The organism is Sediminibacterium sp. FW305-C-49 (genome assembly GCF_058231085.1).
This window is the reverse complement of sequence record NZ_JBIQXS010000001.1, coordinates 166,762-397,447: the sequence shown is the minus strand read 5'-3', so window position 1 is coordinate 397,447 and position 230,686 is coordinate 166,762. Positions and strand designations below refer to the sequence as shown.

193 protein-coding genes, 4 tRNA genes and 3 rRNA genes (1 of these 200 cut by a window edge) are annotated in these 230,686 nt (G+C 41.6%); 112 read left to right on the top strand and 88 right to left on the bottom strand.

Features of this window, described 5'->3' with window-relative positions:
* Positions 1-111, top strand: the 3' end of a protein-coding gene (locus ACH3Z1_RS01695) for an acyl-CoA dehydrogenase family protein (protein WP_490820104.1). The gene continues 1,032 nt to the left of window position 1, outside the view; 111 of the gene's 1,143 nt are visible here — the last part of the coding sequence; its start codon lies beyond the left edge, outside the window; its stop codon occupies positions 109-111.
* Between the two features lie 78 nt (positions 112-189).
* On the opposite strand, the gene creD is transcribed toward ACH3Z1_RS01695, so the two are convergent.
* The 5 genes from creD to ACH3Z1_RS01670 all read right to left on the bottom strand — a co-directional run bounded on the left by creD (position 190) and on the right by ACH3Z1_RS01670 (position 5,037).
* Positions 190-1,536, bottom strand: a complete 1,347-nt coding sequence (gene creD / locus ACH3Z1_RS01690; RefSeq protein WP_490820103.1) for a cell envelope integrity protein CreD — start codon at positions 1,534-1,536, stop codon at positions 190-192.
* A gap of 486 nt (positions 1,537-2,022) precedes the next feature.
* The gene (locus ACH3Z1_RS01685; RefSeq protein WP_490820102.1) at positions 2,023-2,322 is read right to left on the bottom strand and encodes a winged helix-turn-helix domain-containing protein; all 300 of its coding nucleotides are present in this window, start codon (positions 2,320-2,322) and stop codon (positions 2,023-2,025) included.
* Entirely contained in the window at positions 2,319-2,951 is a 633-nt protein-coding gene (locus ACH3Z1_RS01680) for a hypothetical protein (protein WP_490820101.1), read from the bottom strand. The genes ACH3Z1_RS01685 and ACH3Z1_RS01680 overlap by 4 nt, the downstream gene beginning before the upstream one ends.
* Before the next feature lie 172 nt (positions 2,952-3,123).
* The gene (locus ACH3Z1_RS01675; protein WP_490820100.1) at positions 3,124-3,906 is read right to left on the bottom strand and encodes a TerC family protein; all 783 of its coding nucleotides are present in this window, start codon (positions 3,904-3,906) and stop codon (positions 3,124-3,126) included.
* A 9-nt stretch (positions 3,907-3,915) separates the two neighbouring features.
* Entirely contained in the window at positions 3,916-5,037 is a 1,122-nt protein-coding gene (locus ACH3Z1_RS01670; RefSeq protein WP_490820099.1) for a quinone-dependent dihydroorotate dehydrogenase, read from the bottom strand.
* A gap of 29 nt (positions 5,038-5,066) precedes the next feature.
* Between ACH3Z1_RS01670 and ACH3Z1_RS01665 the strand changes: the two genes are divergently transcribed.
* A complete protein-coding gene (locus tag ACH3Z1_RS01665) occupies positions 5,067-6,263 on the top strand; it encodes an acetyl-CoA C-acyltransferase (RefSeq protein ID WP_490820098.1) in 1,197 nt (398 codons plus the stop codon).
* 68 nt (positions 6,264-6,331) lie between these two features.
* On the opposite strand, the gene ACH3Z1_RS01660 is transcribed toward ACH3Z1_RS01665, so the two are convergent.
* Positions 6,332-7,048, bottom strand: coding sequence for a hypothetical protein (locus ACH3Z1_RS01660; protein WP_490820097.1), 717 nt, complete (start codon positions 7,046-7,048; stop codon positions 6,332-6,334).
* Positions 7,049-7,245: 197 nt separating this feature from the next.
* On the opposite strand from ACH3Z1_RS01660, the gene ACH3Z1_RS01655 reads away from it, so the two are divergent.
* Positions 7,246-8,079 (top strand): universal stress protein, encoded by an 834-nt coding sequence (locus ACH3Z1_RS01655; protein WP_490820096.1) that lies wholly within the window; start codon positions 7,246-7,248, stop codon positions 8,077-8,079.
* A 4-nt stretch (positions 8,080-8,083) separates the two neighbouring features.
* Here the strand turns inward: ACH3Z1_RS01655 and ACH3Z1_RS01650 are convergent, their stop codons facing one another.
* Complete coding sequence (locus tag ACH3Z1_RS01650) at positions 8,084-9,766, bottom strand: NAD+ synthase (RefSeq protein WP_490820095.1); 1,683 nt, start codon at positions 9,764-9,766, stop codon at positions 8,084-8,086.
* Positions 9,767-9,884: 118 nt separating this feature from the next.
* Here ACH3Z1_RS01650 and gldB point away from each other — a divergent pair, with 118 nt between their 5' ends.
* The gene (gene gldB, locus ACH3Z1_RS01645; protein ID WP_490820094.1) at positions 9,885-10,886 is read left to right on the top strand and encodes a gliding motility lipoprotein GldB; all 1,002 of its coding nucleotides are present in this window, start codon (positions 9,885-9,887) and stop codon (positions 10,884-10,886) included.
* A gap of 80 nt (positions 10,887-10,966) precedes the next feature.
* Here gldB and apaG read toward each other — a convergent pair whose 3' ends face one another.
* On the bottom strand, positions 10,967-11,353 hold the full coding sequence (apaG, locus tag ACH3Z1_RS01640) for a Co2+/Mg2+ efflux protein ApaG (protein ID WP_490820093.1): 387 nt from the start codon (positions 11,351-11,353) through the stop codon (positions 10,967-10,969).
* 151 nt (positions 11,354-11,504) lie between these two features.
* Between apaG and ACH3Z1_RS01635 the strand changes: the two genes are divergently transcribed.
* Complete coding sequence (locus ACH3Z1_RS01635; protein ID WP_490820092.1) at positions 11,505-12,959, top strand: NADP-dependent isocitrate dehydrogenase; 1,455 nt, start codon at positions 11,505-11,507, stop codon at positions 12,957-12,959.
* Between the two features lie 126 nt (positions 12,960-13,085).
* The gene (locus ACH3Z1_RS01630) at positions 13,086-14,723 is read left to right on the top strand and encodes a pyruvate dehydrogenase complex dihydrolipoamide acetyltransferase (protein ID WP_490820091.1); all 1,638 of its coding nucleotides are present in this window, start codon (positions 13,086-13,088) and stop codon (positions 14,721-14,723) included.
* 110 nt (positions 14,724-14,833) lie between these two features.
* Here ACH3Z1_RS01630 and ACH3Z1_RS01625 read toward each other — a convergent pair whose 3' ends face one another.
* From ACH3Z1_RS01625 to ACH3Z1_RS01615, 3 genes are all read right to left on the bottom strand, one after another.
* The gene (locus ACH3Z1_RS01625) at positions 14,834-17,245 is read right to left on the bottom strand and encodes a zinc-dependent metalloprotease (RefSeq protein ID WP_490820090.1); all 2,412 of its coding nucleotides are present in this window, start codon (positions 17,243-17,245) and stop codon (positions 14,834-14,836) included.
* Positions 17,246-17,385: 140 nt separating this feature from the next.
* Positions 17,386-17,859 (bottom strand): hypothetical protein, encoded by a 474-nt coding sequence (locus ACH3Z1_RS01620; RefSeq protein WP_490820089.1) that lies wholly within the window; start codon positions 17,857-17,859, stop codon positions 17,386-17,388.
* A 107-nt stretch (positions 17,860-17,966) separates the two neighbouring features.
* Positions 17,967-19,814 (bottom strand): outer membrane protein assembly factor BamB family protein, encoded by a 1,848-nt coding sequence (locus tag ACH3Z1_RS01615; RefSeq protein ID WP_490820088.1) that lies wholly within the window; start codon positions 19,812-19,814, stop codon positions 17,967-17,969.
* 145 nt (positions 19,815-19,959) lie between these two features.
* On the opposite strand from ACH3Z1_RS01615, the gene ACH3Z1_RS01610 reads away from it, so the two are divergent.
* From ACH3Z1_RS01610 to ACH3Z1_RS01600, 3 genes are read left to right on the top strand one after another with little or no spacing between them, the layout of a single operon-like run.
* Complete coding sequence (locus tag ACH3Z1_RS01610) at positions 19,960-20,319, top strand: hypothetical protein (RefSeq protein ID WP_490820087.1); 360 nt, start codon at positions 19,960-19,962, stop codon at positions 20,317-20,319.
* Between the two features lies 1 nt (position 20,320).
* A complete protein-coding gene (locus ACH3Z1_RS01605) occupies positions 20,321-20,746 on the top strand; it encodes a hypothetical protein (protein ID WP_490820086.1) in 426 nt (141 codons plus the stop codon).
* Complete coding sequence (locus ACH3Z1_RS01600) at positions 20,739-21,101, top strand: CoA-binding protein (RefSeq protein ID WP_490820085.1); 363 nt, start codon at positions 20,739-20,741, stop codon at positions 21,099-21,101. The genes ACH3Z1_RS01605 and ACH3Z1_RS01600 overlap by 8 nt, the downstream gene beginning before the upstream one ends.
* Before the next feature lie 47 nt (positions 21,102-21,148).
* On the opposite strand, the gene ACH3Z1_RS01595 is transcribed toward ACH3Z1_RS01600, so the two are convergent.
* The gene (locus tag ACH3Z1_RS01595; protein WP_490820084.1) at positions 21,149-22,918 is read right to left on the bottom strand and encodes a hypothetical protein; all 1,770 of its coding nucleotides are present in this window, start codon (positions 22,916-22,918) and stop codon (positions 21,149-21,151) included.
* A 171-nt stretch (positions 22,919-23,089) separates the two neighbouring features.
* Here ACH3Z1_RS01595 and ACH3Z1_RS01590 point away from each other — a divergent pair, with 171 nt between their 5' ends.
* From ACH3Z1_RS01590 to ACH3Z1_RS01580, 3 genes are all read left to right on the top strand, one after another.
* Positions 23,090-23,344 carry a hypothetical protein gene (locus tag ACH3Z1_RS01590; RefSeq protein ID WP_490820083.1) on the top strand — a complete coding sequence of 85 codons (255 nt, stop codon included), beginning with the start codon at positions 23,090-23,092 and terminating at the stop codon, positions 23,342-23,344.
* Between the two features lie 75 nt (positions 23,345-23,419).
* The gene (locus ACH3Z1_RS01585; RefSeq protein ID WP_490820082.1) at positions 23,420-25,162 is read left to right on the top strand and encodes a GMC oxidoreductase; all 1,743 of its coding nucleotides are present in this window, start codon (positions 23,420-23,422) and stop codon (positions 25,160-25,162) included.
* 36 nt (positions 25,163-25,198) lie between these two features.
* Complete coding sequence (locus ACH3Z1_RS01580; RefSeq protein ID WP_490820081.1) at positions 25,199-25,858, top strand: gluconate 2-dehydrogenase subunit 3 family protein; 660 nt, start codon at positions 25,199-25,201, stop codon at positions 25,856-25,858.
* A gap of 40 nt (positions 25,859-25,898) precedes the next feature.
* Here ACH3Z1_RS01580 and metG read toward each other — a convergent pair whose 3' ends face one another.
* Positions 25,899-28,016, bottom strand: a complete 2,118-nt coding sequence (metG, locus tag ACH3Z1_RS01575; protein ID WP_490820080.1) for a methionine--tRNA ligase — start codon at positions 28,014-28,016, stop codon at positions 25,899-25,901.
* A 155-nt stretch (positions 28,017-28,171) separates the two neighbouring features.
* On the opposite strand from metG, the gene ACH3Z1_RS01570 reads away from it, so the two are divergent.
* Genes ACH3Z1_RS01570 through ACH3Z1_RS01560 form a run of 3 tightly spaced genes read left to right on the top strand, consistent with a single transcriptional unit; the run spans position 28,172 to position 30,190 of the window.
* Positions 28,172-29,050 (top strand): SPFH domain-containing protein, encoded by an 879-nt coding sequence (locus ACH3Z1_RS01570; protein ID WP_490820079.1) that lies wholly within the window; start codon positions 28,172-28,174, stop codon positions 29,048-29,050.
* Positions 29,051-29,073: 23 nt separating this feature from the next.
* Entirely contained in the window at positions 29,074-29,262 is a 189-nt protein-coding gene (locus tag ACH3Z1_RS01565; RefSeq protein WP_490820078.1) for a type II toxin-antitoxin system antitoxin, read from the top strand.
* Positions 29,263-29,290: 28 nt separating this feature from the next.
* The gene (locus tag ACH3Z1_RS01560; RefSeq protein WP_490820077.1) at positions 29,291-30,190 is read left to right on the top strand and encodes a S66 peptidase family protein; all 900 of its coding nucleotides are present in this window, start codon (positions 29,291-29,293) and stop codon (positions 30,188-30,190) included.
* 57 nt (positions 30,191-30,247) lie between these two features.
* Here ACH3Z1_RS01560 and ACH3Z1_RS01555 read toward each other — a convergent pair whose 3' ends face one another.
* The 4 genes from ACH3Z1_RS01555 to ACH3Z1_RS01540 form a co-directional block, all read right to left on the bottom strand.
* Positions 30,248-31,048 (bottom strand): alpha/beta hydrolase, encoded by an 801-nt coding sequence (locus ACH3Z1_RS01555; RefSeq protein ID WP_490820076.1) that lies wholly within the window; start codon positions 31,046-31,048, stop codon positions 30,248-30,250.
* 66 nt (positions 31,049-31,114) lie between these two features.
* On the bottom strand, positions 31,115-31,897 hold the full coding sequence (locus ACH3Z1_RS01550; RefSeq protein WP_490820075.1) for an alpha/beta hydrolase: 783 nt from the start codon (positions 31,895-31,897) through the stop codon (positions 31,115-31,117).
* Between the two features lie 98 nt (positions 31,898-31,995).
* Complete coding sequence (locus tag ACH3Z1_RS01545) at positions 31,996-32,289, bottom strand: rhodanese-like domain-containing protein (RefSeq protein ID WP_490820074.1); 294 nt, start codon at positions 32,287-32,289, stop codon at positions 31,996-31,998.
* Entirely contained in the window at positions 32,286-34,274 is a 1,989-nt protein-coding gene (locus ACH3Z1_RS01540) for a KUP/HAK/KT family potassium transporter (RefSeq protein WP_490821232.1), read from the bottom strand. Before ACH3Z1_RS01540 ends, ACH3Z1_RS01545 begins: the two co-directional genes overlap by 4 nt.
* A 243-nt stretch (positions 34,275-34,517) precedes the next feature.
* Between ACH3Z1_RS01540 and ACH3Z1_RS01535 the strand changes: the two genes are divergently transcribed.
* From ACH3Z1_RS01535 to ACH3Z1_RS01515, 5 genes are all read left to right on the top strand, one after another.
* On the top strand, positions 34,518-36,038 hold the full coding sequence (locus ACH3Z1_RS01535) for a hypothetical protein (RefSeq protein WP_490820073.1): 1,521 nt from the start codon (positions 34,518-34,520) through the stop codon (positions 36,036-36,038).
* 17 nt (positions 36,039-36,055) lie between these two features.
* The gene (locus ACH3Z1_RS01530; RefSeq protein ID WP_490820072.1) at positions 36,056-37,045 is read left to right on the top strand and encodes a hypothetical protein; all 990 of its coding nucleotides are present in this window, start codon (positions 36,056-36,058) and stop codon (positions 37,043-37,045) included.
* Between the two features lie 117 nt (positions 37,046-37,162).
* Entirely contained in the window at positions 37,163-37,822 is a 660-nt protein-coding gene (gene purQ, locus ACH3Z1_RS01525; RefSeq protein WP_490820071.1) for a phosphoribosylformylglycinamidine synthase subunit PurQ, read from the top strand.
* A 44-nt stretch (positions 37,823-37,866) separates the two neighbouring features.
* Entirely contained in the window at positions 37,867-38,319 is a 453-nt protein-coding gene (locus ACH3Z1_RS01520; RefSeq protein WP_490820070.1) for a protein-disulfide reductase DsbD domain-containing protein, read from the top strand.
* A gap of 15 nt (positions 38,320-38,334) precedes the next feature.
* Entirely contained in the window at positions 38,335-40,284 is a 1,950-nt protein-coding gene (locus tag ACH3Z1_RS01515) for a protein-disulfide reductase DsbD family protein (RefSeq protein WP_490820069.1), read from the top strand.
* Positions 40,285-40,288: 4 nt separating this feature from the next.
* Here the strand turns inward: ACH3Z1_RS01515 and ACH3Z1_RS01510 are convergent, their stop codons facing one another.
* On the bottom strand, positions 40,289-40,870 hold the full coding sequence (locus ACH3Z1_RS01510) for a sigma-70 family RNA polymerase sigma factor (protein ID WP_490820068.1): 582 nt from the start codon (positions 40,868-40,870) through the stop codon (positions 40,289-40,291).
* A gap of 317 nt (positions 40,871-41,187) precedes the next feature.
* Between ACH3Z1_RS01510 and uvrA the strand changes: the two genes are divergently transcribed.
* Positions 41,188-44,040, top strand: a complete 2,853-nt coding sequence (uvrA, locus tag ACH3Z1_RS01505; RefSeq protein WP_490820067.1) for an excinuclease ABC subunit UvrA — start codon at positions 41,188-41,190, stop codon at positions 44,038-44,040.
* 71 nt (positions 44,041-44,111) lie between these two features.
* Here the strand turns inward: uvrA and ACH3Z1_RS01500 are convergent, their stop codons facing one another.
* Both ACH3Z1_RS01500 and glyA read right to left on the bottom strand, forming a co-directional pair.
* Positions 44,112-44,519, bottom strand: a complete 408-nt coding sequence (locus ACH3Z1_RS01500; protein WP_490820066.1) for a DUF4293 domain-containing protein — start codon at positions 44,517-44,519, stop codon at positions 44,112-44,114.
* 56 nt (positions 44,520-44,575) lie between these two features.
* Positions 44,576-45,856, bottom strand: coding sequence for a serine hydroxymethyltransferase (gene glyA, locus ACH3Z1_RS01495; protein ID WP_490820065.1), 1,281 nt, complete (start codon positions 45,854-45,856; stop codon positions 44,576-44,578).
* 263 nt (positions 45,857-46,119) lie between these two features.
* Here glyA and ACH3Z1_RS01490 point away from each other — a divergent pair, with 263 nt between their 5' ends.
* Both ACH3Z1_RS01490 and ACH3Z1_RS01485 read left to right on the top strand, forming a co-directional pair.
* Positions 46,120-47,112 carry a sugar phosphate nucleotidyltransferase gene (locus ACH3Z1_RS01490; protein WP_490820064.1) on the top strand — a complete coding sequence of 331 codons (993 nt, stop codon included), beginning with the start codon at positions 46,120-46,122 and terminating at the stop codon, positions 47,110-47,112.
* A 145-nt stretch (positions 47,113-47,257) separates the two neighbouring features.
* Positions 47,258-48,181: an NAD(P)H-dependent flavin oxidoreductase gene (locus ACH3Z1_RS01485; RefSeq protein ID WP_490820063.1), complete on the top strand. Its 924-nt coding sequence runs from the start codon at positions 47,258-47,260 to the stop codon at positions 48,179-48,181.
* Between the two features lie 117 nt (positions 48,182-48,298).
* On the opposite strand, the gene ACH3Z1_RS01480 is transcribed toward ACH3Z1_RS01485, so the two are convergent.
* The 8 genes from ACH3Z1_RS01480 to dprA form a co-directional block, all read right to left on the bottom strand.
* Complete coding sequence (locus tag ACH3Z1_RS01480) at positions 48,299-48,787, bottom strand: DinB family protein (protein WP_490820062.1); 489 nt, start codon at positions 48,785-48,787, stop codon at positions 48,299-48,301.
* A gap of 8 nt (positions 48,788-48,795) precedes the next feature.
* Positions 48,796-49,551 (bottom strand): SDR family NAD(P)-dependent oxidoreductase, encoded by a 756-nt coding sequence (locus ACH3Z1_RS01475; RefSeq protein ID WP_490820061.1) that lies wholly within the window; start codon positions 49,549-49,551, stop codon positions 48,796-48,798.
* Positions 49,552-49,677: 126 nt separating this feature from the next.
* Positions 49,678-52,359: a PKD domain-containing protein gene (locus tag ACH3Z1_RS01470; RefSeq protein ID WP_490820060.1), complete on the bottom strand. Its 2,682-nt coding sequence runs from the start codon at positions 52,357-52,359 to the stop codon at positions 49,678-49,680.
* 234 nt (positions 52,360-52,593) lie between these two features.
* Positions 52,594-55,191, bottom strand: a complete 2,598-nt coding sequence (locus ACH3Z1_RS01465) for a T9SS type B sorting domain-containing protein (RefSeq protein ID WP_490820059.1) — start codon at positions 55,189-55,191, stop codon at positions 52,594-52,596.
* A 35-nt stretch (positions 55,192-55,226) separates the two neighbouring features.
* Positions 55,227-56,108 carry an alpha/beta fold hydrolase gene (locus ACH3Z1_RS01460; RefSeq protein WP_490820058.1) on the bottom strand — a complete coding sequence of 294 codons (882 nt, stop codon included), beginning with the start codon at positions 56,106-56,108 and terminating at the stop codon, positions 55,227-55,229.
* Positions 56,105-57,664 (bottom strand): apolipoprotein N-acyltransferase, encoded by a 1,560-nt coding sequence (gene lnt, locus ACH3Z1_RS01455; RefSeq protein ID WP_490820057.1) that lies wholly within the window; start codon positions 57,662-57,664, stop codon positions 56,105-56,107. Before lnt ends, ACH3Z1_RS01460 begins: the two co-directional genes overlap by 4 nt.
* An 88-nt stretch (positions 57,665-57,752) precedes the next feature.
* Positions 57,753-59,252, bottom strand: a complete 1,500-nt coding sequence (guaB, locus tag ACH3Z1_RS01450; protein WP_490820056.1) for an IMP dehydrogenase — start codon at positions 59,250-59,252, stop codon at positions 57,753-57,755.
* Positions 59,253-59,323: 71 nt separating this feature from the next.
* Entirely contained in the window at positions 59,324-60,424 is a 1,101-nt protein-coding gene (gene dprA / locus ACH3Z1_RS01445; RefSeq protein ID WP_490820055.1) for a DNA-processing protein DprA, read from the bottom strand.
* Positions 60,425-60,520: 96 nt separating this feature from the next.
* Between dprA and ACH3Z1_RS01440 the strand changes: the two genes are divergently transcribed.
* Positions 60,521-61,213 (top strand): GLPGLI family protein, encoded by a 693-nt coding sequence (locus ACH3Z1_RS01440; RefSeq protein ID WP_490820054.1) that lies wholly within the window; start codon positions 60,521-60,523, stop codon positions 61,211-61,213.
* A gap of 3 nt (positions 61,214-61,216) precedes the next feature.
* Here ACH3Z1_RS01440 and ACH3Z1_RS01435 read toward each other — a convergent pair whose 3' ends face one another.
* The 3 genes from ACH3Z1_RS01435 to ACH3Z1_RS01425 are packed head-to-tail and all read right to left on the bottom strand — an operon-like array spanning position 61,217 to position 64,742.
* Positions 61,217-63,136 (bottom strand): OmpA family protein, encoded by a 1,920-nt coding sequence (locus ACH3Z1_RS01435; protein WP_490820053.1) that lies wholly within the window; start codon positions 63,134-63,136, stop codon positions 61,217-61,219.
* 49 nt (positions 63,137-63,185) lie between these two features.
* A complete protein-coding gene (locus tag ACH3Z1_RS01430) occupies positions 63,186-63,833 on the bottom strand; it encodes a 7-carboxy-7-deazaguanine synthase QueE (protein ID WP_490820052.1) in 648 nt (215 codons plus the stop codon).
* Between the two features lie 15 nt (positions 63,834-63,848).
* Positions 63,849-64,742: a bifunctional 5,10-methylenetetrahydrofolate dehydrogenase/5,10-methenyltetrahydrofolate cyclohydrolase gene (locus ACH3Z1_RS01425; protein WP_490820051.1), complete on the bottom strand. Its 894-nt coding sequence runs from the start codon at positions 64,740-64,742 to the stop codon at positions 63,849-63,851.
* Positions 64,743-65,126: 384 nt separating this feature from the next.
* Between ACH3Z1_RS01425 and ACH3Z1_RS01420 the strand changes: the two genes are divergently transcribed.
* The 3 genes from ACH3Z1_RS01420 to ACH3Z1_RS01410 all read left to right on the top strand — a co-directional run bounded on the left by ACH3Z1_RS01420 (position 65,127) and on the right by ACH3Z1_RS01410 (position 70,294).
* The gene (locus ACH3Z1_RS01420) at positions 65,127-68,345 is read left to right on the top strand and encodes a SusC/RagA family TonB-linked outer membrane protein (RefSeq protein WP_490820050.1); all 3,219 of its coding nucleotides are present in this window, start codon (positions 65,127-65,129) and stop codon (positions 68,343-68,345) included.
* 21 nt (positions 68,346-68,366) lie between these two features.
* Complete coding sequence (locus tag ACH3Z1_RS01415; protein ID WP_490820049.1) at positions 68,367-69,809, top strand: SusD/RagB family nutrient-binding outer membrane lipoprotein; 1,443 nt, start codon at positions 68,367-68,369, stop codon at positions 69,807-69,809.
* Between the two features lie 176 nt (positions 69,810-69,985).
* A complete protein-coding gene (locus ACH3Z1_RS01410) occupies positions 69,986-70,294 on the top strand; it encodes a DUF3467 domain-containing protein (protein ID WP_295204876.1) in 309 nt (102 codons plus the stop codon).
* 143 nt (positions 70,295-70,437) lie between these two features.
* On the opposite strand, the gene radC is transcribed toward ACH3Z1_RS01410, so the two are convergent.
* Positions 70,438-71,130, bottom strand: coding sequence for a RadC family protein (gene radC / locus ACH3Z1_RS01405; protein WP_490820048.1), 693 nt, complete (start codon positions 71,128-71,130; stop codon positions 70,438-70,440).
* A gap of 73 nt (positions 71,131-71,203) precedes the next feature.
* Here radC and ACH3Z1_RS01400 point away from each other — a divergent pair, with 73 nt between their 5' ends.
* Positions 71,204-72,157, top strand: a complete 954-nt coding sequence (locus ACH3Z1_RS01400; RefSeq protein WP_490820047.1) for a ribose-phosphate pyrophosphokinase — start codon at positions 71,204-71,206, stop codon at positions 72,155-72,157.
* A 188-nt stretch (positions 72,158-72,345) separates the two neighbouring features.
* Positions 72,346-72,936 (top strand): 50S ribosomal protein L25, encoded by a 591-nt coding sequence (locus ACH3Z1_RS01395; protein ID WP_490820046.1) that lies wholly within the window; start codon positions 72,346-72,348, stop codon positions 72,934-72,936.
* A gap of 56 nt (positions 72,937-72,992) precedes the next feature.
* On the opposite strand, the gene ACH3Z1_RS01390 is transcribed toward ACH3Z1_RS01395, so the two are convergent.
* Positions 72,993-74,282 carry a sensor histidine kinase gene (locus ACH3Z1_RS01390; protein WP_490820045.1) on the bottom strand — a complete coding sequence of 430 codons (1,290 nt, stop codon included), beginning with the start codon at positions 74,280-74,282 and terminating at the stop codon, positions 72,993-72,995.
* Positions 74,283-74,384: 102 nt separating this feature from the next.
* Between ACH3Z1_RS01390 and pth the strand changes: the two genes are divergently transcribed.
* From pth to ACH3Z1_RS01360, 6 genes are all read left to right on the top strand, one after another.
* Positions 74,385-74,960, top strand: a complete 576-nt coding sequence (gene pth / locus ACH3Z1_RS01385) for an aminoacyl-tRNA hydrolase (protein WP_490820044.1) — start codon at positions 74,385-74,387, stop codon at positions 74,958-74,960.
* Between the two features lie 122 nt (positions 74,961-75,082).
* Positions 75,083-75,694 carry a fumarylacetoacetate hydrolase family protein gene (locus ACH3Z1_RS01380; protein WP_490820043.1) on the top strand — a complete coding sequence of 204 codons (612 nt, stop codon included), beginning with the start codon at positions 75,083-75,085 and terminating at the stop codon, positions 75,692-75,694.
* A gap of 28 nt (positions 75,695-75,722) precedes the next feature.
* Positions 75,723-77,786 carry an alpha-ketoacid dehydrogenase subunit alpha/beta gene (locus ACH3Z1_RS01375; RefSeq protein WP_490820042.1) on the top strand — a complete coding sequence of 688 codons (2,064 nt, stop codon included), beginning with the start codon at positions 75,723-75,725 and terminating at the stop codon, positions 77,784-77,786.
* A gap of 45 nt (positions 77,787-77,831) precedes the next feature.
* Positions 77,832-77,905 (top strand) — tRNA-Met (locus ACH3Z1_RS01370).
* 273 nt (positions 77,906-78,178) lie between these two features.
* Positions 78,179-79,198 carry a LacI family DNA-binding transcriptional regulator gene (locus ACH3Z1_RS01365; protein ID WP_490820041.1) on the top strand — a complete coding sequence of 340 codons (1,020 nt, stop codon included), beginning with the start codon at positions 78,179-78,181 and terminating at the stop codon, positions 79,196-79,198.
* A 96-nt stretch (positions 79,199-79,294) separates the two neighbouring features.
* Entirely contained in the window at positions 79,295-79,921 is a 627-nt protein-coding gene (locus tag ACH3Z1_RS01360; protein ID WP_490820040.1) for a hypothetical protein, read from the top strand.
* Between the two features lie 224 nt (positions 79,922-80,145).
* Here the strand turns inward: ACH3Z1_RS01360 and ACH3Z1_RS01355 are convergent, their stop codons facing one another.
* On the bottom strand, positions 80,146-82,146 hold the full coding sequence (locus tag ACH3Z1_RS01355) for an OmpA family protein (protein ID WP_490820039.1): 2,001 nt from the start codon (positions 82,144-82,146) through the stop codon (positions 80,146-80,148).
* 76 nt (positions 82,147-82,222) lie between these two features.
* On the bottom strand, positions 82,223-84,712 hold the full coding sequence (locus ACH3Z1_RS01350) for an Ig-like domain-containing protein (RefSeq protein WP_490820038.1): 2,490 nt from the start codon (positions 84,710-84,712) through the stop codon (positions 82,223-82,225).
* Between the two features lie 478 nt (positions 84,713-85,190).
* Between ACH3Z1_RS01350 and ACH3Z1_RS01345 the strand changes: the two genes are divergently transcribed.
* The 3 genes from ACH3Z1_RS01345 (at position 85,191) to ACH3Z1_RS01335 (ending at position 88,885) form a co-directional block, all read left to right on the top strand.
* A complete protein-coding gene (locus ACH3Z1_RS01345) occupies positions 85,191-86,426 on the top strand; it encodes a glycoside hydrolase family 5 protein (protein WP_490820037.1) in 1,236 nt (411 codons plus the stop codon).
* A 100-nt stretch (positions 86,427-86,526) separates the two neighbouring features.
* Positions 86,527-88,143, top strand: a complete 1,617-nt coding sequence (locus ACH3Z1_RS01340) for a M20/M25/M40 family metallo-hydrolase (protein ID WP_490820036.1) — start codon at positions 86,527-86,529, stop codon at positions 88,141-88,143.
* 274 nt (positions 88,144-88,417) lie between these two features.
* Positions 88,418-88,885, top strand: a complete 468-nt coding sequence (locus ACH3Z1_RS01335; RefSeq protein ID WP_490820035.1) for a response regulator — start codon at positions 88,418-88,420, stop codon at positions 88,883-88,885.
* 108 nt (positions 88,886-88,993) lie between these two features.
* On the opposite strand, the gene ACH3Z1_RS01330 is transcribed toward ACH3Z1_RS01335, so the two are convergent.
* Positions 88,994-90,388 (bottom strand): hypothetical protein, encoded by a 1,395-nt coding sequence (locus ACH3Z1_RS01330; protein WP_490820034.1) that lies wholly within the window; start codon positions 90,386-90,388, stop codon positions 88,994-88,996.
* Positions 90,389-90,567: 179 nt separating this feature from the next.
* Between ACH3Z1_RS01330 and ACH3Z1_RS01325 the strand changes: the two genes are divergently transcribed.
* From ACH3Z1_RS01325 to ACH3Z1_RS01295, 7 genes are read left to right on the top strand one after another with little or no spacing between them, the layout of a single operon-like run.
* Positions 90,568-91,128 (top strand): RNA polymerase sigma factor, encoded by a 561-nt coding sequence (locus ACH3Z1_RS01325; RefSeq protein WP_490820033.1) that lies wholly within the window; start codon positions 90,568-90,570, stop codon positions 91,126-91,128.
* Between the two features lie 25 nt (positions 91,129-91,153).
* Positions 91,154-91,474 carry a hypothetical protein gene (locus ACH3Z1_RS01320; RefSeq protein ID WP_490820032.1) on the top strand — a complete coding sequence of 107 codons (321 nt, stop codon included), beginning with the start codon at positions 91,154-91,156 and terminating at the stop codon, positions 91,472-91,474.
* An 11-nt stretch (positions 91,475-91,485) separates the two neighbouring features.
* The gene (locus ACH3Z1_RS01315; RefSeq protein ID WP_490820031.1) at positions 91,486-92,037 is read left to right on the top strand and encodes a Spy/CpxP family protein refolding chaperone; all 552 of its coding nucleotides are present in this window, start codon (positions 91,486-91,488) and stop codon (positions 92,035-92,037) included.
* A 54-nt stretch (positions 92,038-92,091) separates the two neighbouring features.
* Complete coding sequence (locus tag ACH3Z1_RS01310) at positions 92,092-92,841, top strand: YHYH protein (RefSeq protein WP_490820030.1); 750 nt, start codon at positions 92,092-92,094, stop codon at positions 92,839-92,841.
* An 11-nt stretch (positions 92,842-92,852) separates the two neighbouring features.
* Entirely contained in the window at positions 92,853-93,248 is a 396-nt protein-coding gene (locus tag ACH3Z1_RS01305) for a hypothetical protein (protein WP_490820029.1), read from the top strand.
* 3 nt (positions 93,249-93,251) lie between these two features.
* Positions 93,252-93,890, top strand: a complete 639-nt coding sequence (locus tag ACH3Z1_RS01300; protein ID WP_490820028.1) for an SCO family protein — start codon at positions 93,252-93,254, stop codon at positions 93,888-93,890.
* A complete protein-coding gene (locus tag ACH3Z1_RS01295) occupies positions 93,887-94,504 on the top strand; it encodes a toxin-antitoxin system YwqK family antitoxin (protein WP_490820027.1) in 618 nt (205 codons plus the stop codon). The genes ACH3Z1_RS01300 and ACH3Z1_RS01295 overlap by 4 nt, the downstream gene beginning before the upstream one ends.
* Before the next feature lie 274 nt (positions 94,505-94,778).
* On the opposite strand, the gene ACH3Z1_RS01290 is transcribed toward ACH3Z1_RS01295, so the two are convergent.
* Together ACH3Z1_RS01290 and ACH3Z1_RS01285 are read right to left on the bottom strand one after the other, a co-directional pair.
* Positions 94,779-95,972 carry a pyridoxal phosphate-dependent aminotransferase gene (locus tag ACH3Z1_RS01290; protein ID WP_490820026.1) on the bottom strand — a complete coding sequence of 398 codons (1,194 nt, stop codon included), beginning with the start codon at positions 95,970-95,972 and terminating at the stop codon, positions 94,779-94,781.
* A 96-nt stretch (positions 95,973-96,068) separates the two neighbouring features.
* Positions 96,069-96,461: a DUF1573 domain-containing protein gene (locus tag ACH3Z1_RS01285; protein ID WP_490820025.1), complete on the bottom strand. Its 393-nt coding sequence runs from the start codon at positions 96,459-96,461 to the stop codon at positions 96,069-96,071.
* A 217-nt stretch (positions 96,462-96,678) separates the two neighbouring features.
* On the opposite strand from ACH3Z1_RS01285, the gene ACH3Z1_RS01280 reads away from it, so the two are divergent.
* The gene (locus ACH3Z1_RS01280) at positions 96,679-99,069 is read left to right on the top strand and encodes an alpha-ketoacid dehydrogenase subunit alpha/beta (RefSeq protein WP_490820024.1); all 2,391 of its coding nucleotides are present in this window, start codon (positions 96,679-96,681) and stop codon (positions 99,067-99,069) included.
* A 166-nt stretch (positions 99,070-99,235) separates the two neighbouring features.
* Here ACH3Z1_RS01280 and ACH3Z1_RS01275 read toward each other — a convergent pair whose 3' ends face one another.
* From ACH3Z1_RS01275 to ACH3Z1_RS01265, 3 genes are all read right to left on the bottom strand, one after another.
* Positions 99,236-99,655, bottom strand: a complete 420-nt coding sequence (locus tag ACH3Z1_RS01275) for a thiol-disulfide oxidoreductase DCC family protein (RefSeq protein WP_490820023.1) — start codon at positions 99,653-99,655, stop codon at positions 99,236-99,238.
* Positions 99,656-99,812: 157 nt separating this feature from the next.
* A complete protein-coding gene (locus ACH3Z1_RS01270) occupies positions 99,813-100,535 on the bottom strand; it encodes a YebC/PmpR family DNA-binding transcriptional regulator (RefSeq protein WP_490820022.1) in 723 nt (240 codons plus the stop codon).
* A gap of 163 nt (positions 100,536-100,698) precedes the next feature.
* Positions 100,699-102,129 carry an amino acid permease gene (locus ACH3Z1_RS01265; RefSeq protein WP_490820021.1) on the bottom strand — a complete coding sequence of 477 codons (1,431 nt, stop codon included), beginning with the start codon at positions 102,127-102,129 and terminating at the stop codon, positions 100,699-100,701.
* A gap of 152 nt (positions 102,130-102,281) precedes the next feature.
* On the opposite strand from ACH3Z1_RS01265, the gene ACH3Z1_RS01260 reads away from it, so the two are divergent.
* The 4 genes from ACH3Z1_RS01260 to ACH3Z1_RS01245 all read left to right on the top strand — a co-directional run bounded on the left by ACH3Z1_RS01260 (position 102,282) and on the right by ACH3Z1_RS01245 (position 106,758).
* The gene (locus tag ACH3Z1_RS01260) at positions 102,282-103,541 is read left to right on the top strand and encodes a dicarboxylate/amino acid:cation symporter (protein ID WP_490820020.1); all 1,260 of its coding nucleotides are present in this window, start codon (positions 102,282-102,284) and stop codon (positions 103,539-103,541) included.
* Positions 103,542-103,554: 13 nt separating this feature from the next.
* A complete protein-coding gene (locus ACH3Z1_RS01255) occupies positions 103,555-104,241 on the top strand; it encodes a DedA family protein (RefSeq protein WP_490820019.1) in 687 nt (228 codons plus the stop codon).
* Positions 104,242-104,295: 54 nt separating this feature from the next.
* A complete protein-coding gene (locus ACH3Z1_RS01250) occupies positions 104,296-105,528 on the top strand; it encodes an MFS transporter (protein ID WP_490820018.1) in 1,233 nt (410 codons plus the stop codon).
* Positions 105,529-105,756: 228 nt separating this feature from the next.
* Positions 105,757-106,758: a glycosyltransferase family 9 protein gene (locus ACH3Z1_RS01245; RefSeq protein ID WP_490820017.1), complete on the top strand. Its 1,002-nt coding sequence runs from the start codon at positions 105,757-105,759 to the stop codon at positions 106,756-106,758.
* A 163-nt stretch (positions 106,759-106,921) separates the two neighbouring features.
* On the opposite strand, the gene ACH3Z1_RS01240 is transcribed toward ACH3Z1_RS01245, so the two are convergent.
* The 8 genes from ACH3Z1_RS01240 to ACH3Z1_RS01205 all read right to left on the bottom strand — a co-directional run bounded on the left by ACH3Z1_RS01240 (position 106,922) and on the right by ACH3Z1_RS01205 (position 115,670).
* Complete coding sequence (locus tag ACH3Z1_RS01240) at positions 106,922-109,351, bottom strand: TonB-dependent receptor domain-containing protein (protein ID WP_490820016.1); 2,430 nt, start codon at positions 109,349-109,351, stop codon at positions 106,922-106,924.
* Between the two features lie 191 nt (positions 109,352-109,542).
* Entirely contained in the window at positions 109,543-110,472 is a 930-nt protein-coding gene (gene mdh, locus ACH3Z1_RS01235; RefSeq protein ID WP_490820015.1) for a malate dehydrogenase, read from the bottom strand.
* 96 nt (positions 110,473-110,568) lie between these two features.
* Complete coding sequence (locus ACH3Z1_RS01230; RefSeq protein WP_490820014.1) at positions 110,569-111,078, bottom strand: TlpA family protein disulfide reductase; 510 nt, start codon at positions 111,076-111,078, stop codon at positions 110,569-110,571.
* An 11-nt stretch (positions 111,079-111,089) separates the two neighbouring features.
* Positions 111,090-111,878: an ABC transporter ATP-binding protein gene (locus ACH3Z1_RS01225; protein WP_490820013.1), complete on the bottom strand. Its 789-nt coding sequence runs from the start codon at positions 111,876-111,878 to the stop codon at positions 111,090-111,092.
* 24 nt (positions 111,879-111,902) lie between these two features.
* A complete protein-coding gene (lysA, locus tag ACH3Z1_RS01220; RefSeq protein ID WP_490820012.1) occupies positions 111,903-113,120 on the bottom strand; it encodes a diaminopimelate decarboxylase in 1,218 nt (405 codons plus the stop codon).
* Between the two features lie 48 nt (positions 113,121-113,168).
* A complete protein-coding gene (gene scpB / locus ACH3Z1_RS01215) occupies positions 113,169-113,966 on the bottom strand; it encodes an SMC-Scp complex subunit ScpB (RefSeq protein ID WP_490820011.1) in 798 nt (265 codons plus the stop codon).
* 131 nt (positions 113,967-114,097) lie between these two features.
* The gene (atpG, locus tag ACH3Z1_RS01210; RefSeq protein ID WP_490820010.1) at positions 114,098-114,982 is read right to left on the bottom strand and encodes an ATP synthase F1 subunit gamma; all 885 of its coding nucleotides are present in this window, start codon (positions 114,980-114,982) and stop codon (positions 114,098-114,100) included.
* A gap of 142 nt (positions 114,983-115,124) precedes the next feature.
* Complete coding sequence (locus tag ACH3Z1_RS01205; RefSeq protein ID WP_490820009.1) at positions 115,125-115,670, bottom strand: DUF6992 family protein; 546 nt, start codon at positions 115,668-115,670, stop codon at positions 115,125-115,127.
* A 222-nt stretch (positions 115,671-115,892) separates the two neighbouring features.
* Here ACH3Z1_RS01205 and secA point away from each other — a divergent pair, with 222 nt between their 5' ends.
* From secA to ACH3Z1_RS01145, 12 genes are all read left to right on the top strand, one after another.
* Positions 115,893-119,198 carry a preprotein translocase subunit SecA gene (gene secA, locus ACH3Z1_RS01200; protein WP_490820008.1) on the top strand — a complete coding sequence of 1,102 codons (3,306 nt, stop codon included), beginning with the start codon at positions 115,893-115,895 and terminating at the stop codon, positions 119,196-119,198.
* Positions 119,199-119,265: 67 nt separating this feature from the next.
* Positions 119,266-119,937, top strand: a complete 672-nt coding sequence (gene deoC, locus ACH3Z1_RS01195; protein ID WP_490820007.1) for a deoxyribose-phosphate aldolase — start codon at positions 119,266-119,268, stop codon at positions 119,935-119,937.
* Positions 119,938-120,112: 175 nt separating this feature from the next.
* Positions 120,113-120,547 carry an SPOR domain-containing protein gene (locus ACH3Z1_RS01190; RefSeq protein ID WP_490820006.1) on the top strand — a complete coding sequence of 145 codons (435 nt, stop codon included), beginning with the start codon at positions 120,113-120,115 and terminating at the stop codon, positions 120,545-120,547.
* Between the two features lie 8 nt (positions 120,548-120,555).
* Positions 120,556-121,737 (top strand): M20 metallopeptidase family protein, encoded by a 1,182-nt coding sequence (locus ACH3Z1_RS01185; RefSeq protein WP_490820005.1) that lies wholly within the window; start codon positions 120,556-120,558, stop codon positions 121,735-121,737.
* Positions 121,738-121,839: 102 nt separating this feature from the next.
* Complete coding sequence (locus ACH3Z1_RS01180) at positions 121,840-122,364, top strand: ORF6N domain-containing protein (protein ID WP_490820004.1); 525 nt, start codon at positions 121,840-121,842, stop codon at positions 122,362-122,364.
* Positions 122,365-122,498: 134 nt separating this feature from the next.
* A complete protein-coding gene (locus tag ACH3Z1_RS01175) occupies positions 122,499-124,841 on the top strand; it encodes an NADP-dependent malic enzyme (protein WP_490820003.1) in 2,343 nt (780 codons plus the stop codon).
* Between the two features lie 49 nt (positions 124,842-124,890).
* Entirely contained in the window at positions 124,891-125,628 is a 738-nt protein-coding gene (locus tag ACH3Z1_RS01170) for an MlaE family ABC transporter permease (protein WP_133473206.1), read from the top strand.
* Positions 125,629-125,806: 178 nt separating this feature from the next.
* Complete coding sequence (locus ACH3Z1_RS01165; RefSeq protein ID WP_490820002.1) at positions 125,807-126,289, top strand: thioesterase; 483 nt, start codon at positions 125,807-125,809, stop codon at positions 126,287-126,289.
* A 21-nt stretch (positions 126,290-126,310) separates the two neighbouring features.
* A complete protein-coding gene (locus ACH3Z1_RS01160; protein ID WP_490820001.1) occupies positions 126,311-127,717 on the top strand; it encodes an MBL fold metallo-hydrolase RNA specificity domain-containing protein in 1,407 nt (468 codons plus the stop codon).
* Positions 127,714-128,877, top strand: a complete 1,164-nt coding sequence (gene galK / locus ACH3Z1_RS01155) for a galactokinase (RefSeq protein WP_490820000.1) — start codon at positions 127,714-127,716, stop codon at positions 128,875-128,877. The genes ACH3Z1_RS01160 and galK overlap by 4 nt, the downstream gene beginning before the upstream one ends.
* A gap of 175 nt (positions 128,878-129,052) precedes the next feature.
* The gene (locus ACH3Z1_RS01150; RefSeq protein ID WP_490819999.1) at positions 129,053-129,460 is read left to right on the top strand and encodes a hypothetical protein; all 408 of its coding nucleotides are present in this window, start codon (positions 129,053-129,055) and stop codon (positions 129,458-129,460) included.
* Between the two features lie 205 nt (positions 129,461-129,665).
* Entirely contained in the window at positions 129,666-130,505 is an 840-nt protein-coding gene (locus ACH3Z1_RS01145) for a DUF1349 domain-containing protein (RefSeq protein ID WP_490819998.1), read from the top strand.
* Between the two features lie 30 nt (positions 130,506-130,535).
* Here ACH3Z1_RS01145 and ACH3Z1_RS01140 read toward each other — a convergent pair whose 3' ends face one another.
* From ACH3Z1_RS01140 to ACH3Z1_RS01125, 4 genes are all read right to left on the bottom strand, one after another.
* Positions 130,536-130,946 (bottom strand): hypothetical protein, encoded by a 411-nt coding sequence (locus ACH3Z1_RS01140; protein ID WP_490819997.1) that lies wholly within the window; start codon positions 130,944-130,946, stop codon positions 130,536-130,538.
* A gap of 108 nt (positions 130,947-131,054) precedes the next feature.
* The gene (locus ACH3Z1_RS01135) at positions 131,055-131,456 is read right to left on the bottom strand and encodes a hypothetical protein (protein WP_490819996.1); all 402 of its coding nucleotides are present in this window, start codon (positions 131,454-131,456) and stop codon (positions 131,055-131,057) included.
* 80 nt (positions 131,457-131,536) lie between these two features.
* Positions 131,537-132,028 carry a hypothetical protein gene (locus ACH3Z1_RS01130; protein WP_490819995.1) on the bottom strand — a complete coding sequence of 164 codons (492 nt, stop codon included), beginning with the start codon at positions 132,026-132,028 and terminating at the stop codon, positions 131,537-131,539.
* Positions 132,029-132,180: 152 nt separating this feature from the next.
* Positions 132,181-132,252 (bottom strand) — tRNA-Glu (locus ACH3Z1_RS01125).
* 299 nt (positions 132,253-132,551) lie between these two features.
* On the opposite strand from ACH3Z1_RS01125, the gene gap reads away from it, so the two are divergent.
* From gap to ACH3Z1_RS01100, 5 genes are all read left to right on the top strand, one after another.
* Positions 132,552-133,565 (top strand): type I glyceraldehyde-3-phosphate dehydrogenase, encoded by a 1,014-nt coding sequence (gene gap / locus ACH3Z1_RS01120; protein ID WP_490819994.1) that lies wholly within the window; start codon positions 132,552-132,554, stop codon positions 133,563-133,565.
* A gap of 122 nt (positions 133,566-133,687) precedes the next feature.
* Positions 133,688-134,881, top strand: coding sequence for a phosphoglycerate kinase (locus tag ACH3Z1_RS01115; RefSeq protein WP_490819993.1), 1,194 nt, complete (start codon positions 133,688-133,690; stop codon positions 134,879-134,881).
* A gap of 125 nt (positions 134,882-135,006) precedes the next feature.
* Complete coding sequence (locus ACH3Z1_RS01110; RefSeq protein WP_294996815.1) at positions 135,007-135,597, top strand: LemA family protein; 591 nt, start codon at positions 135,007-135,009, stop codon at positions 135,595-135,597.
* A gap of 94 nt (positions 135,598-135,691) precedes the next feature.
* Positions 135,692-136,153 carry a TPM domain-containing protein gene (locus tag ACH3Z1_RS01105; protein WP_490819992.1) on the top strand — a complete coding sequence of 154 codons (462 nt, stop codon included), beginning with the start codon at positions 135,692-135,694 and terminating at the stop codon, positions 136,151-136,153.
* A 38-nt stretch (positions 136,154-136,191) separates the two neighbouring features.
* Positions 136,192-136,983 (top strand): TPM domain-containing protein, encoded by a 792-nt coding sequence (locus ACH3Z1_RS01100; protein WP_490819991.1) that lies wholly within the window; start codon positions 136,192-136,194, stop codon positions 136,981-136,983.
* 207 nt (positions 136,984-137,190) lie between these two features.
* Here ACH3Z1_RS01100 and ACH3Z1_RS01095 read toward each other — a convergent pair whose 3' ends face one another.
* On the bottom strand, positions 137,191-139,653 hold the full coding sequence (locus tag ACH3Z1_RS01095; RefSeq protein ID WP_490819990.1) for a M1 family aminopeptidase: 2,463 nt from the start codon (positions 139,651-139,653) through the stop codon (positions 137,191-137,193).
* A 122-nt stretch (positions 139,654-139,775) separates the two neighbouring features.
* On the opposite strand from ACH3Z1_RS01095, the gene ACH3Z1_RS01090 reads away from it, so the two are divergent.
* The 9 genes from ACH3Z1_RS01090 to ACH3Z1_RS01050 all read left to right on the top strand — a co-directional run bounded on the left by ACH3Z1_RS01090 (position 139,776) and on the right by ACH3Z1_RS01050 (position 148,595).
* Complete coding sequence (locus ACH3Z1_RS01090) at positions 139,776-140,534, top strand: hypothetical protein (protein ID WP_490819989.1); 759 nt, start codon at positions 139,776-139,778, stop codon at positions 140,532-140,534.
* Entirely contained in the window at positions 140,534-141,307 is a 774-nt protein-coding gene (gene truA / locus ACH3Z1_RS01085) for a tRNA pseudouridine(38-40) synthase TruA (protein ID WP_490819988.1), read from the top strand. Before ACH3Z1_RS01090 ends, truA begins: the two co-directional genes overlap by 1 nt.
* Before the next feature lie 145 nt (positions 141,308-141,452).
* Complete coding sequence (locus ACH3Z1_RS01080; RefSeq protein WP_490819987.1) at positions 141,453-141,686, top strand: hypothetical protein; 234 nt, start codon at positions 141,453-141,455, stop codon at positions 141,684-141,686.
* A gap of 303 nt (positions 141,687-141,989) precedes the next feature.
* Positions 141,990-143,520 (top strand): 16S ribosomal RNA (locus ACH3Z1_RS01075).
* 80 nt (positions 143,521-143,600) lie between these two features.
* Positions 143,601-143,674, top strand: a tRNA-Ile gene (locus ACH3Z1_RS01070).
* 33 nt (positions 143,675-143,707) lie between these two features.
* A tRNA-Ala gene (locus tag ACH3Z1_RS01065) sits at positions 143,708-143,781 on the top strand.
* A 237-nt stretch (positions 143,782-144,018) separates the two neighbouring features.
* Positions 144,019-146,823: ribosomal RNA gene (locus tag ACH3Z1_RS01060) — 23S ribosomal RNA — on the top strand.
* Positions 146,824-146,893: 70 nt separating this feature from the next.
* A 5S ribosomal RNA gene (gene rrf, locus ACH3Z1_RS01055) occupies positions 146,894-147,004 on the top strand.
* Together the 16S, 23S and 5S rRNA genes with 2 tRNA genes alongside form the textbook arrangement of a ribosomal RNA operon.
* Positions 147,005-147,311: 307 nt before the next feature.
* Positions 147,312-148,595, top strand: coding sequence for a sensor histidine kinase (locus ACH3Z1_RS01050; protein WP_490819986.1), 1,284 nt, complete (start codon positions 147,312-147,314; stop codon positions 148,593-148,595).
* A gap of 4 nt (positions 148,596-148,599) precedes the next feature.
* Here ACH3Z1_RS01050 and ACH3Z1_RS01045 read toward each other — a convergent pair whose 3' ends face one another.
* From ACH3Z1_RS01045 to ACH3Z1_RS01020, 6 genes are all read right to left on the bottom strand, one after another.
* Positions 148,600-149,484: an aldo/keto reductase gene (locus ACH3Z1_RS01045; protein ID WP_490819985.1), complete on the bottom strand. Its 885-nt coding sequence runs from the start codon at positions 149,482-149,484 to the stop codon at positions 148,600-148,602.
* Between the two features lie 101 nt (positions 149,485-149,585).
* Positions 149,586-149,981 carry an RNA-binding regulator gene (rbp, locus tag ACH3Z1_RS01040; protein WP_133473155.1) on the bottom strand — a complete coding sequence of 132 codons (396 nt, stop codon included), beginning with the start codon at positions 149,979-149,981 and terminating at the stop codon, positions 149,586-149,588.
* A gap of 255 nt (positions 149,982-150,236) precedes the next feature.
* On the bottom strand, positions 150,237-150,683 hold the full coding sequence (rplI, locus tag ACH3Z1_RS01035; protein WP_490819984.1) for a 50S ribosomal protein L9: 447 nt from the start codon (positions 150,681-150,683) through the stop codon (positions 150,237-150,239).
* Positions 150,684-150,771: 88 nt separating this feature from the next.
* Positions 150,772-151,035 (bottom strand): 30S ribosomal protein S18, encoded by a 264-nt coding sequence (gene rpsR, locus ACH3Z1_RS01030; protein ID WP_133473151.1) that lies wholly within the window; start codon positions 151,033-151,035, stop codon positions 150,772-150,774.
* A gap of 2 nt (positions 151,036-151,037) precedes the next feature.
* A complete protein-coding gene (rpsF, locus tag ACH3Z1_RS01025; protein ID WP_295200107.1) occupies positions 151,038-151,391 on the bottom strand; it encodes a 30S ribosomal protein S6 in 354 nt (117 codons plus the stop codon).
* Between the two features lie 222 nt (positions 151,392-151,613).
* A complete protein-coding gene (locus ACH3Z1_RS01020) occupies positions 151,614-152,663 on the bottom strand; it encodes an endonuclease/exonuclease/phosphatase family protein (RefSeq protein ID WP_490819983.1) in 1,050 nt (349 codons plus the stop codon).
* A gap of 119 nt (positions 152,664-152,782) precedes the next feature.
* Between ACH3Z1_RS01020 and ACH3Z1_RS01015 the strand changes: the two genes are divergently transcribed.
* Positions 152,783-155,335, top strand: a complete 2,553-nt coding sequence (locus tag ACH3Z1_RS01015; RefSeq protein ID WP_490819982.1) for a TonB-dependent receptor — start codon at positions 152,783-152,785, stop codon at positions 155,333-155,335.
* Between the two features lie 10 nt (positions 155,336-155,345).
* Positions 155,346-156,689, top strand: a complete 1,344-nt coding sequence (locus ACH3Z1_RS01010) for a DUF5689 domain-containing protein (RefSeq protein ID WP_490819981.1) — start codon at positions 155,346-155,348, stop codon at positions 156,687-156,689.
* A 50-nt stretch (positions 156,690-156,739) separates the two neighbouring features.
* Here the strand turns inward: ACH3Z1_RS01010 and ACH3Z1_RS01005 are convergent, their stop codons facing one another.
* Complete coding sequence (locus ACH3Z1_RS01005) at positions 156,740-162,376, bottom strand: cadherin-like beta sandwich domain-containing protein (protein ID WP_490819980.1); 5,637 nt, start codon at positions 162,374-162,376, stop codon at positions 156,740-156,742.
* 166 nt (positions 162,377-162,542) lie between these two features.
* Between ACH3Z1_RS01005 and htpG the strand changes: the two genes are divergently transcribed.
* Together htpG and ACH3Z1_RS00995 are read left to right on the top strand one after the other, a co-directional pair.
* A complete protein-coding gene (gene htpG, locus ACH3Z1_RS01000; protein ID WP_490819979.1) occupies positions 162,543-164,390 on the top strand; it encodes a molecular chaperone HtpG in 1,848 nt (615 codons plus the stop codon).
* Between the two features lie 104 nt (positions 164,391-164,494).
* Positions 164,495-165,520, top strand: a complete 1,026-nt coding sequence (locus ACH3Z1_RS00995) for a 2Fe-2S iron-sulfur cluster-binding protein (RefSeq protein ID WP_490819978.1) — start codon at positions 164,495-164,497, stop codon at positions 165,518-165,520.
* Here the strand turns inward: ACH3Z1_RS00995 and recJ are convergent.
* Positions 165,514-167,220 carry a single-stranded-DNA-specific exonuclease RecJ gene (recJ, locus tag ACH3Z1_RS00990; RefSeq protein ID WP_490819977.1) on the bottom strand — a complete coding sequence of 569 codons (1,707 nt, stop codon included), beginning with the start codon at positions 167,218-167,220 and terminating at the stop codon, positions 165,514-165,516. The genes ACH3Z1_RS00995 and recJ overlap by 7 nt on opposite strands.
* A complete protein-coding gene (locus ACH3Z1_RS00985; protein ID WP_490819976.1) occupies positions 167,220-168,182 on the bottom strand; it encodes a polyprenyl synthetase family protein in 963 nt (320 codons plus the stop codon). The genes recJ and ACH3Z1_RS00985 overlap by 1 nt, the downstream gene beginning before the upstream one ends.
* 210 nt (positions 168,183-168,392) lie before the next feature.
* Between ACH3Z1_RS00985 and ACH3Z1_RS00980 the strand changes: the two genes are divergently transcribed.
* Positions 168,393-169,931 (top strand): OmpA family protein, encoded by a 1,539-nt coding sequence (locus ACH3Z1_RS00980; RefSeq protein WP_490819975.1) that lies wholly within the window; start codon positions 168,393-168,395, stop codon positions 169,929-169,931.
* A 142-nt stretch (positions 169,932-170,073) separates the two neighbouring features.
* On the opposite strand, the gene hxpB is transcribed toward ACH3Z1_RS00980, so the two are convergent.
* Positions 170,074-170,736 (bottom strand): hexitol phosphatase HxpB, encoded by a 663-nt coding sequence (hxpB, locus tag ACH3Z1_RS00975; RefSeq protein WP_490819974.1) that lies wholly within the window; start codon positions 170,734-170,736, stop codon positions 170,074-170,076.
* 131 nt (positions 170,737-170,867) lie between these two features.
* On the opposite strand from hxpB, the gene ACH3Z1_RS00970 reads away from it, so the two are divergent.
* Positions 170,868-171,635 (top strand): lysophospholipid acyltransferase family protein, encoded by a 768-nt coding sequence (locus ACH3Z1_RS00970; protein WP_490819973.1) that lies wholly within the window; start codon positions 170,868-170,870, stop codon positions 171,633-171,635.
* Between the two features lie 7 nt (positions 171,636-171,642).
* On the opposite strand, the gene ACH3Z1_RS00965 is transcribed toward ACH3Z1_RS00970, so the two are convergent.
* From ACH3Z1_RS00965 to ACH3Z1_RS00945, 5 genes are all read right to left on the bottom strand, one after another.
* Entirely contained in the window at positions 171,643-172,158 is a 516-nt protein-coding gene (locus ACH3Z1_RS00965; protein ID WP_133473125.1) for an acyl-CoA thioesterase, read from the bottom strand.
* A 94-nt stretch (positions 172,159-172,252) separates the two neighbouring features.
* Positions 172,253-173,356 (bottom strand): mandelate racemase/muconate lactonizing enzyme family protein, encoded by a 1,104-nt coding sequence (locus ACH3Z1_RS00960; RefSeq protein ID WP_490819972.1) that lies wholly within the window; start codon positions 173,354-173,356, stop codon positions 172,253-172,255.
* A 16-nt stretch (positions 173,357-173,372) separates the two neighbouring features.
* A complete protein-coding gene (locus tag ACH3Z1_RS00955) occupies positions 173,373-174,470 on the bottom strand; it encodes an FAD-binding domain-containing protein (protein ID WP_490819971.1) in 1,098 nt (365 codons plus the stop codon).
* Positions 174,467-174,949, bottom strand: coding sequence for a flavin reductase family protein (locus tag ACH3Z1_RS00950; protein WP_490819970.1), 483 nt, complete (start codon positions 174,947-174,949; stop codon positions 174,467-174,469). The genes ACH3Z1_RS00955 and ACH3Z1_RS00950 overlap by 4 nt, the downstream gene beginning before the upstream one ends.
* A gap of 29 nt (positions 174,950-174,978) precedes the next feature.
* On the bottom strand, positions 174,979-176,478 hold the full coding sequence (locus ACH3Z1_RS00945; protein ID WP_490819969.1) for a cryptochrome/photolyase family protein: 1,500 nt from the start codon (positions 176,476-176,478) through the stop codon (positions 174,979-174,981).
* Between the two features lie 58 nt (positions 176,479-176,536).
* Between ACH3Z1_RS00945 and ACH3Z1_RS00940 the strand changes: the two genes are divergently transcribed.
* The 12 genes from ACH3Z1_RS00940 (at position 176,537) to ACH3Z1_RS00885 (ending at position 187,669) form a co-directional block, all read left to right on the top strand.
* Entirely contained in the window at positions 176,537-177,250 is a 714-nt protein-coding gene (locus ACH3Z1_RS00940; RefSeq protein WP_490819968.1) for an SDR family oxidoreductase, read from the top strand.
* Positions 177,251-177,332: 82 nt separating this feature from the next.
* Positions 177,333-178,520, top strand: a complete 1,188-nt coding sequence (locus ACH3Z1_RS00935) for a proline dehydrogenase family protein (RefSeq protein WP_490819967.1) — start codon at positions 177,333-177,335, stop codon at positions 178,518-178,520.
* A 70-nt stretch (positions 178,521-178,590) separates the two neighbouring features.
* A complete protein-coding gene (locus tag ACH3Z1_RS00930) occupies positions 178,591-179,385 on the top strand; it encodes a thymidylate synthase (protein WP_490819966.1) in 795 nt (264 codons plus the stop codon).
* Between the two features lie 113 nt (positions 179,386-179,498).
* Positions 179,499-179,993: a dihydrofolate reductase gene (locus ACH3Z1_RS00925; RefSeq protein ID WP_490819965.1), complete on the top strand. Its 495-nt coding sequence runs from the start codon at positions 179,499-179,501 to the stop codon at positions 179,991-179,993.
* 11 nt (positions 179,994-180,004) lie between these two features.
* Positions 180,005-180,493, top strand: a complete 489-nt coding sequence (locus ACH3Z1_RS00920; RefSeq protein ID WP_490819964.1) for a hypothetical protein — start codon at positions 180,005-180,007, stop codon at positions 180,491-180,493.
* 9 nt (positions 180,494-180,502) lie between these two features.
* A complete protein-coding gene (locus ACH3Z1_RS00915) occupies positions 180,503-181,300 on the top strand; it encodes an O-methyltransferase (protein ID WP_490819963.1) in 798 nt (265 codons plus the stop codon).
* 151 nt (positions 181,301-181,451) lie between these two features.
* Complete coding sequence (locus ACH3Z1_RS00910; RefSeq protein WP_490819962.1) at positions 181,452-182,567, top strand: Re/Si-specific NAD(P)(+) transhydrogenase subunit alpha; 1,116 nt, start codon at positions 181,452-181,454, stop codon at positions 182,565-182,567.
* A 113-nt stretch (positions 182,568-182,680) separates the two neighbouring features.
* On the top strand, positions 182,681-182,989 hold the full coding sequence (locus ACH3Z1_RS00905; protein WP_490819961.1) for an NAD(P) transhydrogenase subunit alpha part 2: 309 nt from the start codon (positions 182,681-182,683) through the stop codon (positions 182,987-182,989).
* 36 nt (positions 182,990-183,025) lie between these two features.
* A complete protein-coding gene (locus ACH3Z1_RS00900) occupies positions 183,026-184,447 on the top strand; it encodes an NAD(P)(+) transhydrogenase (Re/Si-specific) subunit beta (RefSeq protein WP_490819960.1) in 1,422 nt (473 codons plus the stop codon).
* A gap of 79 nt (positions 184,448-184,526) precedes the next feature.
* A complete protein-coding gene (locus ACH3Z1_RS00895; RefSeq protein WP_490819959.1) occupies positions 184,527-185,882 on the top strand; it encodes a methyltransferase RsmF C-terminal domain-like protein in 1,356 nt (451 codons plus the stop codon).
* A 124-nt stretch (positions 185,883-186,006) separates the two neighbouring features.
* Positions 186,007-186,960 carry a LysM peptidoglycan-binding domain-containing protein gene (locus ACH3Z1_RS00890; protein ID WP_490819958.1) on the top strand — a complete coding sequence of 318 codons (954 nt, stop codon included), beginning with the start codon at positions 186,007-186,009 and terminating at the stop codon, positions 186,958-186,960.
* Between the two features lie 7 nt (positions 186,961-186,967).
* Positions 186,968-187,669, top strand: coding sequence for a rhodanese-like domain-containing protein (locus ACH3Z1_RS00885; RefSeq protein WP_490819957.1), 702 nt, complete (start codon positions 186,968-186,970; stop codon positions 187,667-187,669).
* 3 nt (positions 187,670-187,672) lie between these two features.
* Here ACH3Z1_RS00885 and fmt read toward each other — a convergent pair whose 3' ends face one another.
* Together fmt and ACH3Z1_RS00875 are read right to left on the bottom strand one after the other, a co-directional pair.
* Positions 187,673-188,596, bottom strand: a complete 924-nt coding sequence (fmt, locus tag ACH3Z1_RS00880) for a methionyl-tRNA formyltransferase (protein ID WP_490819956.1) — start codon at positions 188,594-188,596, stop codon at positions 187,673-187,675.
* Positions 188,597-188,668: 72 nt separating this feature from the next.
* Positions 188,669-189,973 (bottom strand): exo-beta-N-acetylmuramidase NamZ family protein, encoded by a 1,305-nt coding sequence (locus tag ACH3Z1_RS00875; protein ID WP_490819955.1) that lies wholly within the window; start codon positions 189,971-189,973, stop codon positions 188,669-188,671.
* Between the two features lie 173 nt (positions 189,974-190,146).
* Here ACH3Z1_RS00875 and ACH3Z1_RS00870 point away from each other — a divergent pair, with 173 nt between their 5' ends.
* Positions 190,147-190,602: an FKBP-type peptidyl-prolyl cis-trans isomerase gene (locus ACH3Z1_RS00870; protein ID WP_490819954.1), complete on the top strand. Its 456-nt coding sequence runs from the start codon at positions 190,147-190,149 to the stop codon at positions 190,600-190,602.
* Positions 190,603-190,771: 169 nt separating this feature from the next.
* Here the strand turns inward: ACH3Z1_RS00870 and ACH3Z1_RS00865 are convergent, their stop codons facing one another.
* The gene (locus tag ACH3Z1_RS00865) at positions 190,772-191,317 is read right to left on the bottom strand and encodes a hypothetical protein (RefSeq protein WP_490819953.1); all 546 of its coding nucleotides are present in this window, start codon (positions 191,315-191,317) and stop codon (positions 190,772-190,774) included.
* A 91-nt stretch (positions 191,318-191,408) separates the two neighbouring features.
* Here ACH3Z1_RS00865 and pepT point away from each other — a divergent pair, with 91 nt between their 5' ends.
* Both pepT and ACH3Z1_RS00855 read left to right on the top strand, forming a co-directional pair.
* Complete coding sequence (pepT, locus tag ACH3Z1_RS00860) at positions 191,409-192,647, top strand: peptidase T (protein ID WP_490819952.1); 1,239 nt, start codon at positions 191,409-191,411, stop codon at positions 192,645-192,647.
* 50 nt (positions 192,648-192,697) lie between these two features.
* Entirely contained in the window at positions 192,698-194,410 is a 1,713-nt protein-coding gene (locus ACH3Z1_RS00855; RefSeq protein ID WP_490819951.1) for a GMC oxidoreductase, read from the top strand.
* A 70-nt stretch (positions 194,411-194,480) separates the two neighbouring features.
* On the opposite strand, the gene ACH3Z1_RS00850 is transcribed toward ACH3Z1_RS00855, so the two are convergent.
* Positions 194,481-195,674 (bottom strand): Gfo/Idh/MocA family protein, encoded by a 1,194-nt coding sequence (locus ACH3Z1_RS00850; RefSeq protein WP_490819950.1) that lies wholly within the window; start codon positions 195,672-195,674, stop codon positions 194,481-194,483.
* Positions 195,675-195,767: 93 nt separating this feature from the next.
* Complete coding sequence (locus ACH3Z1_RS00845) at positions 195,768-196,943, bottom strand: nucleoside permease (RefSeq protein ID WP_490819949.1); 1,176 nt, start codon at positions 196,941-196,943, stop codon at positions 195,768-195,770.
* A gap of 140 nt (positions 196,944-197,083) precedes the next feature.
* Here ACH3Z1_RS00845 and ACH3Z1_RS00840 point away from each other — a divergent pair, with 140 nt between their 5' ends.
* Positions 197,084-197,818 (top strand): ThuA domain-containing protein, encoded by a 735-nt coding sequence (locus tag ACH3Z1_RS00840; protein ID WP_490819948.1) that lies wholly within the window; start codon positions 197,084-197,086, stop codon positions 197,816-197,818.
* Between the two features lie 8 nt (positions 197,819-197,826).
* Here ACH3Z1_RS00840 and ACH3Z1_RS00835 read toward each other — a convergent pair whose 3' ends face one another.
* Positions 197,827-198,483: a cupin domain-containing protein gene (locus tag ACH3Z1_RS00835; RefSeq protein WP_490819947.1), complete on the bottom strand. Its 657-nt coding sequence runs from the start codon at positions 198,481-198,483 to the stop codon at positions 197,827-197,829.
* 72 nt (positions 198,484-198,555) lie between these two features.
* Positions 198,556-199,719 (bottom strand): trans-sulfuration enzyme family protein, encoded by a 1,164-nt coding sequence (locus tag ACH3Z1_RS00830; RefSeq protein WP_490819946.1) that lies wholly within the window; start codon positions 199,717-199,719, stop codon positions 198,556-198,558.
* A 97-nt stretch (positions 199,720-199,816) separates the two neighbouring features.
* On the opposite strand from ACH3Z1_RS00830, the gene ACH3Z1_RS00825 reads away from it, so the two are divergent.
* The 3 genes from ACH3Z1_RS00825 to ACH3Z1_RS00815 are packed head-to-tail and all read left to right on the top strand — an operon-like array spanning position 199,817 to position 201,662.
* Entirely contained in the window at positions 199,817-200,860 is a 1,044-nt protein-coding gene (locus ACH3Z1_RS00825; protein WP_490819945.1) for a homoserine O-acetyltransferase family protein, read from the top strand.
* Between the two features lie 27 nt (positions 200,861-200,887).
* Positions 200,888-201,064, top strand: a complete 177-nt coding sequence (locus tag ACH3Z1_RS00820) for a DUF6728 family protein (RefSeq protein ID WP_490819944.1) — start codon at positions 200,888-200,890, stop codon at positions 201,062-201,064.
* 37 nt (positions 201,065-201,101) lie between these two features.
* Positions 201,102-201,662 carry a hypothetical protein gene (locus tag ACH3Z1_RS00815; RefSeq protein ID WP_490819943.1) on the top strand — a complete coding sequence of 187 codons (561 nt, stop codon included), beginning with the start codon at positions 201,102-201,104 and terminating at the stop codon, positions 201,660-201,662.
* Here ACH3Z1_RS00815 and lpxB read toward each other — a convergent pair whose 3' ends face one another.
* Positions 201,663-202,784 carry a lipid-A-disaccharide synthase gene (gene lpxB, locus ACH3Z1_RS00810; protein WP_490819942.1) on the bottom strand — a complete coding sequence of 374 codons (1,122 nt, stop codon included), beginning with the start codon at positions 202,782-202,784 and terminating at the stop codon, positions 201,663-201,665.
* A 231-nt stretch (positions 202,785-203,015) separates the two neighbouring features.
* Between lpxB and ACH3Z1_RS00805 the strand changes: the two genes are divergently transcribed.
* Both ACH3Z1_RS00805 and ACH3Z1_RS00800 read left to right on the top strand, forming a co-directional pair.
* The gene (locus ACH3Z1_RS00805) at positions 203,016-203,378 is read left to right on the top strand and encodes a BlaI/MecI/CopY family transcriptional regulator (RefSeq protein ID WP_490819941.1); all 363 of its coding nucleotides are present in this window, start codon (positions 203,016-203,018) and stop codon (positions 203,376-203,378) included.
* 4 nt (positions 203,379-203,382) lie between these two features.
* Positions 203,383-205,782, top strand: coding sequence for an N-acetylmuramoyl-L-alanine amidase (locus ACH3Z1_RS00800; RefSeq protein ID WP_490819940.1), 2,400 nt, complete (start codon positions 203,383-203,385; stop codon positions 205,780-205,782).
* Positions 205,783-205,900: 118 nt separating this feature from the next.
* Here ACH3Z1_RS00800 and ACH3Z1_RS00795 read toward each other — a convergent pair whose 3' ends face one another.
* On the bottom strand, positions 205,901-206,206 hold the full coding sequence (locus tag ACH3Z1_RS00795) for a hypothetical protein (RefSeq protein ID WP_490819939.1): 306 nt from the start codon (positions 206,204-206,206) through the stop codon (positions 205,901-205,903).
* On the bottom strand, positions 206,194-206,982 hold the full coding sequence (gene surE / locus ACH3Z1_RS00790) for a 5'/3'-nucleotidase SurE (protein WP_490819938.1): 789 nt from the start codon (positions 206,980-206,982) through the stop codon (positions 206,194-206,196). Before surE ends, ACH3Z1_RS00795 begins: the two co-directional genes overlap by 13 nt.
* Positions 206,983-207,113: 131 nt before the next feature.
* On the opposite strand from surE, the gene ACH3Z1_RS00785 reads away from it, so the two are divergent.
* Both ACH3Z1_RS00785 and ACH3Z1_RS00780 read left to right on the top strand, forming a co-directional pair.
* Positions 207,114-207,869: an XRE family transcriptional regulator gene (locus tag ACH3Z1_RS00785; RefSeq protein WP_490819937.1), complete on the top strand. Its 756-nt coding sequence runs from the start codon at positions 207,114-207,116 to the stop codon at positions 207,867-207,869.
* 110 nt (positions 207,870-207,979) lie between these two features.
* Positions 207,980-210,442: a DUF5916 domain-containing protein gene (locus tag ACH3Z1_RS00780; RefSeq protein ID WP_490819936.1), complete on the top strand. Its 2,463-nt coding sequence runs from the start codon at positions 207,980-207,982 to the stop codon at positions 210,440-210,442.
* A 51-nt stretch (positions 210,443-210,493) separates the two neighbouring features.
* Here ACH3Z1_RS00780 and ACH3Z1_RS00775 read toward each other — a convergent pair whose 3' ends face one another.
* Genes ACH3Z1_RS00775 through guaA form a run of 6 tightly spaced genes read right to left on the bottom strand, consistent with a single transcriptional unit; the run spans position 210,494 to position 217,546 of the window.
* A complete protein-coding gene (locus tag ACH3Z1_RS00775) occupies positions 210,494-211,330 on the bottom strand; it encodes a histone deacetylase family protein (RefSeq protein ID WP_490819935.1) in 837 nt (278 codons plus the stop codon).
* Positions 211,331-211,389: 59 nt separating this feature from the next.
* The gene (gene pdeM / locus ACH3Z1_RS00770) at positions 211,390-212,043 is read right to left on the bottom strand and encodes a ligase-associated DNA damage response endonuclease PdeM (RefSeq protein WP_490819934.1); all 654 of its coding nucleotides are present in this window, start codon (positions 212,041-212,043) and stop codon (positions 211,390-211,392) included.
* 35 nt (positions 212,044-212,078) lie between these two features.
* Positions 212,079-214,640 (bottom strand): ligase-associated DNA damage response DEXH box helicase, encoded by a 2,562-nt coding sequence (locus tag ACH3Z1_RS00765; protein ID WP_490819933.1) that lies wholly within the window; start codon positions 214,638-214,640, stop codon positions 212,079-212,081.
* Positions 214,594-214,785 carry a DUF2256 domain-containing protein gene (locus ACH3Z1_RS00760; RefSeq protein WP_490819932.1) on the bottom strand — a complete coding sequence of 64 codons (192 nt, stop codon included), beginning with the start codon at positions 214,783-214,785 and terminating at the stop codon, positions 214,594-214,596. Before ACH3Z1_RS00760 ends, ACH3Z1_RS00765 begins: the two co-directional genes overlap by 47 nt.
* Positions 214,786-214,819: 34 nt before the next feature.
* Positions 214,820-216,001 carry a hypothetical protein gene (locus ACH3Z1_RS00755; protein WP_490819931.1) on the bottom strand — a complete coding sequence of 394 codons (1,182 nt, stop codon included), beginning with the start codon at positions 215,999-216,001 and terminating at the stop codon, positions 214,820-214,822.
* A gap of 9 nt (positions 216,002-216,010) precedes the next feature.
* Positions 216,011-217,546 carry a glutamine-hydrolyzing GMP synthase gene (gene guaA / locus ACH3Z1_RS00750; protein ID WP_490819930.1) on the bottom strand — a complete coding sequence of 512 codons (1,536 nt, stop codon included), beginning with the start codon at positions 217,544-217,546 and terminating at the stop codon, positions 216,011-216,013.
* 119 nt (positions 217,547-217,665) lie between these two features.
* Between guaA and ACH3Z1_RS00745 the strand changes: the two genes are divergently transcribed.
* The gene (locus tag ACH3Z1_RS00745) at positions 217,666-218,388 is read left to right on the top strand and encodes a head GIN domain-containing protein (protein ID WP_490819929.1); all 723 of its coding nucleotides are present in this window, start codon (positions 217,666-217,668) and stop codon (positions 218,386-218,388) included.
* 90 nt (positions 218,389-218,478) lie between these two features.
* Positions 218,479-219,675, top strand: coding sequence for an MFS transporter (locus ACH3Z1_RS00740; protein WP_490819928.1), 1,197 nt, complete (start codon positions 218,479-218,481; stop codon positions 219,673-219,675).
* Between the two features lie 88 nt (positions 219,676-219,763).
* Here the strand turns inward: ACH3Z1_RS00740 and ACH3Z1_RS00735 are convergent, their stop codons facing one another.
* Positions 219,764-221,488: a M14 family metallopeptidase gene (locus ACH3Z1_RS00735; protein ID WP_490819927.1), complete on the bottom strand. Its 1,725-nt coding sequence runs from the start codon at positions 221,486-221,488 to the stop codon at positions 219,764-219,766.
* A gap of 30 nt (positions 221,489-221,518) precedes the next feature.
* Between ACH3Z1_RS00735 and ACH3Z1_RS00730 the strand changes: the two genes are divergently transcribed.
* Together ACH3Z1_RS00730 and ACH3Z1_RS00725 are read left to right on the top strand one after the other, a co-directional pair.
* Positions 221,519-222,199 (top strand): response regulator transcription factor, encoded by a 681-nt coding sequence (locus tag ACH3Z1_RS00730; protein ID WP_490819926.1) that lies wholly within the window; start codon positions 221,519-221,521, stop codon positions 222,197-222,199.
* A 12-nt stretch (positions 222,200-222,211) separates the two neighbouring features.
* Positions 222,212-223,591: a sensor histidine kinase gene (locus ACH3Z1_RS00725; RefSeq protein WP_490819925.1), complete on the top strand. Its 1,380-nt coding sequence runs from the start codon at positions 222,212-222,214 to the stop codon at positions 223,589-223,591.
* A gap of 63 nt (positions 223,592-223,654) precedes the next feature.
* Here the strand turns inward: ACH3Z1_RS00725 and rpsT are convergent, their stop codons facing one another.
* Positions 223,655-223,909, bottom strand: coding sequence for a 30S ribosomal protein S20 (gene rpsT, locus ACH3Z1_RS00720; protein WP_490819924.1), 255 nt, complete (start codon positions 223,907-223,909; stop codon positions 223,655-223,657).
* 304 nt (positions 223,910-224,213) lie between these two features.
* Between rpsT and ACH3Z1_RS00715 the strand changes: the two genes are divergently transcribed.
* From ACH3Z1_RS00715 to ACH3Z1_RS00705, 3 genes are all read left to right on the top strand, one after another.
* The gene (locus tag ACH3Z1_RS00715) at positions 224,214-226,967 is read left to right on the top strand and encodes a 2-oxoglutarate dehydrogenase E1 component (RefSeq protein WP_490819923.1); all 2,754 of its coding nucleotides are present in this window, start codon (positions 224,214-224,216) and stop codon (positions 226,965-226,967) included.
* A gap of 48 nt (positions 226,968-227,015) precedes the next feature.
* A complete protein-coding gene (gene odhB / locus ACH3Z1_RS00710) occupies positions 227,016-228,233 on the top strand; it encodes a 2-oxoglutarate dehydrogenase complex dihydrolipoyllysine-residue succinyltransferase (protein ID WP_490819922.1) in 1,218 nt (405 codons plus the stop codon).
* A gap of 101 nt (positions 228,234-228,334) precedes the next feature.
* Complete coding sequence (locus tag ACH3Z1_RS00705) at positions 228,335-229,513, top strand: RsmB/NOP family class I SAM-dependent RNA methyltransferase (protein WP_490819921.1); 1,179 nt, start codon at positions 228,335-228,337, stop codon at positions 229,511-229,513.
* Positions 229,514-229,517: 4 nt separating this feature from the next.
* Here ACH3Z1_RS00705 and mnmA read toward each other — a convergent pair whose 3' ends face one another.
* Positions 229,518-230,627 (bottom strand): tRNA 2-thiouridine(34) synthase MnmA, encoded by a 1,110-nt coding sequence (gene mnmA / locus ACH3Z1_RS00700; RefSeq protein ID WP_490819920.1) that lies wholly within the window; start codon positions 230,625-230,627, stop codon positions 229,518-229,520.
* Positions 230,628-230,686: the final 59 nt, after the last annotated feature.

Sequence of the window (230,686 nt, the reverse complement as noted above, 5' to 3'; positions counted from 1 at the left end):
AAAGATTTTCCTGTAGAAAAGTTCTATCGTGACGCAAAATTGTGTACTATTGGTGAAGGAACTTCCGAGATCCAGAAATTAGTGATCTCCAGGGAAGTACTTCATGGATAGTCTCTTTTCGATTGCTTGCTTATATCAAAGTCCCGCCACCTGGCGGGACTTTTGTTTATAAACCACCCCCCAAAAAAACTATTCCGGAACAGCAGATGCTGTTGTTGAAACTGGCTGGTACCAGTTGATGCGCCTGCTTGCATACATGACAACGGCAAGTATAATAAAGAGTCCGATACTACCAACGAGTAAAGCGGTGTCCTCTAAACGTAACAGAATAAAAATGAAACCGTATAACAGCGATAAGAGTAATGTAAAATAAGCGGCTGTTTTAGCCTGCTGGAAATGACTGTTTATGTAAACAGTAATCAATAAAATAGTTGCAGATGCTGCAATAAAATAAGCCAGGTCGAATGAAGCGATTTCACTGATCGAAAGCAATAATGTATAAAAGATGATCAATGCCATTCCTACCAGTACATACTGAACTGGATGCACCGGTTTTTTCTGCATGATTTCCATGATAAAGAAAAGTGCAAAGCTGAGGCCAATCAATAATATAGCATACTTACTACAACGATCTGTTTGTGCATATTCATTGCCAGGTTGTAACAGGCTCACGCCAAATGCAAGTGATGTGTTGATGTTTTTGGCATCTGTAACCAAAGTGCTGAAAGGCAGGTTGGCTTTGTTGAATGACCAGTTCGCGGAAAAACCGTTCTTATCAACTTTTCGACTGGTGGGGATGGTATTCCCATCGAAAGAAGGACTTAACCATTTTGAGTGAAGGCTAAACTGGCTATTACCTGCAAGTGGCATAAAATGCAGTTGACCGCTGCCTCGCAAAGCAATATTGGTACTGAATGTAAAGGTTTTGCCTATATCGGTAACAGATAGTTGAACCGGAACAGATAAACCATTGCTGTCGATATCGGAATTGGGCAAACCCGGCAAAAGACTCAGTTGCTGATGGTTGAAATTGATATCGATTTTTTGTTCAATGCCTTTGAAATCACTGATGCCCATGCATAATTTGATTTCGTTCCATTGTACTTCTTCTGCTTTGATGTCTTTGGGTATTTGTAACTGAAAACTGCCAGTGCCCGAAACCTGGGTTTTGTATAATAACACTTTGTAGATAGAACGTTTTCTTTCTTCCGTATCAATATTGCCAATGATCGAAAGTTGCTCGGGCAGCATAAAAAAATAGCCGTCAGAAGCAAATGGTTTTCCATCAGAGCCAGCAATCATTTTTTTATAGGGTACATGCAAATAAGGACCTGAAACCGTTTGTGGTGCTGCCCATTTACTGCTCACATCTTTTTCTACTGCAGCTCTTCTTACAGATCTTTCACTGACAAGGTTGGAAACAAAAATCATGGGTATCAGCATTACCATAATCAGGATGCCGGTAACGATGGCTTTGTAGAGAATTTTATTATTCCCTGTTAGGGGAGGTGTCGGATTGTCGTTTTGTGTGTACATGATGGATTGATTTGAATATGGAGTAAAAAAATTATTTTGTAGAAATGACTTGTTAATAATTAACGAGGATAAACTAGCCACACTTAGTCCGCAAAAAAAAACAAGGGCTTCGATGATGTCACTTATATCAGGTTTGTAACGTAAAAAATTGGATGCATAAAAAATTGTATAGAGGAAGGCTAGTGTTATGTTAACGAGTGCTATATGATATGTTTTGATTTTGTTAGATTGTCTTATCCTATTGATGGGTGGTAATACGAGTAGGTAAGCAAGGAATACGGGTATGCTGAGTAATACAGTAACAATCAGAATGATCAAGGCCCGTAAAATGATATCTGCTACTGAAAAACCTGAGTGGATCAGAAAGTAAATATTTACCCCTATGTCAAACAGCAATACTGTTGTTATCCATAATTTAAAACAGGTGGTGATAATATTGCTCATTCTAAAAGTACTTTGTATTTCAAAGTGAATAGATAAAAAAATTTACTGTATGCCTTTGATCATTTTTTCTAATGCCTCCAAATGGCTTTTAAAAGCTTTCTCTCCCGATTTGGTAACAGCATAAGTGGTATTGGTTTTCCGGCCAATAAATCCTTTATTCACTTTTATATAATTGTGTTCTTCCAGGGTTTTCAGGTGGCTGGCGAGGTTACCATCCGTAACCTGTATCAGTTCTTTCAGCTCATTAAAGTTTACCTCATCATTCACCATCACGGCACTCATGATACCCAGCCTTATGCGGCTGTCAAAAACTTTATTCAGGTGTTCAATCGGGTTGTTCATACGCGTTCATATTTCCACCACATCAGTGCGCCGTATAAAATATGTAAAACTCCAAAGCCAATGGCCCATGCAATGAGCCCATAGCCAATAAACCATAAATTAACGATACCCAGTATAATCTGACAAATACCCAGCCACCTGATTTCAGATACCGTGTATTTACTGCCATTGAGCAAAGCCAGTCCATAAAATATGAGACAGGAAGGGGCGATCAGTCCTACCAAATCGAGTTCCAGTAAACGGTAAGTAACCAAAGCACCTGCCAGCAAAGGAATAGCGGTATTGATCATTAATCTCTTGGCTGTACTACCCCAGATAGAAGTATTTGTTTTCTTACTGCGCATCCAGGTGAAGAGCAGTGCCAGCAATAAAGCAGATAAGAAAGTGATGGCTCCTGTTGAAATAAGCAGACTTTGAACATTGGTTTCAGGATAGATCTGTATTTCATCAGTTGTCTGGAGTTTGCCTCTAACGGCTAACCACACAGGCCAGATATAAATGGTAGCAGCCAATGCGCATAAACCCGCACTGATGCCGCTCAATCCGCTTAAGCTGATAAATCGGCTGCTCCTGTTCATCATGTCCTTGATGTCGTGCAGGGCATCGATATGTTTTTGCTCCTCTTTCATAAAAGCACTTTGAGATTCAAAGTAACTATTGGATTTTCATATTTCCAAGTCTTTCTCCAAAAAATATTTGTTAATCACCAATCATCTCTGGCAAAACCCTGTGTTCTCTGCGGTGAAATTTCACATATGCTTCACCGCAGAGAACAAGAGAACACAGAGATAACCGCAGGGGTTATTCTGTAGAATCAGATTCGGGGAGTTTTGGATCGCGTAATTCTACCGGTTTGCGATAGGCTTTTCGCATCCGCATATTCAGTAGTTCCACAATAAAAGAAAATGCCATGGCGAAGTACACATAATTTTTCAGGTGTAACTGGTGTGCATTTACACTGTCCCAGCCTTCCACAATCAACACAAAACCAATCATCACCAAAAAAGAGAGGGCCAGCATTTTCAGTGTAGGATGTTTATGTATGAAATTGGAAATATTGGAGCTGAACAAAAACATAACGATCATGGCCACCACTACAGCAGCAATCATGATTTCAATATGTTTGGCAGTACCACCAGCCGTAATGATGCTGTCGAAACTAAATACCATATCAATCAGCATGATCTGAAAAATAGCCGTACCAAAACTGAGTTTTTTGGTTGATTTTCCTACAGCCTCATCTGCTTCTCCTTCCAGTTTATGGTGTATTTCTCTTACTGTTTTGTACAATAAGAATAAACCACCGGCAAGCATAACAAGACTTGCCAGATCAAAATCTTTTCCAAAAGCACTTACAACTGGTTTGCCTTTTTGTGCAAGCAACCAGCCTAAACCAAATAATAAAACAATACGGGTACTCATGCCCATGATCATCCAGAGCATACGGGCTTTTTTCTGTTGCTTTTTCTCCATACGGTTCATGATAATGCTTACAAAAATTACATTATCAATACCGAGCACAATCTCGAGGATTACCAGTATCAGAAAACTGATCAGACTTTCAGAGGTAAATAAATGTTCCATATAGTTGGCTTATGCTTGTAATAAGTGTTTGCAAATATTTTTTACGATAGAAGGACCTTCATAAATAAACCCGGTCCAGACCTGAACCAGTGTGGCTCCTGCATTTATTTTTTCTGCCGCATCAGCACCAGTAAAAATACCACCACTCGCAATAATGGGAATTTTGCCTCCTGTTCCTTTTGATAGATACTGTACTACTTCTGTTGATCTTTTTCGAACCGGCTTTCCACTTAATCCGCCTGCACCAATCTTAGTAATGGTTTGTTCCGGTGTAGCTAAATTTTCACGACTGATCGTTGTATTGGTAGCTACCAGTCCATCGAGGTTAACATCAAATGAAAGCGCAATAATATCATCTAATTGCTCCTGTGTAAGATCGGGTGCAATTTTCAGTAAGATGGGTTTGGGTTTGTTTTTTGCCTGGTTACTGTTTTGTAACACAGAAAAAATCTGTTTGAGTGCATCTTTATCCTGCAAAGCCCTTAAACCCGGTGTATTAGGGGAACTTACATTCACCACGAAATAATCTACATGATCAAACAGTTCCTCAAAACAAATGCTGTAATCTTTCCAGGCATCTTCATTGGCTGTAACTTTATTCTTGCCAATATTTCCGCCAACAATCAATGTCGAATTTTCTTTTTTTCTGGCAGCCAGTCTTCCTGCCACAGCTTTTACGCCATTATTATTAAATCCCATCCGGTTGATCAAAGCTTTATCGGCAGGTAAACGAAATAAGCGTGGTTTATCGTTACCGGGCTGAGGCAGGGGGGTAACCGTACCAATTTCCACAAACCCAAACCCCAAAGCTTCCAGTTCATTCAGGTAAAGTGCATTTTTGTCGAAACCGGCACCCAATCCAACCGGATTGGTAAAATGCAGCCCAAAAACATCTTTGTGTAAGGCGGCATCTTTACAGGTGAAGCTACTGCTGATCAGTTTTTTAACAGGGCTCAACGAGCAGGCCGACCTCAACAAATCCATTGAAAAATAGTGTACATCTTCAGGTGGAAAACTGAAAAGTAATTGTCTGATAAGCGGGTATAGCATGATGCCGCGAAGATAAGGCGCATTTGGCGACCAGCCGAACGGATATGAACCGCAACCCGATTCCGTTAAATTTGGTTGCATAAACAACTTTTTTAAAAAAATCCTTACATTTGATAGGTAAAACCAAGATTATGCAGGAAGCATATATAGTAGCCGGTTACAGAACCGCAGTGGCCAAAAGCAAACGGGGTGGATTCCGTTTTTTTCGTCCCGATGATCTGGCTGTTGAAGTAATCAAAGGATTGATGGCAACTGTGCCTCAGCTCGAAGCAAAACGGGTAGATGATGTTATTGTGGGTAATGCCGTTCCGGAAGCGGAACAGGGTTTACAGTTTGGCCGTATTATTTCAGCACGTGCACTGGGCATTGATGTGGCTGGTTTTACCATTAACCGCTATTGTGCAAGTGGGTTGGAAAGTATTGCGCTCGCCACGGCAAAAATTCGCACCGGAATGGCAGATTGTATCATCGCCGGTGGAACCGAAAGTATGAGCCTGGTACCTACTGCGGGTTGGAAAACTGTTCCGGCTTATTCCATCGCCAAAGAAGAGCCTGATTATTATTTGAGTATGGGTCTCACTGCCGAAGCAGTGGCCAAAGAATTTAAAGTGAATCGTGAAGACCAGGACCAGTTTGCCTATCAATCGCACCAGAAAGCGATGAAAGCAATCGAGAATGGTTATTTCAAATCCGGTATTCTGCCCATTACGGTAGAAGAAACCTACCTGAATGAAAAGGGAAAAAAAGCCGTTCGTTCTTATGTGGTTGATACGGATGAGGGTGTACGTGCCGACACGAATATCGAAGCACTGGCCAAACTGAAACCTGCATTTGCCATGGGTGGATCTGTTACTGCCGGTAACTCCTCTCAAACAAGCGATGGAGCCGCTTTTGTTATTGTAATGAGTGAAAGAATGGTTGTGGAACTTGGCTTACAACCTATTGGCCGATTGGTGAATTGTGCATCTGCAGGTGTACATCCACGTATCATGGGTATTGGTCCTGTGGCGGCCATTCCAAAAGTGTTGAAACAGGCATCGATGAGTTTGAATGATATTGAACTGATTGAATTAAATGAGGCTTTTGCTTCACAATCGCTTGCAGTCATCAGGGAACTTGGATTGAATCCCGATATCGTAAACATCAACGGAGGTGCCATAGCATTGGGACATCCATTAGGTTGTACTGGTTGTAAATTAACAGTTCAGTTATTGAATGATATGAAAAGACTGAATAAGAAATACGGAATGGTTACTGCCTGTGTGGGTGGTGGCCAGGGTATTGCAGGAATTATTGAACGGTTGTAAAGTAGTCCATGGTCCATAGTCGATAGTCCATAAGTAAAAACAATTGGTTATGGACCATAAACTTTCTTCTACCTGTTTTGCTCAATAAATTCTCCTCTTCCATTCATCATACCTCTTCTTTCCCTGAATAAACCAGATACATTAGCGGCATTTCTGTTTGCCATGGAAATAATGTCTTTTTTATTGGCTTCATAACCGGGGCCTCTTGCCAGCAGACCGCTGAGTACTGAACGGTTAGAATGTTCTCTGCTGGCTACAATTCTTTTGCGAAATAATTGATCGCCCTGGATAACGGTAATATCTGTGTTGAAGAAAACAGAATAGTAGGCAGTTTTATTGGTGCTGCCATCATTGTTTTTGGTACGTACTACTTCATCCTGGTTAAAGCCACCTTCATAATTTTGTAAGATGATGAAAATATTGGCCCCGTATTTAGTGGCAAGTTTTAGTCTTACTGCATCATCATTTTGTAATAACCTTGTTTTTTCCTCATCGGTAAGAATGGTATCCCTGAATGCGGGAATTTGTAAATCTTTCCTGAGTACATCAGGTAAGTTGGAGAAATACATATTCTTGATACTGGTAACCACAGCTTCTCTTTTTTTGGTGATGGCGAGACCTGGTGTGTATACATCACCGGCATCAATCACCACAATCGATTTTGAATAATCCTGAACGGGTATTTCGGCCGGTAATGTTTTTTGTGTAAAAGACAGGCTTTTGCAACCTGTAATGATAAAAACGATCATTAGCATGGCCGACGATAACAAGGAAAGTTTTTTCATGCAGGTAATATTTCGGGGCAAAGATAACAAGCGTCAAAAAGGGTTGTGGGTGAATTATATGTGATTAACAGCTTTTAACAATAAACGGTCTAAACAAAGGATTACTTATAGAAACTGATAAAAAACAACTGCCGGCCTGACCAATGTCATGTTTTTCGCGCATGGTTCTTGTTAGGTTTACTACATAAATAGGTGATATGAAAAAGATACTTGTTCCAACCGACTTCTCCTCCGCAGCAAAAAATGCGGCCCTCTATGCCTTTAAACTGGCAGAACAGTTAAAAGCTGAAGAAGTAATTCTGTACCATGCCTACGAAGCGCCCATAAACATAGACCCGATGGTGCCCACGGTGGTGATGCCCGATATTGATACTTTGAAAGACAGCAGTGAAAAAGCATTAGAACATTTCAAGTCTGTTGTTTGTCCATTCTGCGCTTCTAACATTAAAGTAAATACTTTAGCTAGGTACGATCATCTGGGAAACGGCTTGGATGAAATATGCAAGGAAACAGGGGCCGGCCTGATTGTAATGGGTGTAACAGGAGGTAACCTGATTGAAGAAAAAATCATTGGTAGCAATGCATTGAGTGTGGCAAAGAATGGAACAGTACCTGTGATCATTGTTCCGCCCAAAGCCATTTTCACCAAAATAGAAGAAGTAATGATGGTCTGCGATTTCAACAAAGTGGTAGAGGCAACACCTGTACAGCCCATCAAACAAATACTGGATGCTACCAGTGCCAAACTCTTTGTATTACATGTTGATAAGGAGAACCAGAACTGGTCGCCCGATACACCTTTTGAAAGCCTGATGCTGGACACATTGTTACAAGGATACAATCCTCAATACCTGTTTGAAAACAACAGTAATTTTATGGAAGCAGTAAATATTGTGTCCTTGGAAAAAATGGTCGACCTGATTATTACGATACCTAAAAAACATGGATTATTTGAAGGCTTATTCCATGCAAGTGCTACGAAAAAATTAGCGTATCATAGTCATGTGCCGATTATGGTAATACATGAGTAATCAATCAATTCAAATACTTCCCAACAATCGGTACTCTTCTTCCCACACCAAATGCTTTTGGTGAAATACGTATGATGGGACAAAACTGGTTTCGTTTGTACTCATTATTGTTCACCATTTTCAATGTACGGTCAACCAATGCGGCATCATACCCCATGGCTTTAATTTCTCCCGGCCCCATTCTTTTTTCAATGTACTGATAGAGTACCTGGTCGAGCAGGCTGTAATCGGGTAAGCTGTCGCTGTCTTTCTGGTTGGGTCTTAATTCTGCACTGGGCGCTTTACTGATGATATTTTCAGGGATGATTTCTCTTCGCCTGTTGATGTATCTGGCCAGCGCATACACCTGCAATTTGTAACAATCGCCCAGTACGCCTAAACCACCGGCCATATCGCCGTATAAAGTACCATAACCGGTTGCCAGTTCACTTTTGTTGGATGTGTTTAATAATATGTAACCGAATTTGTTGGCAATGGCCATGAGTAGATTACCCCTTGTTCTGCTCTGTATATTTTCTTCAGCCAGCGAAAAAGGCAAGCCGTTAAACACCGGATCAAGTGTTTTTGTAAATGCATTGAAAACTTCATCAATGCGGATGATATCGTATGGATTGCCAAGGTTTTTACTCAGTTCTACCGCATCGTTAACAGAATGGTCAGTTGAATAGGGTGATGGCATAAGAATAGCCCTAACATTCTCTGCGCCCAATGCATCGCAGGCAATGGCAAGCGTAACGGCCGAATCTATTCCACCCGAAGAACCCAGTATAGCTTTGCTGAAACCCATTTTTGAAAAATAATCACGAATACCCATGATGAGCGCATCATATACCTGTGCAATATTTAATTCGGGTTCAAGTGTAGCGGGATTGAGTTCTTTATCTGGTACACGGCTTGCAGGTTCTAGTATAGGTGCCTGTATACTGCCATCATTATTCAGTTCAAGTGTAACCATGGCTTCTTGAAACATGGGTAATGCGGCACAGAGATTGGCATCTTTATCAAATACAAGTGAAGCGCCATCAAACACAATTTCTGTCTGGCTACCCACTGCATTACAGTAGAACATCGGAATCTTATATTTCTGAACATTGGCTTTGATGACAGACTTTCTGTCTTCATCGTGTGTATAATCAAAAGGAGAAGCGCTGATATTGAGCATCAGGTCAGGTGATTGTTCCATCAGTTGATCCATCGGACAAATCCTGTATAATGGATTATCGCCCATGTTCCATATATCTTCACAAATGGTAATCGCTAATTTTTTTCCTTTGAAGGGAACGACTTTCCATTCATAAGCCGGCTCAAAATAACGGTACTCATCAAACACATCGTAAGTGGGTAATAGTGTTTTATGAATTTCTGCCTTGATCTCCTTCTCATACAGAAAGAATGCTGCATTAAAAAGATCTTTTCCCTTCTGTATATTGTTGCGGGCGGGTGAGCCAATCAATACGGCAATGGTATCTGCATGTTCTTTGATCAGATCAACCGCTTCATAACATTTATTGATGAAATCACTGAACTCCACAAAATCTCTGGCAGGGTAGCCGCACACACTCATTTCACTAAACATGATGATATCGGCACCTGCTTTTTTGGCCTCTTTGATGGCACCGATTATTTTAGCTGTATTGGCTTCGAAGTTTCCGATATGATAATTCTGCTGTGCGATACTGATCTTCATACAAACACCTGTTTAATAAGCTTCAGGTGCAAAGTTCAGTAACTTTTGCATAGGTTTTACAGCGTTCCTTGATTTGACTCAAGGTTTTATCAGCATCTTTGTAAAAACCAGCTAAACTATGAACCGGTGGTACGCGGTACTGTTAATGATGATAAGTCTTGCCTGTGGCAATAAACCCAATGTTCCCGATGTGTCGGCGATACAGGCTCCCGTAAGCCTGCAACGGTTTGAAAAATCTTTTTTTACACTCGATACAACTAAGTTGGCGGAGTCTTTACAGGAACTCACTGCAGAATACCATGGTTTTACGCAGGATTTCCTCTTTAACATTCTCGGCAGTTCACCTGATGCGGTTTTAACGGATATCCCTTTTTTTATTCGTACTTACCAGACAATGGCTAAAGATGTGAGCACACAGTTTACTGATCTTGCCAAAGAGACAAATGAAATACAGCAGGGACTTCGTTTGGTAAAACATTATTTTCCAGAATACCGCCTGCCTGAAAAAATCATCACATTTATAGGACCACTTAACAGCTATGGCAGCATTATTACACCTGATGGACTGGGTGTGGGCTTACAATTGTATTTAGGCAGTAATCATCCATTATACCTTACGGAAGAAGGACAGCAATTGTATCCGCGATATATTTCGAGAAGATTCGACAGAATGTATATTTCTGTTAATGCCATCAAAAATGTGATCGATGATTTGTATCCGCCTATGTATGTAGATAAACCCCTGGTTGAGCAGATGATAGAAGCTGGTAAAAGATTATACCTGCTTGACCATCTCATGCCTTATACAGCTGACTCATTGAAAACAGGATACACGCAAAAGCAACTGGAGGGCTGTTTTGAGAATGAAAAAAATATCTGGAGCTTTTTTATACAGAACAACCTGCTTTTTATCAATGACCCCGAAATAATTCGTGACTATATGAACGAAGCGCCCAATACGCCTACATTAGGACAGGCATCACCTGGTTTTATTGGTCAGTTTGTGGGAGGGCAGATCGTCAAAAAATGGATGTCGCAGCAGAAAGATCAAGGCAATATGAAAATGCTGATGGAGACGTCTGCTAAAAAAATATTTGAAGAAGCGAAGTATAAGCCCTGATATCCACTAATTCCCTAATGGCTAACTCCTAATCCCTAACACCTGTTTATAATAAAGGGTTGAGGGGTTAGCTATGGGAATTAATTCATTTTAGAAGGAACAATCATATCAAAAGCAGGAATATTTACTTCGAAGAACTGTTTGGTATGTTGATTTTCCATCTGGTAGGTTCCGTGCATTTTGCCCATTTCCGTTCGAAGATTACATCCACTCACATACTGGTAATGTTCGCCCGGTTGTAAGACAGGCTGAATACCTACTACACCTTCACCTTCAACTTCTCTGTGTTCGCCATTACTGTCGAAAATATGCCAGTGACGGCGCAACAATTTGATGGTAAAATTATTATGGTTTTCAATGGTAATCCGATAAGCAAACATATACTCCCCATTCAGTGGGTTACTATAGTCAGACTGGAAAAAAGTCTCCACACTGATCTCTACCCCTTCTGAAATTTTGGATACCATAAGGTTGGTTTGAATAGGGTAAAAATAAGGAAAATAAGCTGATAGTCCATAGGCCATAGCCAATGGCCCATGGACTATTAACTATGGACTATTTTAACACAAAAAATACCTCTCATCCCTTACCTTCGCAGCACTTTAAAAAAGAGGAATTATGACCAGGATTGCTGTAGCAAAAGGAGATGGGATTGGCCCAGAAATAATGGACGCAGTTTTATCGGTTTTTACCGCCGCTAAAGTGCCTTTGGAATATGATTTTGTGGATATGGGTAAATGGGTGTTCGACAAGGGATACAGTAACGGAATGACCCCCGAAGCACAGCAAAGCATTGAATCGCTGGGTATTCTTTTCAAGGGACCAATGGAAACTCCTAAAGGAAAGGGTGTGAAAAGTGTGAATGTAACCGCCCGTAAAACCTGGAACACTTATGCCAATAAACGCACATTCCAGACCCTGCATGGTGTAGATACGGTATTCAGCAAAGCTGGTATTCCCATTGATATTACGATTGTAAGAGAAAATATTGAAGATACCTATGGTGGTATCGAGCATATGCTTACCCATGATGTAGCATTGAGCAGAAGGTTTATTACCCGCCCGGGCAGCATGCAGGTGATTAAGTATGCATTTGAAATGGCGAAAAAGAAAGGTGCCAGCAGAATCACCTGTGGACATAAAGCCAATATCATGAAAATTACCGACGGGTTATTCCTGGAAGTGTTTTATGAAGTGGCTAAAGAGTATCCTGAATTAAAGGCAGATGATGTAATTGTGGATGATCTCTGCATGAAACTGGTAAGTCGTCCCGATTTATTTGATGTGGTGGTGCTCACCAATCTGCAGGGCGATATTGTGAGTGATCTTTGCGCCGGACTGGTTGGCGGACTTGGTTTTGCTCCTTCAGCCAATATCGGCGATCATATTTCCATTTTTGAAGCAGTACATGGAACAGCACCTGATATTGCCGGAAAAAACATCGCAAACCCAACGGCATTGCTGTTGAGCGGTATCGGTATGCTGAGACATTTAGGTTTGATGCAAACAGCCGCTATGATTGAAAACGCACTCCTATATACGCTTGAAAGTGGTATTCATACAGGTGATTTCGGCGATAAAAATATCCCATCGGTAAACACTACCCAATTTTCGGAAGCGATCATTGCCAATTTCGGCAAATTGCCTGTACATCACCCTAAGCCATTGCTGGCCGATCAGCCGGCAACACCCACCATTTTTAAACTGGAGAAAAATCCGATGCTGGAGAGTCTGGAAACGGCAGTGGAAAATATCATTGGGGTGGACGTATTTATTGAAAGCAATGAACAACCGCTTGCAGTAGCAGAAAAATGTTTACAGCATACACTGGATCTCTTCAAACTGGTAACCATCAGCAACAGGGGTACACAGGTTTGGCCCAAAGGCTCATCATTTACCAACCTGGTAAACCAGTATGGCTGTCGTTTTGAAAGTGTGGGTGAAGTGCCTTTAACGCAGGTAGACATACTGGAATTGTATAAAAGACTGTCGGCCGATTTCAAAATCTGTTCAACAGAACTGCTAAATGCCTGGGGCGATAAAAAAGCCTATAGTCTGGCCCAGGGGCAGTAATCAGACTTTTGAAATAAGGGTAAAGCCTAAAATAATGGTCAAAATGAAGGCCTTGCAGCTTGTAGCTTGAAGCTTGCAGCTTTTTTCCTAATTTCACGCCTTCAAACAAAAGAGCAATCGAACTATATGGCAGAAGTGATTTTAATGCCCCGACTGAGTGATACCATGACAGAAGGTGTTATTGCCGCCTGGCACAAGAATGTAGGTGATGCAGTTAAGAAAGGTGATCTCCTGGCAGAAATTGAAACAGACAAAGCTACCATGGAGCTGGAAAGCTACCAGGATGGTATTTTATTACATATAGGAACGCCCAAAGGGGGCAAATTACAGGTGAATGACCTGTTGGCCATTTTTGGAAAAGCAGGTGAAGATATTTCAGCACTGGTTGCCCAACATGCAGGTGGAGCAGCCCCTGCTCCGGCCGCTACAGCAGCTCCTGCTGCTGCAGCAGCCACAGAAGCACCTGCCGCAACCTCAACAGCAACTATTGATGTGTCGAATATGGAGGAAGTGGTTTTGATGCCACGTTTGAGCGATACCATGACTGAAGGTGTAATAGCTGGATGGCATAAGAATGTGGGTGATACAGTGAAGAAAGGAGAAGTGTTGGCCGATATCGAAACCGATAAAGCCACCATGGAACTGGAAAGTTATAAAGACGGGGTTTTATTATACCAGGGTGCCAAAGCCGGTGAAAAAATACTGGTGAATGATCTGCTCTGCATTATCGGAAAACCCGGTCTGGATGTAGATGCTATTGTAAAAGCTGTGAAAGGAAGCGCTACTCAGGCAGCCGCTCCTGCAGCACCTGCTCCATCTGCAACTCCTGCGCCTGCGGCCGCACCTGTAGCTGCCCCAGTTGCCGCACAGGCAGTTGTAAATGAAGGAAGAATATTCGCATCACCACTGGCTAAAAAAATAGCCGATGAAAAAGGAATTGATCTTCGTTATGTAAAAGGTACAGGTGATAATGGACGCATTACCAAAAACGATGTAGATGCATTTGTGCCATCTGCAGCACCAGTTGCTGCTCCTGCTGCGAAAACAGCGTCACCTCTTGTTGCTGCAGCTCCGTCCGGACAGGTTAGTTTTGAAGATGTACCTGTATCGCAAATGCGTAAAACCATTGCCCGTCGTTTGAGTGAAAGCTTGTTTACGGCGCCACATTTCTATCTTACCATGGCCATTGATATGGATGCTGCAGTTGCGGCCCGTGCCAAAATCAATGAAGTGGCTCCTGTAAAAATCAGTTTTAATGATATGGTGCTGAAAGCAACTGCACTTGCATTGAAACAACATCCAAAAGTAAACAGTAGCTGGTTGGGCGATACCATCCGTTACAATCATCATATCAATATTGGTGTGGCTGTTGCAGTGGAAGACGGATTACTGGTTCCGGTAGTACGTTTTGCCGATACAAAATCATTAAGCCAGATTGGGGTAGAAGTAAAAGAATACGCACAGAAAGCAAAAGATAAAAAATTACAACCCGCCGACTGGGAAGGAAGCACATTTACCATTTCTAACCTCGGTATGTTTGGTATTGATCAGTTTACTGCCATTATCAACCCGCCCGATTCATGTATCCTGGCTGTAGGTGGTATAGCCCAGGTGCCTGTAGTGAAAAATGGACAGGTAGTGCCGGGTAATATCATGAAAGTAACCCTTAGTTGCGATCACCGTTCAGTAGACGGTGCTACAGGAGCAGCTTTCCTGCAAACACTGAAATCATTGCTGGAAGAGCCTTTGAGAATGTTGGTTTAATAGTGAGTGACTTACCTTATGATAAAATAAAGCCGCCGTTAAATATTTAACGGCGGCTTTATTTTATCATAAACTTTATACTCACTACTGACTACTCACCACTCACTTATTTACTCCCACTCACATCCAATCGGCGCCCCTGGTGCTATTTCACGATGCTGGGGAAGCTCAATGTCTTTGGGTTTTTCAATTCGCTCAATCGCATACAGGTAATGCGGGCGTAAAGCTGCATTAACAGCAGCTTGTTGTTTGGCGTAGCTTTTTATGCTGTTGAGACGATCAAAGCAAATGGATTTTACCTGGTAGTTGGCCGTATTATCCTGGCTCAGTGCCAGTAACCAGGTAAGAACTATTTGCTGTGTTTGTGCCTGAACCTGTGCTTTCAGTCCATCCTGTTTTTTACCCATCCATGTTTTTTTGATGATGGCATCCAGTACATCACTCCAGCCAATAGTACCAGCCTGTGCCTTGAATTGTTCCAGCCTGTTGGCCCTTTCTGCATTGAATAAAAAGCCAAGCTCGAAATGGGCCAGCGCTTCTGCAGCAGCCATAGGATCGAAACTCATACCGGTACGTTTGGCAAATGTTTCACCAACACCATAATACATGGGCGGACGTGGAGGAATGAGCATACTGATGCGGTCTGGTAAAGTAAGCACATCCGGATTCAGGCAATCCAGTGCAGCCTGTAATGCTTTTTGCTGGATGGCATTATCAAGTACCTGAGGCTTTTGTTGTGCATCACCCCGAACATTATAACTGTAGTTCATACCGCCAATAAGTTTGCAAACAGCTTCAATCTGGTAGCGGTGATAATTGTAAACCGGAACGAGTATATCTTCCAGTCTTGACATGGGCACAGACTCTTTAATCGCATTTTCGGAGAACTGGTCGAGTGCTTTCTGCCGAACCTGTAATACACTTTTCAGTTCATCGGTTACATCTTTGCCATTGTCCCACAAATGCGCATAAGGGTGAAGTCCACCGGCAGCACGGGCATCGGCATCTGCAATAAACAACAATCCCTGCCGGGTATTTTCTTCCAGAATTTTTTTCAATCCCTCATTTTCGTTCACGCCATCAGGAAAATCCTGGTAACCATAGATGATGGCACGTTTATCCCATTCACCAATTTCATTGGTATATACTTTGCTGAAATCTATTTCGCCTTTACTGTTCACAAAAACATTGGGATGAGGGTAGTCCATCACCGACCCACGATTGTTATAACTGGATGCATAGTTATGTTGTAGTCCAAGTGTATGACCAATTTCATGGGCTGACAACTGACGTAAACGTTGCAAAGCAGCTTCACGCATGGTGGCGGGAACAGGTTTGCCGGTTTCATAAGGAGATAATAAACCGGTGAAAATAAGATGATCCTGTCGAACACGTAAGGAGCCTAAAGTAACCTGTCCTTTTATGATTTCACCAGTGCGGGGGTCGGTAACAGAAGCGCCATAACTCCATCCGCGGGTAGAACGGTGTACCCAATTGATCATATTGTAACGGATATCCATAGGGTCGGCATCATCAGGTAATACTTTTACGATAAAGGCATTGCGATAACCTGCAGCTTCAAAAGCCTGGTTCCACCAGCGGCCTCCTTCGAGTAATGCAGAACGAATGGGTTCGGGTGTTCCGTTGTCAAGATAATAGACGATCGGCTCCACAGGATCGCTAATAGCCGCTGTAGGGTCTTTCTTTTCGAGCCGGTGTCTTGAAATGAACATCTGTTCAATGGGTTCCGTAAAAGGACTGCTGAAATCGAAATAAGAAATACCGAAATAACCACTGCGTATATCTTGTTTACGAGGTGTATACTTATTGTCGGGTAATTGTACAAATGAATGATGCATACGAACCGTAATGGCTTCACTGGAAGGTGTTACAGCATTTACATAACGACCTGCATCATTACCGCCGGTAAAAGTAATAGTAGCTTCAAACTCACTGTTTAAAGGGAAATTACGGGTATTGGGCAGGAAGATGGCGGAGCGCGATTCGTTAAAAGTATAAGTGCCCTGACGCATACTGCGGATTTTATCGGCTACACCATGTGCATCTCTCAGGAAAAAAGAAGTGGCATCAACCAATACTTTGTCACCCTCATCTTCGTCAATGCTGAAACCGGCAATAGTAGACTGGGCAAAGGATTCCTGTACTGCCTCTCTTTCTTTCTCATCATTGGAGAGAGCTCGATAACGGTAATTGGGTTGAATCATCAACAGTTTCTTGCCTACTTTATGAAAATAAACAATACGGGTACCACCTAACTGGCCACGATCCAATCCGATGTCGTTTGAACCGAGACCGGCAGGTAATGAGTTTACGTATAAAAATTCCTGGTTGAATTTATCCACCTGCAACCAGATTTTTCCGGCATTGGCATCCCACCAGAAAGTGAAATAACCATCATACCGTTTCATATTTTTTGTTTTGTCGGCAATTTTAGATGAACTGTTTTGTGCCTGAATGCTGCAGAAGAGTAAACAGGAAATAGCCAGTAGCCAGGTGCGCATGTATGAAAGTTTTGGTGAAAAGATTTTGGTTCGAACCCCTATAAAGATATTTTAAAACCAATCATTCTGACTCAGATCAGCGAAATAAAAAATCCTGTTACAAACGTAACAGGATTTATATACTTGTTGTAAAAGCTGAATTAAGCGTTGAAAGGAATCTCTGGATTACTTGGTGCTGGTGCTTCAACAGGAGCAGGAGCCGGTGCAGGAGCAGGTGCTGCTACAGGGGCTGGTGCTGGTTTAGCGGCTGCCTTCTTTTTTGGCGCTGCTTTTTTCTTGGCGGCTGGTTTTTTAGCAGCAGGCTTTTTGGCTGCGGGCTTTTTAGCGGCTGCCTTCTTTTTTGGCGCTGCTTTTTTTGCGGCTACTTTTTTCTTCGGCGCTGCCTTCTTTTTAGCGGCTGCTTTCTTTTTTGGTGCTGCCTTTTTCTTGGCGGCTGCTTTCTTCACCGCTTTTTTTACGGCTGTTTTTTTCTTTGGGGCTGCTTTCTTTTTAGCGGCTGCTTTTTTCTTTGGAGCAGCTTTCTTAGCAGATTTTTTTACTGCTTTCTTTGCAGGTTTTTTTGCAACTTTTTTAGGAGCTGCTTTTTTTGCGGCTTTCTTTTTAGCTTTTGCCATGATGGTATTAGTTTGTTGTTGTAAATGATGAGGTATGAAAGTTAGAAAATTATTTGTGAATTAAAATGAATAGTTGCTGTAAAAAATTTTTAAGGTCAATACACATTTTATTCTGCCACTTCCAAAAGACTCAGCTTTCCATCCATGGTGGCAGCCAATATGCGGTTACGGCTTAGCACATTCACCGTATTCACCATCGAATTATCAATCTTATACACCCATTTCTTCGCTCTTTGAATGGGGTCAATGGCGTATACGCGGCCACTCTTGGTACCAAATACAACAATACCCTGCTTTTCAATGAGCATAGAAGGAACATGTTCATAGCCAAAACCACAGTCTATTTTCCAGGCTACAGCCTGCTTTTCGCGTGAAGTAGGGAATGCCACGATCAAATCATTCATGGTTTTACCATAGATCCATTGCCCGTTTTCAGCAATACCGATCGATTCTCTTACAGTTGCTTCGTTGTTTCTCCATAAAGTAGCACCCGTAATAATATCAATGGCCGTAAGGTATCGATCGGGAGCTACGATATACACTACATCATCTTTAATAACCGGAATACAGGCAGCAGGTGAATAATTACGTACGGTTGATCCATTGTTCCATTTCCAGTTGAGTTTGCCTGTTTTTAGATCCAGGGCGTAGAGGTTTCGATCCCAGGCGCCAAATAAAACCTGGTTGCCATGAATAACAGGGGTGCTCATAACCGGACCTTCCAGTTCTGTAAAATGCCATATCTCTTTGCCCGTTTTGAGTTCAATGGCCCGGAAGCCATGATCACTGGCGCCAATGTATACAATGCCGTCCTTGATTAATGGTGACCCCAGCACTGCAGCATTGGCTTTGTATTTCCACAATAATTTGCCTTTTGTTGCATCGAAGCAGTACACAAAACCATCACCTGAGCCAACCACCATCTTCTGTTGGTCGATGGCAGGAGAAGAAAATACAGAACCACCCGTTTGATAGGCCCATTTCTTTTTACCCGTCTTTATATCAATAGCCGTAATATTTCCCAGACTATTGCCAAAAAATACCAATTGACCATTGCTGGCGGGTGTTGAAATAACATTGGCTTCTGAGCTGTACAGCCATTTGGCTTTTACCTGTGGAAAGCTGTCATTTACTGTATAGGAAGGACGTAAACTGGCCGGACTTTTCTGGTAAGTATGTTTTTCGATCTTTAAACCGGTCCAGGAAGCCAGTGTTTGTTGACCTGGTCTTCTTTCTGAGAACAGGATGGAATCTGTTCTTACATCCACCAGGTTATACCCCCCGATTTCAGCTTTGGCGCGCAGGTTTGACCGGCCCATAACAGCAGGAATGCCTTCAAAATTCATGGCCCTGTTTGCATGACCATGGCCACACAAAGCCGCAATGGTGTTTTTCTGTTTGAGACGATCAATTACTTCATACCAGTTGTCTAAACCATTGTCGAGCGGATAATGATTCAGGAAAATAATGGGTTTGTCATTGTCTGTTTTATTCAGTTCCTTATCCAGCCAGTTAACAGCATCACGGGGAACATGTCCATCACTCATACGTACATAAGGACCGGAAGCGCACCCGAAAAACCGGATACCATTGTAGGTGAAAACAAATTTGTCGTACCCGAATATTTCAGCAAAAGCTACACCACCACTTTCACTCCAGCCTGTATCGTGATTGCCCGGTATGATATAGTAGGGTACTTTTAATTCGTCGAGAATGGCCCTGGCTTTTTTAATTTCTTCGGTGGTTCCCAGTTCGGTGATATCGCCGGTTAATACCACAAAAGCAATATCGTTCATCTGGTTAATATCGGCCACGGTTCTTTTCAAATCCTCTTCGGCACTGCCATTGGGGGAACCTATATGGGTGTCGGAAATAAAAGCAAAACGAAAAGGTTTAATCTGGGCCTGCGTCTGTATAGTAAAATAAAGCAGCAGACAAAGGAGTAGATATTTCATGGGGGAAAGTTACAGACAATACAAAACAATTGCTTGTTTAACTATTTATGTTACTGTTAAACGACTTTATTTTCCCTACACATCCTTAGGATTCCAGTGGAGGAGAAGGAGAGGTTGCCAGCATAATTAATGTTATTTTTGATTCATGTCATTCAATCAAACCGCTTTCAAAAAAGCCGATATTATCATTCAGTCAGCGGCTCTGGTAATCATTGGAGCCACCTGGTTTTTTGATACGGAGTTAGCCATGATGGCTTTTTTCCTGGGTATAGGTGGATGGCAATTACTCAGTATGAGTATTCACCTCCTTCAGCGATGGAACCAAAATTTCCTGGGGAGAAGAATTTACCAGTATGCTTTGTTGATAATACTGGGAGTTTTCCTGATAAGCCTGCTGTCTGCAACCATCATGATATGGGTATTGTATTTACTGTTATTTATTACGCCTGTACTGGCCTTTTATTACCTGGTTATTTGTTACCTGGAAGTGTTGAGGAGAAAATGATATGAATAAATCGATATGGAGTAATGCAGATATTTATGGACAGATGCTGGTATGGATATTATCGGTACTGCCTTTTATTTTCTTTTTCTCCTCGCTGTTTAAGGTGAATGATTTTTATATGCTTTTGCTGGTACACGGATTGGGTTTGCTCATTATTGGTGTATGGCAAATGGTGAGTACATTGATTAATCTGTTACTGGCTGCCGAGGAATGCAAAGGCTTCTTTCGTAAAAATATTCTGATTGGAACAATGCTTGCAGTTTTATTTTTCGGATGGGTTTATTCGGGTAATTTCAAAATACCCTTACCGGCTGCTAAAACGTATTATAGTTATATTCTAGCATTTTATTTTTTGCTGGTAGACATCGCTGCCATACGTTACTGGAAATATATTCATCACTATTACAAACAGGTAAGTCATGTCTAAAAAAACAATTGTACTTGGCGCATCAGAAAACCCCGCCCGCTATAGTTTCCTTGCAGTAAACAGGTTGCGTGCAAACGGTCACCCGGTGGTGGCCATTGGAAATAAAAAGGGACAGATTGGAGACATTTCCATAATAACAGGACATCCTGCTGAAGAGGGTACAGACACCGTAACACTCTACCTCAATCCACAATTGCAACAGCAGTATTACGATTATATTCTTTCATTGAAACCCAAAAGAATCATCTTCAACCCGGGTACAGAAAATGAAGAGCTCGAAGCGCTGGCAAAAGAAAAAGGGATAGAACCTGTAGAAGCTTGTACACTGGTACTCCTGAGCACCGGACAATATTAAAATAAATCTAACCCAGCCCGGGATTTCAATCCCGGGCTGGGTTAGATTTATTTTTTAGGAGCTTTTGTAAGTTTAAAAGCCCCGATTTTAGTGGAATAGTTACGCCCGCCTTTCTTCAAATAATCACCTACATACCAGATGGTTTCATCATCACTCGGGTCAACAGCAGTCTGGGTATAATCTTCCCAGCGCAGGGTATTGGTTTGAGAAGCTTCGCCATGTACCAGTACCACTTCATTCAATGTTAACTGACCCAGCGGATCGCCATAATAACGGCCTGCAAAACGCTGACCAGGATAATCTGATTTACCTCCAAAAGAATAACCAATACCAATATTGCCCTTTCCATCAATCGCCGGACTGGCCATCCAGCGGTAATTTGTATCGGGGGCATAGGTGCTTTGCTGGTATAATTGCAGACTGCGGTCTTTATTCACTAAAAATTCGTACCAGCGAACACCACCGCCGCCTGCAGACGTATTCACAGAATGCACGCCCACAACAGATTCACGATTGCCTATTCTGCGGTATACAAGCCGGGCCATCAGTTTATCGCCTTGTGAATCGAGCCGTTGATCGGTATCGGGCTGCGGAACAGTTTTGGTAAGCTGGCCGCCACCTAGGTACTCATAAGGTGCCACATCAATTTTTACAGGACCTTCCAGACGGGTGTTTGAAAAATCTTTCCAGTCTACATAAAATTTCCAGGCATAAATACCATCATCACCCAATACCTTTTTCAGTTGCGAGCCACCTGCTGCCAGCATAATACTGGGAGCACCTGCAGGTGGTAACTGTTTTCCATCAAGATCGGCATTGATGATAAAGTTTACATCCTTAATAATAAAGGATTGTTCTTTCGCATCTTCCCCTTTCAGCATTTTACTGCGGTCAACAACATAAGCATGTTTTTCAATTACATCATCACCTGTACTGGTAGTGGTATAATAACCATCGGGCCATACGGTCGGGCGCGGGTAATCGGGAAACAGATCGCGCTCAAATTCATAACGGTAATAAGTTCCCATTGGATCTGGTGTGGTACTGATGGCATAACACATACAGTATGTGCCTTTATCGGGTGGTCTTGGTCCGGCAGGACGTTGTGCAGGCGGAACGTTGTTTGCGGGAGTAGCGGGTGCAGGCGGTTGATAAAGTTGTGCGGCTTCGCCGGGTTGAGGTAATATTTTTTTGGCACCGGTAGTAGTATCAATATTTCTTGAAATACCTTTTCGGAAAGTAGGCATAACAATCAGCCACCTGTCGGCCAGCTGATCATAACGCACCACAGCATCTCCATTGTTGATTTGTTCACAGGGGCCGCCAAAACCACGAAATACATTTTTTGTTTCAACAGGCCCATATAATACCTGACCTGATACAGTATATTTTTTTCCTTTTTTGGTGAAGATGGCCATACGGGAATTAACGGTTTGTACCACATGATCCAATCCCACAGCCAATGAATTATCAGAAGGATTACGCATTACAGCAGTACCCTGCGGGCCGGTAAAACTTTCACCCAATCCATCGAAGCTGGTCACCAGCAAAGGAGCAGTCTTACTGCCAAAACGGGTTTGTTCAACCGCAATGGCTTTTTGATCCAATATCTTTTTATTCAAAACAGCGCTATTCAATCCTGATGTATTTTCAGGTTCATGTTGTACCCTAGCTGCTTCTTTATAAAGCTGGTTAAAAGGTTTAGATACATCATGTTTAACGGCCTGGCTGGTTTTAACAATGCTGGCAGAAGGGGTTTGCTGTGCAGATAAACCAGAACAGCCAATAATTCCTGCAAGCAAAAATGAAACTTTCATATTGGTGGAATATAAGGGTGAAAGAAGGTAACGGGCAATAGATGCCAATCACTTGTTGAAACTAAAAACTGTAATCTGGGAAGGGTTCTTATTTTTTGTTGGTTATTTCTCTGTTTTTAACTGACATTCTCTCCTAAAAAAACTATATTCGACACACCAAAATGCCAACCAATGAAATCGCAGCCTATTTCAGAAATAAGCACCGAAAACCTGAAAAAAAATTATAAGGCCATGAAACTGGCTACAGGCATTTTATCAGGGATGTTTATGGTGATGGTTGCATCAGGCGTATATATAACCCTCACCAAAGGGTTTGGTGCTATCTCTATTTTACCACTTGTTTTCTTGCCTCTCTTTATCAGTAATATCACCAACCTGAAAAAGATTAAAACCGAACTCATAAATCGTGGGGAAATAACAAAGTAGTAAGTAAATCAAGGAAAACAAGACATAAAGGACAAGAGGTCCGGGTGTTACATTTTCAAATTTTCAAATTGCAATATGGGAGACCTTCAAATTAAAAAACAACCCAAACAATACGATGCAGTCATCGTAGGTTCGGGGGCAGGTGGTGGTATGGCCGCATATGTACTGGCCAATGCCGGACTTAAAGTTTGTTTGCTTGAAGCAGGTGCTGATTATGATCCTGCCAAACATTCTTCTCAACTTAAAAATCCATGGGAGTCTCCCCGAAGAGGAGCAAGCACCAAGTATCGTCCCTTTGGCGATTTTGATGGCTGTTTCTGGGGATGGGAAATTGATGGAGAACCTTATACCATGGCAGAAGGCAGCGACAAGTGGGATTGGTGGCGGGCCCGTATGATTGGTGGACGTACCAACCACTGGGGAAGAATATCGCTGCGTTTTGGTCCGAAAGATTTTAAAAGAAGAAGTATTGACGGACTTGGAGATGACTGGCCCATCAGTTACGATGATGTAAAGCCTTATTACGATAAGATTGATAAGTTACTGGGTGTATTTGGTTCAGTGGAAGGATTACCGAATGACCCAGATGGTATTTTTCTGCCGGCGCCGAAACCGCGTTTGCATGAACTGATGATAAAAAAAGCGGCAACGGGTATTGGTGTGCCTGTTATTCCTTCAAGGTTATCCATCCTCACCAAACAAATCAATAAAGAACGTGGTGAATGTTTTTACTGTGCGCAGTGCGGACGTAGCTGTAAAGCTGCCGCAGATTTTTCTTCTTCATCAGCACTGGTGCAACCTGCAGTAAGAACAGGTAATGTGGATGTGATTACGCAGGCCATGGCGAGAGAAGTCATCACCAACAAAGAAGGAATCGCTACAGGAATATCTTATGTAGATAAGACAGATATGATGGAATACCAGGTAAGCGGCAGAGTAGTAATACTGGCTGCCAGTGCCTGTGAAACTGCAAGATTACTGTTGAACTCAAAATCACAGCGTCACCCGAATGGATTAGCTAATAGCAGTAATGTAGTTGGTAAATACCTGCACGATTCAACAGGTGCCGCATTAGGTGGTGTATTACCTGAACTCTTCGGACGTAAACGATATAATGAAGATGGAGTAGGTGGTATGCACGTATATACCCCCTGGTGGCTCGACAACAAAAAACTCGACTTCCCACGCGGATATCATATTGAATATTGGGGTGGAATGGGACAACCTGCCTATGGTTTTGGTTTTGGTATGCAGGGCATGAATGGAAAATATGCGGTGAATGGTGTGAAAAAAGATGCCGGAGGTTATGGTGCTTCACTGAAGGAAGACGTACGTTATTTCTATGGAGCAGGTGTGGGAATGGCTGGCCGTGGTGAAGCAGTTCCACGTATTGATAACTATTGTGAGATCGATCCGAAAGTAGTAGATAAGTATGGTATACCTGTATTGCGTTTCCATACCACACATTCAGATCATGAGATCAAGCAGGCTAAGCATATGAAAGAAACTTTCAAGGAAATCATGCACGAAATGGGTGCCATTATTACCTGGGGAGGAGATGATGATGCTTCCAATAATTATGGTCTGGCCAATCCGGGTAATATTATTCATGAAGCGGGTACTGCAAGAATGGGGAATGATAAAAAAAGTTCCGCACTCAATAAGTGGAGTCAGGCGCATGATTGTAAAACCCTTTTCTGTGTGGATGGAAGCCAATTTACTTCACAGGCCGATAAAAATATCACCTGGACCATCCTCGCACTTTCTATGCGTGCATCGGAGTATATCATTGATGAAATGAAAAAACAAAATCTGTAAATCAATTCCGCCTCAGGCGGGACAAAAAATAATACCATGGACAGAAGAAAATCCATAAAAGCATTGGTCGTAGGTACGGTAGCAACAGGTGTATTGGTGGATGCCTGTAAACCTGCGGAGAAAAAAGAGGCTACCGGTACCATTGATGGCATTAATGTGGAAGACAGGATGGCGGAGGAAAAAGCCTACCTCGAAAAACTCAGTAAAGAAGCAAAATTCTTTACAGCACATGAAATGTCTACAATTACCATCCTCGCAGATATCATTGTTCCGAAAGATGCTGTTAGTGGTAGTGCCAGCGACGCAAAAGTTCCCGAATTCCTGGAATTTATTGTGAAAGATATGCCCTCACATCAGACACCCATGCGTGGAGGATTACGCTGGCTCGATATGCAATGCTTCAAACAATTTGAAAAATCATTTGCGGATTGTTCTGAACAACAAAGAATACAGTTGATCGACCAGATTGCTTACCCTGAAAAAGCAAAACCTGAAATGGCACAAGGTGTGGCATTTTTTAACCTGATGCGAGATTTAACGCTTACCGGTTTCTATACATCTGAAATAGGTGTTAAAGACCTCGATTACAGAGGAAATGTACCTAACAAATGGAATGGTGTACCAGATGATGTATTAAAACAATATAAGCTGGCTTATTCCGAAAGAGAATTAAAAGAATGTGCCAGTTATAGCTGATACAAAAAGGGCCAATCGTTCAGATTGGCCCTTTTTGTATTTAACTCACCCCACTACCCGGATTAATTTTTTCTTCGGGATTGATGAAATGCAATTTGCCATTGGCATCTTCAGCCATTAATATCATTCCGTTACTTTCAATACCTCTCATTTTACGTGGCGCCAGATTGGAAACTACAGTTACCTGTTTCCCGACAATATCTTCAGGATTAAAATGCAATGCAATACCCGAAACAATGGTTCTTGTTTCAAAACCAAGGTCAACCTGTAATTTAAGCAGTTTGTCGGCTTTCTCTACTTTTTCAGCCGATACAATGGTACCCACTTTTAAATCAATCTTTGCAAAATCATCGAATACAATCTCCTGCTTCACCGTAATGGTCTTCACTTCACTATTTACTACTGCCTGCTCACTATTTTCTTTTTTCACACTGGCTGCATTTAATTTTTCCACCTGTTCCATGATTTCAGTGTCCTCTATTTTTCTGAATAATAATTCCGGTGCGCGAAGTGTATAACCAACACTCAATAGTTTCAGGCTTCCTGCATGCTCCCAATCCAGCATTTTATCAACCACTTTCATCATATGGCACATTTTCTTTGCCGTAAAAGGAAGGAAGGGGTTGATAAGTATGGCCAGGTTAGCTGTTAACTGTAAACAGATATGCAAACAGTTATCAATACTTTTTTGCGCCGCCGGATTTTCAGCAAGGCTTTTGGCTACGATCCAGGGTTCTTTTTTCTGCATATACTGGTTACCTGTTCGGGCAAGGTTAATCACTTCAAACAAGGCTTCCCTGAATTTGTATTCCTCTAAAAGACCGGTTACTTTTTCGGCAGTCGCTTTTATATCTGCCATTGTTGACTGATCCAGTTCATCAGCTATCTCCTGGTGAAAGGCTGGTACTTTTCCACCGCATAATTTGTGCATTAGTACAAAAGTGCGGTTAACAAAGTTGCCAAAAATGCTTACCAGCTCACTGTTATTGGCATCCTGGAAACCTTTCCACATGAATTCGCTGTCTTTGGTTTCAGGAGCTATTTGTGTGAGATAATACCGCAGCACATCCGCCATCTGGCTGCCGCCATTTTCTTTATGGATGAAATCGTTGATATAATCCTGCATATCTAGTTTCCAGTTGCGGCTGGTACTCATTTTATCACCTTCCAGGTTCATGAATTCATTCGAAGGAACATTATCGGGTAAAATATTACCATGCAGTTTCAACATCACAGGAAAGATGATACAATGAAATACAATATTATCCTTCCCGATAAAATGCACGAGTTTGGTGTCTTTATCTTCCCAGTAAGGCTTCCAGTCTTTGCCGGTATTAATCGACCATTGTTTGGTGGCACTGATGTAGCCGATCGGCGCATCAAACCATACATACAATACTTTACCTGCTGCATCCGTCAATGGAACTTTTACACCCCAGTCAAGATCACGTGTAACGGCACGGGGCTGCAAACCACCATCAATCCAGCTTTTGCACTGACCCAGCACATTTGCCCGCCAGTCATTGGCGTGTTCGTTTAATATCCACTCCCTTAAAAAAGTTTCATGTCTGTCGAGTGGCAGGTACCAGTGTCTGGTAAGTTTTTTTACAGGTGTTTTACCGCTGAGTGTACTTACCGGGTTAATCAACTCGTCCGGACTCAGGCTTTTGCCACAACGTTCGCATTGATCGCCATAGGCGCTGTCGAAACTACAGTTCGGACAGGTTCCTTTGATATAACGATCGGCCAGAAAAGCGTTGGCTTCCTCATCAAAATACTGTTCAGACTCTTTAATCTCCAGGTCGCCGTTATCATTCAGTTTGGTAAAAAACTCCTGTGCCGTTTCATGATGCAAAGGATCACTTGTGCGGTGGTAAATATCGAAAGCAATACCCAGGTCCTTGAAATTTTGTTCCATCAGGGGATGATACTTGTCGATGATCGCTCTTGCTGTAGTTCCTTCCTTGGTAGCTTGTATGGGAATGGCTGTTCCGTGTTCATCGCTGCCGCACACAAAAACCACGTCTCTTTTCTGCGACTTTAAATAACGCACATAGATATCGGCAGGTAAATAGGCGCCTGCCAGGTGACCAATATGTTTCTGCCCGTTAGCGTAGGGTAAGGCTGCTGTAATCAGGTATCTTTTCGGTTGATTCATGCTCTAATCTTCTAAATCCGGTTATAAATGATGCGCCGGGATGCAAAAATACAGAATGACCGCTAAAGCCCTTCTACAGGATTTTTGGCGGGAATATTTGGCGTTTAAGGGAAAAAGCGTAAGTTTGATATCATTTTAATATCAAATTGAATTTTATGGAAAAAGTATACAAAGGGTTTTCCGGATTTACAGCCCTCCTTGCAGCGATGGTATTGCTGGTGGCCGGACTATATATTTTGATCGTGTATGTGTCAAATGATAACTCACCGGATGCTGGCTTAATTATAACGATGATCGTTTGTTTGCTGGGTTTTGCATTCATCCTTAAAGGCCTGGTCATTGTTCAGCCCAATTATGGTATTACACTTACTTTTTTTGGAAAGTATGTAGGTACGCTGAAAGAAAATGGTCTTTCATTTGTCAACCCACTTTTTGTAAAAATGAAAGTGTCGCTCCGTTCAAAAAGCCTGGAGAGTGCCAAACTGAAAGTAAACGACAAAATGGGTAACCCGATCGAAATTGCAGCAGTCATTTTATGGCAGGTGCAGGATACCTACAAAGCTGTTTTTGAAGTGGTGAATTTTAACGAGTATATGACCAACCAGAGTGAAGCGGCAATCCGTCACCTGGCATCCAGTTATCCCTACGACAGTATTGAAGATGAGTTTGCGAATATTACTTTACGCGATGGTGGCGAAAAAGTATTCGAGTTATTGGAAGCCGAACTCAATGAACGGTTAGCCAAAGCGGGTATAGTCATTACAGAAGCCCGGATCAGTCACCTGGCTTATGCGCCCGAAATAGCTGGTGCCATGTTGCAAAGACAACAAGCCACTGCTATTGTTGCTGCCCGGAGTAAAATTGTGGAAGGAGCTGTGGGGATGGTAGAAATGGCTTTGGATATGCTTTCAGCAAAAGAAATAGTTGAACTGGACGATGAAAAGAAAGCAGCCATGGTAAGTAACCTGATGGTAGTTTTGTGTGGCGATAAAGCAGCTTCACCGGTATTGAACACAGGTAGTTTATATCACTAGTATCTTTACGGATCAATTCAGTTATGGGGAATAAAAAATCATTTGTACTAAGAATAGATGAGCAGACATATGCTGCATTAGAAAAATGGGCTGCAGATGAATTTCGTAGTGTGAATGGGCAAATTGAAATGTTGATTGATAAGTCACTGAAAGATGCGGGCAGAAAGAAAGAAGCAACCGCCACCATCCATAAACAGAAACCAAAAAAATAACAGAAAGCTTAGCAAACCCATGACTAAAATGCCATCCCGCCTCCTCAAAGGAGATACAATTGCTATAGTTTGTCCGTCTGGTTATATGCCCGCAGAAAAAGCAGCAACCTGTATCAGGGTATTAAAGGAATGGGGTTATGAAGTGAGGGTTGGCAAAACATTGGGTAATCAGTTCCACTATTTTTCAGGAACAGATGAAGAGAGACGTGCCGATCTGCAATTTATGCTCGATGACCCCTCAGTAAAAGCCATTCTGTGCGGAAGAGGTGGTTATGGTATGAGCAGGATCATTGATACCCTGGATTTTTCAAAGTTTAAGAAATCTCCCAAATGGATCATTGGTTACAGTGACATCACATTGCTGCATGCGCATCTGTATAACCAGTTCAAAATTGCTTCTTTACACTCACCCATGGCAGCAGCTTTTAACGATGGCGAGTTTTCGAACGAATATATTCAGAGCCTGAAAAAGGCATTGAAGGGAAATAAACTTTCGTATAAAACGAAATCACACCCATTTAACAGGACTGGTAATGCCAGTGGGGAACTGATTGGTGGTAACCTTTCGTTGGTAGCACATATGATTGGAAGTAAATCATCGTACAATACCAAAGGGAAAATTTTGTTTCTGGAAGATGTAGGGGAATATGTGTATAATATTGACCGCATGATGATTCAACTGGAAAGAAGTGGCATGCTCTCACAACTTGCTGGCCTTATCATTGGTGGATTCACGGAAATGAAAGATACCGTTATTCCCTTTGGCGCAAATGTTACAGAGCTTATTCATGAACGCGTAAGTAAGTACAAATACCCTGTTTGTTTTGATTTCCCGGTGAGCCACTCAAGGGAAAATTACCCATTGAAAGTAGGTGTCAAACATGAACTGGTAGTTGCCCGGTCATCGGTACAATTGAAAGAGTTGTAAGCAAGTAGTCGATAGCTAATAGACCATAGTCCATGGTCCTCGACTATGGTCTATTAACTACTGGCTTAACAAACTATCCAGCTTACGCTGCATCAATTCAAAACTATTGAGGTTACGGTGTGTCCCGTTTTCGATACTTATAAACTCATCTCCTGGTTTCAGTACTTTCTTTAGTTTACTGGCATTGCTGTATGGAATTACAGCATCATCAGTTCCATGAAAAATGGTAACCGGAGCTGTTACTTTTTTTATGTATTCATTGGAGGGGAACTGGTATTTCAGAATAGATTTCAATGGATACATCCACAAATAAATGCCGACCAGTGAACGCATGCTGTTATAGGGAGTTTCGAGAATCAGTTTTTTGCAGTCTCTTACAGAAGCCAGTTGAACAGCAACACCTGACCCCATCGATTTACCATAAATGATAATGTCTTTGGGTTCATAAAACTGCCTTGCTCTTTTGTATACCTGCAAAGCCTGTTCATACATGGCTTCTTCTGTTAAGTCGCCCGTTGATTTACCAAATCCCGGGTAATCGGGCATCCATACTGCATAACCGTTCTTGGTAAAACGTTCCACAAAACGGCGATACCTTCTCACATTGCCCCTGTTGCCATGAAAATATATAACCAGTCCTTTACGCAAACTATCAGGAACAGTAAAATGAATCATATTGGTTTCTGAAGTACCATCAGCTGGTATCCATACCTCCTCAAATGGCTGATCAAAATGATAGCTGCTGTCTTGTGCAACTACAACAGGTTGAAATAATATCTTTTGCTGAAAAGAATAAAAAAGAATACCCATCAGCGCATATATTAAAACGATAATCTTTAACCAGCGGGGGATTTTCATGATGTCTGATGTCTGATGTGCAAGTTAGTACTTTCATCATATCCTATATCTGACATCAGACATCTTTCAATATTTCAAAATGTCTCTCACAAAATTATGGTATTCCGGAAAGGAAGGCAGGTTGTTATGTCCGCCGCCATGTATACGGATCAGGGTGATTTTATGTGGATTGAATTGCTGTAATTTCTCGCTGTGCTGAATGGGTATGAGCATGTCTTTGGTGCCATGTATAATGTAGGTATGACAGTTTACTTTCTGTATCCATTTATCAGTGCGTAAATGAAAACGAAGAACATATTTAATGGGTAGTATAGGCAGGAATCGCTCCACTACTTTTTTGAAACTATAATAAGGAGCGTCCAGTATCAGGTAACGGGGCTGGTTATCAGATGCCAGTTTGGCCGCAAACCCGCTACCCATGCTTCTTCCGTATACCAGTATATGATGTTGCTGGTATTTTTCACAGAGTTTTTCATATACATGCTGCATGTCATTCAGCATATCCTTCTCAGTTCGTTTTCCGGTGCTTTTACCGAAACCCCGGTAGTCTACAAGTACCACATCATAATCATACCTGTAAAAATCTTTGGCATATTTAGCCCATCCTTTGATGCTTCTTGTATTGCCATGCAGGTAGAGCAACAACCCCTTGGGTTCTGTACGGTAAAAATGAAGTCCATTGATGCGAACACCAGGCGCAGGTTCAAAAAATAATTCTTCAAATGGGATATCATACTCAAACCGAAAATCGTGTTTGAGTTTCTCAGGTTTGAAGATCAGTTTTTCCTGTACCAGATAAGCCAGTACTGATAATAAAAGAATACCTCCTATCGTATAAACAATAATCAAAAGCAGTGTTTGCTGTAAGTTCCGAAAAAAATAACAGTTTTTGAACTTTGATTTAGTGATTTACACTGTTCCAAATCATAAAATCAAAGATCAAAAAATCAAGAAATTTTCTTCCAGGCATCGATGCCACCCTTTAAATTCAAGAGGTTGGTAAAGCCGAATTTTTCTTCAAGTCTTTGTATGGCAATCTGACTCCTGATCCCTTTTTTGCAGTAAACAATAACGGGTCGATCGATAGGAATCTGCTGGTGTTGAAGTAATACATCGGTCAAAGGAATAAGTGTTCCTCCAATATTGTAATCTTTATGTTCAACAGGTTCTCTTACATCAAGTAAGAAAACCTGATCTTTCTTTAGCAGCGCTTTTAACTCTTCAGGTGAAATATGGGTCATTCTAATTCACTTCCTTCGTAATATACCCGCTTTAAGTTCAGTCTTGAAACCGGTGCCACAATCAGCGGAAATTTCTCCACTGTTACATTGCTGGGGTCAAGACCAAAACCTCTTTCTTCTCCCAGACTGATTTCTTTGAGCCAGAAATAGAGTTTCATCACAATTCTTTCAAAGAAGGGGAGTTCGTTATCCTGACTCAGGTATTTTTCCAATACAATAAACTGGAAATCGCCCACCACATTATTCTTTTCAAGACTCTCATAGCGGGAAGTAATGTTTACTTCCTTATTGTTTACGAGTTCTTCCACCACTTTCCGGAACATCAGATTAATACGTTGCTCCACCCGGAAACCAAGCCTGAATTCTACTCGAATGATATCGTTGGGAATAATATGTTCAACGGAGAACTCGCAGGTATAAGGATCGTCCAACACATCTACATGTACAAACCAGTAGATGTCGGCGCGTTTTGGTTTTTTATTGAGGATGGAATAAATGATTTTGTGCTCAATTTCTTTCGGATTGTTTGCACTTGTCATATACACCAGGTGAGTGGCATATTTCGGGATGGTTCTGTCGTTACTCAGTTCCTGTATCATAGGTATATAATGCTCCATGCGTACAAACTCTACATACCTGTTTTTAATTTTTCGACTACGGAACCATACATACATTACGGCAAAAAGCCCTCCACCTACAATCAGTGTTACATAACCACCATGCATAAACTTCTCGAGGTTGGCTACAAGGAAAGAAATTTCAATAGCCAGGTATACTAAAAGGTAGAGATATATCCATGCAGGCAAAATTCGCCGGCTCACGAGGAAATTGGCAAATAGAATGGAAGTACTGATCATGCACATGGTAATGGCCAATCCATATGCAGCGCCCATATTAGCCGATTTCTGGAAGTATAATACAATGGCCACACAGCCTACAAATAATAAAAGGCTGATACCGGGAATATATAATTGTCCCTTTTCTTCCGTTGGGTAATGAATTTTCATTTTAGGCCATAGGTTCAGACGCATCGCTTCGCTGATCAGTGTAAATGAACCCGATATCAATGCCTGGCTAGCGATAATAGCTGCGGTGGTGGCAATGATGATACCAGCGAGCTTAAACCAATCTGGCATGATACCAATAAAAGGGTTAAATCCTCCGGCAATCAGATGTTCCGGAATAGCACCACCCCTGTAGTTGGCCAGTAGCCATGCACCCTGACCCAGATAGTTGAGTATTAAACAGATTTTTACAAATACCCAGGAGATACGGATATTTCCTTTGCCGCAATGTCCGAGATCGCTGTACAAAGCCTCAGCTCCCGTGGTACAAAGGAAAACAGCTCCCAGTAACCAGAAACCTTTGGGATAATTGGTAAGCAGGTCAATGGCATAATAGGGATTAAATGCTTTGAAGATGGCAATATCATCGAGCAAATGAATGGAGCCAAGTACGGCCAGCATGGCAAACCATACAAACATAATAGGGCCAAACAGTTTTCCTATTGATGCAGTGCCAAATTGCTGCATAAAAAATATCAGTGAAATGATGGCGATTACAATTCCAACAATGGTACTGGTAGTAATATGACTGAGGGAAGGTAATTGTCTTAAACCCTCAATAGCAGATGTAATGGAAATGGGCGGCGTGATAATACCATCGGCCAGCAGTGCGGCACCACCTATCATGGCAGGTACCACAAGCCATTTTTTGCGCCTTCTCACCAAAGCATACAAACTGAAAATACCCCCTTCACCTTTGTTATCGGCTTTCAATGTGAGGATCACATATTTAAAGGTAGTTTGAAGCGTCAAAGTCCATATAACACAGGACAAAGAGCCCAGTATCAATTGCTCATTAATGACTTTGCCATGAATGATTTCATTGAGCACATAGAGAGGGGAAGTACCGATGTCTCCGTAAATAATACCTAATGCAATGATAAGTCCTGCAGAAGTTACCTTGTTTAAATTCTTGCTCACGCCAGACAGACCCGGCCTTAGTGCCGTAATCTTTAACAAATGTATAGGAAAAAACAAGGAACTATAAACACTATATTAACTTAGAAATGAAGATTTCTTTCACCCGCCTGAGGCAGCGCATTACCGGGTTTTAGGTTTTTGTGGTAAAAAGAAAAATGTGGGGAATCGGGTAATGGTTTTAGGGCTGTATCGGCCTTTTCTTAGTAGTTAAACCTTATTTTTGAAATAATTAATACGGCCGGGATGAAAAAAGTATGCTTATTGCTTGTCTGGATATTTCTGTTGGGCTCAATTAACAGTCAGGCCCAGCAAATTACCTATTCAGAGCCCGACAGGGAAGATGCCCGTGCCATGGGTTTTGAAGTGATCGGTAAAATCAGTGGTAAAATACTGGTATATAAAAACTACCGTGACCTGAACTTTGTCTGTGTTTTTGATAATAATATGAAAATGGTAGAGAAGCATAAGCTTAACTACCTGCCCGAAAGAATACTGAGTACCGATTTTCAGCTCTATTCTGATTTCGCCTATCTGTTTTATCAATACCAACGCAAGAATGTTTTATATGCCATGGCGGTGAAACTCGATGCAAATGGGAATAAAATCGGGGAGCCTATTCAGCTTGATACTACCAATAATACCGGAGCCTCATCCAATAAGATTTATTCCATACTCTTCAGCGATGATAAACAGAAGATTATGATCTTCAAGATCAGCAGTCGTAATGAAAGAATGCATGTGCTTACCACACTTTTATTTGATAAAGAACTGAACCTGTTGAAAAAAAGCCGTGTTGGCGTTGATATGCCACAGCGCAACGATTTCCTGTCAGAATTTATTATCGATAACGATGGCGACCTGGCCTGTATCAGGGCATCCGGTACTTCACAGAATGATAATATCAATAAAGTAACATTGGTAACGAAGAAAGCCAATGAAGACTTTGTTCGATTGTCTGACCTTTCTATTAAAGGTATCTACCTCGATGATATCCGGATCAAAGCAGATAACCTCAACAGACATTATATTATAACTTCTTATTTCAGTAAACTCCGCAGAGGAAATATTGATGGTCTGTATTATTATTTGTGGGACAAAGATATGCAGAGAGAAATGCTGAACACCACCACCACATTTAATGATGAATTCAGAACCGATGCAAAAGGTGAGGGTAACCTGAAAGCAGCTTTCAATGATTTCTTCCTGAAAAATATCATACTCCGTAAAGACGGTGGCTTTATCGTTATTTCGGAGTCGGCCTATAGCAGCTCAAGGGGTAATACACTCAACAGATGGGATTATTTATATGGATCACCCTACTGGTCGCAGCTTGATTATTATTCCTGGAACAGCCCGCTGGGTTATTATCCCTGGGGGCGTTCATCAGCATTTAATACCGCTCTTACCAGGTATTATGCAGATAATGTAACCGTGATTTCATTTGACCCGCAGGGGAAAATGGAATGGAGTAACGTGATTCGTAAATCACAATATGATGACAACACAGATAATTTCATCGGTTTCGGCATACTGAACTCGGGTGAAAAATTGCATTTCCTCTTCAATGTACAGGAGAAAAGAGATAATATATTGTCTGACCAGAGCATAGCTCCCAATGGACAAATCAACCGTAATCCAACCTTTAAAAATCTTGACAGGGGTTATAGTTTTATGCCCCGTCATGCCAAGCAGGTGGGAGCAAGACAGTTGATTATTCCATGCCAGTATCGTGGTTATACCTGTTTTGCAAAAATTGATTATTAACCCTTTTATCAACGCACGTGGTTTTTTTATATCGCGATAAGTCATTTATCAATATTTTCTTTTTAACGGTATTAAGTATTGGTGTTCATTTTCATTTCCTGATGGTAGCTCCAGTCATCGATACCAATAGTGGTAGTAATGACGGATTGTTGTCTCTTATTCTCGACAGGTATATTCTTTCATTACCAGCTACCGTTCGTTTTCTGTTATACCATGCATTGATACTGGTACAGGCTATCAGGTTGAACATGGCTATGAACGAGCTGAGGATGTATCCGTCCACCACATTTGTACCGGCCATGACCTATGTATTGTTAACAGCCATGTTACCACAATGGTGTGCCATTTCTCCCGCGCTGGTTACGAATTCACTGGTAATATGGATTTTTATCAAGCTGAGCCGCTTGTATAATCATCCAAGTCCGAAAACATTATTGTTCAATACCGGACTTATCGCCGGGTTATCTGTTATCTGTTATCATCCTATGGCCATACTGATTGGGGTGGTACTATTTGCACTGGCGGTGGTGCGTCCCTTCCGATTGGCTGAATGGCTGGTATTATTGATAGGGGTAGTACTACCTTATTACTTTGTGTTGTCGATTTTATACCTCACCGACAGATTACCAGCCATCGGATCAATGCTACCTGATTTTTACTTAGGATTACCAACAGGATCAAATGACAAAACATTATTATGGGGACTGGGTTATCTGGCTTTGGTATTATTAACCGGGCTTTTTTTCTGGCAGGTAAGTATCGGCAGGATGGTCATACAGATCAGAAAAAACTGGGGGGTAATGATGGTCTTGTTACTCACACTTTTACCCGTACCCTTTATTTTTCAGTTGGGTGGACTTGAATCGGGTTTACTGGTGTTGGTTCCTATCAGCGCCTTTGCTGCCAATGTTTTTGCTAATCCCAGAAACCTGGGCTTACCTAATTTATTGTTTATCCTTGCCCTTGCAGTGATTGCCATGAACAACTGGCAACTGTTGAAAAATTAGGCCGGCATTAACGCAGGCAAGCTTACCTTTGAAACTTCAAAAACAGGTTTTAAAAAAATTATGTTTATTTGCTTAGTCATTACTAAGTAACTCATCAAAACTTATAAATAGAACTCCATGAAATTCGGTGTTGTTGTTTTTCCGGGATCCAATTGCGACAGGGATATGCAGGATTCATTGCAAAATGACCTGAGTAAAGAAGTTATCATGCTCTGGCATAAGGATAAGGATCTGAGCATGTTTACTACCGATGACTGTATCATACTTCCGGGTGGGTTCTCTTATGGTGATTACCTGCGTTGTGGAGCCATTGCCCGTTTTAGTCCGATGATGCAGAGCGTGATTGAATTTGCCAATAAAGGAGGGAAGGTATTGGGTGTTTGCAATGGGTTCCAGATTTTATGTGAAAGCGGGTTGTTACCGGGTGTTTTATTACAGAATGCCAATCAACAATTCATCTGCAAAAATGTATTTATAAAAAATGGAGATGGGAAAGCATTAAAAATTCCCATAGCACATGGTGAGGGCAGGTTTCATGCAGATGATGCTACACTTGATGCACTGGAAGCCAATGGACAGGTAATCTTCCGCTATTGTGATGAAAATGGAAAGGTGGATGCTGCATACAACCCTAATGGTGCCATCAGAAATATCGCAGGTATCCGCAATGCCGGTAATAATGTATTTGGTATGATGCCACATCCTGAAAGGGCTACATCAACAGCTTTGATGAACCTGGATGGCAAAAAAGTATTTGAAATACTCGGCTTAAATTAATTTGTAAGGTTTTTAATTGATTACAGTCATTACTGATAAGGATTATGAAAAAGATTATTTACACACTTTTATTTACCATAGTTACCGGTGTGGTAAGCGCACAAATCAAAGACCCGGTTAGCTGGACTTTTGAGGCAAAGAAAAAAACTGCTGATACCTATGAAGTCGTACTTTCTGCCAATATACAGGGCAAGTGGCATATCTATTCACAGAAAACGGGTAAAGGTGGCCCTATTCCTACCAAAGTGAATTTTAAAGCAAACCCTTTGCTGTCTATGACGGGTGCCGTAAAAGAAGTGGGCAAAGTGGAAAAAGTGTATGACGAAATATTCCAGACTGATGTGTTATACCTGTCAAATAAAGTTCAATATGTACAAACAGTAAAACTGAAAGGCAAGGTTAAAACAAATATAACAGGAACCATAGAATATATGGTATGCGACGACGCTCAGTGTTTACCGCCTGCTAAAAAAGCATTTGATATTAAACTTCAATAATCCCCTCTTCGACGGATGAAAAAAATTGCGCTCTTTTTATTGCTGCTATGTGTTACGGCAGGTACCGTTTTTTCGCAGGAAGCGAATATGTTACAGTGGCAGGTTTCATCCAAAAAAGTTACTGAAGGCGTATACGATATTACGGCAAAGACCACAGTACCGGGAGGTTGGTTTTTATATGGACTCAACTCATCTGTTGAAGGACTTGAATCATTAAAGTTCATTTTTACCAATGAAAATGTAAAACTGAGCGGCACACCTGCTGCAGAACAGAAAGCAGCAATGGTAACTGATCCGATTTTCGATGGGAAATCATTATCAGTTTTCTCTGGCACAGTATCAATAGTACAGAGAGTGTCTATTGATGGCTTTATACCGGAAAAACTGCCATTCATCATAGGTTCCAGTCTTCGTAAATCAGATGAATTTAAAACAGAAGAAGCTTCAGTAGAAGTAGTACTCGAGGGAGGTAAAGCGGTTGCCGCATCTGCAGCACGTATTAAAATTTCTACCATTAACCTCGCAAGTCCGTTGAATGATTGTGGTGCAACCAGTGGCCCCATAGCTGACAATGGTGTATTGTCCATTTTTCTATTGGGCTTTTTGGGAGGACTGATTGCCCTGCTTACACCTTGCGTATTCCCTATGATACCGGTAACGGTTTCATTCTTCACTAAAAAAGCATCGAACAAAAAACAGGCGGTAAAGAACGGTGCGATATACGGCTTTTTTATTTTCCTGATCTATATATTGGCAAGTGTACCCTTTCATTTATTGGGAAATGTACAACCTGAAATATTCAATAATATCTCTACCAATTCATGGCTGAATATTATTTTCTTCCTCATTTTTATTGTCTTCGCTATTTCATTCTTTGGCTTTTTTGAATTGACTTTACCTTCCAATATTGCAAGTAAAGCAGATTCAAAGAGCGGACTTGGAAGCATGGGCGGTATTTTCTTTATGGCTGTTACACTAGCCATCGTATCCTTTTCCTGTACCGGTCCTATTCTCGGGTCATTACTGGTAGGTTCATTGAGTGGCGGTGCATGGCAGCTTACTTCCGGACTGGCAGGCTTTGGTCTGGCACTGGCATTGCCTTTTGCGCTTTTCGCCATGTTTCCTAACTGGCTGGCTTCATTACCCAAATCGGGAGGCTGGCTTGATACCGTTAAAAAAGTACTCGCTTTTGTGGAAGTGGCACTGGCTTTTAAATTTTTATCGAACGCAGACCTGGTTATGCACTGGGGTATCCTGAAAAGAGAAGTGTTTATAGGTATCTGGATACTAACAGGCTTAGGTCTTACCCTTTACTTGTTTGGTGTACTTCGATTACCACACGATTATAAAGGCATGAAGATTGGAACAGGCAGAAAAATGGCAGGGGTAATAGCATTGCTGTTTACACTCTACCTTGTTCCAGGTGTAACATCTACTAAATATGCCAACCTGAAATTTTTGAGTGGATTCCCACCGCCACTGAGTTACAGCGTTTACGGAAATGCGAATGTACACGGAAAGGGACTTGAACCCAATGTGATCAATGATTATGAGAAGGCATTGCAAATGGCAAAGGAGCAGAACAAACCTTTACTGTTGGACTTCACAGGTTGGGCCTGCGTAAACTGCAGAAAGATGGAAGAGAATGTGTGGACACAACCCGAAGTATATAATTATATCAAAGAAAATTTCATCCTGGTATCATTGTATGTTGATGACAGGGAGAAATTACCCATTGAACAAAGGTTTACTTATACATCGGCAGATGGCAGGCAAAAACAGTTGATCACGGTTGGTGATAAATGGGCTACATTCCAGACGGAGAATTTTAACCAGTCTACACAACCTCTGTATGTGATCATGGATACAGCAGAAAGGTTGTTGAACCACCCGGTTGGTTATACACCCGATGCCAAAAAATATATGGAATGGCTGAAATGTGGTAAAGAAGCGTTTGGGAAATAAATGCTTACAGAACAATCTGTTTTTCGGTCATCATCTTCCTAAGGTTAATCAAACCATAACGCATTCTTCCCAAAGCTGTATTGATACTACAATTGGTAATCTGTGCAATTTCCTTAAAACTCAGATTAGCATAATGTCTGAGTACGATGATTTCCCTTTGCTCTTCAGGTAACAAATCCAGCATACGACGAACACGGTCATGGCTTTGGGTACGCATGAGTTTGGCCTCGGGGCCCTCATCGGCAATCTGGATCAACTCAAAAATATCCTGGTTATCGCTGGTTTTAATGGCAGGAGCCCTTTTAACCTTACGGAAATAGTCTACACAAAGATTATGGGCAATACGCAGAGCCCAGGGAAGAAATTTACCCTCTTCCGTATAACGTTTGTTTTTCAGGGTATCGATGATCTTGATGAATACATCCTGAAACAGGTCTTCAGCCAGGTAGCTGTCCTTAACAAAGAAAAGAATAGACGAGAAGATCTTATCCTTGTAACGGTTTACCAGTACCTCAAAGGAATCAGCATCTCCATCCTGGAAGGAACGTATCAAATCAATATCAGACGCGTGGTCTAATGCTTTCATAGTTAAGGCTTTTGTACGAATAAAAACAGGATATTGGATATTAAAAACCTGCCTTCCACCCAGACATAACTGTCCGGATGATAAAACAGTTATGTTAAATTATACATCTTTCGGACCCGGTTTTCTTTTGTGGATACATTGTTTTTCAAGCGAATGGTTATTCACATTTTTCACATCTGTTTTATACAAGGAGCCATTAATGTCCTAATTTGAAAATTTGGACATTTGAAAATGATAGGTCGGATTGAATTTTCAAATTTGCACATTCTCAAATTTTCAAATTAACCCTTGATTATTGTGTTTAAATTGCTGCACTTATGGCAACAAAGACGAAAACGGCCGGATTAAAGACCAGCAGTCAGGAAGGAATGGAAGATATTCTGGTGAAAGGTGCACGGATGCACAATCTCAAGAATGTTACAGTTGCTTTTCCAAGAAATAAACTCATTGTAGTAACCGGTGTTTCGGGTAGTGGTAAATCATCCTTAACCATCGATACCCTATTTGCAGAAGGACAACGTCGTTATGCAGAAAGTCTGAGTGCTTATGCACGCCAGTTTATGGCACGAATGGTAAAACCAGATGTGGATTATATCAAAGGGTTGTGTCCGGCTATCGCCATCGAACAAAAAGTAATCACAAGAACACCGAGGAGTACGGTCGGAAGCATGACAGAAATTTATGATTACCTGCGTCTTTTGTTTGCAAGGGCCGGTAAAACAATTTCTCCTGTCAGCGGTAAAGAAGTGAAGAAAGATGATGTAACCGATGTAGTAGCCGCCGTGAAAACCATGAAGGAAGGCTCCAAAGTATTGGTACTCGTGCCCTTCAAACAACACGCCAATCGTGAAACAAGAGAAGAGTTGAATATTCTGATGCAGAAAGGATTTTCAAGAATTTGGAGTAAGGTAGACAGTGAAGGAACCGTATTGCGCATTGAAGAGTTATTGGAACTCAGTGATAAAGAACTTCAGCAAAAAATAGCCCCGTCTAAAAAAACAAAAACAAATGCTGCCAATCCTGTTTATGTGCTGGTAGATCGTCTGGTAACCAAAGATTTTGAAGAGGAAGATTTACATCGTTTGTCCGATTCTGTGAACACAGCTTTTTATGAAGGTGAGGGAGAAATGTATCTCGAAGTAGATGGCACAACGCTGCATCATTTCAGCAATCGTTTTGAACTGGATGGCATTGTATTCGAAGAGCCTGTTCCCAATCTTTTTTCATTCAATAATCCATATGGCGCTTGTCCGGTATGTGAAGGATTCAGCCAGGTCCTGGGTATTGATAATGATCTGGTAATTCCAGACCGAAGATTGAGTGTATATGAAGGTGCTGTGGCTCCATGGAAGGGAGAGAAGCTGGGTTGGTGGAAAGACCAGTTTGTAAAAGCTGCTGGTAAAGCGGGGTTTCCTATCCATAAGCCGGTGGCTGAATTAACCAAAGAGCAATATCAGCAGCTATGGAAAGGAATGGGAGGCGCACATGGTATTGATGATTTTTTTAAAGAAGTAGAACAGAATTTATACAAGGTACAGTATCGCGTTTTGCTCAGTCGCTATCGTGGACGAACCACTTGTACCAGTTGTGAGGGCTATCGTTTACGCAAAGAAGCATTATACGTAAAAGTAGGGGGAAAGCATATTGGAGAACTCTGTGAGTGGCAGGTGCGCGACCTGAAAAAATGGTTTGATCAATTGCAGTTATCGGAACATGATCAACAGGTGGCTAAAAGAATCCTGCTTGAAATAAACCAGCGTCTGCAAACCCTTTTCGATGTGGGGTTGGGTTACCTGACGCTCAATAGACTGGCCAATTCATTAAGTGGAGGAGAAAGCCAGCGTATTCAATTGACCCGCAGCCTTGGCAGTAATCTTACCAACTCATTGTATATCCTCGATGAGCCTTCTATTGGTCTTCATTCAAGAGATACAGAAAGACTGATTAGTGTATTGAAATCTTTACGCGATCTGGGTAATACAGTAGTAGTGGTAGAGCATGATGAAATGATGATGCGTGAAGCAGATCATATTATTGATATGGGGCCATTGGCGTCGCATCTGGGAGGAGAAGTAATTGCAGCCGGTAATTATGATGAGATTATTCATAACCCGAAAAGCCTCACTGGCAAATACCTTACGGGAGAATTAAAGATTGAAGTGCCTTCTGTAGTAAGGAAATGGAACCGTTTTATTACGGTGGAAGGAGCAGCGCAGAATAACCTGAAAAACATTACTGTTCAGTTCCCTTTAAATACACTCTGTGTCGTGAGTGGCGTAAGTGGTAGCGGTAAAACAACGCTGGTAAAACAGGTGCTATATCCGGCATTGAAAAAAATGAAGGGAGAGCCCGCAGAAAAAGTAGGCCTTCATAATAAGATTAGTGGCGACACCGACTACATTTCACAGATTGAACTGGTAGACCAGAATCCGATTGGGAAATCTTCGAGGAGTAATCCTATTACTTATATCAAAGCATACGACAGCATCCGCGACCTGTATTCAAAACAACCGCTGTCAAAAATACGTGGATTCCAGGCAAAACATTTTTCATTCAATGTAGATGGCGGCCGTTGCGATGCCTGTAAAGGTGAAGGAGAACAGGTGGTTGAAATGCAGTTTCTCGCCGATGTTCATCTTACCTGTGATGTATGTGCCGGAAAGCGGTTTAAGGATGAAGTATTGGAAGTACAATACAAAGGCAAAAGCATTTTTGACGTATTAGATATGAGTGTAGATGAAGCCATTGAATTTTTTGGAGATGAAAAAAATATCCGGCAGGCCATTCAACCCTTACATGATGTGGGGCTGGGTTATATTAAACTGGGGCAGAGCAGCGATACGCTTAGTGGTGGGGAAGCGCAACGTGTAAAGCTGGCCAGCTTCCTCGGAAAAGGAAAGGGGGCTGGTCATATGCTGTTTATCTTCGACGAACCTACCACAGGTTTACATTTTCATGATATCAGAAAACTGCTTGCTTCATTCCAGGCATTGATTGAACAGGGGCATTCATTGATTGTGATTGAACATAATACAGATGTCATCAAATCGGCAGACTGGTTAATTGATATGGGTCCGGAAGCTGGTGATGCGGGCGGGCAGGTGGTATATGCAGGTGTGCCGTCTGGTATTAAAAAATCAAAAGAAAGTTATACTGCGAAATTCCTATAAAAAACAAGCCGCAGATTCGCAGTTTAGTTTAATTAATCTGCGAATCTGTGGCTAAAAAAATATTGGTCAGCCTATCTCAATCTATCCACACTCTTCACTAATTTCTCATCTTTCCTGATAGCGATTATGGCCATCAGAAAGAATACTGGTATCGCAAAGCTGAATATGGCACTCAGTGCAATGGCTCCGGTATCGTATTTTTTGGTATAAACAAAATAGAGGATAATGTTCAATACGCTTACTGCCAGTCCTGCCAATCCAACCCTGAATTGTAAGGGTCTGTTATTGTAAAGAAAGATATCAACCAATGCTACAATGGCTCCTGCAACAGTCAGAATCATTAAAAGCATATTGGTGGTGGCTGTAAATTCTTCTGCGGGTGTGGTTCCAACACTACCTACATAAAATGGCATTTTCAAAGTAGCAAAACCACAGATGCTGGCAGCCAACAACCACAATGTTTGTACACGTTGTATCATACTTTACAATTTAAAATTTCACTTACTCATTCAATATTCCTTATTCCGCTGTACTATCAGCCCATCTCAGGATAGAGTACAAACTGACTCATAAACTCATTCACCTGCTTTCTGATCTCTTTCAGTTTATTTTCATCATCAGCATTCATGAGTGTTGTATCAATCGCATTTACCACAAATTCCATGTCTTTTTCCATCATTCCCCTGGTGGTAACAGCAGCTACGCCAAAACGAACACCTGAAGTTACAAAAGCGCTTTTATCATCGTAAGGTACCATGTTTTTATTGGCAGTGATGTCAGCATGTCCCAACACCTGTTCTGCTTTTTTACCACTGATGTTTTTATTTCTGAGATCAATCAGCATCAGGTGGTTATCGGTACCGCCGCTGATGATCTGATACCCTCTGTTGGTGAATGCCTGGGCCATGGCCTGCGCATTTTTTTGTACCTGTTGCTGGTAAGTCAGGAATTCATCGGTTAAAATTTCACCAAATGCTATGGCTTTGGCAGCAATAACATGTTCCAAAGGACCGCCCTGTGTACCGGGGAATACGGCCATATCAATCAGGTTACTCATTAAACGGAGATTACCTTTTACATCTTTCAAACCAAATGGGTTCTCCCAGTCTTTTTTCATCATGATGACTCCACCTCTTGGTCCACGCAAAGTTTTATGGGTGGTAGAAGTTACAAAATGGCAATGTTCAAACGGGCTTGACAATAATCCTTTGGCAATCAAACCAGCAGGATGTGCTATATCGGCCATTACAAAAGCACCGACTTCATCGGCAACTTTACGAATGCGCGCATAATCCCAATCACGGCTGTAGGCGCTGGCTCCACAGATGATGAGTTTGGGTTTTACCGTTCTTGCTTTTTCTTCCAGCATTTCATAATCCACCAATCCATCTTCTCTTTTCACACCATAAAAATGTGGCTGGTATAATTTGCCACTGAAGTTTACTGCTGAACCATGCGTAAGATGACCCCCCATGCTCAGATCCAAACCGAGAATGGCATCACCTGGTTGAAGAATGGCCAGCATTAACGCTGCATTGGCCTGGGCACCACTATGTGGTTGTACGTTAGCGTACTCAACGTTAAAAATTTCTTTCAAACGGTCAATAGCCAGTTGTTCTGTCTGGTCCACAATTTCACATCCGCCATAATAACGACGTCCCGGATATCCCTCGGCATATTTGTTGGTCATCACATTGCCCATGGCCTGCATAACCTGTAAACTGGTAAAGTTTTCAGATGCAATCAGTTCAATGCCACGGCGTTGGCGTTCGAGTTCCTGTTTAATCAGATCAAATACGAGGGTATCTCTTTGCATGTTAAGGGAATTTGTTGCAAATATAAGAAGAGGGAGGCTACAAGCTGCAAGCTACAAGCTACAAGCATTTTTTATTACGAACGTTCTTATTATTGACCACTTGCTGAAGACATGCAGCTTGTAGCTTGCTGCTTAAAACCCTTAAATTTCCACAATACTTGCCCAATGAACAGATTTTCCTATTTTCGACCTCTTGATGAAGTGTCATATTTACATGATTAAGTAAAGAAAAGTGCGTCCTGATTCATCAAAATAAACCTCCCATGAAAGCAATCATACCAGTTGCGGGTGCTGGAACTAAGCTCAGACCCCATACTTATACACAGCCCAAGGCCCTGATACCCATTGCGGGAAAGACGATCCTTAGTTATATCGTTGACCAGTTAAGAGAAGCAGGTATCAATGAGTTTATTTTTATTGTCGGGTATTTAGGTGAGAAAATACAGGATTATGTAAAACAGACTTATCCCGATATGGTAGCTCATTTTGTATATCAGAATGAACGCCAGGGTACGGGTCATGCGATAGAACTTACAAAAAATATTGTAGGGAATGATGAAGTGTTTGTGGCATTGGGTGATACCATTTGTGAGTATGATGTAAAAGAAGTGGTGAACAGTCCATATAGTATGCTGGGTATTAAAAAAGTGGATGACCCAAGAAATTTTGGCGTGGCTTCAATAGGTGACGATGGTTTTATTGAACAGGTGGTTGAAAAACCATCCATTCCTAAAAGTAATATGGCGTTGGTTGGTTTATACAAAATCAAGGAAACCGATTTCCTGTTTGAATGCCTGCACCATATTTTTACACAGGATATTAAAACCTACGGAGAATATAATCTTACCGATGCATTGGATTGCATGATTAAGCGGGGTGCTAAATTCCAGTCATTTAAAGTGAAAAACTGGTTTGATTGCGGTAAGAAGGAAACATTGTTGGAAAGCAATGCTACCCTGCTCAAAAAATTTGGTGGTAATATTATTGACCAACATGAATTCAAAGACACCATCATCATTCCACCTGTAAGTATTGCACAGGGTTGTGATATATCCAATTCCATCATTGGCCCGCATGTGGCCATTGGTGCGAACACTACTATTAAACATTCCATCGTACGCGACAGTATCATTGGCTCCTACACCAATTTATACGAAGTGGTTCTAGACAATTCCCTCATCGGCAGTGATGCTTCCGTAAAAGGTCTCAGCAGAAGTCTGAATATTGGAGATAATACGGAGATTGACTTTGGATAATTTGGAAATTTGAGAATTTGGAAATTTGAAAATGCTAGCGCCCGAACCTCATTGGGAGCGAATAAAATCGTTTAATTTGTAGGTTGAAAGATATCAGGAGATGCTTCCATTTCCAAATTCTCAAATTATCAAATTCTCAAATTAAATGAACCGAATCACAACTCTATTCGGCATCCGTTACCCCCTGATACAAGCCGGCATGATATGGGCAAGTGGGTGGAGGCTGGCCAGTGCAGTGAGTAATGCAGGTGGATTGGGTTTGCTGGGCGCAGGTAGTATGTACCCCGAAGTGTTACGTGAACATATACAAAAATGTAAAGCAGCTACTGACAAACCTTTTGGAGTGAATGTTCCTTTACTTTATCCCGATATTGAGCAGTTGATACAGATCATTGTGGAAGAAAAAGTGCCTATTGTTTTTACAAGTGCGGGAAATCCAAAAACATGGACCGGTTTTTTGAAAGAGAAAGGCATTAAAGTAGTTCATGTAGTAAGCAGCAGCAAGTTTGCCCAAAAGGCAGAAGCAGCCGGATGTGATGCAGTGGTAGCCGAAGGTTTTGAAGCAGGCGGACATAATGGAAGAGAAGAAACTACGACGATGGTGCTGGTGCCGGCCGTGTGTGCAGCCGTAAAAATTCCGGTGATAGCCGCAGGAGGTATTGCTACGGGCAGACAGATGCTGGCTGCAATGGTATTGGGTGCAGATGGAGTACAGATAGGCAGTCGTTTTGTATGTACACCCGAAGCTTCCTCACACCTTGCTTTTAAAGAAGCTATTGTAAAAGCAGAGGAAGGCGATACGCAGTTGGCCATGAAAAAAGTAGTACCTGTTCGGTTGCTGAAAAACAAGTTTGCAGAAGCCATCAAAGAAGCTGAATTGCGCGGGGCATCTGAAGAAGAACTAAAAATGATACTGGGTCGCGCACGCGCTAAAAAAGGAATGTTTGAAGGAGATATGAATGAAGGGGAACTGGAAATAGGACAGGTGAGTGCACTTATTCATGAAATTAAACCGGCGGGGGAAGTTGTTAAGGAAATAATTAAAGAATTTGAAAATTTGAAAATTTGAAAATGGAAGAATTCTTTAATAAAGAACTATTTATTTTCTCTTGGCAAACCTGTATTTAGAACTGAGGCCATACTCCTGTCATTTTCAAATTTTCAAATTCCCCAATTTTCAAATTATTTAATCTGCTGCCGGTAAATTATACGTCTCCCATTCTTCGGCATTAGGGCCATAAATACCAGGAACTTTTAGCCCAGCCATTCTCATTAAAACAGTTAGTTGTCCTCTGTGGTGTATTTGATGCACTACTGTTACCCATAAGGCAAAACCTTTTTTCCAGGTTTCACCATACATCGGTGTTTCTTCCTGTAAAGTTTGATCCGTCCACTGTTGAATCCCGGTTTGTACATTAAGCGTTGCTTTCTTATATGCATCTGTCATTTCCTGAACGGAATGATATTCCTGCTTAATAAAATCTATTGGAAGTTTGGCTTCCCATGGTATACCATCTGCACACGCAATGATATGATTTACCATCCTCTTGATGTTTCGATAATCCCCAAATGAAGGAGCTTTGAGACTTTCATCTGTTAACATGTGTAAACATTGAAGTGTTGCTTCAGTTTCTGATGCCCATATTTCTTTGAAATGACTGATGGTGGAAAACATAATTAAAATTATTTGTGTAAATACATTGAATTGGCCTGTGACAGGCAGGTTACTACTAAGTCGTTAATACAAACATGTTCGGGTAGTGTGGCAACATAGAAAGCTATATCGGCAATATCTTCAGCCTGTAATGCTTTGTAGCCATCGTACACTGCATCGGCTTTTGACTGATCGCCCTTAAATCTTACAACAGAAAATTCTGTTTCTGCCGCACCGGGATGAATAGCGGTGGCTTTTATCCTGTGGGGAAGTAAATCGATACGCATAGCTTTGGTAATAGCATCCACTGCATGTTTGCTGGCACAATAGGCATTACCATCTTTATACACTTCCTTGCCTGCAGTTGAACCAATATTGATGATATGTCCTTTTTTGCGTGCGGTCATAAAAGGCAATACAGCTTTGGTTACATACATCAATCCTTTTACATTGGTATCAATCATGGTATCCCAATCATCCAGGTTAGCCTGGTCGAAACTGTCTCTTCCCAATGCAAGTCCGGCATTGTTTACGAGTACATCAATATTTTTCCACTCTTCTGAAAGAGCAGTAAGTGTATCTGTCACTGTTTTGCGATCCTGCACATCAAATACTAATGATAATACTTTAATAGAATATTTCTTTTCAAGATCGGTAGCAATTTCTTGTAAGCGATCTGCCCTTCTGCCTGTGAGGATGCAGTTCCAGCCTGCTGCTGCGAATTTGTATGCAATGGCTTTACCAAAACCAGATGTGGCTCCGGTGATGAGAATGATATTGTTCATGAAGCAAAGATAAGGGAGTTGGTAGTGTGTCGTCGATAGTCCATGATCCATTGACCATAGCAGGGAATTAATTGTTTATTACTATCGACGATGGTCTATAATCTATAATCTATGCCCCGAACCTCACTACCTGATCAATACCAGCGTTCCTTTTTTGTAAATGCGGTTGCCTAACTGGTCGGTTCCAATGGCTTCATATACATAAGTACCTGCGGGTTGTTTTATGCCACTATAAGTTCCATCCCATCCTTTACCAAATTCTGCTGTTGAGTACAGCAATTGACCCCAACGGTTAAATACGCGGAAATGTTGTAACTGTGCAACGCCAACACCTACCGGGCGAATAATATCATTGAGCCCATCGCCATTGGGTGTAAAAGCAGATGGTACAAAAAGATCAGGACCTGTTTTAAATACACGAACGATGACATCATCTTCTGCAAAACATCCACCTGCTCCTGTTACCCGTGCGATATAACGGATAGAATCTATGGTGGCTGGTAATGTGGCAACAGGTGCATCGGTGGTAGGATCATTTAAACCTGTTGCTGGCCGCCATAAATAACCGGTACCACCGGATGCGGCTAACTGAACAGGTCTTCCTGCTACAACAAAAGTATCTCTTCCGGCATAAGCATTTACGGGTGGTGTAACTACGATGGTAACCGTATCTGAAACAGGGCGATCGCATCCGATGGTATCAATAGCTGTTAACACATACTGTGTGGTTCTGGATGGACCTGCAATAGGAAACAATGTATTGGCATTGATCATTGAACTGGTTGGCGACCAGGCAAAGCCCGCGCCAACAATACTGCCTGATAGTTGAACCCTGTCGCCAAAACAAATGATGGTATCGTTATTTACCCTGGCTTGTGGATAAGGTGCCACCAATACAAATACCGAATCCCTGTCCTGGCATTTACCCAGGTTGGCGGTAACATAGTACATGGTACTCGTTAAGGGTTGTACTGTTGGATATTTTGTATTGGCTGTAATAGCCACGCCTGTTGATGTGGTCCATTGATAACTCAGCGCATCACTGACCGGACTTAATGTAAACTGATCGGTTCGGCAGATGGAGGTATCCAGTCCTAATTCAACATCAATAAAATCGAGCACGTTTACGGTGACGGTATCTGTATTGATACAGCCATTATCATTTACAGTTACCACATATCGTGTGGTATCAACAGGATATACCAATGGGTTAGGTGTATTGTTGCCCGACATCCGCGCAATACTGGCTGTTCTGTCAGGTACCCATGCAACAGAACCGTTGCCTACCGTTGCATTGAGTCGTAAAGTATCGATACTACAGATCAGTGTATCTCTGAAGGCAAGGTTAACAATGGGTTTGTCAAGAATATTGACTGTTTTTACGATGGTATCAATACAACCTTTGCTGTTGCTTGTTATCAGTCTTACCTGTACACTTTGAGGTGTGTTGTATTTCCAGGCAGTATCTTTTCTGGTAGAAGTATCGGCAGTGCTTGTTAAATCGCCAAGATCCCAGCGCCAGCTATTTACTACGCCGTATGCTGTTGTTGTGGCATCGATAAAATTATAGGTGTTGAGGTAACAGGTTCCCTGTACATTGAAATTGGGAACAAAGCCGGGGTATACTCTAACAGGTGCTGTGGCAGAATCTACACATCCACCTGTACTTGTTACGGTAAGTTTAAGTGTATAAGTACCCGTATCTGCATAAGTATGGGTAGGTGTTGGGTTGGTTGAAGTTGGTACTGTTGCTTTTTGATCGCCAAAGTTCCAGAGATAGCTGTTGATACCAGGACTGGTTGATTCATTTTCAAAAGACATCGTGAAGCCATCACAGGTAATATATGATGGTTTAAGACTTGCTCCAACTAACGAACAATCGGAAACACGTAAAGCAAAATCTTTCCTGTGTGAAGAAATAAGGTTGCCATTTCTCCACTCATTGATACAAACCGTTACTACATAATATCCACTTGCAGGAGCCGTTCCTGCAATGATTCCTGTTACTGCATTGATTGATACATTAGGGCCTAAGGGCTGTGCACCACTATAACCATTCGGATAACCAACATTTCCAGTTGGGTAAATATAATTTAAATCAGCAGAGTTAATTGTACCGCCTCTGTTTAGTGCATCGCAGAAACTATAAGATAGTGAATCATTGTCTGGATCTGTAGCGCCAAAATCAAGAATGAATGGCGTATTCTGACAAACAAGGGTGGTATCCTTTAATGCAAAAACAGGGCTTGAATTTGTACCTGTTGCTAAACTATTTGTACCTGGTATTCTGCATGTGAAAGTTGCGCCTTCACCAGAACTATTATTGCCCAAATTAACAGGAATAACATTGACAACACTTGTACTTCTGCAACAGGTTTGATACATAGCGATATAACCAATAGTAGTATTGGGAAGCTCCTGTGTGAAACTGTAATTGCCAATTTGATAACAAACATCTACAGTTCCAATTAAACAAGGATTTGTTCCAACCTTACTTAAAGAAGTAGGGTCAAATCCTTGCCCGGTTACACGAGGGGCTACAACCGTAGCAACTGGTGTAGCGCTGGAACCAGTATTTGGGTAAATCATGATAGTTACACTTGGAGGAAGCTGAGCAACACCCGGTCCTCCAGGCACTACTACAGGATTACATTCCCTGAAAAGACGAAGTGTAATTTCATATCTTGATGAATTAGCTGCGTTACCAGGACCGAGGTATTTATAGTACATTTCTCCACCTGCAATATGGCCCGCAAATGCAGAACATATGATTAAAGAAAAAAGTATGGAGAAAAGCGTTTTTTTCATGCGTCTAGATCCTAAAAGCCAAGCATTTATTATTGATCAATTCGGTGAAAATACAACCCATCTCAGATGTAAAATCAACATTATCTGTTTTTAACGGGTTTACAACACCTCAAAAAGATAAGAAGTATAGCTATTTTGCTGCTTTACTTATCAAATAATCTATCAATGTATGGTTTTGACATACAATTTGTAAGATTCGTTGCCTTTTCTCATTGAAATATCAGCGCGGAGCTATCATCGGATCAATACCACCGTTCCTTTCCTGAACACGGTTTTACCGGTGAAATCTATACCCTGTACCATATAAACATAGGTGCCGGAAGACTGTTTCAGACCGCTATATGAACCATCCCATCCCTGGCCCTGTTCGCTGGTAGCGTATAAAAGTTGTCCCCAGCGGTTGTAGATCCTGAAATACTGGAGTTGAGTAATGCCAATGGTAATGGGTTTGAAAATGTCATTTGTACCATCAGCATTGGGTGTAAATGCACTGGGTACCATGATATCTGGTCTTCCTTTGTACACCCTCACTTTGATTTCATCTTCACCATAACAACCACCCAGATCGCTTACCCTGAGCCGGTAAATAATGGAATCCACATCATCACCCAATAAAACAACCGGGTTAAGAATGGTTGTACTGCTCAATCCCAAACCGGGCGACCATGCATACCGGTTACCCGATGAGACAAGCGCCTGCAATTGCAATGGCTGATCGGGAACAATAGTAGTATCTCTTCCGGCATTGACCTGAATAATGGGTATCACATTGATACGAATAGAATCGGTAACCGTTTTCGGACAACCGGAAAGGGTATCCCTCACCGATAAAGTGTACACGGTATTCTGCGACGGACCCGCGAGTGGATTCAGCGATGCAGCATTGAATAAAGAATTTGTTGGTGACCAGCGATATTGGGTTCCGGTAAAACTGCCATTCAGTTGCACACGACTTCCATAACAAATAACAGTATCACGTGTAAGAATATCTACCCTCGGATAAGGTGCTACACGAATGGTGATCTGATCTGTTGCCTGGCATCTTCCAAGATTACCGGTAACTGTATAGGTGGTATTGGTCAATGGTCTTGCAAGCGGGTTTCGAATTGTTGCATCGTTTAGTGATGCAGCAGGTGCCCAGGCAAAAGAACTGGCAATGGTGTTTGGTCTTAATGTAATCACATCGGTCTGGCAAATGGTTGTGTCAGGACCTAATTGTACCGTAATGAAATCAACCACATTCACGGTAACCGTATCTGTATTCGCACAACCATTTTCCAGCATGGTTACAATATATTTAGTAGTGTCTTTGGGAAACACAGTAGGCCGGTTGGTATTAGCCCCAAGTATATTCGTATTGGGCAACCAACTAAATATACCCACGCCACTTACAGGAATCAATAAACTGTCAACACTGCAAATAACAGTGTCTTTAAAAGGTAAATTAATCAAAGGTTTATCCCTGATGGTAACGGCTTTACGGGCACTGTCAATACATCCTTTACTACTTTCCGACACCAGTGTAACAAACACACTCATTCCCTTTGCGTATTTGTAGGAAGGATTTTTAAGCAAAGAGGTATCGGCCAAAGAAGTATCTACACCGAAATTCCATTTCCATTTATTTACGACACCATATACAGTGGTAGTAGCATCGGTAAACAGATAGGGATTTTGAAAACAGTTACCAGTACTGTTGAAGTCTGTTTTAAAACCCGGATATACCAATACTTCTGTACTGTCTGTTCCAATACAGCCTTCTGGTCCGGTTACCGTTAAGCGGGCCATGTATCTGCCGGTATCTGTATAAACAAATGTGGGTGTGGGTTGAGTAGAGAAATTATTTGGTGATGACGGTACGCCAAACTCCCAAGCATAGGAAGTAATAGCAGATGAAGTTGAACCATTTTGAAAGAGTACAGTATTGTTATCGCATTTGATGATCTTATCCGGCAGATCAGCTTCAATCAAATCGCAGTCGTCTACTTTCAGGATAAAATCTTTTCGGTGTTCTGCAATGGCAACACCGTTTCGCCATTCGGTAATACATACACTTACTACATACTGGCCACCCGGTGGGGCTGTGCCTGAAATAATGCCCGTAACCGGATCAATGCTTACTTTATCGCCTAATGGCTGGCTGCCATTGAACGGAGAAGCATAGGAGAGCGGTTCTAATGAAAGTGTTCTGGGTACTGCAGTATTATTACTGCCACTGGCCGCAGTAAAGCCTTCACAGAATGAATAGGTGAGATCATCCTTATCTGCATCGGTGGCTCCAAAGTCGAGGATGAATTTTTTATTGGTACAAACCAGTGCCGTATCTCGAACACGAAACTGTGGACTGCTGTTGTGTTGCCCGTCGGGTAATGAAGCTGTTCCGGGAATACGTGTAATATAATTACTTCCTACACTGAGTGGAGTGGCAAGATTGGAAATACGATCTATCCTGCAACAACCCAGTCTTGATAATACATAACCATTTTGGTTATTGGCAAGCGAAATAACATTGGTATAAATAGCTACTTCATAACATACTTCTGGGTTTCCAACCAAACATTGAAATAATTCAGTTTTTAAACGTAGCCTGCTCACACTGCCTTGCATAGGTAGTGATAACTCATATGCCAGAACACTGTTGTCATATATGCCAACATTCACTCTTTCATTTTCCAGTAAAGGGCCTGGAGAAGAGCATTCACGAAACAGGCGAAGGGTAATACGATAACTACTTGTATTGGGAGAAGAACCAGTACCCAGGTATTCGTAATACAATTCACCCCCAGCTACGTGACGGGCCATAGTGGGTGCTGTGCTCAGCAGCAAAAACATTATGAAGAAAAATTTCTTCATAAATGAAAGGGGTACTATTGATGAATGAATGAAATGAGTAACTCATTAAGCCGATCTGTTGATTCCCACATGCCCATATGTCCAACACCGTCCAGTATATGAATATACGATATTAATGGAAGATGCGTTTGCTGTAATACATCATTCAATGGAGCTGCTACGTCTTCGGTGCCCAGAACGAATAAAACAGGTAAAGAGTTGCTTTTTAGTACATGTGTTCTGTCGGGACGGTTCATCATGGCATAGTAGTATGCCTGTAAGGATTGGGTAGAAAAACCTGCAGCCTGTTCAATGAGTTGTTCAACAGCTTCAGGATTTGTTTTTTTAAAAGCTTCACCAAAAAGATTAGGTATGGTTGTTTTAAGAAAGGAGTATCCACCATATTGCTCCATGAGTTCTATACCACGCAGGCGATTTTTTTTCTTTTCCTCACTGTCGGCAAATGCAGTAGAATGAATCAAACCAAAACCTTTGAGCATGGATGGATATTGTTCTGCAAATGCAAGCGTAATATAGCCCCCCATGCTATGCCCCAGCAAATAGCAGGATTGAATATGTTCTTGCTGTAGTAAATGAAAGATAGCGTTGGAGAGGCTTTCTATGGAGAGTGGTGAATGGTCAATGGTCAATGGTGAATCAAAGGACTGCCCCTTATTCACCTCCAACCGGAGTCCTTTGGACATTGACCATTGACCATTCACCCCTCCCCAATCTGAACTTCCGGTTCCCGGTAAATCCGGAACAATCAATTGACAATGGTTTTGTAAAACAGCTACCTGTTTGTTCCATATGCTGCTGTCTTCACCAAAACCATGTAACAACAGTACGGGCACACCTTCGCCATATGTTTTATAGTGTATCGTGCCTCCAGGCCAGTTGCATTGTTTTTGGATCATTTTTTATTATTTGTAAAGCGATTACTGATTTTCCAGATAAGTAATAAGATGCTGATGAGTGAAGCCAGTTTGTATAAGTAATCACCCCATCTCACATAAAATGTTTCCCCGCTGATGGCCGGTATTGCATATTTAATAGTGCTCATTTTATTCCATGGCTGACTTTCGCGGATGGAGCCCAGCGGATCAATGACAGCAGATATCCCTGTATTGGCAGTTCTGGCTACCCACTTTCTTGTTTCAATGGCACGTAGCCTTGCATATTGCAGGTGCTGTCTGTGACCGGGTGTATTTCCCCACCATCCGTCATTGGTCATGATCGTTAATATATTCGCACCTCTTTTTACGTATTCACCCACATATTCGCCATATACACTTTCATAACAAATGATGGGTGCAGCTATATACCGATGACCTGACGCAGCAAAGGTAGCAGCAGACTCAGACCGGCCATAACCGCCGGTTGTTCCACCAAACTGTTCAAACACAGGCGCAAGAAAATTGAGGAATGTGGGTAATGATTCTACACCCGGTACCAGTTTACTTTTATTATAAAAAGACAGTGCCTGTCCATTGCGAATATGAACAGCCGCATTAAATGCATCGTAGTAAGTACCATCACCTGCTGCTCTTGCGGTAGCTGTTGCTTTTTCAGTGCCATAGTTCTTGAATGTTTCAATACCTGAAACCAGACTCACGGATGGATATTGTTTGCTGAAATCAAATACCGGCTGGTAATAGAGATTATTGGTAATATTACTTTGCCAGTCAGCAATACTCATGGCTGTTTCTGGCCAGATGACCATTTTGGTATTGCTGTCAATGGCTTCCCTGGATAGGTTAAGTAATAATTGAATTTGCTCAGCGCCAGTTCCGGCATTGAACTTGCCGTAAGGGTCAATATTGGGTTGAACGATGACAACATTATCGGTAACTGTTGCTTCTTTCAGGGTTGGTTTGATGAGATAAGATATCAGCAAAGGCAAAAACAGTAAAACGAATACACAGGTAGTTATTTTTTTATTGATAGATTTTTGTTGATATGATAACCAGACTTCATACAATAAAATATTGATCAACATTACCCATAAAGTACCGCCTTGGACGCCGGTGTACTCATACCATTGAATTGTGTCAGGATAGGATGCAAACACATTACCTACGGTGAGCCATGGCCAGCTAAGTTGCCAGTTGTGGTGAATATATTCAAAACACATCCAGAAAGCAATGAGTGAAATATAACCCACCCATTTTCCTTTCTTTTTCAAATGAAAATAACCCCACCAGGGGAATGTCATTAACATACTGTTGAACATTATGGCGGCGATGGTACCTACATCGGTTGAGTTCCACATCCACCAGGTGGTGCCCGTGTTCCAGATGAGCAAGCCCCAAAATGCAAGACTAAAAAAGCGCGAAGCGGTTTTTGCCTGATCAGTTACCATCAATAACGGTATCCATGCGATAAAAATCAAAGGCATGAGTGATGATACAGGCCAGGCTGCAAATAATAGCAACCCGCTTAATGAACTCAATAAGAATGCTGATTTTTTCAAACCAAAATATTTTGGAACCTAAGTTCGGAATAAAAAAAGAAAGAGCGTCTCTTTAAAAGGACGCTCTTGTTGAAAGCTTTATTATTTATTACTTACGGCTATAATTCGGCGCTTCTTTTGTAATATCAATATCATGCGCATGGCTTTCTTTCATACCTGCGTTGGTAATTTTTACAAAAGTGGCCTGCTGCAGTGCCTTGATGTTTTTTGCACCACAATAACCCATACCTGCTCTTAGTCCGCCCACATACTGGTAAACGATTTCACTCAGGCTTCCTTTATAAGCCACACGGCCTTCAATACCCTCAGGAACAAATTTTTTGATATCATCTTCCACATCCTGGAAATAACGATCGCCACTGCCCTGGCTCATGGCGCCTAAGCTTCCCATACCACGGTATTCTTTGAATTTTCTGCCTTCATAAATAATGGTATCACCCGGACTTTCCTGCACACCAGCAAATACACTTCCCATCATGACCATATTGGCACCTGCTGCAAGGGCTTTTACCATATCGCCTGTATAACGGATACCGCCATCGGCAATCACAGGAATACCTTTTGCTTTCAATGCCTGGCTGGCTTCCATGATGGCTGTTAATTGCGGAACACCTGCACCGGCAACAATACGGGTTGTACAGATAGATCCCGGGCCAATACCCACTTTCACACAATCGGCACCAGCTTCTGCTAATGCTTTGGCTCCCTCTGCTGTTCCAACATTACCTGCAATGATCTGCAGGTTTTTGAAATTTTTTCTCAAAGCTTTCAAAGCTTCCATCACACCTTTACTATGTCCGTGAGCACTGTCGAGTGTTACTACATCAACACCTACATGTTGTAAGGCCGCAGCGCGATCCATCAGATCACGTGTAATGCCTAATGCAGCACCTACGAGTAATCGTCCGAGGTTATCTTTTACTGCATTCGGGAAATTACTGAGCTGCATAATGTCGCGATAGGTAATTAATCCGATCAGTTTACCCTGTTTATTTACTACGGGTAATTTTTCAATTTTATAGGAGCGTAAGATTTTTTCAGCTTTTTTCAGATCGGTTCCTTCCGGGGCTATGATGAGGTTTTCTTTGGTCATCACTTCCTTTACCTTTCTTCTTTTGTCGGTTTCAAAACGCAGGTCGCGATTGGTAAGAATACCTACCAGTTTTTGCCCTGCATCTACAATCGGAATACCGCCGATTTTATTTTCTTTCATCAGCTTTAATGCATCGCCAATCGTGGCATCCACCAAAAGCGTTACGGGGTCGATGATCATGCCACTTTCACTGCGTTTTACTTTACGTACCTGCTCTGCCTGTTTTTCGATGCTCATGTTTTTGTGCAGGATACCTAGTCCGCCCTCACGGGCCAATGCAATGGCCAGACCAGCTTCTGTTACGGTGTCCATAGCCGCAGACAGAATGGGTACATTCAGTGTAATTGCTTTTGTTAATTGGGAGCGGATATCTACTTCACGGGGAAGAATTTCGCTGTAAGCCGGCATCAGCAGTACGTCATCGAAGGTGAGGCCTTCGCCAAAGAGTCTTGAAGCCGCAGCGGTGTTACGGGGAGAAGATTTTCTTGTTGCCATGTGCAAAGATAGCGCAACGGATATATTGAGTCCAAAAAATGATTTGGGCATGGTGAATGGACCATGGACGATCAAGTAACCCTGTATTTTTTCCCCGGAAGCTGGATAATAATATTCTGTAACTCAAGATTTAATATGGCGGCTGCCATTTCGGAACTGCTGAGTTTGCTTTGCAGGTAGATGTCATCAATATGCATTTCCTCCTGTTCCTGTAATAAGGAAAGAATGATTTGTTCATTGGATGAAATATCGTAGAACAATTTTTTCTCTACTGTTTTTTTCTTTCTGGTTTCCATCCATCCCATTGATTCCAGAAAAAAAGGAGTGTTGATATAAGCAGTGGCTTTGTTCTCTGCTATCAATTGTAAACAGCCACTGCTTTTGGTATCGTTCATACGCCCGGGTACGGCAAATACATCACGGTTATACTGAAAGGCAAGATCGGCTGTAATCATGCTGCCCCCTTTGCAGGCTGTTTCAATAATGATGGTGGCGTCTGTCATACCAGCAACAATTCTGTTCCTCCTGGGGAAATGATGGCGGTCGGGTAATTCGTTGTATAAAAATTCTGTGAGTAATCCTCCCTGTTCCGTCATTTCACGGGCAAGCGATTGGTGCAGTCCCGGATAAATAGTATTAAAGCCATGTGCGAGCACACCAATGGTAGGTACCTGTTGCTGTAATGCTGTTTTATGTGCGATGGCATCAATGCCATATGCTAACCCGCTCACGATGCTAACCTGGTAGGGTTGTAGTTCCCTGATGATTTGCTCGGTGGCCCAGCGTCCATATTCCGTATGATGACGGGTACCGATAATGCTGATGATTTTATGATGATTGAGATTGCCATTGCCTTTATAAAATAATACCAGTGGGGCATCCGGACAATTGCGTAACCTCTTTGGATATTTTTCGTCGGTGATAAAAAGCAATGCTATTTTTTTTGCGGCGATAACAGACAATTCTTTTTCTGCGTCAGCATGATTCCTGAATTTTTTAATTTGTCCTGCCCTGTGCGCGCCAATACCATCTATGGCCGCAAGTTCTTTTAGCCTTGCATTAAATACGGCAGTGGCTGAACCGAAATGTTCAATCAATGATTTGCAGAGAATATTTCCCAGATCGGGTACCCGGGTAAGTGATAGCTGATATACATGTTCCTGTGTGTACATCCCGACAATATCAGGATTTAGCCAACACAGAAAACAGGTATTTATACGTAGACTTTTACCCTAAAATCATATTTTTATATTCTTAATACAGATTCAATGCGGATTATAGGAGTTGTAATTTTTGTTTTTGCTTATGGTGTCCTTATTGCACAGAATTATAAACCGCCATTTTCAGTACGCTATTTATCAGGTTACCTCGATACAAAAGATTCGCTGCATATTTCGGGGTTTTTAAAAAAACATCGGTTTCATCCGATGCCCAATTATGAGTTGGTTGTGGCCGACACTGTTGCCTATATCCATCTTTACCAAAAAGAACGACAAAGAAATGAAAACCCGCTAGGCTCTTCTTTTGGTTCACATAACCTATATATTGATTTCAAATTACAAAAGGAATTCAGACAGTCTCAACCCTGGAATGCAGGTAAGTATCAGGTTGAAGCTTCATACCGTGCGCAACAGTTTGACTTAGTGAAAGACTCAATTCAAATATTAGGATATACCTGTTATAAAGCTGTGCTTGTTGATCAGACAGATGATGCAAAGACATTTTTCTGGTATACGCCTGCATTAGTTTATCCATTATCTATGTATGGATTTACCGGCTTGCCCGGACTTGTATTAGCCTATGAAAGAAGGCACCGTCTATTTCGACAGGTAATTATAGCAGAACGTATTGATCCTGAAACAAGAAAACTTATCAAACCCAAAAAAGGCAGACCGATTGGTGCACTTGAGTTTGAAAAATTGTTAATTGAACTAAGGAACAACTTTTTTAACCGTCAATAGTAATTACAAACCTGTTACGGTAAAACTGGTTCTCCTGTTCTTCGCCCTTCCACTCTCTGTGCTATTATCTGCAATAGGTTGTGTATCACCATACCCTTTGTGCGATAATCGCAAAGGCTCAATTCCCTTACTTATCAGGTAATCAACGATGGCTTTTGCACGATTGGCAGAAAGTGTAAGATTGTCTTTTGCATTACCCGTATTATCTGTATGACCACTGATCTCTACTTTCAACGTAGGATTATCCTGTAAGACCTGTATCAATTGTTGGAGCTCAACCAAACCGTTTGCCGGTAATGTATAACTGTTGGTAGCAAATAAAATATTGTTGAACACAAAGCTGGCATTTAGCTGTACAGGATTGAGTGGAATATCTTTTTTGTAAGTACTGTCGGCTTCTTTGCGACTCAATGCATATACTTCACTGTAAAACAAATATCCCTTTCTGTTCACGGTAAATGTGTAATCTTTTCCGGTGGGTAGTGTAACAAGATAATCTCCTAACTCATCGGTCTGTACTTTCATCAACACCAGGTTACTGTAGTTATCCGTTAACTCAACGGTGGAAGGAATACCTTGTTTGGTTTTTGCATCTATTACTTTTCCTTTTACATATAAAGTACGATTGGGTCTGATATTGGGACGAAGCTGAAAGCTATACAAATCAAGGTTGCCGCGGCTGTCGCTTCTGTCGCTTGCATAATAGGCTGTTAAACCATCGGCCGATACAGCAAGGCTGCCTTCATTCTCAATGGTATTGATCGGATACCCTAAATTTTCAGGAGCTCCCCAATCACCTTTGTCATTTTTACGCAGTACAAACAGATCAGAATTGCCATAACCCGGCAAACCATCCGATGTATAAAAAAGCGTCTGGTTATCGGCATGAATAAAAGGAGCAAGTTCATCACCCGCAGAATTTACGGATGGCCCCATATTTACAGCTTGTCCCCAGCGGCCATTGGGTTGGCGAACAGACATATACAAATCTCTTCCGCCATAACCACCGGGTCTGTTGCTGCTGAAATAGAGTACCCGCTTGTCCGGACTTAAAGCAGGTGAGCTTTCCCAGAATTCGGTGTTAACGGTAGGTCCGAGGTTTTGTGGATCGCTCCAACCCTGCGGCGTATATTGGGAGAGATAAATATCATATCCGCCCAGGCCTGGTCCGGATAAATTACCGGCAAATAATAACCATTCACCATCCTGCGAAACAGTAATGGCACCTTTGAGTGGTTCGATATTAATATCACCATCAATCAGTTCTGCTTTACCAAAACGTTTGTGGGTGATGGAACTCTGCATAAAATCTTCACGCTGGTCGCCGGTTCTTCTGGTAAAAACAAGTAAACTATCTGTAACTGTTACAGAAGGGTAATATTCTGAGCGTGGACCGTTTACACTGTCTCCCAGATTCACTGGTGCAAACTGGTAATCTGTTACCGGGTGTTGCTGTGCATATTGAATGGCAAACAGGTAGGTACTTTTACGGTACTGAGCACTTTTAATACCTCTTTCACTTAGATTAGGGATGGATAAAAAATTGCTGACTGCTACCAAAGCATCTTCAAACCTGCCAAGTCCGGCAAGGTTAATGGAATAAGGAAGATGATACACATTGAAATAAGCCGGATCTTTTGCTTTTGCTTTTTCATAGAGGCTTACAGATCGCTGATACTGCTTTAATTCGCCCAAAGCACCGGCGAGTGATAAATAAGCATCCACAAAATTGGAATCGATTTTAATACAGTCAAGCAATACAGGTATTGCTGCACGGGTGTCGCCATCTTTTAATAAGCTGATGGCATCTTCATAACGTGTGAGCGCCTGTGGTTTTACCTTTTCGGCATCATATGCCTGCGCAGCACTGTTATAGGCAAAGAAAAGGGTCAGCAGACCAATGAATAGTTGATGGTTTTTCACGTTTGAAAGTTCGGAAAAAACAATAGAGTAGCTTGTTAAAATTCTTTCGTTAAGGAACGTTGATGTATTTGTGTACCTGCAGGCTCAGTTCCCATTGCGGGTGTGCTTTGATATAGTCAATGATCAATGGCGTTACTATGGAGGCTTTGTCCCACTCCGGTTGCAAATACAATTTGCAGGCCGGACCAACCTGTGCAGCATATGTTTCAGCCCATTCAAAATCGTGTTTGTTAAAAATCACCACTTTCAGTTCATTGGCCAATGGTACGATCTCTGGCAATGGAGCTTTGAATTTTTTGGGAGATAAACAGATCCAGTCCCAATGTCCGCTTAAAGCCGATGAGCCGGATGTTTCAATATTGGTTTCAAAACCTTTTTCGTGTAAAGCTGTCGTTAATTCATCGAGCTGGTGTATCAGTGGTTCCCCACCGGTAATAACTGCTAATCTTCCCGGATGAACAGATGCCGAAGCAACTATTTCATCAATGCTTATAAGTGGATGTTTTGAGGCATCCCAGCTTTCCTTTACATCACACCAAACACAGCCGACATCGCAGCCGCCCAGCCTGATAAAATAAGCTGCACGGCCCTGGTGAAAGCCTTCACCCTGGAGGGTGTAGAATGCTTCCATAACGGGTAATGAATTGGTATGTTGCTGGTTGTTGCTGATAAGTATAATTTTTAAGTTATGGACCATAGTCCATAAGATGGTCTATTGACTATTAACTACGCCTTCTCTCTGCTCATATGCCTGCATGGTGTTTTTTAATAGGCCTGCAATGGTCATCAATCCAACGCCACCGGGTACTGGTGTGATGGCTGAGGCTTTGGCTGCTACTTCATCGTATGCTACATCACCTTTAATGCGAAAACCTTTTTTGGCTGTACTGTCTTCTACGCGTGTAATACCTACATCTATAATCACAGCACCTTCTTTAACCATATCTGCTGTTACGAAACCTGGTCTTCCTAATGCCGCTACAATAATATCTGCCTGTAAACAAAGTTCTTTCAGGTTGGGTGTATGTGAATGACAGATGGTAACAGTACAATTACCCTGTTTCAGGTTACTGCTTAATAAAATACTCATGGGGCGACCAACAATATTGCTTCTTCCTATTACTACTGCATGTTTGCCTTTGGTAGGAATATTAAAATGTTCCAGCATCAGCATAATGCCATAGGGAGTAGCCGGAATAAAGGTAGGAAGTCCCTGAACCAGTTTGCCCACATTAACGGGATGGAAACCATCCACATCTTTTGCCGGATCGATGGCTTCAATTACTTTTTGTTCACTGATCTGTTTGGGTAGTGGAAGTTGTACCAGGATGCCGTCAATAGAAGCATCTTCGTTTAAACGGTTTATTGTTTGCAGCAGCGTGGTTTCATCCATATTTTCGTCCAGTCTCACCAAAGTCGATTCAAAACCTGTTTCTTCACAATTCTTTACTTTACTGGCCACATAAGTTTCACTGGCACCATTATTACCCACGAGAATGGCTGCCAGGTGCGGTTTTCTTTTATGTTCGGCTGCGAGGATGGCCGTTTTTGTTTTCAGGGATTCCTTTACTGCGGCGGCTGCAGTTTTACCATCTAATACTAACATGCCGCAAAAGTATTCAAATAGGTCAGGACTTCCTTTTCCTGCATAAAAAAGACTTGTTCATTAGTAAATATTTTAATGTTTTTCAAAAAATAACCTATTGCATCTGCTTTTATCCCAAATAGGTTAAGGACCGGAATAGCTTTAGTATGAACTTTTTCTATGCTTTGTGAAGCCCTGAACTACATGTTATGAATATAAAAATATAGTTTCGTTTTTTTACATATTATCATTTTTTTCGCCTAAATACCTGACAATCATGTTTGTTATGATAAATGTTAAAGAAAACAAAATTATTTTGATCGGTTGAACAAAAACATTCTTACCTTAACGCTCAGAAGTTGTTAAAGCATTTTAACAATTATTCTTCATTCTAAAATAACGCACATGAGAAAAAGTCTAACACTGTTAGCTGCTGCATTGCTGTGGACATTATCCAGCTTTGCGCAAACAGTGGTGGTACAGGGTCAGGTGTCTGATGACAGAGGCCCCATACCAAATGCCACTATCCAAGAAAAAGGCACCAACAATGCCGTTAAAGCCGATGAAGTCGGCAAATTCACTCTAAGAGTTAAGCAGGGCGCAAAAATTACGGTTTCGGCCATCGGGCACGAGACCTATGAGTTTACTGCTTCATCTGCTTACCAAAACATTTCCATTAAAACACTGGCAGGTGAGCTGGAGGAAGTATTTGTTACCAGCGCCTTTGGTGTAAAAAAATCTCAGCGTACAACACCGTTCAGTTCACAGGTGATCAGCGACGAAAAACTGAATGTGATTCGTCAACCCAACCTGAACAATGCATTGGCCGGTAAAGTAGCTGGTGTACAGTTCAGAGGACAATCTGCCGCCAAACTGAACGACCAGGGTTTCCTGCGTATTCGTGGTGGTGGTTCATTGGGTGATGCCGGAGCCATTTATGTGGTAGACGGTACCATTACCAACTCATTTGATGTGAACCCGGATGATGTAGCAGATATTACCGTATTGAAAGGTGCAAATGCTACTGCATTGTTTGGTAGCCGTGCCGGTAATGGTGCGATTATCATTACAACGAAAAAAGGTACAAAAGCAAAAGGTGTTGGAGTAGAAGTAAACCAGTCGATCACTTTTGATCGTTCTGTTTTCCTGCCCCAATACCAGAATGAATATGGTGGTGGTGATGGCGACTGGTTAACATTTAACTATGTTGCGGGTATGCCAACAGAATGGCAGGCGTTTAACGGAAAACGTTATCGCGATTTTACAGACGATGCTTCATGGGGTCCTAAAATTGATGGCTCTGAATATATTCCATGGTATGCTTTCATACCTGGTCATGCACGTTCAGGCAAAACAGCCAGCTTTACGCCTCAGCCTAACAATGCCAAAGACTTCTGGAACACAGGTGTAACATCCAATACAAACGTAAGTTTTACACACAGTAATGGAGCAGGTACCAATCTGCGTGTTTCATACACCAACCAGAGCATCAAGGGTATGCTGGAGAACAGTAAATCACTCAGACATACATTGAATACTTCTTTCAGTATGGATATGGGTCAGTATATTACTTTAGGTGCCAACCTGAATTATACCAACCAGCTCATTAAAGGTGATTTCTCTGATGGATATGCAAACAACTCTGCAGGTAACTTCAGCCAGTGGTTCCACCGTGATCTTGATATCGATATCATGCGTGAACTGGCGGGCTTAAAAACACCCATCGGAACATTTGCATCATGGAACTTCCGTCGTAACCCGGGTTCATGGAGTGCGGCTGCACCAAGAAACAGCGTATATTCTGCTAACTACTGGTACAATCCGTTTACTTATTTCCAGAACATCGATCTCGCACAAAGAAGAGACAGGTTATATGGAGATGTAAACCTGACTGTTAAATTCTCTAAGAACTTTAAGTTCAAAGGAACAGTTCGTAAAGATCAGTTTAGTGGTGGTGTAGAAAATATTACACCAAGTATACTGGAAACTTCCGGTGGACAAACCGGTTTGCTGGCCAGCTACGGAACCAGTACTACGGTAAACAACGAGTGGAATTTTGAAGGTGTGGCAACATACACACAGAAATTCGGAGACCTTGATGTTACCGCTAATCTCGGTGCAAACCGTTTGAACATCCGTAACAGGGCTGTATCTGCCAATACAAATACAGGTTTGAACGTACCTGATCTGTATGCAATCAGTAACTCAAAAACTACGCCTACGATCGGTAATACAAGATCTGATCAGCAGGCGAACTCATTGTTTGCATTTGGTGATGTAGAATATAAAAAATACCTCAGTTTAACATGGGCATTCCGTAACGACTGGTTCTCTACACTGCCCAAAGGAAATAACTCATTGTTATCTCCATCTGTAGGTGCTTCATTTGTATTCAGCGAATTCACCAAGAAAATTTCATGGTTAAGTTTTGGTAAAGTGTTTGGTTCATGGGGTAAAAAACCAAAAACCCTCGGGCCATACGCACTCAACCTGAACTACTCTGTAAATGCATTATTATGGGGAAGCAACTTCCTGATGTCAACTCCAAACGGATCACCAGATCCAAACCTGCGTGGTGCATTAACCACTACATGGGAAGCTGGTCTGGACCTGCGTTTTGCTAAAAACAAAGTACGTCTGAATATCGTGTACTATAATGAAGACAACAGCGATGAGCCACTGGGTGTAACTGTAAGTGGTGTAAGTGGATTTACTTCACAAACCATCAACGCAGCAAGAGTAACCCGTTCTGGTTTAGAAGTTGAATTGGGTGTAAGTGTGTTGAAAACAAGAAACCTGAGCTGGGAAATCAATAAAACAGTTGCTTATATCTTAGATAATAAGGTAAGAGCACTGGCTCCTGGTTTAACCAGTTATACATTGTCTGGTGGTTCATTCGGTACCCGTTTTGCACGTGCTTTCCACTTTGTAGACAAGCAGTGGGGTATGCTCATGGGCGGTGGTATCAAGCGTAATGCTGAAGGCCAGCCTTTGATTACTACCAACGGATTCAGTGGCGGTTTGGGTTGGTACCAGGCTGATGCCCAAAAAGAATGGGGTTCAGTTGTACCAAGACTTACCGGTGGTTTACAGAACTTTATTACTTACAAAAACTGGAACCTGGGTCTCACATTTGACTACCAGGTGGGTGGTAAATTCTTCTCATTGTCTGAGCAGTGGGGTACTTTCTCTGGTCTGTTGAATACAACGGCTGGTAAAAATGAAAAAGGAAATCCTGTTCGTGATGATGTTTCTGCAGGTGGTGGTATCCGTGTAAGAGGTGTTGATGCAGCCGATGGTAAAACACCAGTGGATGTATACATCAGTGCCTATGATTATTTCCACCAATTCTACTATCAGCAAATTGCTGAACCATTTGTACACGATCTTACTTTCGTAAAACTGCGTGAGTTGAGTTTGGGTTATGCTATTCCTACCCAAAAACTGGGTAAAGTAGGAAAAGTATTTCAGGGTGCATCTGTTTCAGTAATTGCACGTAACCTGTTCTTTATCTATCGTGATACCAAAAACTTCGATCCATCTGAGATCAGTGGTGTATTTGGTGAAGATGGTAACCTGCCAGGTTCACGTTCAATTGGATTTAACTTAAAACTTAATTTCTAAAACCCTTAAATATCATTTAATATGAAACAAGTGAATTTTAAAAGAGCCGCAATGGCATTAGGGGTTTTTGCAACCTTGTTAACTGGTTGTAGTAAGGGTATTGATGATTTTGGAACCATCAATAATAACCCTAACGCAACTACTGTTCCCATTACATCAGCATTGCTGACCAACGTACTCGCCGGTGCCGGTGGTAACGTTTGGGGTGGCGGTATCAATACTACTGCGGGTTTGTACTGTCAGTACATGTCTGAAACCCAGTATACCGATATCTCAAGGTATGCACAGCCTGTCATCAATTGGGATGGAATTTACGCTGGAGATCTCTATGATTTGCAGAACATCATTAATGTAAATACCAACCCCGATACAAAGGGAGCGGCTGCTCAATTTGGTTCAAACAATAACCAGATAGCCATCGCCCGTATTCTGAAAGCATACAATTTCTGGATGCTGACAGATGCATACGGCGACCTTCCTTATTTTGAAGCGCTAAAAGGAAAAGGAACAATTGCTTATGATAAACAGGAGTTGATTTATCCTGACCTGATTAAAGAACTGAAAGAAGCTGCCGCACAATTTGATGGTGGTCTGACTGTTCAGGGTGATATCATGTACAGTGGTAATACTACCAAATGGAAGAAGTTTGCTAATTCACTGATTGCAACAATTGCACTTCGTATGTCGAAAGCCAATGCAACTTTAGGTAAAGCTGAATTTGCAGCGGCCATTGCAGCCGGTGTCATTGATAACAATGCAGATAATGCTTCCATTGTTTATCCAGGTGGAAACTATCGTAACCCCATTTATAACTATTATGTCGTTACACAGCGTTTCGACTTTGCAGTTAGTAAAACAGTTACAGATCAGTTAACGGCTAAGAATGATCCACGGATCAATGTGTATACAAACAATGCGAAAGGATTTCCTTATGGTTTAACGCGTGCCGATGCTTTGGCATGGCAAACAACCAATCCAACATTTGGATTCCTGTATGGATTTACGGCAACTTCCCAGACCATGCCTATGTATTTGATGACAGCCGGACAGGTATACCTGGCCCGCGCAGAAGCTGCACGTTTAGGATGGACTGCTGAAGTGGCTGCCACCCAGTATGCAAGTGGTATTACGGCAGAATTAAATCGCTGGGGTATTACCGCTGCAGGAACTATTGCAACTTATCTGGCTCAGCCTGATATCGCATTGACAGGTCTTGCTTCTGATGCGCAGAAAATTGCTGAACAAAGATGGTTGTCTTATTTCCCTGATGGTAACCAGGGGTGGGCAGAATACCGCAGATCAGGATTCCCTGTGATGGCTGCGGTTCCCGGATCGGCAAGTGCCGTTCCCAGAAGAATTCCATATGGTTCCAATGAACCATTGTATAATCCAACCAACTATGCAAGCGCTGCGGCGACTTACAATTCGAACTCAATGAATGCAAAAGTTTGGTGGGATAAATAGTGCAGTGAATTAGAAAATGTTGTACATTCAAATTGAATAATTAGTCACTCGTTTTCAGTTTTTATAGTTTATCATGCACATGAGAACGGCCGGTATTCTTACCGGCCTTCTCTTTTATATACCTCACCGGTATTCAGCGCTTATTTTACCTATTTTTGCCCTTCTTAACCAACGATATGGAACAGCAACCCAATAACCAGTTGAATATTGAAATCAGTGAAGAAATGGCCGAAGGTGAATACGCTAACCTTGCCATCATTACACACAGTAATGCAGAGTTCGTTATTGATTTTGTCAATGTTATGCCCGGTACACCCAAAAGCCGTGTAAAATCAAGGATCATTTTTACACCCATGCATGCCAAGCGTTTTATGAAAGCACTTGAAGAAAATATAGCAAGGTTTGAAGCAGCCAATGGAGATATTCAGGATCTTGAACACATTGAAATACCTATGAATTTCGGCGGGCCTACCGCACAGGCTTGACTGGGATGAGGCGTGATGTTTTTAGATACACAAGATACAAGGGCATAATTTTTATATAACTGTGAACTATAGGTGAATGTAAAGTGCATAAAATGCGCTTCAAATTCATTTATAATCTATCCTGTTCATCCTCCTGATCCTGTCTATCCCAGTTTGCCTTCATCTGCAAAACTGTAATATCCGTCAATGCTTACAATGATATGATCAAGCAGACGGATATCAAATAAAGCCGCCGCCTCTTTAATTTTTTGTGTAATCAGGTGATCGGCTCTGCTGGGTTCTAAATTGCCGCTTGGATGGTTATGACATAAAACAATAGATACCGCATCATGTAATACTGCTTTTTTCATGATGATACGGATGTCGACCACCGTACCTGTAATCCCGCCTTCACTGATGGTTTCCAGCGTTATTATCCTGTTTGCACGATTGAGAAACAGAACGGCAAATATTTCCTGCGTTTTGTGAGCCAGCTTGGCGCGTAAGAATTCGGCAATATCCTGACTGCTTTTGATGATATCCCGTTTAACAATCAGCTGATGTCTGCGTAAACCGAGTTCCAGTGCAGCAGTAATGGAAATAGCTTTTGCTACACCCAACCCTTTGATGCCAAGTTTACAGATAGACTGAACCGACATGGAACCCATGCTATGTAAGTCGTTTTTACAGTGCAAAAGCAATTCTTTAGCCAGTGAAAGTGCCGACTTACCCGGAATTCCATGGTTGATCAGTATAGCCAGTAATTCAGAATCACTAAGGCTTTCTACCCCTTTGGTGAGTAATTTTTGTCTGGGCTGATCATCGGAAGCCCATTCTTTGATGGTATTTTTTTCCATGGTAAAAAAATTGAAATTTTCAAATCATAATTTCTTAACCTAATCTCTATCTTCGCCGCATATTCCCTCTATTATGAATCCATCTGTCAAGATATTCTCCGGCACAGGTTCACAAAAGCTGGCAGAAAAGATTGCACAACAATTTGGTGCACCCATTGGTAAAATCAATATTCAGAAATTCAGCGACGGAGAATTCCAGCCCATATTTATGGAAAGCATCCGTGGCGACTATGTTTTTCTGATCCAAAGCACCTATGCGCCTACCGATAACCTGATGGAACTGCTTTTGATGATAGACGCTGCCAAACGTGCCAGCGCCTATAAAATCATTGCAGTAATTCCGTATTACGGGTTTGCCCGTCAGGACCGGAAGGATAAACCAAGGGTCGCAATTGGCTCCAAACTTATAGCAACTCTGTTGGAAGCAGCCGGAGCGGACAGGGTGATAACGATGGATCTCCACGCCGCTCAAATTCAGGCGTTTTTTGATGTGCCGGTCGATCACCTGGATAGTTCTGCCATTTTTATTCCGTACATCGAGCAACTTAAATTGCAGAACCTCACTTTTGCGGCACCAGATGTAGGAAGTACCAACCGTGTGAGAGAAATTGCGAGTTATTTTAATGCTGAAATGGTGATTTGCGATAAACACCGCAAACGCGCCAACGAAATTGCCAGTATGGTGGTCATAGGTGACGTTGCAGACCGTGATATTGTTTTAGTGGATGATATCTGCGACACGGGCGGAACCCTTGCCAAAGCGGCCGGCTTATTGAAAGAAAAGGGAGCCAGAAGTGTTCGGGCACTCATTACACACCCCGTATTAAGCGGGAAAGCATACGAGAACATCGAAAATAGTGTACTGGAAGAGCTGGTTGTATGCGACACCATTCCTTTGAAAGCCGAATCACCCAAAATAAAAGTGATATCTGTAGCCGATCTCTTTGCCATAGCTATTCGTAATGCCTATGAAAATAAAAGTATTACCAGCCTCTTTATACACTCACAATTGAAGGGAAGAGGGTAGGAAGAAGCTACAAGCTGCAAGTTTCAAGCTGCAAGCTATTTGGACCTTTAATTCCGCATAAATAAGTTGTTTAAAATCAACTACTTATGCGGAATTTCTTTTTTTTATCCTGCTTGTAGCTTGTAGCTTGAAGCTTGTAGCTCAAAATCCCCGGATTTTCCCTACTTTTGCCGTCCAAAATTTTAAATATGAAAACGATTACAATCGAAGGACAACTGAGGACCGAGCATGGCAAAAAAGCCGCCCGCCAGATTCGCTCTCAGGAAAACGTGCCAGGTGTAATTTACGGGGGTGCACAGGAGATCAATTTTTTTGCTCCTGCAAAGGCTTTCAAGTCTTTGGTTTACACAAGTGAATTCCAGTTAGCCGAGGTAAAAGTGGATGGCAAAACCTACAAATGCATCCTGAAAGATCTTCAGTTTGACAAAGTAGATGATTCACTGATCCACGTTGACTTACTGGAACTGGTCGACAACAAAAAAGTGATTGCTACTTTACCCCTTAAATTTACCGGTACATCTGCTGGTGTTAAAGAAGGTGGTAAACTGGTAACAAAAATGAAAGCGCTGAAAGTAAAAACGCTTCCAAAAGATCTGAAAGAGAACATTACTGTAGATATTACCAACCTCGAACTGAATGGTAACATCCGCGTTGAAGATGTAAAAGCAGATAATATGGAAATTCTGAACTCTCCTCGTATTCCTATCGCATCGGTAGTGATGACACGACAGTTGAAGCAGGAAGAAGCAACTGCTGCAAAAGACGAGAAGAAGAAATAATTCTTTTCAAAATAAATGCTGTAACCCCGGTAATAATACTTACCGGGGTTATTTTTTTAGATGCTGGCAGGAAAGGATACAAAGAAAACGGTTCCTTTGGGCTGCCTTGCTTCTACCCAGATACGGCCATTGTTTTTTTCAACAAACTCTTTGCAGAGTTTCAATCCAAGTCCGGTTCCTCTTTCATTCAGCGTTCCCCTTTTTGAAATAATATTTGCACCCGAAAAGAGCCTATCGCTTGTACTTTTATCCATACCATCGCCTTCATCAGCTATTGAAATGATAGCCTCATGATTCAAAGTATAATGGCAAACTTCAATCATGCTGTTTTTATAGCTGTACTTAACGGCATTCGATAAAAGATTACGTAATACCAGTTGCAGATGGTTGGAGTCGGCCCAAATAAACCCTCCATCCGATTGAATATGGAGCTGTATTGATTTGTTCTCCAACTCGGCCTGCATTAGTGAAGATACCTGGCCTATGGTAGCAGAAAAATCCACTTTTTGTTCTTTTACTTCAATACCATCTAACTGGCTATTACTCCATTGTAGCAAATTATCTAAGCCACCTTGTAGTTGTTTTACATTGAGTGAAATATGTTCAACCAGTTTATTGAATTCTTCTGGTGTGAGTAATTGCCGGTTCAGCAGATCCAATGTGTTTTTTAGTTGAGCAATAGGCGATCTGAGGTCATGTGCTATGATGGAAAAAAGTTTTTCCTTCGTGATATTCGATTCGGCTAATTCACTGTTTTTTGTCTCGAGTGTTAACTGGCTCTTTTGTAACTGTTTTTCATAAAAAGCCTGTTCGTAACGGTAATAAATTAACCCTAAAAAAGCCAGGATTAGGGCACTCGTCATATTAATGAGTACCCTTGAATGAGGTAATGGTTCAAGCATCCATGTTGTGGTATCTGTAAAACGGATAAAAATAAAACAGGTCATGATTAAAAATGAGAGCCAGATAATGCTGGTAGTTCTTTTCAAAATCAAGCTCACGACCACCAGGTTCGTAATAAGATAATACTCGTTTCCGTTCTGGAACTTTATGGAACTGAGGCAAAGACTGGCAGTAGAAAGTATACTCAGAATAATACGGGCAGTTTGTACAAAACTATAATAGTTGATAACCAGGAAAACAAATCCGCCGATTATGTTGAGTGAGAGTAAGGCAACATTCCAGTAATGCCCTTCAAAAAAATTGATGATGATAAAAACAACGCTGTGCAGCAGGCCAAGTATCACCATAAAATTAAGTACCCTTGCCTTTTTCCGGTCGATAGCATCTAGGCCAGGATGCACTCCTATATTGACAATTGTATCAAAAAAGCCAGGAATTCGCATTGGTAGGTCTAGGTTGGAAGCCGAAAATAAATCGATATTCAATGACCCGGTTATTTTTTATTTCCTTCTTGCATAAAACTCTTGATTATTTTTGTGTTATCTATGAACAAGTTCCTGATAATCGGGTTAGGTAATATCGGCGAAGAATACAAGCATACCCGTCATAATATTGGTTTCGATGTGGTAACAGCATTTGTATTGAAACACAATGCTTTTTTTAAACTCGACAGGCTTGCAGAAGTGGCTGAAGTAAAATGGAAGGGAAAGGTTTTTATCTGTATCAAGCCTACCACATACATGAACCTGAGCGGAAAAGCTTTTAAATACTGGATGGACAGGGAAAAAATCGAACTTGGAAATACACTCACGATTGTAGATGATTTAGCTTTGCCATTGAGCAAATTGAGGTTGAGAGGGTCTGGTTCAGATGCCGGTCATAATGGTTTAAAAGATATTCAGCTTACCTTGGGTACCGATCAATACCCTAAATTGCGTTTTGGTATTGGCAATCAATACCCCAAAGGCAGACAGGTAGATTTTGTGCTGGGTAAATGGTTTCCGGAAGAACAACCTGTGGTACAGGAGAAAATCAATAAATCGGTAGAAATTATAGAAGCATTTGCAACCATCGGGCTTGAAAAAACGATGAATACAGTAAATAACCTGAATTTTTTATAATATAAACGCTGGTTAAACGTTTTCAATATTCAATATTATCCATTTCAATCCTTTGAAAAATACCAATTCCTTTTCAGGCCGGGTGATCGAAAAGATGTCTGGTTAATATTAAATCAAAGTGTATGAAAATTTTTTGTGTAGGCAGGAATTATGTCGATCATGCAAAAGAGTTAGGAAATGCAGTACCCGAGGAGCCGGTTATTTTTATGAAACCCAAATCGGCACTGCTTCAAACCAATACACCTTTTTATTACCCCGAATTTACCAATGAGCTCCATTACGAAGCAGAACTGGTGCTGCGTATTTCCAAGAATGGAAAATATGTACAGGAACAGCATGCACATCGCTATTATGACGCCATAACTGTTGGGATTGATTTTACGGCAAGAGATATACAAGCCGAACTCAAGAAAAAGGGGTTGCCATGGGAAAAGGCAAAAGCCTGGGACCAGTCGGCCGTAATTGGTAAATGGATGCCATTGCAACCTGATACCATGCGTTTGCCCATACAGTTTTCTATGCAGAAAAATAAAGAACTGGTACAGGATGGTAATACATCACAAATGATCTTTTCCTGCGATCATATCATTGCACATGTCTCACAATATTTTTCACTGAATATTGGCGATCTCGTTTTTACGGGTACTCCCGCAGGTGTGGGAGAATGTGTAGTCGGCGATATCCTCGAAGGTTACCTGAAAGAGGAAAAAATGTTTGAGCTTGAGATCAAATAAAATCAACCAGAAGTCGTTAATACGATAGATGCTTACCCCGGAAATCTTATTACAGGCATATAAGTATATGGCCACTGCCAAAGCCATGTGCGATACCTATGACGCCAACCGGCAAATCTGTAAATACGTTCATTCCACATCACGTGGTCATGAAGCCATTCAATTGGCAACGGGTATGCAGCTCTTACCCTGCGATTGGGTAAGTCCTTATTACCGTGATGACAGCATCATGTTATCTATCGGTTTTCAGCCCTATGAACTTATGTTGCAGCTCCTGGCCAAAAAAGAAGATCCTTTTTCGGGTGGGAGATCATACTATTGTCATCCCAGCAGCAAAGACACAGATCGCCCCTTTATCATACACCAGAGCAGTGCCACTGGTATGCAAGCCATACCTACCACAGGGTTGGCTCAGGGAATTCAATATCTCGAAAAAATAAAAAGCGAAAAACTTCCTGTTACAAATGGTCAACCACCCATTGTAATATGTTCGTTGGGTGATGGGAGCGTAACCGAAGGTGAGGTAAGTGAAGCGATGCAGTTTGCCGTACTGAAACAGTTACCCATTATTTACCTGGTTCAGGATAACCAATGGAGCATCAGCGCATCAGCAGAAGAAGTGCGGGCCATGAATGCGTATGATTTTGCCGCAGGATTTAAAGGATTGAAAAGATGGCAATGTGATGGAAGCGATTTTATCAGGAGCTACGAAACCATGGCAGAAGCCATCGAATATACCAGAACGGAAAGAAAACCTGCATTGGTACATGCAAAAGTGCCATTGCTGGGGCATCATACCAGTGGTGTACGAAAAGAATTTTACAGGAGCCGGGAAGACCTGTTGAAACATGGGTCATACGATCCATTCCCCAAACTGCGCCTTTTATTAGCAGATGTAGGAATAGCAGAACATACCATCAGTGCGATTGAAAAAGAGGCAGGAGAAAAAGTGATGGCAGATTTTCAGCGGGCTCAGGCATCGCCGGAACCCGATCCCCAAACAGTGGAAGATCATGTATTTGCGCCTACAGCTATCAGAGAAGAAAAGGGGCAAAGGGCGCCCAAAAATGCCGAAAAAGTATTGATGGTAGATGCGGCCCTTCATGCTATTGAAGAGTTGATGGAAGATCATCCGGAAGCATTGTTGTACGGGCAGGATGTAGGAGCGCGTCTTGGAGGTGTGTTCCGTGAAGCTGCAACATTAGCAGATAAATTTGGCGACCACCGGGTATTTAATACGGCCATCCAGGAAGCCTATATAGTTGGATCTACCGCTGGTTTGTCGGCGTTGGGCATGAAACCGATGGTAGAAGTACAGTTTGCAGATTATATCTATCCCGGCTTTAACCAGTTGGTAACAGAGCTTTCAAAATCCTGTTATCTCTCTAATGGAAAATTTCCGGTAGGTATGGTATTAAGGGTGCCCATTGGTGCTTATGGTGGTGGTGGCCCTTATCATAGTGGCAGCGTTGAAAGTACGCTCCTGACAGTGAAGGGAATTAAAGTGGTGTACCCATCCAATGCGGCAGATATGAAAGGGCTGCTAAAAGCCGCTTTTCATGATCCCAATCCTGTAGTGATGCTCGAACACAAAGGTTTGTATTGGAGTAAAGTACCTGGAACGGAAGAAGCCAAAACCATTGAACCAGCTAAAGATTATATATTGCCACTAGGCAAGGCCAATATTGTACTGGCGGCTGCACCAGAAAAAACCAGGAAAGGTGAAACCGTTTGTGTAATTACATATGGTATGGGTGTATACTGGGCCAAAACAGCAGCGACCCACTTCCCCGGCCAGGTAGAAGTACTCGATTTACGCACACTTTTTCCGTTAGACGAAGAACAGATATATCAACTGGTAAAAAAACATGGAAAAGTGCTGGTGCTCAGCGAAGAACAGCAGAACAATTCATTTGCAGAGGCCCTGGCCCTGCGCATCAGCAATCACTGTTATCATTTCCTGGATGCCCGTGTGGAAGTATTAGGCTCACTGAATTTACCCGCCGTACCCATCAATTTAGCCCTGGAAGCCAGTATGTTACCCAATGCCGGTAGCGTGGCGAACAGGATCGCAAAATTATTGGCATACTAAGTCCGAACCCCTATATTTGCACCCCGTAAATGAAAATTTACAGTTGGCGGGGTAGCTCAGGTGGTTAGAGCGTTGGATTCATAACCCAAAGGTCTCGGGTTCAACTCCCGATCCCGCTACCGACATTGAAAGCGTCTACTTTGTAGGCGCTTTTTTAATAGCCAATATTGAACAGAGGAATTATTGGTGTTTGGATTTTTGTAAGCAGTATTCAAATTTATGCGCCCTTCTTTGCAAGGGTAACATTAGCGGCATTCACTTTAGATGAATAAATATGCTATTTATAATAGCTGGGTAAGCAATCATTACTACATATTTGGATAAGTATTCGCAGAATAATATCGATAAATTATTCCCTACTTTTAATGACCTGAAACAAACGACCAGGCTGCGTGGAAAAATTGCCAACTATTAAGGAAATTGCTGCAAGACTCAATGTTTCTGTATCTACGGTATCAAGGGCACTGAGCAACCATCCCCGCATTGGTCTGGGCACCAAACAAAGGGTACAACAACTAGCCAGAGAATTAGGCTATGAGCCGAATACGCAGGCCATCTTTTTCAAACAAAAAAAGACACATGTAATTGGTGTAGTTATTCCATACATCAGGGAAGATTTTTTTTCCCAGGCTATCAGCGGTATTGAATCGGCAGCGATAGAACACGAATACACCATTTTATTTGGTCAGAGTTATGATGAACAGGAACGGGAAATAAAAGTGGTAACAGCCATGAAAAAACAAAGGGTTGATGGACTGATCATTTCTTTGTCAAAGGAAACTAACGAGTACCATCACCTGGAAGCACTAAAAAAATTTGATATACCCGTTGTGTATTTTGATCGTATTCCAACCATCAGCCATGCTCACAAAGTATTTTGCAATTTATACAAGGGTACAGTTGAACTGGTAGGATGGCTGTTTAGCCATGGATACAGGAATATTGCATTTATTAATGGACCTGATACATTGCAAGCCAGTAAAGAAAGGTTAAAAGGATATATTGAAGGCATATCAAAACATCAGCTAAAAGTAGATATGCAGTTGGTCGAAATAACAGACCTGTCGAAAGAAGGTACAAATGCAGCCATGAAAAAATTACTAAGCCTGAAAAAACTTCCACAGGCAATTATTACTTTTAACGATTATGTACATATGGATGCAACACAGTATGCTGCAAGAAATAACATCATTGTAAATCAACAAATCATTTTTGTGAGTTTTGCCAACCTGCCTATTACCAGTTACACGGCCTATCCACCTCTTGTTTCTGTCGAACAACACCCATATAAACAAGGTGAAAAAGCAATGAACATGTTAATGACTTTGCTGAAAAGTAAAGAAAAAGAAGCGTTTGTAACCAAGACATATTATACTGAAGAACTAATACCCTCACTTGTGACTTGTAAATAATCATAGGTTTAATTTTTTAACAGAGCAACTTACGATTGCATTTAATCATCTCACTTTTTCCTGTTATTCAACCCTTTAAAAGCAGGTTTACTGAACATGAAAAACAAACAGCAGATAAGCTTAAAAAGACCATTACAGGTAATACAGGTGTACAGAAATGCCAGTATGTACGAAAAAGGTGATCCGGTAATTGAAAATGGACGTGACTGGTTGCGTTGGCCAGAAAAACAATCGGTAAGTGGCTATGTTGAACAAGGCGAATTATACCTGCCTGAAAAGGCCGATAGGTATGAAGATATAAACAGGTATTCACTGCTATTTCTGCTCGATGATTTTTCTGAAAATGAAAGAGATAAGCTCTTTGCCTGGAAAGCACTTTCCAATCTGTATACACAGATATCGACATCTCTTGGTATTGATTTCCTCCACATAAAATACAATGAAGAACTTGAACTTCACTTTAATGGAGCAAAATACCATTGGTTTCCCAAACGAACAGCTTCTTACCAGCTTTCTGTATTGAAGAAAAATACACCTGTAGAAGTGAAGATTAATGGGAAGTCAGACGGGCATCACCAGCGCTATTATATAGAGGAGCAATATGTATTTGAATACCTGGGTGATTTCAACCATTTTAAAATACTGACAAGCCAACAAATGCCTGTACATAAGAAAGTGCCATTTGAAAGAAAACGGATCGATTTAAGAGAATTACTTTGGTAGACACCATATACTGATATAACAGCATCGGCTATTTAATATAAAGGAACCCCCTAATAGGAGGTTCCTTATGCTTAATGAAATATACTATAGCCATTCTGAAGATTTTGTTCAAATCGAAATGACTTACCATCATCTTCAATGATTCAAAAATTCTTTTCTAAAGCATATTTATTTTTCAATACTGATAATTTTTTAGGGTCATTTTTCTCGAAATGACTAAGTGATTATTTTCTTGAAATAATATCAATAATAACCGACCTGTTGTAAAAACGTTCTTCCGGAAATTTATTGTTAAAAGGTGCAAGACTTTCATCCTCTCCAAATCCAAAGCTTTCGAATTTCACATTTCTCTTTCCAGCTCTGTTGAGAGCATCCTGTATAGTCTTTTGAGTACCCATGGCCCGCTCATGTGATAAATTATGGTTGTATTTGATGTCGCCAATGATATCAGTGTGGCCGTGAATAATGACAGTGCTGTTTTCAGGTATCAAAGGCGTAACAACATCGGTCAGAAATTTTTCATAAGAGGTCAACGCATCTGCTTTGTCAAAGTCGAATAAAATACTGTAGCGGAGGCCTTCTTCTTTACTGTCTTCAGCTTTTATTAAGCTTACAGAGCTTTCTTTCCGAACGGGGCGGCCTGAAAATGTTTCACCAGTCATGATGATTTTGTAGTTGCCGGAGTTATTTTCTCCTAGAATCGTTTTTCCTGGAACCGAAGCCCTGTCGGTAAAATACGGACCATAAAACTTAGAGAACCCCCTGTCGTCAGTTATCTGAACAGACCAGGATTTTAAAAGATCATTTGCTCCTTCCACATTCATGATTACATGACTATCTAAAGGGTCGACCTGATAGGAAGTAAGTTGCACGGGTTTAAGAAAAGGAGAATTACTTCCGCCTACCTGTAATAATAATTCGCTGGAACTGCTTTCAATATCAACTCTTCTGTCTCCTTCACGTAACAATTCGAGATCCTGTGAAGCATTGGGTTGTTCAGATGGCATCGTGGGTTTACTTCTGCCAACTGTAGTGATTCTTGCAGCATCAATCCCAAAATTGTTAACGAGATAGGTTTTAATATTTTCTGCTATCAACTTACCTTCTTCCGGATTATTAGCAGAGGCGCCGGTTAAAGTGATAGAACTGTTTGGACTGTTCCGCAAACGATCTCCAGTGATATTAATAATATTGTAGTAAACTGCCATTTGCCTGGCTGAACGACCTCTATTCAGGTTATCGGGCTGGTTTTGTTGTAATCCCTCTTCTCTAAAGCCTACAGCCTCCGTTTTATTTAACTGAATATACCTTGTGGGTATATTACTTGAGCCCATATCAAAAAATACAGAATTACGTAAAGGGAAAGTTTCTTTTACCTGTCTTTGAACGGGTACGATTTTGGGTGCGCGTACAAAGAAGATTACTTCCTTTTCCGCAACGACCGTAACTGCTTTTTCAGGTATTTCAGTTTTCGATGGAATTATTGTAGCATCTGGAACCTTTTTTAACACTGTTTTTTTGGTTCCGAATTTTAATGCAACGCCGGTACGAACGGTATATAAAGACCATGTTTCAACTGTGCGTGGAGAATTACCAAGATCTGTCTGAAAAGATGCGAAGGGCGACAAAGTCATTTGTGTTTCGCTGTTATGTGCAGAAAGTGGTATGTCTATCCCCAAACCTGCCTGCGCTGAAATAACCGTTTTGCGGATGTCACTCCAGTCGGCCCTGGTATCAGCCTGTTTTTCTTGTTTGTAAGTAAATGCTTTGGATAAATTGATACCAATGGTTGGTCCGGCAAAAACATAAAAGGCAGATGAAAAAGGAGCCAGCCTTAAGCTGGGTTCAATAGCTAAATAACTTAAACCGGTTGAAAGATCGGCAGGACAATTACATGGTGCCATCACCGTTTCAAATTCTCCACCACGGTTATCCCATGCAATATTCAGCATGCCACCCACCGTTTTATTAGGACGATATTCTGTTAAAATAGAAATATAGGGTCTGATACTATTGCCTTTATGAAAAGCAGTAGGAACGCTTAGCCCACTATTGAGCATTTGTGTGGTGCCACGGTATTGGTTGAAGTTGATAGCCCCCGATTGTCCAAACCACCAGGTAGGTTGAACACGATTCGGTTTTTGCCCACTGGCGGTTAAGCCCGTAAGGCTTACCATCAGTATTAGCGTGATGAGTTGTTGAAGCGTTTTATATAAGTGTAACATATTGCGTTGTTTAATAGTTGCTGTTTGAGTAATGTTAACCCGTAGAATCAATTTGGTTCTACGGGTAACATAAATTTTATTGAACGTTGATAGTTGTATTTACCATAGTCACTGATGCATTTAAAGAAAGTGCGCGACCATTTAATACTGTCTGAACTGCATTACCTGCAGTTGAGAAGGTAACGCCTTGCGCTGCAAGTATATTTCCAGACATAATTCCGCCGCCTGCACCATTAATGGTAGCTGAGCTTCCTACATACCAGAAAACATTTTTAGCTAATCCGCCATTGATCATGGTTACGCTGCGTGCACCTGCAGGTCCGGCAATACCTACAGTTAACCCTGCATCTGTCTGAAAAATCCATACAGCATTTGCATCACCTTTAGCGTCTAATACTAAATTGCCATTACTTATTTTGAATGTTCCGCTTGCAGATTTGTAAATACCTGGGGCAAGCGTAAGTCCACCCAATTCGCCAGCACCCGGATCTATACCACCAGGTTTAGAGGCCGGAGAAATACTATTATAGGCAGTTGTAGCATCGGAGAGGGCTAGCTGTGCTTTAGTAAATGAAGTTGATGTACCTGGAGCAGGAGGAGCCGTGAAAATTCCGCCTGTTACATTTCCTTTATTCAGGGGTGTCTCTGTGTATACATCAGCAGTTAAACCATCATGGAAACCAGTAACAAGTGTTGAAGCGGCAGTAGTACCTAATCCGCCATTATTGATGACTGTATTTAAACCCTGATTGGTTACACCTGCACTGCCACCAAATGCACCAAATGCTGCTGCAGATCCTAACGAAGGAGGAGGTGTAAGCGTAGTGAAATTCCATGTATAATTTGAAGCCAGGGTATTACCCGCAACATCGCTGGCTGCAGTGGTAATGGTGGCAATATAGTTGGTGGTAGCCTGTAAATTGGAAGTTGGATTAAATGTTGCAGTGAGGCCGGAATAACTAACTGTTCCCGGAACATTTACAATACCATTCCTAACGGTAAATGATATTGTATTAAGTGATGCCGGATTCATCGCTTCACTGAATGTAGCTGTAATCATTTTGTTTAAGATTACACCTGTTGCATTGTTGGATGGATCAGTAGAAACGACAGTAGGTCTTAAAACATCAACGGCTGCTGCAGTAGTGAAAGACCATGTATAATTTGAGGCAATCGTATTGCCTGCAAGGTCTTTAGCACCTGTGGTTATCGTGGCATTATAAACTGTAGAAGCCGCCAGATTTGCCAAAGGTGAAAATACCGCTGTAACACCATTATAAGTTACATTACCTAATACGGCTGTATTGCCATTTCGTAAAGTAAATGTTTGTGTGTTGATAGATAATGGATCCATCGCTTCACTAAATACAGCACTCAGTTTTTTGTCGAATGCAACACCGGTAGCTGTATTTAAAGGATCTGTACTAACTACTGTCGGGCGAATAATATCGGGAGCCGCACCAGTAGTAAAAGTCCAGGTATAATCAGTTGTCATAGCATTACCTGCCAGATCTTTTACCGCCTGGGTAATCACTGCTGTGTAGAGTGTATTCGGTAACAAGTTAGCCGCTGGTGAAAAACCTGCAATCATACCTGTATAAGTAATAGTACCGGAAACAGCTGTAGAGCCCTGATTTAATTTGAAACTGCTGGCTGAAATAGTAGCCGGATCCATTGCTTCGCTGAAAGTAGCTGATAGCTTTGAATTGAGCGGCACATTGGTGGCAGTATTAGTAGGTAATGTAGATGTTATAACAGGTGGTGTTACATCGGGAGCGGCTCCTGTGGTAAAATTGAATACATAGTTGGCTACTAAGGAATTACCTGTAAGATCTTTGGCAGAAGTGGTTATCGTTCCTGCGTAAGTAGTATTGGGTAATAAATCATTGGTAGGAAAAAAAACAGCTGTGAGACCAGTATAAGATACAGATCCGATTACATTTCCTCCACCTGATGTAGTGTTGGCTAATGTGAAGCTTTTTGTAACAGATAAAGAATCCATCGCTTCACTAAATGTCACCGCGATTTTTTTATTGAGTGATACACCAATCGACGCATTAGCCGGATCGGTTAATGTAACTGTTGGAGGAACGATATCCGGACCAATACCAGTGGTAAAGCTCCAGGTATAATCTGCAATCATTGCATTCCTGGCCGGATCGCGAATGCCTGTTGTTAATGTGGCTGTATACACAGTATTGGGTGACAGGTTACTCGTTGGCGTAAAAGTGGCTGTCACTCCTGTATAACTAAGTATACCTGCAATTGGAGTCGTTCCTTGTTGTACTCTAAATGTAGTCGCATTTACACTGGCAGGATCAATGTTTTCATTGAAACTGGCGTTAATCGTTGCATTTAGGTTTACACCGGTTGCATTATTTGCAGGAGTGGTAGATAATACTTCCGGACAAAGACCTGTAGTTCCGCTTTCTTCAACTACTTTTTTACATCCGGCTGACAGGAGAATTAAAAAAGGGAGAACCAGCCACTTCCCACTTACTTGTAATAAATCATTTTTCCAGAAAAGACGGAATGTATGATGAACTTTTAATAGAATTTTTCTCATAATGTATGTACTTGTAATGCTTGTTATTAATTGGATTACAAGAACATGTAAAACTATTTTGTATTAAATGGCTTTTGTTATAACATAACATATATTAGTTGTAAGCTTCACAGATATGATAGGGGTGCACTGAAGAATAATTCAGCAGATCATTGTACTTAATAAAGAAGCCCCCGAATTGGGGGCTTCCTGGTGCTTAATAAGAACCAATATACTGCCATATAAGGTCCTCCGGAATAGGGGTCCATTTTAAATGGACATTTTTATCAGACAGATTGCTCTCTGTCACAAATTTAAAGTGTCAAAAATACAATTAATATTTTAGTAAAACATATTAATTATTACAATGGTCAATTTTTTGGTGATAGGCGGTTTGTGAAAGACAGATATGGAATGAAACAATTTTTTAGCAGAGCATATTTAGCTGATTATCACTTAATTATTTTTATGGTAAATTGTATGATCTAAGTTTACTGCCATGCGAAAACTACTGATAATTGTATTTGTGTGTTTTTCATTTTCCGGCTTATCACAAAATGGCTTTATCAATGTAAAAGGAAAAGAAATTATCACGCCCGATGGTCGCCCTATGCTTATAAAAGGTACCAACCTGGGCAATTGGTTATTGCCGGAAGGGTATATGTTCAAGTTTGAAAAGGTAAACGCACCCTGGATGATTGAACAGGTTTTGCTCGAGTTAATAGGGCCATCGGCTAATTCCCGTTTCTGGAAAAGATACCTTGATGATTATATCACCGAAACAGATATCCGTCTGTTAAAAGAGATGGGTTCCAATTCTGTGCGGCTCCCTTTTGATTACCGACTCTTTACCAACGAATCTTATTTGGGAGCCAATGATAGTACACGTGGTTTTCACTATATGGACAAAGTGGTGAACTGGTGTAAAAAATACCAGTTGTATTTATTGCTTGATATGCATGGAGCACCGGGTGGGCAGACAGGGGATAATATTGACAACAGTTATGGATATCCGTTTCTTTATAGCGACAGCGGCTGTCAGCAGAAAACAATTGATATCTGGAAAAGGATTGCTAACAGGTATCGAAATGAAACCATTATTCTGGGATATGATTTGCTCAACGAACCTATTGCACATTTTTTCGACCAGGAGAAACTTAACCCTTTGCTTGAGCCATTGTACAAGCGTATAGTAAATGCCATCAGACAGGTAGATAAAAATCATCTTATCTTTTTGGAAGGGGCACAGTGGGCTTCTAAATTCAATATGTTTTCAAAACCGTTCGATGCTAAACTGGTATATAGTTTTCATAAATACTGGACCGATACTACACAGGAAGTAATACAGGAATATGTTGATTTTCGTAACCAGTTTAATGTTCCGATATATGTAGGCGAAACAGGTGAAAATGATGACAGATGGATACTGGCTTTTCGAAAATTATTAGAAAAAAACAATATAGGATGGCATTACTGGCCCTACAAAAAAATGGAAAGTACCAGTTGTCTTGTCAGCTTTTCCAAACCTGTAACATGGGATAGCCTTGTAGTCTATACCAAAGCGCCAAGGTCTTCGCATGAGGACATAAGAAAAGCCCGACCCAAAGACATTAGTAGTATTCACCAGGCACTGGAAACATTTCTGACCAACCTAGCCAATCGGAACTATCTTTTTAATAAGGCTTATATCTCAGGAATTGGACTGAAGGAAGGAGCAGCCAAAAGTCAAAACTAGCAATGTTTTGAATGTTGACTTTGACCATTTACTCCACCCGCTCATCCTAAAAAATGAGGCTTCCCTTTTGCTTTACCGGCTGTTTGGCTATCTTACGGCCATGATAACCAAAACCAACTTTTCGCGAAACAGCCGTATCAGGTATATGGCATCGCTTTTTGTTACGGCGGCAATATTTACCACATCTGTGGCAATTGCCCAGCGCCCCGGCGGAGGTCCGCCTCAATCCATCAAAGATGCAACTGTTGATGCTATTGTGAAGGAAGGAACGGAGAATTCGCAGTTGGAAAAACTGGCCCATGAATTAATGGATGGTATTGGCCCACGTTTGGTAGGCAGCCCTAAAATGAAACAGGCCAATGACTGGGCTGTTGCCAAGTACACTGGATGGGGTATAACTGCCCGCAATGAAAAATGGGGAGAATGGCGTGGATGGGATCGCGGTATTACGCATATTGATATGGTAGCACCCTGGACCAAATCGCTCGAGGGTACACAACTGGCCTGGAGCCCAAGTACGGGGGGTAAAACAGTAACAGGTGAAACAGTGATTATTCCAGACCTAGCAGATTCAATTGCTTTTCAGCAATGGCTGCCTTCCGTAAAAGGAAAGTTTGTACTGGTGTCTATGCCTCAGCCTACCGGTCGTCCTGATTATAACTGGGATGAGTTTGGTACCAAGGAGTCGATCGAAAAAATGAAAAAGCAAAGAGCAGATCAGACACAGGCCTGGACAAAAAGAATTTCTAAAACCGGTTACAATGCACGCACATTAGCTGTTGCGCTGGAGAATGCAGGTGCAGTAGGTCTGGTACAATGTTATTGGTCGAATGGTTTTGGTGTGAATAAAATTTTCAGCGCCAACACAAAGAAAACACCCACCATCGATCTGGCACTGGAAGATTATGGTTTATTATTCCGTTTAACAGAATCGGGTAGCAAACCACAGATCAGTGTTCGCGCCGATTCTAAAGAAACAGGTGTACAACCCACTTTTAATACAATAGCTGAAATCAAAGGATCGGAAAAACCAGATGAATATGTAATCCTGTCTGCACACTTCGATTCATGGGATGGTGGTACAGGTGCAACCGATAATGGAACCGGTACTTTAACGATGATGGAAGCAATGCGCATCCTGAAAAAAATACTGCCTAATCCAAAAAGAACCATCCTTGTGGGTCATTGGGGAAGCGAAGAGCAGGGATTGAATGGCTCACGCGCGTTTGTAGAAGATCATCCTGAAATTGTAAATAATATGCAGGCATTGTTTAACCAGGACAATGGTACGGGTCGTGTAAGTAATATTTCTGGTCAGGGTTTCCTGCATTCTTATGAATACATCAACCGCTGGTTATCAAAAGTACCTGGCGATATCCGTCAGCACATCACGACCAATTTCCCCGGATCACCGGGTGGTGGCGGATCAGATTTTGCTTCTTTCCTGGCAGCAGGAGCACCCGCTTTTTCACTGAGTTCACTGGGATGGTCTTATGGTAACTATACCTGGCATACCAATCGCGATACTTATGATAAGATCGTTTTTGATGATGTGCGCAATAACGCCATCCTGACCGCTATTCTGGCATACATGGCCAGCGAAGACAGTTCAAAAACTTCACGTGAAAAAAGTATACTGCCTATCAATCCAAGAACCGGTAAACCCGGTGAATGGCCTAATCCAACAAAAGCTACCCGTAAAGGTGGACTGAATTAATACTACTAATTGTATAGCAAAGCCCCGGCAGTAATGCCGGGGCTTTTGTATTGACAGCCGATTTTATATGTAGTATTTACCCTACTTCCTGTATCCGTGTTTCTACCTTTTTTAAAAAGGAACTGTTATTGCGTAAGGCTTTAACTCAAACGTACTTTGACCAAGAAATCAGCCACGCTATTTGGTTGATGCAAGGTTTAATATCCAATATCCCCCCTAATAGCTTCATTGTTTACCCGCATTGAAGAGGGATTGATAACCTAAAACAAAGTATATGTTCAGGAAAATAATGGTGGTAAATGACGATGAAATATCTCTGTTTGTATCAAGTAAAATGATTGCAAAAACAGGCTTTGCCGCTGAAGTTGTTACAGCCGGTAATGGGTTGAAAGCATTGCAGGTGTTCGATAGTTTTTTGCTCAACAGTAAAGGTCCGTCAGATGTTCCTGAACTCGTATTTCTCGATCTGCATATGCCGGTAATGGACGGATGGGAGTTCATGGAAATATTTGCTGAGAAATATGCCTATATTTTCCCTTCTGTTCGCTTTGTTATTCTCTCCTCATCTATTGATCCCGATGATATACAAAAATTAAAACGGTTTTCAGCGGTGATAGAACTCATTCGTAACCCACTGAGTTTTGAAATACTCACAAAACTGAAGGAGAAATTTACCCAGATAGATTTTCGATTCCCCCCAATTGGTCAGTTAGCTAGCGTACCGGGACAGATGATTGCGTAAGGTAGTGAGTAGTGAAGGATAGTGAGCGGTGAGTAGTCAGTAGTGAGTATTAAGAAGAAATATATTTCCACAGACAACTCACTACTGACTACTCGCCACTCACTATTATCATTCCGGACAATCCAATTTACTGATCACTTTCTTCTTGTTGAAAGGATGGATACTTAACATCAGGTAACCTCCTCCGCTAAGATTTTTAATTTGTTTTGCCCATTGAAGATTGTGGATACCCAGTACCAGCGGACCAGCTTTAAGAGCAGCACCAATATGAAACTGTCCCTGGCTATTGTATTGAATGGGTAAATAAAAACCCCAGTTAATGGTTTCCCATCTGGGGGTAACAGTTAGTAAATTAATTTCCCTTGTAAGAAGTTTTTTATAACCCGATGTTCCGTGCAGGTTAATATTGAGATCAGCATTTATATATAAATTATTGCCAAATGAACGATCTACATTAATCACCAGCCTTGTAGGACTTCCTATTTTGAATGTCTTGGATACACTGTCGGCGCTGGTGAAAACAGTAGCCAGTGAATCACGCAGATCACGGCCACTTTGTATGTTCATAAATTTTTGATCCATGGTAATATCTGTAATACCCGGATCAATATTCCTGAACTGTGAGCTGAATTCACTGGATTTATAGCGACTGGCACCTAGGTCCATCAAAGACACGCCAATTTTCCATTGGTAGTTCAAGGCATTGTTCTGTTGATAGGTATTGTTTGATTCTGCATATAATAAATATTCAACACCCAGGCTAAGTCCAAAATTAGAAACAGTATTCTTTAAAAATTCTTTTGCTGAAGAAGAAGTTCCGGATGATGTTTCATCATAATTTGATGAATAACCAAATGCTCCACCACCTGTTACAAAAGTATAAACCGTATCTGTAGAAGTCTTTGATTCGAGGTAGCTCATCTTGCTCACACGGCCGTAGGCAGCTGAAATATTTTTCATCACCTGCAATGTGATACCTCCGGTCAGTTTGCTGTTATGGTTTTCACTTAACACGCGTGCATAATTAAAATCACCCTGTAACCAACCCGAATGGGTAACAAAACCTTCTAAAAAAGCCGTAGTTCTGTTTTGCACGATAAAATCATGGATACTGTAAATAGAATCACTGGCGAATATGGGTGCAGTACGCGCATGGTTATAAGTTCTTGCCCTCAGGTTAAAAGCAAAAGCATGTTTGTTATTGGGTTTATATAAAAAATTCAGCAGGCTGATATCAGCGTTATTATGCAAATGTCTGCTCAGTGAACCACCATTTAAAAAAGCCGAATCGTTGCGCATAAAAAGAGAGTTGGTACTAACCCGGGCTTGTGCTGTAAAAATGGTCAGATCCCATTTATAGGCCGAATTAATGGAAGCTGCAGGGTTGTTACGAATACCAGTGCTGCCAGCATAAGCAGAACCATAAGTCGACTGGTAGCTTTGCGCTTGCAGTTGGCAAAGACTAAGAAAGAGTGCCAGACAGGTAATCAGGGCTTTATTCATAGTGCTAACAGATACCTTTTCCAATCTGCCTGTTGCTTTAAGCTGATTTACAGGCTGTTAAACAGTTGGTAAAATGGATTCAGGAGCAAGTTAACAAGGCCTGCCGGGAATGAAAAAAATTATTACACAGGCGAAGGATTTTGTAGGTTGGGCCGTCTAACTACCTAACTGAATCCTGTTTGAAGCAAGAAGACCTTATTCCACAACTGAAAGCCGGTAACGAGCAGGCTTTCCGCCAATTGGTGGAGAGCTGTCAGGATATGGTTTATAATACCGTGCTGGGTATTGTACAGGATATGCAGGAAGCAGAGGATGTAGCGCAGGAAGTTTTTATACAGGTATACAGATCCATCCAAACGTTCAGGGGTGAAGCAAAACTGAGTACCTGGATGTATCGGATTGCTATTACCAAAGCACTCGACTGGCAAAGAAAAAAGAAACTAAGAAAAGGTATTCATGCAGTGGCATTATGGATCGGAATGGCTGAACCTGTAAATGAACCGGTACATTTTCACCACCCGGGCATACAACTGGAACAGAAAGAAAAAGCAGCTCTTGTTTTTAAAGCGATACAATCGCTGCCGGAAAACCAGCGCGTCTGTTTTCTTTTGTTGAAAACAGAGGGTCTTAGTTATGATGAAGTAGCTGACATATTACAGATAAGCATAAAAGCTGTAGAGTCATTGATGCACAGGGCCAGGGAGAACCTTCGAAAAAAACTGGAATCAACAAGACATTAATTCATTACACCACATCCTTAGTTATATGCATACCGATCATCAACATACCAATGATTTTTTAAACAGCCTTGATAAAATAGAAAGGGCAAAAGCCCCCGATTTTTTTCAGACAAGATTAATGGCAAGGCTCGAAAAAGAAATGCAACTCCAGCAAATGCCTGTATGGCAACGGGCATTAAAACCTTTACCCGTATTGACTTTATTAAGTTGCCTGGTAGTACTCAATCTCTTCACACTGGGAAATATTTTTTTTGATGACAAGGCAACTGCGCAGCAAACAGAAGAAAATATTTCCGGTTTCGCCAGTGAGTATAATTTGTACAATACGGTTGATATCAACAACTAAAATCAATCTTCATGAACTTTATTACAAAAAATAAGTGGCTGACAGTAGCGTTTGTGTTATTGATCTTGCTCAATGTGGCCACACTGACCGCTTTTTGGTGGACAAAAAAAGGGTATCAACAGGAGGGCAGACCACCTCAGGGAGGAGCCATGACTTTCCTTGTGAAAGAATTGCAACTTGATAGTTTGCAGCAGGAACAAATAAAACTGTTCAGAGAGGAACATCGTTCGGCAACACGGGAAGTCAGAAGAAAAAATAGAGAAGCCAAAGAAACTTTTTTTAGTTTACTCGAAAAAGAAGGTATTTCAGAGACAGAAGTAAATGAAGCTGCAACTGTTTCGGCAAGGTATGATGCAGAACTGTCGAAAATAACTTTTGATCATTTTAAAAAGATCCGCTCCATTTGTACGATCAGTCAGAAAGAAAAATTTGACAAGATTATACATGAAGTATTACGTATGCTGTCAGGACCACAAGGTCCGCCACCACCCCGTAACGGAAGAGGAGCAGGTCCTCATCCTGATGGTCCGCCACCACATGAAGAACCAGCACCCGAAAAATAATGTTGCATAACCGAAGGTTTTTTTGCAGACAGGCATCTAATAAAAAAACAAAGTATGAAACATTTAATGCTGAAAACAACCTGCCTGCTGATTGCAGGAGCAACACTGGTGCTTTCCTGTAAAAAAGATACTGCAGGTACTGGTACTGGAACTACCACAACGGTGCCGGATGTATTTAAGAAATTCAATTCATCGGTAACCATATCTGTGGAGGGGAATTATATTGTGTTGAAAAGTACAGGATTACCTGATCATAAAAGCCCTTATTTCGCCACAACGCATGCACAGTATGAAGCATATAATGGTACCAATCCTAACTATTCAAAAAACCCCAACAGTATTCAGTCGCAGAGTTATGTATTTAAAATACCACTGAATCCTGCAAAAGCATCTTCTGCTGTGGCTACATCATTAGGGCCAATGGGTATTTCAATTAACGGAGTTCCATTGTTTAACCAGTATGCGGCTGGTAATGCGCCACTTACCAATGAGATCAATAGTTTTGATCAGTACAACGGTCATCCACAACAAACAGGACAATACCATTACCATGTAGAGCCACTGTTTATCACCACGCAAAAAGGACGTAACGCATTGATTGGTTTCTTGCTCGATGGCTATCCGGTATATGGCCCTATGGAGAACGGATCGATTTTAACCAGTAGTCAGTTAGACGCCTATCATGGTCACTTTGCAGTAACCGCCGATTATCCCAACGGTATTTATCATTATCACATTACAGCAGACGCTCCATATATCAACGGCAATGGTTTTTATGGAACACCTGGTACTGTCACTCAATAAAATCTACCATCATGAAAAAACTAGTTGTGTTAACCCTTGGACTGATAGCTAACTGCCCTATGCTTCATGCACAACCCGCTGGTGGTCCACCCAAACCGCCATCTGCAGAAGAGCGTTTAAAACGTGTTAATGAAAAAATGAAAGCATCGTTGCAGCTATCGGCAAAACAGCAGGCAGTTGTAAATGATGCGTTTAAACAATTTTTTACTGAAGCAGATAAGTTGCGTCCGCAGGCGCCGCCGCCTCCGCCACCACCCGATAAGGCAAAGATTGAACCCCTTGCCCAAAAACGCGATGCGGCCATCAAAGCGGTTTTAACGGATGCACAATACAAGAAATATGTGGAGATTGAAAAAACACTGCGACCACAAGGACCTCCCGGTTCAGCTAAACCTCCTAAACAATAAAGTATGAACAGGTATAGCTTACTGATATTGGTTGTGTTATTACTGGCCTGCACGGGTAACGACGATCACAAAGAAAGATTACCCTATTATGTGACAGCAGATTTCACACCTCATTGGTTTACTGAGAAAGAATTGGAAAAGCCTGTACATCAGATACCAGCTTTTTCATTTGTTAACCAGTCGGGACAAAATGTAACAGCACAAACCGTTGAAGGGAAAATTTATGTCGCCAGCTTTTTCTTTACCAGTTGTCCGGGTATATGTAAAAGGCTTACCAACAATATTTCACTTGTACAGGAAGCGTATAAGGAAAATGCTGAGGTATTGATATTGTCTCATTCTGTTACCCCCGAAACAGATAGTATTGCCAGATTGCAACAGTATGCATTGCAATACAAGATCAATCAGCAGCAATGGCATTTGCTAACAGGAAAACGTAGTGAGTTGTACAGGATTGCGCGACAATCTTATTTCGCTGATGAGGACCTCGGAACTGTTCAGTCGGAGAATGATTTTTTACATACAGAGAATGTATTGCTGATTGATAAACAAAGGAGGATAAGAGGTGTGTACAAAGGCACGTCTGAAGCGGAGATCAGGAATTTAATCATTGATATTAAACGTTTGCAGGAAGAAGGATGAAATGGTATACAGTCATATGTACGTTTCTGATGATTGCTTGTGTAAGTGATCAGCCCATTGTAATACAAAAACGTGCGGCTCCCCTGATACCAACTGTTTCCATTAAATCAGATGATCCAAAATTAAAATTGGGTAATGGTTTTTATTATTATGCCGACACGCTATTCAGTGGACATATACATACATTTCACGAAAATGGCAGCATGCAACGGATGCAAAGTTATTATGAAGGGAAGGAGGAAGGGGTATTGATCACATGGTTTTCTAATGGTCAGAAAGAGTCTGAGCGATATTTTGCCGAAGGAGAGAAAGAAGGGATACACAGTGGTTGGTGGGAAAATGGGCAACAACGATTTGAATATCATTTTTCGAAGGGGCAGTATAATGGCGATTTCCGAGAATGGTCGGTAAATGGAACGATCGCCAAACATATTGAGTATAAAGACGGGAAGGAGATCAGGGGAAAAGCCTGGCGTGAAAATGGTAAAGTTTATATGAGTTTTGAAATGAGGGGTTCAAGGAGGTATGGCCTTATGAATGCCAAACCCTGTTATACCCTCCGAAACGAGAAAGGAGAATACATTGAAATGGCACCAAATAAAAGTCCCCTGTAGAAACAGGGGACGTCTTCGATTGCTTGCCATATAAGAAAAAAGGTAGATCGTGTTTGTTCATTCACCACATTAATGCTGTCTCTCACTTGCTAAAACAAAAATAGGGGAATTTTTATTTCAAAGTTTATTTTTTTATAATTAATATATTTTTAGACAGTTGGTATAAAAAAATTGATTTTTTCGTAAAAATAATAAATATTTAATTATTTAATAATATTAAAATAATAAAGGGCAATTTCAACAGAAATTGCCCTTTATTTATATGAAAATCAGTCTATTGTCTACCCGGATATACTTTTAATGCCGCTTCCAGACAATCCATGGCCGAATTTATGTCTTTTAAATTTAATACATATGCAAGGCGAACTTCTTGTTTTCCCAGGCCAGGTGTTCCATAGAAACCGGTGGCAGGAGCCAGCATAACGGTTTGCTGATTGTGATCAAAACTTTCCAGTAGCCACTGACAGAATACATCGGCATCATCAATCGGTAATTTGGCAATGGCATAAAAAGCACCACCCGGATTGGGGCAAAAAACACCTTCCATTGCATTCAGTCTCTTCACAAGCAAATCCCTGCGCGAACGATATTCAGCTTTGGTGGTATCAAAATAATCTGCGGGAAGGTCAATGGCAGCTTCACCGGCAATTTGTGCAAAACTGGGTGGACTCAATCTGGCCTGTGCAAATTTCATGGCGGCGTCCAGTACCGACTGGTTGCGTGTAATAAACGCACCAATACGGCCACCACAGGCGCTGTATCTTTTGCTGATGGTGTCCATGATGATTACATGGTCATCAACCCCTTTTAAATGCAGGGCACTTACCTGGTGACCGTCGTAACAAAATTCACGGTAAGCTTCATCTGAAAAAAGGTAGAGATTATGGCGGATGATAATATCTTTTAATTGCTCCATTTCATCTGCACTGTATAAATAACCAGTGGGGTTATTGGGGTTGCAGATAACAATGGCTTTTGTACGGGCTGTAATTTTTTTCTCGAATTCTTCAATGGGTGGCAGGGCAAATCCGTTTTCAATATGTGAAGTAACAGGTACCACGTTAACACCTGCTGCAACAGCAAAACCATTATAGTTGGCATAGAAAGGTTCGGGTATAATTACTTCGTCACCGGCATCAAGACAGGCCATAAAACCAAAAAGAATGGCTTCGCTGCCACCCGTAGTAATGATGATCTGCTGATGGTTTACGTCAATTCCCACTGACTGGTAATAGCCAACGAGTTTTTTTCTGTAGCTCTCATTACCTGCACTATGACTGTATTCCAGTACTTTGAAATTGCTGTTCCGGACAGCATCCAATACCATTTTTGGTGTTTCGATATCGGGCTGACCAATATTCAGGTGATACACTTTGGTACCTTTCTTTTTTGCAGCTTCTGCATAGGGTACCAGTTTTCTGATAGGGGAGGCAGGCATGGCCTGTCCGCGATGACTAATGGCTAACATGCCGCAAAGATAGGGGGGACAAAACACTCCAAAATAAAACGACCCCAAACAGGGGTCGCTTAACATAAATATCAACTATCAATCAGGGTATGGAAACTATTTTGAAGCCGCTTTTGGTTTGGCAGCCACCACTTCACCTTCAATGGTTAAGATAACAGGATCATTGATACCTGCAAACTTAACTGTTACACGTTTGCTGAAAGCGCCCATGGCTGCAGCATTGTAAGTAACTTTAATGGTACTTGATTTTCCTTTCAGAATGGCTTCTTTGCTGTATTCAGGAGTAGTGCAACCACACTCGGCACTGGCAAATTCAACCACTAAAGGCTTAGCACCATTATTGGTGTAAGTGAAAATATGCGTAACGGGTTTATTCTGTTCAATTTTACCAAATTTGAAAGACCCCTCCGCAAATTTGATGTCTTGCTGAGCCATAACACTAACCGTAGAAATCAGCCCTAATATGGCCAGGAATAAAAACTTCTTCATATGATGTTTATTTATTTTGCTATTCAAAGTTACAACGAAACTAAATTAAGGCTTTTACCAATGCCTTAAAATTTTATTAGAGACTTGTATTTACAGCATGAAACCGGATTTATGGGATAAGTGGCCAAATTCATGCCGGATTTAGCCCGGAATTCACAATTTTTCCGGAAAACTAATTTCCGTTAGTCCATTCCATTGGTAATGTTATTTTTGTCGCATGGAATCAACTTCTACTTTGGGTTATAAAAACGACATGTTGTCGTTCGACGGATTCAGGAATGCGGTGATTGAAGATTACCGTATCGCAGTTATCAGCAGGGAGGTAAGTTTACTGGGCCGTCGGGAAGTGTTAACCGGTAAAGCCAAATTTGGCATTTTTGGAGATGGTAAGGAAGTGGCCCAGATAGCCATGGCCAAATTTTTTCAGGCCGGTGATTTCAGGAGTGGATACTATCGCGACCAGACTTTCATGTTTGCTTCCGGACTGGCAAGCGTTGAACAATATTTCGCACAGTTATATGCTGATCCCGATCCAAAAAATGATCCATTCAGTTCTGGTCGACAGATGAATGCGCATTTCTCCACCCGTTTTGTAGATGAACACGGTAACTGGCTCGATCTGGCCAACCGCAAAAATATTTCTTCTGATATAGCACCTACAGCAGGTCAGATGCCACGCGGATTAGGACTTGCTTTTGCTTCACGTTGTTTCAGGGCCAGCAAACACCAGGACCAGTTGGAGCATTTAAGTCATAATGGAAATGAAATCTGTTTCACTACCATCGGCGATGCAAGTACAAGTGAAGGGCATTTCTGGGAAACCATTAATGCGGCAGGTGTATTGCAGGTGCCATTGGCTGTTTTTGTATGGGACGATGGTTATGGAATTTCTGTGCCCAAAAATTTCCAGACCACGAAAGGATCTATCTCTGCAGCACTTAAAGGATTTCAGAAACAGGCAGATACCAATGGTATTCATATTTATAAAGTAAAAGCCTGGGATTATGCAGGCATGTGTGAGGTATTTGAAGAAGCATTACAGAAAGTAAGAGAAACACATGAACCTGCATTGTTTCATGTAGAAGAAGTAACACAACCACAAGGTCATTCAACAAGCGGTAGTCATGAGCGTTATAAAACACCGGAAAGATTGGAGTGGGAGAAAGAATGGGATTGTATTAAAAAGATGAAAGAGTGGATGCTTGAAAATGGGCTCGCATCAGTAGAAGAATTAGCCACTGTTGAAGCAGAAGCAAAAGAAACCGTGAAAGAAGGCCGTAATATGGCCTGGGAAAAATATATCGCACCCATCAAAACACAAGCTGCAAGAGCCAGTGAACTCATTCGCCAGTCGATGGTGAATGATATTGATAAGTATAACCAGCTTCAACACATGGCCAATGAACTGGCCAATAACAAAGAACCGCTTCGCCGAGATGTGTTACGCAGCATTGCACTGGCCGTTGAAGTAGCACCATCTTCTCCATCGGCAGCAGACCTGAATGCCTTGCGTCAGGAATTATTGGATGAAAGCAAACAATTGTACAATAGCCATCTCTATAATGAAGGTGCTAAAAGTGCGCTGAAAGTAGCGGAAGTAAAACCCCTGATACCATTTGATGCAACAAGCGTTAACGGCTATGAAATTCTGAATAAATATTTCGATGCCTTATTCAACGCAAATGCAAAAGTGTATGCATTTGGTGAAGACGTAGGATATATTGGTGATGTGAACCAGGGCTTTGCTGGTTTGCAGGAAAAACATGGTAAAGACAGAATCCTTGATACAGGTATTCGTGAACTAACCATTGTTGGACAAGCCATTGGAATGGCTTTACGTGGGCTCAGACCCATTGCTGAAATTCAGTACCTGGATTATTTATTATATGGATTACAACCATTAAGCGATGATGTATGTACCACACATTTCAGAACAGGTGGACAGCAGAGCTGTCCTGTCATCATCCGTACACGTGGTCACCGCCTGGAAGGAATATGGCATAGTGGCTCACCAATGGGTGTGGTGATCAATGCACTCAGGGGTATGCATGTATGCGTACCCAGAAATATGGTGCAGGCTGTAGGAATGTACAATACTTTGTTACAGGCCAATGATCCTGCTATTGTTATTGAATGTTTGAACGGATACCGACTCAAGGAAAAAATGCCTGACAATTTACTGGAATATACCGTTCCATTGGGTGTTCCTGAAATCATCAGGGAAGGTGAAGATGTGACCATAGTTTCTTATGGCTCTACGCTCCGTATTATACAGGATGCAGCAGAGCGTCTCGACAAAGAGGGAGTTAGTTGCGAAATAGTAGATGTGCAAACCCTGTTGCCATTTGATCTGGATCATGTAATTCTCTCATCGCTCAAAAAAACCAATCGCATCATTTTTGTTGACGAAGATGTGCCTGGTGCTGCTGCTGCTTATATGTTCAACAAAGTAATGGAAGAACAGGGCGGTTACAGATGGATGGATGCAAGCCCACGTACGCTTACTGCCAAAGCGCATCGCCCTGGTTATGGCAGCGATGGTGACTATTTCTCCAAACCCAATGCAGAAGATGTAATGGATGCGGTTAGAGGAGTGATGGCGGAGTAAAGAAGTGCAAGCTACAAGCCGCAAGTTTTAAGCTACTAGCTGCGAGCCTCTAGCTGCTAGATTAGTAATGATATAATCTGCGCCGTTGTACTTTATAAACGAAACATGATTTTTTAAAGCTGGTAGCTAGAGGCTAATAGCTAGAAGCTGCAAACCAGTGTTCACATCAATCATAAAATAATGCCTTCAGCTCCTGCGTCGGCAGCCAGCAAGTTTCCTGTTTACCAAACCATTTGTATCGGTTGCGGGCGATAAAATCGTAAAAAAAATCGCGGATAAAAAAAGGAATGATCCAGAGCAGATAGGATAACCATTTCCATCCCCCATTCATTTGTCGCATTACTTTTATAGCTGCAGTTGATTTGGAATAGAGTCGTCCATCCTGCAACAAACTAAAGCTATTGAATTGATCAGCAGGTAAATGAAAATGTTGTAAGACTTCCTGCCCTAATTTTCCCTGTAAAGAAGCAAAACGAAATTTTCTTCCCGGATCGTGTTTAATAACTTTCTGCACACTGCTGTTACAAAGATTACATACCCCATCGAAGAGAATAACAGGGTGCTGAATGTGTTGCAGTGTTTGCATAGGCGAAATTACAAAAAAAGCTGCTAGCTGACAGCCACTAGCTTCTAGTTGGAATATAGGGTGTACTGTAAAATAAAAACGGTTTGTTACTTATAAGCAGTAACAAACCGTTTTTAAAGCTAGAAGCTAGTGGCTGTCAGCTAGCAGCTACCTCCTCCTATCCCATATTATGAAACACTTTATTCACATCTTCATCCTGCTCCAGCTTTTCGATGAGTTTACTTACATCTTCGGCCTGTTCGTCGGTTACGGGAACGGTGGTGGTAGGAATCCATTCGAGTTCTGCGCTGAGCGGAGTCAGTCCCTTGTCTTCGAGTGCTTTCTGCAGGTTGCCAAAATCAACAAAAGCACATCGTAAAACGATGATCGGGTTTCCATTGTCATCATTACTTTCACCCAGTTCTTCCAAACCAAAATCAATCAGTTCCAATTCAAGGTCATCAATACTCAGTCCTTCGGGTTTGAGTTTAAATACACCCATTTTTTTAAACTGGAAACTTACACTGCCGCTATTACCCAATGCACCATTTCCTTTGTTAAAATGGCTTTTAACGTTGGCAACGGTTCTCACATGGTTATCGGTAGCTGTTTCTACAAGCAAGGCCACACCATGGGGTGCATAACCTTCATATAAAATTTCTTCGTAGTTGGAAGTGTCTTTACCCTGTGCACGTTTAATGGCGGCTTCCACACGATCTTTGGGCATACCCACACTTCTGGCATTCTGGAAGCAACGACGCAATGCCGGGTTGGTTGCGGGATCGGGGCCTCCGGCTTTTACAGCAATCACGATCTCTTTTCCCACACGGGTAAACTGTTTGGCCATCCTGTCCCAGCGGGCAAACATGGTGGCTTTACGTACTTCAAAAATCCTTCCCATAATAAATGTTTAAATGAACGGGCTGCAAAAATAAGCCTATTGACCATAAAAAAACCCGCTGCTTGAGCGGGTTTTTGAATAGTATGACTTCGTTCTATGATTGTTTACGGAGTTTACTGTTGTTTTTACTGTACAGGAAGTACACTACCAGACCAAGTGCCATTCATGCGAAAGCCACTTTCAGGGTTTGTGCATCCAGTGCCACAATCATACCCAGACAAACCACGGCACCCAATATCGGTACGATGGGTACCAATGGGGTTTTAAATGGTCGCTCGATATCCGGCGATTTAATACGCAGTATCCATACACCAATACTTACAAGTACAAAAGCAAACAGGGTACCAAAGCTGGTGAGGTCACCGGCTACGTGTCCGGGAACAAAAGCTGCAAATAAACCTACAAAAATGAAAAGGATCCAGTTGGCTTTATACGGTGTTTTGAATTTTGGATGCAATACACCAAATGCTTTTGGAATCAATCCATCATTACTCATGGTATAGAAAATACGGCTCTGACCCATTAACATCACCAGGATTACAGAAGAGAAGCCGGCGAGGATGGCCACTGTTACAGCGGTAGATAACCATGCGTATTTGGTCATATAAGTAGAGATGGCATAAGCAACAGATGCTTCACGGCCTTTCTCGGGGTCAACGAATTCCTGCCAGTTGGCTACACCTGTTAGTACGTGTCCGAAGAGGATGTACAAAATGGTACAAACCACCAGCGAACCCAGGATACCGATTGGCATATCGCGTTTAGGATTTTTGGCTTCCTGTGCGGCGGTACTAACAGCATCAAAACCAATAAAGGCAAAGAATACAATAGCAGCACCACCAAGAACACCACCCCATCCATGTTTAAAGGCACCCGAATAATCGGCAATTACTTTACCGGCACTATCAGTAACGGCAGCAGTGCCTTCAGGAATCATGTAAGGTGTATGGTTTTCGGGGCGTATATATTGCCAGCCGAGTACAATAAAGAGGATAACAATCGCTACTTTAATAAATACAATGACAGCATTTACCATCGCAGATTCCTGTGTACCCTTGATCAGTAATAAAGTGAGCAATAAAAGAATCACCAATGCAGGTGCATTTATGATACCCTTATGAAGTACCCCAGCGGAGTCGGTAAAACTCTCAAAGGGGCTATGCGACCATTCATAGGGTATACCTCCATCCAATAGTTTATTGAGGTATTCGCTCCATGCAATAGAAACAGTAGCGGCACCCAGCGCATATTCCATGATCAGGGCCCAACCGATGATCCAGGCTACCAGTTCACCCATGGTTACATAACTGTAAGCATAGGCACTACCTGCAATAGGGATCATGGCAGCAAATTCTGCATAACATAAACCTGCGAAGGCACAACCAATCGCTGCAACGATAAATGAAATGGTTACGGCAGGACCGGCAGCCTGTCCGGCAGCAGCGGCTGTTCTTACAAACAATCCTGCTCCGATAATAGCACCAATACCTAGGGCAATCAGGTTACCGGCGCCAAGGGTACGTTTTAATCCTTTATCGCCCTCATCGGCCTGTGCGAGTAATTGGCCTAAAGGTTTCTTTACAAATAAACTCATAGTACAGTTTGGTTAAGTTTCTGATTAGAAAAGATTTGGCAAAATAGGTATTTATTGCTTTCAGCCCCCAAAACTTTTAAGAATCGGTGATTTGGCTCCCGGGGCAGGCCATTTAAACATAAATACTATATTGCGGCACTAATAAGGCCCCAATGAAAAAATCGAACAGGCTTACCTTATATATTGTAATTGCTATGGTAGCCGGTGTTATTCTTGGCTATTTTGTACATGAGAATGCCGCACCTGATACCATTCAGTCATTCTCCAAAAATCTCAAACTCTTTACCACTATATTTCTCCGACTGGTGCAAATGATTATTGCACCGCTGGTATTCTCTACCCTGGTAGTAGGTATTGCTAAACTTGGTGATCTGAAAACGGTAGGCCGGGTAGGAGGTAAAGCATTGTTATGGTTTGTTTCTGCTTCACTGGTGAGTTTGTTACTGGGTATGTTACTGGTAAACCTGTTTCAGCCAGGTAAGGGCATCGACCTGAGCAATGCAGATATTACCGGTGCGCAGGATCTGGTAGGAAAAACACAGGAATTCAGCATACAGAAATTTGTGGAACACGTGTTCCCCAAAAGTGTCATTGAAGCCATGGCCACCAATGAAATATTACAGCTCGTAGTATTCAGTATCTTTTTTGGTGTGGCTACTGCTGCATTGGGTGAAAAGGCTAAGATTGTGGTGAAAGGATTAGATGCCGTAGCACATGTAATCCTCAAAATGGTAGGTTATGTTATGAACTTTGCACCTATCGGTGTATTCGGAGCCATAGCCGCGGTTATTGCTACCAAAGGATTGGATGTATTTGTTTTCTATGGTAAATACCTCCTGTATTTCCTGATTGGCATTGCTGCATTATGGGCCATACTCTTAACAGTAGGTTTTATTATTCTGGGTAAACGATTACCCGATCTGTTACGTCGCATATTTCCACCATTGATTATAGCCTTTAGCACTACCAGTAGCGAAGCTGTGTTTCCAAAACTCACAGAAGAGCTGGAACGTTTTGGTTGTAAGGATAAAATTGTATCATTCATATTACCACTCGGGTATTCCTTTAACCTCGATGGAAGTATGATGTATATGACATTCGCCAGTATTGCTATTGCACAGGCATATGGTATTCAACTCGATCTGGGTACGCAGTTAACCATGTTGATTGTACTCATGTTAACCAGTAAAGGGATAGCCGGTGTACCACGGGCATCACTTGTAGTAGTAACTGCTACCTGTGCCATGTTCAATATTCCACCCGAAGGCATTGCATTGATACTGCCGATCGATCATTTCTGTGATATGTTCAGAACCGCCACCAATGTGGTAGGTAATGCACTTGCCACCAGTGTAGTAAGTAAGTGGGAGGGCGCATTGGATGAGCCAACCGATATTTCAATGAACGCTTAAGACCATCTAATTCATGTTACAGATATTATTATCCGATTTTCACTGGAGCCAGTTATTACAACCACAGTTTTATATTGAACATGGTGGTTTATGGCTCATACTTTTTGTGGTATTTGCAGAAACCGGTTTGTTTGTAGGTTTCTTTTTACCCGGCGACAGCTTGCTTTTTGTAGCGGGAATCTACAGCTCCAATCTGGCCAATGAATTTATTCCTACCGGAAATGAATACCTCGATCTGTTGATGCTTATGTTACTCATCTCCACCGCAGGTATTGCAGGGAACACCGTTGGCTACTGGTTTGGAAGAAAGGTGGGTCCTGCCATGTACAACTGGAAAGAAAATATTTTATTCAAACGCAAATACCTGGAGCAGGCACATGAGTTTTATGAAAAACATGGAGGAGGAGCCATCATCATCGCCCGTTTTATTCCGATTGTAAGAACATTTGCGCCCATCGTTGCAGGAATAGTATCGATGGATAAAAAGAAATTTGTGTTCTTCAATATCGTAGGTTGTGTGGCCTGGGTATTCAGCATGTTGTTTGCCGGACATTTTCTCCAGAAATGGATACTCAATGAATTTGGTTTCGATTTAAAAGATCACCTGGAAGTCATTGTAATCGGAATCGTATTGGTAACAACTGCACCTGTATTGATTAAACTGTTCTCTGGAAAAAAGAAAGACAAAAAAGAAGCATAAACAACATACGCCGGACTTCCGGGCTTCCGGACTCAAACACCAAACCTGCTTGTCATGACCGAAAAAAAATACGGCATCTTTTCTCTGCCTGTGATTGTTGCAGCATTGGGTTATTTTGTTGATATCTATGATCTCCTGCTTTTTACCATTGTTAAGAAACCAAGTATGCTGGGTGTTGGATCTACCGATGCAACCATGCTGGTAGACAGTACCCGTGTCATCAACTGGCAGATGACAGGTTTATTATTGGGAGGTATTTTATGGGGTGTGCTGGCAGATAAGAAAGGAAGGCTGAGTGTATTGTTTGGTTCCATCATTTTATATTCCATCGCCAATTTTGCTACTGGGTTTGTACAGACAGTAGACCAGTATGCTGCCTGTCGTTTTGTAGGTGGACTTGGATTGGCCGGTGAACTTGGTGCAGGTATAACATTGGTGAGTGAGCTATTGCCCAAAAATAAAAGAGGTTTAGGAACTTCACTGGTTGCAGGGATTGGATTGAGTGGTGCTGTTGCAGCTTATTTTACCTACCAGTTTACAGATGATTGGAGACTCTGTTATAAAATAGGTGGTGCACTCGGTATCGGTTTATTGCTATTGCGTGTAAGTGTTGCAGAATCGGGTATGTTTAATCAGGCGAAGGAGCAGAAAGTAGCAAGAGGTAATTTCTTCATGCTGTTTAATAACGGTAAGCGTTTAAAGAAATATGTATTTGCTATTTTAATAGGGCTTCCTACCTGGTATGTAATCGGTATTCTGGTGAACCAGAGCGATCGTTTTGGGAAAACCATGTTTGGCAGCACTACGATCGATTCCGGTCGTTCCATCATGTTTGCCTATGCAGCCATTGCCATTGGCGATATGTTGGTTGGACTGGTGAGCCAGTATTTTAAAAGCAGGAAAAAAGCTTTGTTGCTTTATTATATGCTCACCATAGTTGGACTGATTTTATTCTTCAGCGGTTATAATAACTCAGACAGCTCTATGTATGCTATCTGTACATTGTTGGGCTTTAGTACCGGTTTCTGGGCCATTTTTGTAACGATGGGAGCTGAGCAGTTTGGTACCAATTTAAGAGGAACGGCTGCTACTACCATTCCTAATATGGTGCGTGGGGCATTACCATTGATTAATATGCTCTTTCTCGATCTCTTCCAGAAATCATGGGGCTGGAACCTCATTAATAGTGGTATTGTAACAGGTATCGTGGTGATGAGCATCACACTCGTAGCGTACTACTTCACCGAAGAAACCTTCCATAAAGATTTGAATTACGTGGAGGAGTAAGTCGGTAAGTCAGAAAGACCGAAAGACCGGGAGTCCGAAAGTCGGGAAGACCAGAAGTCTGAAAGAATATGATAAAACCTCCGTGTAACTCTGTGCCGTACTCTGTACAACTCCGTGGTTAACCACAAAGGTATAGGAGTACGGCACAGAGTTACACGGAGGTTTTGTTTTTGAAAAAACATCTTCCCGACTTTCGGTCTTCCGGACTTTCCGACTAATATTGCATTCATGAAATTTCTCGTGATTCGGTTTTCATCCATTGGCGATATTGTGTTGACCACACCAGCCATCCGTTGCCTCAAGCAACAGGTAGAGAACGCAGAAGTTCATTTTCTCACCAAACAATCTATGAAAGCGGTCACAGAAGGGAATCCATATATCGACCGCTACCATTACTTCAATGGAAATCTTGATCAACTGATCAAAACATTGAAAGAAGAAAAATTTGATCACATCATCGACCTGCATAAAAATTTAAGGACCTGGCGCATAAAGCAGGCATTGAAAGTGCCGGTACTTTCTTATAACAAGGAGGTAATCGAAAAAGTATTACTCACCCGTTTACATATCAATAAAATGACGGGCAGACATATTGTGGAGCGATGTATTGATGCGCTTGCTCCATTGGGTGTGAAAAACGATGGCAAGGGAATGGATTATTTTATTCCTGCCGATGTACGGGTGCGGGCAGAAGATTTACCACTCTCACACAGTGCAGGTTTTGTGGCCATTGTAATTGGCGCATCCTATTACACCAAAAAGTTGCCGGTGTACAAACTCAGAGAACTCTGTCATAAAATTCAGCATCCGATTGTACTGGTGGGAGGGAAGGAAGATAAAGCAGAAGGAGATAAAATTACAGAGACTGATCCGGTTAAAATTTACAATGCATGTGGTAAATTCAGTTTACATGAATCAGCCGATATCATACGCCAGTCTAAACTCGTTATCTCACACGATACAGGTATGCAATACATAGCCTGTGCGTTGAATAAACCTGTACTCGCCATCTGGGGTGGTACATCTCCTGCATTGGATGTGGAACCTTATTATGGAACTGAACAGCTAGAGAAACACGCCCAACCGGCTTATCACAATTTTATAGTTAAAGGATTGGCTTGTCAACCCTGTTCTAATTATGGAACAAAGACTTGTCCGAGAGCGCATTTTAAATGTATGCAGGATCAGGATATTGACTTGATTGTGAAGACAGCAAATACATATTTATAAATCACTAAATAGTAGCATGTCTTTTTGTCGAATGTTTGCCAGGGAAAAGCAATAGAACACGGATTGTCATGACCTATCATGATCATCTGCTTTCCATCATACAACATAAAAGAAAAGGCTCCGAAAATCCGGAGCCTTTTGCTATATATTCAAAAACCAATGCTTATCCTTTAATCCTCTTCGCTTCTGTTTCCAGACCTGTCTGACGCTGACGAGCCGCTTTTACCTGGCTGTTACCAAAGCGCCATGAGAAAGCTAAACGAACGGTACGGCTTTCATTTCTACCACTACCATTGATATACAATCCGCCAAAATTGCTGGTAGCTGTCCATGGGTTGGTGAAGAAGATATCAGTTACGCTCAACTTAACAGTACCTTGCTTTTTGAGTACCTGTTTCTGGAAGCCAAGATCCAAACCACCTAATGAACGCGTTTTCCAGGTAGCTCCCCAAACACTTGGGCCACTGAACCATCCACTCATCTCTGCGGTGTAACCATTGCCCAGCGTAAATGAATGCTGCATATACGCACCAAACATTGGAATATCTGTTTTCACTTCATTCTCACCAATCTTTCCTTTAAACATCTGGTAATTGTACCAAACATTTGCATAACCATTCCACCATTTAGCAATCGGTAATGGAGAACCGATGCTGAAACTCAGGATACGCTGTGTAGCCAGGTTTTTCTGCTGAACGAAAGTGGCGTTATTGGTGGTATCGGTTGTTTGTGTTGCAAAATCTTTTACATGGCTGAAACCAATCGTTGTATTCAGCATGTATTTGAATGTATGTGATAACTCAACCGTGTTGGTGTACTGCGGACGTAAGAAGGCATTACCTTTTTCGTAAGTCAGTTCATCCAGCTTATTTTCAAACGGATTCAGGTCCTGATAAGTAGGACGGTCAATCCTTCTGCTGAAAGTTAAATTCAGTGTATGTTTCTGGTTCACCATCCATGTTAATGCTGCACTGGGGAACAGATCAAGGTAATTACGTTTAACGGTATTATCGGCCTGCATCACTCCATCGGCTCTGGTTAACACACCTTCGCTGTTGGTTTGTTCCATACGTAAACCTGTTTGCAGGCTCCATTTTGGATTCAACTGGCGCTGGTAGTTTACATAAGCAGCATTTACATTTTCCTTATAAGTAAAGCTGTTGCTTCTGCTTAATATTTTTACGGGTGCACCGTTGATATCATTGAAGAAATCAAAAGTATTGGTTGTTTTTACATAAGAGAATTTAACACCATAACCCAGCTTGCCTTTCCACTTAGGTTGATCCACATCAATCTTGGCGGTATAGATATCGATATCGGTAGGTGTATAGTTTCTGTTCACCACCTGCGACAAGTTATTGCCATTCTGATCAACATAATAGTTAGGCTGGTGACTTCTGCCAGTACCACGGAACAAACCATAGTCAGCATCGAAGTTGATTTCCTTACCGGTTGTATCGGTATAACGATAGTTGATATTGCTGTTCATATTGGTTCTGCTACCAGGAATGGTATTCAGTGCCACCAGTTTTTTTACGAACTGATTGGTGGGTTTATAAGTAATATTGGTATTACTTTCACTGGTCCAATCTGTGTTGCCGAAATTGCTTGTTACCAGAAAACCTAATGTGCTTCTGCTGTTCAGGAACAGATCGGCTCCCACTTTTGCATTCAGACTTCTGTTATTGCTCCAGTTAACACTTTTCTGATCATAAATTGTGTCGCGCTGAACACGATAAAGGTCTAAAGTGTTTTCCTGTCTGCCAAGGTTAGCGCCGATATTACTAAACAGGTTTACTTTTTTGTCGCGGTAGTTCAAACTCACAGAACCATTGCCTTTTGGTGTAACACCCTGAATGAAACCGAGATTCAGGTTACCATTGGTGCCGAATTTCTTGTTTTTCTTCAGACGTATATTGATGATACCTGCATTACCACTTGCATCATAACGGGCACTGGGGTTGCTGATCATTTCAATGGCTTCCACATCATTACTGTTGATGCTTTTCAGGTAAGCAGCCAGATCCTGGCTACCCAGTTGTGTCATTTTACCATCTACATAAATGCGCACACCAGTTTTCCCTTTCATGCTGATGTTCTCATTGTTATCAACCTGAATACCTGGGCTTTTTTGTAAAAGTTCGAGTGCATTACTACCTGTAGCGTTAATACTGTTCTCTACATTAAAAACCGTTTTATCGGCTTTAATTTCAATCATAGGCTTACGTGAAGTAACGGTAACATCTGCCAGCTTATTGGCTGCAGGTTGCAGGCTAATGGTTCCGGCATCGAAACTCTGTCCGTTTTTTACTTCAAAAGCATTTGAATAGGTTTTTTCGAAACCAATCATGGTATAATTCAGGAGGTATTTTCCTGCGGGGGCAATTACCAACTCAAAAGCACCGTTTGCATCGGTTACATCAGCTTTCACTAAACTGCTGTCTGCTGCTTTTAATAATGATACGGTTACTGACTGAATGCTTTTGCCTGAATTGTCAGTAACCTTTCCCTTAATGCTGTGGCTGCTTTGCGCGAAAGCTGAATTGAAAATCGTAGTCAATCCCAACACAGCCAATACTAAAATCCGTCTCATGTTGTTTTGTTTTAGGTGCTCAATCAGACGCAAAGCACTCACAAATGTTACAGCGTAAAACACCGTTTCGGGATGAGCAGTTACAAAACCATGACAAACGGTTGCCGGACTTTATGAAAAAAGCCCCGTCGGATTTTTACCAACGGGGCGCTGTGTATGAACGGTTATTAAATGAGATGAACAGCAGGAAATTATAAAGTTTTCAACACATCATTCATGCTTCTTACTGCTTCAGCGCTCTTATTAAAGAGTGCCTGTTCTTCTTCATTCAATTTGAAATCAAGGATTTTTTCCCAGCCATTTTTTCCAATAACAACAGGTACACCCAGACAGATATCTTTTTGTCCGTATTCTCCATCAAGGCTCACGCAGCAGGTAAAAAGTTTTTTCTCATCACGTAAAATACTTTCTACTAGCGCAGCACCGGCTGCACCGGGTGCATACCATGCTGATGTGCCAATGAGTTTGGTTAAAGTAGCACCCCCCACCATGGTATCGGCTACAATTTGTTTTTGCTGATCTGCTGAAAGAAAACCGCTTACAGGAGCACTATTCCAGGTTGCATAACGAATCAAAGGAATCATGGTGGTATCACCATGTCCGCCCACCACTACAGCATTCAGGTCTGCAGGACTGCAGCCCAGGTGCTGGCTCAGTTGATATTTGAAACGGGCACTGTCTAAAGTTCCACCCATACCAATGATCCTGTTCTTTGGCAAACCAGTTGACTGGAGCGCCAGGTAGGTCATGGTATCCATCGGATTACTGATTACAATGATGATGGTATTAGGAGAATATTTGAGGATGTTCTCACAAACACCTTTTACAATACCAGCATTGGTGCCAATCAATTCTTCGCGGGTCATACCGGGTTTGCGGGGTAAGCCTGAGGTAATCACTACTACATCTGAACCGGCAGTTTTTGAATAATCATTGGTACTACCGGTAATACGGGTATCGAAACCAAGTAATGCGGCGGTCTGCATCATATCCTGGGCCTTGCCTTCTGCCAGACCTTCTTTAATATCAAGCAATACCAGTTCTTCTGCCAAAGCGGCACGGGCAATATTATCGGCACAGGTAGCTCCAACGGCTCCGGCACCTACTACGGTTACTTTCATAAACAATGATTATTTAGCGATGAGGAAATTTTTCGCAGCAAAGGTAAGGGATGACAATGGTTTGCAACAGGAACTTTCTGGCTTTTGGACCGCTATTTACTGCTTATTGGCCGATAAAAAACGATTCAGTTCAGGCATCTCTACACCACCTTCAAAAGCCTTTAAATACTCACCTTTTTTATTATACACCGCTACGTACGGGGTATATTTCACCTGGAAAAAGGAGGGGATGGCATAATTAGGATCACGGCCTACTTTCAGGTTTTTGTGGTTGAAAAAACCATAGGTCTCGGCAAAGCCTTTAATGTCTGGCATATCACGATAACTTACCCAGAGGATAAAGGTATTTTTCAGGCTGTCCATATTATTAATCATCTCCTTGGCCTCATGCTGGCAGTGACCACAATCGGGACTGAAATAAACGATGATGGTAAAATCGGCTTCAGGTAATTGCTGTTTGGTAAACCAGGTACTGTCGGTCTGAAGGATATTAAACTCCGGCAACTTTTTTGTTTTCATAAAAGGAGGGAGGTCTGACCCGCCATCCTGTGCAAAAACACCGATTGTAGTAGCAATAGCAACAAACAGCAACAAAACATGTTTCATAGCAATACCTCTTATTGATTCTTTTTATTCAGACCATTTTGTTCCATCATCCGCATTTCTTTGGCATCCTGTAAGAACTCTGAAGCAAAAATGAATTTATTCAACAGCTCGTCCTTACTGAAAATAATATCCTTATTCGATCCTTCCCATTGTTTCTTTCCCTGATGCAGGTACACAATATGATCACCAATTTCCATTACACTGTTCATGTCATGTGTAACCACAATGGTCGTAATATTGTATTCAACCGTAATTTCCTTGATCAGTTTATCTATCACCATCGAAGTCTGCGGATCAAGACCCGAATTAGGTTCATCGCAAAACAGGTATTGTGGGTTGAGCACAATGGCTCTTGCAATACCCACCCTTTTTTTCATACCACCGCTGATTTCTGAAGGGTAACGTTTATGCGCATCTTTCAGGTTCACCCTGTCGAGCACTTCATTTACTCTTTTTCTTTTTTCAGCCAGTGACCAGTTGGTAAACATATCGAGTGGAAACAATACATTCTGCTCTACTGTCATCGAATCAAACAAAGCCGTACCCTGAAACAACATACCAATCTGCTGACGCAATAATTTACGTTCATCATTGTTCATGTGCAGCATGTCTCTGCTATCGTAATGTATTTCACCCTGTTCCGGACGAAACAAGCCAACCATACATTTGGTCAATACTGTTTTGCCACTACCGCTGGTGCCGATGATGAGGTTACATTTACCAGCTTCCATTACGGCGCTGATATCGTCGAGGATGGTTCGTTCCCCGAAAGTCTTTTTGATATTTTTAATCTCAATCATGCGACTGCAAACTACTCTTTTGTTTTAAAATGCTTCAACCTGGTTTCTTAATAAATCCTCAAAAACTTCTCTTTTACGGATGAGTAATGCTTTTCCGTCTTTCACCAGCACTTCGGCCGGACGAAACCGGGAGTTGAAATTACTGGCCATTTCAAAACCGTAAGCACCTGCATTGTCGAACACCAGCAGGTCTCCCTCATGGGTTTCATTCAATGCACGATCCCAGGCGAAAGTATCGGTCTCACAGATATTTCCCACAACTGCATATTGTTTCAGTTCACCCTGCTCATTAGTGATATTACGGATACGATGATAAGCCTCATAGAACATGGGTCGGATAAGGTGGTTAAAACCTGTATCAATGCCTACAAATGTGGCAGTGGCAGTTGGTTTGATCACATTTACTTTGGTAAGCAGGTAACCAGCTTCACTCACTATAAATTTTCCCGGCTCAAACCATATCTGGAAATTTCGCTGATAAGTATCTGCTATTTTTCTTTCAAAAGCCATGATTTCATTGGCGAGTAACTGAATATCGGTGCCTTCATCACCATCTTTATAGGGCACTTTAAAACCACCACCCATATCGAGAAACTGCAGCTCAGGAAAATGTGGAATCATCTCGAGAAATACACTGCTCACTTTCATGAACACATCCACATCTTTGATCTCACTGCCTGTATGGTTATGCAAACCGGCAATATGAATATTGTATTGCTGCATGAGTTGAACAATCTCATTGAGTTGCTCAATAGGGATACCAAACTTGCTGTTCTCATGGCCGGTAGATATTTTCAAATTGCCGCCCGCCATAATATTGGGTCTGATACGGATGCCTACAGGATAGCCATGACCATATTTTTTTCCAAATTTTTCGAGGTTGGAAAGACTGTCAATATTGATATTGATGCCTAACGCAACGGCTTCTTCTATTTCATCGAAAGCAATACCATTACTGGTGTATAAAATATTTTCGGGGCTGAACCCTGCATGTACGGCCAGTTTAGCTTCATTAATAGAGCTGCAGTCAACATTACAGCCAATCTGTTTAATATGCTTAAGGATGCTGATATTGGTTAACGCCTTACAGGCATAGAAAAAGCGAACCTTGTCGCTGTGCTGAAAAGCGGTTTGCAACTGGGTGAACTGGTGGGTAATACGGTCTGCATTGTACAGGTAAAGCGGTGTTCCGAATTCCTGTGCAATGGTTCTTAATTGCTCATTCGATAATTGTAAAGACATGTCACGAAGATAATTGTCTTCGCGTTATCCATAAAAACCGGAAGCTTCTTATTGCGGATTTTCATCAGAAGACTGTTCCTCATCCTTGCTTTCATCGGAAGCTGGGGTGTCGGTATCTTCTGCGGGAGTGGTTTCATCGTTCATATCTTCATCGCCCTGGATGATGAGTTCTCCGTCTTCATTCACGGTTAACAAAGAAGTGTCGCCCTCAATAACAGGTTCATCAACCTCTGTTTCATGGGCTACTGGTTGATCCGTAAAATCTTCCGGACGAATCACGGTACCTTCAACAATCTGCTCTGCCAGCACTTCTCTGATCTTAGGCAGGTCTTCGGGAGAGTTGATGCCGAAATAATCCATGAAGTTTTTAGAAGTAGCATATACCAGTGGTTTGCCGGGCATCTGCTCGTTACGGCCACTGATGAGTATGAGTTCTTTTTCGAGTAATTTCTGGATGCTGTAATCGCTGTTTACGCCACGTATCGATTCAATTTCACCTTTGGTAATAGGCTGTTTATAAGCAATAATGGCCAGTGTTTCCAGTGCTGCATTGCTTAAACGTTTCAGGAACTTATCGCCGTTGAGTTGGGCAATGGTTTTATGGAAATCTTTCTTGGTAAGAAACTGCCATCCACCGCCGCTTTCGCGTACTTCAAACGGATAAAACTCAGAATCATATTTTTCACAAATACCCTGTATTGCAGCGTCCACCTGATCGGGTGTAACACGCTCTTCAAGGAAACCAAAAGTGTTGTTGATGAGTTCTACGATATCTAAAGAAGTGAGTGGTTTCTCGCTCGCAAAAATCAATACTTCAATGTGTGGTATGATCTGGCTTATCTCCATTATAATTTGAAAATTTGAAAATTTGAAAATTTGAAAATGAAATAATCAAGTGGTTTTGAATTGTTAAGTTCAATCAAACATAACAATCATTTTCAAATTACCACATTTTCAAATTTTCAAATTAGGTTCTGCTATCCCTGTAACGCTGCTGCACCACTTACAATCTCTGTAAGCTCAGTAGTGATGGCGGCCTGACGGGCACGGTTATAGCTGATCTTCAGTGTTTTCAGCAGTTCATTCGCGTTCTCGCTGGCTTTATCCATGGCAGTCATACGGGCACCGTGTTCACTTGCATTGCAATCCAGCACTGCTTTGTATAACTGGGTATTGAGGATTTTAGGCATCAGTTCGGCGATCAGTTCTTCTTTTGCTGGCTCAAAAATGAAGTCTGATTTCTTTTTTGAAGTACCTGTATTGGCCACTTTTGGAATGGGCAGGAACTGTTCGGCAGTAAAACGTTGTGTAGCAGCATTTTTAAATTCGCTGTACACGATTTCAACTGCGTCGAACTCTTTGTTTTCAAAAGCTTTCATGGCAGCCTGTGCAGCAGCCTGAACGCTTTCGAAGTTCAGGTTCAGGAAAATATCTTTATAGGTAGCATCGGCTTTATATCCGGCTTTCAGTAAGCTTTCATATCCTTTTTTACCGATGTTCCAGATGGTAACATTGCCTTTTTTATGCTGGGTAGCATATTTTTCTGCAATAGTTAATTTGGCCAGCTTAATCAGATTGGCATTATAACCACCACATAAACCACGGTCGCTGGTAATCACAATCAATAATACTTTTTCTACTGCTCTTTCTTCGGCCAGTTTAATGCTCATATCGCCTTCTGTATTGCTCACGATATTACTCAGCATTTCCTGCAGCTTCTGGGCATAAGGCCTCATCTGGGTGATGGCATCCTGGGCACGACGTAATTTGGCCGCACTCACCATTTTCATTGCCTTGGTAATCTGCTGGGTACTCTGAACACTTTTGATCCGGTTACGTACTTCTTTTAACTGACCTGCCATGGGGTAAAAAGTTTCAAGTTTTCAAGAAATAAGGTACAAGGACTATCCCCGATACCTTTTTCAATTTGGCTGCAAAAGTAGCAGAAACGGCCTGAAATTCCATCAAAACTTTGCTTTTTTACCCACTATGCGTACAGGTTATTCAGAACCGGTAGTTAAGGGCTAGTCCGTTACCGCCCAAACCGAGTTCTAGCTTACCTTGTCGCTCTTCCAGCCATTTGGTATTTCTGCGGTGCTGGCCATATTGAATGAGGTCGAAAACCAGTAAAAACCCGCCCTGCAGCAATAAACTGTTGCCATAACCTTTGTTGCGGTCATTATTCAGCCTTGTTCCCCGTTCTTTCAGGTAGAAGCCGGTGGCTATATAAGCCAGGTCGAGACCGGTATTGAGCAGCAGTATTTTTTCTATTTTATGCTGGGCCCTGAGATTGCTATTCAGGCTATACTGTTGTTTCATCTGTTTCCTGATACCCAGTAAACCCACGCCTGCTATGGCCAGGTTAACGGTATTCCAATACGCGTTCATCTGGTGCAGGAAATGTTCACTCCCGGTGGTATTACTGGCCGAAATAGTACCCTGTATAATATTAGCCCCGGCCCAGGCGCCGAGTACATACATATTATTCTGTACCAGTTTAATACGTTCCCGGGCAATAGAATCCTGTTGATTCACCTGTGCATGTGCCATAAAGACGGATATTATTCCGAAAAACGACATCCATAAACGATTTGAAATCATAGTGATCCGTTAAGTATTTGATAAATAAACGCCAGTTTATGAGCGGAGTACGCACTCTACCCAAATTCTTTACCTTTGGCGGCCTCAGTCGAAAAATGCCAAATTGGCTCAAAAACTTTTTGCGCACCGTTTTTGACTGTTAAAATTTTCTAATACACCAGACTCAGTTATATGTTGAAATTTATCTCAAAATTATTCGGGAGCAGTAAAAGTGAAAAGGATGTGCAGCAGATTATGCCCATCATTCATAAAATTGGACAGGCTTATGATCAATACCAGCAACTGACCAATGATGAACTCCGCAACAAAACACAGGAATTCAGACAACGTATTAAAGCGCATCTTGTTTCCATAGACGAACAGATAGAAGCCAAAAAACAGGAAGCAGAAAGCCTGCCCGAAAATGAAATCCATAACAGGGATATTATTTACCAGGAAGCAGATAAGCTGAAAAAAGAAAGGGATAAAAAAATTGAAGAGATCCTCGCAGAAATACAACCAGAAGCTTTTGCAGTAGTAAAAGAAACAGCCAGACGTTTTAAAGAAAATACCGAACTGGTATCCACTGTTACTCCGCTCGACAGAGAGCTGAGTGTAAAGAAAGATTATATCCGCATTGAAGGAGATAAAAGCATTTTCAAAAATAGTTGGACTGCTGCTGGTTCTACCGTTACCTGGAACATGGTTCATTACGATGTTCAGTTAATAGGTGGTAGCGTACTGCATTCAGGTAAAATTGCCGAAATGGCAACGGGTGAGGGTAAAACACTGGTATCAACACTGCCCGCATATTTAAATGCATTGGCAGGAGAAGGTGTACATATTGTAACCGTGAACGATTACCTCGCACGAAGAGATAGTGAGTGGAACGGAACCATTTTTGAATGGCTGGGATTAAGAGTAGATTGTATTGATAAACATGAACCCAGTACAGAAGCACGTCGCAATGCCTATCTCGCCGATATTACCTATGGTACCAATAACGAATTTGGTTTCGATTACCTGAGAGATAATATGGTGCATTCACCTGCCGAAATGGTGCAACGCAAACACCATTTTGCTATGGTGGATGAGGTCGATTCTGTATTGATTGATGATGCACGTACACCATTGATTATATCAGGACCCATTGGTCATAATACAGGTGAACAACAATTCTTCGAATTAAAACCACGTATCGAGAAACTGGTAGAAGCACAGAAAAGAGCAGTAAACCAGTTCTTAAATGAAGCCAAGAAAAAAATTGCCGAAGGAAACGATGATCCCAAAGATGGAGGTCTCGCCTTGTTCCGTGCACACCGTGGTTTGCCAAAGAACAGTGCATTGATCAAGTTCCTGAGTGAGCCTGGTATGCGTGTAAAATTGCAGAAGGCAGAGAACCACTATCTCGCTGATCAGCAGCGCGAAATGCCCAAAGCGGATGAAGAACTGTATTTCTACATCGATGAAAAAAATAATTCAGTAGAACTTACCGATAAGGGTATTCAACTTATCACCAAAGCCGGAGAAGACACCAGCTTCTTCATCCTGCCCGATATCAGTGTATCACTGGGAGCCATCGATAAAAATGAATCGCTTAGCGCAGAAGATAAACTGCACAACAAAGAAAGCCTGATCAATGATTATGCGGTAAAAGCAGACCGTATTCATACCGTACAGCAATTATTGAAAGCTTATACTTTGTTTGATAAAGATGTGGAGTATGTGGTGATGGATGGTGCGGTAAAAATTGTAGATGAACAAACAGGCCGTATCCTCGATGGACGCCGTTATTCTGATGGTCTTCATCAGGCAATTGAAGCGAAAGAAAATGTAAAGATTGAAGCAGCTACACAAACCTATGCTACTGTTACACTCCAGAACTATTTCAGGATGTACCATAAGCTGGCGGGTATGACAGGTACTGCTGAAACAGAAGCATCTGAGTTCTGGGATATTTATAAACTGGATGTGGTAGCTATTCCAACGAATGTTACAGCTATCCGTAAAGATGAACAGGATCTGGTGTACAAAACCAAACGTGAAAAATTTGGTGCGGTGATTGACGAAATCGCAAAACTGCGTGATGCCGGACGTCCGGTGCTTGTGGGTACCACATCGGTAGAAGTGAGTGAATTGCTAAGCAGAATGTTGCGCCAGAAACAGGTACCACATAATGTATTAAATGCCAAACAGCACGCAAGAGAGGCGCAGATTGTAGCAGAAGCAGGTCTGGCAGGTGCGGTAACTATTGCCACCAATATGGCCGGTCGTGGTACCGATATTAAACTGGGACCAGGTGTGAAAGAAGCAGGTGGTCTGGCCATCCTGGGTACAGAGCGTCATGAATCGCGCCGTGTAGACAGACAGTTGCGTGGTCGTGCAGGTCGCCAGGGTGATCCGGGTTCATCACAATTCTTTGTATCACTCGAAGATGACCTGATGCGTATGTTTGGTAGCGATCGTATTGCTAAGATCATGGACTTTGCCGGTTACAAAGAAGGTGAAGTGATACAACATAGCATGATCACCAAATCAATTGAACGAGCCCAGAAAAAAGTAGAAGAAAACAACTTTGGGATCCGTAAGCGTTTGCTGGAATATGATGATGTGATGAACAAACAACGTACAGTAGTGTATACCAAACGAAGCCATGCTTTGTTTGGTGAAAGACTGGCGCTTGACCTCGATAATGCTTTTTATGCCGTAGCAGAAGACCTCGTGAATTCATTCAAAGAGCAGAATGACCATGATGGATTCAGACTGGCAGCCATTGTAAATTTTGGTATCGATACCAATATCACTGCAGATGAACTTGCTAAAGGAACAGAGCAGCAACTTGCAGAAAAATTATACCTGCAGGCTGTTACCAATTACGACAGAAAGAAACAGGACATGATGGTACAGGCCATACCTGTTTTCAAAAATATCCGTCAGGAACAGGGTAATCATATTGAAAATGTGATAGTACCATTTACCGACGGAAGAAAAGGTATGCAGGTGTTGGCCAATATGGAGAAAACGTTGAACAGCAACGGCGCAGAACTGGTGAATGCTTTAGAAAGAACTGTAACACTGGCACTGATAGATGATGCATGGAAAGAACACCTGCGCGCTATGGACGATCTGAAACAAAGCGTACAAACAGCTACATACGAACAGAAAGATCCATTGGTGATTTACAAAATGGAAGCCTACAATATTTTCAAGAAAATGGATGGTGAAGTGAACACGAATATTGTACAGTTCCTGAGCCATGCTGGTATTCCATTGAATGATGGGGAAGAAGTGAGAGAAGGGCGTCAGCAAAAAACAGACTTGAGTAAACTCAGTACCAGTAAAGAAGATATAGATGCGCCTCCAACCGAAAACGATTATTATGATCCCACACCGGTAAAACAACAACCCATTAGTGTAGGACCTAAGATCGGGCGAAATGATCCTTGTCCATGTGGTAGTGGGAAAAAATACAAAGCCTGTCACGGCAAAGATTTATAAGACAAAACCTCCCGATTTCGGGAGGTTTTGTTTTATATTTTTGTATTTCATTTTATAGATAGATTTTATGTCGAATCTCCATCAGTATATTGATCACACCATCCTGAAACCTACCACGCTGATAGCTGATATTGAAAAGCTATGCAATGAAGCAAAGCAATACAATTTTGCAGCAGTATGTGTGCCGCCGAATTTTGTAAAGAAAGCCAAATCCTTATTGGAGGGAACTGCCGTAAAAGTGGCAACCGTAATTGGTTTTCCTTTTGGTTATTCAGCAGTGGAATCAAAGATTGCAGAAATTGTGCTGGCCATGGTAGATGGGGCCGATGAACTGGATGTAGTGATTAATATTTCAGCGATTAAAAATGGCGATTGGGTGTATCTCGCGAATGAGATCAACCATATCATGCCTGTAGTAAAGAGTAAAAACAAAGTGATCAAAATTATTATTGAATCGGGTGTGCTCACAGACGATGAGATCATTAAATGTTGCGAATTATACGGTGTGGCAGGGATCGATTACCTGAAAACCTCAACTGGTTATGCAGAAAAAGGAGCCACTATAGAAGCAGTACAATTATTCCGTTTGCATTTACCCGAGCAGGTCCAGATCAAAGCATCTGGTGGTATACGTGATCATATTTTTGCCCAACAACTTATTGAAGCGGGAGCTACGAGGCTGGGCTGCAGTGCCAGTGTGGCCATTGTGCAGGGTGCAAAAGGGGAGGGAAATTATTAATATGAGTTTGTCTGGTAGTTTTTGTTAGCCACAGAAGCACAGATTTTCTTCTTCTGCTCTGAGCATCTTCGGCTAATCATATAGATCTGCCAGTCAGGTAACTCATTAACAAGATCATTAATGACAACCCTCTATCTTTGCACTTATTTATTTATCTTACTGAAAACATAACAGTATGCCTGTTTTGATCCGATACATTGTCTGCTGTTTTTTTCTTTTATGTACACAGATGCTACGTGCTGCCGATACCATTCTGGTAAAAAAAGATGCACGGTTGGATTTGTTGACGGCTAAACAGGCACAGATCAATAAAAGAACAGCCCTGCTTACCAGCAGTGGTCAGTATAAAGGTTATCGGGTACAGGTCATCAGCACCAACAGTCGTGACCAGGCATTCAGGATTAAAACAGAGTTACTGAGCCGTTTCCCCGATCAAAAAACTTATACATCATACCAGTCGCCATTGTTCAAAGTGCGAATTGGAAATTTTATAAAAAAAGAAGATGCAGAGCAGTTCAGGAAAACGCTGAACCGGTTTTATCCGCAGGGAGTATATGTGGTAGAAGATGTAATTGAATATAATGCGGTGGAGGACGAACTGACACAATAAACAGGACCATGTTATTACAACAGATAAAAGATTTAGCAGCAAAATATGCAGCAGATGCTGTGGCCATTCGTTCGTACCTGCATGCAAATCCTGAACTGAGTTACCAGGAATTTGAAACATCCCGTTTTGTGCAGTCTAAATTGCAGGAAATGGGTGTTGAATTTGAAGTGATGGCAACTACGGGAGTGCTGGCTATTATCCGCGGTAAAAATCCCGACAGCCGTGTTGTTGCACTGCGTGCGGATATGGATGCATTGCCTATTCAGGAAGAAAATGAAGTAACGTATCGTTCACAGAAACCAGGTGTAATGCATGCCTGTGGTCATGATGTACATACTTCTATTTTATTGGGTGCAGCAAGAATCTTGCAGCAACTAAAAAATGAATGGGAAGGAACGATCAAATTGCTGTTTCAACCCGGCGAAGAAAAAAATCCCGGTGGCGCCAGTTATATGATTCGTGATGGCGCCCTAAAAAATCCAGCACCACAGGGAATTATTGGTTTGCATGTGCATCCCGGACTGGAAACAGGTAAACTCAGTTTTAGAAAAGGAAGGGTGATGGCTAGTGCCGATGAAATTTATATCACCATTAAAGGAAAGGGTGGACATGCAGCATCTCCGAATCTTACAGCCGATACGGTGTTGATTGCTTCACATTTGATTGTGAGTCTGCAACAGATTATATCAAGGAATAAAAACCCGCTATCGCCATCTGTATTATCTATTTGTTCCATACAGGGCGGACATACCACCAACGTAATACCCAGCGAAGTAAAACTGATGGGAACTTTCAGGGCCATGGATGAGGAGTGGCGTTTTAAGGCGCATGACTTAATCCGGAAAAATGCAATTGGATTGGTGGAATCGATGGGTGGAGAAATAGATTTGCACATAGATGTAGGTTATCCTACCGTCGACAATGATCCTGTATTTACAGAAACCGCCTGGAAGCAGGCCGATCTTTTTATGGGCAAAGAAAATGTGCTGGAAACCGAAATGAGGATGGGGGCGGAAGATTTTGGTTATTATACACAGGTGATACCCGGCTGCTTTTTCCGTTTAGGTGTTCGCAATGAAGCAAAAGGTATCATTCATAATGTACATACTCCTCGTTTTGATATTGATGAAAATGCCATTGAAATCGGTATAGGTAATATGGCCTGGCTCGGAGCGACTGTCTCGTTTTAATTTGGGGGAAATACGGATCATTTCAATGAATTATTACCTGATTAGGGTTCGAATGATTTTTTCATGTGAATGGTTGAATAGTTTAGTAGGAAACACCTGCCATTGGAACCGATTCACATTCAACACAAGATATATACACTACGTGATCAAAAAGTAATACTTGACTTCGACATCGCATTGTTATACAATGTAGAAACAAAAAGGCTTAAAGAGGCGGTTAGACGCAACTTGAGCAGATTTCCACCCGATTTTATGTTCGAAATTAATCCGGAAGAGCATGCTTCTCTAAGGACGCAATTTGCGTCCTTAGAGAAGCATGGGAAGGGGAAACACAGTAAGTATGCACCCTTTGCCTTTACGGAACAGGGTATTGCTATGTTAAGTGGCCTGCTTACTTCACCCAGGGCAATTGAAATGAATATTGCCATTATGAGGGCGTTTATTGCTGTCAGGAAACTGATGCTTCAATATAGTGAGCTGGCAGATGAGGTGGAAATGATAAAAAAATCAGTTACCAACCATAATGAGCAAGTAAACCTGATTTACGAGGCCATTGAAAATATCTTGGATGAACAGGCTGAATACAAGGCCCTTCACAATCGCAATCGTATCGGTTTCATGAAATAAGCCCCCCTTTTTTATTTATATTGTATTTTGCACCCCTGAATCGCAGGAAGCCCGGTCAGCGAGCCGGACCCTGAAGTGAGTGACACAACCAAAGCTGAGTAATGTTGTGTTGACCGTTAACGAAAAAAAACAGTATGGCTAAAAAGACAGATCTGCGGAAGGAACAGGCACTGGAATACCATGCCAGTGGCAGACCCGGAAAAATTGAAGTGGTTCCAACCAAAGAAGCCAAAACCCAGCGAGATCTTTCACTGGCGTATAGTCCGGGTGTGGCAGAACCTTGCAAGGAAATCTTTAATAATGTTGAAGACGTTTATAAATACACGGCCAAGGGTAACCTGGTAGCGGTGATCAGTAATGGTACCGCCGTTCTGGGTTTAGGTGATATTGGTCCCGAAGCCAGTAAACCGGTGATGGAAGGAAAGGGTGTATTGTTCAAAATATTTGCAGACATTGACGTATTCGATATTGAGATCAATGAAAAAGATCCCGAAAAATTTGTACAGATTGTAAAAGCACTGGAACCCACATTTGGGGGTATTAACCTGGAAGACATTAAAGCCCCGGAGTGTTTTTATATTGAGCAGCAGCTTAAACAGCAGATGAACATCCCTGTGATGCACGATGACCAGCATGGTACGGCCATCATTAGTGGAGCGGCTTTATTGAATGCACTGGAACTGCAAAAAAAGAAAATAGAAAAAGTTCGTTTTGTGGTGAATGGTGCCGGTGCAGCGGCCATGGCCTGTACACAATTATATGTAGCATTGGGAGCCAAATATGAAAACTTCATATTGTTTGATAAAGATGGTGTTTTACATGAAGGCAGAACAGACCTGGATGCTACCCGCAAAAAATTTGCCGTAAAACGTTCCGATACCACGCTCGATAAAGCCATGAAAGATGCAGACGTGTTTTTGGGTCTGAGTGTAGGTAATGTGGTAACACAGGATATGGTAAAAAACATGGCCAAAAACCCGATCGTATTTGCCATGGCTAACCCCGATCCGGAAATCAGTTATGAAGATGCAATTGCTGTTCGTAAAGACATCATCATGGCTACCGGCAGAACAGATTATCCTAACCAGGTAAACAATGTGCTGGGCTTTCCTTATATCTTCAGAGGGGCGTTGGATGTTCGAGCCACACAGATCAATGAAGCCATGAAACTGGCGGCTGTAAAGGCGTTGGCAGAACTGGCCAAATCGGCTGTGCCCGATATTGTAAACATGGCCTATAACCAAACCAATATGTCGTTTGGTCCCGAATACATTATTCCCAAGCCACTCGATCCAAGATTATTATCAACCGTGGCACCTGCAGTAGCCAAAGCTGCTGTGGAAAGTGGTGTGGCACAAAAGAAAATAACCAATTGGGATGCATATGTACTTGAACTGAATAAAAGACTGGGACTCGATAACCAGTTATTGCGTGTAATAGGTAACAAGGCAAGACGTGACCCTAAACGACTGGTTTTTGCAGAAGCAGACAACCAAAAAATATTGAAAGCCGCCAGCATTATTTATGATGAAGGTGTTGCTTATCCGATTTTATTGGGTGATCCGATAAAAATCAACCGGATAGCGGAAGAGTATAATATTGATATTACGGATCTTCCGATTATCGATCCGCGTAGTGATGAAATGGAATCGAAGCGTGAGTTCTATGGTGAATTGTTCTTCAAGAAAAGACAGAGAAGAGGGTTCAACCATTATGAGAGCCTGAAGATCATGAAAGACCGTAACCATTTTGGTTGTATGATGGTAGAAACCGGTGATGCCGATGCCATGCTATCGGGTCTTACAAAAAATTATGCAGAAGCCATTCGTCCGGCTTTACAGATTATTGGAACAGAAGAAGGTGTGAAAAAGATTGCAGGAATGTATTTACTGCTGACCAAAAAAGGGCCTTTGTTTTTGGCCGATACAACAGTAAATTTCAATCCAACTGCAGAAGAACTGGCCGATATTGCTATGATGGTAGCGAAGGAAGTGCGCAATTTTAATGTAACGCCACGCATTGCCATGCTGAGTTATAGCAATTTCGGCAGCAGCGATTCGCCCGAAGCCAAACTGGTGGCAGAAGCAACACGTATACTGAAGCAACGAAACCCTTCACTGGTGGTAGATGGAGAAATGCAGGGTAGTATGGCTTTTAATAAAGAAATACTACGCGACAATTATCCATTTAGTGAACTGGTGGATGAAGATGTGAATGTGTTGATATTCCCCAACTTAACTGCCGGTAACGTAGCCTATAACTTATTGAAAGAAGTAGGTGGTGCAGATGCGATTGGTCCTATTCTGCTCGGACTTAAAAAACCGGTGCATGTATTACAGTTGGGAAGTACCGTAAGAAGTATTATTAATATGGCGCTGGTAGCTGTTGTGGATGCACAGCTCAAATGCCGTATGGATACCAATGATGTTGTTCAGCGCAGTAGCTGGTGGAAACGATTGAAAAAGAGGAAGAAATAGGAGGTAGTTGATAGTGCATGGTTCATAGTCAATAGCAAAAAACAAAGCGATGTCATTTTTCACCCATTTAGGATCATACTTACTCATGCTGAAAGGCATGTTTACCAAACCAGAGAACTGGCGCATGTACTGGAAAGAGTTTATGCACCAGTGTGTTGAAATCGGGTTAGGTGCATTGCCCATTGTGGTGATTATTTCATTGTTCCTTGGCGCGGTAACAACCGTACAAACGGCGTATCAATTGGTGAGTCCACTGGTACCCCAGGCAACCATTGCACAAATTGTAAGAGACAGTATGATTCTTGAATTGTCTCCAACCGTAGTAAGTATTGTGCTGGCGGGTGTGGTGGGTAGTAAGATTGCAAGTGAGTTGGGTAATATGCGCATCAGTGAACAGATTGATGCCCTTGAGATTATGGGTATCAATACCAAAAGCTATCTCGTGATGCCAAAAATTCTGGGATCTCTTTTAGTGATTCCCTGTCTCATCACCATTTCTGCTGTATTAGGGATCTGGGGGGGAAGAACAGCAGGGAATATGGCAGGCATTCTTGCACCAGATATTTTTGATATTGGATTACGCCAGAACCTGAACCTTTACAATATTAATTTTGCCCTTTATAAGTCTTATACGTTTGCTTTTATAGTAAGTAGCATATCTGCTTATTATGGATACAATGTGAAAGGAGGTGCCTTGGAAATAGGCAGGGCCAGTACCAGTGCCGTTGTGGTAAGCTGCATCCTGATTCTCTGCGCCGATTATATGCTGGCAGCACTGCTGCTCTAGCGAACAGAAGAACAGAGTAATATCCAATATTGAATTTCGAAGTTGGATATTCGGTATTCATTATTTACTACCGCCTTTTGGCTTTATCTATACACTTGCGATTAAAATCGTAAGAAAATAATGTTTTTCCCTTTCATTCCCGTTGCTCTTGTTACATTTATGGTGTAAGCGCATTACTATGAATCCTTCTTTTGAAGTTTTCCGAAAACAAATATCAAATCCACTGAAGTTTCGCTTGTTTTTATTGCAGCGGTTGCCTTCGGCTTTTTTTTGTGGATTGAAGATCCGTTCATTCACCCAGGAACAATCTGTTATTGGTGTGCGTTATAGCTGGTTCTCACAAAACCCTTTTCGATCCATGTATTTTGCCGTACAGTCGATGGCTGCAGAAATGAGTACCGGTATATTGGGTTTTGCGCAAATCTACCATCGAAAGCCAGGGATTAGTATGCTGGTGTTAAAAGTGGAAGGAAATTTTTTGAAAAAGGCAACAGGGTTTATATTGTTTAGCTGCACCGATGGTGATAAAATAACAGCAGCAGTTGAGCAATCAATTAGTACGGGAGAAGCACAAACAGTAGTGTGTAGATCAATCGGTACCAATGAACAACAGGAAATAGTAGCAGAATTTTTTGTAACATGGACTTTTAAGTCCAGGTAATCATCAACGAAAGCAAGAGATATGAAAATAGCATTTCATGGCGCAGCAAGAACAGTAACAGGATCTAAGCACCTGCTTACTTTGCAGAATGGTAAGAAAATATTACTTGACTGTGGACTTTTTCAGGGTATGGGAAAGGAAACAGATGTGCTGAACAGTGAATTTGGTTTTGATGCACGATCCATAGACATACTCGTGTTATCACATGCACATATAGATCATTCCGGTCTCATCCCCAAATTGGTAAAAGAAGGTTTTGAAGGAAAAATATTCGCCACGCCGGCAACAAAAGAACTTGGCGGCATCTTGCTTGAAGATTCGGCTGTGATTCAGAGAGATGATACGAAGTTTATCAACAAAAGAAGAGCCAAACAAGGATTACCTCCCTATGAACCATTGTATGATTTAGAAGATGCGGCAAAGGCTTTGGAATTATTTGTAGAGGTAAACTATGAGGAGTGGACAACCATAACGGAAGGTGTACAATTATTGTTTACCGATGCGGGACATATCATTGGAAGTGCTGCCGTTCATTTAAAAATTTCGGAGCAGGGTAAAACCACCCAGCTTACTTTCAGTGGCGATGTTGGCAGATACAACGATGCCATACTTCGCTCACCTTCTGTGTTTCCACAAGCCGATTTCATTATACTTGAAAGTACATACGGAAACAAATTACATGATGAAGTACACGGAACATCCGATACCTTATTGCAATGGATTGAATCGACCTGTATACAGAAAAGAGGCAAGCTGATTATCCCGGCATTCAGTGTTGGTCGTACACAGGAGCTGTTATATGCACTGAATCAACTTGATCTTGAAAACAGGTTACCACGTATTCCGGTGTATGTTGATAGTCCACTCAGCAAAGAAGCTACGGAAATGCTGAAAGCCTATCCACAATATTTTAATAAGCGGATCAGGAAAGTAATGGAGAAAGATGATGACCCATTTGATTTTCCAGGATTGAAATTTATTAAAACCGTTGATGAGAGTAAATACCTGAACGAATTGCCACAGCCTTGTGTCATTATATCGGCCAGTGGTATGGCAGATGCCGGAAGGGTGAAACACCATATCATGAATAATATTAGCGATAAGAAAAATACTATTCTTCTGGTGGGATATTGTGAACCCAGGTCATTGGGTGGCCGTCTGGCCAATGGTGCAGAGCAGGTAAAAATATTCGGAGAAATGTATGAGGTAAAGGCAGAAGTGGGGCAGATGCGCAGTATGAGTGCGCATGGCGATTATGAAGACCTATGCCAGTTTCTAGCCTGTCAGGACGCATCACAGGTAAAAACATTATTCCTTGTACATGGTGAATACGATGTGCAGCAGGATTTTGCATGCCGCTTGATGCGAAAAGGGTTTAAAGAAGTAGTGATTCCCGAAATGCATTATCAGACAAAACTGGAAGGATGAATTTATTGATAAAGGACGCAGGTCGTTTTTACAGGGAACATTTTGGAGAGCCTTCATTCATTGTTCGTTCACCCGGAAGAATCAATTTGATCGGGGAACATACGGATTATAATGGAGGTTTTGTTTTACCCGCTTCTATTGATAATGCAGTCTATATTTCTATAGGTGCAAGGACAGATCAGGAAATACATTTGTTTTCAGTTGATTATAATGAGTTTTATGCGGGCAATACCGATGCTGTTGTTGTTTCGCTGCAAGGCTGGGCCAATTATGTATTGGCGATTGTTGATGTATTACAGATAGCTGGGTATCAGTGTGGCGGTTTTAATGCCGTAGTGCGGGGAGATATTCCTATTGGCGCAGGACTCTCTTCATCGGCGGCGGTGGAATGTGCTACCATTTTTGCATTGAATGAGTTATTTGGTTTTAAGCTAGACAGAATGACGATGGTGAAAATGGCACAGCAGGCAGAGAATGAATTTATTGGTGTGCGTTGTGGTATCATGGATCAGTTTGCCAGTATGTTTGGGAAAGCCAATCAGGTAATTGAATTAGACTGTCGTTCACTTGAATATAATTATTTCCCTTTTGCGTCTTCAGCATATGATTTATTGCTGATCAACAGCCGTGTAAAACATTCGCTCGCTGATTCGGAATACAATCTTCGTCGCCTCGACTGTGAAGCAGGGGTAGCACACCTTCAAAGATTTCATCCACATGTTAAAAGTCTTAGAGATGCAACACCGGAATTACTGGGGCAGGAATTGCAGTTGCTGGATAAAAAAATATTTCAAAGATGTTTATATGTGGTAGAAGAAATTGCAAGGGTTAATGAAGCCTGTGAAGATTTGAAACGAGGAGATTTTGAGACATTCGGGAAAAAAATGTTCATCACACATAAAGGATTGAGTGAACTGTATGAAGTAAGTTGCCCTGAGCTCGATTTCCTGGTAAGTTTTGCAACAGGCTGCAAAGATGTAATTGGCGCACGGATGATGGGTGGTGGTTTTGGTGGTTGTACCCTGAACCTGGTAAAAAAAGAAGCGGTTAGCGACTTTGTAGACAGAATATCAGAAGCATACTTTGAAGCATATGCCGTATTACCAGATGCCTACCCTGTAACCATCGGGGAGGGGACGGCAGTAGTAGGCCCGTCATAGAAAATCCCATCAATCTTAGTAGAAAAAAGGTCAAATGCTTGCAAAGGCGGAAATGATGTTGTAATTTTTAAACAACAAAATTGCCCGCCATGAAATGAGCTATTACAAAAGTTGATAGTAACTGGAATGTATATCAGCGAATTCCATGTGGCTATAATCAATAAAAATTAAACACATGAAAAACTATCATATTGTATCGCGTATTGCGATCTACCTCTTAGTGGTTGTCATGATTAGTTTTGGCATCTACCATTTTCAGCATGCACGGGAACTGGTGGTATATATTCCCTCCTCCTTACCCGGAGGAATTATATGGGTATATTTAGTGGGTGCTGCTTTTATACTGGTAGCTGTTTCATTTGTTACCAACCGCATGGTAAAGACCTCTGCGTATTTACTAGCCATCATGTTATTCATTTTTATTCTAACACTACATCTTCCCAATTACCTGAATGCGGGTGATAAAGAGATGAAGGCACTGGCTTTGGTAAATATCTTGAAGGATACTGCCATTGCTGGTTTTGCACTGCATATAGCTGCTGGTGCCCATCACCAGAAATTACATCTGGAAGAAAGTGATTAAGTAACATAGATACGATAAGGTAAAAAGCAGACAGGCGTAGTTTTAGCAACTACCGCCTATCTGTTTCCGATTGCACTCATATAAGCCTTTATGCTGAAGAGAAGGAATACGTTAATTTAACCGAGCTATTACGCATTCTCTTACTACTAAAAAATACCCCAAACTTGCACAAGGAGGTATTTTTTCACTTTAACCATAAACTAATATGCGTAATTTTTTTCTTGGTCTGGTCTTATTGACTGGCACGGCAGTTCATGCACAAACAGTAACGGAAATCGGGCAGTTGAACGACGAATTCAATCAACCTTTAAGGTCTTCCTGGCAGTGGGCGCATGAGAAAGAAGGGTTCTCCACTAAACTCGACCGTTTTGAACTCAAAGAGGGTATTCTTTATTTTCAACCCGGTACAAGTGGCTGGTTCAACGACGGGAAAGCACCTTTTCTATACCAGACAGTAAATGGCGATTTTGACGTTCGTATGCGGGTAAAAGCAACAGGGCTGAACGGTAGATTGGCCAATACACAGTGGTCATTGGGTGGGCTGATGGTACGGGCCCCGCGTTGGCAGGTAAAAGATCCGCTGGAACCAAAATCGGAAAGCTGGTTATTTGTAAATACAGGAGTGGCCGATAAACTGGGACAACAGGTGGTAGAGTCGAAATATACCCTCAATAGTAAATCAAACCTAAAACTGCGTAATGCAAAAACCGGTTGGGTGGAATTGAGAATGGTACGTGTAGGATTTGTATTTATTTCTATGTATCGTTTCGAAGGAGAGCAATCATGGACATTACAGGACAGGTATTACATACAGGACTGGCCTATGCAGTTGCAGGTAGGCATCAATGGATATACAGGTGATAAACCAGATATGTTGTTACAGGTAGATTATATACGGTTTAAAAAACCAGCAGTATCATTCGGGCCAACAAAGTTTGAAAAGCCAAGTGACAGATATGATTACTGGTATAAAAATGTATCGGAAAATAATCTGGCCGATTATTCATTATCGAACGAGGCAGTATTAAAATTATTGGGGGATTAAAAAAAGGGGATCGTTTATGATCCCCTTTTTTTAATTACATTTTTCTGAAAATTTAACAGGTATTGTTTTATTTGGGGCATTAGCTACAACGGCCATACAAGAGACACAATTTGGATCACTTGCTTCTGGTTGTTCGAGTATTTGAACGTAGAATGGCTTGTCTGCAACACCCATATTTGGTCTGGTGGAATTGTCGGATGGAATTGTACACGGTAAAATTGTACTAAAAACATGGTCATATATAATCCCATCTTTCTGGTACCCATTCACGCCCAATTCATAATAAGCGGGATCTGTAATTTGTAAAACAGCACTGTTGCAAACCGCATCCAATATTCTTACCTGTACGCAACCGGTTGGGTGTATTTTTTCATTCTTCTCACATCCAAGTATTAATACAGTGCAGAAAATAAACATTGGGATGAAATAATTTTTTTTCATGGTAGTTTAATTTACTGGTTTTGATTTTTAATAAGTTGACGGCGTCATTAATGGAGAAACTATCATCGCTGGTCATCTTATTCAAGTGGTTTCTGTAATAATTTTAGTTTATTTACAGTCATCTGCAAATTTTATCGGAATCCATTTGGGAGGTGCGTTTGGAACAATCGCAGCACATCTTGTGCAGGCAGGGTCATATTCCATTTGCTTCAGCATTTTTACATCTACTACAAGTCCGCGTAAGGAAGCCGCCAGTGTTTTAAATTTGGTTAGGTCGGCACAACTGAGTTCTGTAGAGAAAACATGATTGTATGTTACGCCGTCTAACTGATAACCGTTAACACCATATGTAAAATAGGCTTCATCTTGAATTTGTACCACGGCGGTGCCGCATATTTCATCCAATATCTTTACTTTAAAGCATTGCTGTAACAATTCCTCTTCGGTTTTTTCGCAGCCAGAAAGTATAAGAACCATGCTGGTCAGGGCTGATAAAACTATCTTTTTCATTTTCTCGCTTTTTTATAACTGACCCAGGCAGATGATAAAGCGTTGCATGAAATTTGGTAACAAAGGATTTTAACAGAAAATCAGGCATCTGTGTTTTTTCCATCGAGGCGATTCTTGGTTCGACGCCCTTTGATAGTACCCTTCAGACAATACTCGCAGTTACAGGGGACTTTGTTATGGCTATAGGGCATATGCCGCCAGCCGAGGGTTTGTGGCAGGTGTTTTATTTTGGTGATTTCATGGGCTTCAATCTTTCTGGGTACAATCAATTCATACCCTAAAGGATCTGGCATTTCCATGATTTCTCTGATGGCCGTACCCAGGGTTATAAGCCTGTGAGGTTTTCCATATTTACCTGCGTATACTTTTTCTGAACTGTTCACCCTGAAATAAATGCCCACCAATGTTTTGGCTCCACCTTGTTTTAGTTCTCTTAGCCATTGATGAGTAACAAAAAAGTTTTGTAAAACAGGCATGCAATAGATACCGGAATGATAACGGCCGGTTTTAATGCCATTCTTCAAAATTGTAGCTGCATTTTTTTCATCTGCCAGGTGAACAAGAATGGGCATATGCTGTGATAACTATAAGTGATCAATATAGTTCAAATGTACTATGAAACCTGATCTGACTCATTGGAGAGTGTAAAATCTACAAAAGTAGAAAGTGGCTTATCCGGTGAATAAGCACCAAAAACAAAAGGCACTCGATCTGAGTGCCTTTGTACCCGGTACGGGAATCGAACCCGTCTTTCCTCCGTGAAAGGGAGATGTCCTAGCCGATAGACGAACCGGGCATTTTTTTGTCAATCGGGACGCAAAAATAGGCTTTGAAAACTACCTGCCAAAATTTTTTCACTTTTTTATGAAAATCAGCGACTTGATGCGAAATAAAATAAAGCCATGCACCTGCCCGGGGGAATGATTTTAGCCACAGATTCACAGATTATGACTTTAAATCTGCAAATCTCCGGCTCAAAGTGAAAGCTGTCAGGCCAAAGTCAACAAATGGTCACCCTTAAAAAATATCCTCTTTTTTCCTCTCAATCCATGTAAATTTGCCACTCTTTAAGCCATATACCTAAAACAAAAACAAATGAGTACAGTAAAAGTTGCCATCAACGGTTTCGGACGTATCGGCCGTTTGGTGTTTCGTCAGATCTATAACATGGAAGGTATTGATGTTGTTGCGATCAATGATCTGACCAGTCCTAAAGTATTAGCTCACCTGTTGAAATACGATAGTGCACAGGGGCGTTTTGATGCAACTGTCACTTCTACTGACGATGCCATCGTTGTAAATGGCGAAACAGTAAAAATCTACGCACAGAAAGATCCGGCCCAAATCCCATGGGGAAATCATGGTGTAGATGTCGTAATTGAATCAACCGGGTTCTTTACCGATAAAGAAAAAGCCGAAGCACATATCAAAGCCGGCGCCAAACGCGTGGTGATATCTGCACCTGCTACTGGCGACCTGAAAACTGTTGTTTTCAATGTAAACCATAATATCCTGGATGGCAGCGAAACTATTATTTCCTGTGCATCTTGTACCACCAACTGTCTGGCGCCTATGGCCAAAGTACTGAATGATCAGTTTGGTATTGCAACCGGTATCATGACCACCATTCATGCTTATACAAACGATCAGAATACATTGGATGCTCCACATCCGAAAGGCGATCTGCGCAGGGCAAGAGCTGCAGCTGCGAATATCGTTCCCAACAGTACGGGAGCTGCAAAAGCCATCGGGCTGGTATTGCCGGAACTGAAAGGTAAACTGGATGGTGGTGCACAGCGTGTTCCAACCATTACAGGTTCTTTAACTGAACTGGCAGTGATCCTGAATAAAAAAGTAACAGCAGACGAAATCAATGCAGCCATGAAAGCTGCCAGCAATGAAAGCTTTGGTTATACCGAAGATGAAATTGTAAGCTCTGATATCATTGGTATCCGTTACGGTTCATTGTTTGATGCTACACAAACCAAAGTAATGACTGTAGGTGATAGTCAACTGGTAAAAACAGTAAGCTGGTACGACAACGAAATGAGCTATGTAAGCCAACTGGTAAGAACCGTGAAATATTTTGCAGGGTTGATCTCTAAATAATCAAATTTGAAAATTTGAAAATGTGGCAATTTGAAAATGTTTAAAAGACATTGTTCAGTTGCCACATTTCTTTTTCCCTGCATTTTCAAATTTTCAAATTCCCAAATTTTCAAATTAATACAATGAGCAAGTTCCTCCACCACAACTTCAACCAGCAGAAAGCATTGATCAGGGTCGATTTTAATGTACCGCTGAATGCTGCTTATGAAATAACAGATGATACGCGTATGCGTGCAACCATTCCTACAATTCAGAAAATATTAGGTGATGGCGGATCTGTAATTCTTATGAGCCACCTGGGCAGACCAAAAGAAGGTCCCACTGAAAAATATTCACTCAAACATCTAGTTCAGCACTTGTCGAAACTGTTGAGTGGTGTTGAAGTATTGTTTGCAGATGATTGTATTGGGGAGTCGGCTTGCAAACAGGCTAATGCATTGAAGCCCGGCCAGGTATTATTACTGGAAAACCTTCGATTCTATAAAGAAGAAGAAAAAGGTGATTCTGCTTTTGCAGAAAAACTGAGCAAGCTGGGTGATGTATATGTAAATGATGCATTTGGAACTGCGCATCGTGCACATGCTTCTACAGCTGTTATTGCCAAGTTCTTTCCGCTTGAAAAAAGAATGTTTGGAACTGTAATGGATGGGGAAGTGGCCAGTGCAGAAAAAGTAATGCATTCGGCAGAAAAGCCATTTACAGCCATCATCGGCGGCGCCAAAGTGAGTGATAAAATTCTCATCATCGAAAACCTGCTTGAAAGAGCTACTGATATTATCATCGGAGGCGGAATGGCCTATACTTTTATGAAAGCACAGGGCGGAACCATTGGCAATTCATTGTGTGAAGATGACCGTCTCGATACTGCAGTAGCATTACTAAAAAAAGCGGAAGAAAAAGGCGTATGTATTCACCTGCCATCAGATTCTATTATTGCCGACAAGTTTGCGGCTGACGCCAATACATCCACCGCACCGAGTAACCATATTCCGGATGGCTGGATGGGGCTTGATATTGGAGCCAGTGCCTGTGACCAGTTCACTAACTGTATCAAACGTTCCAAAACTATTTTATGGAATGGTCCGATGGGTGTGTTTGAAATGGAGAAGTTTCAGCATGGAACCAAAGCCATTGCTGTGGCAATAGCCGAAGCAACCGCTAATGGGGCTTTTTCTCTGGTAGGTGGTGGCGACAGCGTAGCAGCGGTTAACCAGTTTGGTTTTGCCGATAAAGTAAGTTATGTATCAACCGGCGGAGGCGCCATGCTCGAATATTTCGAGGGCAAGGAATTGCCGGGAATAGCGGCGGTGAAGTAGGAGGATAGGATTGTCTATATACCAAGGTCCATGGACTATGGTCTACTGTAATGTTTTTCACCATCTTACTACTAATGATCTAAATAACTGGATAAATAACTAATTTCATAAAAATCAAGTCAAACATGAGTACAAAAAATTTAACCTTAATCGTCATTGCAGCCCTGATCCTTATTTTGGGTGGATGTGGTTGCAGGGGGTATAATGGCCTGGTGAAACAGGATGAAGTGGTAAAAAATGCATGGGCAAACGTGGAAAGTGATTACCAGCGTCGTGCCGACCTGATTCCTAATCTGGTAAATACCGTGAAAGGAGAAGCCAATTTTGAACAGACCACTTTACAGAATGTAATCAATGCACGTGCAAGTGCTACTCAGATTAAAGTTGATCCGAATGATCTTTCACCTGAGAAATTACAACAGTACCAGGCTGCACAGGGACAATTGTCTCAGGCATTGGGTCGATTGCTGATGGTGACTGAAAACTATCCTAACCTGCGTGCTAATGATGCCTTCCGTGGATTACAGGCACAACTGGAAGGGACAGAAAACAGGATCAAAGTATCTCGTAACGACTTCAACAAAGCTGTTGCTGATTACAATATAAAAGCACGTTCTTTCCCGATGAATATCCTTGCGGGTATGTTCGGATTTAAAGTGAAAGAAGGCTTTAAGGCAGATGCAGGTGCAGAAAAAGCGCCGGAAGTTAAATTTTAATACATAAGCCACAGTGCTGTTGCAGAAGGTGATGATCTGAAAAGATACTATCCTGAAAACTGTTACACACTGTGGCTTTTAATATCAGCCAGCCATGTTCGGACTCTTCAGAAAAAAGCCGGAACGTTATTTCTCGGAACAGGAGAAACAGAAAATTGTTGCCGCTATTCAGTCTGCAGAACAAAAAACCAGTGGAGAAGTAAGAATCTTTATTGAAAACAGGTGCGCATATGTAAACCCTTTACACCGCGGACAGGAATTGTTCTTTAACCTGAAAATGGACCAGACAGCAGCGCGTAATGGTGTACTGGTGTACATTGCCATGAAGGACCGGCAGTTGGCGGTGTTTGGTGATGAAGGCATACACCAGAAAGTAGGCAGTGCATTCTGGGATGAAGAAGTAAAGAAAATGCTGGCCGAGTTCAGACAACAGCATTATGCAGATGGGCTGGCAGCCATCATTGAAGATATTGGCGCGGCATTGACCTTTCATTTTCCATACGATCGACAGGGCGATAAAAATGAATTGCCTGATGATATTGTTTTTGGTAAATAAAATCAGTGTCTGTATGTAACGACACCGAACAGGACAACATGAAAAAAATACTCTTTATATGGATCATGCTACTGGGCTTTGTGATAACGCAGGCTCAGCAAGTATTGCCAAAACCCAATCCACCCAAACTGGTAACAGACAAAGCAAATGTATTGTCGAAAGAACAGTTGGAAATATTGGAGCATAAATTGGTGGCACTGGATGACAGTACATCGAACCAGATTGCGATTGTACTCCTGCCGACACTTGATGGCTACCCTGTTGAAGAATATGCGAATAAATTATTTCGTGAATGGGGCATCGGAAATGCAAAAACCAATAATGGAGTATTGATCATTGCGGCTATTGAGGACCGTAAAATCAGGATAGAAGTAGGTTATGGACTGGAGGGTGCGATTCCTGACATCATTGCATCTAATATTATCCAGAATGATATAGGTCCGAATTTCAGGGAAGGGAATTATTACCGCGGTTTAGATAAAGCAATAGAATCATTATCAAAAGCTGCAGTTGGAGAATACAAAGTAAAGCGAACAAAAAAGGGAAATGGCGGAACATCAGGAAAATCTATTCTAACATTTGTGCTGATTCTTTTTGTGGTATTGATGATTGTTGCGCGTGGCGGCGGCGGACGCGGTGGTGGAATGGTGAGCAGAAAAGGATATGGTGATATCGCAGAAGCAATATTCTGGTCATCCATACTTGGTGGTGGCAGACGCAGCAGTGGCGGCGGCTGGGGAGGAGGAAGCGGTGGCGGATTTGGTGGCGGTGGTTTTGGTGGCTTCGGCGGCGGTAGCAGCGGTGGCGGTGGCGCCAGTGGGGGGTGGTAAGAAAAATAAGGAATAAGAAATATGAAATCAGGAATAAGAAAGTAATGATATTACTAAAAAGCCTTCCGCTTTCGGAAGGCTTTTTAGTTTAGTGCAGGTGAATAGGCGAATGGTCAAAAATGAATAAGCCATAAATAAAGAAAGCCTCCCATATGGAAGGCTTCTTTCTTGGTTGTAGTTGGAAAGTATAAAAACAAAACTTATTCCTTATTTCTTCTCTTCTGGTAATTTGCTTTTTACATAATCTGCCATTTCTTTTGCACCAGCGGCTTCTTTGGCATTTATGAGTGCTTTTAACGCTCCCAGAATAGTAGGATCGGTTTGGGGTCTGGCAGAAGCTGGAATCAGCTCTCTGAAAGCAAGAATGGCATCTACCGCCTGTTTAAACTCATTCATTTTTGTGAGCTTGGCAGCAAATGCTGCGTATGTGGCACTCATCTGTACTTTAGCAAAAGCCAGTGGCATTTTATCATAACTTTCAGATACCACTGCAAAAGCACTCTCATCACCATAAGTAATCAGTACTCCGGAAATAGATTCATTCAACCTGCCTTTCGAGGGAGATTTACTCAACTCTTTTGCCAGTGCAAGTGCAGACACACTATCAATGCCCGCAAGCGCATCAAGGCCAGCTCCCGCTAATGTATAGGAAGAATCTTTAGTAGCCTGAGTGAACAATGATTTATAACTCTCTTTTTTCAGATTGCCCAAAAAGTCAATGGCTTCGGCTTTAACGGTTCTCTTCGGATCATTTTTTGCGATCGCTTCCATCTTCGCAATTAATGCATCATCAGGCGTTACTTTACCCAGATTGGTAATAGCCAGTGAACGGATACGGAAATAAGGATCACTCAAGGCATCCATTAATAATTGAACAGCTGCCGGCTCTTTGATATTGTTGCCTGCAAAGGCCACTGCTTCTCTGCGATCGAGATAGTTGCCTGCATGCTTAAACTGGTGAATAAATTCGGCCAGTGTTTTATTGTCTTTTTTGTCAACCAGTAAATATTTGTCAGCATCAACATTGATCTGGTCAGGTTTCGATTTTACGGCAAAATTGAAAGTGTCCACTTTATTTTCCATCCAAACCTGATGTCTTGTTTTTTCATGGCCATGCCAGATATCAATGGTAAAGGGCAGCCTGAATACTTTATCTCCCGCCTGATTCTGTTTAATGATAACACTGGATTCCTGTTTTTCAGCATTGTATTGGTAACTGATATCAATGCGGGGGTGACCATTACCAAAATACCATTGGTTAAAGAACCAATTCAGATCTTTTCCGGTTACTTCTTCAAATGCCAGACGAAGTTTGTGGGCATTACCATTGCCAAATCTGTTAGCTGTAAGGTATTTATTCAGTGATGCAAAAAAAGCATCGTCACCAACTAGGTTGCGTAACATGTGTAAAATGCGACCACCTTTATTATAGCTGATAGCATCAAACATGTCTTCTTTGTCTTTGTAATAAAAACGAACCAGGTCGCGGGCCTGTTGGCCACTGCCTATATATCCGCGCATCTGGTTAAAATTTTCAAACATGGCTTCGTCTTTGCCATGTTTATATTCTGCCCATAAATACTGGCTGTAATCGGCAAAGCTTTCATTTACGGTAAGATTGCTCCAGCTTTCGGCGGTAACAAGATCGCCAAACCATTGGTGAAACAATTCATGAGCAATGGTAGATTCCCAGCCGTTACCGTCAACAAGTTCACGTGCATCCTGCTGTGCACTTTCCTGGTGCAGGGTAGCAGTGGTATTTTCCATGGCACCACTTACATAATCACGTGCAGTCATCTGACTGTATTTAACCCAGGGATATTCAACACCGAGTTTCTTAGAGAAAAAAGCCATCATTTCAGGTGTATCACCAAAAATTTTACGAGCTACTTTCTCATATTCTTTCTCTACATAGTAGTTTACTTCTTTTCCTTTATAAGTGTCTTTTACAATGGCATAATCACCTATGCCCATGAAGAACAGGTAAGGGGCATGGGGCTGATCCATCGACCAGGTGTCGGTTCGTGTACCATCAGCATTTTTCTTTTGTGCTATCAGTTTGCCATTCGAAAGTGATACATATTTATTCGGAACAGTCAGGTTAAATAACTGGGTTGTTTTCTGATTCGGACGATCAATAGTTGGTACCCATACCGAAGTGGCTTCTGTTTCACCCTGGGTCCAGATTTGTGTGGGTTTGTCTTTTTCTTCGCCCTTCGGGTTTACAAAATACAAACCTTTAGCATCGGTAATGGCAGCGCTGCCAGCCGCTTTAAACTCATTGGGTTTGGCCGTATAGTCGATGTAAACAGTATATCGTTCCCCTTTTTTATAGAGTTTGTCGAGTTTAATAGTTAAGAACAGGCTGTCGTATTGGTATTTCAGTGGAATGTTTTTTCCGGCTTTTACAATCGCTACCTGTTGAATATTCATCCCCTTAGCATCCAACTGCACAGAATCGGTAGCATAAAAATGGGGTTCGAGTGTAATCCATACTTTACCATTGAGGTAAGCTTTTTCATAATCGAATTTGGCATCCAGTCTGGTATGCACGAGGTCGTTAACCTTGGTGGCAAATGAGCGGTAGACCTTTTTCCAGTCCTCGGCCCCGGAAGTCTGGGCCATCACAAATGCCGGAACAAACGCAATCAGCAATAATAATCTTTTCATGTTCGAGTTTTAGTGGCCTAAAGATAAACCTGAAGCACAAGCGGAATGTTAGAATTTTACTAATGGTTGACAGGTTATTCACTCCTGTGGCAGGAGCAGATTAAAGCTGTAAATTTGTTGGTATGAATGGAGAGAAACCGATACGAAGTTGTTGTATAATATTATGGTTACTATTGATGGGGTTGGGTACAACTTCTGCACAGGCCACACATTATCTTTTCTTTCAGACAGAAAATAACAAACCATTTTATCTCAGGCTTATGGGAAGTACGCTTAGTTCCAATGCCAGTGGCTACCTGTTGATACCCAAAATTACTGATGGTAAATATGAAATACATATCGGCTTTGCACAGTCTGAAGTTGAACAACAATTCGAACTGGCAGTAGAAGGAAAGGACCTGGGGTTTTCCTTAAAACAGGAACTGGATAATAGCTGGAGTTTGTTTAATCTCGTAGATTTTACACAGAATAAGGGTAAAATGGTCGCCCCAGCACCCAGACCATACATAAAAACAGAAGATGAAGTTGTTGTGCAGCATGATGCAAAAGAGATAGAAAAGCAAATAGATAAAAAAGAGACCAAAAAAGGGGATACGGCGGCTAAAGCGGAGGCAGCTGTAAAAGAAATACCCAGAACAAAAACCGTATTGCCACAAATCTCAAAAATATATGACAGAACTTCATCCGAAGGTATAGATATGGTTTTTGTAGTAAATGGAACACCCAAAAGTGATACGGTGATTATATATGTGCCTGCTATCAAACCGCCTGGAATGGCAGGTGGAAATCTGAAAAACCGGCTCATGCCTGTACATAAAGCTGCAGAAATGGGTGCGAATACAGTCCAAGCTGCTATTTTCAACTCCTATAAAACGCCCTGATGCGATATTTTCTCTCTGTAGCCTACCAGGGAACCCATTATGCCGGTTTCCAGATACAGGATGGGCAGGACACCATTCAGTCGCAGGTGACTAAAGCGCTGGAAACGCTTTTCCGGGCAACTTTTGCACTTACAGGATCATCCAGAACTGACTCTGGGGTACATGCTATTCAGAATTATTTCCATTTTGATACAGATATGGAGCTTACAGCCAGGCACCAGTATAACCTCAATGCTTTGTTACCGGGTGATATTGCGGTTACAGGCATATTTAAGGTGGCTGAAACAGCTCATTGCAGGTTCGATGCGACGGAAAGAGTGTATAAATATCTGATATACAGGCATAAAAACCCTTTTCTGGCCAACAGGGGTTGGTTATACCCTTATCCATTGAACCTTGCAATACTGGAACATCTCTGTGTTGTGTTGATGGAATATGAGGATTTCAGCTCTTTTTCGAAAAGAAATACACAGGTGTTTACCTACCATTGTGCCATCAGTTCGGCGTACTGGGAGGCAAAGGGTAATGAGGAGCTCGAGTTTCATATTCGCTCAAACAGGTTTTTGAGGGGCATGATCAGGGGTATTGTAGGTACCATGATACGGATGGCGAGAATGGAGCAAACGATGGCAGAAGCGGAAGCGATGTTCAGGGCAGTTATAGAAGCGAAAGATTGCAGTAAAGCAGATTTCAGCACACCGGCACGTGGATTGTATTTGATGGAAGTAAATTATCCGGATGAATTATTGAAAACGGTAGAAAGAAATGAATGAGGAAGCGATATAAATGTATTGTTGATGATGGATCAGTAATGAGAAAATGAAGACTATAAAAAATAGTCTTCATTTTTTTTGTTGCTTGAAATGCTTTGTGGTAAAGGGTTTTAACATTTAACTGTAAAATAGTTTTGAAAAAGATTTGGCAGGGAACGATTCACGCTTATCTTTGCACCCCGCTTATAAAAAAAGAGGGTGTTCTTTGAAGGCAGCTACAGTGAATGGTGAAAGAAAAACAGAAAAATTTGAAATAAAATTTGCTGGTTTAAATAACACGCTTATCTTCGCCGCCCGTTCAACAAAACGGGAGTTCATTGAAGCAGGAAAGAGGGGTCAAAAAAATAAATATCGAATAAAATTTGGCAGTAAAAATTAACCTCTTATCTTTGCCGTCCGTTTGAAAAAAACGGTAGTTCTTAAAGTGATTTTGACAGCAAAAAAAGTTTGAAATTTCTTCAAATAATTTTGGCTGATAAAATAAAGACTCTTACCTTTGCAACCCCAACAAAATGGGTAGCCTCGAAAGAGTCGAAAAGATCTTTGAAAGTTTGGAAGCAACAGCACAATTAAACATAATTACAAATTAGTTTACTTGTAAGGTTAACAGCAATCAAAAACAATTAACACAATCCGACGTTAATTTCGATTATTTGAGATTAAGTCAGATCAAACAACATTTACAATGGAGAGTTTGATCCTGGCTCAGGATGAACGCTAGCGGCAGGCTTAATACATGCAAGTCGAGGGGCAGCATGAGTGTAGCAATACATTTGATGGCGACCGGCAAACGGGTGCGGAACACGTACACAACCTTCCTATAAGTGGGGAATAGCCCAGAGAAATTTGGATTAATACCCCGTAACATAATGATGTGGCATCACATTATTATTATAGCTTCGGCGCTTATTGATGGGTGTGCGGCTGATTAGATAGTTGGCGGGGTAACGGCCCACCAAGTCTACGATCAGTAGCTGATGTGAGAGCATGATCAGCCACACGGGCACTGAGACACGGGCCCGACTCCTACGGGAGGCAGCAGTAAGGAATATTGGTCAATGGACGCAAGTCTGAACCAGCCATGCCGCGTGAAGGATTAAGGTCCTCTGGATTGTAAACTTCTTTTATCTGGGACGAAAAAAGGCGATTCTTCGTCACTTGACGGTACCAGATGAATAAGCACCGGCTAACTCCGTGCCAGCAGCCGCGGTAATACGGAGGGTGCAAGCGTTATCCGGATTCACTGGGTTTAAAGGGTGCGTAGGCGGGCAGGTAAGTCAGTGGTGAAATCCTGGAGCTTAACTCCAGAACTGCCATTGATACTATCTGTCTTGAATATTGTGGAGGTAAGCGGAATATGTCATGTAGCGGTGAAATGCTTAGATATGACATAGAACACCTATTGCGAAGGCAGCTTACTACGCATATATTGACGCTGAGGCACGAAAGCGTGGGGATCAAACAGGATTAGATACCCTGGTAGTCCACGCCCTAAACGATGGATACTCGACATACGCGATACACTGTGTGTGTCTGAGCGAAAGCATTAAGTATCCCACCTGGGAAGTACGACCGCAAGGTTGAAACTCAAAGGAATTGGCGGGGGTCCGCACAAGCGGTGGAGCATGTGGTTTAATTCGATGATACGCGAGGAACCTTACCTGGGCTAGAATGCTATTTGACCGTGGGTGAAAGCTCATTTTGTAGCAATACACAGATAGTAAGGTGCTGCATGGCTGTCGTCAGCTCGTGCCGTGAGGTGTTGGGTTAAGTCCCGCAACGAGCGCAACCCCTATCATTAGTTGCCAACAGGTAATGCTGGGAACTCTAATGAAACTGCCGCCGTAAGGCGTGAGGAAGGAGGGGATGATGTCAAGTCATCATGGCCTTTATGCCCAGGGCTACACACGTGCTACAATGGGCAGGACAAAGGGCTGCAACACAGTGATGTGAAGCCAATCCCAAAAACCTGTTCTCAGTTCAGATCGTAGTCTGCAACTCGACTACGTGAAGCTGGAATCGCTAGTAATCGTATATCAGCAATGATACGGTGAATACGTTCCCGGACCTTGCACACACCGCCCGTCAAGCCATGGGAGTCGGGTGTACCTAAAGTCGGTAACCGTAAGGAGCTGCCTAGGGTAAAATCGATGACTGGGGCTAAGTCGTAACAAGGTAGCCGTACCGGAAGGTGCGGCTGGAATACCTCCTTTTAGAGACGGCTTTAACCGGCTGTTGCTTTCACAAACTTTCATTATTTAGTTCTTTAAAAAGTACTATTAGTACCCGAATCAGACCCGTAGCTCAGTTGGTTAGAGCGCTACACTGATAATGTAGAGGTCACCAGTTCAACTCTGGTCGGGTCTACTAGTTAAGCTTCAACTCAGAAGCTAAAACCATGGGGGGTTAGCTCAGTTGGCTAGAGCATCTGCCTTGCACGCAGAGGGTCATCGGTTCGACTCCGATATCCTCCACATTAAGTAGAATAAGTGAGAGGGTGCGGTTTTAAAAGTTCTTTCAAACATTAGATGTTGGCAACAGGCCAAAAGGATCGAATCCTTAACATCTGCAACTGTATAAGTTGTAACCTGAATCTTGGTTCTTGAATCTTGGTTCTTTACACTTTTACTTTAGCTCTTTGACATATTGGGAAAGCGAAATCAATAACAAGAAGGTTATGACTCTTATGCAAGGTCATAACTGATAAATTTTTTAAAGCGAATAAGGGCGCATGGTGGATGCCTAGGGTCTGAGAGGCGATGAAGGACGTGGTAAGCTGCGATAAGCTACGGGGAGCTGCACACGAGCGTTATATCCGTAGATTTCCGAATGGGACAACCTAATATACTGAAGGTATATTACTCGAAAGAGAGCCAACCCCGAGAACTGAAACATCTAAGTACCGGGAGGAAAAGAAAACAACAGTGATTCCCTAAGTAGTGGCGAGCGAAAAGGGAATAGCCCAAACCGGGTCGGCGTGCCGATCCGGGGTTATAGGACTGCATTTAGAAAGCATTATCAAACTGAATCATCTGGAAAGATGAGCCATAGCAGGTGATAGCCCTGTAAGTACAAATTAATGCGGACGAGCAGTATCCTGAGTAATGCGGGACCGGAGGAATCTTGCATGAAGTTGCCAGCACCATCTGGTAAGGCTAAATACTCCTCAGACACCGATAGTGAACCAGTACCGTAAGGGAAAGGTGAAAAGCACCCCGAACAGGGGAGTGAAATAGTACCTGAAACCGTGCGCCTACAAGCGGTCGGAGCTCTGCAATATGAGTGACGGCGTGCCTTTTGCATAATGAGCCTACGAGTTACTCCTAACTGGCGAGGTTAAGTTCATATTTAACGGAGCCGAAGCGAAAGCGAGTCCAAATAGGGCGATTAGTCAGTTGGGGTAGACGCGAAACTTTGTGATCTATCCATGGGCAGGTTGAAGGTTAGGTAAAACTAACTGGAGGACCGAACCCGTTGACGTTGAAAAGTCTTGGGATGACCTGTGGATAGGGGTGAAAGGCCAATCAAACTGAGAGATAGCTCGTTCTCCCCGAAATGTTTTTAGGAACAGCGTTGCATATAGAAGTTTATTAGAGGTAGAGCTACTGATTGGGCTAGGGGGCTTCACCGCCTACCAAACCCTGACAAACTCCGAATGCTAATAAATATCTGCAGCAGTGAGGCTTTGGGCGCTAAGGTCCAGGGCCGAGAGGGAAATAACCCAGATTAGCAACTAAGGTCCCTAATACGTAGTTAAGTTGATCAAACGAGGTGGGATTTCTATAACAGCCAGGATGTTGGCTTGGAAGCAGCCATTCATTTAAAGAGTGCGTAACAGCTCACTGGTCGAGAGATCCTGCACGGAAAATAATCGGGCATCAAACTACGAACCGAAGTTCTAAATTTCCGCCTTGTGCGGAAGTGGTAGGGGAGCATTGAAATCTGCACAGAAGGTGTACGGCGACGTATGCTGGAGCGATTTCAAAAGAAAATGTAGGCATAAGTAACGATAATTAAAGTGAAAAACTTTAACGCGAAAAGTCTAAGGTTTCCTGATCAACGTTAATCGGATCAGGGTTAGTCTGGTCCTTAGGAAAACCCGAAAGGGGCATCTGATGGAAAGCTGGTTAATATTCCAGCACCTGCTATGCATTAAAAGTGACGCAGGGACGTGGTGGTTGCGTACGGACGGAAGTGTACGCCTGAGTGGAGTCTTCGGACAAAGCGAAACCATAAAATCCCTGCCAAGAAAAGCGAGTATAGCAGCCAGTACCGGAATCCGACACAGGTAGACGGGATGAGTATTCTAACGCGCTCGGGTGAGCCGTGGAGAAGGAACTAGGCAAATTGACGCTGTAACTTCGGGATAAAGCGTACCGCAGCGATGCGGTCACAGTAAAATGGTTCAACCAACTGTTTAACAAAAACACAGGGCCCTGCAAAAACGTAAGTTGACGTATAGAGCCTGAAACCTGCCCGGTGCTGGAAGGTTAAGGAAGGGTGTTCGGCGCAAGCCAAAGCTCCTGACTGAAGCCCCAGTAAACGGCGGCCGTAACTATAACGGTCCTAAGGTAGCGAAATTCCTTGTCGGGTAAGTTCCGACCTGCACGAATGGTCTAATGAGTTGAACACTGTCTCCTCCACGAGCCCGGTGAAATTGTAGTATCGGTGAAGATGCCGGTTACCCGCCACGGGACGGAAAGACCCCGTGAACCTTCACTACAACTTTGCATTGATTTTGAGCAACAAATGTGTAGGATAGTTGGGAGACTTTGAAGCAGTGTCGCCAGGCATTGTGGAGTCATCGTTGAAATACCAACCTTTTGTTGCTTAGAACCTAACCCTGAACAAGGGGACATTGCATGGTGGGTAGTTTGACTGGGGTGGTCGCCTCCTAAAAAGTAACGGAGGCTCGCAAAGGTACCCTCAGTACGGTTGGTAATCGTACGTAGAGCGCATTAGTAAAAGGGTGCTTGACTGTGAGGCAAACACGCCGAGCAGGAGCGAAAGCTGGCTAAAGTGATCCGGTGGTTCTGCATGGAAGGGCCATCGCTCAAAGGATAAAAGGTACTCCGGGGATAACAGGCTGATCTTACCCAAGAGCTCATATCGACGGTAAGGTTTGGCACCTCGATGTCGGTTCGTCACATCCTGGGGCTGGAGAAGGTCCCAAGGGTTCGGCTGTTCGCCGATTAAAGTGGCACGTGAACTGGGTTCAGAACGTCGCAAGACAGTTCGGTCCCTATCTGTGGTGGGCGCTAGTAAATTGAGTGGACATGACCTTAGTACGAGAGGACCGGGTCGTACGTGCCGCTGGTGTATCTGTTGTGCCGCCAGGTGCAATGCAGAGTAGCTATGCACGGACAGGATAAACGCTGAAAGCATCTAAGCGTGAAACCTTCCACAAGATGAGTTTACTTTTAAGGGTCGTCAAAGACTATGACGTTGATAGGCTATAGGTGTAAAGCTGGTAACAGCAAAGCCAAGTAGTACTAATTGCCCGTAAGCTTTATTTTTTTTCTTGTTATCATTTCCTTCCCAATATGTAACTTATTGTCACTGGTTTATTACCATGATTTAAAATCTTATGGTGGTTTTGCCGGGGGTGTTCACCTCTTCCCATTCCGAACAGAGAAGTTAAGTCCCCCATGGCCGATGGTACTTGCATTTTGCTGGGAGAGTAGGTAGCTGCCATATTTATTGAAAGCCTCATCTTAACCGGTGGGGCTTTTTTATTGCCGTATACTAAACAAAAATGATGGCCGATGGTACTTTCCGCCTCAGGCGGATGGGAGAGTAGGTAGCTGCCATATTTATTGAAGCCTCACTGTTTATTCAGTGAGGCTTTTTTGTTTGATGCAATCATCTAAGAGTCTCTACTGATAGTTTCTTATTCAACTTTTTTTCTTTTATAAGTAAATCACTCAGTTGTTTTATTTTCCTTCAACAACTCCTTTCTTATTACTTATTTCGTTACTTTACATCTAGCCCCTACACATATCCAATGACCCAGGAAAAGAAACTAAACCTTTTTCAGAAATTTCTACGTACCGGTGTTCACGCTGATACATCTTTCATTGAAACACAGCGGGCATACATGTTTAACCTGTTTATCCTGATAGGTTCGCCCTTTGCCATTCTATCCTTAATCATCAACCTGGCACATAACGCATATTTTCCGGCGGTGGTTAATATCGCACAACTTATCAGTTTTGGTGTTGCACTTTGGATTGCTATAAAAGACAGGTATAAACAATTGAGGGTAGTAGTATTGGTATCGCTGACTGTGTTATCGATGATCGCATCTTATATCTATCACAACTCGGGTGAATACAGATTTTTACTGATGATTTTAGCGGCCATTATTCTCTTTGATAAAGATTGGCAATACCTCGTTTACGCTATGGGTACCGCACTGGTATTTGTTTTTCTGAGATTGACCTATACACCCAATCTGGAGAGTTTACCCATTCCGGAGATTATTGCTACCTGTTTGAAAATGTTTTTACCCTTACTTCTCTTCATACTGGCACTCCTGTATTTCAAAACTATTTATTTTAAAAATCTCTACCAGTTAGAAAATGCCAATATGGAGTTGAGGTTTGCACAAGACCAGAAAGAAAGAATTTTGGGAACTGTTGCACACGATCTTAGAACACCTATCTCCAATATTTCAGGGATCACTAAATTGATACAGGCTGGAGATATTTCAAAAGAGGAACAATTAAAGTTCTTCGCCATGATTGATCATGCATCACATAGTGCACTGATGTTAATCAACGATTTATTGCAACACAGTGATAGTGGAAATGAAACGGGTCAGTTTAAAAAAGTAGAATTGAATCAGCAACTCAGCGAATGGTATCCTTCTTTTGAATTCAGAGCAAGGGGAAAAAAAATTCGGGTGAATGTTCAATATTGTGTAGAGAACCTGCCCGTAAATATTGATGTGGATCGTATAGAAAGGGTAATGGCCAATCTGATTACAAATGCTGTTAAATTCAGTAGAGAAAATTCTGAAATTATTATACACACAAAAAGAGAACCTAATTTTGCCTATATCACAGTGACCGACCACGGCATTGGAATACCCCAGGAAAAACAGGAAAATATTTTCGACTTATTTGGACATGGCAAAAGAACAGGAACAGCCGGCGAAAAAGGCTTTGGTATGGGGCTTTCTATTTGTAAACAAATAGTGGAACAACATAAGGGGAAAATAACTGTCGAAAGTGAAGAAGGCAAAGGGACAGTGTTCTCTGTACGAATTCCCATTTCAAATAGCTGACCCCTTACGCTACATCTTCACCGGTGGAAGCTGCTAACAATTTAAACCAGTCTTCTCTCTCTAAAATAATACCAGACGCATTTTTAGCTTGAATAAGTCTTTCAATTTTGGTGGTACCTATAACGGGTAAAATGCCTGAAGGATGCCTGTGTAACCAGGCCAGTAAAATCTCATTTACACCGGTTTCATATTTTTCGGCCAGTACAGTAGCCGTGCTGATGATACTTCTGAATCTCGGGTGGCTGTCATCATTCAGAATACCACCTCCCAAAGGAGCCCAGGCCATTGGTACAATCTGGTATTGCATACATTGATCTAGCATACCATTGGTAAAAGGTGGTAGATGTAAAATGGAAATTTCAAGCTGGTTATATTCAATCCTAGTATATTTCATCAGCGTTTCAACCTGATGAGGATAAAAGTTAGATACACCGAACTGAAGAATTTTTCCCTGCTGCTTCAACATCTCAACAGCAGTAGCAACCTCGGCAGGATCCAGCAAGGGGTCAGGCCGATGAATTAACAATAAATCTAAATGATCAGTTCTAAAGTTTTCAAGAGACTGTTCTACCGAACTGATAATATGCTGGGCAGAAGTATTGTACGATTTTACCTGGTGTGAAGGGCGGTTTTCTGTTTTCATCTGAATACCACATTTACTAATGATACGCAGATGTGCCCGTAAAGAAGGGTTTTCCTGTAAAGCAGCACCGAATTCTGCCTCCGTAGTATAACCACCATAGATATCAGCATGATCAAAAGCAGTAATACCATTTTCAAGACAGGCTTCAATCATCTGCAGATAATCAGCGGTGGAAAAACCTGTACCCCATTTTCCCCAGCGCATACAACCGGCTACAGGTGTTTTAATTACAGATACTGTATTCATGCCTCCAAATTAAAGAAAGGAATAGAAATGTTCATCAGTAAACATAAAAAACCCCAACAATGTTAACTGTCGGGGTTTGAAAATGCTGTAGTTGTAGTAGATTAATACCTGTTATATCCACCACCGCCGCCACCGTTACCACGATCGCGGTTGTATCCGCCACCGCCTCCACGGTTGCCACCACCACCAAATCCACCACGGCCGCCGCCGCCGCCAAAGCTCTTCTTTTTGAAGCCGCCTCTTTCACCTTCAGGGCGTGGGGTAGATTCGTTTACTACGATCTTGCGACCTAACACTTCTGTGTCGTGAAGGGCACTGATAGCAGTACGGGCAGCCTCGTCATCAGACATTTCAACGAAACCGAAACCTTTGCTACGGTCGTTATTGAATTTGTCGGTAACAATTTTGGCACTCGTTACTTCACCATAGGGAGTAAACAGGTTCTGCAGATCATCACTGGTCATGTTCCAGTTCAGATTTCCAACGTAAATGTTCATGTTCTTTTTAAAAATTAAGTGATCAAAAACCAATGAGAAACCAGCAACCAAAAATCCTGAAACATTTACGTAAAAACGTTCTGAGATATGGAAGACCTTTCATTGGACTACCGAAGATAGGGAATTTGGGGGATTGACAAGTTTTTTTCGCCCCGGGGATTTTTTAGGTCAAAATCAGTAAAAAATACCGACAAATCGGTATGAAAAAGCCCCCACAGTACACTGTGGGGGCAGGAAAAACTTGTTTTCGGACGATTATTCGCCTACTACTTCAAAGTCAACTTCAGTAACATGACCGTTACCAAAATCAATAGAAGCCTTGTAAGCACCCAGTTCTTTTACGTCGTCTACGATGCTGATACGCTTACGATCGATCTCGTAACCTTTCTGGTCACGGATAGCGCGGGCAATCTGCAGAGAAGTAATGGTTCCGAAGATTTTACCACTGGTACCGGTTTTAGCACCCAGTTTAACAGGAGAGGCTTTCAGCACTTCGATCACTTTATTGATCTCAGCCAGCATGGCCGCTTCTTTCTTCGACTGTACTTTCAAACGCTCTTCTAATTGTTTGAGGTTAGAAGGATTTGCTTCTACAGCGAACTTCTGTGGGATCAGGAAATTTCTGGCATAACCGTTTTTAACGTTTACCAGTTCATTACGACCACCCAGGTTATCTACGTCCTGAATTAAAATTACTTGCATGTTTGTTTGTTTAGTTCCCAAGAGCCCAGAGAATATCATGTCTCTGTCTCCCGACTTTACCGGGATTAGGGAAGGTGACTAATTAATTTTACTTCAACAGATCCGTTACATAAGGCAACAGCGCCATCTGGCGTGCTTTCTTAACTGCATCAGATACTTTACGCTGATATTTCAGTGAGTTACCACTCAAACGGCGAGGCAATAATTTACCCTGCTCGTTGATGAATTTCTTCAGGAACTCGATGTCTTTGTAATCAACGTATTTAATGCCATATTTTTTGAAGCGGCAGAATTTTTTCTTTGGCTTCTCCTGTTTGATAGCGGTCAGGTATTTGATCTCATTCTTTGCCATGATTAACCCTCCGTTTTTTCAGTTACAGCAAATCCGCCATTTCTTTTTCTGTAGTTGTACTCGACGGCGTATTTATCGAGTTTGGTTACCATGTGACGCATTACTTGCTCGTCACGTAAAAGCTGGATCTTCAATTTTTCGTTGAGATCAGTTGGAGCACTGTACTCCAGGATCCAGTAAATACCTGTTGTTTTTTTCTGGATCGGATAAGCCAGTGATTTTAAACCCCATGGGTTGCTGAATACAGTAGATCCACCATTTTCTTTGATGAAATCTTCGTACTTCTTCTGGGAAGCTTTGAAATCTTCTTCAGACAGCACCGGAGTGAAAATCACCATCAATTCGTAATTACTCATTACCTGAATTTTTAGGTTTTTAAATTGGTTTTTCCCAGTGGATTCCTCCAACATTGCTGTCAGGGGAAAATCTGCCAATAACAGATTTGGGGCTGCAAAGGTAAGGGATTGGAAGGAAAAAAGGAAGGAAAAGTCGGAAAGACCGGAAGACCGGAAATTATTTCGGCTGTAAAGATATAATACCTGCCTGCTTTCGGACTTCCGACTTTCGGTCTTCCGGACTCATTGATAATCAGCTGCATTTCTTAGAAAAACCATGTAAACCGGGAAATGATCGCTGTAGCCACCCCTGTACCGGTTTCCCTCCCAGGTTCTCATAGGATAGCCCTTGTAGCGCCCAGTGTACTCGGCCAGATAGGACGGGTTGTAGATATGGTCCCTGAAAAAATGGTAACCGGGGCTGTTTTTATCGAGCCAGCTTTGCGAAAGCATGATCTGGTCAAACAAACCCCAACGATCCCGATGCGCCAAAGTACCCACCCCCTTTTTCAGCCAACTACCCCACGGGTTGAATAAATCGCCCGGTGTAAGTGCTGCTGTTTTCTCTTTAACCCTTAATCCTTCCCTGATACTCCTGTCACCCGGATCATCATTCATATCACCCATCACAATCAGTTTTGCAGCAGGATTTTTTACCTGAATCGAATCAATATGTTTTCTGCATACGCCAGCCGCAGCCATACGAGCCGGATCACTTCTTTTCTGACCACCTCTTCTGCTTGGCCAGTGACTTACATAAATGTGTACCGTATCTGAATGCAATAAACCTTTACAGTATAAAATATCTCTTGTAAAACGTTCGTCCTTACTATTACCCGGTAAAGCCACAAATAATTTTTGTGCTTCAAGCGGAATAAAATAAGAGGGATTGTAAAGGAGGGCTACATCAACACCTCTGGCATCTTTTGATGAAGCATGTACAATATGATAATTTCTTTTCTGTAAAACAGGATGCTGAACAAGAAACTGCAGTACCGTGTCGTTTTCAATTTCTGCTACACCCAGTATAATTAAACCATTGTCAGCATAAGTTGTTCCTATCTCACTGATAACTCTTGATAGTTTATTGAGTTTGTCTTTGAAAATAGCAGTGCTATATTTCTTTACACCCTGCGGTGTAAAATCATCATCGTTGATTAAAGGATTGTCAATGGTGTCATATAAATTCTCCAAATTGTAAAAACCAATTACGGCAACCTGATATCGCTTCACTTGTGATGAAGCGGTTAAAGAGAATTGTAATACGGCCAGTATGAAGAGGATGTTTTTCATAACAAAAAATTGAAAATGATTACGCTAAATACATCTTTTCATGACCGTATTTCCCGCAAAAATGATCGATGGTTATGCAAGTTGTTTTGTTGATTTCTATTTTGAGTGAAACAATTTGTATGATGCGTTTTATTTTTTGTGCAGCTCATTTGTGCTGTTGTCTGGAAGTGCTTGCTTCACTCAACAAAACAGATACCATTCCTGCTAAATACGACAGTAGTTTAGTACAGCTTTTGCTAAGCCAGGAATCAATGGAAGCGAACGCTGTGTTGATGTCTGAACAGGAAAGAAGTACAACAGCAGCCACAGTATCGCCATTGTATGGAGAGAAAGATGTGTTTCTGCAAATGGCAGCCTTTCATTTCAGCGCCATGCGTTTCAGGTATAGAGGGTACGATGCATCTCTTTCTGCTACACTCATCAATGGGTTATTGTTGAACGACCTTCAGCAGGGAAATCCTGCATGGTCATTGTGGAACGGTCTTTCACAAGTAATGCGAAACAGTATTGATTTTACAGCCCATCGTTTTCAAGACAACTGGCTCGGCGATCCGGGTATTACAACCAGTACCGATATGCGTGCACTTGCACAACGAAAGCAACTGCAATGGGGTTATGCCAGATCCAACAGAACTTATACGCATCGCTATCATTTTTCTTATGCAACAGAATTCAATCAAAGAGGATGGTCATGGGCGATGGCAACAAATGTTCGCATGGCTTCAGAAGGGTACAGAACAGGTTGCTCATACGAATCGGTAGCGTATTATGCCGCCATCGATAAACAATTTAAAAAAGCAGGGTTGCTGTCATTGATTCTTTTTGGCTCCATACAGCAATACGGCAAACAGGCTGCTGTTACCGCAACTGTAACAGATTTAATGGGCATAGCGTATAATCCGAACTGGGGTTACCAGCAAGGCAGGAAAAGAAATGCGGCACTTACAGGTCAGCATATGCCTGTTGCTATTCTTTCTTACGAATGGAATCCCGATAACCAGTCGGCATGGATCACAAGCCTGGGAGCTGTAGCAGGTAAAAGAACCGATACCGGTCTGGATTGGTACCAGGCAGCAGATCCGCGACCAGATTATTATCGTTATCTGCCAGCCTATCAAACAGATAGTTTACTGCAAGGCCAGGTAACTGAAGCATGGCGGGAGAATAAAGACTTACAACAGATCAACTGGCTGCAGCTTTATACCATTAATCGTAATTCTTTTGAACGAATTGATGATGCAAATGGAACAAACCAATCTGTATCAGGCAAGCGTGCCCATTATTTACTCGAGCAAAGGGTGGTTAATACAAAAAGATGTTTGTTGAGTAGTCATTACCGGGCAAGGTGGAATAACAATTGGAATATTGCGACCGGTTTTCAATTCAGCTATCAGCAAAATCATCAGTATAAAAAAGTGTATGACCTTTTAGGAGCAGATTTTTATGTAAACCGGAACCAGTTTGCTGAAACGGATTTTCCGGTAAACCAGGAAGCCATTCAATTTGATATGGATCGTCCGAATCGTATTCTCCGCCAGGGCGATCAATATGGGTATGATTATATATCTTCTATTGCACTCACCAATATATGGGCAGAAGTGGAGCATCAGACAAAGCGAATGGATTATCTCCTGGGTATCCGTTTTTCCAAAACAGCATTTAAACGTATCGGTCTGGTACGAAACGGTCTTTTTCCACGGCACTCGAAAGGGGATGCTGTTACGAATCATTTTTTTGATCCGTACATAAAGCTAGGGCTGACATTGAAGTTGCATGCAAAACATACACTTGGTTTTTTAGTGCAGGCACAAAGCAAAGCACCTTTATTTGATAATGTATATATCGCTCCGCGAATGCGCGACACCCGGCAGGAGTATCCAATGAGCGAAACATTGGTTAATACAGAAATCATGTATCGTTTATTGTTACATAAGTTAAAAGCCCGTGTAAGCTTTTATCATACGAGTTCACGTGATGGAATGAATGTTCTCACGTTTTATCACGACGGTTACAGGAATTTTGTAAATTATGCGATACAAAACATCGATCGTCAATACACAGGTGTTGAGTCGGCTATTTCCTGGGAACTGAATGAGCGATGGGAGTGGACACTCGCTTTTACCAAAGCTCTACATCTGTTTACCAGCAGGCAATCTGTAACAGTGAGTCTTGATAACAACGAAGCTTTGCTCGATAAAATGGAAGTTTATTCAAAAAACTTTCGCATTGGCGGTTCACCTCAACAGGTAATAGGAACAGGTATCGGCTATCGCACAGCAAATTTTTTTTTGCTGCAGGCAAACGCCAGTTTTTATAATGACCAATGGCTGGAGTTTAATCCGTTGCGAAGAACTTATGAAGTACTCGAAGGCGTTCAAAAAGGTAGCGAACAATGGTATAAGATCATTAAGCAGTCCAGGTTAGCTTCTGCTGTGTTGCTGAATGTATTTATAGGGAAGGGCTTCTCCATTCGAAATGTATACCATAAAAAGCCAGTTCGATTTTTCTGTACCGCTGGCATCAATAACCTGTTAAATAAACAAAGCATAATTACCGGCGGTTATGAGCAACTCCGTTTTGATCAGGAAACAAAGAACCCTGATCGTTTCCCTCCCAAATTATTTTATGGATATGGGTTGAATTATGCCCTGTCTGTTTCACTGAGTTTTTAACCCATGATATATGAAAATGAAAACCTGTGTTTACTTATTGCTTTCCGTTCCCTTTTTAATGGGTATCAGTAATTGTCATAAACCATTTGATGAACCGCCGGAATACAATGGTCCCATGGTCAGTTCCAATACAAGTATTGCGGCGCTTAAGAAATTGCACCTGCTCAATAATTTCGAAAAAATCATGGATGATCTGATCATCGAAGGGGTCGTCATTGCCAACGATCAGACCGACAATTTTTATAAATCGATCGTTATACAGGATAGTACAGGCGGTATTACCATCCGGCTGGATGGATATTCTCTGTTCAATGTATACCCGGTTGGCAGAAAAATATTTGTAAGACTAAAAGGGTTGTGGATGGGCGATTATGCAGGAATGATTCAATTGGGTGCAGGTGTTGATCGTTCTGATCCTTTGTCGCCACAATTGTCTTCCGTTCCCCAACCGTTATTCGACAGAATATTGATCAAGGGGCCATTACAGCAAATACTGCTGCCTAAGAAAGTAACCATAAAGGAGTTGGATGACAGCCTTCAAAGCACATTGATTACATTGATGAATGTTGAATTCGCCAGTTCCGACACAGGAAAACCTTATGCCGATGCCATCAACAAACAGGCGGTAAGTCATACACTGAGAACCTGTGGAATAGGAACTGTATATGTAAGAACCGGTGGTTTTGCCCGTTTTGCACCTGCTTTAACAGCCAGAGGCAATGGTGAGATAACAGGTGTATACAGTATTTTCAGAACACAAAAACAATTATTACTCAGAGATACCAGTGATGTAAAACTCGATGGGTTAAGGTGTACACAGCTAGGACCCAAACAAATGTTTGTGGAAGATTTTTCAGGCCAGTTGAACGATAGTGTCATTCAGTTGCATAACTGGATGCATATTGCGGAAACAGGAGATCGTTATTTCCTGGCAAAAACAGTATCTGGAAATACCTATGCTGAAATCGGTGCTTTTGCTACAAGAGAACAGTCTGTCATCAGTTGGCTGATTATGCCGCGTATTGATCTTGATTTTTCTTCCAACGAAATATTGCGTTTTCAAACGAAAGATGGGTTCGACAATGGGGCTGTATTACAGGTTTTATATTCCACGAATTATGATGGAAGCAGTTCACCATGGAAAGCAAAGTGGAACAGATTTGATGCCATTATATCAAAGGGTTCCGTTTCAGGTTATGCAAAAGAATGGGTGTCGTCAGGTGATATCAGTTTACATGCCTTGAAAGGGAAAATACATATTGCATTTCGTTATGAGGGTAGCGATCCGCCGGCACAAGCAGCAAAACTTACCACTACTTTCAGAATTGATCAAATACAAGTACTGGGTAATTAAATAAAAACGCCTCACTTAGTGAGGCGTTTTTATTTATTAAAGATCATTCATTACCTGATCTTGATCAGTTGTACTACTTTTCTTTCCCGCCCTTGCAGCAGTTCAGCATAATATGTACCTGGATTCAGACGATGACCAACCTGTACTGTACTATTGGCATTCAAGTTATTCCTGCTTTCCACCGCTCTGCCACTTGCATCAGTTATGCGTAACTGAACAGCTTGCTGATTTTTTGCAGTCAGCTTGAGTGTGAAATAATGATTGCTTGGATTCGGCAATACAACAACGCTTAGCTGGTCAGCAACTTCTTCAGTGGCTTTTGCTGCATCATTTACCGAACTGTTTCCATAAACAACACTGCATCCCTGTTGAGTGCAGCTTCCCAGTTTATCTCCGGAATGGTTGCGTAAATGAGCATCTACTGCATTGGTATTCAGTTCAAGAGTCTGGTTGTTGTGGCAGAGATACACTTTCTTGCCATTGCTACCCGGTACCCTTATGTCTTTCACACAGAAGCTTACAGAAGCTGTAGCGGTACATCCGTTTGCGTTGGTAACGGTTACAGTAAACTGATAATTACCTGCAGCTGTTGGTGCAAATACAGGATTAGCAATATTATAGTTGTTTAAGCCTGTACTGCCTGTCCAACTGTAAGTGTAAGGTGCACCACCGGTTGCAACCACATTCAATGTAGCAGATTGTGCACCATATCCAAGATAGATATTGCTGGCAATACCACCGGTGTTGGTTGTTTCTGATGGTGTGATACTGATACTTGCAGACGCATTGTTACCTGTAACAAATACCATCACATTAGTGGATGATGTGTTGCCATTAACATCTGTAACTGTAAACAGTATTGAATTGCTGCCAATATTGCTGCAATTGAAGCTGGTTTTCGCAAGACTCATGCTCGCAATTCCACAATTATCAGAACTGCCATTATTGATGTCATTTACAGCAACCGATGCTACACCATTTACAAGCATAACTATTGCTGATTTTGTAACCAATGTTGGCGGTTGGTTGTCGATAACGGTTATTGATTGATGAGCAGTGTCTGATATATTTCCGTGAATATCAGTCGCTGTCCAGATAACAATGGTAGTACCAACCGGGAACTGGGTCGGTGCATTATTGGTAACCGATGCAATACCGCAGTTGTCGGCCACTGAAGTTGCGCCCAATGAGGCAATGGTTGCATAACATGCTCCATTGTCATTTACAACACTTATGGCTGCAGGTGCCTGGATGGTTGGTTTTTGATTGTCGGTAACCGTAATGAGTTGTTCTTTGATACTGCTGTTGCCATAAATATCTGTGGCCGTCCAGGTAACTTTTGTTACGCCAACAGGGAAGCTTTGCGGTGCATCGCTTGTGATAGACACGATAGTATTGAAACCTGTTACAGCAGGTGTTGGTAATGTTGTAGTGGTTGAACATGTACCCGGATCTGTAAAGAATCCAAGATCGGTAACGCTGATAGTTGGTTTGCTAAAATAACGCCAGTCGTATTTTGTAATAACAGGGAAGTGATCAGACGTGGTACTTGCATAACCATTGATCAGCGTTAACACATCCCTGAACACTTTTGCAGAATTCTGTACATAGGCAATACTCATTTCACTTGAAGTGATGACATGGTCAATCATATCAGGGAAAGATGCGGTTGAACTGTTACCCGTTAAACTTAATGGCAAAGTAATGGGTGTATAATTAGTGGCATCATTCAGGAATGAACTGTATGAGCTCACGGTAACCGGTGTCATTTCAGTTGTAATGGTTTTGTCGAAATCATCATTCATATCACCGAGTATGATGATACGGCTGTTCGGGAAGAATGCATCGAGTGAATCTTTTAATTCATCGGCGCCTGCTTTTCTTCTTTCATAGCCTTCAATTTTATCTGCAGTATTACCTGTATTTGCTTTGGCGTGTATCACAATAAAATCAACCACACTTGTCGCACCATTGAGTGTTACCTCTGCCTGCATAAGGAATGGAAAACGTCCGCTGGCCCAACTGTTAAAAGCATTTCCGGTACTTGCTTTCAGGATAGGTCTTGCACTCAATTTTTTCACCACATCTTTATTGTAGATGAAACCTAATTTCTGTGCACCGGCATAATCGGGGTCGTTTACATCATCGGCGTAAGAACCATAGCTGTTTACTACATATCCATAATTGCCCGGTAAAGCTTCGGCTACAGCTTTAAAACGTAATGTGTCAACAATTTCAACAAGTGCATATACATCCGCTTTTAGTGTATTCAATACTGTCTGAACATTTTGCTGCTGAAGATCTTTGTTGGTTGGTCCCAAACCAGATGCGGTACTGCCAAACCATTCCATGTTCCAGTTCACGACTTTCAATGTTCTCAATGAAGTACCTGTAAAACTCATACCCGTTACAGTGATATTGATATTTGTAATGACCGCACTAAGCTGGCCTGTGTAATTTTGATCGGCAGCTACAGGTCTGAAACGTGCATAAATGGTTTTGCGTGTATTGGCGTTAGCGGCAGGAATGGTTAAGGAAGAACCAAAACTGGTGCCGTCGAGACTGATCTCAAATCCGCTTGGTGCAGCTACATGGATATCTGTTGCTACATTATATCCTTCTACAGAGAATGTTCTGTTGGCAGATGTTTGTCCATTGGCTACATAATCAAAATCAATATTTCCGCCACGGATATCAACACCAGGTGCAGCCGGAGTTGCAGAGTTGATAATGCTGAAATCATCAAGTGTCCATCTGGCCGCATTTAAAGTGGGAGAGGAAGTGTACACGTAAGCCACATGTACATTTGCAGTTTTATAGGCAGTCAAATCAATCTGATCACTGGTGGTCCATACATCGGATTCAGGTTCTGCAAACCGGCCATTGATTTCTGTCCATTGTGCCAGGTTAGGATCGCCCGTTCCGGTATAATTTGTGGAGACCATGAGTTTTAAAGAGGGTCCTGCAAAACGAACACGCGATGCAAAACTCAACAATGGATAATCAAAACCAGATAAATCAAAAGCAGGTGAAATAAGCCAGTCTTCATTGGTCTGGGCACCACTTACAAAACCATTGATCTGAATACCGTTTCCTGTTTTACCAAACGTAGTACATCCCCAAACCTGGGCACCGCTAACACTATATTGTGTAAAACCTCCGGGAAGATTATTAACGCAATCATTAAAATTAAAACTGGTAGGAGGTGCTCCTGTGCTAAAGCTCCATGTATTCGGAGCAATGCCAGCAAAAGCATTTCCACCCAGGTCAACCAAAGCGCCTGCATCAATGGTTACATAATACGATTTGAATGCAGCAAGATTCGTATTCAGACTTACTGTTTCTGCAGCGATGGTAATGGCTGGATCATTTATGTTGAATACCTGACTTGTACCATTGGTGGTATTGTGTAAAGTAATATTACCCGTTCCCGGAACAATGGTTTCGTTGAATGAAAGCGATATTGAACCGAAAGGCGTAATGCCTGTTGAGCCTGGAGCAGGGTTATAACTATTTACCAATGGTGCAGTTATATCACCAGGTGTATACCCTCTTACAATAAGATTGTCAATACTGATCTTAGGTCTTGATCCAGTTGTTCCTCCACTGCCATTGTAATAATAGAATCGCAGTCTGGCATTTGGATGATTGCTGAAATTAGAAGGCAATGCAATTCCAGATATTGTTCCGCTGGTAAGAACATTGTTGGTAATATTCAAAACAGATGCTGCTGTAATTTCAGAGAAATTAATACCGTCGATACTGCCATATATACGAAGAGATCCTTTTCTGTCGCCGGTACTGTTGTTTACAGAGGCCCAGTTAAAACCAATGGTTCCTGCATTTACGCCAGTGAAATCGAGTAAAAGATCAACTGCCAAAGCGCTTGTATTATCGGTGCCGCCAGTTGCCAGTAAAACAAGGTTTCCGCTGCTTCCACGCTGCACACCACCGGTAGATCCGCTGCTGAAACTATTTGTTGCAGTGGTTGTTCTGATGCCATTTGGAATGCTTCCAGTGGCATTTATAGCAACAGGGCCGAAATTGATGGCACCATTGTCGGAGGTAAAGCCATTGGTCCAATTAGAAATATTATCAAAGTTTTGGGTATAGGCTAGTGCGGTCTGCTGTGCCATGATGACTGGCTGTGCAGTGGTAATAAAAGATTGTTGTGGACCGTAAGCTGTTCCGCCGGCATTTGTAACAAATGCTTTTACATAATAAATGGTATTGGCACTTAAACCATTGAGCAGAGCACTAAAATTGTTGCCTGATAAATTAGTGGAAGAAACTACGGTACCGGTTCCATTGGCAAAATTATTGGTGTTGCTGTATTCAAATCCATAAGCAGAAGCGGGTGAGCAACCAGCATAGGTAATATTTCCGGCAAGTAAAGCATTGCTGAAACCTATATTGCTGATGAGTTGCGTATTAACCGAAGCACTATTGTTAACGCCACTGCCATTTACAGGATACGAAACCGATGCGCCTCCGCCCGAAAGGGTAAAGCTGTTCTGGTATGATTGAACTGCAACAGGTGCAAATCGCACATAAACAGTAGTAGCATTTAAAGTGCTGCCGGTATAATTCAGTTGGATAATGTTTCCAAAACTTCCATTGACTGTAGTAGCAATACCAAAGCCAGCAGGTGCAGTAATGGTAACCGGACTTCCATCTAAATCGGTTCCGTTAACGGTGAAAGAAGCATTGGTGATGGTATTGATACATTGATTGCCAACATCAAAACTTACAGGGTTGGCAAATAATAAGGGATTGCCCGGTACTTCGCGAGTAACCTGAACGCTGTAAGTTGAAACAGTGATACCATCCTGTGCTGTTACCTGTACGGATATATTATTGACACCGGTATTTAAAGCAATGGCCTGCGAATTATTTCCGCTTGTAACCGGCGAACCATTTACACTGATGTTTGCAAGAGCATCTGTAGCAACAGGTGTAACGGTAATGCTGCTAACGGCAGCAGGAACTGTACTGCTATAGGTGAAATTGTTGGATGCAAAAGAAGGTGTTATAGCACCTGTGCTCAATACAAGAGAAGATAAGGTGGATATATTGGTAGGAACATTTGCGTTAACCGACAAAACAAGATCATCAATACGCCAGTTGGTTGTGTTAGCGGCGGCAGAGCCGGCACCATTGTATCCATAGATTCTGAAAGTAGTGGCTGTTGTGGCACTGAAGGTAAGACCTGTATGTGTTTTTAAATTCCATGAACTGTTATTGCTGATGGTTCCTACAACAATATCTGTAGCAAAGTTATCAGCGCTGGATCTTACGGTATATGCCTGTGGGCCCGTACCAGTACTTCTGGTACCAAAACTGATACCCGTTAAATTGAAGGTATAACCATTGGAAGGAGTAAGCGTGAATTCAAAGTAGGCAGTTCCGTTTGCGGCCTGGTTCAGCACGCCAACTCTTGCTGCCACACCCGCATTACCTCCGGCAGAAAAACCGGGGTAAGTGTTTGAAGCAGAAGTACTGGTGATCAGATCATTGGTGCTGCCATTATTATTACCCCTGCCCATGTCGGAAGCGGTAATATTTGCGGTAGTAGTGGTAGGGGTGGCTGTGGTAAAGTTCCATCCGATGGTTTGGGCCTGGGTAACGATAGTAATTACGGCAAGGCATAAGATTCCAATGAAGCGGCTCAGGTACAGTTTTCTCATGGATTTGAGTTTGTTTTGGACAACAAATGTAGCGATCCAACCGAAATGACATTTTTTCCCGGGATCAATTGATCATTAAATTTTATTAAAGTGGATAACTTGTCAACCTGTCAGTTTGCAACCGTTTGGTACTTTCTTTGTTCATTTGCGCAAAAACAACTGAACCATGCAAAAAGGCCAGATTCGTGTTCAAACGGAGAATATATTCCCCATCATTAAGAAATTCCTGTACAGCGACCATGAAATTTTCCTCAGGGAACTGGTAAGTAATGCAGTAGACGCCAGTCAGAAACTGAAAACCCTGTCTTCCATAGGAGAAGCCAAAGGTGATATCGGTGAACTGAGAATTGATGTGGTATTGGATACCAAGGAAAAAACACTGAGTATTATTGACCGAGGTGTGGGTATGACGGGTGAGGAAGTAGACAAATACATCAACCAGGTGGCATTCAGCGGAGCAGAGGAATTTGTAAATAAATACAAGGATGCCAGCATCATTGGTCATTTCGGATTGGGTTTCTACAGCGCATTCATGGTGAGCGATAAAGTAGATATCCATTCAAAAAGTTTCAAAGAAGGCAGTGGCGTTTTCTGGAGTTGTGATGGAAGCCCGGAGTTTGAATTATACGAAACAGACTATAATGAACGTGGAACCAAAATTGTGCTTCATATTAACGAGGAAAGCAAGGAATTTCTGGAAGCGTCACGTGTAAAGGGTATACTGGAAAGGTTTTGTAAGTTCCTTCCTATATCAATTTATTTTTCTGTGGCAGGGGAGAAAAAAGAGGAAGAAGAAAAGCCCATCAACAACACCAATCCCATATGGATTAAAAAACCTGCTGAACTGACGAAAGAAGACTACGAAAAATTCTATCGCGAATTATATCCATTTGGTGAAACACCGCTTTTCTGGATACACCTTAATGTGGATTATCCGTTTAATTTAACGGGTGTATTGTATTTCCCGAAAATCAAACAGAGCTACGAGATACAAAAAGATAAAATACAGTTATACTGTAACCAGGTATTTGTAACAGATGAAGTAAAAGATATTGTTCCTGAATTTCTGATGCTGTTACATGGTGTCATTGACAGCCCGGATATTCCACTGAATGTAAGCCGTAGCTATTTACAGGGCGACCCGAATGTGAAAAAGATCAATGCACACATCACCAAAAAAGTAGCCGATAAACTCGAAGAAATTTTCCGTAATGAGCGCAGTTCATTTGAAGAAAAATGGGAGAGCCTGGGTCTGTTCGTGAAATATGGTATGATGACGGATGACAAGTTCCTGGAAAAAGCCAACAAATTCCTGGTGATGGAAGATGTGGAAGGGAAATTCCATACTGTAGAGGAATATAAAACAGCTACGGAGGTGTTACAGAAGAATAAGGAAGGCAAGCATATTATTCTTTACAGTACCAATCCTGTTCAGCAGGATGCTTATATACAGGCTTGTAAAGGCAAAGGATATACAGTGGTGAAAATGGAAACACTGGTAGATGCAGCCTTCATTAACACCATGGAAATGAAATGGGAAAATGTGAGCTTTGTAAGGGTAGATGCTGATATTGTTGACAACCTGATCGACAAACAGGAGGGGAATGAAACAGTGTTGAACAAAGAAGAAACAGAACAGTTAAAAGAGTTATTCAACCTGAATTTTGCCGATCTGCATGTAACAACAGAAATCAAAGGCCTCAGCCCCGAATCGGCACCAGTTATTGCCACACGCCCCGAATTTATGAGACGTATGAAAGACATGGCAGGCGTAGGTGGGGGTATGACTGCATTTTATGCGCAGATGCCTGATGAGGTAACGCTTACCATCAATGGTAATCATCCCATATATCAGCAGGTGCTGAAAACGGAAAATGTATCGTTAAAGGAGAAGCAGGTAAGAAACCTGGCCGATCTGGCATTGTTGTCGCAAGGCCTGTTGAAAGGAAACGATCTCACCAGTTTCATCAACAGAAGTGTCGAATTGCTTCAGGGAGAAACGGAGAAAGTATAAATAAAACAATCAAATCAAAAAAGCTGCTCATCAATCATGAGCAGCTTTTTTGATGTTCTTCCTGACTGAATATGATTATTTTCATATTCCATCAAAAGAATAGTATGCAGTACCGGGTTCAGTCTATTGTAAAAGAAACCGAAGATGCGGCGTCTTTCGTATTGGCACCCGAAAGCGGTGAGGTAAAATATGAAGCGGGTCAGTTTATTACGCTCCTGTTTAAGAACAGGAATAACGAAGAAGAAAGAAGAAGTTATTCGATTTCCTCCGCCCCTGAACTCGGAGAACCATTGACTATAACGGTAAAGAAAGTAGTGAATGGCGCTTATTCACGAAAATTGGTAGATACTGTTCAGGTGGGCGATTTATTGAATGGTCTTTCGCCTACTGGTTTTTTTACTTTGCCGGCTGTAGTAAAAGATAGCATGCAGTTTATTTTTTTTGCTGCGGGTAGTGGTATTACGCCCATATATGCACAGATTAAAACATTACTTGCTTCAAACATGGCGGTTAAAATTGTATTGGTATACAGTAATCGTTCTGAAAAAGATGCACTGTTTTATCAGCAAATTCAATCACTTGCTAAAAAACATCCCGACCGGTTGGCTATTCGTTTTTTGTTTAGTGACGCAGCACATTACAGCAACGCGAGGCTGAGTGGGTCGATGATAGAAGAGATTGTTCAAAAGCATTTTCCTGGTTCTTTTCAGGATAGCTGGGTTTATTTGTGTGGCCCCTTTCAATATATGCTGATGATTAAGCTGGTGCTGAAGGGAATGGGTATAAAGGAACAGCAAATCAAAAAAGAACAATTCATTATCTACAAATCCGAAGTTTCTCAAAAACCCGCCGATACTGATTGGCATATGGTTCATGCAACGCTGGGTGAATCTGTTTATACATGGAAAGTGCAATATCCGGATACCATTCTGCAGGCAGCAAAAAAACAACGTATTGATTTGCCTTATAATTGTGAAAGTGGTCAGTGTGGAGCCTGTGCTGCCATTTGTGTAAAAGGGAAAGTATGGATGTATAAAAACGATGTATTAATGGAAGATGAAATCCAGGCAGGCAGAATACTCACCTGTACGGCATACCCGGTTGGAGCTGATGTGGAAATTCGTTACTGAAGCGGGTCACTGATTCGCAGGTCAATCATTTTTAGCTGAATATTTTTTTCACCGTTCCAGTCATTTTCATCAAGGGTAAATACCAGATCAACGGGTTGCTGTTGCTGGAGCATGTGAAATTTGGCAGCCATATTAAAGCCAATGCCTGTAAAGCTGATATTGTGTTGTTTTACCACAAAACGTATATGCTGTTCTTTTACAATTTTTGAAAATCCGGTATCAGTTACCCTTTTTGCCATAAATATGGGGCGCATATTATCGGGACCAAAAGGTTCCATCTGGCAGAGTATATTGAACATGGTGGGATTGATCTCTGAAAATTGTATTACCGAATCAATATTAATTTCAGGAATCAGCTGTTCAGGTGTAATCTGTTCCTGTACTGCTTTTTCAAATGCGTTGGCAAAATCAGTTACTTTCTCCGGTAATAAAGTCATGCCCGCTGCTGCAAAATGGCCGCCATAACCCAGTAAATGTTCCCTGCAGGCATGTATGGCTTCGTATAAATTAAAACCAGCTACACTTCTTGCACTACCCGCCACATAATCTCCACTACGGGTTAAAACGACAGTGGGGCGATAATGTTTTTCAATAAGCCTGCTGGCTACAATACCAACTACACCTTTGTGCCAGTGTTCCTGGTAAACGACGGTTGATTTTTTAGTAGTATGTGCAGGATCACTTTCAATCAGGGCCAGTGCTTCTTCCGTAATAGAACTATCTGCTTCGCGTCTGTCTGCATTATCGCTGTGTAACATTTCTGCAAAAGACAATGCTTTGTTGGGCTCTTTTTCAATAAACAACTGAACAGCTTTCCGCGCATCATCCATTCTTCCGGCTGCATTTACTCTGGGGGCAATAATGAAAACCAGATTGGTAATGTGCATGGTCTTCTGCACTGCAGCCAGTTGCATCAATGCTTTGATGCCGGGACATGGATTTTTGTTTACTTTTTCCAATCCATAATAGGCCAGTATCCTGTTTTCTCCTGTAATCGGAACAATATCTGCTGCAATAGCAGTAGCTACAAGATCGAGATATGCATAATGTGTGTCTTCGGGTAATGATAATTTTTCGCTCAGAGCGGTCATGAGTTTAAAACCAACCCCACAACCACATAATTCTTTATAAGGATAATGACAGTCCTTTTGTTTCGGATTCAAAATGGCAACTGCCGGCGGCAGGCTCTGATCCGGTAAATGGTGATCACATACAATAAAGTCAATTCCCAGTGTTTTTGCATAAGCAATCAGGTCAACCGATTTGATGCCACAGTCGAGTGAAACAATCAATGTAAACCCATTTTCTTTTGCATGATCAATACCCATTTTTGAAATACCATATCCTTCACGGTAACGGTGTGGGATATAAAAATCAACGCTGTCATAGATACTGCTGAGGTATTGGAACATGGCTGCAACAGCGGTTGTTCCATCTACATCATAGTCGCCGAAAACCAGGATTTTTTCATGTTGCTGAAAGGCTGATAAAAGGCGTTCTACCGCTTTATCCATGTCTTTCATTAACCAGGGGCTATGTAGTTGTGAGAGCTGCGGTCTGAAAAAATCTTTTGCCTTATCGTAAGAGTCAATACCTCTCTGAACAAGAATAGAGCAAATGGTTTTATTGATCTTTAAAACATCCTGGAGGATTTCTGTGCGGGTGTCATCGGTTGATAATATGTTCCATCTTTTTTCCATTAATAGGTCCTGTCGGTTGTATAACGTACCAATTCCTCTAATGCATCCCGCACAGGTGTTTGTGGAAACTCGTGAAGAATGGCGAGTGCCTCATCTCTGAATTGGAACATTTTTTCTGTTGCATATTTAATACCGCCGGAAGCAGTAACAGCATCAATTACAAATTTCACTTTCTCTTTTTCTGTGTTTTCGTTTTTAACGATATACACAATTTTTCTTTTGAGATCAGGAGAACAGTTATTCAGTGTATAGATAAGAGGCAGGGTTAATTTTTTTTCTTTGATATCGTTTCCTGTTGGTTTACCGATATCCATAGAACCATAATCAAAGAGATCGTCTTTGATCTGGAAAGCCATGCCTACTTTTTCACCAAACTGTCTCATTTTTTCTACTTTACCCTGATCGGTAAAGGTAGTGGAAGCCCCTGCGGCACAGGCGGAGGCTAAAAGAGAGGCGGTTTTGCCATTAATTATTTCATAATAAATGGATTCTTTGAGGTTGAGGTTGCGGGCTTTTTCTATCTGTAATAATTCGCCTTCACTCATTAGCCTTACAGCTTCCGATAATATCCGGAGTACTTCATGATCTTTGTTGTTAAGTGATAGTAATAATCCTTTTGAAAGAAGATAATCACCTACCAATACGGCAATTTTATTTTTCCAAAGGGCATTGATGGAAAAAAAACCCCTTCTTTCGAGGGAATCATCCACCACATCATCGTGTACCAGTGTAGCGGTATGCAATAATTCTACCAGGGAAGCTGCCCGGTAAGTGCTGTCATTAACCGCATCACCAAGTCGGGCACTTAAGAGTACGAACATGGGCCGGAGCTGCTTACCCTTGCGTTTAACAATGTATTGCATGATCCTGTCTAACAGGGCAACCCGGCTTTTAACCGCTTCTCGAAAATGGGTCTCAAACTGGACTAATTCCTCTGATATTATCTTTTTTGCTAATTCCATCGGTCAGAATATGCTGCAATATAGTCTGACGCCAGCATAATAACATGCACATATGCAGCGTTTTAGACTGAAATTGAGTCTGGTACGAAGATTGTATAAGAAAAGGTTAAACAATATATCCTCAGAAAATTGGGTATTTGTATCGTAAGACTTAAATTTGCAATGTTTTCTTAATATCAACAAGTTCTCATTAAATATCAATCAATTATTATGGCAAGCAAAAAGAACATCTTAGCACTAGCGCTGATCGTACTGGTACAGTCGATCGGTATGGCTCAAACAGATTGGGGTTGGGATTGGAAAGACACATCCAAAATTTCAGTAAAGAAATTACCCCAGCATAATGAGTTCATCAACAACCAGTATCCTTACCCTGCACAACCACGTAGCCAGTGGGAATTAGGATTTGGTCTTGGTGCGTCATCTATTACAGGTGATATCAAATCAAAATTAGGTTTTGGTGGTACAGTATCTCTCCGCAAAGCGTTGAACCACACTTTTTCTGTTAGAACTGGTTTAACTGGTTTATGGAACTCAGGTACAGCTAATGCCTACCAGGCAGCGGTTGGTCGTCCTGACTACAAAAACAGAACTTACCAGTTAGGTTTCGATGTTATTGCTTCTTTGAATGCTGCAAGTCATTACCGTGGTAACCCTAAAACAAATGTGTACGTATTACTCGGTTATGCATTAAATGCTTCGAACGTACTGTATAAAAGACCAGGTGGTGCACAACCAGGTGGTTACAGCTTTTTCTACGGTTTCAACCAGAATGAAACTTTTCCTAACAGCCAGGCTGGAACCATTACTACATTTGGTGGTGCAACCATCAATGGCAGACAAGCATACACGCTGTACCATGGTATGAACCTGGGTGCTGGTATTGCTTTCAAACTGAGCAATAAAGTAAACATTGGTCTGGAACATAAATACACTTTCACTGTTCCTGGTTACGACTTCCTGGATGGTGTTAGAGCTGGTAACAACAATGACTATATTGGTTTCACCAGTGCACGTGTAAACGTTAACATTGGTAACACCGCTAAGAAAGTTCAACCATTGTACTGGCTTAACCCCAACAACTTTGTGTACAGCGAGCTTAACTCTCCTTCACACATGAAGTTGCCAAAAGTTGTTCTGCCTGATGCTGATAAAGATGGCGTAACTGATCAGTTCGACCTCGAACCAAACACACCAGCCGGTGCTCCTGTTGATTCTCATGGTCGTGCAAAAGATACTGATGGTGATGGCGTTCCTGATTATAAAGACAAAGAATTGCTGACTGCACAGAAATGTTTCCCTGTAAACAACGATGGTATCGGAACTTGTCCTGAGCCAGCTTGTTGCAAAGAGATCAAAGACATGATCGCAAACATGAAACCTGCAGCAGTTACTCCTCAGTGTAATATCGGAAGCTTACCAAGCATCCAGTTCAAAGGAAAAGCTACACTGTCAAAAGATGCACAAAATATCCTGAACGGTGTTGCTGCCAGAATTAATGCAAATCCAGCTTGTAACATTAAAGTGATCGGATACGGTGCTTCAAGCAAAGCTGCTCAGCAGTTAAGCTGGGATCGTGTAAACGCTGTTATCAAATATCTGGTTGAAAAACAAGGTGTTTCTGAAAGCCGTTTCATCTTCACTTATGGTCAGGATGGCGATGCCAATACAGTTGATCTTCAGGGTACACTGGATGCAGGTCCTAACACAGTACCAGCTCCACACCCAAATCTGAAAAGCAGAAACTAATCTCTGATTAGTCAGAAATAATAAAAGCCCCGATCAGTCAATGATCGGGGCTTTGTATTTAGTTGATGGTGGGATGTTTGATGGTCATAGTCGATAGTCCGTAGTAAATAAACCATGGACTATCGACTATGACCATCAACTATTAACTATTGACTAAATTAAAATGCAACTCTCCGAAATTTTGTAACGAAGAGAGCTTAAGATCAGCGGCACCCCATTTTTCATCTTTTAACTGCGAAACATGGGGCACAATAACGCATTTCATGCGGGCAGCTTTTGCGGCAATCATGCCATTGAATGAATCTTCGAAACAAATACAGGAAGTAGGTTTGCTGCCCAGTGCATGAGCGCAGTCAAGGTATACCTGTGGATGAGGTTTACCATATGGCAATGCTTCAGCCGAAGCAGTTGCATGCAGGTATTTTTTAATTCCGCAAATATTCACCACAAGATCAATCAATGCGGGTGGCGATGAAGTAGCCAACCCTATTTTAAATGATTTCCGATGAAAAAAATCAAATATATATTGAACACCGGGCATGATCTTTCCTTTTTGCTCAATCTTGGCCAGTACCAATTCTACTATTTTCTGCTCTGCTCTTTTTAATTCACTTTCACCAATATTAAAGTACTGGAACCACCATTGTACAAACTCTTTAGTGCGTAAACCTGTTGTTGTCTTGTATTGTTCCTCCGTCATACTTACACCATACTCCAGGAATATTTCTGTAGCTGCTTCGTTCCATAATGGTTCGCTGTCGATGAGCAAACCATCAATATCAAAAATCACCGTATCTAATTGCATGGTATTTTATTTATAGCGCAAATGTATTTCTCTGTTGCTGTTATTTTAACCAGTATGTGTCATTTTTTGAACAATCACTTAACAATTTGATTACATTCCTTATTTTGCACGACTTGCCAATTGTAACCTTTATGCGAATAACTGAACGTTTGAGACATATTAAAGTGATTCGTTCCATCGTTTATGCAATTGTTGGTTTGTTTTCTTACCCGGGCCTTACATGGGTCAATAAAATTAAAATTGAGGGCACAGAACACCTGACAAACCTGCCAAAAAAGAATGTGCTTTTTGTAAGTAACCACCAGACTTATTTCGCAGATGTAATTACGTTTATTCATATTTTTTGTGCCGTAAAATGGAGGCGTCGAAACAGACTTGGACTACCTTTCTATCTGCTGAATCCATTCACCAACGTATACTTTGTTGCTGCTGAAGAAACCATGAATGGAAACTGGCTGAGTCGTTTATTTAAACTGGCAGGAGCCCTTACCATCAAACGTACATGGCGTTCAGATGGGCAAGATGTAAACAGAAACCGTGATGAAGCAGATACCCAGAAAATTGACCAGGCATTAACGAAAAGCTGGGTGATTACTTTTCCTCAGGGCACCACCAAACCTTTTGCACCCGGAAGAAAAGGAACGGCACATATCATTAAAAATAATCAGCCCATTGTGGTACCGGTCGTTATTAATGGTTTTTGGCGTGCATTTAATAAAAAAGGGCTCAGCTTCAAGAAAAAAGGGTCGACACTCTCGATCAGGTTTAAAGAACCAATGATGATTGATTACACGCTACCAGTAGAGGAAATACTTGACCAGGTAATGGACGCCATTGAACAGAGTAAAGATTACATGATGCGTGGAAGACATCACCTGTTGTCAAAACTCGATAAATAAGTTGCAATTATTCTTTGATGAACAATGCTTTCAGTTCATTGGCATCATCGGGTTTCATTTTTCCAGCCAGGATCAGCCTGATCTGTCTTCTTCTCAGTGCACCATCAAATAATTTTTTCTCGTCTTCCGTTTCAGGAATTAACTCGGGTACTTTTCTGGGTTTACCGTTGGGATCAAGTGCCACAAAAGTGAAGAATGCTTCATTGCTTTCGTATTTGTACTGGTGCAAAAGATCTTCTCCCCACACTTTGATATGAATTTCCATTGAAGTATTAAAAGCCCGACAAACTTTGGCCTCAATATGTACCACATTACCCAATTTAATAGGGTTTTTAAAACTAAGGTTATCAACCGATGCAGTCATGCTCGGTGTATTGCAATGTCGACCTGCAGCGATTCCGGCGGCAATATCCATCCAGTACATCAAACGACCACCCATGAGGTTACCAAATGTGTTGGTATCGTTCGGTAAAACCAGCTCATTCATGATCGTAAAACTCTCACTCACTTTTTTTCCTTCCATCTGACTAAAATTTTGGCAAAGATAAGCGATATAATAGCGAATGTAGAACAGCGAATATCCAATTTCGAAATTGGATATTCGCTGTTCCTTTGTTTTATACAATAACGGTGGTGCTGTTGTATTTGGCAAAAAACAGCGGATCTACGTCCGCGCCAATACCCGGGCCATCATCCAGTATCAGTTCCATACCATTGTAGCGCACACCGCCGATAACAGGATCTTCTTTATGTCCGAGTAAACAGGTGTCAAGGTCATAAAAACGGATATTATCATGTGCCATGGCAAAATGCACTTTAGCAGTGAGTGCCATTCTGCTTTCAAGCATGCCACCCAGCATACAGGGTATATTGTTTTGTTCTGCAACATGGTTAATGCGTATAGCTTCACGCATACCACCACTTTTAGCGAATTTGATATTGATGTAGTCGCAGGCCTTATTCTTGATGAGTCTTTGCGCATCATGATGTGTAAACACACTTTCATCTGCCATTACAGGAATATCCGATAATTCACAAAGTGAGGGTAATAGTTCGTCGTTCCATTTTCTCATGGGCTGCTCACAAAACTGTATCTGGTAAGTTTCCATCGCCGTTAATGCAGTAACAGCATCGTCATAACTCCATCCCTGATTAGCATCTATTCTGAGGATAATATCGGGGCCAATTGCTTCGCGAATCAGTTTGATTCTCTGTATATCTGCGAAGACTTCTTTGCCCAGTTTTACCTTGATCATTTTTACACCTTTCTGCTTAAACTCCAATGCTGTAGCGGCCATTGAGCCGGGGTCGCTGATGCCAATCGTAAGATCACTTTCAATTTTCTTTTTCTGCCCACCTAAGTACTGATACAATGGAATACCGGCTTTACGTGAAGCAATATCATACAAGGCCATGTCAAAAGCACTTTTGACGGTATAGTTACCTGCTGTAAAGAGATCGAGCTCATTCAGGCGTTCTTCAATTTCAAGTGGATTTTTACCCTTCCATAATCTGGCAAAATCTTTGGCCATTTCAAAACAGGTAGCCTGTGTTTCTGCAGCAATCATGGGAAAGGCAGAACATTCGCCCATACCTGTTATGCCATCGCTGGTGTGAATGCGGATGAAAATATTCTGTGCATATTCCATCGTACCTGTGGCAATGGTAAAAGGTACCATTGGAATGGAATACTTATAAATTTCAATGGAAGAAATAATCATTCGCGAATTTCAGGAATTATCGCAAATACTTTTCACATTTCTTCCAGTAGCTGAAAAAAGATGGGTAATATCCTGTTACTTCCGGAAACATCCAGCTTCTTTCTTCCTGAATGCCACTGTAATGTTTTGTGAGCGGGTGCTCTTTATAATAAATGCTGAAAGATGGGGATGACTGGACAAGTTCATGAAATGAACCCGTGAACAACTGAATTTCCGGTATATTTTTCTTTGCAAGATCAATGATCAATTGAAGCACTCGTTCACTCACCGGGTATTTTTCAAAATGAGAAGGCTCCAGTAAAAGCACACGTGTTCCTTCTTCCCCCGCATGCCATTCTGGATCTAGCTGATAGCTATTATACACAAAGAGTTTATCGCCTTTTCTGATTAGCTGATCTGTAACTGGTAAACCGGTGGATAATGATAATGGGTATTGCGGTTTCAGTACATCGGGAGCCTGCATGTTTTCAAATGCCTCATATCCTACAGATAAAAAAGTACCTGATTGATTACTGCCGGTATACCTGTTGATGTTTTCCTGGTTGGCCACATATTTTTTACTGCTGAAACTGCCTGCCACCCATTGCCAGCTCAATGTATTACTGGCAAGGTCCCCGTCTAACAAGTGATAATACATCCATTGGGAAGGTATAGCCCAATGGGCTCTTGCGATATTACAACTTAACATGGCAGTATACATGCGAAGATGGTTGTGCATATAACCTGTTTCGTATAGTGTTACAATAGCTTTGTCAATGGCGACTATTCCGGTTGCTGCATTATATATGGCTTCCGGCATCTGGTGATGATCTACTTCAGTCTGTTCCTGTTTCAGGTCCGTAAAAATCAAATCTTCTTTTGCCTGCCATACTCTTTGATAGTATTCTCTCCATGCCAATTCCTGTAATAATTTCTCTGCCTGATGGAATGAGTAATTACGTAGTATTTCTGTTTTTACCTGCGATAATGAAATAACACCCCTTGATATATACGGAGACAACCGGGTAACTGCACCTGTTAAGAAATTTCTGGTTTTGCCATAGGCAAGCGGATCAACCGATGCCATGCGCCGCTTGATGGAGGAGAGGTCGGTTGAGAAGTCAGTCGTATTCATATCCTGATGAGTTTATGTGCTCTCAATGTATCGAGGGTTAAGGGAGATCCTTCATTCAGATTTTTATAAGCTGCTACATCGCATAAGAATCCGGTATGATCACCTCCGGGGAAACTGCTTACTACTTTCAACTGCATCAGCGCAAGCGCATCTTTCAAAACCGGATATCCATTCCAATGGCTGAGTAGTTTTCTTTTTTCCAGACGGGCTATTTTGTCCACCTGATGTCCTGATTGTTTTCCCAATAACTCAACCAGTCTGTATTGATCTTCTGCTAATAATTGCAGCACGAATTCTTTATGACCAATTACATGTTCCAATGTTTTGGTGCCTTCATAAATACCGCACACAAAACGTTTGGGATGCATGCTGATCTGGCTTGCATAAGTAATGATATGCATATTGAATAAACCATTGCTATTGCTACTGCAAATAGAATATACCGGTAAATTCACCCTGTTCCATGGTCGTTTTGGCATCTGTTTCTTATTGGATATTAAAATATTGTCTATGATAAAGAGGACAGAAATTGCTCTGCATGATGTAAATGTTCTTTTTTCTTTTCTTCTTTTATTCGATCAAATGTTTTCACCAGCATACCCAGGCGGGGATTGCGCAGAAAGAAATCGCGGTGCACATGCATAAAGCGCCAGAACAAGCCATCCCAAATTTGTTGCCAGTTTCCTTTTTCATAATTACTCATCTTCATGATATAATTACTACCACTGATATAAGGCTTTGTTGTCATGATGCCGCCGTCTGCAAACTGGGTCATACCATATACATTTGGAACCATCACCCAGTCGTAAGCATCAACAAACATTTCCATAAACCAACGGTAAACCTCATCGGGATCGAATTCGCAGAGCAACATAAAATTTCCCAGCACCATTAGTCTCTCTATGTGATGTGCATAACCACTTTTCAATACACGTTTAATAACGGTGTCTACAGGTACGATACCTGTTGTGCCAGTATAGAATGAAGCCGGTATTTTTCTTTTAAATCCCCAGTAATTAAGGGTTCTTTGCTTAATATTTTCCCGCTGGTAAACAGCCCTGATAAATTCACGCCAACCCATTATTTGCCTGATGAACCCTTCAAGTGAGTTGATCGGAATATTTTGTTGTGCCGCTGTTTGCAGTGCATGATGAATAATAATACCCGGATCGAGCAAGCCAATATTGAGCATAGGGGTAAGTACACTGTGCTGTAAAATGGATGCATCTTTTACCATGGCATCTTCATAAGGACCAAATAAAGCGAAGCGTTCCTCCAGAAATTGTTGTAGCCATCGTTCAGCTTCCTGCTGTGTGATGGGATAAAAATGAAGATGGCTGCCAAATGGGTTACCTGCCTTGCCAGGGTTATCGGGAAAGTACTGCTCCACATAAGCGATTGCTTCTGTTACATGTACATTGTCCGAGGGGAAAGGCTGAATGGGTTCGGGAGTGTTTTTTGGGAATTTTTTTCTGTTATCACTATCAAAAGTCCATTTGCCTCCTACAGGCTGATTATTTTCGTTGGTGAGTATATTTCTCTTTTTTCTCTGGCTGATATAAAAATCTGTCTGGAAATATTGTTTTTTATCAGAGAAATATTCATCGATCTCTGTAGTAGTATTGATGAAGTTCGGGTTGGTATAACAGAAAAGACTGAGCTTGTTTTTTTTACAGGAATACTTGATTCTTTTTAACAGCCATTCATCGGTAGGATCGGTTATATGTATTTCCCGGATACCTTTTTCAGCTAACATCTTTATACATTCCCTGATATCGCAGATGGGGCCGGCTGCCGCCTCAATATACTCAACTGTAAACCCTTTTGAAAGCAGGAAACTGGCATATGCTTTCATAGAAGCCCTGTGTAAAATGAGTTTTTGTTTATGAAAAGCATATTGGTTGAAAAAAAGGCTTTCCTCTATCAGCCATACTGGTCTATTTTCTGCAAGCGCAGGATGTTGTTTAAATAACTGATGTGGAAATAGGATGCTGGCTTCCCGGTTCATAATAATATGATAAAACAAAACGGGCTGCTGATTGTTTATAAGTCCATAAAATGATGTGATGGAATCACTAAAAGGAAAAAAAGTATTACTCATCGGGGCAACAGGCGGCATTGGTTCGAGATTGGCGAAGCTGCTCCAGGTGTCGGGAGCCAATGTGTACATAACAGGTCGAAATACCGCTAAACTTGCAGCTACAGGTGAGGAAGCAGGTATTCAGCCCGATAAACAGTTTCAGTTGGATATAACAGATGAGTCTTCCATCGACGAAACCTTTGGAGCAATTCAGCAGGATGGCCCCATTGATATCTTAATTAACGCCGCGGGTATTGGGATAATAAAAACCATGGATACGCTCACCACTGAGGAATTTCTGCGTACCCTTCAGGTGAATCTGGTTGGAAGCTTTCTGGTAACAAAAGCAGTTCTGCCAGCCATGAAACAGACAAAAAAAGGATTGATTATTCATATACCCGGTGTACTTGGGAAGACACCCATGGCCGGCGCTGCAGCTTACTGTGCCAGTAAATATGGACTGGTGGGTATGATGCAAAGTATAAGGGAGGAAATAAAACGTACCGAAATACGTATCACCAATCTCTTTTTGGGAGGTGTCGACAGCCCCTTCTGGGACAATATTGACCTGCGTGTACAGCGCGAAAAAATGGTACAGGCCGAAGAAGCGGCCAAAGCCATCTGGTTTCTCTGCCAGCAACCTGCCAGTGCAGTGGTGAGCGAAATGGTGTTGCAGCCATTCAATCACCAGGCCATATAATAGAAAAATTTCCTCCACTCCTGTAAAATCTTTTTTTTGAACGTTTCAGCACCGATATTCGCACTACGAACGAACGTTAGCAATGAATATCTCCTTCGACAATACAGAAAATGCGTTTGCATACAAGTCAGACAAAGAGCTGAAAAGCGCCAAATTTTTGTTTAGCACCATGGGTTATCCATGGTTTGTACAATTAGGTACCCGGTTAACGCCTTTTATCATGAAAACAGGACTGCCTGTTCATGGTATTATCCGCAAAACCATTTTTAAGCAATTTGTAGGAGGTGAGACGCTGGAAGAAACAGCCGGCGTGGGTTCAACTTTAGGAAAGTATGGCGTGCAGGTCATTCTGGATTATGGGGTGGAAGGAAAAGAGGGAGAAGAAAATTTTGATCATGCCACAGAAGAATTTATTCGTGTGATTAATTATGCTGCAACACAATCTAATATTCCCTTTATCAGCATAAAAGTTACAGGACTTGCACGTTTTGCCCTCTTGCAAATATTGAATGATGCCCCACGTTTACGGAGTGGTATACATGATCATGAAATGGAAGTTGATGAGTGGGACCGTGTTCGTGAAAGAATGTATACAATTTGTGAAGTGGCTGCTGAAAAAGGTGTAGGCGTATTGATTGATGCAGAGGAAAGCTGGATACAGGACCCAATTGACAGATTGACCATGGAAATGATGGAACTGTTTAATAAGGAGAAAGTAGTGGTGTATAATACCATACAGTTATACCGTCATGACCGTTTGCATTTTCTGAAACTATCGCACCAGATTGCCCAGCAGAAAGGATTTCTTTTAGGCGTAAAACTGGTTCGGGGTGCCTATATGGAAAAGGAGAGGGCAAGAGCAAAAGACATGGGTTATCCTTCTCCGATCCAGACCGATAAAGAAGCTTCAGACAGGGATTATGACGAGGCTGTACGGTACACAATTGATCATATAGACAAGATTGCAGTCATTGTGGCATCGCATAACGAATCAAGTAATTTACTGGCGGCACAATTGCTCGATCAAAAAGGCTTATCTCATCATCATCCGCATATTCATTTCTCCCAGTTATTTGGTATGAGTGATAATATAACATTTAATTTAGCCAAAGAAGGGTTTAGCGTAAGCAAATACCTGCCGTTTGGTCCCATTCGCGATGTAATTCCATACCTTATGCGCAGGGCGCAGGAAAACAGTAGCGTGAGCGGACAAACGGGCCGTGAACTCGCTCTGATAAAAAAGGAACTGGCGAGAAGAAAATCAGCGTAAAAAATGCACAGCTTCTCAACATTCTTGCGCTGATGTTATAACATCGGCCTGTGTGGTGTAATTTGCACCCATGCAGCAATACCACCAGCTTCTTCAGCATATTTTGGATCATGGAGTACAGAAAACCGACCGTACCGGTACCGGTACCATCAGTTGTTTTGGCTACCAGATGCGTTTCGATCTGCAAAAAGGGTTCCCCCTTGTAACCACTAAAAAATTGCACCTAAAGAGTATTGTGTATGAACTATTATGGTTCTTGAAAGGTGAAACGAATATTCAATACCTGACAGATCATGGTGTAAGTATCTGGAATGAATGGGCCGATGAAAATGGTGAATTAGGTCCCGTTTATGGTAAACAGTGGCGCAGTTGGGAAGGTGCCAATGGAGAAACCATTGATCAGATTACCGATCTTATTGAGCAAATCAAAAAAAATCCGGATAGCCGTCGTTTGATTGTAAGTGCATGGAATGTAGCGGAATTGCCTAAAATGGCATTGATGCCCTGCCATAGCCTTTTTCAGTTTTATGTAGCCGATGGAAAACTCAGTTGCCAGTTATACCAACGCAGTGCAGATGTATTTCTTGGTGTGCCTTTCAATATCGCTTCTTATGCGTTATTAACCATGATGGTGGCTCAGGTTTGCGGACTGCAGTGTGGCGACTTTGTGCATAGTTTCGGCGATGTTCATTTATATAATAACCATATTGAACAGGCCAAACTGCAACTTAGCAGAACACCTTATGAGTTGCCTATCATGAAAATCAATCCTGACGTAAAAGATATTTTCAGTTTTCAGTTTGAAGATTTTACCCTCGAAAATTACCAGTGTCATCCACATATCAAGGCGCCGGTAGCGGTTTAAGGAACATAGAAATTAAGAAATAGGAAATAAGGAATGAGAAAGGAGGAAAAGTCAAAAACTAAATCAGACATCTGCGATCAGATATCAGCCATTTAAAGCCCCTATCTTTGACTATGCTCATTTCTCTCATCGTTGCCGCCGGAACAAATAACGCTATTGGTAAGGATAACCAGTTGTTATGGCACCTGCCCAAAGACTTGCAGTTTTTTAAAAAAACTACTTGGGCCATGCCTGTGATCATGGGACGTAAAACATTTGAGTCTTTATCGGGCAAACCTTTACAGGGGCGTTTGAATATTATCATCACAAGACAAAGAAACTGGCAACCTGAAGGTGTAACGGTCGTACATTCTTTGGATGATGCACTGTTTGTAGCATCATCGGCTGACTATAAAGAAGTGTTTGTGGCAGGCGGTGGAGAAATATATAGAGAAGCCTTGCTGCAGGCCGATAAAATTTATCTTACAAGAGTACTGGCAGCTCCTGAAGCAGATACTTTTTTTCCTGAACTAGCACCAGATGAATGGCAACTCATATCTGATGAAACTTTTGCAAAGAATGAAAAACATGCTTACTCATACAGCTTCCAGCTTTGGACACGTAAGTAAATTTTCTGTACATGGCATTTATTGAACCTGCTTTTGCTTTTACTGTTCCGTTTCTCCTGTTGTTTTCCTGGTTAGGGTATAAACCATACAGGCGTTATTCAAAAGCATTGCTAGCCACCACCAACCTCATATTTATTTTGTACTCGGTTTTCCAGATCAATCAGTTGATTGATCTGGCCAAATTCGGACAGGAACTGATGCGGCAGACAGGTATAAAACCTGAGGATCTGCCACCCTTTGAACCCGATGCCTATTTTTACAGACTTACAGCTTTGGTAATATTGCCATGGTTATTTCTGATAAGAAGGGTAAGAAATACACCATGGTTATCGATGATTATTCTTTTTGTAATTGCAGCAGGAGGAACCGGTTCATGGAACTACTTTGATCTTGTGTTTAAGATATTGAATTACATCAGCCTGCTTTGTGCCGTTTATGCATTACTTTGGTTGCTGAAAGAATTGCCTTTTCAAAGGAGAATCCGAAAGTTGTTTAAATAAGAAGATTTCATGTATTCAGGTATTCAGATGGTATTCAAATATCTGCGGTATTATATAACTGCATCAAATGGAAAGGGGCATGGTATACATTCTCCGTTTGTATTTGATTTTGTAGAACGTATACTCAACGATGATCGCCAGTTTTATGCATACAGGCAAATCGAAAATCTTCGTCAGCTATTATTAACTGATCAGCGTATACTTCATGTGGAGGATTTTGGTGCAGGTTCAAAAATCCACAATTCCCCGTATCGGAAAATAGCTGCAATAGCTAAATCATCGTTGAAGCCTGCAAAATTCGGGCAGTTATTGTTTCGTATGGTTGACAGGTATGCTCCAGCAGATATACTGGAATTGGGTACCTCATTGGGTATTACCACCAGTTACCTGGCAATGGCCAAAAAAAATGCTTTGGTTACTACAATGGAAGGGTCTCAGGCAATTGCTGCTATTGCCCGGGAAAACTTCCAAAAACTTGGCCTCGTCAATTGCAGGTTGATTGGAGGTAATTTTGATTATACATTGCCCGAATGGCTGAAGGCAGACAGGACCATAGATATGGCGTTTGTTGACGGGAATCATCGATATGAGCCAACAGTAAGGTATTTCAGACAGTTATTGCCTTATACAAACGAATACAGTATACTCATTTTTGATGATATTCACTGGAGCAGAGAAATGGAACAGGCATGGAAGGAAATACAGGAGGAAGAAGCCGTTTCGCTTTCTATTGATTTGTTTTTTATTGGGATTGTTTTTTTCAGAAAAGAATTCCGCACAAAACAACATATCAGTATCCGATTTTAGACCCTCTCTGCGAAATCTTCCCGAGCTTATATTCTCTGCGGTGATTCAGTAAAATGGGGTAAATAACGGTCGATATCCTATCTAACCACAATTACACCGATTGCACAAAGAAACCCTTGCCCCCTTAGAAAAAAAAACCTAAATTGAAACCATGATTCTTGGTATACTAAGTGAAACAAATAAAGACAAGAGAGTATCGCTCTTACCGGAACAGGCAGAAGCACTGGTGAAAAAAAATGTAACGGTATGGATGGAAAAAACCGCAGGAGAAAATGCATTCGCGGCAGATACTGTTTACAAAGAAAAACAGGTTGTTTTACAGGATCGGAATACGGTATTATCGCAGAGTGATTTATTGCTTTGTATTCACCCCCTGTCAGCATCAGAAATCGAGGTATTAAAACCAGGTCAGGTAATTGTAGGAGTATTTCAGCCATTGTTCAACACTGCATTGATGCAGCAACTGGCTGCCAGAAAAATAACATTATTCAGTCTTGACATGATTCCGCGCACTACACGTGCACAAAGCATGGATGTATTGAGCAGCCAGGCAAATATAGCTGGATATAGAGCTGTTTTACTTGCAGCAACTTTATTTCCCCGTTATTTTCCCATGTTTATGACAGCAGCAGGTAGTATTCCTCCTGCTAAAGTGCTGATTATCGGTGCTGGAGTGGCGGGTTTGCAAGCTATTGCAACAGCAAGAAGGTTAGGGGCAGTAGTGGAAGTGTCTGATACAAGACCCGCAGTAAAAGAAGAAGTCATGAGCCTTGGTGCCAAATTCATTGAAGTGGAAGGCGCTGCAGATGCATCCAAAGCAGGTGGTTATGCAGTGGAGCAGTCGGATGAATTCAAACAAAGACAACAACAAAGACTGGCAGAATCAGTAGCTAAATCTGATATCATCATTACTACTGCACAGATACCGGGTAAAAAAGCACCATTACTGGTGAATGAATCCATGTTGAATAGTATGAAGCCCGGCAGCGTCATCATTGACCTGGCGGCTGCTACCGGTGGAAATGTATTCGCCACAAAAAATAATGAAACCATTGTTCATAACGGGGTAACCATCATGGGTAACAGTAACCTCGCAGCAGATATGCCCTGGGATGCCAGTAAACTATATGGTAAAAATGTACTCAATTTCCTTCAACTCATCATCGACAAAGAGGCGAAGCTAAACCTCAACTTTGAAGATGACCTGGTGAAAGGATGTTGTATTACGCACGATGGAGAAGTGGTACATGAGAGAGTGAAGGGGTGAGGCGTGAAGCGTCAATGGTGAATGAGGATTGATTATTTTTTTTATTTGCCAATGACCATTCACGATTCACCATTGACGGTTCACGAAAAAAAATTATCTAAACAAATATACCAATGGAAGCTGTTTTAAACTGGGTACAAACACATATCGGAATTATATACATTGTACTTCTGTCAATTTTTTTGGGTATTGAAGTGATTGGGCGTGTGCCAAGTGTATTACATACGCCATTGATGAGTGGGGCCAATGCCATTCATGGTGTGGTCATCATCGGTGCTATTATAGTGATGGGGAAGGTGGAACCCGGTAATTATATCGCACTCGTAATTGGTTTTTTGGCTGTATTACTTGGAACACTGAATGTGGTAGGTGGTTTTGTGGTAACTGACCGCATGCTTGAAATGTTTAAAAAGAAAAAATAGTATCTCTCTTTCACACAGGGATTGAAAAATATCAATATGGAATTAAGTCTGCTCACTGTTTGTTACCTCATAGGTTCGTTGACCTTTATCATCGGACTTAAAATGCTGTCTCATCCCGATTCTGCCAGGAAAGGCAACCTTGTGGCCGCCGTGGGTATGGCTGTTGCTATTTTTGGTACTATATTTTTATACGAAGAAGAAGGAAAAAAACTCGGTAACTACGAATGGATTTTTGGTGGACTTATTTTAGGTACCATCGTTGGTGTATTAGCGGCCAAAAAAGTAAAAATGACTGCCATGCCCGAAATGGTGAGCCTGTTCAATGGAATGGGTGGTGCCTGTGCTGCTTTGATTTCTTTTATTGAATTTGATCATATAAAAGATGCTTTTACAAAGGGAATAACTATTGAAATTCATGAAGGCACATTGATCACCATATTCCTGGGCCTCATCATTGGTGCGGTTTCATTTGCGGGAAGTGTGATTGCATGGGGTAAACTGAATGGCAAAATCAAAGACTTCGCTTTTCCCGGTCAGCAGATATTTAACCTGGTATTATTAGCTGCAACTCTGGTAACAGCCGGATACCTGGTCTTTAACCTTAATGCTGAAAATTACTGGCTTTTCTATGGCATTGCAGTTGCGTCATTAGTATATGGAGTATTATTTGTGTTACCCATTGGTGGTGCCGATATGCCGGTGGTTATTTCATTATTAAACTCATTTACGGGAGTAGCTGCTGCTTGCGGTGGTTTCCTTTATGATAACCAGGTCATGTTAACAGGTGGTATTCTTGTAGGTGCCGCAGGTACACTGCTTACCATACTTATGTGTAAAGCCATGAACAGAAGCCTGACCAATGTATTGATTGGTTCTTTTGGTGGCAGTGCATCTGGTGGTGCAGCTTCTTCACAGGGTCCACAGGGTAATTACAAAGAAATTTCAGTTTCAGATGCTGCTGTATGTATGGCTTATGCCAATAAAGTAATTATTGTGCCAGGTTACGGGCTCGCAGTGGCGCAGGCGCAACATACCTGTCATGAACTGGAAAAATTACTCGAAGAAAAGGGCGTGCAGGTAACTTATGCCATTCACCCGGTAGCAGGCCGTATGCCTGGACATATGAATGTATTGCTGGCAGAAGCAGATGTGAGTTATGATAAACTGCAGGAAATGGAACAGGCCAATGATGAATTTAAAACCACGGATGTAGTACTGATATTAGGTGCCAATGATGTAGTGAATCCTGCTGCAAAGACCGATCCTACGTCACCCATTTATGGTATGCCCATTCTCGAAGTGGAGCAGGCAAAGACAGTTATCGTAAATAAACGCAGCATGAAACCCGGTTATGCAGGTATTGAAAACGAGTTATTCTTCCAGCCAAAAACATCCATGTTGTTTGGTGATGCAAAAGCGGCGTTGCAGAAACTAGTGGCGGAAATCAAAGCATTATAATTCTTGATTCATATATTTTATTCATAGCTCCGGACCTAACCCGGAGCTATGTGTTTATGAGAATAGTATATTTTTGCATATGCCAGTTCCCCAGGATCTTATTCAATCTCTTCAGCATGTTGCCGGCTTTAATGAAATATCATTTAGGCAGGTACACGAATCAGGTGAACAGGTTACTGCCATTCGCTTTCATCCCATAAAACAACAGTGGACAACAAAAAAATGGGAAGGTGAACATATTCCCTGGTGCCCATTGGGTTTGTATCTTCCCGAAAGACCTTCTTTTACATTAGATCCTTCCTTTCATGCCGGAGCCTATTATGTGCAGGATGCAAGTAGTATGTTTCTCTGGCAAATATTACAACAACTGGTACCCGAAGCTGGCGGGAAAAAAGTATTGGATCTCTGCGCCGCACCTGGAGGTAAATCAACTTTACTCGCATCGTTTTTTTCAGAAGGGTTGCTGGTGAGTAATGAAGTCATCAAATCACGGGCGGCCATACTGGTGGAGAATATGACTAAATGGGGGAATGATCATGTTGTTGTAACCAATAATGATCCGGCCCATTTTCAATCATTGGGGAATTATTTTGATGTAATGGTCGTTGATGCCCCTTGTAGTGGCAGTGGTTTATTTAGAAAAGATCCTGAGGCGATAGATGAATGGAGCCTTGATCATGTTCAGCTATGCAGCCAGCGACAACAAAGAATTTTATCTGATATTCTGCCTGTACTCAAAGAGGAGGGTATCTTAATTTATGCCACTTGTTCCTATTCAATGGAAGAGGATGAAATGATCGCAGACTGGTTAGTGAAGGAAATGGGAATGGAATCATTAACTGTTCAGACCGATGATGCATGGGGTATTGTACAGTCTTTTTCAGAAAAAAAACAGGCTGCAGGTTATCGCTTTTACCCGGACAAATTAAAAGGAGAAGGTTTTTTTATTGCTGCTTTTAAAAAGAAAACAACAGATACTGCGGTATCTTATGGAAGAAATGTAACGATTGCCAAACCCGGCAAACAGGAAATCGAACAGCTTTTATCTTTTCTTCCTTTGTCAGATGAATACATGCTGTTCAAACAGGCTGATCAGTTCAGGGTTATCCAGCAAAAATGGCTGGATGAAATTGCTGTGCTGGCAGGGTCGTTGTACATCCGCAAAGCAGGTGTTGAAATAGGTGCCATCAAAGGAAAAGATATAGTGCCTTCGCATGAACTGGCTATGAGTCTGTTGCCCAAAACTTCTTTCAGCCAGGTTCATATAGATTGTGAACAGGCAGTTCAGTACCTGCGTCGGCAGGATCTTTCGCTACAGGCACCCAAGGGATGGAATATAATGATGTATGAAAACCTGCCACTGGGCTGGATAAAAGCTCTTCCCAACCGCATCAATAACTATTATCCGCAGGAATGGAGAATACTGAAGAAATGAAAAATAAGGAATAAGAAACATTCAATGAGAAAGTATTATGCTCCTTTACTTTACCCTTTCATGTTTCTTATTCCTTATTTCTCTGTTTAACTCCCTAAATTTGCCATTCTCATCCCCCGGGTCTATGAAAAAATATTGCTTATTTATACTGGTGTTTTTAATTGGGTTGACAGCTTTTGCACAGCAGAAATTGCAGATTAAAGGCAAAGGCAATTCCATGTATATTGAGCATAAAGTAGGTGAAAAGGAATCACTCTCATCCATTGGTCGCCTGTATGGTATTACAGCTTCACAGTTGGCACGGTTTAATGGTAAAAGTCCTTCATCTCTTTTGTCAAAAGGAAGTACCATAAAAGTGCCTTTTAAAGTACAGGATATCCAAACTTCAAACACCGGAACAGCATTGTATCATGTGGTAGGGAAAGGAGATAATCTTTTTAAAATAGCCCAGACATATAATAAAGTTCCATTAACACAAGTGAAAAAATGGAACAAATTGAGTAACAATGCAGTTAAAAACGGGCAACAGGTGATAGTTGGTTATTTGAAAACAAATGAAGAACAGGTAATTGCTTCCAAAATTTTACCTACAGAAAATAATGTACAGGGAAAAAATACTGAAACCGCTGCAGTAACTGTTCCAGATAAACCGGCGACTACAATTAACGAGCCTGTAAAAAAGCCAGAAACTAAAACGGAAGCACCGGTAACAGAAGCCAAAAAAGAAACTATAATACCAGTATCACCGCAAGGGGCTGATGAAGGTTTTTTTGCAGCACTGTACATTAAAAATGATCTTACCCTTGTTCAAAAATCATCTTCCGGCAGCGCATCTACGTTTAAAACAATCAGTGGCTGGACCGATCGGAAATATTATGTACTCATCAACGACATTGCTCCTGGTACCATTGTCCGGATAACTGCATCGAATAATAAAAGTATTTGTGCAAGGGTTTTGGGGCCTTTGCCTGAAACAAAAGGAGCGGAAGGGTTATTGTTGCGTATGAGTAATTCTGCTGCCTCTGTTTTGGATATGAAGGATCAACAATTCACAGTTACACTCACTTATTTTGAATAAAACTGTTATGAAATCATTTGTTCAGGGATTATTTATGTTGATGTTTGTGTTATCATCTTGTGATGGCATAGCACAACAGAAAATATCGATAACAGTAGCCGAATTTGATGCTAAATGGCAATCGGGTACTTATCAGTTACTGGATGTGAGAACGGCGGGTGAATATAAAACCACCCATTTGAAAAATGCATTACAGGCCGATTGGCTGAACAAGCAGCAGTTTGAAGAAAGAACAAAACACCTGGATAAATCGAAACTGGTGCTGGTGTATTGTGCATCTGGTGTAAGAAGTGAACAGGCGGCTAAATGGTTGCTGAACAAGGGATTTGCTGAAGTCTTTAACCTGAAGGGTGGTACTGTTGCCTGGCAACTGGAAGGGAAGCCATTAGAAGCTGGTGTGATTGCGAAACAAATGTCTGTACAAACATTTCAACAGCAAATTCAGACCGGTGGCGTAGTGTTAGTGGATATTGGCGCCGAATGGTGTCCTCCTTGTAAAAAAATGGAACCTGTCATCAGTCGATTAGAAACCGAACTCGCCGGAAAATTTAAATTGGTAAGAGTAGATGGGGGTAATGATATTGAAGTGATGAAACATGTGAAAGCGGATGCACTCCCAACATTTATTATTTATAAAAACGGGAAAGAGATTTGGAGAGATTTTGGAATTATTTCAAAAGAAATTCTTCAGGCGAAGATTACCCAATAAAACCTAAAATCCTTTCAGACGATAACCTCTCAGGAAATCTTCAATCAACATTCTTTTCTTTCCTTCCAGTTGCAGGTCTAATACATGAATATACCCGTCAATAGCAGCGAATTTTAAAAAAGTTTTCCCATCGGTTATGATAGTTCCGGGAGCTGTATGCTGTTGATACTCCGGTGTACTCTTATAAATTTTTAAGATCTTCCCATCTAATTTCGTTATTGCACCCGGAAAAGGGGATAACCCTCGAATAAGATTATGAATTTGTAGAGAAGTCTGCTCCCAGTTAATGATACAGGTTTCAGTGAAAATTTTCGGAGCGTGTTTGATCGCTGATTCGCTGATTAGTTCATCCTGGATCCTCTCTTTCAAAATGCCCTCTTGTAAACCATGAACTGTTTTCACCAAAAGACTGGCACCAATTATTTTCATACGGTCATGTATTTCTCCTGCTGTTTCATCTGGTCCGATTGTAAAGCGATCCTGTAATAGTATATTACCTGTATCAATTTCATGTTTGAGTTTGAAGGTGGTAACCCCGGTTTCTTTCTCTCCGTTTATAACTGCCCAGTTAATGGGCGCTGCCCCCCTGTATTGTGGCAGTAAAGATCCATGGAGATTAATGGTTCCCATCGGAGGCATGTTCCAGACGATTTCTGGTAACATGCGAAATGCCACGACCACCTGCAGGTCTGCCTTCAGTTCCTGTAATTGTGTAATAAATACGGGATCCTTTAATTTTTCAGGCTGGAGTACAAACAATTCTTTTTCAACTGCATATTTTTTAACGGCACTTTGTTGTAGATGCATTCCACGGCCTGCTGGTTTATCCGGAGCGGTAACGACTGCCACAATATTAAAACCTGCATGAACCAGTGCGTCCAATGATGCAACGGCAAATTCGGGGGTGCCCATGAAGATGATACGCATAGTGATGAATGGTGAATGGTGAATGGTCAATATTTTAATAACTCACGATTGACCATTCAACATTCACGTCTTTTATTCAAAATCTAAATACAATAAATATTGCTTCCTTATTTTCTTGAAGGCGGCGATGCCGGGTGCCCAACTGTCGCGGATTTCTTTTTCTGTTTTTCCGGCTTTAATCTGATTCATCAACTGGTCAGTTCCGGCCAGCTTATTGAAAAAATAATCGGTTGACTTTTCACTTTTTGGTTTGATAAAGAAGTTCTCTTTATCAGGGAAAAGCTTATAGGCTTCCAGCAGGTATTTCAACTGAATTTTATTATCCACTTTTTTTAATACTTCATCTTTAGTCCCATAAAGGTTCCATCCATAACTCTGTCTGTCTTTTAGTTTTGGCTCTTTGGCGCCATCTCTGCTGGTGGGGGTAAAAGCATACATATTTTTGGGCAGGTAAGGATGACCAAAAATTGAGAATGGATGATCGGTTCCTCTTCCTTCACTCAAAACAGTGCCTTCAAAAAAACAGGTACTTGCATACCAGTAAATAGATGACATATCAGGCAGGTTGGGAGATGGCTTTACCGGCAGTTCATAATGACTTTTATGTGTATAGTTCTGATTTTTGATGATCTGGAAATGAAAGAGTGTATCCGGTGGAGAATTTTTTGCGCGCCTGTAATATTCATAACGCTCATTGGCTTTTGGTGATAACCATTTTTCGCCTGCCAGCATGAGGGCATATTCGCCGATGGTCATACCATATACAACGGGGATGGGTTGCATGCCTACAAAACTTTTATAAGCAGTATCAAGTATGGGGCCATCTACATAAAAACCATTTGGATTGGGACGATCAAGTATCATCAGCGGCTTTCCATGTTCAAATGCCGCATCCATGAATTCCTGTAATGAAGAGATATAAGTATAAAAACGTGTGCCCACATCCTGTATATCAAAAAGCAATACATCTACATCTGCTAAATCTTCGGCACTGGGTTTTCTTTTCTTTCCATACAATGAAACAACCGGAATACCTGTGTATGGGTCGATATAATTATCTACTTTTTCGCCGGCATCAGCAGTGCCCCTAAAGCCATGTTCGGGTCCGAATGCTTTGGTAATTTTTACACCGAGTGTATATAAGGTATCTACCAGGTGACGTTCACCAATAGTAGCGGTATGATTGGCAAAAATGCCTACACGTTTTCCTTTCAGTAAAGGCAGGTATACTTGTGTTCTGTGTGCTGCCGGAATAATTTTAAGTTCTTTATCCTCTTTTGAAGGAGTAGCTTTTTCTTTCTGGTCTTTTGTATCCTTTGGCTGGGCGTTGAGACTCAATGCAATAGACAAGGAACAGACAAGGGTAACGATCTTCATATAAGGGTCTTTAAAATGCGAAAGTTAACAAAAAATACTTGGCTGCACTTGCTTTGCAGGTTGTACTTTTGCCGTTCGGCGCGTTTTAATAACAACTTAACCTTTTCTTCCTTTTTTCGGATGTCAATGATAAGCTGCAGCGTTCCGTATTCTTTATCACATAACAAAATAGTATGCAACAAGTAAAAAAAGGTGATACTGTAAAAGTGCATTATCACGGCAAATTAACCAATGGAACTACATTTGATTCATCTGAAGGAAGAGAACCATTGGAGTTTGAAGTGGGTGGCGGAATGGTAATACCCGGTTTTGATGATGGCGTTACCGGTATGGCTGTTGGCGAGAAAAAAACAATTCATATCCCAGCCGACCAGGCTTATGGGCCTAAGCAGGAAGAAATGATCATGGAGTTTCCGCGTGACCGTTTCCCCGCCGATATGGTTCCTGAAGTGGGAATGCAACTGAATATGAGTAATGGCTCAGGACAAAATTTTCCTGTAACCATTGCTGAAGTACGTGAAGCAGTAGTAGTGCTGGATGCCAACCATCCGCTGGCAGGAGAAGACCTGGTCTTCGATCTGGAGCTGGTGGCTATTGATGGAGCAAGCCCATTGATCATTATGCCTTAATAAGCATTCACTCATAAAAGAAAGGTCGCAGTAATCATTACTGCGACCTTTCTTTTTATAACCACTTGTTTAAATTATTAATACTGATCACTTCTCAGTATCCACAAATTTTATTTTAAATGTAGCAGTTTGCGATGCTTGTAGCTTGAAGCTTGTTGCTCGAAACTGGCTACGGTCTTCTCAACCACCATCCTAACCATAAGCCTGTAAGTCCCCAACCAGCAATGGCATCAATAAGATGACCGTATAGATCGCGTGTCTGGAACCAGATATAATTGGTATAAGGTCCATTGAAAAATCCAATTAATCCAATGGCAATGCTAGCCATAAGAATAGTGGTAAATGGAGGTGTTCCCATCTTTTTAAACAACCAGCAAACCAATAATAGGATAACGATATTGATGGCAAAACCTCTTGCCATATTCATTCCCATATTCATATCCATCGATTTGTGATAATGAATTTGTGCCCATGGTTTACCATCCATCGTTTCATAGAGTTTTTCCTGTTCTTCTTTCGACGCACCATCAGGGGCAGTCGGCAGAAAATAGCTGCCATCCTCGGAAAATTGGGTGCTCAGGTATTGGAGAATACTATCCTGCTTGGGTGTATACGCTTCAGCAGATCTGTGCAATCCGGATGCCGTCCATGAAACAAATTGCCAGAGAAAGAGAATGACGGCGCCCACGAGAGAGCCAATCAGTGTTTTTTTCATATGGTTGTTTTTGGTTGCATACAAAATAGAAAACAGAATTGGTAATTGCAAGTATTCAGTAATACAGTAATTGATTTTTGTATTTTGCAGGATGCTTCATTCATACTCATTTACAGTAGCAGAGCGTTTTATGCGTTATGTGCAGATCGATACACAAAGTGATCCGCATGGTGCCGGTTTCCCCAGTACAGAAAAACAAAAGACACTATCACGGCTTTTGGCGGACGAATTAAAAGTAATGGGTATTACCGATGTTGAAACAGATGCATATGGCTATGTATATGCCACTATCCCCTCAACATCAAAAGAACCAACACCTGTCATCTGTTTCTGTAGTCATGTTGATACAGCACCTGATTGTAGTGGGAATAACATAAAGCCTATACTGCATAAAAATTATACCGGTCAGGTGATTGTTTTACCTGATGACCCCAGCCAGGTCATTAGTATAGAAGCCTATCCTTATCTCAAACAACAGATCGGAAAAGATATTATTACAGCCAGCGGTTTAACCCTGTTAGGCGCAGATGATAAAAGTGGTGTGGCCATCATCATGGATATGGCTCACTATCTCATGCAACATCCGGAATTGCCTCATGGCACCATCAAAATATTATTCACACCTGATGAAGAAGTAGGCAGGGGTACGGAGAAACTCGATATGCAAAAACTCGGTGCCGATTTTGGCTATACACTTGATGGGGGAGAGCTGGGCACTTATGAAGATGAAACATTCAGTGCAGATGGCGTAACCATTCAATTTTATGGGATCAGCGCCCATCCTGGATATGCGAAAGGAAAAATGGTAAATGCATTAAAACTGGTTTCATCATTGCTTAATGCTTTACCAACCACTAAATGGTGCCCCGAATCAACAGAAAAAAGGCAGGGTTTTGTTCATCCCGTTCATTTGGAGGGAATAGCAGAAAAAGCAACAGTAGAATTTATTATACGCGATTTTGAAACAGAACTGCTCGCAGTATATGAAGATAGGTTACGTGATATGTGTGAGCAGATCGTCCGGCAATATCCCGGCACTTCCTATACATTCGAAGTAAAAGAGCAGTACCGTAATATGAAACAGGTACTTGACCAGCATCCTCAGGTAAATGAAAGGGCTGAAAAAGCATACCGGGCAGCCGGTCTTACAGTGCGCAAAGAACCCATTCGTGGCGGCACAGATGGGAGCCGGTTAAGTTTTATGGGGTTGCCCTGTGCCAATATTTTTACCGGTATGCAGGCTATTCACAGCAAACACGAGTGGGTAAGTGTATATGATATGGAAAAAGCGGTAGAAGTACTGGTGAAACTGGCTTGTAATATGGAGTGAATCGCTTAATTTAAATGGCGTTTCTGTTTGCTCAAACGAAAAATACTGCCATGTCAGATACACTTCACCTGAATACAAAAGCAACTGCACAAAATAGTTTCGATGCTATTGTCATTGGCTCTGGTATCAGCGGTGGCTGGGCCGCCAAAGAACTCACCGAAAAAGGATTGAAAGTTTTAATGCTGGAACGGGGTCGCCCTTACGAACACATCAAAGATTATACAACGGCCAACAAAGACCCCTGGGAACTACCATACAGGGGAAGAACAACTGCAGCGCAAAAAAAAGATTTCCCTGTGCTTCACAGAGGCTGGGCTGCAAGCGAAGTGGTAATGGACGACTGGGCCAATGAAAAAGATTGTCCCTACACAGAAATAAAACCTTTTACCTGGTGGAGAAGTTACCAGTTGGGCGGCCGCTCCGTTTTATGGGGCCGGCAGAGTTATAGATTAAGCGATCTTGATTTTGAAGCCAATCTCAAAGAAGGTATTGGAACCGACTGGCCCATTCGTTATAAAGATATAGCAGCCTGGTACGATCATGTAGAACGTTTTGCAGGCATCAGCGGATCAAAAGAAGGATTGACACATTTACCCGACGGACAATTTTTACCACCCATGGAACTCAATTGTGTGGAGAAGGATGTGGCAGCAAGAATCAGGAAAGCATTCAATGGTAACAGGCATCTCATCATAGGTCGTGTGGCCAATCTTACCGCACCCATTGAAGGCAGAACACAATGCCAGTTCAGAAACCGCTGCTGGGAAGGATGTCCTTTTGGTGGTTATTTCAGTACACAGTCATCTACGTTACCTGCGGCCATGAAAACGGGGAATCTTACTGTGAGACCTTTCTCCATTGTTACAAAACTTATTTATGATAAAGACAGTAAAAAAGCAAAAGGAGTAGAAGTGCTGGATGCAGAAACCAACCAGACTTACGAATACTATGCAAAGATTGTATTTCTGAATGCTTCTGCTTTAAACTCTACATGGGTCTTGTTTAACAGTGCAACCGATATATGGCCCGGTGGATTGGGCAGCAGCAGCGGTGAGCTGGGGCATAATGTGATGGATCATCATTACAATATCGGTGCTTCCGGAAAAGTGGAAGGGTATGAAGACAAATATTATTTCGGACGAAGAGCCAATGGATTTTATATCCCCCGATTTGTAAATATGGGTAATGATCAACGTGATTACCTGCGTGGTTTTGGTTACCAGGGCAGTGCCAGCAGGGCAGGGTGGTCGAGAGATGTGGCAGAATTATCCATCGGTGCGGGTTTCAAAGATGCATTAACAGAACCGGGTGAATGGAGCATAGGCGCAACAGGCTTTGGTGAAATATTGCCTTATCATGAAAATAAAATCATGCTTGATAAAGAGAAGAAAGATAAATGGGGTTTACCCGTATTGGCCATGGATTGTGAAATGAAAGAGAATGAATTAAGGATGCGAAAAGATATCATTACTGAACTGCAGGTGATGTTAGAAGCATCAGGTGTAAAAAATATCAGAACCTGGGATGGCGGACATGCACTGGGGCATGGTATTCATGAAATGGGTACAGCACGAATGGGACGCGATCCGAAAACATCGGTACTCAATGCATTTAACCAGGTATGGGATGCAAAAAATGTATTTGTAACAGATGGTGCCTGTATGACTTCTTCTGCCTGTCAGAATCCATCACTTACTTATATGGCACTTACGGCGAGGGCAGCTAACCACTCGGTGGAAGAGCTGAAGAAGGGAAACTTGTAAGAATAATTGATGGCCCATCGTCCATAGTTCTTCTTCTTGCTACCATGGACTATGGACCATCAACTATGGTCTACTCAATGATCTGCTCACTAATTTTACCCGTCTGCTTATTTTTCAGGATGAGTTTTTTAGTGCCGAAATGAGTCATTTCTTCTTTTATCAAGTAATGATCATTGTCGTATGAAACAAGGTGACTTCCTTTAGAGAGTCCTGTCTGTCCTCTCCAGATATCAAGCTTTACAGGTTCCCACTGTTTACTTTTAGCCGATTTATAGGCAGCGTCAAGAATGGCATTGACTACATACCCGTCATAAAATGTTTCTTTGGGATCAACACCCTTTTCCATGGCATTAAACATATCCATGAACATATGGTTATAACCCAGTTCATTTAGTTCATCGCCTACAGGAAAGAGCCAGCCTGTATTGCTTTCTGCTTTTTCTGCTACATAATCTGCACCCTTACCCGTGGTAAACATATCAAAACCGGTACGGAGAAAACTGTTGATCCAGATGGTGCCCTCGCTACCCATTACTTCATCGCGCAGATCAAGTCCGCCGCGGAAAGTCCAGCTTACTTCAAACTGTCCGATAGCACCGTTCTCATATTTTACAAGACCAATGGCATGATCTTCTGCATCAATAGGTTTCACCTGTGTATCGGCCCAACACATGACTTCAACAGGTTTAATATCTTTCCCGATATAACTACGGGTAATCTCTACGCAATGACAACCAAGATCAAGTATACAGCCACCACCTGCCTGTTCAATATCCCAGAACCATTCACTGTGTGGACCAGGATGTGTTTCTCTTGACTTTGCCCAAAGTATCCTGCCCAAAGCACCATGCTTTACACTCTCCATGGCTTTGATGAATTTTGGGGTATAAACAAGATCCTCGAGATAACCATTAAAAATGCCGGCTTCTTCTACTGCAATGAGCATGCGTTTGGCTTCTTCTGCATTACGACCTAATGGCTTTGTGGTAATGACTGCTTTTTTGTGTTTACAACACAGCATCACTGCCGCTTCATGGAGGTTGTTGGGTAAAGCAATACATACCACATCCACATCAGGATGTGCAATGGCTTCTTCCATATTGATGGTCCAGTGTGCGCAATGATAATCTGCTGCAAATTTCTTCGCACTTTCTTCTCTGCGGGAATAAATACTAATGATCTTATCCCTGCTTCTGTAACCCTGTAACGAATCGGCATAAAACCGGCCAATAAAACCGGAACCGAGCATGGCAATTTTTTTCATATAGAGATTGTTATGAGCAAATGGTGAATGGTGAATCGTGAATTCGAAAATATAAATAATTCACCATTGACCATTCATCATTCACACACTCATTTATTTCTTTTCCTTAAAAAACAATACAAAATAAACCAGCACACCCATGGCAATATAGGCGGGTACATACCAGATGTTAAGCCAGTTGTGCGTTTCTCCGGTTTTGTAGAGATCAACAATATAACCGCTGAACCAGGTACCGATAAACATGCCTACACCATAAGTAGCGAAGGTAAACAGCCCCTGTGCCGCATTTTTAATTTTAGCACCTGCTTTTTTCTCTGTATACATATAACCTGTTACAAAAAAGAAATCATAACAGATGCCATGCAAAATAATACCCGCATATAACATCCAGGTATTGGCGCCGGCATCTCCATAAGCAAAGAATAGATAACGTAATATCCATGCACTCATGCCCAGTAGTAACATATTCTTTACACCGATTCTGTTAAACAGGAAAGGAATGGCCAATATGAATACGGCTTCAGAAACCTGTCCGAGCGTCATTTTGCCGGCGGCGTTCTCAAAATTCATTTCATTGAGAAATGGATTGGCGAAGCCATAATAAAAAGATAGCGGAATACAAACGAGAATGGCTGCAATAAAAAAGATGAGATAAGGTTTCTCTTTAAACAGCACAAATGCTTCTGTTCCGATGGCTTTTGAGGCAGAGCTATCAGCACCATTAGGTGGCGTATTGGGTAAAACAAAACTCAATAAACCTAAGCCTAGAGAAACGGCAGCGGCCATATAAAAAGTAGAAGCTGTTTTTTCAATTCCCAATTGTCCGATCAGTACGCCTGCTACAATCCAGCCCAGTGTTCCAAACACGCGTATCCATGGAAATTGTTTACCCGGATCGGTCATTTGAGAGAAAGCAACACTATTGCTTAGCGCAATGGTAGGCATATATAATAAGGAGTAACCCAGGATGACCCAGTAAAAGATGGTACTGTCAGTTATTTTTGTTGCAAGAAATAAAAGAACGGCCCCAAGCAGGTGTAATACTCCCATGATTTTTTGTGCGGCAAAAAAACGATCGGCAATCATACCCACAAAAAAGGGGGAGATCATAGTGGCAATAGCCAGTGCACTGTAGGCAGCTCCAATTTCTACACCGGTGGCCTGCAAATGCGTACCCATATAAGTACCCATGGTAACATACCAGGCACCCCAGATAAAATATTCAAAAAACATCATGGAGGCCAGCAGTGATCCTGTTTTGCTGTTCATATAGCAGTTGGTTTTGGTTTTCTTATATCAGAAGTAGAACTGATACGAAAAATGAATGTAAGAAATATTCACGACCCGCCTATTCAAATATCCCTGTTCTATAGCATCAGTTTTATCAGTAACTTGTAACAAACTTGTTTATGAACCGAAGGAATTTGCCATTCATCTGCAGCCTGCTGTTTTTATTGATAGTTGTTACGCTAGCCATGCGCCCGCTTGATAAAGAAAAGCGGGTACTCGTTTTCTTTGAAACCAAAGGATATTACCATGAATCTATTCCTACCGGAGTGACGGCAATACAGTTATTGGGTAAACAAAACGGCTTTGGTGTAGACACTTCCCGTACGTCAGATGTTTTTACAGACGAAAATTTGTTGGGGTATGATGCAGTTGTTTTTATGAGTACCACCAAAGATGTATTGAATGAAGAAGAACAGGTTGCATTTAAAAAATTTATACAGAAGGGAAAAGGTTTTGTGGGTATTCATGCGGCTACTGATACCGAGTATGACTGGCCCTGGTTTAACCAACTGGTAGGTGCTTATTTTAAAAGTCATCCTAAACAGCAGGATGCTGTTTTACATATCCAGGATCACAAACACCCTGCTACCAAACATTTACCTAAGACCTGGAAACGCTGGGATGAATGGTATAATTTTAAAGACATTCAACCCGATTTAAAAGTATTGATTACGTTAGATGAGTCAAGTTATACCGGAGGTGAAAATGGTAATAACCATCCCATTAGCTGGTACCACTCTTTTGCTGGGGGGCGTGCATTTTATACAGGTTTGGGACATACGCATGAATCTTATTCCGATCCATTGTTTCTGCAACATATTTTGGGAGGAATCAACTATGCAATGGGCAAGTAATAATGAGCCTAGTTAAAAAAATCTATTTCGTTGTTGTATTTTAATTTAGAAGCCGCCGACCATTCATAAATGCTGGCCAATCGTTTCCATTCGCCATCTACTTTTTCATAGATCCAGAAAGTACCTTCTTTGGAAAAAATGCTGCTTTTACCAAGGTAAAAAAAGCAAAGTGTGTTGTTGCGGAGAAAAAAAGGGGCAGTAAAATGCTGTATCTCCATACAAATTTTCTGCTGTGGTTTTGCTTTGCTGTTATCTGTTTTAGTGAGTAAGGGATCAACCGTATCCAATGGTATCATGTAAGCAAAAGGAAACATTTTTGCGGGCCAGCTTATTTTTTTAATTGCATCCAGTTGATTCACTATATAACGTCGTTCTTCCAGCGTAAAACGGGTTTTTCTTTTTACATATGCAGCCTGATCCGGGTCCCACTCTTTGTATTCTTTGTCAGATAAAAAAGTCTGCTTTACCTTATTAATGATATTGGTATCAACCCGGTCGGAATAAAAAAAAGTATCACATTCCTGGTAAGCAAACGGGCGATCATTAAACCAGTTACTGTAAATATCCCTGATCAACGATGCGGATGACGAACTTTCCTGTGCGGTAAGACGCAGTGAAATAATAAAAAGTACCAGTAAGAGGGGTCGTCTTTTATTCAGGCGCATGCAAAGGGGTTACTCAATCCTTAAAGATATTCAGGATTTGAATACGAAATACAGAATGGTATTAGAAGCAGATTAGAGCAGGGCCTGTAATATATCGGCCAGTATATCATCTTTGTGCTCCAGTCCAACCGAAATCCTGATAAGGCCCGGTGTAATATTCACCGCCTGTCTTTCTTCTTCTGTGAGTTTTGCATGGGTCGTGCTGGCAGGATGAGAGGCGATGCTCCTTGTATCGCCCAGGTTGGCAGTAAGGGAAAGCATTTTCAGCTTATTCAGAAAATTTCGTCCTGCTTCCAGTCCGCCCTTTAATTCAAAACATACAATACCGCCGCCGTTCTGCATCTGTTTTTGGGCGATGGAAAACTGTGGGTGACTTTTCAGGAAAGGATATTTCAACCAACTGATGGCTGCATGACCTTCCAGTGCCGAAGCGATATGTAATGCATTGGATGCATGTCTTTCCATTCTTACATCCAGTGTTTCCAGACTCTTACTCAATACCCAGGCATTGAAGGGAGACAATGCCGGTCCGGTACTTCTGCAAAACAGGTAGATATCTTTGATCAATTCTTTTTTGCCTACTACCACACCACCTAGTACGCGCCCTTGTCCATCAAGCCATTTGGTAGCAGAATGTACCACCAGATCAGCACCATATTCAATAGGACGCTGGTTGACAGGAGTGGCAAAACAATTGTCTACATTCAGGATGATACCATGTTTACGCGCCAGTTGTCCGATCATTTCTAGGTCTAACAGATCAAGACCCGGATTGGTCGGCGTTTCCAGGTAAATCATTTTGGTATTGGGGCGAATGGCTGCTTCCCATGTTTCAGCAGTAGCTGAAGCAGCAACATAACTGTATTCAATACCATATTTGGGAAGGTATTTGGAGATCACAGTATGTGTACTGCCGAAGATGGAATTACAGGATAATAAATGATCCCCCTGTTTCATCAGTGCCATAAACGAACCAAAAACAGCACTCATACCCGAAGCGGTAGCATAACCTGCTTCAGCACCTTCCAATGCACAGATTCTATCTGTAAATTCCTGCACATTGGGGTTACTGAAACGGCTGTAAATATTATCATCCGTTTCATCTGCAAATGCTGCGCGCATTGATTCTGCATCATCGAAACAAAAACTGCTGGTAAGAAACATCGGGGAAGAATGTTCCATTTCAGGAGTTCTGTTCACCTGTGTACGTATGGTACGGGTAATTTTATCAGACATGATGGCTATTTGAAAATGAAGGATCTCTGCTGGCTGACTGGCCCTTTCAAAGATTTTTACAAATGTAATTCACTCCTGCCCTTATTTTGCTGTTGAAATGAGGAATAATCAGTTGAAATACTTTGAATACAAACAGCCGTTTGCATTGGAGTCGGGTTTATCTCTTCCCGCTCTCACCATTGCTTACCATACTTATGGTGAGTGGAAAGGAAAGGAATCGAAAGTGGTTTGGGTTTGTCATGCATTAACGGCCAGTGCCGACTGTGCCGACTGGTGGAAGGGTTTGATAGGTGATAATGATCTCATTAATCCTGCTGATTATTTTATTGTTTGTGCCAATATACTGGGTTCCTGTTATGGTACCACAGGGCCTTTAAGTACCAACCCTGCAACACAAAAGCCTTATTTCGCATCATTCCCCCATATCACTATTCGTGATATGGTCAATGCACATATCCTGCTCCGCGAACACCTGCAGATTGAACAAATTAGTTTGTTGATGGGTGGAAGTATGGGTGGTTACCAGGCATTGGAATGGGTATTGATGGAGCCCACTGTTATTCAGCGTTTATTTTTAATTGCCACTTCTCCATCAGAGAGTGCATGGGGTGTGGCTGTGCATACGGCACAAAGACTGGCCATTGAAGCAGATGCTACATGGAAAGAAGCCCATGATAAAGCCGGTGCAGCAGGGTTAAAGGCTGCAAGGGCCATAGGTATGCTTACCTACCGTAACTATGGCATTTTTCAACAGGCACAAACCGATCCGGATCCAGAGAAAATCGATGATTTTAGGGCTTCCTCGTATATTAATTACCAGGGCGAAAAACTGGTAAACAGGTTTAATGCTTACTCTTACTGGTTATTAACCAAGTCAATGGACAGCCATCACCTGGCACGTGGGAGAGGGGGTGATCTGATAAAAGCACTTAACAAAATTCAACAACCCGTATTTATTATTGGTATCGATAGTGATATTCTCTGTCCATTAGACGAGCAGCGTTTTATGAAGGAGCACCTGCCCAATGCAACATTGGTGGAAATAGGATCAACGTATGGACATGATGGTTTCATCATAGAAACCAGGCAGATTACCCAGCATCTGAGGCCCTGGCTTGAACAGCAGCAAACTGGCGGATAACTGTTATTTTTGCACAAATGGTTCTTTATGGGCATCCTCAGACAATTAGCAGAATACCTTTACCTTAAAAAGAAAGATCCCGATCAGCCACGTACGCTGTGGATGAAATACATGCATGGTATGAACCGTATTTCATTGATCATGTTTGTGGTAGCAGTGTTGATCATCATTTTCAAGTTGGTGATTCTGCCACTGTTCAGGTAAACTTTTTTCAGGTTGCCTATTTGTGTAAATTTCGGGTATGAAAACCGGCATCAGTATTTTTATCCTGGTCAGTCATGTTTTTTTCTGTTCTGTTTCCGCCCAGGTAACAGACACATTGCCCTGGCAATCGGGCAGAGATTTACGCTGGATGGATTACCGTGGCGTTCCGGATCGTGAATCTCATTTTTCGGCACTTACTTATTCAGAAATTAAATACAAAGTATCCGTTCACAGTACCATCGCCAGATTTGATTTTTCCACACTTTTTATGAAAAAATCATCGTGGACAAAACATTCGCAAGATCCTGTTTTATTAAAGCATGAACAGATTCATTTCAATATTGCTGAATTGCATAAAAGATTGTTGATACAATTGCTGGATACAAGGAGCCTGCATTTTGCAGGATTTGAATCTGAAGTAAAGCGTTTGGGTGATTCAATCAATATAGCAAGACGTAAAATGGACGATGAATTTGATACTGATGTATCAAATATGCGTGATGTGATGAAAATAAACAAATGGAACCGGGAAGTTGCTGATGCGTTGGACCGGTTAAAAGCATATAATCGAAGCAGTATATTGGTTGCACTCCGATAACTATTGCCTGCACAGATCAATAATATGTTGTGCAGCTAAATGGGAAGCATTGCCAGCGTTGGATAAAGATTGCCATAATGCGTTATAATCTGCTAAGATTTGTTCTCGGTAGTCTTTGTTTCCCAGTATCAGTTCTAATTCCTTTACCAGGTTTTCAGTATTCAGTTCATCCTGTATCAATTCTTTCACTACCAGTTTATTCATAATGAGGTTAACCAGCGAAATATATTTTATACTGATCAGTCGTTTAGCAATCTGGTAACTGATATTACTTCCTTTGTAACATACAATCTCGGGAACTTTTAATAAAGCTGTTTCCAAAGTAGCGGTACCACTTGTAACCAATGCGGCGGTTGATTGCATGAGCAGTTCATAGGTTTTATTGCTTACACTGCTAACATTAGGTGCACTTGCCAGAAAGGGCGCATAGAAATTATCATCAAGTCCCGGAGCCATGGCTACCACAAACTGGTAGTCGGGAAAATGCGAAGCAACACTCAGCATGATCGGTAATTTTTTACCAATCTCCTGCTTACGGCTACCCGGCAGCAAGGCAATAGTGGCTTTTGCAGGATTACCTGTAGCTTGCAGCTTGTAGCTTACAGCTTTAACTTCCCTCTCTATTACTTCCACCAGTGGATGTCCTACATAGTCAACTTCCCAGTTCCATTTGTTTTTATAGTAATCTTTTTCAAAGGGAAGTATACAAAGCATTTTGTCGATGCACTGCTTCATTTTTTTTACCCTGTTTTCTTTCCATGCCCAAACCTGTGGTGATATATAATAGACCACTTTAAACCCTTTTTGTTTGGCCCATTCAGCAATACGGAGATTAAAACCGGGGTAATCAATCAATACCAGTACATCGGGTTGCCAGCTTGTTATATCGGCTTTGCAGAATTTGATATTACGAAAAATGGTCGGTAAATTTTTCACCACTTCAGCAAAACCCATAAAAGCCAGATCGCGGTAATGTTTGACCAGAACGCCTCCGGCAGCTTCCATTAAATCGCCACCCCAGCAGCGAATATCGGCCGAGGCATCCTGACGTTTCAATTCTTTGATAAGGTTGCTGCCATGCAGGTCACCACTGGCTTCACCTGATATGAGGTAGTATTTCATCGTGAATGGTGAATGGTCAATCGTGAATTTAAAAGAGTCGAGGCTAATAATTGTAATACAGAATACAATTCACCATTGACCATTCACCATTCACGATTTCCCCTCGCAAAATACATCCATCCAAACGCTTTCCGGCTATTAACAAAGTTTTTTTCAGAATAACTAAAAAAATAGTTGTAAAACTAAAAAATTAGTTTTAGGTTTGTTCTGCGATTAAAATAATACCCCCCCATGAAACCATTAACAAAGGCAGAAGAACAGATCATGCACAGTATCTGGAAACTGGAAGAAGCTTTTTTGAAAGATATTCTTGAACAGCAACCGGAACCCAAACCACATTCAAATACGGTGGCTACTATTTTAAAAATATTGGTAGAAAAAGGCTTTGTAGGCATTACACCTGTAGGCAGAATGCACCGCTATTATCCGCTGGTATCAAAAGAGGAATATTCGTCCAGCACCATACGTAACCTGGTGGAAGGTTATTTTGAAGGCTCATTCAGTGAAGCTGTTTCTTTTATGGTGAAACAGAAAGATATCAGTATACGCGAACTCGAACTCTTGTTACAGGAAATTAAAAACGCCAAAAAATAAAAGCATGCTGAGTACGGCTTATTATTTTCTGCAAGTAATGCTATGTAGTGCCATTATGATGGGGTACTACTGGATAGCTTTGCGAAATAAAAAATTTCATCAGTATAACCGGTTTTACCTGCTGGCCGTGGCTTTGTTTTCGTGGACGGTTCCGCTGGTTAAAATTCAATGGGTAACAACTTATGCCAGCCAGCAGCAGGTCATCCGTTTTTTATCGGTCGTAGCGGATAATAATTCCGAGTTAGAGGCAGTCATTGGAAGCAAAGGGTTTCACTGGAGTATGGAGGGTATAGTGAGTCTTTTATATATACTGATAGCTGCTATGCTTCTTGCCTTTTTAATAAGGGCCTTTTACAGGATTTATGCTTTATTGAAAAAACATTCCTGTAAACAGGTAGGCGATGTATTTCTGATCATCACCCAGGCAAAGGGGACGCCCTTTTCCTTTTTCCGATATATTTTCTGGAATGAAGAGATCGATATCCGAAGCGCATCGGGTAAACAGATCCTTCAACATGAGCTGACGCATGTTAGACAGAAACACTCTGTTGATAAACTGCTGATTCAGGTGATGTTGATTCCCGGATGGTTCAATCCATTTTTCTGGTTACTCAAAAAGGAAATGGATATGATCCATGAATTCATTGCAGATAAAAAAGCGGTACAGGATGGTGACACGGCTGCATTGGCGCAAATGCTGTTAACGGCAGTATACCCGACACATCGTTTCGACCTTGTGCACCCGTTCTTTTTTTCACCCATAAAAAGGAGGTTGCAAATGTTAACAAATCATAAAAACCCAAGATTCAGTTATATCCGTCGCCTGGTAATATTACCACTGCTGGCGGTTGTTATTGTGCTGTTTGCTTTTCGTAGCAAAGCGTACAGAGCCGAGCATCCCATTTCTGTAAAAAATGTCTTGCAAAGTGTCATTAATGATGTGAAAGCAACACAGCAGTCGGGTATTACCGTAACAGATATTGATCTGGAAACGTTAGCCCCGATGAAACTCAGTAAAACCTACCGCATCGTTATCAATCCCGGACATGGGGGAGAAGATGTGGGCGCAAGGGGTGCTGATGGAACAACGGAATCTGTATTAACCCTTCAGTTGGCAAAAATGCTGAAGGAGAAAAACAATAATCCGCAGTTAGATATCATACTTACGCGTGATGCTGACGAATTCCACACCGTAGTGCAGGTAGCAGAAAAAACAAATGCGTTGGCGCCGGATTTGTTTGTTTCACTACATGTGAACAGTGCTGCACCTATCCGCAAAAATGGTAAAACGATTGGCTATAGCCAACAGAAAGGAGCTGAAATTTATCTGGCAGACAAAGCGAAGGCTTTCGATTATGAAAAAAGTTACCAACTGGCTAACTGGATGGGTAATTTATTAAGCCAGAGCGGAACCACATTTAAAGGCATCAGAAGCAGAAGCAAAGGCATTTATGTTTTACAGACTGTGAAATGTCCCTCCGTATTGGTAGAAGCTGGTTTTATTACACACAAAGAAGAGGTTGTTTTATTAAAGAGCCAGATATACCAGGAAAAGATTGCTAAGGCCATTTTGCAAGCTGTTGAGCAATACCTTGCTGAGGCAGAAAAAAATCCCATGGTTAAGATTAGGGAAATTGATTTGAATGAATTGAAGAATGATTTAATAGTAGGTGGTAAAGAAACCAGTAAAGCAATGTCGTCTGATGAACCTGATGGACATTTTACATCTGTAAAGAACAACAAGAACGGAAATCTTGATTTGTCAAAACCGGAAAGCAATCCTTATTTCAAATTCCGTGAAAAATATAAGTCGCAGGAGGGTTTATTGTATTTGCTGAATGGTGAGAAAATAAGTTATAATCAGTTGAATGATATTGAGCCAAACACGATCAAAGAGATTAACATTTTCAAAGACCCGGCGGCAATAAAAATATTCACCAATGAAGAGGTGAAAGGTGTGGTGCTGCTTACTACCAAAAAGGCAGCCAGTTTTAAAGCGCACAGTGAAAATCAAATAAATGAGCCAGGGAGCCCCTCATCTAATATCAATTTTGCAGCGAATGCTAATGAATCAGTGAATGACTTTATCCAACAGCAGGAACCAGTTTCATTTCCGGGAGGTGATACTGCCTGGCGAAAATACCTTGAAAGAAACCTGAATAGAGATATCCCTGTAATAAATGGGGCGCCTCCGGGTAAATATGCTGTAAAAGTTTCTTTTATTGTCGATAAATCTGGTAAACTAAGTGATGTAAAAGCAATGAATGATCCCGGTTATGGCACTGCGCAGGAAGCTGTTCGGATGTTTGCGAAAGGTCCAAACTGGAAACCTGCTGCAGTTAATGGGAAAACTGTGGTTTCAAGATTTGAGAAGACAATTACTTTTATGATATCTGAGGAATAATAGAACTGAAGTGGTAGTTAAGAGTCATTCAAACTGATTTCATAATGCCAGCTTAAATAATTTAGCCACAGATTCACAGATTATCTAAAAAGTAATCTGTGAATCTGTGGCTAAAAAATCAAACAAACCATTTAAAAGACAGCGCTATCAATGCATAAATACAGGTAGCAATAAAAACACCCCTTGCCGTCTTATCATTCTGCCGGTTAATATAAATGGTAAATACCACAGCATTGGTAATCAGCGAAAGACTGATGATGCCTGTGAGTAAAGATGGGTTGGTACGTATGACCTGTAAAAATTCCTGGAAACTGAAAAGCCTGAATTTTACCAGATAATAGATAAAGAAGCCAAGTACAGGCGACAGGAAACCAAGTACCAGGCCGAGGCGAAGATTGTCTTTTTTAAACATCAGAATTTCCATTTGGTTTCAAGCTGCTGTTTCAGTTGATAGTTGGTAAGATCAAACTGAACAGGAACCACACTTACATAATTATTTTTGAGGGCCCATACATCGGTATCTTTTCCTTTGTCGAAATTCACGAACTCTCCGGTGAGCCAGTAATATTTCTTACCATGCGGGTCTTTTCTTTCATCAAACTCTTCTTCGTATTTGGCATAAGCCTGTCTGCATATTTTAATACCCTTGATCAGTTTTTCCTGAACAGCAGGGATATTTACATTCAGACATAAATGTTTATCGAGGCTTTTGCCACCCAATAATTTCTGGACAATCATTCTTGCATATTTACTGGCGGCGCTAAAATCGGCATCAATACTCAGGTCGAGTAAACTGAAACCAATACTGGGTATGCTTTCAATAGAAGCTTCCAGTGCTGCTGACATGGTTCCTGAATAAATAACATTGATGGAATGATTGGCACCATGGTTTACACCGCTCACACACAAATCGGGCTTGCGGTGTAATATTTTGTCCACCGCAATTTTAACACAATCCACAGGTGTACCGCTACAGCTATAAGCTTCAATTCCCTCAAATACGTTTGATTTCTGAAGACGGAGCAACTGACCAATAGTAATGGCATGTCCCATTCCGCTCTGTGGTTTATCAGGTGCTACTACTACTACTTTTCCCAAACCTTTTACTGCTTCTACCAATGCACGGATACCCGGTGCGCTGATACCGTCATCGTTGGTAACAAGAATAACGGGTTCTTTCTTTTTGGTTGTTTTAGACATGGGTGCAAGATACTAACCCTCCCCGACTTCGCTGCGCTCGTCTCCCCTCCCTATAGGGAGGGGCAGGGGGAGGGTAAAATAATTTTGGCGAAACTAAAAAAATTAGTATTTTGCAGCTAAATCAGTTAGCTATGTCAAATGCCGGAAAGAATTTACGCTACCTGCGCAAGCTTCGTGGCTGGACGCAGGAAGAGTTTGCCAACAAGCTCAAGATCAAAAGATCATTGGTAGGTGCCTACGAAGAAGAGCGCGCCGAACCCAGGCTTGAAGTGGTTAAACAGATCTGCCAGATTTTTAAACTGAGCATGGAAGAGTTTTTACTCAAAGACCTCACCGCTTCAAAAACCGGTGGCTCATACCTCGAAAAACGCAGACAGTTAAAAATGGTAGCAGAAGTAGCAGAAGTGCGTTTTGTACCTGTAAAAGCTGCCGCCGGTTACCTGGCAGGTTTTGCTGATCCTGAATTTGTTGATGAACTGAATACGTTTACGCTCCCCATGCTTTCACCAGGCCAGTACCGGGCATTTGAAATTGTTGGCGACAGTATGTTACCCACTCCCAGTGGCAGTGTAATTGTAGGTGAAAAAGTAGAAGACCTCGAAGATGTGAAGAATAGCAATACATATGTTGTATTGTCAAGGAATGAAGGCGTTGTATATAAGCGGATCATGAAGAACAACAGGCTGAAGAATAAAATCACCCTCATCAGCGATAACCCACAGTATGAGCCTTACAACGTAAGCTCTGAAGATGTGCTGGAAGTATGGAAAGCGGTATATATTCTTCAGAAAGCCAATGCCGGCCCACGTTGGGATGTGAACCAACTCGCCGGAATGGTCAATAACCTGCAGGAACAGGTGAGTACACTGAAGAAAAAATTAAACTGATCAAATACCAAAAGGGCTCCGTTGAATACATTCAACGGAGCCCTTTGTTTTAGCACCACTGGTATAATTTTACCCGTGTGAGAGGGTCATTCCATTATTTTTGCGCCACAATGAATCGCATATATACACTGCTTGCTATTATTGCCTGCCTTACTATTACCTATACCAAAGCACAGGAAAGAAGTATTTCCGCCCTTAAAATCAATAGTTCCATAAAAATTGACGGTCATCTCGATGAAGCTTCCTGGAAAGAAGCGGCTTCAGCCGATAGCTTCATTCTCAACAGCCCGCAATTCGGCGTTCCTGCCAGCCAAAGAACAGTGGTGCGTGTTTTATACAATGACCAGGCCATTTATGTTGGAGCTTATCTCTACGATGACCCCAAACTGATCCGTAAACAGCTTACCTCCAGAGACGGAGAACAAAGAAATGATGTAGACTATTTCAGTATATTTTTTGATACCTATAATGATGACCAGAATGGATTCCAGTTTCTGGTAACATCAAGAAATGTACAATCAGATGGCCGCTTATTGCCCAACCTGAATTCACAGTTTGGTCCGCCATCCGATTATACCTGGGATGCGGTATGGGAAAGCAGGATACAGATGCAGGAAGATGGATGGACAGTAGAAATGAAAATCCCTTATTCAGCATTACGTTTTTCAAAGAAAGATGTGCAGGAATGGGGCATCAATTTTCAGCGATACAGCAGAAGAAATAATGAGAGTTCTTTCTGGAACAAAGTTGATCCCAACCAGAATGGTTTTGTTAACCAGTTTGGCAATGTACAGGGTATAAAAAATATCCTGCCGCCACTTCGATTATCATTCCTGCCCTATGTTACAGCAGGTACCCGAACCGTACCCTATGCCACAGGTGAACGCAAAACAGATTTCCTCAGGAATGGTGGTATGGATCTGAAATATGGCATCAATGAAAGTTTTACGCTCGATGCCACACTGATACCAGATTTTGGACAGGTCATTTCAGACAATGTGGTACTAAATCTCTCACCCTTTGAAGTGCAGTTCCAGGAAAACAGACCCTTCTTTACAGAAGGGATTGAATTATTTAATAAAGCAGGACTGTTTTATTCAAGAAGGGTAGGTAGTACACCGGGAGGCTATAATGCGGTTCGAAATATGGTCAACAACAATCCTAACCTCACACTGATTTCGAATCCGGGTATTACGCAGTTATACAACGCATCAAAATTTTCAGGAAGAAATAAAAAGAAACTGGGTATCGGTGTATTCAATGCATTGGCAGCACCCATGCAGGCTGTTGTGGAAGATAAAACCACAGGAGCGCAAACACGAATTGAAACTGAACCTTTGACCAACTATAATATCATTGTGCTCGACCAGGCATTGGCTAACCGGTCTTCTCTTACTTTCACCAATACCAATGTGTGGAGAAGTGGTGGCAGCAGAAATGCCAATGTGAGTTCTGCTGATGTGAGTTTGTTTGATAAGAATAATCGCCACAATTTTAAATGGAGCGGAAGATATAGTCATGTTACCGGAAAAGATAATTACAATGGTTTTACCCATGTACTGTCTTATGCAAAAGTGAGTGGTAAGGTTCAGTACCTGTTTCAGAATGTGGTTGAATCGGACCGGTATGATGCCAATGATCTGGGTTTTCTGCTTGCCCCCAATGAAGTAACTACTGTGGCAAGAGTTAGTTATAACCAGTTTACACCCACAAAAAAATTCCTGAGTTATAATTACAGCTTAACACTTACGCCTACTTATCTCTATAAGCCATTTGCCTACTCCAATTTCGTGATGCAGGCACGTGCTTTCTGGTTCTTTAAAAATTTCTGGGACCTGAGCATCAATTTTAACTGGCAACCCGACTGGCAAAGAGATTATTTCGATTTGCGTACATCCGGCCGCATGATCCGTAAAACACCTTATTGGTTTACCAGTGCCAGTGGTAGCAGTGATAGCAGGAAAAGATATTTTATCCGCTTCAATTTTGGTTTTGCAGAATCACCCATACCCAATGACCCATACATCGTTACCGGCATTGGTCAACGCTATCGTTTTAACGAACACTTTAGCCTTGATATGGAATTGCGTCGCGATATAGATAACGGGCAATTTGGTTATGCTTACCGGGCTTCTAATGGTGAACCTGTAGCAGGCAGAAGAAAAATCACCAATTTCACTACACTCATCAATGGTATCTATAATTTCACACCGAGGATGAACCTTACACTTCGGGGCCGCCATTACTGGAGTAAAGTAATCTATCAGAGCTTTTTTGATGTATCTCCGGAAGGATGGCTGATCCCCAGACCATATGTAAGTGGGTATGATCAGAATTTTAACGCATTCAACCTGGATATGTTTTATACCTGGGATTTCAAATACGGGAGTCGATTTGTTATTGGCTGGAAAAACTGGCTGGGCGCTGACTTCCCTATTTCAGGATCCTCTCATAAAAATTATATGGGCAACCTCCGGCAGGTATTCCAGCAACCACACGGTAATGAAATTACTTTCCGTCTGATTTATTTTATTGACTACCTGAGCCTGCAAAAAAGAAGAAAAGAAATCTAAATATAGCCTGGGATTTAAATCCCAGGCAGGGAAATACGTTTTTGCAGAGAGTTAGTATAAAGAAGCTGCCAGCCTGAAAGTATTGCAATGTGCTTCTACAATGGTGCGAACATCTGGAGAATAACCACCGCCCATAGCAACTGTAACCGGGATATTATTGGTACGAAGTGTATTGAATACAAACTCATCACGTTGCCGGCATTCATCAAGTGTTACTTTGAGTTTACCAAACTTATCCGTTTCAAGAATATCAACACCAGAAAGGTAGAAAGCAAAATCGGGCCTGACAGTGTTAATCAGCTGAGGAAGTGTTTCTTTCAAAAGAGAGAGGTATTCAGTACCAGTAATGCCGTCTTTCAATGGCAGATCAAGGTCTGAATGTTCTTTGTGAAAAGGATAATTATGTGCACCATGCATACTGAATGTAAATACAGCGTTATTTAGTTCAAAAAGTTTTGCTGTTCCATTTCCCTGGTGAACATCAAGATCAATGATGAGTATTTTCTCAGCCTTCTTTTGCTGTAGCAGGTAATTGGCTGCAACAGCCATATCACTCAGTAAACAAAAGCCCTCACCCCTGTCTGCAAATGCATGGTGGGTACCGCCAGCTATATTTAAAGCTACCCCATATTCAAAAGCATCACTGCAACAATCGATGGTGCCTTGTGTAATTACGAGTTCTCTTTGTGTTAGCTCAGGAGACTGAGGGAAACCGATTTTTCTTTGTTCAGATGCACATAATGTTTGGTGAATCAGTTTGTTGAGGTATGCTTTATCATGTGTTAGCAGCACTGTTTCATGTTTACAGGGTTCTGGGGCAAAAAGATTCTTTTCTGTGATGGTGCCTTCGTGTAATAACTGACCCGGTATCAATTCATATTTGAGCATTGGGAATCGATGACCCTCTGGCAGTGGATGTGCATATATAGGATGATAAGCTATCCGGATCATTGAATTTTAATGATTGACTGGTTTACGACAGCAAATACGTGGTCGGATTTTTTGGGCTGTACAAGGGCAAGTCCGGAAAAATGACTAAATGCCGGTAAAATACCCTGTTGTTCATTAAAATAAAAACAGGGAAAACGAAGTGATTGTTTGCCAGCGCCTCTGATGATACAGCCCGGATGAAGATGCCCTGAAAACATAAAAACATTTTCTGGCTTTTCTATAGTGCTATCATCATGTATAAATAAAAAGGAGTTCGATTGAAACTGGTCAACCACTTCTATACCTGCATTGCTATACCACTCTTTTTGAAGAATATCATGGTTACCTTTTACTAATATAATGGGTAGTGTAGACAGGTCGTTTCTCCATTTCAGAAAGAAATCCATCTCTTTATTTTCTATGCTGTGAAAGAAATCTCCAACGATTAATATGCTCGATGGCTTAAAGAAGCTGATCTGGTGAAACAGTCGCTGAAGATCCTGCTGGTAAACAGATTGGGGAATAGCAATACCACTTTTTCTAAAATGCCCTGTTTTTCCAAAATGCAGGTCAGATACAATCAGTGTTTTCTCTTCTTCCCAGAATAAAACCCTCTCCGGAGAGAGCCAGAACTGATGGTTTCTGATGCAATGTAAAACAGGTGCTGTCATAAAGTGTGCAAAGATAAAGATACGGGTAGCAATGGTCAGAGAAGTTGTTGCTGCATTCTTCTTACCCTGTCTTCCAGTTGTTCAGATGACATGTTTTCACGCATGCTATCCACTTTAATGGGAAAACAGAAGGGGGTTAATTGTTTTGGAAACTGGATATTAATATTACCATTTATAATCCTTGTCAAAGCATTTCTTAATCTTATTTCCTCCATCTGCTGATCCAATACTTCCTGATAAGCCTGTCTTAGCAGGAGATTGTTGGGTTCATAATCACTGAACACTTTAAAAAGGAGGGAGGCAGAAGACTGGAGATGTCTTGCTTTTTTGAATTCACCAGGATAGCCCTGAAATACAAGGCCGCCAATAACAGCAATATCCCTGAATTTCCTTTTAGCCATTTCTATTGAATTCACACTTTGGGTGATATCATGTAATAAATTTTCTGTACTGAATAATATTGCGGCATTACTATCATCCAAAGGGATGGGTTGATCGCTCAGTAACTCAAAACCATAATCATTCATCACAAAGGAAAAAGTAATGGGCATGGTTCTGCTCATTCGCCAGGCCAGTAAAGCTGCCATGGCCTCATGTACCAGCCTTCCTTCAAAAGGGTAAACAAATAAATGAAATCCGTCTTTGGTTTCTATATGCTCTATCAGTAATTCATCTTCTTTTGGAATATGTGATAAGGATTCCTGTAGTTCAAACAAAGGAGCAAGGGCAAGTAATTCTGGTTCTTTTGTTTTTTTACTGAGCGCCTTGTCAAAAGTTTTTCGGAGCATAAGGCCAAGGTTGGCACTTAGCGGCATACGTCCACCCATCCAACTCGGGACAATTGATTTTTTGTTGGAAGAAGGTTTAACGGTGACTGTCATTTCCTTGATACCAATGAGTTCCAGATTACGTCCTGCAAGTGTAAAAACAGTACCCGGCTCCAGTCTGCTGATAAACCATTCTTCAATAACACCAATGAATTTCCCATTCATCAGTTTTACTTTTAGCATAGCATCGCTAACAATAGTGCCAATGTGCATGCGATGCCGCATGGCAATACGCCTGCTGGTGATTCTGTAAATTCCATCCGTTATTTCAACTTTCCTGTATTCATCATATTGTTGTAATGCAATGCCTCCCTGTGTTATATGTAACAATACATCCTGCCATTCCTGGTCCTGTATATCTGCAAAACAGTAAGTGCTTTTTATTTCTTTCAGCATTGCTTCAGCCCTGAATCCTTCACTGATGGCTAGTGTACATAAATATTGAAGGAGTACATCGTAAGCAAGTAAAACAGGTTCGCGACTTTCAATGATACCTGTAGCAATAGCTGTTTTTAAAGCCGCAGCTTCTACAAGCTCCAATGAATGTGTAGGAAGAAAATAAATACGACTCATTTCACCAGGTCTATGACCACTTCTGCCTGCTCTCTGCAAAAAGCGGGCAACACCTTTGGGTGAACCTACTTGTATTACTGTATCGACCGGGCGAAAGTCAACACCAAGATCAAGACTGGCCGTACATACAACGGCTTTTAATTTTTTTGTATGTAATGCTTCTTCTACCCATTCTCTTAATTCCTGTTCAATACTTCCATGATGTAATGCAATAGCACCTGCAAGTTGTGGGGCAATGGAAAGCAGAGTCTGGTACCATGTTTCACTCATGCCTCTTGTATTAATAAAGATGAGTGTGGTACTGCTGGCTTCTATGATGGGAACAATTTTTTCTGCCAGTTTAATACCCAGGTGCCCTGCCCATGGATATTTCTCAATTTCATCCGGTATGATTGATTTTACTTCAATCTGTTTGTCAATATGGGCGCGAATAATAGTCCCTTCCTGTTGCAGAGAGGATAATAGCACTTCTTTAGCTTGTTCAAGATTGCCAATAGTAGCACTGATACCCCAAACGGATAAGGGAGTCTGGTAACTTTTAGCGATGGCCACCAGACGCGATACTGCGAGTTCAACCAATACCCCTCTTTTGCCTCCTAACAATTCATGCCATTCGTCCACCGCTATAATCTGTAAAGATTTGAAAAGATCCGGGTATCCTTTTTGTGCGAGTAATAAATGAAGGCTTTCGGGGGTGATGATCAGCACTTCAGGCATGTTTCTTTTCTGTTTCTGCCTTTCGGATGTGTCAGTATCTCCGTTACGAATACCAATACGCCACGACATCCCCATTTCAGCAATTACCTCTTCCATGGCTCTGCCGATATCTTTTGCCAAAGCCTTCAGTGGTGTAATCCACAATAGTTGCAGACCATTGTTTTTTTTAGAACAATAGTCGTCGGGGTGATCATTGATGAACCGGATAATACTACCCAGAAAAACAGAAAATGTTTTACCACAACCTGTAGGTGCATTCACGAGCCCGCTATGTCCTTCCTGAATTTGCTTCCATGCCTCTTGCTGAAAAACAAAAGGGGTAAAACCTTTGCGTGAGAGCCATTGCTCAATGATGTATTGTCCTTTGGTGATCCTGCTTTTCATTTTTCCGGGCAAATAGACGCGATGATTGCAATCATCTAATGTATCGATTTCAAATGGCTTTTGGTATTGCTTTCTCTGCAAAACCATGAGTAGCATGTGATTTAGTTTTTCGGCATCTTTCAGAGCAGTATTTTACTTCATCCCATACTTTCTCCCATTTTTTTCGCCAGGTGAATGGGCGCTCACAGGTTACACAGATTTTTGAGGGTAAATCTTTTTTATTGCCTTTGAATGATTTCACACAATCCTAACAAAGGAATATGACTTTTGTTGTGTTACTGCTGGCTTACAGAACGTATCTGGCCATCCATTTTGCGGATATAATAGAGCTTTTTATTCTCGAGATAATCAACGGCATTTGTATTACTGCTATAAGGTTTAACAGGCTGTATATCAAAATCATTAAAAAGTTTAAAACTTTTGTCGTTGATATTCGCCAGTAATTGTCCTTCGTGCTTTATAAGGAGTTTAGTGAAGCGATACATGGCTTCAAAACCTTTGAATACCATATCGCTGGGTCTTCCGGAGAATTTATTCCTGTAAATATTGGTAATATCAAGTCCCAGTTTGTCGGTTCTGGTAAAATGGTAAGGGGTGGTGTAAATAACTTCAATATTCTTGTCTACCCCTCTCAGAGCATCCCATGTAGGCATACCCATGGCAATACTCCTGTATCTTCTCGATTCGCTCAGGGCTTTTACGAGGTTGCTACCAAAAGATTCATTTAATGAGCCGCAAATGATGATGTTTTGTTTGGTGCTGTCGAGGTAGCTGATAACCTGGCTAGTCGTAAAACTATCAGCGAGTTCAACCGTTTTTATTTTCAAGGGAGGGCCGGGTGTATTTCGACTGATATCACTAAAGCCGGACTGTATCATGTCTTCAACAACGCCTTTTCTCCTGAACATGGTAAGATTACTTGTTGGATAGACACGCTGTAAATACCGGTAGATACCCTCGATATGTGTTTTTAAAGTAGGGTTGATTAGGATGAAATAAGGATTCTCGGTGAGTCCGCCATCATTCGGATATGTATATGAGATCAATGGTATTTCATGCTCAAGTGCAAAATCGGCCAATGGTTTTATTTCAGACCTGTTACTGAATGATGCAATAATCAGCGAAACTTCATTTAAAGAGCTGTCAGTGATAACAGTATTAATGTTTCCTTTTGCTGATTTTGTATCATAAAAAACCACTTCAACAGGTGCTTTTTGTTTGCCGAGTGAATCAACAGCCAGCATAATACCATTGTAAAAATCAAGCCCCGGCATCATATATCTAGGCAATATCTGGCTGCCTAACCGATAAGTGCCATCCTGCGTAAAGGCAGAATCTACATATACGGGTGCAAAAACTGCAATCTTATAAACCCTTTCATTTGTTTGTGAATGAGCATTATGCAGGCTGCCAATGAGTATCAGAATGGATAATATGATGTTTATCTGGCTTCGCATGTTTGATTACTATTCCCACTCAATTGTTGCGGGTGGTTTACTGCTGATATCATATACAACCCTGTTAATACCTCTTACATTATTGATGATTTCATTTGAAACATGTGCAAGAAACTCATAAGGCAGGTGAGCCCAGTCTGCGGTCATACCATCAACCGAGGTAACAGCCCTCAGCGCCACTGTAAACTCATAAGTACGTTCATCGCCCATCACTCCCACACTTTTTACAGGCAATAAAATAGCGCCAGCCTGCCATACCTGTGTATAAAGGTTATGCGATTTTAAAGCTTTGATATAGATATCATCAGCCGCCTGCAGCAAAGCAACTTTTTCTTCGGTTACTTCTCCCAATATCCTGATGGCTAAACCAGGGCCCGGGAAAGGATGGCGGTTGATCATGTCAGCAGGAATACCCATTTCAAGTCCTACTCTTCTCACTTCGTCCTTGAATAAATACCGGAGCGGTTCAACGAGGTCGAGGTGCATGGTATCGGGTAAACCGCCCACATTATGGTGCGATTTGATGGTTTGTGAAGGTCCATGTACACTTACACTTTCAATTACATCCGGATAAATGGTGCCCTGTCCAAGGAATTTTACACCAGCTACTTTCTTAGCTTCTTCCTGAAATACATCAATAAAAAGACGACCAATGACTTTCCGTTTTGCTTCAGGATCGGTTTTATCTTTGAATTCGTTATAAAAAAGTTGTTTCGCGTCAATACCCGTAACATTAAGACCAATGGTTTTATAAGTGTCGAGTACCTGCTGGAATTCATCTTTTCTCAACACACCATTGTCTACAAATATGCCATGCAGCCTGTTGCCAATGGCTTTGCTAATGAGTGTGGCAGCAACTGTACTGTCTACACCACCACTCAGTGCCATGATTACATGATGATCACCGATTTGTTTTTTCAGTTCTTCTACTGTTTCATGCACAAAAGAAGCCGGTGTCCAGTCCTGTTTACAATCACATATATGGATCAGGAAATTCTGAATGATTTTTTTTCCTTCGGTGGAATGATATACTTCCGGATGGAACTGGATGCCGTGTAAAGGTTGTGTGCCGGTTGTAGTTTTTCTGAATGCGGCAACGGGAATGCTTTCTGTAACAGCAGTAATTTCAAATCCTTCAGGTAAAGCAACAATTGAATCGCTATGGCTCATCCAAACCTGTGAACCCTGGGAAACAGCTTTTAACAGCTGGTCTTCTTTCAATACTTCCAGTTTGGCCCTTCCATATTCCCTTTTGTTGGATTTATCGACCCGTCCTCCGAAATTTTTGGCGGTTAATTGTGCGCCATAACAAACCCCTAGCACAGGAACTTTGCTGATCATACCGGCAATGTCCACATTGGGTGCATTTTCCTCATTTACACTAAAAGGTGAACCACTCAGGATAATGCCTTTTAACCCTTCTTCATAGGTGAAAGCCTTATGAAACGGGATAATCTCACAATAAACATTGGCTTCACGAACAGCACGGGCGATCAATTGGGTGTACTGGCTGCCAAAATCGAGGATGAGGATCTTTTCTGTCATGCCGCGAAGGTAAATGAATTTTTGGAGGCGCTCAAGTGGTATCAATGGTGATAAAATCCATAGGAATGGTGTCCGATTGCATGAGCTTTTCAATATTTTCGGGGTCTTAAAACGATCATATGAGAACCTTCCTGGTGGTATTTGCCATAATGATAATGGCCGGATCTTGCATTTTTATTGACAGCGAAAGCGTAAAAGGTAATGGTAATATTACCGTTGAAGAACGTAAAGGGCTGAATGCGCATCGTATCCGGCTCGCCGGTTTTATGGATGTAGAGCTTAGCCAGGGCAGTGGCACTGAAGTAAAAGTGGAAGCGGATGAAAATCTACAACAATATATTATTACCGAAATGGAAGATGATGTGCTGGTAGTGAAGATGAGAAGCAATATCCGCTTTATCAATAGTGAAAGACTCAAAATTTATATTACAACCGATCGCCTGGAACAACTCACATTATCAGGCTCAGGAAATATTACCGGTACCAATAAGTTTACAGGGTCTGATCGCCTCAAACTGCGTGTATCCGGGGTGGGCGACCTGAAACTGGATTTCAATACGCCAGAACTGGAAGCAGAAATCAGTGGCAGTGGTTCATTGGTATTGAGTGGAGAAACAAAAGATGCCAAGATACAGATCAACGGTGTAGGTGATTGTAATGCGGAAACGATGAAGGCAGAAAACGCAACCGTAAAAATTTCAGGAAGCGGAGATGTAAAAATATTTGCAGATAACCAGCTTGATGTTACCATTCGAGGTATTGGGTCGGTGTATTATAAGGGAGCTGCTTCCGTCTCGCAAAAAATCAGTGGAAGCGGCGAAGTCAAACGTCTTCAAGAATAAAAGCAATCTGGTAACTCGAATGGGTTACCTTTTTTATTTGCTGTTATTAACCTTATTCCCGGCTTTTGTAGCTCGTTTAAAGAAGATTATATGAATTGGAAAGAAAGGATTTTATTGATTTTACTGGCCAGCGTAAACTTTACCCATATCCTCGATTTTATGGTGATGATGCCATTAGGTAATTTCCTGATGCCTTATTTCAAAATAACACCCGGGCAGTTTAGTGTTATCGTGGCTTCCTATAGTATCAGTGCAGCTGCTTCAGGTTTTGCAGCCGCTTTTTTTGTAGATGGGTATGATCGTAAAAAAGTGTTGTTATTTGGCTATATCGGTTTTATAATCGGTACCATCTGTTGTGGTATTGCCCCCAGTTATATGCTGCTGCTTGCTGCAAGAATTACAGCCGGCTTATTTGGCGGTCTCATAGGAGCGCAGGTACTCAGTATTGTAGCCGATAGTTTCCCCTATGAAAAAAGAGGGCAGGCCATGGGTATCCTTTTCTCCGCTTTTTCATTGGCATCTATTGTGGGCGTACCCGCTGCATTATACCTGGCTGGTTGGGCAGGCTGGCACACACCTTTTTTAGCCATTGGCGGACTGGGAGTGATCATTATTTTGTTGTTGAGCCGTTACCTGCCGGCTATGTCGGGCCATATTCATGGAGTACGGGTTAAACCACTGGTGATGTTGCAAAATGTGATCAGTAGCCGCAAGCAATTGGTAGCCTTGGGTTTATCGGGCGCTTTGATGCTCGGTCATTTTCTTATTATCCCATTTTTGAATCCGTATATGGAATTCAATGTAGGGTTTACTGATACGCAACGAAATATGATTTATATGGTAGGTGGACTGGCAACGTTCTTTACATCACCATATATCGGAAAGCTGGCTGATAAATATGGCAAGCATAATACTTTTATCGTGTTTGCATTGGTATCATTGATTCCTATTTTCCTGATTACGAATATGCCTGCTATTAAATATTATTATGTATTAATGGTAACAGGTATCTGGTTTGTATTGAGTACAGGAAGAGGGATACCCGCACAAGCCATTATCAGTAATGTAGTGCCTGCCGAACAGCGGGGTAGTTTTATGAGTTTTAACGGCTCCATTCAACAGCTTTTTTCAGGTATAGCTTCATTGATAGCCGGCGCAATTGTAATCAGTAAACCAGACCATACCATTGTTCATTATTCCTGGGTAGGCTATCTCAGCATTGCCATTGTATTGTTCTCCGTCTTTATTGCGCGAAAGCTATTACAGTATGAAAAGGCAGGTCAGTGATCGTTAATAGTCGATGGTCCATAGCCCATAGCAAAACATATTCTCTGCTATGGACTATGGACCATCAATTATGAACTAAAATCTCCTACTATCTCATCTTAAACACCGGATACCGCATATGTGCAGGTTCGTAATACGGTGAATTTTTGTAGACAAAATCTAATTGAGCGCTTGCATTGGCAGCAAATTTTTCATCTGTCTTTTTTCTGGCATCGAGTTCCGCTCTCAGTTCAGGATGTTCTTTGAGGTAAGCGGCTGCCACATCTTCCCAACGATAGTTGCTGTAACCTTCTTTCTGTTGCAGAATGGCATCAAAGAAATTCCAGGAAAAATAACTGTCATCAGCACCGGGTTCAAGCGTTTCAAACAGGAAGCGGTCTGCAGCCTGACCAGTATAAATGAGGTAATCTCCTGCACGGAACTGAATCTTTTGCATTTGTGTGGAGAGTTTTATGCCCGACTGGCGATAATGTTTTTCAAATGCACGGGTAGCTGTTCTGAAATCGCTTATTTTCGACACTTCCACTTCAATCAGTGAATCGTTTTTCAGGCGTTGCATATGCACTTTGTTGATCGTCAATAATTCAATCACTTCATGCCAGCCCTGAGGTATAATATAGGCTTTGGGTTTTTGAACGAATTGTTCTCCTTTGAAGTAATTAAAATATTTGATCTCTCTGGTATAAGGTTTTGTGCGGTCGTAATACATTCTGCTCATGCCGGTAACTTCACTGGGTTTCTGGGCCGATGCATAACCAAGAAAACGTACCATATCGTAACGGGAGGTATCAACTCGATAGGTGAGTGGAAATTCCTGCTGATGGCGAACGCTTTCTATGGCTTTTTGTCTGGTTGATTTAATAGCGCTTGCCTGTTTGGTAGCTTCTTCAAGAAAAGTCTGCATCAATGAATACGTGCTTTTAACCCTTTGTTCAAAAGGTTTGAGCATATGTGTTTCGGGCATGAAAGCCATAGTTTGAAATAAAGTAGCATAGCCACTGCTATAACGGGGGGGATCATAAAAAGCGACCCAGTTTCTTTCAGGATTTCCTCCTTCAAAACTTACATATGGAACCAATGGCCAGCTTTTTTGCTCCATCCCTTTATACAGAGAGGGCTCAAATACATCGTGCAGATAATCGCCCAAAGCAGAATTGAGTTTGCTGTGTTGTGAAGTGAGCAGGGTCATAGTATGCTGATAGTCTGCACCATCACTTACATGATTATCCACCAATATATCAGGATTCAGGAATTGAAAAATACGGGCAAATTCTTTGGCTTCGCGGCTATCGCTTTTAATAAAATCTCTGTTCAGGTCCAGGTTCTGTGCATTGCCCCTGAAACCATAACTAACAGGTCCTTCCTGGTTTACCCTTGAGAAACTGGTTCTGTTCAGACTTCCGCCAATATTGTAAATGGGAACAATACCTAATACTACATTATCAGGGGCTTTAAGTTTGCCTGTAACAAGATCGCGTAAAAGCATCATGCTGGCATCAATACCATCGGGTTCACCCGGATGAATGCCATTGTTGATCATGATCACCACTTTATTCTCTTTGTGCCACTGTACGGGATCATGTTTTAAATCGGTACTGAATAAAACCAGGTGTAACGGTAATCCGGCATCGGTTAGTCCAAATTCTTTGATCTTAATACTGGGAAAAGCAGCATCCAGCTCTTTGTAATAACGAATACATTGCTCATAGGTAACAGTTTCTTTACCAGCCGTTTTTTCAAAAATGGTTTGCCATTTCTGGGCAAATAATGCAGTTGTCAGGAATACTTGTAGGAGAAGCAGTATTTTTTTCATTACTTTCAAGTTGAAAATTTATTCAAAGTAATGGAAAACCCGCATAATATATTACTGGTTGAGGATGAAGCCAAACTCGGGCAGATAATCAGAGATGAATTAAAGCGGCAGGGCTATCTTGTAGATTTAGCTGTTGATGGCAGAGAAGCCGAAAGCTTTTTTAAATCTAAAACTTATTCTATCATCTTACTCGATGTAAACCTGCCATATAAAAGTGGGTTGGAACTTTGTAAAGATTTCAGGGCAGCCAATAAAACAGTGCCCATTGTTATGTTAACTGCCATTGGTCAGATACAGGATAAAGTAGAAGCATTTGAATTGGGCGCGCATGATTATCTGGTAAAACCCTTTCATTTTGAGGAATTATTTGCGAGGGTAAAAGCCCTGCTCAAACGTACGGATAAGCCGGCCGAAGATGAAAAAATTATTGTTGATGACCTCACCATCGATATGAGGAATAAATCGGTAACAAGAGGCGAATTGCAAATTAACCTCACAGCAAAAGAATTCACATTACTCACGCTGCTGGCACGCAACCGCGACAGGGTCATTTCCAAACAAGAAATACTGGAAAAAGTATGGGACCTGAGTTTTGATACGGGCACCAATACCATCGAAGTATACATTAGCTTTCTGCGCAACAAGATTGATAAGCCATTTGAACAAAAACTGATTCATACAAAACCCGGATTTGGTTATTACATCAAATAAAGTAAACCTGGGATGAGTTTTAAACTCCGATTTGCACTACAGTTTGCGTTTGCTGTAGCAATTATTTTACTGATTTGTTTTGTCAGTATTTACTTTTTATATGCCAATCACAGACAACAGGATTTCTATAACAGAATGCGGTCGGAGGGGTTGGAAGTGTACAGGCTTTTATCAAAACTGGAAGGGGAAGACTATAATAAATCTCTGGAACTGATACGTGAAGTACATAGTAGTATTATTGAAGGAGAAGAAATCGTGATCCTCGACTCAAACCGGAATATTCTTTTTTCCATTCCTAAAACAACGGATACTTCAAGGTTCAGCAGGATCTTTCAAAAGATAAATATTGTCGCTGATTATACTGAAATTGATGGCGACCGTCAGTATATAGGATTGTATTTACCACAGCAAAAAATACGAATGGTCATTACAGGTATTGATGAACCGGGTTTAAGCCGGTTGAATAACCTCAAACTTATTTTGCTGATTGTATTTGGTGTGGCATTGGTCATTACAACTTCAATCTCTTTTTTATTTAGTCACCAGGTATCTCAGCCATTGCTTGCCTTGAGTAAACAAATGGAAGCGACCTCAGAAGTGGATTTACGCAAACGTATTCCAGAGAATGCCACTTTTTCTGAAGTCAACCTTGTTGCCAGGAATTTTAATGCCATGCTGGAGAGACTGGAAAAAATATTCGAGTTTCAAAGAAGTTTTGTGCATCATGCTTCACATGAGTTGCGCACACCTCTGGCTACCATGCTGTCGCATACCGAGTCGGCGCTTGCCAACAAGCTCACGGAAGAAGAGTGCCGTATTGTGTTAGGCTCTTTAAAACAGGACCAGGAAAGGATGATTGAACTGACGAATTCACTATTGCTGATTTCGCAGTTTGAACAACAAGGTTTTGATCATTCATGGCCTGTTTGCAGGGTAGATGAAATGCTGTACGACAAGATCAGCATCAACATGAAAATGTTCCCTGATCTGGGAATATCGCTGGTGTTCCTGAATACGCCTTCATCTGACGATGATCTTAACATTCGTGGAAACGAGGCGCTGCTCAAATCGATGTTTAGTAACCTGATTCGTAACGGTTATTATTATTCAACCAATAAAAAGGTAGAAATATTACTGGAAATAACGGAAGATAAGGTATTGGTGCATGTGGAAACCCGTGGCGAACATTTAAGTGAAACGGAGAGAGAAAAAGTGATGATGCCATTCTACAGGGGGGAATATGCCCGTCATAAGAAAACAACAGGTGCCGGACTGGGATTAACCATAGTTCAAAGAATTCTGAACATGCATAAGGGGTCGCTGGTTTATTCACCAATGCCTAACCAGATCAACCGGTTTACGGTCATTTTACCAAAAGCGGCAACGGTATAGTAGAAACAAAAAAACCAGCCCGATGGGCTGGTTAACTATTGTATGCTGAAAATCCGTAAAGGATTAAGCAGTAGTGTTTGCTTTCTTAGCCAGTTTGCTCTTCAGGTTAGCAGCTTTGTTTTTGTGGATGATACCACGCTTTGCTAACTTGTCGATCATAGAAACAACATCAGGCAACTGCTCAGTGTAAGCCTTGGTATCTGTACCGGCTTTCAGTTCACGGATAGCGTTACGGGTAGTTTTACCATAATAACGGTTACGATCGCGACGCTTAGCAGCTTGTCTTACATCTTTCTTAGTAGCTGAATGATTTGCCATGTTCTGTTTTTTTCAGGACGGCAAAGGTAAGGACTGGAAGGCAAACAGGGAAATTTTTATTGAAAAAAGTCGGAAAAGGCTGAAAAGTCAGCAAGACAGTAAGTCCGAAAGACCGAAAGACGGGTTCGCGGGAGTCGATTACCGCCTTTTTTACTCCTTTCTTTCGGACTTTCGGGACTTTCGGACTTTCCCAACTTTTTACATTCACCCACCCATAATTTGGTTAAAAATTAGGCATTTTTTCTGCCTTCAATGACCGATATTTGCCAACCTGTAATTAAAATCAGCAGAATAATATTTACTCATGAAGGATTTTTCGTATATCACAAACTCACATCCAGCTTTTATTGAGCGTCTTTACCAGGAATTTGTTCAGAACCCGGAGGCCATTGACCCTGATATGAGGAAATTTTTTGAGGGTTTTGATTTTGCGGTAGCTAATGGAACTGCCAATGGAAGTACAGCAAGTTCAAACGGACAGGTAGCCACTGCAGCGGAAGGTATCGACTGGATGAAAGAGATCAAGGTATACAGGTTGATCCTTGGTTACAGAAACAAAGGCCATTTATTGGCAAAAACCAATCCAATCCGCACAAGAAAAGACAGGGGGGCTAACCTCGAGTTATCTTTTTTTGGCTTGTCTGATGCAGACATGAACACCACTTACCAGGCAGGTAACCTGATTGGATTGGGCCCTACTACACTCAAAAATATTCTTGCCCATCTCGAACGTTGTTATGCTTCGCATGTAGGTATAGAATTCAAGTACATCAGCGATCAGAAAAAAATTGACTGGCTTACCAATGAAATGGAAAGACAGTTTACGCAACCCCTTTCGCTCGATAAGAAAAAAAGAATCCTGGAAAAACTGAACCAGGGGGTCATGTTTGAAAAATTTCTTCACACCAAATACATCGGTCAGAAAAGGTTTTCACTCGAAGGTGGAGAAACAACGATTGCCGCACTTGATACCATCATCAATACTGCCGCCAATAATGAAGTACAGGAAGTGGTAATTGGTATGGCCCACAGAGGAAGGCTGAATGTGCTTGCCAATATTATGGGTAAAACCTATGAACAGATATTCAGCGAATTTGAAGGTACTGCCGTGATGGATCAGACAATGGGTAGTGGAGATGTAAAATATCATATGGGTTATGGAAGTGAGGTGCAGACAGCCGATGATAAAACCATCCATCTTAAACTCATGCCCAATCCATCGCACCTCGAAGCAGTTGATCCGGTCGTAGTGGGTTTTGCAAGGGCAAAAGCAGATGTTTTATATAAAAGTGATTTCGATAAAATTTTACCGATACTGATTCATGGCGATGCTTCCGTAGCAGGGCAGGGTATTGTGTATGAAGTTTTACAGATGAGCAACCTGCTGGGTTATTATACCGGCGGTACTATTCATTTTGTAATCAATAACCAGATTGGATTTACAACTGATTTTGAAGATGCCCGCAGCGCAGATTATTGTACATCTATCGCATCAATGGTACAGGCACCTGTATTGCATATCAATGGTGATGATGCAGAAGCAGTGGTAAAATGCGCAGAGATTGCTACACGCTATCGCCAGGAATTTAATTCAGATATCTTCATTGATATGGTTTGTTACCGCAAACACGGACACAATGAAGGCGATGATCCAAAGTATACACAACCACAGTTGTATGCGATGATCGACAAACACCAGAATCCCCGTGAAATTTATACACAGTTCCTCATGCAAAACGGTGAACCCGATGCACAACAACTGGCAAAAGAAATGGAGAAAAAATTCTGGGCAGATCTGCAGGAACGTCTGGATGAAGTAAAACAAAATCCATTACCATATAAATATCAGCAACCGGAACTGGTTTGGAAAAGTTTGGGTAAAGCCACTGATGAAGATTTCGATCAGTCACCATCAACAGCTATTCCTGAAGCAGAATTGAAACGCTTATTTGATAAGCTGATGAACTGGCCCGCCGATTTCAAACCATTGAAAAAAGTGGAAAAACTGTTGCAGGATAAAATCAAACTGCTGGAGACTGAGCAGAAAATTGACTGGGCCACTGCAGAATTACTCGCATATAGTTCCATATTGGTTGAAGGAAATATTGTACGCATGAGCGGGCAGGACGTGAAACGTGGCACATTCAGTCATCGTCATGCCATATTGCGTGATGAAAATACGAATGTGGAATATAACCGACTCAACCATTTCCAGGACAACCAGGAAAAGTTCCGCATTTATAATTCATTACTAAGCGAATATGGTGTATTGGGTTTTGAATATGGTTATGCCATGGCCAATCCGAATGCACTTGTAATATGGGAAGCGCAGTTTGGAGATTTCTGTAATGGTGCACAAACCATGATTGACCAGTTTATTGCAGCGGGTGAACAGAAATGGCAACGCCAAAATGGTGTGGTGATGTTATTGCCACATGGTTATGAAGGACAGGGGCCGGAACATAGCAGCGCCCGTCTGGAACGTTTTCTCCAGATGTGTGCCGAATTAAATATGGTGGTAACCAATATCACCACATCCTCGAACTTATTCCATGCACTGCGTAGGCAGTTAACCTGGAACTTCAGAAAACCCATGATCAATTTTTCACCAAAAGCCAACCTGAGAAGTCCGGGTACATACAGTGGCATTGGAGAGTTTACGAATGGTGGCTTTAAGGAATTGATTGATGACAGTTTTGTACATGATGCTTCACAGGTTAAAAAAGTATTGCTCTGTAGCGGTAAAATATATTTTGAACTGGCAGATCAGCAACAAAAAGAAAACAGACAGGATGTTGCGGTGGTAAGACTGGAGCAATTATATCCACTGCCGCATAAACAACTGGAAGCACTGCATAAAAAATACAATAAAGCAACCTGGTTCTGGGTACAGGAAGAACCCCTGAATATGGGAGCAGCTTCTTTCCTGCAGATGAACCTGAAGAGCATCAATTTTGGTGTCATCAGCAGAAATGCAAGTGCAGCAACAGCAACAGGATATGCCAAAGTACATGCGGCTGAACAAGCTGAAATTATCAGCACGGCTTTTGGCATTTAATGATACAATGACAGATTTGAATTTATAAATCATAAACAGGTAATTCCGATGATTGAGATAAAAGTACCAACAGTAGGAGAGTCTATCAATGAGGTAACATTATTAAAGTGGACCAAAAAAGATGGAGAGTGGGTAGAACGTGATGAAGTAATTGCAGAACTGGAAAGTGAGAAAGCTACTTTCGAAGTGAATGCGGAACAGGCAGGTATTCTAACCACTGTTGGTAAAGAAGGCGATACATTGAATATTGGCGACGTGCTTGCAAAGATTGATGAAACGGCTGCTAAACCAGAAGGTCAGGCTGTTGTGAAAGAAGCCCCGACTGCAGCGCCTGCTGTTAAGAATGAAGCACCCGTAACAGCTGTATCAAATGATGTAAAAGCAACACCGGTTGCATCAGCTATTATCGCTGATAAAAAAGTAGATCCCAGTTCCATCAAAGCAACAGGAGCGGGTGGTAAAATTGTAAAACATGATGTGCTGGAAGCATTATCCAACCCTGGCAAAAAATCATTGGCGGCAGGCGGAGAATTGTTTAGCAGAAATGTTCGTCAGGAAAAAATGAGCAACCTGCGCAAAACCATCAGTAAACGTTTGGTGGAAGCTAAAAATACCACGGCCATGTTAACCACTTTTAATGAGGTTGATATGACACGTATTATGGATGTGCGTAAACAATACAAAGACAAGTTCAAAGAAATACATGGTGTAAACTTGGGCTTTATGAGCTTCTTTGCAAAAGCCTGTGCGATTGCATTGGGTGAATGGCCCTCTGTCAATGCATACATTGATGGAGACCAGTTGGTATACCATGATTATGCAGACATCAGTATTGCAGTGAGTACTCCCCGCGGACTTACCGTACCCGTGATGCGAAATGTAGAAAGCCTGAGCATGGCCGATGTAGAGAAAAAAGTAGTAGAACTGGCTGGTAAAGCAAGAGACAGTAAATTAACGGCCGATGAACTGCAGGGTGGAACTTTTACCATAACAAATGGAGGTGTATTTGGTAGTTTAATGAGTACACCTATTATTAATATTCCTCAAAGTGCCATTTTAGGCATGCATAAAATACAGGAAAGACCCATGGCCATAAATGGTCAGGTGGTTATTCGTCCGATGATGTACCTGGCACTTAGTTATGACCATCGTATCATCGACGGAAGGGAAAGTGTAAGTTTTCTGGTACGTGTAAAAGAGTTACTCGAAAATCCTGAACTCCTCCTTTTTGGTAAGGACCCTGTGAAGACATTGCTCGAAGTCTAACAATTTGATTGTAAAGAAATTACTGTAACTTGATAGGAATATGTTTTATCATGATGGCAAAATCATGATAAAACATATATCCAATGTGATGAACTTAGCCCATGATGCGATTCCAGTCATATTTTAATACTGCCGTTGCACTGATACAAGGATACAATGGAACAACGCCATTGGTTCATTATCTTAAACAATATTTTGCTACTGAGAAGAAACACGGAGCCAAAGACCGTAAATACATTGCTCATCTTTGTTACAGTTATTATCGTTTGGGTCATGCATTAAAAGAAGTAACGGTAAAAGAGCGTTTGCGTATTGCAATATTCTTTGCAGAGAAAGCGCCGGGATATTGGAATGGTTTATATAAACCTGACTGGATTAAAAACTGGAGCGATGATCTTGTAGCAAGGGTAGCTTATATAGAGCAGCAGTATCCCATATTCAGCATACAGCATATTTATCCATGGAAAGAAGAGATGAGCGTTGGCGTTGACCTGCCCGATTTATGCTACGCACAATTTACACAACCAGACCTATTCATCCGCTTACGTCCGGGAAAAGAAGATCAGGTAAGGCAGAAATTAAAGACAGCAGAAATTTCATTCACTGAAATGGGGAATAATAGCCTGTCAATGGTAAATGGTACGAAACTGGATACGGTATTGGAAATTGATGAAGAAGCTGTGATACAGGATTTGAATTCACAGCGTGTACAGCAGTTTTTCCCAGTCGATATTTCATCATCTCCTGTACAGGTATGGGATTGTTGTGCTGCAAGCGGGGGTAAATCAATATTGGCAAAAGATGTATTAAAGAATATTGAGCTTACCGTTTCAGATGCACGCAATTCGATCTTGCATAATCTTCAATCCCGTTTTGAAAGAGCAAAACTTACCCGCTACAACGCTTTCCAGGCCGATTTATCAACCTCTACTTTTCAGCCCCCAGAAACTGCTTTTGACTTGGTCATCTGTGATGCACCCTGCACAGGAAGTGGAACATGGTCGAGAACGCCGGAACAGCTTTATTTTTTTGGAACTGATAAAATCACACTTTTTACGGCATTACAGAAAAAGATCAGTCAGAACATCGTTCAGACCATCAAGCCAGACGGGTATTTATTGTATATCACCTGTTCACTGTTCAAAAGAGAGAATGAAGAAATCGTAAGTGTTCTTTTAGCACAAAATGAATCACTCGAGCTGGTGAAACAGGAATTGCTGAAAGGGTATCATCAAAAATCCGACAGCATGTTTGTAGCGCTGTTGAAGAAGAAATCGTAGGTCCTTAGCCAGGTAATAATTCACCACGTTGAATGATACCTCCCCCGATTACATCATTCCCTTCGTAAAAAACGGCGCTTTGTCCGGGAGCTATACTTTTTACATTTTCGTAAAAATGAGCACGTATGCCATTTTCGCTGGTATACAAATTAGATAAAGCACCGCGATCTTTATAACGAATACGAGTGATGGCTTCCATTCCATCTGTAATTCCATCGTATTTGATCCAGTTGATTTTTCCAACCAGCATATCGTTTTGTTCCAGATCGTTTTCATCGCCTAATACTACTGTATTTGTATCGGGGTCAATCGCAGTTACATAAGCTGGTTTACCCAAAGCAATATCCAACCCTTTTCTTTGTCCAATAGTATAAAATGGGTAGCCTTTGTGACGACCTAACTTGTTACCGGTTTTGTCAACAAACCAGCCGCCGTTTACTTTTTCTTCCAGCCCATCCACATTTCTTTTGAGAAAACCGCGGTAATCATTGTCGGGTACAAAACAAATTTCGTAGCTCTCACTTTTTTTAGCCAGTTCAGGATACCCCATGTCCATCGCCATTTGGCGGATGTCTTTTTTGTGGTATTTCCCCAGTGGCATCATGGTACGGCTCAGTAGTTCCTGATTGAGCCCCCATAATACATAACTCTGGTCTTTTGTTTCATCCAATCCTTTGCTGATAACATAGCGACCGTTATCATGTTGTCTTACTTCTGCATAATGTCCGGTTGCAATAAAATCGCAATTGAGTGCATTGGCTCTTTTAAGCAGGGCCCGCCATTTAATATGGGTATTGCACATTACACAGGGGTTGGGCGTACGGCCGGCCATATATTCTTCTACAAAGTTCTCGATCACAAAATCACCGAACTCTTCCCTGATATCTAAAATAAAATGCGGAAATCCATGGTGTACTGCGGCCTGTCTGGCATCGTTGAATGAATCTATATTACAACAGCCCGTCTCTTTCGAACTGGTGCCGCTGCTGGCATAATCCCAGGTTTTCATGGTAATACCCACTACTTCGTACCCTTCATGGTGTAACATGAGTGCCGTAACGGTACTGTCTATACCGCCACTCATTGCCACCAACACTTTTCCTTTACGGCTCATGACTCAACATATTAGTCTGCAAAAATACGATAACATGCCGAAATAAGCGTTTGAATGAC

Excerpts from the sequence above, each read along its gene's own strand:
- ACH3Z1_RS01425 (WP_490820051.1), bottom strand. The coding sequence starts at position 64,742 with ATGTTAGTATTAGATGGTAAAACTGCAGCCGCCGCAGTAAAGGAATCC.
- rpsT (WP_490819924.1), bottom strand. The coding sequence starts at position 223,909 with ATGGCAAATCATTCAGCTACTAAGAAAGATGTAAGACAAGCTGCTAAG.
- ACH3Z1_RS01135 (WP_490819996.1), bottom strand. The coding sequence starts at position 131,456 with ATGAAAAAGATAGTTTTATCAGCCCTGACCAGCATGGTTCTTATACTT.
- truA (WP_490819988.1), top strand. The coding sequence starts at position 140,534 with ATGCGATATTTTCTCTCTGTAGCCTACCAGGGAACCCATTATGCCGGT.
- ACH3Z1_RS00980 (WP_490819975.1), top strand. The coding sequence starts at position 168,393 with ATGGCAAGCAAAAAGAACATCTTAGCACTAGCGCTGATCGTACTGGTA.
- ACH3Z1_RS01020 (WP_490819983.1), bottom strand. The coding sequence starts at position 152,663 with ATGAAAAACATCCTCTTCATACTGGCCGTATTACAATTCTCTTTAACC.
- ACH3Z1_RS01265 (WP_490820021.1), bottom strand. The coding sequence starts at position 102,129 with ATGAGTTTATTTGTAAAGAAACCTTTAGGCCAATTACTCGCACAGGCC.
- ACH3Z1_RS00955 (WP_490819971.1), bottom strand. The coding sequence starts at position 174,470 with ATGAATACGACTGACTTCTCAACCGACCTCTCCTCCATCAAGCGGCGC.
- ACH3Z1_RS01330 (WP_490820034.1), bottom strand. The coding sequence starts at position 90,388 with ATGAATAAAGCCCTGATTACCTGTCTGGCACTCTTTCTTAGTCTTTGC.
- ACH3Z1_RS00920 (WP_490819964.1), top strand. The coding sequence starts at position 180,005 with ATGGCATTTATTGAACCTGCTTTTGCTTTTACTGTTCCGTTTCTCCTG.
- ACH3Z1_RS01340 (WP_490820036.1), top strand. The coding sequence starts at position 86,527 with ATGATAACCAAAACCAACTTTTCGCGAAACAGCCGTATCAGGTATATG.
- ACH3Z1_RS00890 (WP_490819958.1), top strand. The coding sequence starts at position 186,007 with ATGAAAAAATATTGCTTATTTATACTGGTGTTTTTAATTGGGTTGACA.
- ACH3Z1_RS01090 (WP_490819989.1), top strand. The coding sequence starts at position 139,776 with ATGAATGGAGAGAAACCGATACGAAGTTGTTGTATAATATTATGGTTA.
- atpG (WP_490820010.1), bottom strand. The coding sequence starts at position 114,982 with ATGGCAGGTCAGTTAAAAGAAGTACGTAACCGGATCAAAAGTGTTCAG.
- ACH3Z1_RS01335 (WP_490820035.1), top strand. The coding sequence starts at position 88,418 with ATGTTCAGGAAAATAATGGTGGTAAATGACGATGAAATATCTCTGTTT.
- ACH3Z1_RS00915 (WP_490819963.1), top strand. The coding sequence starts at position 180,503 with ATGTATTCAGGTATTCAGATGGTATTCAAATATCTGCGGTATTATATA.
- ACH3Z1_RS00775 (WP_490819935.1), bottom strand. The coding sequence starts at position 211,330 with ATGCTCAAATATGAATTGATACCGGGTCAGTTATTACACGAAGGCACC.
- ACH3Z1_RS00940 (WP_490819968.1), top strand. The coding sequence starts at position 176,537 with ATGGAATCACTAAAAGGAAAAAAAGTATTACTCATCGGGGCAACAGGC.
- ACH3Z1_RS01670 (WP_490820099.1), bottom strand. The coding sequence starts at position 5,037 with ATGCAACCAAATTTAACGGAATCGGGTTGCGGTTCATATCCGTTCGGC.
- ACH3Z1_RS01295 (WP_490820027.1), top strand. The coding sequence starts at position 93,887 with ATGAAATGGTATACAGTCATATGTACGTTTCTGATGATTGCTTGTGTA.
- ACH3Z1_RS01535 (WP_490820073.1), top strand. The coding sequence starts at position 34,518 with ATGAAAAAAGTATGCTTATTGCTTGTCTGGATATTTCTGTTGGGCTCA.
- pepT (WP_490819952.1), top strand. The coding sequence starts at position 191,409 with ATGCTTCATTCATACTCATTTACAGTAGCAGAGCGTTTTATGCGTTAT.
- guaB (WP_490820056.1), bottom strand. The coding sequence starts at position 59,252 with ATGGCAACAAGAAAATCTTCTCCCCGTAACACCGCTGCGGCTTCAAGA.
- ACH3Z1_RS01395 (WP_490820046.1), top strand. The coding sequence starts at position 72,346 with ATGAAAACGATTACAATCGAAGGACAACTGAGGACCGAGCATGGCAAA.
- ACH3Z1_RS00970 (WP_490819973.1), top strand. The coding sequence starts at position 170,868 with ATGCGAATAACTGAACGTTTGAGACATATTAAAGTGATTCGTTCCATC.
- ACH3Z1_RS01355 (WP_490820039.1), bottom strand. The coding sequence starts at position 82,146 with ATGTTACACTTATATAAAACGCTTCAACAACTCATCACGCTAATACTG.
- ACH3Z1_RS01315 (WP_490820031.1), top strand. The coding sequence starts at position 91,486 with ATGAACTTTATTACAAAAAATAAGTGGCTGACAGTAGCGTTTGTGTTA.
- ACH3Z1_RS01635 (WP_490820092.1), top strand. The coding sequence starts at position 11,505 with ATGACCAGGATTGCTGTAGCAAAAGGAGATGGGATTGGCCCAGAAATA.
- ACH3Z1_RS01150 (WP_490819999.1), top strand. The coding sequence starts at position 129,053 with ATGAAAAACTATCATATTGTATCGCGTATTGCGATCTACCTCTTAGTG.
- ACH3Z1_RS01580 (WP_490820081.1), top strand. The coding sequence starts at position 25,199 with ATGGACAGAAGAAAATCCATAAAAGCATTGGTCGTAGGTACGGTAGCA.
- ACH3Z1_RS01010 (WP_490819981.1), top strand. The coding sequence starts at position 155,346 with ATGAAAATGAAAACCTGTGTTTACTTATTGCTTTCCGTTCCCTTTTTA.
- ACH3Z1_RS01205 (WP_490820009.1), bottom strand. The coding sequence starts at position 115,670 with ATGGCACATGCACAGGTGAATCAACAGGATTCTATTGCCCGGGAACGT.
- ACH3Z1_RS01490 (WP_490820064.1), top strand. The coding sequence starts at position 46,120 with ATGAAAGCAATCATACCAGTTGCGGGTGCTGGAACTAAGCTCAGACCC.
- ACH3Z1_RS00725 (WP_490819925.1), top strand. The coding sequence starts at position 222,212 with ATGAGTTTTAAACTCCGATTTGCACTACAGTTTGCGTTTGCTGTAGCA.
- ACH3Z1_RS01470 (WP_490820060.1), bottom strand. The coding sequence starts at position 52,359 with ATGAAAAAAACGCTTTTCTCCATACTTTTTTCTTTAATCATATGTTCT.
- ACH3Z1_RS00960 (WP_490819972.1), bottom strand. The coding sequence starts at position 173,356 with ATGATTATTTCTTCCATTGAAATTTATAAGTATTCCATTCCAATGGTA.
- ACH3Z1_RS00985 (WP_490819976.1), bottom strand. The coding sequence starts at position 168,182 with ATGGAATTAGCAAAAAAGATAATATCAGAGGAATTAGTCCAGTTTGAG.
- ACH3Z1_RS01255 (WP_490820019.1), top strand. The coding sequence starts at position 103,555 with ATGTTACAGATATTATTATCCGATTTTCACTGGAGCCAGTTATTACAA.
- ACH3Z1_RS00950 (WP_490819970.1), bottom strand. The coding sequence starts at position 174,949 with ATGCCAAAACGACCATGGAACAGGGTGAATTTACCGGTATATTCTATT.
- apaG (WP_490820093.1), bottom strand. The coding sequence starts at position 11,353 with ATGGTATCCAAAATTTCAGAAGGGGTAGAGATCAGTGTGGAGACTTTT.
- ACH3Z1_RS01360 (WP_490820040.1), top strand. The coding sequence starts at position 79,295 with ATGAAAAACAAACAGCAGATAAGCTTAAAAAGACCATTACAGGTAATA.
- ACH3Z1_RS00785 (WP_490819937.1), top strand. The coding sequence starts at position 207,114 with ATGTCAAATGCCGGAAAGAATTTACGCTACCTGCGCAAGCTTCGTGGC.
- mdh (WP_490820015.1), bottom strand. The coding sequence starts at position 110,472 with ATGAAAGTAACCGTAGTAGGTGCCGGAGCCGTTGGAGCTACCTGTGCC.
- ACH3Z1_RS00995 (WP_490819978.1), top strand. The coding sequence starts at position 164,495 with ATGCAGTACCGGGTTCAGTCTATTGTAAAAGAAACCGAAGATGCGGCG.
- ACH3Z1_RS01045 (WP_490819985.1), bottom strand. The coding sequence starts at position 149,484 with ATGAATACAGTATCTGTAATTAAAACACCTGTAGCCGGTTGTATGCGC.
- ACH3Z1_RS01615 (WP_490820088.1), bottom strand. The coding sequence starts at position 19,814 with ATGAAATATCTACTCCTTTGTCTGCTGCTTTATTTTACTATACAGACG.
- ACH3Z1_RS01680 (WP_490820101.1), bottom strand. The coding sequence starts at position 2,951 with ATGAAAGAGGAGCAAAAACATATCGATGCCCTGCACGACATCAAGGAC.
- ACH3Z1_RS01375 (WP_490820042.1), top strand. The coding sequence starts at position 75,723 with ATGCTTACCCCGGAAATCTTATTACAGGCATATAAGTATATGGCCACT.
- ACH3Z1_RS01485 (WP_490820063.1), top strand. The coding sequence starts at position 47,258 with ATGAACCGAATCACAACTCTATTCGGCATCCGTTACCCCCTGATACAA.
- ACH3Z1_RS00910 (WP_490819962.1), top strand. The coding sequence starts at position 181,452 with ATGATTCTTGGTATACTAAGTGAAACAAATAAAGACAAGAGAGTATCG.
- rpsR (WP_133473151.1), bottom strand. The coding sequence starts at position 151,035 with ATGGCAAAGAATGAGATCAAATACCTGACCGCTATCAAACAGGAGAAG.
- odhB (WP_490819922.1), top strand. The coding sequence starts at position 227,016 with ATGATTGAGATAAAAGTACCAACAGTAGGAGAGTCTATCAATGAGGTA.
- ACH3Z1_RS01610 (WP_490820087.1), top strand. The coding sequence starts at position 19,960 with ATGTCATTCAATCAAACCGCTTTCAAAAAAGCCGATATTATCATTCAG.
- ACH3Z1_RS01400 (WP_490820047.1), top strand. The coding sequence starts at position 71,204 with ATGAATCCATCTGTCAAGATATTCTCCGGCACAGGTTCACAAAAGCTG.
- ACH3Z1_RS01420 (WP_490820050.1), top strand. The coding sequence starts at position 65,127 with ATGAGAAAAAGTCTAACACTGTTAGCTGCTGCATTGCTGTGGACATTA.
- ACH3Z1_RS01545 (WP_490820074.1), bottom strand. The coding sequence starts at position 32,289 with ATGACCCATATTTCACCTGAAGAGTTAAAAGCGCTGCTAAAGAAAGAT.
- ACH3Z1_RS01275 (WP_490820023.1), bottom strand. The coding sequence starts at position 99,655 with ATGCAAACACTGCAACACATTCAGCACCCTGTTATTCTCTTCGATGGG.
- ACH3Z1_RS00925 (WP_490819965.1), top strand. The coding sequence starts at position 179,499 with ATGCTCATTTCTCTCATCGTTGCCGCCGGAACAAATAACGCTATTGGT.
- ACH3Z1_RS01270 (WP_490820022.1), bottom strand. The coding sequence starts at position 100,535 with ATGGGAAGGATTTTTGAAGTACGTAAAGCCACCATGTTTGCCCGCTGG.
- ACH3Z1_RS01410 (WP_295204876.1), top strand. The coding sequence starts at position 69,986 with ATGGAACAGCAACCCAATAACCAGTTGAATATTGAAATCAGTGAAGAA.
- ACH3Z1_RS01165 (WP_490820002.1), top strand. The coding sequence starts at position 125,807 with ATGAATCCTTCTTTTGAAGTTTTCCGAAAACAAATATCAAATCCACTG.
- ACH3Z1_RS00930 (WP_490819966.1), top strand. The coding sequence starts at position 178,591 with ATGCAGCAATACCACCAGCTTCTTCAGCATATTTTGGATCATGGAGTA.
- ACH3Z1_RS01430 (WP_490820052.1), bottom strand. The coding sequence starts at position 63,833 with ATGGTCCATAACTTAAAAATTATACTTATCAGCAACAACCAGCAACAT.
- ACH3Z1_RS00875 (WP_490819955.1), bottom strand. The coding sequence starts at position 189,973 with ATGAAGATCGTTACCCTTGTCTGTTCCTTGTCTATTGCATTGAGTCTC.
- recJ (WP_490819977.1), bottom strand. The coding sequence starts at position 167,220 with ATGGAAAAAAGATGGAACATATTATCAACCGATGACACCCGCACAGAA.
- ACH3Z1_RS00730 (WP_490819926.1), top strand. The coding sequence starts at position 221,519 with ATGGAAAACCCGCATAATATATTACTGGTTGAGGATGAAGCCAAACTC.
- ACH3Z1_RS01245 (WP_490820017.1), top strand. The coding sequence starts at position 105,757 with ATGAAATTTCTCGTGATTCGGTTTTCATCCATTGGCGATATTGTGTTG.
- ACH3Z1_RS00805 (WP_490819941.1), top strand. The coding sequence starts at position 203,016 with ATGAAACCATTAACAAAGGCAGAAGAACAGATCATGCACAGTATCTGG.
- guaA (WP_490819930.1), bottom strand. The coding sequence starts at position 217,546 with ATGACAGAAAAGATCCTCATCCTCGATTTTGGCAGCCAGTACACCCAA.
- ACH3Z1_RS01230 (WP_490820014.1), bottom strand. The coding sequence starts at position 111,078 with ATGAAACATGTTTTGTTGCTGTTTGTTGCTATTGCTACTACAATCGGT.
- ACH3Z1_RS00780 (WP_490819936.1), top strand. The coding sequence starts at position 207,980 with ATGAATCGCATATATACACTGCTTGCTATTATTGCCTGCCTTACTATT.
- metG (WP_490820080.1), bottom strand. The coding sequence starts at position 28,016 with ATGAATCAACCGAAAAGATACCTGATTACAGCAGCCTTACCCTACGCT.
- ACH3Z1_RS00850 (WP_490819950.1), bottom strand. The coding sequence starts at position 195,674 with ATGAAAAAAATTGCCATGCTCGGTTCCGGTTTTATTGGCCGGTTTTAT.
- ACH3Z1_RS01250 (WP_490820018.1), top strand. The coding sequence starts at position 104,296 with ATGACCGAAAAAAAATACGGCATCTTTTCTCTGCCTGTGATTGTTGCA.
- ACH3Z1_RS01660 (WP_490820097.1), bottom strand. The coding sequence starts at position 7,048 with ATGAAAAAACTTTCCTTGTTATCGTCGGCCATGCTAATGATCGTTTTT.
- htpG (WP_490819979.1), top strand. The coding sequence starts at position 162,543 with ATGCAAAAAGGCCAGATTCGTGTTCAAACGGAGAATATATTCCCCATC.
- ACH3Z1_RS01095 (WP_490819990.1), bottom strand. The coding sequence starts at position 139,653 with ATGAAAAGATTATTATTGCTGATTGCGTTTGTTCCGGCATTTGTGATG.
- ACH3Z1_RS01005 (WP_490819980.1), bottom strand. The coding sequence starts at position 162,376 with ATGAGAAAACTGTACCTGAGCCGCTTCATTGGAATCTTATGCCTTGCC.
- ACH3Z1_RS01140 (WP_490819997.1), bottom strand. The coding sequence starts at position 130,946 with ATGAAAAAAAATTATTTCATCCCAATGTTTATTTTCTGCACTGTATTA.
- ACH3Z1_RS00765 (WP_490819933.1), bottom strand. The coding sequence starts at position 214,640 with ATGCTACTCATGGTTTTGCAGAGAAAGCAATACCAAAAGCCATTTGAA.
- scpB (WP_490820011.1), bottom strand. The coding sequence starts at position 113,966 with ATGGAGATAAGCCAGATCATACCACACATTGAAGTATTGATTTTTGCG.
- ACH3Z1_RS01300 (WP_490820028.1), top strand. The coding sequence starts at position 93,252 with ATGAACAGGTATAGCTTACTGATATTGGTTGTGTTATTACTGGCCTGC.
- purQ (WP_490820071.1), top strand. The coding sequence starts at position 37,163 with ATGAAATTCGGTGTTGTTGTTTTTCCGGGATCCAATTGCGACAGGGAT.
- ACH3Z1_RS00795 (WP_490819939.1), bottom strand. The coding sequence starts at position 206,206 with ATGGAAATTCTGATGTTTAAAAAAGACAATCTTCGCCTCGGCCTGGTA.
- ACH3Z1_RS01345 (WP_490820037.1), top strand. The coding sequence starts at position 85,191 with ATGCGAAAACTACTGATAATTGTATTTGTGTGTTTTTCATTTTCCGGC.
- rbp (WP_133473155.1), bottom strand. The coding sequence starts at position 149,981 with ATGAACATTTACGTTGGAAATCTGAACTGGAACATGACCAGTGATGAT.
- lpxB (WP_490819942.1), bottom strand. The coding sequence starts at position 202,784 with ATGAAATACTACCTCATATCAGGTGAAGCCAGTGGTGACCTGCATGGC.
- ACH3Z1_RS00705 (WP_490819921.1), top strand. The coding sequence starts at position 228,335 with ATGATGCGATTCCAGTCATATTTTAATACTGCCGTTGCACTGATACAA.
- ACH3Z1_RS01310 (WP_490820030.1), top strand. The coding sequence starts at position 92,092 with ATGAAACATTTAATGCTGAAAACAACCTGCCTGCTGATTGCAGGAGCA.
- surE (WP_490819938.1), bottom strand. The coding sequence starts at position 206,982 with ATGTCTAAAACAACCAAAAAGAAAGAACCCGTTATTCTTGTTACCAAC.
- lysA (WP_490820012.1), bottom strand. The coding sequence starts at position 113,120 with ATGTCTTTACAATTATCGAATGAGCAATTAAGAACCATTGCACAGGAA.
- ACH3Z1_RS01520 (WP_490820070.1), top strand. The coding sequence starts at position 37,867 with ATGAAAAAGATTATTTACACACTTTTATTTACCATAGTTACCGGTGTG.
- ACH3Z1_RS01280 (WP_490820024.1), top strand. The coding sequence starts at position 96,679 with ATGGAATCAACTTCTACTTTGGGTTATAAAAACGACATGTTGTCGTTC.
- ACH3Z1_RS01015 (WP_490819982.1), top strand. The coding sequence starts at position 152,783 with ATGATGCGTTTTATTTTTTGTGCAGCTCATTTGTGCTGTTGTCTGGAA.
- ACH3Z1_RS00870 (WP_490819954.1), top strand. The coding sequence starts at position 190,147 with ATGCAACAAGTAAAAAAAGGTGATACTGTAAAAGTGCATTATCACGGC.
- deoC (WP_490820007.1), top strand. The coding sequence starts at position 119,266 with ATGTCGAATCTCCATCAGTATATTGATCACACCATCCTGAAACCTACC.
- ACH3Z1_RS01415 (WP_490820049.1), top strand. The coding sequence starts at position 68,367 with ATGAAACAAGTGAATTTTAAAAGAGCCGCAATGGCATTAGGGGTTTTT.
- rplI (WP_490819984.1), bottom strand. The coding sequence starts at position 150,683 with ATGCAAGTAATTTTAATTCAGGACGTAGATAACCTGGGTGGTCGTAAT.
- hxpB (WP_490819974.1), bottom strand. The coding sequence starts at position 170,736 with ATGCAATTAGATACGGTGATTTTTGATATTGATGGTTTGCTCATCGAC.
- ACH3Z1_RS00820 (WP_490819944.1), top strand. The coding sequence starts at position 200,888 with ATGGGCATCCTCAGACAATTAGCAGAATACCTTTACCTTAAAAAGAAA.
- ACH3Z1_RS01465 (WP_490820059.1), bottom strand. The coding sequence starts at position 55,191 with ATGTTTTTGCTGCTGAGCACAGCACCCACTATGGCCCGTCACGTAGCT.
- ACH3Z1_RS00840 (WP_490819948.1), top strand. The coding sequence starts at position 197,084 with ATGAACCGAAGGAATTTGCCATTCATCTGCAGCCTGCTGTTTTTATTG.
- ACH3Z1_RS01590 (WP_490820083.1), top strand. The coding sequence starts at position 23,090 with ATGAAATCGCAGCCTATTTCAGAAATAAGCACCGAAAACCTGAAAAAA.
- ACH3Z1_RS00905 (WP_490819961.1), top strand. The coding sequence starts at position 182,681 with ATGGAAGCTGTTTTAAACTGGGTACAAACACATATCGGAATTATATAC.
- ACH3Z1_RS01110 (WP_294996815.1), top strand. The coding sequence starts at position 135,007 with ATGAGTACAAAAAATTTAACCTTAATCGTCATTGCAGCCCTGATCCTT.
- ACH3Z1_RS01105 (WP_490819992.1), top strand. The coding sequence starts at position 135,692 with ATGTTCGGACTCTTCAGAAAAAAGCCGGAACGTTATTTCTCGGAACAG.
- ACH3Z1_RS00815 (WP_490819943.1), top strand. The coding sequence starts at position 201,102 with ATGAAAACCGGCATCAGTATTTTTATCCTGGTCAGTCATGTTTTTTTC.
- ACH3Z1_RS00755 (WP_490819931.1), bottom strand. The coding sequence starts at position 216,001 with ATGCGAAGCCAGATAAACATCATATTATCCATTCTGATACTCATTGGC.
- ACH3Z1_RS00735 (WP_490819927.1), bottom strand. The coding sequence starts at position 221,488 with ATGAAAAAAATACTGCTTCTCCTACAAGTATTCCTGACAACTGCATTA.
- ACH3Z1_RS01260 (WP_490820020.1), top strand. The coding sequence starts at position 102,282 with ATGAAAAAATCGAACAGGCTTACCTTATATATTGTAATTGCTATGGTA.
- ACH3Z1_RS01600 (WP_490820085.1), top strand. The coding sequence starts at position 20,739 with ATGTCTAAAAAAACAATTGTACTTGGCGCATCAGAAAACCCCGCCCGC.
- rpsF (WP_295200107.1), bottom strand. The coding sequence starts at position 151,391 with ATGAGTAATTACGAATTGATGGTGATTTTCACTCCGGTGCTGTCTGAA.
- ACH3Z1_RS01650 (WP_490820095.1), bottom strand. The coding sequence starts at position 9,766 with ATGAAGATCAGTATCGCACAGCAGAATTATCATATCGGAAACTTCGAA.
- ACH3Z1_RS00845 (WP_490819949.1), bottom strand. The coding sequence starts at position 196,943 with ATGAACAGCAAAACAGGATCACTGCTGGCCTCCATGATGTTTTTTGAA.
- mnmA (WP_490819920.1), bottom strand. The coding sequence starts at position 230,627 with ATGAGCCGTAAAGGAAAAGTGTTGGTGGCAATGAGTGGCGGTATAGAC.
- ACH3Z1_RS01560 (WP_490820077.1), top strand. The coding sequence starts at position 29,291 with ATGCCATCCCGCCTCCTCAAAGGAGATACAATTGCTATAGTTTGTCCG.
- ACH3Z1_RS01655 (WP_490820096.1), top strand. The coding sequence starts at position 7,246 with ATGAAAAAGATACTTGTTCCAACCGACTTCTCCTCCGCAGCAAAAAAT.
- ACH3Z1_RS01625 (WP_490820090.1), bottom strand. The coding sequence starts at position 17,245 with ATGCGCACCTGGCTACTGGCTATTTCCTGTTTACTCTTCTGCAGCATT.
- uvrA (WP_490820067.1), top strand. The coding sequence starts at position 41,188 with ATGGCAACAAAGACGAAAACGGCCGGATTAAAGACCAGCAGTCAGGAA.
- radC (WP_490820048.1), bottom strand. The coding sequence starts at position 71,130 with ATGGAAAAAAATACCATCAAAGAATGGGCTTCCGATGATCAGCCCAGA.
- ACH3Z1_RS01170 (WP_133473206.1), top strand. The coding sequence starts at position 124,891 with ATGTCATTTTTCACCCATTTAGGATCATACTTACTCATGCTGAAAGGC.
- ACH3Z1_RS01630 (WP_490820091.1), top strand. The coding sequence starts at position 13,086 with ATGGCAGAAGTGATTTTAATGCCCCGACTGAGTGATACCATGACAGAA.
- ACH3Z1_RS01605 (WP_490820086.1), top strand. The coding sequence starts at position 20,321 with ATGAATAAATCGATATGGAGTAATGCAGATATTTATGGACAGATGCTG.
- ACH3Z1_RS01145 (WP_490819998.1), top strand. The coding sequence starts at position 129,666 with ATGCGTAATTTTTTTCTTGGTCTGGTCTTATTGACTGGCACGGCAGTT.
- ACH3Z1_RS01565 (WP_490820078.1), top strand. The coding sequence starts at position 29,074 with ATGGGGAATAAAAAATCATTTGTACTAAGAATAGATGAGCAGACATAT.
- ACH3Z1_RS01115 (WP_490819993.1), top strand. The coding sequence starts at position 133,688 with ATGAGCAAGTTCCTCCACCACAACTTCAACCAGCAGAAAGCATTGATC.
- ACH3Z1_RS00865 (WP_490819953.1), bottom strand. The coding sequence starts at position 191,317 with ATGAAAAAAACACTGATTGGCTCTCTCGTGGGCGCCGTCATTCTCTTT.
- ACH3Z1_RS01225 (WP_490820013.1), bottom strand. The coding sequence starts at position 111,878 with ATGATTGAGATTAAAAATATCAAAAAGACTTTCGGGGAACGAACCATC.
- ACH3Z1_RS01500 (WP_490820066.1), bottom strand. The coding sequence starts at position 44,519 with ATGATACAACGTGTACAAACATTGTGGTTGTTGGCTGCCAGCATCTGT.
- ACH3Z1_RS01685 (WP_490820102.1), bottom strand. The coding sequence starts at position 2,322 with ATGAACAACCCGATTGAACACCTGAATAAAGTTTTTGACAGCCGCATA.
- ACH3Z1_RS00800 (WP_490819940.1), top strand. The coding sequence starts at position 203,383 with ATGCTGAGTACGGCTTATTATTTTCTGCAAGTAATGCTATGTAGTGCC.
- pdeM (WP_490819934.1), bottom strand. The coding sequence starts at position 212,043 with ATGACAGCACCTGTTTTACATTGCATCAGAAACCATCAGTTCTGGCTC.
- ACH3Z1_RS01515 (WP_490820069.1), top strand. The coding sequence starts at position 38,335 with ATGAAAAAAATTGCGCTCTTTTTATTGCTGCTATGTGTTACGGCAGGT.
- ACH3Z1_RS00945 (WP_490819969.1), bottom strand. The coding sequence starts at position 176,478 with ATGAACCGGGAAGCCAGCATCCTATTTCCACATCAGTTATTTAAACAA.
- dprA (WP_490820055.1), bottom strand. The coding sequence starts at position 60,424 with ATGTACACACAGGAACATGTATATCAGCTATCACTTACCCGGGTACCC.
- ACH3Z1_RS01185 (WP_490820005.1), top strand. The coding sequence starts at position 120,556 with ATGTTATTACAACAGATAAAAGATTTAGCAGCAAAATATGCAGCAGAT.
- ACH3Z1_RS01130 (WP_490819995.1), bottom strand. The coding sequence starts at position 132,028 with ATGCCCATTCTTGTTCACCTGGCAGATGAAAAAAATGCAGCTACAATT.
- ACH3Z1_RS01240 (WP_490820016.1), bottom strand. The coding sequence starts at position 109,351 with ATGAGACGGATTTTAGTATTGGCTGTGTTGGGATTGACTACGATTTTC.
- ACH3Z1_RS01290 (WP_490820026.1), bottom strand. The coding sequence starts at position 95,972 with ATGTTAGCCATTAGTCATCGCGGACAGGCCATGCCTGCCTCCCCTATC.
- ACH3Z1_RS01460 (WP_490820058.1), bottom strand. The coding sequence starts at position 56,108 with ATGATCCAAAAACAATGCAACTGGCCTGGAGGCACGATACACTATAAA.
- ACH3Z1_RS00935 (WP_490819967.1), top strand. The coding sequence starts at position 177,333 with ATGAATATCTCCTTCGACAATACAGAAAATGCGTTTGCATACAAGTCA.
- ACH3Z1_RS01305 (WP_490820029.1), top strand. The coding sequence starts at position 92,853 with ATGAAAAAACTAGTTGTGTTAACCCTTGGACTGATAGCTAACTGCCCT.
- ACH3Z1_RS01380 (WP_490820043.1), top strand. The coding sequence starts at position 75,083 with ATGAAAATTTTTTGTGTAGGCAGGAATTATGTCGATCATGCAAAAGAG.
- ACH3Z1_RS01555 (WP_490820076.1), bottom strand. The coding sequence starts at position 31,048 with ATGAAAATCCCCCGCTGGTTAAAGATTATCGTTTTAATATATGCGCTG.
- ACH3Z1_RS00885 (WP_490819957.1), top strand. The coding sequence starts at position 186,968 with ATGAAATCATTTGTTCAGGGATTATTTATGTTGATGTTTGTGTTATCA.
- galK (WP_490820000.1), top strand. The coding sequence starts at position 127,714 with ATGAATTTATTGATAAAGGACGCAGGTCGTTTTTACAGGGAACATTTT.
- gap (WP_490819994.1), top strand. The coding sequence starts at position 132,552 with ATGAGTACAGTAAAAGTTGCCATCAACGGTTTCGGACGTATCGGCCGT.
- gldB (WP_490820094.1), top strand. The coding sequence starts at position 9,885 with ATGAACCGGTGGTACGCGGTACTGTTAATGATGATAAGTCTTGCCTGT.
- ACH3Z1_RS01390 (WP_490820045.1), bottom strand. The coding sequence starts at position 74,282 with ATGCGAATTCCTGGCTTTTTTGATACAATTGTCAATATAGGAGTGCAT.
- ACH3Z1_RS01190 (WP_490820006.1), top strand. The coding sequence starts at position 120,113 with ATGCCTGTTTTGATCCGATACATTGTCTGCTGTTTTTTTCTTTTATGT.
- ACH3Z1_RS01475 (WP_490820061.1), bottom strand. The coding sequence starts at position 49,551 with ATGAACAATATCATTCTCATCACCGGAGCCACATCTGGTTTTGGTAAA.
- ACH3Z1_RS01595 (WP_490820084.1), bottom strand. The coding sequence starts at position 22,918 with ATGAAAGTTTCATTTTTGCTTGCAGGAATTATTGGCTGTTCTGGTTTA.
- secA (WP_490820008.1), top strand. The coding sequence starts at position 115,893 with ATGTTGAAATTTATCTCAAAATTATTCGGGAGCAGTAAAAGTGAAAAG.
- ACH3Z1_RS01100 (WP_490819991.1), top strand. The coding sequence starts at position 136,192 with ATGAAAAAAATACTCTTTATATGGATCATGCTACTGGGCTTTGTGATA.
- ACH3Z1_RS01350 (WP_490820038.1), bottom strand. The coding sequence starts at position 84,712 with ATGAGAAAAATTCTATTAAAAGTTCATCATACATTCCGTCTTTTCTGG.
- ACH3Z1_RS01480 (WP_490820062.1), bottom strand. The coding sequence starts at position 48,787 with ATGTTTTCCACCATCAGTCATTTCAAAGAAATATGGGCATCAGAAACT.
- ACH3Z1_RS00965 (WP_133473125.1), bottom strand. The coding sequence starts at position 172,158 with ATGGAAGGAAAAAAAGTGAGTGAGAGTTTTACGATCATGAATGAGCTG.
- fmt (WP_490819956.1), bottom strand. The coding sequence starts at position 188,596 with ATGCGTATCATCTTCATGGGCACCCCCGAATTTGCCGTTGCATCATTG.
- ACH3Z1_RS00830 (WP_490819946.1), bottom strand. The coding sequence starts at position 199,719 with ATGTCTGATAAAATTACCCGTACCATACGTACACAGGTGAACAGAACT.
- ACH3Z1_RS01175 (WP_490820003.1), top strand. The coding sequence starts at position 122,499 with ATGGCTAAAAAGACAGATCTGCGGAAGGAACAGGCACTGGAATACCAT.
- ACH3Z1_RS01570 (WP_490820079.1), top strand. The coding sequence starts at position 28,172 with ATGGAAAAAGTATACAAAGGGTTTTCCGGATTTACAGCCCTCCTTGCA.
- ACH3Z1_RS01285 (WP_490820025.1), bottom strand. The coding sequence starts at position 96,461 with ATGAAGAAGTTTTTATTCCTGGCCATATTAGGGCTGATTTCTACGGTT.
- ACH3Z1_RS01320 (WP_490820032.1), top strand. The coding sequence starts at position 91,154 with ATGCATACCGATCATCAACATACCAATGATTTTTTAAACAGCCTTGAT.
- ACH3Z1_RS01510 (WP_490820068.1), bottom strand. The coding sequence starts at position 40,870 with ATGAAAGCATTAGACCACGCGTCTGATATTGATTTGATACGTTCCTTC.
- ACH3Z1_RS00900 (WP_490819960.1), top strand. The coding sequence starts at position 183,026 with ATGGAATTAAGTCTGCTCACTGTTTGTTACCTCATAGGTTCGTTGACC.
- ACH3Z1_RS01620 (WP_490820089.1), bottom strand. The coding sequence starts at position 17,859 with ATGGCAAAAGCTAAAAAGAAAGCCGCAAAAAAAGCAGCTCCTAAAAAA.
- ACH3Z1_RS00855 (WP_490819951.1), top strand. The coding sequence starts at position 192,698 with ATGTCAGATACACTTCACCTGAATACAAAAGCAACTGCACAAAATAGT.
- ACH3Z1_RS00745 (WP_490819929.1), top strand. The coding sequence starts at position 217,666 with ATGAGAACCTTCCTGGTGGTATTTGCCATAATGATAATGGCCGGATCT.
- ACH3Z1_RS00835 (WP_490819947.1), bottom strand. The coding sequence starts at position 198,483 with ATGCGCCTGAATAAAAGACGACCCCTCTTACTGGTACTTTTTATTATT.
- ACH3Z1_RS00825 (WP_490819945.1), top strand. The coding sequence starts at position 199,817 with ATGAGGAATAATCAGTTGAAATACTTTGAATACAAACAGCCGTTTGCA.
- ACH3Z1_RS00895 (WP_490819959.1), top strand. The coding sequence starts at position 184,527 with ATGCCAGTTCCCCAGGATCTTATTCAATCTCTTCAGCATGTTGCCGGC.
- pth (WP_490820044.1), top strand. The coding sequence starts at position 74,385 with ATGAACAAGTTCCTGATAATCGGGTTAGGTAATATCGGCGAAGAATAC.
- ACH3Z1_RS01050 (WP_490819986.1), top strand. The coding sequence starts at position 147,312 with ATGACCCAGGAAAAGAAACTAAACCTTTTTCAGAAATTTCTACGTACC.
- ACH3Z1_RS01160 (WP_490820001.1), top strand. The coding sequence starts at position 126,311 with ATGAAAATAGCATTTCATGGCGCAGCAAGAACAGTAACAGGATCTAAG.
- ACH3Z1_RS00740 (WP_490819928.1), top strand. The coding sequence starts at position 218,479 with ATGAATTGGAAAGAAAGGATTTTATTGATTTTACTGGCCAGCGTAAAC.
- ACH3Z1_RS01585 (WP_490820082.1), top strand. The coding sequence starts at position 23,420 with ATGGGAGACCTTCAAATTAAAAAACAACCCAAACAATACGATGCAGTC.
- creD (WP_490820103.1), bottom strand. The coding sequence starts at position 1,536 with ATGTACACACAAAACGACAATCCGACACCTCCCCTAACAGGGAATAAT.
- ACH3Z1_RS01675 (WP_490820100.1), bottom strand. The coding sequence starts at position 3,906 with ATGGAACATTTATTTACCTCTGAAAGTCTGATCAGTTTTCTGATACTG.
- ACH3Z1_RS00715 (WP_490819923.1), top strand. The coding sequence starts at position 224,214 with ATGAAGGATTTTTCGTATATCACAAACTCACATCCAGCTTTTATTGAG.
- glyA (WP_490820065.1), bottom strand. The coding sequence starts at position 45,856 with ATGCAAAGAGATACCCTCGTATTTGATCTGATTAAACAGGAACTCGAA.
- ACH3Z1_RS01440 (WP_490820054.1), top strand. The coding sequence starts at position 60,521 with ATGCGGATTATAGGAGTTGTAATTTTTGTTTTTGCTTATGGTGTCCTT.